Raw genomic sequence first — 230,686 nt, 5'->3', positions numbered from 1 at the left:
AGTCTTTTACAGGGCCAAAAATACGGGCGCAGAACAGACCGTCTTTCTCAGGCTTAAACGTACGATAGTTAATAGTCTCTGGCTTCTTAATCTCGCCAAAAGACCACGAACGAATACGCTCTGGTGAGGCTATAGAAATCTGAATCTGGTCAAAAGTTTCAGGTTTCTGGTTCGGGTTGAAGTACTTCATCACTTCTTGGTTCATGTCCGGCTTCTCTTAGTTGCTGTAGGGCTCTTCTGTAATAAAGGGGCCCTGTTCGCCTTCCAAAATCAAAGCTTACCGTCTGAATTGCAGATGGCAAACTGGCCGAAGATTTCATTTTCTCCGGCCAAACTCATTAATGCTCTAGTCTGTACCAGTAATCAGTTCAACATTAAGACACAGTGACCGCATTTCCTTCACAAGAACATTAAAGGACTCCGGTATACCTGCATCAAATGTATCATCACCGCGAACAATGGCTTCATAAACCTTTGTACGGCCCTGAACATCGTCAGACTTAACTGTCAGCATTTCCTGCAGCGTATAGGCAGCGCCGTATGCCTGCAGTGCCCACACCTCCATCTCACCAAAGCGCTGACCACCAAACTGGGCCTTACCACCAAGCGGCTGCTGGGTAACAAGACTGTATGGTCCAATCGAACGCGCGTGAATTTTATCATCCACAAGGTGGTGAAGTTTCAGCATGTAAATGTAACCAACAGTTACCTTACGATCAAACTTTTCACCAGTACGGCCATCATACAGGTCAACCTGACCAGAGCTGTTAAGCCCTGCTTTTTCAAGCATCACTACAATATCAGCCTCTTTAGCACCATCAAACACAGGAGTACCCATAGGAACACCGTTTGTCAGGTTGCCAGCAAGTTCCAGTATCTGCTCATCGTCAAGCTCTGCAATCTCGCTTTCAAACTGCTCATCACCGTAGATGTCCCGGAATTTACCACGGAAATCATCTGTGGTGCCTGCGCCGTGTTTGTAAGCATCAAGCATCGCATCGATCTGACGACCAAGGCCACGTGAGGCCCAGCCAAGGTGTGTTTCAAGAATCTGACCAACGTTCATCCGCGAAGGTACACCAAGTGGGTTAAGAACCACGTCGACAGCTGTACCATCATCAAGGTGTGGCATGTCTTCAATTGGCATAATACGCGAGATAACCCCTTTGTTACCATGACGACCGGCCATTTTATCACCCGGCTGAAGCTTACGCTTCACGGCAACAAAAACCTTAACCATTTTCAGAACACCAGGAAGCAACTCATCACCACGCTGGAGTTTTTCGATCTTTTCATCGAAACGGCTCTGAAGCTGGGCACGGTTTTGGTCAAACTGCTTACGCAGACCTTCAATGTTGCCCATAGCAGCATCATCGTCGATTGCCAAATCCCACCAGTGAATACGGTGAAGCTCTGAGAGGCCCTCTTCCGTAACAAGCGTACCCTTTTTCATGTCCTTGGTGCCCGCAGTAACAGTTCTGCCAATCAACAAGGGGCTTAGGCGTGCATAGATATTACGTTCGAGAATAGCACGTTCATCTTCACGGTCTTTTGTCAGACGTTCGATCTCTTCACGTTCGATCGTAAGAGCGCGCTCATCTTTGTCAACACCGTGACGGTTAAACACACGAACTTCAACAACAGTACCAGCAACACCGGGCGGTAAGCGCATAGATGTGTCACGTACATCAGATGCTTTTTCACCAAAGATGGCACGAAGAAGCTTTTCTTCCGGTGTCATCGGGCTTTCGCCTTTTGGTGTAATCTTACCTACGAGAATGTCACCAGGATGCACTTCCGCGCCAACATAAACGATACCGGCTTCATCAAGGCTTTTCAGACCTTCTTCACCCACGTTTGGAATATCACGGGTAATTTCCTCCGGCCCAAGCTTCGTATCACGCGCCATCACTTCAAATTCTTCAATGTGAATTGAAGTGAAGACATCTTCTTTCACGATACGCTCAGAGATAAGGATAGAATCCTCGAAGTTGTACCCATTCCAAGGCATAAACGCCACAAGGGCATTCCGGCCAAGGGCAAGTTCACCAAGCTCCGTTGACGGACCATCACAGATGATATCACCCTTATTGATCACGTCTCCCACTTTCACAAGTGGGCGCTGGTTAATACATGTGTTCTGGTTTGAACGCTGGAACTTTGCAAGTGTATAAATATCAACGCCAGACTGGTCTGATTCAACCTCATCTGTTGCGCGAATAACGATACGTGTCGCATCCACCTGCTCCACAACACCAGTACGGCGTGCAGCAATCGCAGCGCCACTATCAGATGCCACAACTTTTTCCATACCCGTACCAACGAATGGTGCTTCAGCACGCACAAGTGGCACAGCCTGACGCTGCATGTTCGATCCCATAAGGGCACGGTTCGCATCATCATTTTCAAGGAATGGAATAAGAGAAGCCGCAACAGATACCAGCTGTTTTGGTGACACATCCATAAGGTCAATCGTGTTCGGCGTAGACATCAGGTATTCACCTGATTGCCTGCAAGACACAAGCTCGCCAGAGAAGCTGCCATCAGCATTAAGCCCAGCAGTTGCCTGTGCAACCTTAAACTTACCTTCTTCCATAGCAGTCAGGTAAAGGATTTCGTCTGTTACTTTGCCATCCACAACTTTACGGTATGGGCTTTCAATAAAGCCATACTTGTTAACCTGTGCATATGTGGCGAGCGAGTTGATAAGACCAATGTTTGGCCCCTCGGGTGTTTCAATCGGACAAATACGACCATAGTGCGTTGGGTGTACGTCGCGAACCTCAAAGCCCGCACGCTCACGCGTCAAGCCGCCGGGCCCAAGCGCTGACATACGGCGTTTATGGGTAATTTCAGACAAGGGGTTCGTCTGATCCATAAACTGTGAAAGCTGGCTTGAACCAAAGAATTCACGAACACTTGCCACAACAGGCTTCGCGTTAATCAGGTCATGTGGCATAACAGTGTCAATATCAACTGATGACATCCGTTCGCGGATAGCACGCTCCATACGAAGCAGGCCGATCCGGTACTGGTTTTCCATCAACTCACCAACAGACCGTACACGGCGGTTACCAAGGTGATCGATATCATCGATTTCACCGCGGCCATCCTTAAGATCAACCAGCGTACGCAGTGTTGACAGAATATCTTCACGGCGCAGTGTACCAATAGTGTCTTCACACTCAAGACCCAAGCGCATATTCATTTTCACACGACCAACGTCCGAAAGATCATAGCGTTCTGGATCAAAGAATAGGCCATAAAACAGCGTTTCGGCTGTTTCTTTGGTTGGTGGCTCGCCCGGGCGCATTACTTTATAAATCTCAGCAAGCGCACCATCCGCACATTCAACCTTATCGGCTTTGAGTGTGTTACGAATATACGGCCCAACAGTAACGTCATCAATTTCAAGCACTTCAATTTGCTTGAAACCAGCATCTGTCAGGGCTTCAATAGCCTCAACCGTCAGCTCGTCACCTGCCTCAACATAAATGGCGCCGGTCTTTTCATTGATCATGTCTTGCGCAACATATTTGCCCACGATCATTTCATCAGGAACCAGAATACCTTTAACGCCTTCGTTTTCCAGTTTCTTAGCAAGGCGCGGCGTCAGTTTTTCACCAGCAGCACAAATCACTTCACCGGAATCAGCATTCACCAGATCAAACGCAGGTTTTTGGCCACGCCAAGCATCAGCTTTGAAAGGAATCCGCCAACCACCTTTGGTGCGGCTATAGCTTTGTATCTTGTAAAAATACGCCAGAATATCTTCGTCGCTCATACCAAGGGCATAAAGCATCGTTGTCGCAGGCAATTTACGGCGACGGTCAATGCGAACGTTAACAACGTCTTTCGCGTCGAATTCAAAATCGAGCCATGATCCACGGTAAGGAATAACCCGCGCGGCAAAAAGAAACTTGCCAGAACTGTGTGTTTTACCACGGTCATGATCGAAGAATACGCCAGGAGAACGGTGCATCTGTGAAACAATCACACGCTCTGTACCGTTCACAACAAATGTACCATTATCGGTCATCATTGGCAGGTCGCCCATATAGACGTCCTGCTCTTTAATATCGAGAACAGACTTGGCTTCAGTTTCAGGATCAACTTCAAACACGATCAAGCGCAGCGTCACACGAAGGGGAGCTGCATAAGTGATATCCCGTTGCTGGCACTCTTCAACATCAAACTTTGGTGCTTCCAGCTCATATTTCACATATTCAAGTGATGCAGTGCTCGCAAAATCCTGAATGGGAAATACAGACTTTAGAACTCTTTCCAAACCCGAGCTTAAGCGCTCCGCCTCGTCTGAACCAGCTCTAAAGAACTTGTCATAAGACCGCCGCTGAACCTCAATGAGATTTGGCATCTGGGTTACTTCAGAAATGTGTCCAAAGTCTTTCCGCACACGTTTACGACCGGTGAATGAAGTCGCCATGCTTCGCCTCGTCCTTTTAATTATGCCTAAATTCTCCTTTGCAAAAGGGGAAATTTCGGCTGTCAAAACAGAGTACAGGGGAGCAATCTACCCTAAACTCCTGAAAATCCAAGTATTTTTGGGATAAAATGTAATTTAACCCAATACAAAGGTATAATATTTATAGTCCTTTACCATCAGGACGCCGAAAGGCCGGAAGCGAAAAACGCATCCGACCTTAAGGATTTAAGCCTCAAGCAATTACTTGAGTTCGACCGTAGCACCAGCTTCTTCAAGTTTCTTCTTGATTTCTTCAGCTTCAGCTTTGTTAACGGCTTCTTTAACAGCCTTAGGTGCGCCTTCAACAAGATCTTTTGCTTCTTTAAGACCAAGACCAGTGATGGCACGAACTTCTTTAATCACGTTAATTTTCTTGTCGCCAGCAGCGGTAAGAATAACGTCGAAGTCAGTTTTCTCTTCAGCAGCGTCAGCAGCAGCAGCACCGCCAGCAGCAGCAACAGCTACAGGTGCAGCAGCAGATACGCCCCACTTTTCTTCGAGAAGTTTTGAAAGCTCAGCAGCTTCCAGAACAGTAAGACCAGAAAGTTCTTCTACAAGCTTATCGAGGTCAGCCATGGTATTCACTCCAATAAATTGGCTCCACTACAGGGAACCGCGTGTCATTTGCATAAAATTCAGGGGGCTAGAACTATCTCCAACCACCTGCGTTACTCTTAAAATTAAGCTGCGTCTTTATTGCTATAAGCACTAAATACACGGGCAAGTTGGCTTGCTGGAGCCTGCGTAATCGCTGCGAGTTTCGTAGCAGGAGCTTGCAGGAGACCCACAAGTTTACCACGAAGTTCATCAAGCGATGGCAGATCAGCAAGAGCTTTAACGCCAGCCGTATCCAGAACCGTTGCCCCCATGCCGCCACCAAGAAGACGAAGTTTTTCGTTTTTCTTAGCAAAATCAGCAAGGGCTTTCGGTGCTGCGACTGCGTCGTCCGCATAACCAATTGCTGTTGGTCCTGTAAACAGGTCAGCAATGCCTTCGTATTCAGTACCTTTAAGCGCAAGACGAGTCAGCCGGTTCTTGGTTACTTTAAGTGTAGCACCCACTTCACGCATGTTTGCACGCAGTGCTGTTATCTCGGCAACAGTTAACCCATCATAGTGAACCACTACGACAGATGCTGCTGCAGAAAAAACATCATGCATGGATGCAACCAGATCCTGCTTTTCGGCTCTTTCCACTTTTCTCGTCTCCGACTTTGAAAACCATCAACATTCAGGTTTTCGTCATTTGAGCCCAGTATTACCCACACCAAGGTGTTAAGTAATACGCTACCGTGTCCAGGGAGCAGAACGGGTTACACCCTATCCTGTAGGAACCGCGAGAATTGCCATTAACAGACAATAATTCCTTACCCTATCTCATGCAGGCCACAGTTCGCGACATCTATTTCTTTTAAACTGCGAAGGTCACTCACTAGAAACACACTTCACAGCACCTGCAATCTCGGACAGTTACTATCATTCAGGCAAAACAACCGCCTGAATGAATGTGCTAACAGGAAAACCCATTAGCACAAATCTTGTTAATTAAGCATCGATTGATGAAACATCAATTTTAAGGCCTGGGCCCATGCTTGATGTCATAGCAATACGCTTTACATACGTGCCTTTCGCGCCTGTCGGCTTTGAGCGAATAACAGCACCGATGAAAGAGTTCACATTCTCAACCAATTTGCTTTCGTCAAAGCTGAGCTTGCCAACACCGCCGTGGATAATACCTGCTTTTTCAACGCGGTACTCAACAGAACCGGCTTTAATAGCAGCAACCGCAGCTTTCACATCCATCGTAACAGTACCAAGCTTAGGGTTTGGCATCAGGCCTTTCGGGCCAAGAACTTTACCAAGACGACCCACAACCGCCATCATATCTGGGGTTGCGATCACACGGTCAAAGTTCATGTTACCCTTTTGGATATCTTCCATCAGGTCTTCTGCGCCAACAACATCAGCACCAGCAGCTGTTGCTTCGTCTGCTTTTGCACCGCGCGCAAATACAGCAACCCGCATTGTTTTACCCGTACCGTGAGGCAGAGCAACAACGCCGCGAACCATTTGATCAGCATGACGTGGATCAACACCAAGGTTCATAGAAACTTCAATTGTCTCATCAAACTTCACAGCAGAACGTGCTTTAAGCTCGTTCACGGCTTCAGCAACGGTATAAAGCTTTTCGCGGTCAAGGCCTTCCCAAGCTTTCTTCAGGCGTTTTGTAGTTTTAACCATTATATTAACCCTCCACCTGCAGGCCCATTGAGCGGGCAGAACCTTCAATGATCAGCATAGCTGATTCAATGTCGTTCGCGCTCAAATCAACCATTTTAGCTTCTGCAATTTCTTTAACCTGATCACGCGTAATGGTCGCCGCTACCGCACGACCCGGTGTTGCGCCACCAGATTTTAGACCAGCCGCTTTCTTAAGGAAATAAGAAGCAGGAGGAGTTTTAGTAACAAATGTAAAAGATTTGTCCGCATACACAGTGATAATCGTCGGGATAGGCATGCCCGGCTCTAATTTCTGTGTCTCAGCATTAAACGCTTTACAGAATTCCATAATATTAACACCGCGCTGGCCGAGTGCCGGACCAATTGGCGGAGAAGGATTAGCCTGACCGGCCTTTACCTGAAGCTTCAGGTAACCTTGAATTTTTTTTGCCATTTCATTCCCTTTCAAAATTCAGCAATGGCTTCAGCCTTTGCTAGGGTTTGCGGTACGGTCATGGCTAGACCTCCCGCAGCCTTTATCCGAGGTGTTACCCTCAAATCTCTATATAACTTTTTCGACCTGCGTGTATTCCAGTTCAACAGGCGTGGCGCGGCCAAAGATAGAAACAGACACCTTCAGACGTGAACGATCTTCATCAACATCTTCCACAACACCATTAAAGCTCGCAAACGGTCCGTCAATAACCCGCACATCTTCACCAACTTCGTAAACGATCGTTGGACGTGGGCGCTCAACACCTTCTTCAACCTGATTAAGGATGCGCGCAGCCTCTGCATCAGATATCGGGCTTGGTCGACCCTGCGGTCCCAAAAAGCCTGTAACCTTAGCATGGCCATTAACAAGGTGATACGTATCATCGGTCAGTATCATTTTAATAAGCACATAGCCGGGGAAAAATTTCTTCTCCGCAGTTACCTTCTTGCCCTTACGAATCTCGATGACCTCTTCCGTAGGAACAATTACCTCATCCACGAGCGCATCAAGACCCTGAAGCACAGACTGCTCTCTTATAGCAGCGGCAACCTTGCCTTCAAAGCCCGAATAGGCATGGATAATATACCAGCGTGATTTGCTCACATTATTCTCCGAGACCCAGTATCCACTGAATACCTGCATTCAACATAAAATCGACGCCAAGGAAAAACACCGCCATAATAACTACCATGATAAATACCATGACAGAGGTGATTCCCGCCTCTTTCGGCGTAGGCCACGTTACCTTGGCACCTTCACGCCGGACCTGACGAATAAATTCACCTGGGGTGGTCTTTGCCATTGCCCGTCCTTTTACACATTACATACACACGAAAAATATCGCATGCATAACAATACCTTAACAACACCCCATCACGGGGCCCAGCATGATCAGCTGGCAGGGGCGGAGAGACTCGAACTCCCGACACCCGGTTTTGGAGACCGGTGCTCTACCAACTGAGCTACGCCCCTAAACCGATCAAGCCTGTCACCACAAGGGGTGCGGTGTAACCTTCACAGCGCGCCCTTGCAAGTACTTTTTTTACCATTTCTGAAATGGCATGGTCACATCTGGCTAACAAACCCATAACCAGACATAAAAAAGGGCCGATAACACCAGCCCTTTTTAAGAATCAGTTACTTATTCGATGATTTTCGCAACGACGCCAGCACCTACGGTACGGCCACCTTCACGGATCGCAAAGCGCAGACCTTCATCCATTGCAATCGGTGCAATCAGCTGAACTGTCAGGTTTACGTTATCACCAGGCATTACCATCTCTGTACCCTCAGGCAGCTCAACCGTGCCTGTTACGTCTGTCGTACGGAAATAGAACTGTGGACGATAGTTCGCGAAAAACGGCGTGTGACGGCCACCCTCATCTTTTGTCAGAATATAGGTTTCTGCTGTGAACTTCGTGTGCGGCGTAATCGAACCAGTGTGTGCCAGAACCTGACCACGCTCGATATCGTCACGTGCAACACCCCGGAGAAGGGCACCAATGTTGTCGCCAGCCTGACCTTGGTCAAGAAGCTTGCGGAACATCTCTACACCTGTAACCGTTGTTTTCTTCGTGGCGTTGATACCGACAATCTCGATCTCTTCACCAACTTTAACAATACCACGCTCAACACGGCCTGTCGCAACTGTACCACGACCAGAAATCGAGAACACATCCTCAACTGGCATCAGGAAAGCACCGTCAACAGCACGCTCTGGCATTGGAATATAGTCATCAACAGCCTGCATCAGCTCAAGAATCTTATTCTTGCCGATCTCGTCATCGCGGCCTTCAAGCGCCGCAAGCGCTGAACCTGCAATCACCGGAATGTCGTCGCCTGGGAAATCATACGCTGACAGAAGCTCGCGAATCTCCATCTCAACAAGCTCAAGAAGCTCTTCGTCGTCAACCTGGTCAACTTTGTTCATGAACACAACAAGCGCTGGAACACCTACTTGGCGTGCAAGCAGAATGTGCTCACGCGTTTGGGGCATCGGGCCATCAGCCGCATTCACAACCAATATGCCGCCATCCATCTGCGCTGCACCCGTAATCATGTTCTTCACATAGTCAGCGTGACCTGGGCAATCAACGTGCGCATAGTGACGGTTCTTCGTCTCATACTCAACGTGCGCCGTAGAAATCGTGATACCGCGCTCACGCTCCTCAGGGGCCTTGTCAATGTTATCAAATGATACGGCCTTGCTGAAACCTTCATCAGCAAGAACCTTTGTAATCGCCGCTGTCAACGTTGTCTTGCCATGGTCAACGTGACCAATCGTGCCTACGTTACAGTGCGGCTTATTACGCTCAAACTTCTCTTTTGCCATGCTCGCTCATCCTTACAAGCAACACGCCCCGGTCAAAACCTGACGGGCGAAACATTTATACCCAGCAACAACCCCGCATGGACTGCCACATTCAATATAGTCGCCCGAGAGAGACCTAATTTGGAGCGGGTGAAGGGAATCGAACCCTCGTCGTAAGCTTGGAAGGCTTCTGCTCTACCATTGAGCTACACCCGCACATAAATAAGTACAGGGCCAAGCGGCTCCTCTCGAACACAACAAGCCCTCCATGCAGCTGCCTGCAGGGAAGGTAGTGGTGGAGGGGACAGGATTCGAACCTGTGTACGCATACACGGCCAGATTTACAGTCTGGTGCCTTTAACCACTCGGCCACCCCTCCGTTTTAGTCTGCAACATACCTATAGTCAGTGCGTTACAGTGAGGCCGCAATATGCCCATATCTTTACCCATGTCAACACCAACTTCTTCTCTGAAAGGATTTTTTTTGCTTAGCGACGCAAACAGCTATAAAGGATGCCTTTCCAGATCGGTTATCGTAAGGATAGTTCCATGAACGCACGAAAAAACAACAATACCAGAACGCACGGCAGAAAAGCTGACGATCGATCTGCTTCAAAGGCCTTTACCGGCAAACCTGCTTCTGAAAAAAAACACTATAGTAAAGGCCCGCGCGATTCTGCCCCACAGATTCGCCTTCGTTCACCAGATGGGTATTTTTTGTTTGGCAGAAATTCGGTTTATGCGGCCCTTCAAAACCCACGCCGCGAATGTGTGCAGCTTATTGGCACCAGTAAGGCCTTAGCTGAGATTAGTTTACCCACAAACAGGCAAAAAATTTACACAACACCTACTGAGCCGTCTGCGCTTGATACATGCGTACCGCCCGGTGCACCACACCAGGGTATCATTCTTGAAGTGCGCCCCCTACCCGGCATCCCCCTTGACACGCTTGCCCCAGTTGATGGGCAAAAGAATATTATTCTTATGCTCGATCAGGTTACAGACCCACAGAATGTTGGCGCCTGTATCCGTTCTGCTGTCGCCTTTGGCGCCCGCGCAGTTATTACACAGGATAGAAATAGCCCCTCGGAGACAGGGGCCCTCGCCCGCGCCACCGCTGGCGCCATTGAAACAGTGCACTGGGCACAGGCAACAAATCTTTCGCAAGCGCTGGATGAACTAAAAGATCTTGGCTACTGGCATGTGGGGTTAGATGGCAACACAAAAACCTCAATTCGCGCACTGAATATGGGTGACAATATTGTAATTGTTATGGGATCAGAAGGCACCGGATTACGGCCCCTTGTGCGCAAAAACTGCGATGCGATTGCCTGTATCCCCATGACAGACGCTGTGGAAAGCCTGAATGTTTCAGCAGCGGCCGCTATCGCCCTTTATGAACTGAGCAAAACGTAAAGCCAGAAAGATTTCAACGCCCTACTGTGGACAAGATACCACACTTCTGCGGGAAAAATATCACACCCCGCCGAAGGCAGTTGCTTGCTTGAAATCAACTTCTCTATAGTCCGCTCAACCTTATAGGAGATTTCAAAAATGCCCGGCCCGAAAGCAGATATAATCCAAGCAGCACTAAATGCTGAATGGCATGCCCGGCCTGAAATGCAAATCGACCCTAGCATGCGGTGTACACATGTTGTAACGGCCAAATGCCCAGATGGAACTTTGGAAGAAGTTGAGGCCGGTTATATTGGCAGTCAGGTAAAAGAGCTAGCTCCTTCCACGCGTCACCACATAACCGACATGGGCACATACCGGGTGAAGTGGGAAAAGCACACTGAGGTTACCTGCTATACCTTTGCCATGCCAGCCAGCCAAGACAGTGCTTTTAGCGATACTCCCTTAAGTTATCTGGACGAAAAGGCACGCAGCACCCTGCTTTCTGAAATGAAAATTGGCATACGCATTGAAGTTTTGCCTGCGGCTCTGCTTGCCGATGACAATGGCTATGCCGCTGCTTGCAATATTTTTAGCACCAAAAAGCTTTATGGTGGCTGGGCTGCGGGCCATTCAGCTGCCATATGGTCACCTTTCCTTCCTGATAAGGATGGTTTTATCAGAGTGCTTATTTGTGCGTTAAATCTGCCAGATAGTCGCCTTTCTCGTCTGGTACACCGTTTATTAGATATTGAAACATACCGAATTCTGGCAATGGCCGCGCTTCCAATTGCTAGAAAAACTATGGAAACACTAGACAAACTGGAACCTGCACTTGATAAAATCATTGCAACCATCGCTTCAAACCCCAGTGAAGAAGAACAGGAGCAACTCCTGATCGAAATTACCACAATTGCAGCAAAGGCCGAACACTTAGCCTCCTCAACTGCTTATCGCTTTGCAGCAGCAAAAGCCTATGAAGATATTATCAGCAGACGCCTTATAGAAATTAAGGAAGAAGCACTGAACGATCACCCTCGTATGACACAGTTTCTAAGCAAATCATTCAGCCCCGCCATGCGCACGTGTGAAGCCGCTGGCCATAGAGCTAATGACCTGACTGCGCGCATTTCACGCGCGGCAAACCTGTTGAATACAATGGTGGATATGGCACAAAAACGCCAAAGCCATAAAATCTTAAAGTCTCTTGAAACACAAGGTTCTCGGCAAATACGCCTGCAACAAGCCGTAGAAGGCCTTTCTATTTTTGCAGTTAGTTATTATGGCATCGGTCTTGTTAACTATGCATTGAAAGGTGCGAAAGCCTTTGGGCTGCCTTTCACACCAGAGATACTGACCGGCCTCTCGGTTCCTATCATGCTATTCCTTTCGTGGTTCCTTATTCGCATGGTAAAAAAGCGGGTTATTACATCATAAAAAAGACCAGATAAAATACCTAGCCTTTTTACACTATACACAATCACCACGAAAATAGCGGCAGGTACAAAATATCTGCCCTGATATATACTAGTTACTTGCTTCCCCGATATACTCACTCACCATTTCATCAAGGATGGAAAGTGGCAACGCACCATTTGTTAGTACAACATCATGGAAAGCACCAATGTTGAACTTGTCCCCAAGTGCTGTTTTTGCTTTTTCGCACAATTCCAAAATTTTAAGCATACCAACCTTGTAGGTAAGTGCTTGTCCCGGCCACACCATGTAACGCTCAATTTCCGAGACCACGTCAGACATAGCCTGGCCCGTATTTTTATACATATAATCAATAGCCTGCTCACGGGTCCAGTGCTTGTAGTGCATGCCCGTATATACAACCAGTCTTACAGCCTGGAATAGCTCGGCTTTAAGCCGTCCTACGTCACTATAGGGGTCTTCCTACAAGAGCCCTCTTTTGCCGCTTCCAGAAATGCCGTTTTTTTTTTCAGCCACGAAAAGGCTCTCCACCGCCTCTAATTTTTCAGCAAACATCCTGTACAGCAGGTCTTCCGTCGCTGGCCCAGCTGTATATTTTTGACCAATCTCAATAACCTTCTCCATTAAAGGCTTGGGCAAAATAATGCCTTTAGCATTCTGTGCTTTAATTCGAACAAGATACTGATCAAACTGTTTGCCCATGGTTTCCATATAACGGGTGTATGTTAGTGTTTCTGATGATTCCATTATCGACTCTTCAAAGTATTTTGTGAAAAAATCGCCGATACTGGCTGCTACCTTATCCATGGTAAACACTGATGATGCCGTTACCAGTACAGCCACTGTACTGGTGCAGACAGTTTTCTATAAAAAGCGGAAGTGGTTTTTCATGCGCCTTATATCCCCTATTATCCTGAGTATTTTATTTTGTATTTATTACCGCTATATAGAAAGAAAGATTGCCAGCTTACATTTAACCCTTAGTTTAGCGCCCTTTATGATGCCTAACTGAACAGACCCACAAGACAATGGTTGAACATACATGAGCGCAGCAGATATTATTAAAGCCCTGAACCTCGCCCCTCACCCTGAAGGCGGCTATTTCAGGCGCACCCATAAAACATCCACCGAACCTAACGGGCGCGGCCAAATGACCGCGATTTATTATTTACTTGAAGGTACTGACTTTGCTCGCTGGCACAGGATTGATTCAGATGAACTATGGCTATGGCATGCCGGTAGCCCCATGACGCTTGAAATTCAAGAAGCTGGCAACGCTATGGCAACAAACATCCTCGGCAATAACATATTGGCTGGTGAACACCCACAAATACTGGTGCCTGCACATGCTTGGCAACGCGTACGGTCAAATCGTGACTGGTCTCTCGTTAGCTGTGCGGTGAGCCCCGGGTTTCTGTTTGATACCTTAGAAATGGCTACAGATGAGCTTAATCTCGCCAACAACTAAAGCAGAAATCAATATCTTAAAGGTAAGAAAGGGACTTTTTTCTTTTTTCTGGCTAATGCCCAGTTATTTTTAATCCAGACTTCTTTATAATTTTGATGTGGCATCACCAATAAGGACCATACACGTTCAACAGCTGGAGTATTACGCTCTATTTCGGGCCAATTTTGATAATAGCCTCCTTTTGCAGCGGTCCAGTTTAAATCATCAAACAATATAAGTCCGCCATCATTCAAAAGTTTATCAACAAGAAAAAAGGCTAGAGCCGTATCATCCCACATGTGGCCAGCGTCAAGATAGCAAAAGTCAAATTTACGCCCCTCTTCTATCAATTTCATCAGCCGCCATAAATAAGAACGTTCCTCGTAAAATATTTCGATTCTCTCAGATAAGCCCGTTTTCGAAGCAAGCTCTTCAATATTAGGCGAATGTTGCTTTGCTGAAACCAGATCAATAGTAGTGACTTTTCTGTCGCCACCAAGTTCTTCTAAAATGGCCGCCATATAATTAGTGGAAACACCATGATAGAAGCCTAGTTCCAAAACGCTTCGACACTTATATTTATGAAATATTTTCTCGACCTTCTTGGCATTCGCTAAACTCATATAGGGTAAATCGCCAATAATTTCTTTTACGTTCTCAATTTTCATACGTCCCCAATCGGTTTTCAAATAAATGCCAGTATCCACATTTATAGGCTTAACATTACTAACCTAACAATAGAAAAGGGCCACCTCCCGGCACAGGAGAATGGCCCAGCACTCCCTTGGGAGGGAATTCTATAAGGCTTGCTTACGCATATAAACAGCGCCGTAAACAAACCCTGCTGCGATAATAAGCCCAAACCAGAACTGAACATTGATCATGCTTTGTGCCAACATTTCGAAGAATGGCCCACCAGTGAGTTTGATAAGAACTTCCCTTGGCCCATTGATCATCTGATGGCCGGCATATTGGTCAATTGTTTCACCGAGCCACGCACCGGCATGAATAGCCAGCCATTTGCCAAACATAGCTGTGTTGGAAAACATACCTTCAACAATAACAATCAAGGCGGGTGGGAGCACTGCCCACATAAAAGGCATCCGTGCAGCGAAGGATGACACAAACAACACCCATGCAGTGAGCGGCAAGCCCCAAAGAGCGAACAGCAAGTTTGCACCAACTGAAGAGAACCATACCTTCAACATCAAACCAAAAGGCCAAACCGCACCAATATCACCGCCTTGCACCGCAAGAACCACTGTGAATAAAGTAGCAATAATAATCTGTGCTAATATAGCGATCATCAGAAAGATAAGCGGCACGACCAAAAGCGGCACAGCAAGCTTTACAAGTACTTCCTGCCAATCAGGAACAGGCATTGATTTCCAGAACAGAATAGACCGGTCACGGCGTTCTTCATACAGGCTACCTAAAAGCCCAAAGAAAATCACAAAGGGCATAACAGCCCACACAGGCATAGTAACAACCCAGTAGCCAACCATCATTGCCTCGCGCCAGTCATCAGGGCGGTGCTTTTGCATTTGCACAATAAGGTCGCTAAAGGTTTGAACACCGTTTTCCTGCATGCCGTCAATAAACTGCATGTTACCAAAACCAAGCAGTGTGAGACTAACAAGCGTAATAGCAATACCGGCCAGAATAAGCGGGGTTAAAACGAAGCTGTTTTTGCTTTCTAGAATTTCGCGTTTAATCAGTGCAGGAACAGATCTCATTGCCCTTCTCCTGTCATGGTTGCCACGAATATATCAGCAAGGCCTAACCGGCGGGTTTCGCCTAATTTTGCCAATATTTCACGGTCTATGTTTTTATATATGCAGGTCGTTTTACCGAAACTAACACCCTTTGTTATCGGTTTCAGGGCCTCTGCTTCAGCTTCTTTGCCTTTTTCCACCATCACTTCCACATACTTTTGTGTCAGATCGTCCATATTTTCATAAAGAACAAGTTCTCCGTTCTTTATGAAAATGACATCGGTAAGGATATGTTCAATCTCTTCAACCTGATGCGTAGTGATAATAATGGTTCGATCATCATCGAAATATTCCTCAAGCAGGCTGCGATAAAACTGTTTGCGGAAAATAACATCAAGTCCCAGCGTTGGCTCATCAAGCACCAGTAACTTGGCATCAATCGACATCACAATTGCCAGATGCAACTGCACGGTCATGCCTTTGGAAAGGTCCTTAACTTTTTTATCAAGCGGAACGGTGGTGCGTCCGAGATAATCAAGCGCTTTAGCATGATTGAACTTGGGGTGCACATTTTTCACAAACTCAAGTACTTCGCGCACTTTCATCCATTTTGGTAGTGTTGCTACATCTGCAATGAAGCAAACATCCTGCATCAGTGCATCGCGCCCGGTTGAAGGGTCTAGTCCCAAAACTTTCAGGCTACCTTCATAACTAGAAAGGCCAAGAATAGCGTTCAGCAAAGTTGTTTTCCCTGCCCCGTTCGAGCCTATCACCCCAACAATCCGGCCAAGCGGCATGGATATATCAACATTTCTTAGGGCATACTGCGTACCGTATTTTTTTGTCAACCCACGCGCTTCGACAACAGTTTCTGCATTTATCTCTGTCATTGTCTTGGCTCCTAGTGCGATAAGCTGTTGTTCAGCAGGGTTTGGGCATCAAGCCCTAACCGGCGAATTGTTTCTAGTACCCGCGGCCATTCCTCATCCAGAAATCTGGCCCGTTCCGCTTCAGTAAGTTTATTACGAGCACCTTCAACAACAAACATGCCAAGGCCGCGGCGTTTTTCTACAAGGCCATCCATTACAAGCTCCTGATAGGCTTTTGATGCAGTGATAGGGTTAATCTGCATATCCACAGCAACACTTCTGACAGAGGGGAGCGCATCCCCTTCACCAAGACTGCCATCCAGTATTGCAGTGACAACCTTATCTTTCAGTTGCCTGTATATAGGCTGGTCATCATTCCAGTCCGGCGTCATGGTATCTCCTTCTCACAGGCTGATTACTAAACGGCAATTGCAGTAGGTGCTTTTACCTCATGCAAAACATTTTTGCTTGCATCAAAAGCTTTGGTGCATGTTGTCCGTGCAGCACGACGGCTACGCCGAATGGCTCTTTTTGTAGTTTGATAAACAGATGCAGTCATTTTCTTATCCTCGCTATTTGTGACTTGGGCCAGGCCCGTCTTTTTAACACTGTCGTTTGTTTTGTTTTTATATGGGGGGCTGGTTTTCCAGCTCCCCCGTTTAAATGGCCTTTTGGGCTCTGTTATTATTGCTGTCGTAACCCGGGTCTGTATTTATATTTTATGTGCCCGACACCAAACCTTTGCTTTAGCGTTCTATTGATCTGGTGTATTAGTTATGTATAACACCAAAGCAATACTAGCAAGTCTTTTATGAAAAAATAATCATAAAAACTCAAAAACGGCAGAAAATAAGGGGAAATTGTCCACTCTCAAATGGCTAAAATGACGAAAGTGCTACAGGTCAACAGCCATTTCAAGTGCGAATCACGGTATTTAAGCAAACATCTATCGCTACAGACGCTAGGTTCAGAGAAGACCCCGGCCAGTAAAGTTGGCCGGGGTTAGTACTATTAAGCCGTGAGCGACTTCGTAAAAGGCATGGTCCGGATACGTTTACCAAGGGCCTTATAGATCGCGTTGGCAACAGCTGGGCCAATAGGTGGCACGCCCGGCTCGCCAATACCAGTAGGTGCATTTGCAGAGGCAAGTATAACCACCTCCACTTCTGGCATAGCGTCGATCCTTAGGGGTGTATATAAATCAAAATTACCCTGATCAACGCTACCATCCGTTAAGCTGATCTCTTCACCCATGATGGCACCAAGACCAAAGCCAAGGCCGCCCTCCACCTGAGAACGAATTTGATCAGGGTTAACCGCAAGCCCGCAATCAACAGCTGCGACAACACGTTCAACCTTAATATCGCCGCTATCGCTGGTTGAAACCTCTGCCACATATGCAACAACCGAACTAAAGCTTTCAGCAACAGCTACGCCCCTGAAATGGCCTTTTTTCAGCGGCTTTTTCCAATCGGCTTTTTCGGCAGCAAGCTTTAGAACAACGGCATGGCGCGATTCCGGTTCCAGCATTGACAAACGAAACTCTACTGGGTCACGCCCTGCCGCTTCGGCAGCTTCATCAATGAAGGTTTCAACAGCAAAAGCCGTATGTGTTGAGCCAACAGAACGCCACCAGAGAACAGGAACTCCAACCTCTGTACTGGTTAAACCAACAGTTTGATTAGGGATGGCATAAGGTAAATTACTCGCCCCTTCAACCGATGTTGGATCAACCCCATTCTGTATCATGCCAGCAAAGGCTGTATTTGCCATAATAGACTGGCCTACAAGATGATTGCTCCACGCAACAAGCTTGCCGTCACTATCTATCCCCGCCTTCATAGAATGTACAAATGCAGGCCGGTAACGACCAGCACGCATATCATCTTCCCGAGTCCATTGTACCTTTACAGGTGCCTTGTACCCTATAGCTTTGGCAATATACACCGCCTCAACCACCACATCACCATCAAAAACGGCCCGGCGGCCAAAGCTGCCCCCTGTTTTCATGACATGCAACTGCACTTTATCAGGTGCAATACCTACAATTTCACCAGCCAGCATCTGATATACATCCGGGAACTGGTGCCCGCCCCATATTTCGAGCGTACCGTCGTCATTTTTACGTGCAACAGCATTAAGCGGTTCCATAGCAGCATGAGCTAAATACGGGAATTCAAAATTTGCCTCAATAACCTTTGCCGCACCGGCAAAACCTGCGTCTACATCGCCGTCTTTACGAGCGATAGCAGCAGGGGCTTTTCCTGCAATATCATGATACAGTGCCATCAGCTCTGAAGTGCTGCGTTTCTCTGCGCCTGCCTCGTCCCATTCTACAGTTACAGCTTCACGGCCTTTAATCGCTGCCCACATATGTTGTGCAACAACGGCAACACCGCGCGGTGTTTCAACAACATCAACAACTCCCTTAACAGAAAGAGCTTTTGCTGCATCAAAAGACTTGAGCTTAGCGCCAAAAAGGGGCGGATGGATCATAACCGCCGTGAGCATTCCCGGCAAGCTAACATCAATCGTATAATGTTCCGTTCCATTTGCTTTGCGAGCACTATCAAAACGCTTTAGATCAGCATTACCAATCAGCTTCCACTCGCTCGCTTTTTTAACGGCAACGTCTGTTGGCACTGTCATTGCTGCGGCTTTTGCTGCAAACCGGCCAAAACCACCAGTTTTGCCTGATGAATGCGCCATAATACCATTTTCAACAGTAATCTCGGACGCAGGCACATTCCATTCAGAGGCTGCAGCAGCAACCAGCATAGCACGAGCAGCAGCACCCGCCTTGCGGTAGCGCTCCCACGAAGTGGTCATTGAAGTAGAACCACCTGTTATCTGTAATGCGCCGCCCATAGCAAGATTGCCATAAGCCTTCACATTACCAGCAACACCTTGCACTTCTATTGCCGCCCAATCAGCATCAAGCTCTTCTGCGACAAGTGTTGCAAGGCCGTTATAAGAGCCTTGCCCCATTTCAAACTGGGAAGAAAGCACCGTAACCTTACCGTCGCCGCTTATCATAACGTAAGGGCTAAAAGTATACTCTGCGCTATCACCTGCGGTAGTATCACTCGCTGAAGCAGCTGGTGCAGCTAACAGGCGGTAACCAACAGCGAGACCTGTGCCCGCAGCAAAGGCGCCAAGCAAAAACTGACGGCGTGATGCCTGTATCTTAGAGGCAGGCATCGCGATGGATTGCATTAATTTCGGGATCATGGCTTAGGCCTCCAAACGTTTGGCAGCTTCGTGGATACCAGCGCGAATGCGGTGGTATGTAGCGCAGCGGCAGAGATTACCTGCCATAGCTGCGTCAATATCGTCATCGGTTGGCTTCTGATTATTTGTCAACAGATCAGTAGCTGACATAATCTGGCCAGACTGACAGTATCCACACTGTGGCACATCCAAGTCAGCCCAAACCGCTTGCAGCGTTTCGGCAACTTTACCTTTAACACCTTCGATAGTTGTTATTTGCGCACCCCCAACATCACCAACAAACGTCTGACAGGAACGCACAGGCATACCGTCGATATGAACAGTGCAAGCACCACACTGTGCTATACCGCAGCCAAACTTGGTACCCGTTAGCCCTACAAGGTCGCGGATAACCCATAGAAGTGGCATATCGTCTTCGGCCTCGACCTTATGTTCGGTACCGTTGATTGTTAAAGTTATCATGATGTTCTCCTTGCATTATGGCATGCGGCCCTGAACGTCAGTTCCAAATCTTTATAAATTGGGATTGCTAACTTGCAGCAATTGCTAAGGCAATTTATCAGATCATATTAAAAGGCGGTATATAAGATCCTGCCAAATTATTGCCTAATCCTATTAACATGAAATTTATATGCCGCTTCCCTGCACTAAGCAAGCTGGCTAGCAGAGCTTTTTTTGCATAAAAAAAACCTCGCGATTGCGAGGCTTTTAAGGAGGATATGTATAAAAGAGGTCTAGTTTTTCTCTTTATCAACCAGCTTGCCTTCTTCCATCCAAGGCATCAGGCTACGAAGACGTGTACCTACTTCTTCAATTGGGTGACGCGCTGCAAGGCTACGGTGCGCATTCAGTTCTGGATTACCAGCTTTGTTATCTGTCACGAAGTCTTTTACAAAACGACCTTGCTGAATATCGTCAAGAACCCGTTTCATTTCAGCTTTGGTATCTGACGTAATAATCCTTGGGCCAGTTTTATAATCGCCGTATTCTGCTGTGTTTGAAATACTGTAACGCATGTTGGCAATGCCGCCTTCAAAGATCAGGTCAACAATCAGCTTCACTTCATGCAAGCACTCAAAGTATGCCATTTCAGGTGCATAACCTGCTTCAACAAGTGTTTCAAAGCCAGCTTTAATGAGTTCTGAAACGCCACCACAAAGTACAACTTGCTCCCCAAAAAGATCAGTTTCACACTCTTCGCGGAAGTTTGTTTCAAGAATACCAGAGCGACCACCACCAATAGCAGAAGCATACGACAGGCTCAGGTCGTGGGCTTTACCCGATGCATCCTGATGGATAGCGATAAGACAGGGAACACCTTTACCCGCAGCATACTGTGAGCGCACAGTGTGACCAGGGCCTTTTGGCGCAACCATAATAACATCAAGATCAGCACGCGGTTTAATAAGACCAAAATGAATATTAAGGCCATGCGCAAACATAAGTGCCGCGCCTTCTTTCATATTCTCTTGAAGCTCTGTCGCGTAAATAGCAGCCTGATGCTCGTCTGGTGCAAGAACCATTACCATATCAGCTTTTTTAGCAGCTTCAGTTGCCGTCATAACAGTAAAGCCTGCAGCAGACGCTTTTTTGCGCGTGCTAGAATCTTCACGCAGAGCAACAATCACATTTTTCACACCACTATCACGCAGGTTAGCAGCATGAGCATGCCCTTGGCTACCGTAACCAATGATGGCAACAGTTTTATCTTTAACCAGATTTACATCGGCATCACTATCAAAATAAACTCGCATTTTTTTGTCCTCAGTTGGGGAAATCCCGGTCTTTCCATCAAAAATTAAAGTTGTTTTTCGCCGCGCGATAGTGCAACCACACCTGTCCGCGCCACTTCAACAAGGCCAAGGCCAGCCATCAATTCAACAAAAGCATCGATCTTTTCTGTTGACCCTGTAAGTTCAAAAACAAAGCTGGTGAGGGATGAATCCACCACACTTGCTCTAAAGGCATCGGCAAGACGTAGTGCTTCCACACGCTTTTCACCTGTGCCCACAACCTTCACTAAAGCCAGATCACGCGATACATGAGGCCCTTCAATTGTAAGGTCCGCCACCTTATGTACCGGCACAAGCCGTGCCAGCTGTGCCTTGATCTGCTCAATAACCATTTTAGTACCGCTTGTAACGATGGTAATGCGCGAGCGCTGATCTCTATTGTCAACCGCTGCCACCGTCAAGCTTTCAATGTTGTAACCACGCCCTGAAAATAGCCCAATAACACGCGCCAAAACACCAGCTTCGTTATCAACAATCACGCTTATTGTATGGCGTTCAATAGGATTTGTATCTTTCATTAAAGTATCCGTTTCAATTGATAAGCGCGTTACACCAGAGCTAAGGCTTCGTCGTCAAATGGTTTGCTCTCATTTACATCGCCAGATAAAATCATTTCATTATGCGCAGCGCCAGAAGGCACCATCGGGAAACAATTCTCAAGCTTTGCCACACGGCAATCCACCACAACGGGGCCATCATGATTGATCATATCCAGGATCGTCTCATCAAGCTTTGCCGGGTCTTCAACCATAAGGCCCTTAATACCATAAGCATTAGCCAGAGCCACAAAATCAGGCAGACTATCAGAATAGCTTTCTGAATAGCGCCCTTCATATGACAAGGCCTGCCACTGACGCACCATACCCATAAATTCATTGTTCAGAATGAATACTTTTACAGGAAGCTTATACTGTGCAATCGTACCAAGTTCCTGAATATTCATCTGGATAGAGGCTTCCCCAGCAACGTCGATACAGAGTGCATCGGGATGCGCTATCTGTGCACCTACAGCCGCCGGCAGACCGTAGCCCATTGTACCAAGGCCACCAGAGGTTAACCAACGGTTTGGTTTATCAAACCCAAGATACTGTGCTGCCCACATCTGATGTTGACCCACCTCAGTTGAAATAATCGCGGTACGGTCACCAATTAGTTCCTGAAGGCGCTCAAGGGCTTTTTGCGGCATGATTACTTCGGTGCTATCGGTATAGCCAAGACAGTTACGTTCGCGCCATTTTTCAATCTGTGCCCACCAGTCACCCATTGAAGGCTGTTTTTTACCAAGCCCCTCTTCTTTCCAAATAGCGATCATGCGCTTCAGAACAGAGCCTGCATCACCAACCACAGGAATATCGACCTGAACATTTTTGTTAATACTGGAAAGATCAATATCAACATGAATTTTTGTAGAATCCGGTGAGAAGGCATCAACTCGGCCTGTAACACGGTCATCAAATCTAGAACCTATTGCAAGCATCACATCGCAGTCATGCATCGCATGGTTTGCTTCCCATGTGCCGTGCATACCCAGCATACCAACAAACTGCTTATCACTTGCCGGATAAGCTCCAAGCCCCATAAGCGTATTGGTCACTGGCGCACCCGTAAGTTTTGCAAACTCAACAAGCAGTTCGGAAGCCTCTGGCCCGGAATTGATAATTCCTCCGCCAGAATAAATGATTGGTTTTTCCCCGGCTGCAAACGCATGAACTGCCCTGCGAATGGCGGTTTCATCGCCGTCCATTTGTGGGCGGTATGTACGGTGTTCTGCAGGACCAAACACCTGATAAGGTGCCTTTTCAACCTGCACATCCTTTGGTACGTCAATTACCACGGGGCCGGGCCTGCCATGTGAAGCCACATAAAAAGCTTCATGAATAATACTCGGCAGTAAAGATGTTTCTTTAACCAGATAGTTATGCTTGGTACAGGGCCGCGTAATGCCAACGGTATCAGCTTCTTGAAAAGCATCATTACCAATCAAATGACGGGCAACCTGCCCCGTAATACATATGATCGGAATACTGTCCATCAAAGCATCTGTCAGACCAGTAACAGCATTGGTTGCGCCCGGGCCTGATGTAACCAAAACAACACCCGGCTTGCCAGTTGAGCGTGCATAGCCTTCCGCTGCATGCGTCGCCGCCTGTTCATGGCGAACCAAAATATGCTTAATCCGGTTCTGTTTAAAAATTTCATCGTAAATAGGCAGGACTGCACCACCCGGATAGCCAAATATCACCTCAACACCTAGTTCACCAAGTGCTCTCAGGATCATTTGAGCGCCGCTTAACTGCTCAGCGGGTTCCGATGGTATTTTTTTGTCCTTGCCAGTCATACTGTCGTCCTGTTTTTATAGTTACTGCTTCTTAAACGCACACCCTTTTACTTCGGCAAGGTTATTGTTTAATGGCATTTAGCACCTACCCAAAAACACCCCCTATAAAAACACGAAGGGGCGCCGCATGTGCGCCCCACACAGGGGTGTCCGCGTCAATCCTTCACAAACCAAGGCCAAACCGGCGCAAAGATTATAGAAACTTTCGACTGGCAGTTTTTTATTGTACGAAAATTACTCAGTCAATAGTTTTTTGTGAATTTTTATTACTATATCAGATAAATTTCTTTCCGAAAATTGCGCATCAATGCAAAACCAGTCAAAAAACTGGTTCCGAAACCATGTAAGTTGCCGCTTCGCAAAACGTCGCGTTTGCATCTTTGCTTCTTCTGTCACCACATCAAGACTATTGATACCGTTAAGATAATCCATTAGTTGCGGCACCCCAAGTGCTCTCATGGCAGGCAAACTTTTAGGTAAATTTCGCTGCATCAATTCGCGCACCTCATCCAGCGCGCCGGCGCGCAACATTATATCAAATCTTTTGTCACAGTTTTCATAAAGTGTCTTTCGATCAGGGCTAAGAACCACCTTGGCAACATGGCCCGCTTCGTTCGCAGCACTTAGAAGACCTGGCACGTTATTTTTATGCCATTCAGAAAGAGATTTCCCTGTAGACCGAAACACCTCAAGGGCCCGGCATATCCGCTGACTATCGCCAGGAAATAGGCGCTCAGCCGTAACCGGGTCATGCTCAGCAAGCAATTGGTGCATATACTCACTCCCTTTTTCAGTGCATTCATGGCGAACCAATTCGCGCACGGTTTCGTCAATTTCAGGGATATGGGCAATACCGTTCACCAATACCTTAAGATACATACCGGTGCCACCAACCACGATCGGTGTAAGGCCCTTTGCCCACGCACGCTCAATCTCGGCCATGGCTCTCTCTGCCCAAAAAGCAGCTGAACATGTCTCTTGTGCGTCTAAAAAACGATATAACCTGTGTGGGACACGTTTTTCATCATCTTCTGATGGGCAGGCCGTTACAATACGTAGACCATCGTAAACCTGCATGCTATCTGCATTGATAATTATACCATTAATATCTTTTGCCAGTTGAAGCGATAATGCTGACTTGCCGCTTGCTGTTGGACCTGCAATAAGAAAGACCTGTTTCACATTTACCTCGTTAATTCAGGACTATGACTATGGACATCGCCCTCACCCTTGTTGCCCCCTCCGATCAAAACGGTTCGCTCAAAGAGGCTGAAACACTAGTGCTTCAAAAACTTGGAAGCCGTGATGCAAAGCCTACTATCTTATCAGAAGGAATAGCTATTGATTACATAGCTGAATTTAGCAGCCTTGAGGAAGCAAAACATCAGCTTATTGAAACCCTTAATGGTATTTCGGGTCTAGATTGGTGTTTACAGCCCGCACTGAACCGCAAAAAAAAGCTGCTTTTAGCAGATATGGATTCTACCATGATCACGGTTGAATGCATTGATGAATTAGCAGACTTTATGGGACTAAAGGAAAAGGTTGCCGCCATTACAGAAGCCGCCATGCGCGGTGAGCTTAATTTTGAAGCAGCCCTTATCGAACGCGTGGCACTGCTTGAAGGCCTAACGGAAGCTCAGCTTGCTGAATGCTATGCAGGCCGCATTAATCTAATGGACGGCGCAAAAGCACTGGTAAGGACAATGCGTAAAAACGGCGCTTATACAGCACTTGTCTCTGGTGGCTTCACCTATTTCACGGGCAAAGTGGCTGAGGCTATTGGTTTTCATATGAACCGCGCCAATATTCTGGAAATGGATAACGGTAAACTTACCGGCACTGTTGCCATGCCCATATGCGGTGCAAATACCAAACTTGAAACATTAAAGGCACTTGCCGCAGAACATAAACTTGGGAAGCATGAAATCATGGCGGTTGGGGATGGTGCGAACGATATTCCAATGATTGAAGCAGCAGGCCTAGGCGTCGCCTACCATGCCAAACCCAAAACACAGGCTGCCGCCACTTGCTCTGTAAAATACGGCGATCTTAGAACTCTACTATATTATCAAGGGTATACCGACGCTGAGATAACAGAATAAACACTTCAATACCCCAACAGAAAAGGGCCGGAAAACCGGCCCTTTAAATCATTTACAGCTTTCAAGAATACTATTCTTCGATCTGATCTTTTTCTTTCAGAAGCTTCATCGGTATGTGCGCACTATTACCGCGCAGATACACAAGCACCAGAATCCGTTCACGTCCTTCAGCGCGCGCTTCCTCAACCAATTTAGCAACCTCAGCCGGACTGGAAACCGCAATCTGATTAACACGCACAATCACGGCACCAGGACGGATACCATCATGAAACGCAGGACTACGCTGGGCCACACGAGTAACAGCAACACCTTCAACTTCAGCATCGATATTATACTTACGGCGAATTGTGTCATTAAGCGGTGCCAATTCCATGCCTTCAATCAAGGTATGGCTATCTTCCATGTTATCATCAGATTTCTTGCCTGTTGATTTACCACTGGCATCTGCTTCAATTTTAAGCTCACCAGTTTTCACTTTAAGAGTGACAGTTTTGCCTTTTCTTAAAACCTGTACATCAACACTGACATCAACATCTGTGCGCTTAACCAAACGACTAAGTGTGGTTGAATCGTCCACAGGCTTACCGTCCCAGCGGAAGATAACATCACCTTCCTGAATGTCAGCTTTAGCCGCTGGGCTATCAGGCTCAACACGGGTAACAATTGCGCCTTTAGTAATATCAGCGCCCATTGCCTCAGCAAGTTCTTTGGTCATTGGCTGAATGCCAACACCGAGCCACCCACGACGAACCTTGCCGTGCTCTTTCAATTCACGTGTAACACGAGCTGCATCATTCGATGGTATAGAGAACCCAATACCAACATTACCGCCTGTAGGCGAAAAGATAGCTGTATTAACACCGATCACTTCACCCTTCATGTTAAAGAGTGGTCCACCAGAGTTACCCCTGTTAATAGGGGCATCTGTTTGAATAAACTCAATATCACCAGCATTAATTGTGCGGTTACGCGCAGAAACGATACCTGCGGATACCGTACCACCTAGGCCAAATGGGTTACCAATGGCCACAACCCAGTCGCCGATACGCTCAACGTCTGAATCGCCCCATTTCACTGCAGGGAAAAGCTGGCCTTTTTCTTTAGGCTCGATTTTTAGAACAGCAACATCTGAGAGGCTATCACGCCCTAAAACTGTTGCGCTATACTCTTCACCGTCTTCAAGAAGCACTGTGATTTCATCAGCTTCTTCAACCACATGATTGTTGGTAATCACAATACCTGTTGGATCAATGATAAAACCTGAACCAAGAGACCGAGCGGTCCTCGGCTCATTATCCTCTTCAAAACGGTCTCTGAACTGATCCCAGAAATCGCCGAATGGCAAACCTTCTGGCAATTCTGGGCGCTTACCTTCAGATCGCTCAATTGTTTGCACTGTTGAGATATTGACAACAGCCGGCTGAAGTTTTTCCACCAGATCAGCAAAGCTCTCAGGCGCGGGTCTTGCTGATACAGGCTTAACTGACAACATGGCAGCAAGCAGAACCATAAGGCCCAGCATCAGGGTCTTTAGGGGATTGGTAGCTCGCTTATCGATTGTTATTGCTAGAAAGGTGCTCACGCACATACTCCTTTTCTACTATTGGGCCCATTTGTTGGCCGTAGATGGCACTTTGTCCATCTGCACAGCCATCGCAACACCAAATTTATTTTACGTCAAGCCTTTAGGCCCAAGCTTGCGACAAATGGTTCCCTGCCTGCGACTAGTGAACAGTTTCGAGGAAGGGAACACCATCATTTGTCTTATTTCTTCTTACCAGAGTTAACAAAAAGCTTCAAAAAGTCACTATCCGGTGAAAGGATGATAGATGTATCCTCTTGCCCCAAAGCTTTTTTATATGCTTGCATAGTACGGTAAAACTCGAAAAAGTCTTCGTCCTTACCAAAAGCATCTGCAAAGATCTTAACAGCTCTACCGTCTGCCTCACCGCGAATAACCTGTGATTTTTTTTCCGCCTCAGCAACCAGAACCGCCACCTGACGGTCTGCATCAGCCTTTATCTTCACAGCATCACGGTTACCTTCAGCACGTTTTTCAGCGGCTTCCTGCTGACGTTCAGTTTCCATACGTTGGAAAATAGACTGGCTGTTCTGTGGCGGCAGGTCAACGCGCTTTAGTCGTACGTCAATAACCTCAAGGCCAAAAGAGGCCGCACGCTGGTTTGTGATTGCGCTTATTTCATGCATAAGCGCTGAACGCTCACCAGACACAATATTCTGCATGGGTACTTTAGCAAGCACGTTCCGTACTGTTGTATCCATTACCTTTTCTAGCAAGTCGTTGGCAATTACGTCATTTGCTGCTGCCTGATACCGTTTCAAAGGGTCAACGATACGGTAGCGCGCAAAACTGTCCACAACAATGCGGCGTTTATCACTTGCAAGTACTTCCTGCGGCCGAAGGTCAAGGCTAAGGATGCGTTTTTCAAGATAAATAACCTGTTCAACGAGAGGTGTTTTAACATGTAAACCAGGTTCAACAACGGTACGTTTTGGCTCGCCAAACTGCACGACAATTGCCTGTTCCCACTCGCTAACAATAAAGAGGCTATTATAGGCTATAAAGCCTGCAACAACCAGAGCAACAAGGGCTCCTATAAGTTTCCCGCTCATTATTTTTGCCCCCCTGCTTTTTTCTTTTTAAGTTCATCAAGAGACAAATACGGCACAACACCAGAACCATTTTCACTGCCCAGAATTATCTTATCCATACCAGTCAAAATTTCTTCCATTGTTTCAAGATACAAACGTTTGCGAGTTACATCTTTTGCCTGAATATATTCATTATAAACAGAAAGGAACCTTGCTGCCTCACCCTCAGCACGAGCGACAGTTTGTGCGCGATAAGCCTCTGCCTGTTGAACCAGCTTTTCAGACTCGCCTTGTGCTTTCGGAATAACTTCGTTGGCATATCTTGCTGCTTCGTTACGTGAGCGTTGCTGGTCAGCCTCCGCACGTTGTACATCCAGAAAGGCATCTTTCACTTCGACAGGTGCTTCAGATTCAATAATCTGTACCCGTAAAGCGGTTATACCGGCATGATATTCGTCCAGTGTTTCCTGAATACGCAGCAATGCTTGCTCTTCGATTTCACCACGAGCCGTTGTAATGATAGGCGTGATACCATTTTGACCAATAAGTTCTCGTACAACGCTTTCAGCAACAGACTTGATAGTGCCATCAGGGTCTTGCAACTGAAATAAGTAATTGCCAAGATCTTTAATACGCCAAACTACGTTAAAACGAACATCAACGATGTTTTCATCCTGAGTTAACATCAGGCTTTCTTCACGCGTACGAGACCCTTTACCACCAATTGATATGGTTTTTTCATCCGTCACGCCGCGTACCGCAACTGTTTCAATTGGATATGGCAAATGCCAGTGTAGGCCGGGGCTAGTCAGCTCTGTTCGTTTACCAAACTGTAGAACAACGCCCTGTTCATTTGGTTCCACCCTATAGATTCCGCTGATCAACCAGATCGCAATAATTACAAGCAGAATCAAACCAATACTACCACCGCCACCGGGCATGGCTTTTTTAATTTGTTCCTGACTTTTCCTAATAAACTCATCTAATTGCGGTGGCTCGCCCCCACCAGATGATCCACCACGTCGGGGGCCATTCCCCCAAGGGTTAGGCCTATCACCCCCCTGATTTTGCCAAGGCATATACTTCTCCCATATGGTTTACCGACATGGTAAACCGCTGTGTCATTCTGTTGCAGAAAGACAGTGTCATGTTTAGCTATATATGGTAGGTACTGCCCTCCTGCAACGTCCGTTGGTAATTTTCCTTGTTTTCAGTGAGGTTTTTATGCCTGAAATCCAAAAAAAGTCTATTTTAGATGTTTTAAAAACCATTATTCCAACATCACAAGCAACCAACATTGTTGATTCAGGTATTGTTAGTGCCGTAATTATTGACAGCAGTCAGGTAGGTATTGTTCTGGACTTTGGCGACACACCGCCAAACGATGCACCAGCTTTGCGCGCCCTTGCAGAAGAAAAAGCAAAAACAGTTCCCGGTGTAACTGCTGTAAATGTGGTTATGTCCGCTATCAAGAAAGCCCCAACAGTCACCCCTGCCACCAAAGCCCCTCCTACTCCCACCCAAATCCCGGGAGTAAAACATGTTATTGCCGTTGCAAGTGGCAAAGGCGGGGTAGGCAAATCAACGACCAGTATTAACCTAGCACTTGCGCTCCAAAAATACGGGCTAAAGGTTGGTTTACTGGACGCTGATATATTTGGCCCATCAGTGCCCATGCTCACAGGCCTTACTGCACGTCCTGAAATTAAAGATAAAGTTATTCAGCCCCTAATAGCTTTCGACATGAAGGTTATGTCGATCGGGTTTTTAATTGATGTTGACCAGCCTGTTGTTTGGCGCGGCCCCCGTGTAATGGGCGCGACACAGCAACTTCTTAAAGACGTAGCATGGGGTCCGCTCGACGTACTTGTCGTGGACATGCCACCTGGTACGGGTGACGTACAACTTTCCATGGTGCAACAGGCCGTACTCTCTGGCGCAATCATTGTTTCAACACCGCAGGACCTTGCCCTGATCGATGCCAGAAAAGGAATTTCCATGTTCCAGAAAGTTGGCACCCCTATTCTTGGCATTATTGAAAACATGAGCACCTACATTTGCCCAAATTGCGGTACTGAAAGCCATATTTTTGGCCACGGCGGCGCACAGGAAGTGGCCCGCACAATTGGTTGCCCATTCCTCGGTGCAGTGCCACTTCACATAAGCCTTCGGGAAACCGGCGACAAAGGCACACCAGTCACCGTGTCAGATAAAGAAAGCCCTATCAGCCAGAGTTATTATAAAATAGCCGAAAAAATTGCAGGGACCCTCGGTCTATAAGCGAGTATAAACGACAAAACTATACCCCGGCTTGTCCGCTTCGGCCTTGTGCTTGTCACGGCTAACTTCCTGCCATTCATCGCGGTTAAAGTCAGGAAAAGTGGCATCGCCATCAACTTCAATATCTACTTCCGTGATATAAAGCTTATCGACAACAGCCATGGCTTCTCTATATATTTGGGCACCACCCGTGATCATAACTTCTGCAGCCATATTGCTAGCTTTAATGGCATCTACAAGTGACCCGACCACAGTTACACCATCATGGTGCCATTCCTGATTTCGAGTAATCACAATATTCTGACGCCCTAGTAAAGGCCGACCGATCGAATCGAATGTTTTTCGGCCCATTATTATAGATTTGCCCAGTGTTGTTTGTTTAAAATATTTGAGATCCGCGGGCAGATGCCAAGGCAAGCTATTACCTGCCCCTATAACCCTATTTTTTGCCATTGCTACAATAATGGATAGGGTCATTTTTATACTCCTGACTAACTTTTTGTAAATCTGCGATAACAATTACCGTGTATCAAAGTAAAAATCCAGCGGCCTTCCAGACTAAACACGGTTTGTTTTTGTTCGTTAGATCATGTCATCATCGTCTAGGTCTTCGTCTGCCTCTACCAAAGGCAAATGAACCCTGAATGTAGTCCCTACACCAACAATACTTCGAACCGATAAATGCCCGTGCATACGGCTCACAAGTTCGCGGCAAATAGCAAGCCCAAGCCCAACACCACCGTGTCTGCGTGACAAGGCCGTATCAACCTGTGTAAAGCGGTCAAATAGACCGCTCTGTTTTTCTTCAGGAATACCAATACCCGTATCTTCCACTTCCAGCACCCAGCCGGCACGACCATCCCTGAAGAATTTTGAATGTATTCGTATTGTAATCGAGCCTTCAATGGTAAACTTGGTGGCATTGGTGCAAAGGTTAATGAGGATTTGGCGCAACCTTAATTCATCCCCAATAATCATTCTGGGCATATCGTCAGGTATTTCAGTACAAATTTTTAGCCCTTTAGCGTTGGCCTGATGTTCTATAAGGCTAATGGCGCGACTAACTAACTCACTCACGGAAACAATGCGTTGCTCGATTACAATTTTCCCAGACTCAAGTTTGGCAAGGTCCAGAATATCGTTAATCAAGCTCAGAAGATGAGAACCGCTTGAATATATGTCTTTTGCATAATCGACATAACGGGGATCGCTAATTTCGCCTAAAGCTTGATCTGAAAGCAACTGCGAAAAGCCCAAAATTGAATTTAGAGGTGTTCGCAGTTCATGGCTCATCGTTGCCAAAAATTCAGATTTTGCTTTATTAGCATATTCCGCAGTACGGCGGGCTTCTTCAACATCACGGTTCAAATTCTGTAAAAGCTTGTAATGTTCTTCCAGTTCATCGTGAGCTTCTTTTAAAGCCCGGGTGCGCCTGTCAACGATATCTGCAACACGATTTGCGCGCTGACCTTGCAAAAATAACAACGTAAAAAACAGTACGGTTAACAACAAGCACACTAATGCCGTTATTGTAGCCATCGTATAATCAACTTTTACAGTACCAGGTGTCGCATGTACTTTCAGGGCCCATTCTGCGGTACCAAAACTGCGTTTATATAAAACTTCGTTGAGCTTGTTTTTGGTGCGTATCTCTGGCTGTGTTGAATATGACTGTGAATATTGTTCGTTCGACCACGATGATTTCACATGTAAAATAAGCCCCTCAGCAATGGTGCCCATATCACCAAGAATTGCCTGATTTTCCAGTAATTGAATCAAAACACCTTTATAGCCTGCAGGGTTAACGACCGGATTCACCAACATAACCATGCCTTTTTGACCATGATCCAATTCAGGGAAAGAAGGCAGCAAAATAGCCCCGGGCGTGCCAGTTTCTATTGTCTCCAATAAAAATTTGTAAAGAGAAGGTTCCGCACCAATATTTAAACCCACAAGCCCCGTTTCAGGTGTTGGGTCTTCCGGCCAAACATAAAACAAAGGAAACATTTGTTCTTGACCATGAGCGCTGCCCAACTGGCTTTCCGGCATGCGAAGCAAATACCTGCCATCATATAACTCATTCATATATTTGGTAAAATTACTGCGCTTATCTACACTTAATGGATAGCTAAACCCTACAAAATTCCTATCTTTATTGAGATAGCTGTTATTTTTAACAAGCTCCTGAAAAATACCGCGATTCTTTTCATCAACGGATACAAAAAATTTATAGGTATCTTCGGCAGCAATAAAACCACTTTCAATATGACGGAACAGCCGATCAACCATAAGATCTGCTTTACGCTCAAAAGTTTGTTGTGATTCGTAGCGTGCCGCTGTTATTGCAACACGCGTGAGAGACCACGTGATAGCGAGCCCTGCAATAACAATGATTGCTAGTACAATTGTTTGGCGTAAGTCTTTGCCCCAGTGCACATTTTCACCCTACATTGTTTGTATCATACAGATACTAATGCCTTTATATGAGGATGGCTTTCATACCCCTCAATGGCAATATCTTCGAACTTAAAATCAAATAAATTTTGCACATTAGGGTTAAGGACAAGTGAAGGAAGCTTGATTGGTGATCGTGATAATTGCAAATCAGCCTGCTCAATATGGTTACTATAAAGATGTGCATCACCAAAAGTATGCACAAAATCTCCCACACCAAGATTACAAGCCTGCGCCACCATATGGGTGAGAAGTGCATAGGATGCAATATTGAAAGGCACACCCAAAAACACATCTGCACTACGCTGGTATAACTGGCACGATAATTTACCTTCAGCCACATAAAACTGAAACAAGCAATGGCATGGCGGCAAGGCCATATTATCAACATCAGCGACATTCCATGCCGAAACAATCAAACGGCGGCTATTGGGAGTATTTTTCAACTGATTCAAAAGGTTTGTTATCTGATCAATTGTGTTACCGTCTGGCGCAGGCCAACTGCGCCACTGGTGCCCGTATACTGGCCCTAAGTTACCGTTTTCATCGGCCCAATCATCCCAAATAGAAACACCATGATCCTTCAGGTATTTAATATTTGTGTCACCCGCAATAAACCACAGAAGCTCATGTATGATAGATTTTAAATGCAGCTTTTTTGTTGTTACGAGGGGAAATCCTTGTTCTAGATTAAAGCGCATCTGATGGCCAAAAACACTATAAGTGCCAGTTCCTGTACGATCACCACGGTAAACACCCTCGCGGCGAATACGAGCCAACAAATCAAGATACTGCTGCATAAAAGAGAACTCCCCACGGAATCGAACTGATTTAAAGCTATAGGCAGTCATCAGCTTTCTGGCAATAGTTAGCAGCGTGAATAAGACCGGAAATTATGTTTTCAGAAATATATTCCTTTAAATTGCCACCTTTTGCACTTATATCAGACCTGCTGGCTTGCCAGCTATGGCGATAAACGGCGCATTAAGTATGTATAACGGACCCGGGGGCGGTACCCGGCGCCTCCACCACCAAAAGCCTGCATGGTAAGACTTTTGCTGATGGGGGCGAAATAGGATCGACGTGTATTGAACGGTGTATTGCTTTTCGCTCAGGATGGTACCGCTGTGATGGGCCACAATTGATAAATGCAAACGACAACAACGTCGAGTATGCTGTTGCTGCGTAAGCAGTCATAGCTACTAACATTTATAAATTCCTGAGGGTTGACGCCTTCAGGTGGGGGATGGGCCACCTAGCAACAGAACGGCCCACTATTTCTTTTAGTATATCAGGCCATTTTTACAACATGATCCGCAATAGCGAGAGAGGCTGTCAGGCCAGGTGATTCCACACCAAATAAATTAACAAGCCCCTTAAGACCGTGTTGGTTAGGGCCTGAAATCATGAAGTCTGCAAATGTGCCAAGCTTTGCAATTTGTGGGCGAATACCCACATAATCTTGTGTCAACACACGGTTTGCGATCGCTGGGTAATAGCGGCTGATTGCATCCCTGAACGCTGTTTCCCTTCTCGCATCTGGTGCATAATCTTCGCTCATTACCGGCTGTACATCTGGCCCAAACCTCACAGCTCCTGATATATCTAGCGTTGCATGTATTCCTAAGCCACCTTTAACCGGTATTGGGTACACAAGGTGACGGAAGGGCGCTGCACCAGAAAGCGCAAAATAAGTGCCCTGCACCTTGTATAGCGGCGGTATGCAGGCTGAGCTCAAGCCTTTAATTATATAGGCAATATGCTGTGCACCAAGCCCGGCACAATTGATAACACACTGTGCCACAAAAGCCTCGGCGCTGCCCGATGTATGGATCATAAAACCACCTGTCGTTTGCTCTATGGCAACCACAGCATTATGACACGCAATCACACCGCCGCTCTGTTCCACCGCACCGGCAAGGGCTGTTATATAAGCAGGCACATCAATAATGCCCGTTGAAGGGGAAAACAGCCCACCAGTAACATCAAGTGCTGGCTCAAGCTCTAACACTTCCGCGCGCGATAGCAGTGCTAAATCAGTCACACCGTTCGCTGCGGCCTTCTCTTGAACCGCCAAAAGCGCCTGCTGTTCCTCATATGAGGTAGCAACAATCAACTTCCCAAGCTGTTGAAAAGGCACCCTGTAGTTACGGCAAAAATCATATAGCTGTTTTTTGCCTTCAACACACAGCTTGGCCTTGAAGCTATCTTGCGGATAATAGATACCCGCATGTATCACACCTGAATTACGCGCGCTAATGCCCTTTCCCGGCAGCATTTCTTTTTCGCAAACAACCACTTCGCGGCCATGCGCAGCCAATTTTGTAGCAACAGCAAGACCAACAGCCCCAGCGCCAACAACCAATATGTCAACTTTTTCCATACGCTTTTTGCCCCAAGCCACAAGGGTTAGGGCCCTATTCTGTTATAAAAAAACATCACCCAAGCAATAATCATGATGTTAGCTCTTCACTGCAAGGGATCATATGGTTATAAGGAAGCATGAAAAGAGTAAAACAAGTATGAGTGAGGCAATGGCCGATAGCCACATAGATTATGATGCCAAGGTGCAAAACGCTCTCAGGCAGGTTGTTCGAAGTGTCCTGAAGGATACAGAAGCTGACGGCCTGATGGGAGACCATCATTTTTATGTCGCGTTTAAAACTCAGGCAGACGGTGTAGATATACCAGCACACCTAGTAAGCAGATTCCCTGATGAAATGACTATTGTCGTTCAACATAAATTCTGGGGGCTTAAGGTTCACGATGATTATTTCGAGATTGGCCTGTCTTTTAATCAGAAACCTGAACATTTAACTATTCCATTTGATGCGATTGTCGGGTTCGTAGACCCCAGTGTTCAATTCGCCCTTCAATTTCATGAGGATATTGATTACAGCGACGACATGGAGCCTGAGGAAATTGACTTCAGTGAACCAACCGCTGATTCTGGTGCCCCGCAAGATAAACAAGGCCCTGATGATACCCTGTCACCTGACGCAAAAACCGATACCGTAAAAAGCAATGGTAGCGATAATATAGTAACACTGGATGCCTTCCGCAGAAAATAAGTGTCAGTTAAAGTTATTTTTCTGGCCCTTCCAGCTACTTGTTTTTATAACATCCGCAAAACGGGCGGGCTTGCCCTGCCTATCTGAAGTATATTTACCTGTCAGAAAGGGCCATCATGTCTGAGTGGGCATATGAAAAACTGTTTCAATTTGGCGAAGATAAAACCACGTACCGCAAGCTAACATCAGATTATGTTTCTGAAATTGAGGTTGATGGTAAGAAAATCCTTAAAATTCAGAATGAAGGCCTTGAGCTTTTGTCGCGTGAAGCGATGGTTGATATCGCGCATTTGCTGCGCCCCGATCATTTGAAACAGCTTGCGGCCATATTAGACGACCCTGAAGCCAGCAATAACGACCGTTTTGTTGCAAAGGAACTTCTAAAAAACGCTAATATTGCAGCAGGAAAAGTACTGCCTAGCTGTCAGGATACAGGCACAGCTATTATTATTGGTAAAAAAGGCCAATATGTGTGGACCGAAGGTGAGGATGAAGCCCCGCTCACAAAAGGCGTTATGAAAACCTACACAGAGACAAACCTCCGCTACAGCCAAATGGCACCCCTTTCCATGTACGAAGAGGTCAACACCAAAGATAATACCCCAGCACAAATTGACCTCTACGCTACTAAAGGTAATGAATATCATTTCCTTTTCATGGCCAAAGGGGGCGGAAGTGCTAATAAAACCTTCTTGTTCCAGCAAACGCCAGCAACGCTCAGGGAAGACCGTATGCTCGCGCTTTTGGAAGAAAAAATTAGAACTCTTGGCACATCAGCGTGTCCACCATACCACTTGGCAATAGTGATTGGCGGCCTTTCTGCCGAACATAACTTGTCTACTGTTAAAAAAGCGTCTGCGCGCTACCTAGATGATCTGCCAACAACAGGGAATAAGAGTGGCCGAGCTTTCCGTGATACTGAGATGGAAAAGACAATCCATAAAATGACCCAAAACATGGGTATTGGCGCACAGTTTGGCGGCAAATACTTTTGTCATGATGTGCGGGTAATCCGCTTGCCCCGCCACGGTGCGAGCTTACCTGTTGGTATTGGTGTGTCCTGCTCTGCAGATCGGCAAGCAAAAGGGAAAATTACGCCGGAAGGTATTTTTCTTGAAGCGCTGGAAACCGATCCCGCCAAATATATGCCAGAGATTGAGGGTGAGGTTCTTTCCGAAGAGGTTCTCAAAGTTAACCTTAACCGGCCCATGAAAGAGATTTTAGCAGAACTGACACAATACCCTATAAAAACACGGCTATCACTAACAGGCACAATTGTTGTCGCCCGCGACCTTGCCCATGCCCGCATTCAAAAAATGATAGAAGATGGCGGTGAAATGCCTGCTTATTTCAAAGATCATATCATTTATTATGCTGGTCCTGCCAAAACACCTGAAGGCTACGCCTCTGGCAGCTTTGGCCCAACCACAGCAGGGCGAATGGATAGCTACGTTGGACCCTTTCAAAAGCTTGGCGGCACTATGATAAGCCTTGCAAAGGGAAACCGTTCTAAAGATGTAACAAAGGCATGTGCTGAAAATAAAGGCTTCTATCTTGGCTCTATAGGTGGCCCTGCCGCAATTTTGGCACAGAACAACATTAAAAAAGTAGAAGTGCTAGACTTTGAAGACCTCGGCATGGAAGCGGTATGGAAAATTGATGTTGTTGATTTTCCAGCTTTTATTGTTGTGGACGATAAAGGAAATGATTTCTTTAAAGATATCTAAACCCCTAAGGAAGGGATGCCCTCCTTCCTTAGGCCAAACATTGCTTGCGCAACACGCTATACTGCGGCACGATTACATATGCTAGGTTTAGGTATAAAAAAACATATTGGGGACTAGAATTGTCAAAAATTTTTTTCTCAATAGCATTGATCGGCTTATTTATTTCAGTAGGCTCCTATCGTGCCTCCGCACAAAATGCGCCAACAATAGAGCCTGTTTCAGTCTGTGTAGAAGATCGGTTTTGGCCTCCAGGCTCTTTCTTTTTAAATGGCAAAGCGTTAGGTACCCATGTGGAAATTGTCCGCAATGCATTTGAACAGGTAGCAATCCCCTTTACTTTTATAAAGATGCCTTGGAAAAGATGCCTTGCAGCCTTGAAAACTGGAGAACTTGATGCCGTTATATCTATATCCTACTTGGAAAGCCGCAATAAAGCTTTCTACTACCCGAAAGGTGCTACTTCAAACACCCCTCATCCACAAAGCATTGAACAGGTAGACTTTGTTTTGGTCACCAAAGAGGGATACCCCGTGGGAGACATAATGAACGGTGCGATACCCCCACAGCCTATAGGCGTGCCGCTTGGTTATATGTCCGCGGAAAGAATGGAAAAAACAGGCGCTCAGGTAGTTCAATTAATGAACCACCAGGACTTGTTTGATCTTTTGCAGCGAGGCCGCGTAAATAGCCTTATACTGGCTAAACCCTTGGTGGATTTTTTTATAACACAGTCCAATTATGAGGCACAATTTAAACAAACACGACTACCAGACCACAGCGGCCCCCTTTATTTGGCATTTTCTAGGAAAAGCAAGCTATCAGAAGAAAAAATGCAAGCCATTTGGACAGCTATTGAGGCCGTGCACGCTGATGCAGACCTACTCGCAAAATTAACTGCTCTATCCTACAGCCAAGCCACAGTGTGTGTGCACAACCTTACCAAATGTCAGCACTAAACTATGTCATCAATTTTGGGTTTTGTCTGACACAAGCTAAATACCTATGTTATAGGTAAGCATCCCTTGTGTTTAAATGCTGTTGGACCTATCCAAACAGTACCGTTTTACTATATGAGTTTATGACTTGGCTGGCATCCCCAATTAGCCAGCCTCAAAAAGATTGGCCCCCCATGACACGCCCTTTTTCATTACCACGATTAACGCCTACCCAGATTAAAACTGAAACGCTCTCTGGTTTGACTGTCGCACTGGCACTTGTGCCTGAGGCTGTGGCCTTTGCGTTTGTTGCACAGGTAAATCCCCTTGTTGGGCTTTATGCCGCTTTCATAGTTGGGCTTATTACTGCTTTAATTGGTGGCAGACCAGGCATGATATCTGGTGCTACAGGCGCACTAGCAGTTGTTATGGTAAGTCTCGTTGTCGCGCACGGTGTTGAATATCTTTTTGCTACCGTTGTTTTGATGGGTATCCTGCAAATTCTAGCCGGAGTTTTCCGCCTTGGTAAATTCATCCGAATGGTACCTCATCCCGTTATGCTGGGATTTGTTAACGGCTTGGCTATTGTGATTTTTCTTGCCCAGCTTGGCCAGTTTAAAGACCCTGATACAGGTACATGGATGACCGCTGAGCCTCTCTTCATCATGCTTGGCCTCAGCTTTCTGACTATGGTAATCATCTGGTTTGCTTCCAAATACATTAAAGCCATACCAGCTCCCCTGCTCGGCATTCTGGTTGTTTCAGCCATAGTGATTGGCTTTGGGATCGATATCCCGCGAGTAGGCGATTTGGCCTCTATCAAGGGTGGCTTACCTGAGTTCCATATACCTACTGTGCCTTTCAGCATCGAAACATTTGAAATTATTCTGCCCTACTCCTTAATTTTAGCGGCGATTGGCCTTATTGAATCCCTGCTAACCCTTAATCTTGTCGCCGAACTAACAGAATCCAAAGGCGGCGCAAGTCAAGAGTGTGTAGCACAGGGTACAGCAAACATTGTTACCGGATTTTTTGGCGGCATGGGTGGCTGCGCCATGATAGGACAAAGCATGATTAACGTGGAATCAGGCGGTCGTACCCGACTCTCCGGCACTTCAGCTGCGCTCTTTTTATTACTGTTTATCCTTTTTGCCAGCAGCCTGATTGAACAAATACCTCTTGCCGCTCTTATCGGCGTTATGTTTATGGTCGTGATTGGCACCTTTGCATGGTCAAGCTTCCGTATTCTCCATAAAATACCAAAAGCAGATGCTTTTGTTCTTGTGCTTGTCTCAGCCGTTACTGTTATTAGTGATCTTGCTGTTGCTGTAGTTGTGGGGGTTATTGTATCCGCCCTTGAGTTTGCTTGGAAAGCCGCCAAGCGTATCGGCGCACGCACAGCCAAGGGCGAAAACGGTGAAAAAATATATGAACTGCATGGGCCCCTATTTTTTGGATCCATTGCAAGTTTTCAGAATTTATTTCACCCAAAAAAAGACCCCGCCATTGTCGTTGTTGATTTTCTCGATAGCCGAGTATGGGACCATTCCGGCCTTCAGGCTATTGAAGCCTTGGCTGAACGTTATGATAATGTTGGTAAAACTCTTAAAATCAAACACCTCAGCGCAGATTGTTATGCCTTGCTTAAAAAAGGTGGCCTCACGATAGAAATGTCACGTGAAGAAGATCCTGAATACGGTGTTGCCATTGATTACGATGGGCGTTTGGAAAAGAGCTAACACCAAACTTACACACTATGGCATCCCTGTTGTTGACATTTTAACCAGCAACAGGGAAGCTTTGTTCAAGATGGTTACATCTCTATGATTCACTGGGGAAGGCTGAGTCTATGAGCTTTATTATACGAGAAGCAATTCGTTCTGATGCAGAAGTTGCTTTTACACTTATTCATGAATTAGCTATTTATGATGAAGTAGATGATTACCTGCTGATCACTCTAGACCAGTTCACTGAAGCAGCCTTTGGTGCTAACCCTCGTTTTAACATCCTAGTTGCAGAAGAAAACGGTAGCCTTGTAGGTGTTGCAACATATTTTCACCGCTTCCACATTTGGTTTGGTGAAAATATTATCCAAATCGATGACCTGTTTGTAAAACCTAGCGCACGCGGCCACGGAATTGGTAATAAGCTACTAGAAGCAATTGGTCTTATGGCCAAAAAGGAAAATGTTCATGTGCGCTGGAACATCGAACGCGAAAACTTTAGTACAATCGCATTTTACAAGCGTAAAGGTGTTGAATATCAAACAAAAGGTGTTTGTTTATGGGCCCCAGAAAATATTAAATTAACGGAGTAACCCTTACATCTTTAATTCAAACAAAGCCGTTCCAACAGATATACCGTTTACGAACACCTCTAATTTATGATGCCCGGCATAATATTGACGTGTTGTAATCGGCTTTATTGCATGTTTTTTATGACCATATAGCTGGCCTTGTTTATCTAATTTTATATTTTTCCATTTGAACACTTTTGGCGCACTCTGCCCGTTTGCTTTTATAAAGTGTATTGCATAATCCACTACCAAATCTTGATGCGCACGGCCCTTTTTTAAAGTGAGACCGAACTCCACGGCCTCACCAAAACTGACAATAGGCGTTATGATATCAATATCTGCAGTAAGTCCTGCGACTGGCTGGTAGCCAAACGCTGCTAATGTTGCCGTATGTCCATTTTTTATAAGAGTACGGCAAGCATGTCGGACCAGCTTTCTACGATTTTCACTAGCGCCTTCAAGCCATTCAGCCGCAATGCTTGCCACCAAGTCTGGATGGTCTTTTGCGATGTCATTTAAACTATTAGCAACCGACCTTCGAACATAGTCTTCCGGGTCATCTTTTAAAGTTTCCAGCAATGGCAAAATAGGCGCTGGATCTGCCACAAAGGCTTGTAACCGTTGTCCCCACGGCAAGCGCGGTCTGCTACCTTCACTGACAAGCCGCCTTACATGCCTATTAGGGTCAAGAACCCACCATTTTAAAATATTTAAGGTAACATCTGTGTGCTTAAGCAAAAATGGCCTGATAGCAAATTCAGCTGTAAAACGCTTGGTCATTTCCTTTAAAACAGGCAAGGCTTTTTCGGGCTGCTCTATTCCTCTCGTTGTTACAAGAGCTGTAAGAGGCCATAAAGCAAACCCGCACAAGCCATCCGGCCCGCATATCATGCCCTCGCCACTTGTATCATCACTGGGATGCAGTGCAGCAAGCGCAATCCGGTTAAATGCTTCAAGGTCAGATGGCAAATAAATATTAAGCGCCTGCTCAACATGAAGCATGCGCTCTTTTAGTTCTTTTTGTCCCAAGCCGTCAGTGGCATACTTCATAAAAGCATCGACTGAAAAAGCAGGATATACCCGCTTTATAACCTGTCCTATTACGTTAACAACAGAGCTATTCATAGCCTCTTTAAAAGGTTCTGCCATATCATACCTGCATAAATGTTCTTTTTTTGTTCTTATCCTATAGCACTAAAACCGTCAAGCTGCTTGACCGATAGATAAAGCTCCAGCATGATCCGCCTATGTTCGATTTAGATGATGCAAAACTTGAAAAACACTCTGTGACCATCGCTGGCCACAGAACGTCTATTTCTCTTGAAAAAGGCTTTTGGCGGCATCTACGCGCTATTGCCGAAAAAGATAATATTACGTTGAACGAACTTGTTCGCCAACTTGATGAAGCTAGAGGCGGGTCACTATCTGGCGCTATTCGAGCCTTTATTCTCCAGAACCTTGAGAAGCAGCTTTCTCTTTAGCTTCCTGCTCTTTTGATTGCTTGTCTTTCAATTTATTTAGCATATCAAAAGCCCGGCCAAAAACGGCAATACCAGGGTTGTTGGCAGCACCTTCACCTGTATTGTTTTCTTCCATTTCTTTAAATAGGCTGCCTCTGAGGCGCTGCTCAATGCCCGCTAGCACATAACGCTCAAAAAGCCTGCTGGACCAATTTGCAGTGGGCGCATCAAAACTACCTTCATATTTAACCGGGATTGACGGTGTGTCGGCAGGGTTGATAAGGGCAAGCACTCCTTTTACAGAAAGGAACCTGTCAACGAAGTTAACCTGCCCGTCCAAATTGAAGTTGCCCCAAGCGCCAGCAGCTTTCGCCGTTTCAAGTAGCATAACACCGCTATCAAGTGCAAAAGCCATATCGATAGTGTTTGCCTGTGTAGTTCCCTGCCGTAGCAAAGTGCCAATACTACCCAAGAAAGAACTACTTGTTTTGGCCGCTGTCATTTGGGAAACAAGTGCCGGAACAGACAAGAAGTTCAAGGTTCCTGTCTGTGCAGAGAGCTTCCCACCGCCTTTAAGGCCGGCCATGCCACTGGTGATATCCCCGCTAATATCCAGATCTATTGAGCCCGCCGCTGTAATAATATTACCAAGCCCTTCAGAAATAAGCGCAGCCGATATATCAAATTTATCAGCTTGAATATGGCCTTTGAAGGGTGCGTTACCCGCAGTATCCATGTTTAAGTTTAAAGCCAAAGGTTGGCCATTTAGTTTTGCATTTTTACCAGCATCAACACGCAAAACACCGTTTCCAAGACTAATAGCCAGATTAGGCACAAGAAGCTTCTGCCCCCCAATTTGTACCCTGTCCAAAGCCACTTCAATATCACCAGAGTAGCTATTCAGTTGCTGTAAGGCCGGGCTGGCATCCTTCTTTGGCTGCTGCGCAGCCCCTCGATCTATGGCCATTATCTTATCGATATCAAGGCCAGACAGCGTGATTTTCCCGCCCAGTTTGTTAGCCGCATTTAGATTTAAAGCACCATCAATGTTAACAGGGCCATTTTGAACCCCATTCAGCTTAATTGCTCTTTCACCTTCAGTAGCATTTGTTGCAATATATGCGTAAATCACCTCACCGCGAATAGGCTGGTCGCGCTCTAAACCAGGGCCAGAAAGCCCGGTTAGGTCAAGGAACTTGCCCGCGTTAGGATGATCAAAAGAAAGAGCTGCTTTATCAAGCTCTGCATTATAGCTCGCCTGCAACTGAACCTTTGCACCTGCTGCATCCCCACCCGCTTTTATATCGAACGGGGATTTTAGAGACTTTTTAATAACAGTAGCGGTCACTTCAATAGGTAGCTTATGAAGATCAATCGTACCGAATGATCGCAGTAAAGGTGCTAAATCAGCGTGCTTCATATTACCTTGCAAATCGGCACTCAGAATACCAGCATCATCCAATCCAATAGAACCGGACATTTTAGCTATGTTATGGCCGCTATGAACATCAAGTCCAATCCTGAGCGTTGATAACGGCCCAGAAAGCGATAAAGTGCCATCAACTGTAGTAAAACCGCTAGCCCTGATCTGCTGTTTATAATCGGGCAGATAATAGCGTACAATGGGTAGAGACCAATTTGTCAGATTTGCGCCGACGGCAAAGATCATGTCATCTTTGAACTGTATAGTAGAATCAGCCAAAGATACTTTACCTTTACCATGCAGCAATTGAGCTTTCGAAAACGTAAGCTGATCACCAATGATATTGCCATTAACGGCAACATCACTAAACACTGTATCAAGCCATTGTAGTCGGTTAATTTCAATGTCAAAAACTGTTCTGGTATTAGCTGGTAAGCTTACTGTTGCCGAAGGCGCACCGTTTGCCTTTTGAGCCTGCGATGTTGGTATATAGGCATCAAGGTTTACTGTATCTGCGGTGAGCTTAATATTGCTTGGAATAGGGTTTGATATACTCCCCTGAATTTCGCCCGTAACAGACATAGTATCAATCAGGCCTTGGATGTTTTTCAAAGCCCATTTTTCACCGCTTAATTCAATGTCAGTTTTAAGTGCAGCCGTCGTTAGCCGTCCCTCAGGAACAGTATCTGCCAAGTCAAGCTCAAGCCATTTGGTAAGGTCTGGAATGTTTTCAACATTCAATTGCAGCTTCCCTTTGCCACCACCAACACCTATTGCCCCATTGAAAGAAACTGTCGTTGCACCGGGCAACAAGGCCTGCAACTGGGACACACCAACACCTTGCTCATCAATAGTAATTACACTGTCAATCCGCTGACCAAGACCACTGCGCAAGCGAATACCTTCAATCGTGACATCAATGGCGCCAAATACATTACCCGCACTCACAGGTTGCAGGGTGTTATTAACCGGTTGATTAACAGCAGAAACGGTATTAGCGCCATCGGGGGCCCCGGCCAAGCTCCACTGATTAAAGTCAATCACACCCAGGGATACAGTACCAGTCACGTGGCTACTTTCGGCTTTCTGGGCAATCGTAATATCTGCACGCCCGTTTGTACCGCCGATGGATAAAGCCCTGCTAACAATACGGCTTATATCATTTGCACTTTCAATCTGCATATCCAGTTTAAAAGGCAAATCAGGCAAACTTGCTGCCTGCTCACCCATAAAGGCATACGCCATTTGTGCTGTCTGGTTAATGCTCTCGCCAGCAACTTGAACACGCCCAGTTACATCACCAGTATTAGACAACCTTCCACTAACATCAAGGGAGGCACCACCGGCCTCAACAGCCACCTTCAGGGCCGTTTCACCTGTGCTTTTTACAGGTTGCATCTGGCCTGATGTTTGTATTTTTTGTCCACGAACAAAAAAATCACCCTCCCAGGAAAGGGGGCCCATGGGTAAATGCCCATCCAGCTCCATAGACAGCCCTTCAATTACATAGGGCTGTTGGCCATAGGGTATAAGGTCAATCTTGCCACCGCGCAGTTCAAACCGGGCAAGATCAATCTCGGCTGTTTCAGCATTTTCATCTGTCTGCGGCCAGCCTTTAACCTGCCAGCCACCAGCTTGTGTTTGTTCCAAGGCAACAGTAACACCGTCTAAGAGCAGGCTTTGAATAGACAAATCACCCCCAAACAGCCCCATAAGCCCTAAACGCACATCAATACGGTCTGCTGTGGCAATAGTATTGGAGTAATTACTGAGAAGCGGAGAGAGACGAACGGACTCAACAGAAACAGCAGGGCGCGGAAATATAGAGGCAGAAACGTTTCCTGCCAATTCCACCTTCATGCCTGTTTGTTTTGAGGCAAGATCGGCAAGAGTATCTCTATATTCATTCCAGTCCAGAAAACTAACGACAAGGGATAGGGTACCAACAATCGCTATAAAAACTCCACCTACCCAATATAAATATTTCATGGTCCCCACTCGCTCTTGATACTTCTCATGTCTGGTCAGACTGCGTAAAGATACATATAAATTCAAGTATCATTACAAATTAGGCATTCTTTAGGCTGGTTTTTTCTTAACTTTTTTATAGAGCATACTAAGATGCGAGAAATTGATAGTAATTTAAGCCTTTTGCTGCACCATTTTTAAAAGATAGAATATGCTGAAAATTCATACTATGCCTGCTTACAGCAGACACCATAAAATTAAGTAAGCATTTCATGGCAACAAACAAACTCTCTTTCGCACAAAAGCTTAAACGTCGCATTCGAACCACCATGTTCAGTGCAGAAGGTTACGAGTTTGGCGCCATAACAGTTCTATCCATTATCGTCGGTGTATTGGCGGGTTACGGCGCAATAGGGTTTTATCTAGGCATATCCATGCTGCTAGGATTTTCTTTTGGTGTTGGCGAAGATGCCCTCGCAAGCGCCGCAACACGGCTACCATCGTGGCAGATCATTCTAACACCTGTTGTCGGCGGGCTGATTGTCGGACAATTATTACGGTTTTTGCCAACACGGCAAACACACAGTGTACCCCACGTAATAGAAAGCGCGGCCCTTACAAATGGTGAAATTAATGCCAAAGACGGCATTGTAAGTGCCGCCATTACACTGATTTCGCTTGGTTCTGGAGCATCGCTTGGCCGCGAAGGCCCTGTTGTTCATATGGGGGCCACTATTGCATCTGTTATAACCCGGTATCTACATCTAAACCCTTCCGTTGCCCGCACCTTACTTGGATGCGGCGTTGCCTCTGCCGTCGCAGCTTCCTTTAATGCCCCAATTGCCGGTGTCTTTTTTGCCCTTGAGGTCATCATTGGCCATTATGCGTTGCATACGTTTGCGCCTATTGTAATTGCAGCAATTGCAGGCACCCTTGTAAGCAGGGCGCATCTTGGTAATTTTCCAGCCTTTGAAACATCTCAATATTTCATTACCAGTTTCTGGGAATTTCCCGCCTTCTTCTTTTTAGGAATAGTGGCGTCGATTGTTTCTATTCTTTTCATGTCTGGGCTTAACTGGAGCGACAAGATACGCATCCACTTTCACAGAATACCGTATAGCCTGCTGCCTGCATTGGCAGGCCTTATCATCGGCATTATTGCACTAATATACCCGGAAATACTGAGCGTCGGTTATGAAGCAACGAGCCTTGCCTTAAACGGGGCCTACAGCTTTGACCTATTTGTAGCGCTGCTGCTGGCAAAAATGGTTGCAACGATTATCTCGTATGGTGGGCGCTTTGGTGGCGGCGTGTTTAGCCCTTCCTTGTTTCTTGGTGCTATGCTGGGCGGCGCTTTTGGTATTCTCGCAAGCAGTGTTTTTCCTGATCTTGCATCAAGCCCCGGCTTATATGCTGTTGTTGGCATGGGTGCCGTTGCCTCCGCTGTGCTAGGTGCTCCCATATCAACCATGCTTATTGTCTTTGAAATTACCGGCGATTATAATGTTACCATTGCGGTTATGATTGCCTCTGCTGTTGCGAGCATGCTTACCAGCCTGTTTTATGAGCGCTCGTTCTTCCTGATGCAACTGGCTAACCGTGGTATTCGCCTTGAAGGTGGTAGAGCAAGTTTTCTTTTGGAATCCTCAAAAGTTGAGGGCCATATGACCCGTGATTTCTTCACCGTGCAGGAAAATGAACCCGCCGTGAAAGCGCGGGAACTGCTCATTGCCCAAGAAGGCGGCCTTCTGATTGTAACGGATGAAACGGGTAATATGATGGGAACAGTTGGTTTTGGACAGCTCCCTGCCAATATTTTTGAAGACCACACGACCAATACACATGCCATACGTGATTATATGCGCGATATTTCCTATACCGTTAAAACAACCGACCCACTTCAAGTGGCTCTAAGCCGAATGGATATGAGCGGTGATGAAATTTTACCTGTTGTAAGCCCCGGCAATCGATCCACTGTTGTTGGCTTGGTGAAAAAGCTGGATGTGCTGAACGAATACAATCGTGCGCTTCTTGAAAGTCAGGGACGGGACAGAAAAGTGGGCAGACGTGGCTAATTCTGCTTTCTGCAAACCCTTGTAAGATGTTATAGACTGCGCCATGAATGATCCTTTCGACCTTGATGACTTTGACATAGAACCGCCACAGCAACCTGTGGCAGGTGCTAATCCACCCTATTTAAACGGCCTTAATGATCCACAACACGAAGCTGTTATGGCGCTTGACGGCCCTGTTCTTGTTCTGGCAGGCGCTGGCACAGGTAAAACCCGAGTTCTAACCACACGCCTTGGCCATATTCTAAACACCGGGCGAGCAGCCCCTTGGAATGTCCTTGCCGTCACATTTACAAATAAAGCCGCACGGGAAATGCAGGACCGTGTCGCACGGGTTATCGGTCGGCCTATTGAAGGCATGTGGATTGGCACATTTCACAGTGTCTGCGTAAAAATGCTACGCCGCCATGCCGAACTGGTTGGTCTGCAATCAAACTTCACTATACTGGACACAGACGACCAAATACGTCTTTTGAAACAACTTGTTCAAGCCGAACATATTGATGATAAACGGTGGCCCCCACGAGCACTCGCTGGATTGATTGACCGCTGGAAAAACAAGGCTCTTACACCAGACCGTGTACCTGAAGGCGAGAGCTTTGCTTATGCAAATGGATTAGGCGGCAAGCTTTACGCTGCATATCAAGCGCGCCTTAAGGTTTTAAACGCTTGTGATTTTGGCGACCTGTTGATGCATGTTATCACTATTCTTCAAAATCGGCCTGACGTGCTGCGAGACTATCATAATCAGTTCCGGTATATTCTGGTAGACGAATATCAGGATACAAACGTGGCGCAGTATCTTTGGTTGCGCCTTCTCGCACAAGCCACTCACAATATTTGCTGTGTAGGTGATGATGACCAATCTATTTACGGTTGGCGCGGTGCTGAGGTGGGTAACATTCTGCGTTTTTCAGACGATTTTCCAGGTGCAAAGATTGTACGGCTTGAGCAAAATTACAGGTCTACCGGGCATATTCTTGGCGCTGCATCCTCGCTTATAACAGCTAATGAAAACCGGCTTGGAAAAACTCTTTGGACAGACCAAGGTGATGGTGAAAAAGTTGCCGCCAAGGGTGTATGGGATGGCCCTGAAGAGGCCCGCACCATATGCGACGAAATTGAAAGTCTTCAACGTAAAGACCACGCCTTAAGCGAAATTGCGATACTCGTACGCACCGGTTTTCAAATGCGGGAATTTGAAGAACGTTTCATCACCCTTGGTATACCTTACAGGGTGATTGGGGGCCCGCGCTTTTATGAGCGCGCTGAAATTCGCGATGTTATGGCATATCTACGTGTTATTGCACAGTCAGATGATGACTTGGCCTTTGAGCGTATTATCAATGTACCCAAGCGCGGCCTTGGTACCAGTACGTTGCAAAAAGTGCATCATATTGCCCGCAGCCACGGCATTTCCATGACCCGCGCAGCACGGCAGATAACAGGGCTTGATGAACTTCGCCCCGCCGCGCGTAAATCGCTCACCCGCCTTATGGATGACTTTGACCGCTGGCGCGGGCTTCTTCATAGCCATAGCCATACCGAAGTAACAGAAATGCTACTGGACGAATCGGGCTATATGGATATGTGGCAAAATGATAAATCCCCAGATGCCCCTGGTAAACTTGAAAACGTCAAGGAACTGGTGACAGCACTGGAAGAGTTTGAAAACCTTGGTGGCTTTCTCGAGCATATTGCGCTTGTTATGGAAAACGACAGCAATGATAGCCGCGAAAAAGTAACATTAATGACCCTTCACGCAGCCAAAGGACTGGAGTTTGATACTGTGTTCCTGCCCGGTTGGGAAGAAGGCCTTTTCCCCAACCAGCGCGCTTTGGATGAAACCGGTGTTAAAGGACTGGAAGAAGAAAGGCGGCTAGCCTATGTCGGCCTGACCCGTGCTAGAAAAAAAGCCTATATCTTTTTTGCGGGAAGCAGGCAGGTCTTTGGGCAGTGGCAATCCAGCCTGCCAAGCAGGTTTATTGAGGAACTGCCCGGCAAACACGTAGAGATGGAATCTGCACAAGGGCTATATGGTAGCCGTAGCAATCGCGGTTGGGGCGGCGATGATGCCTACTCAGACCAAGGCTATTTTACATCTGGCGGCGATAAATATGGCCCAGGATGGCAACGCGCACAAGCATGGCGTCAAGAACAGAAAACACCCCATACAGCAGCTTATAAAAAGCCGGTAACAAGCCTTATGACCAGCGGGCGCAAAGCAGTAAAACCCGCGGCAACTGTAAGCGATTACGCTATTGGCGAACGTGTTTTCCACGAAAAGTTTGGATACGGTCTGATTGAAGACATTGAAGGTAACAAACTGATCATTGAATTTGAAAAGGCTGGAACAAAGCGTGTTGTAGATAGCTTTGTAAGCCGCCCTTAAAGTATAGTACATAGGAAAAATAATGACTGAGCAATCATGGTGTCTTTCAGGGGAACTCCCCCTAGAGCAAGCGCAGGCCCTAGAGGAAACCGTTGAAACTTTAGCTGACCTTAGCGATCAGGCACCACCTACCCTTTCCTATTTTGAGCAAGATAACAGTTCATTGTGGCGTGTGGAAATATTCTTCAGTACCAAACCGGATTATGGTTTCATTAATGCCATGCTTGAAGCATCTCACCTGCTTGACTGGGACCATGATATATTTCCCATTGAAGAAAAAGACTGGGTAAGTGAAAGCCAGAAACTTTTGTCGCCGGTTGAAGCAGGTTGTTTCTTTGTTTATGGAAGCCACGATGCAGATAAAGCAAAACCTGACCGCATTAACCTGCTGATAGATGCCGGGCAAGCATTTGGCACAGGCAAACATGAAACAACATCAGCCTGCCTTGAAGCGCTTACCGAGTATAAAAATTCATTTAAGCCCAAAACAGCCTTGGACCTTGGAACAGGGTCTGGTGTGCTAGCACTAGCAGCCCATAAACTATGGCCGGAAGCTCATGTCATCGCAACAGACATAGACCCAATTGCTATTGATGTAGCACTAGAAAATACGACCATTAATGGTGGAAAACTCAGCAACACTCATGATGAGCCGGGCATAAAGTTATTCGTTGCAGACGGATTAAACGATCCCCGCTTCAAAACTGGTAAGCCTTTTGACCTGATTGTAGCCAATATTCTGGCGGGTCCTCTTATAGATATGGCGGCAGATATAACAGACGCCTTAAAAGAAGAGGCTATTCTTATTCTCTCTGGTCTACTGGTAACCCAAGAAAAAGAAGTCCTCGAAGCTTATACAGCTCGAGGACTAGTATCTCAGGGCAGAATTGAGAGAGGAGACTGGCTCGCGCTTAAGCTTAAAAAATAGCAAGCGCCTTAGCCAAAGTTCTTAAAAAGCAAAACCGATCAGCCTGTAAGCTGGTCGGTTTCTTTATTAATGGACGAGAGCACCGCCACCAAAGTTGCCAGTAAATCCACCACCCAAGCCAGATGGGCGTACAATTTTAATATTGTATTTACGGGCAGGAGCTTCTTTGGCCATCATGCCATGCTCAACCATCAGGGAGAAAAAATCACCTTTGGCGGTGAGGTCAGAAGCAATCTCGCGCACAGTTTCTTCAACTGTTACTGCAAGAAAGTCTTTGTCCGTCGAACCACTGATTGCCCCTGGAACCTGACCATTGTCAGCCAATAGAGCCATAAAGCTAAAAGGTGTTAATTCTTGTATTCTGTTTAATTCGTTTGCCATTTTAATTCTCCAGTATCTCGCCGATTATCGTTATCTGTCAGTCTTTGCTGACGATCTCTAGATAGGCGCACTGAAGAGAGTTAAGAAGTGCTTAAAAATGCAACCAAGCTATGCGTTTTACGCATAGCTAATTATTTATGACAATTTCTCAGTGAATAACTGTACTTATAAGTCTACTAAATTATAGAACCCGATAAAACTCACAAGCACAATAAGTGCAACACTCCACACCAAGATCCCAGCAAGAACAAATGGTTTTGCCATCTTGCGCTCAAACCATAATCGAGGCTGGATACCTTGCCCCAGAAACACTAGTAAGCCGGCCAAATTGACACAGACAATATTCACCGATAGCAATAAAAAAGCGCCAGATGCCTCTTTCATATAGGAAGCACCCAACATGTACCCAAACGTGGCCGCCGGCGGCAGCAATGCGACCGCAACCATGACACCAACAAGAGTCATTGACAGCCCTGTCGTAAGAGAAAGCACGCCAGCAACGCCAGAGGCCGCCGCAAGCGCAACACCACTAATCCCAACCTCTGTGCGACTAATCAGTTCGACACTGGTAGGCACACTGCCATTCAGTGCCCCGACCCCTGCAGATATAATAATTGCCAACGACATGCCGATAGTGCCGCAGATAAAAGATTTTTTCATCAAATCTTTATCCCCCAGCGACGTTGCAAACGCAAAAGCCAGATTAGGCCCCAGAAACGGCGCAATTACCATTGCCCCAACAACGACAGCGACATTATCTTGCAAAAGCCCAATCAGGCACACAATTGTTGAAAGAAAAGTGAGTAATAGGTAAGTAAAATTAAGCTGCGCACCATGCCCTACCTTTTGATACAGCTCTTCCCGTGTGTCACCGCTGATCCGGCTCTCAACGGTTGGCAATGTAGCGTCTACAGGCAAAATATTGATCCGGGCTTTTGAAGATGTCTGCAAAATATCATGCAACTTATCAATAAGCTGCTGCCTGTCCTCTGCCCTTGTTAGCAAAGTATAGAGCGCATGATCATCCTCAAGAAGTGCACCTTTATAAAAAGATATAACTGACGTTTCACTAACCAGCTTCTTGATATTGTTTTCCGCCGCGGTTGGCGCAATAATCTGTAACATTTTAAGTGGCATAGATCCCCCATCAGTCGCAATAAATTTCGCCTACTCTCGGATGAAAGCAAGCCATTCTTCTTCAGTCATAACCTTTAATCCAAGGCTTTCTGCTTTCTTTAGTTTTGATCCAGCGCCCGGACCAGCTACAACAATATCAGTTTTAGCAGACACAGACCCCGCCACTTTTGCCCCAAGCGCTTCAGCGCCAGACTTGGCTTCCGCGCGTGTCAATTCTACCAGACTACCCGTGAATACAATCGTTTTACCAGACACAGGACTATCATCTGCTTGCTTTTCAGCTGGCTCTATATTCAGTTCATCAAGAAGAGCATAGAAAGCAGACCTATTTTGCTGCTCGAAGAAAAAATCTTCAATGTTAACGATAGCGTCCACACCAATACCATCAAGGTCTGTAAGTTCCTGATTATGGCAAAATAACTCAAAAGCTATTTGTTGCGGGAACGAAAAATCTTTTTCATGTAAAAGCACCTCAACAGTTTCAAGGTGCGTTATTTTTACATTCTCAGCTTTCAGTGTGCCCGCACGCATACGGCCTGCACGAGCAGCGATAAGACGAGGATATGCATTAACATCAACCAGCAAATCCCCCGGGGTTAAGGCAATTTCAAAATCTTTAAGGTGCCCAAACGTCAACAAGCAATAATTCAGGGCTGACACTGCTGTTGCATCAATTTTCTTATTCAAACCATCTAAAAGCGCCTGTGCTTTTTCCAGATAAGAAACAAAAGCATCCACAGTCTGAAAATGACGTGCAAAAAGTTTGGCCGTTTCCTGCCCAATACCTGGAATACCAAGGCCAAAAATAAACCTATGGAAAGCGATTGAACGGCGGTCCTCTACAGCTTTTAAAAGATTACTGACAGAAAGCTCACCCCAACCTTCCCACTTCTGTAAAGCATTGCCTTCGCTTTCATTTCTTGTGGCTATTTTAAAAATATCAGCGGGTTCTTTCACCCATCCCCGTTCGTAAAATTGCTCTATCTGCTTTTGTCCAAGGCCTTCAATATCAAAAGCATTACGTGACACGAAATGGCGCAAACGCTCAACACACTGTGCCGGGCAAATAAGCCCGCCAGAACAACGGACAACAACATCACTCCCTTCGGCAGCAGCGTGGGAGCCACAAGCAGGACACCTATCAGGAAACTCAAACGGCTCAGCATCTACAGGGCGCTTTTCCTGTACAACAGACACAACCTGCGGAATAACATCGCCTGCCCGTTGCACGATCACGGTATCACCAATACGTACATCAAGCCTGTTAATTTCGTCGCGGTTGTGAAGTGTTGCATTGGAGACAACAACACCGCCCACCGTTACAGGCTGAAGCTTTGCAACAGGTGTTAGCGCTCCGGTCCTACCCACCTGAATATCGATACCCAGCAAGACTGTGCTTGCCTTTTCGGCAGGAAATTTATGCGCGATTGCCCAGCGCGGTGCACGTGCTACGGTACCAAGACGCTTCTGATAATCTAGCCGATCAACCTTATAAACAACACCGTCGATGTCATAATCAAGAACACCGCGTTGCTCTTCTATTTTCTTATAATGTAAAAGCACACTATCTGCATTTGGGCAGAGAACCATAAGCGGATTCACATCAAAGCCCCAATACTTAAATAGTTCGATCATGCCCATCTGGGTTTCAGATGGCACTTCTGACACTTCCCCCCAAGCATAGGCAAAGAACCTAAGAGGCCTTGCAGCCGTTATACTTTGATCTAATTGCCGAAGAGACCCTGCCGCCGCATTTCTGGGATTGGCAAAAACCTTATCGCCCTTCTCTTGCTGCCGCTCATTAAGAGCCAAAAAATCGGCCTTACCCATGTAAACCTCACCGCGCACCTCGAGAACTTCTGGCCAGCCGGTCCCAGACAAGTGGTGTGGTATATTATCAATAGTACGGGCGTTTGCTGTAACATTTTCACCCACAGCTCCATCGCCTCGTGTTGCAGCCTGCACAAGGATACCGTGTTCATAACGCAGTGCGAGTGACAAGCCATCGATCTTGGGTTCTGCTGTATAGGCAAGAACACCGTCATCAGCAACCCCCAGAAAACGGCGAATACGGGCGTCAAACTCATGAACATCCACAGCAGCAAAAGCGTTATCAAGCGACAACATAGGCCGCGTGTGCGTTACTTTTTCAAACTTGCTTTGCTTAAGACTAACACCCACACGTTTTGACGGACTATCGGCGCGTACAAGTGCCGGAAAGCGCGATTCTATTTCAGCGTTACGTAGTCGCAGCGCATCATATGCTGCATCGCTTAAAAGCGGCGCATCATCAGCATAGTAATGCTGGTCATGGTAAGCAATTTCCATCGCCAACCTAGCAAGCTCCCGCCGTGCCTCCCCTTCGGTTAAACTGTCAACTGCAATGGTGCTTGCATCCGCCACTTTATTAACCCTTTGCCCTTTGCAGGAGCTGATCGGCAGCAGCCCTTGCTGCATCGGTAATTTCACTACCAGCCAGCATACGGGCAATTTCTTCACGGCGCTCATTTTCTGTCAGGCATGTAACAGCCGTACGTATCTCGCCGCCTAGGCCCCCTTTGGTTATTTGAAACTGGCTATTGCCACACGCGGCCACTTGCGGGCTGTGTGTTACAACCAACACCTGAGCAGCAACAGAAAGCCGCTTTAATCGTTCTCCAACGGCGCTGGCCGTTGCACCACCAATGCCTTTATCCACTTCGTCAAATACCATAACCGGTACATTACCCCCTTCTGCCAGAACTACCTTTAGGGCCAAAATGAAACGTGCAAGCTCCCCACCTGATGCAATTTTAACCATGGGCCCAAAAGGCGTGCTAGGGTTGGTTTTCACTTCAAAGGTCACCCGCTCTCCACCGTACTGGCTCCAGTCAGCCTCGCTCAAAGGCTCTACACGAGTTCTAAAAATGGCTTTTTCAAGCTTCAAGGGAGGCAGCTCAGCAGTAACGAGCTTATCAAGCCGCTGGGCAGCATCAATCCTGGCTTTAGTGAGCTTAGCAACAGCTTCGCCCATTGCACTTTTTGCGGTCTTTAACTGTTCACGCGCCGCACGAACTTTTTCATCACCTGCAGATAATGCATCCGCTTGAGATTCCAGCAAAGATAGAATATCAGGCAAAGCGTCGGGCAAACAATTATGTTTTCGGGCAAGCCTTCTTATTTCAAAAAGCCTGTCTTCCGTTGCCTCTAGGTCTTCCGGGTCAAACTCTAACATCTCAATAAAATGGGTAAGCGCCTCAATCGCCTCAGTTAATTCTATAGAGGCACGATCAAGCGAGTGAAGAATAGGCTGTACACGCTCTGCCCCAGCGCCGTCTATGCGCTCCATACGCCTTAAAACGCCCCTGATCACAGAATCAGCACCAGTCCTGCCGGATAGATCTTCTAAAAACGATTGCAGGTCACCAGAAAGTTTTTCCCCCTGCATCATGAGCGACCTGCGCTCATTCAGGGTATCTTCCTCGCCTGCAGTAACATGCAGGGCTGCCAGCTCTTCTTTTGCGTGAAGGATATAATCCTCATCTGCTTGTGCTGATGTTAGTTCCTGCTCTGCTTTCGCTAACGCTAAAACTGCGTTCTGATAAACAGTATAAGCAGACGCCATCACTTGAAGTTCAAGCTTGTAACCACCAAAACTATCCAAAAGGTCACGGTGGGCAGACGCTTCAAGCAAGCCCCGGTCATCATGTTGGCCATGAACCTCAAGTAAAAATGTGCCGATATCGCTGAGAAAGCTTTGTGTTATAGGTTGATCATTAATCCATGCACGGCTTTTACCGTCGACACTTAATTGCCGGCGCAGAATAAGGTGGCCACTATCTGGGTCAACACCTTGCCCCAGCAGGGCGCGACAAACAGGGTGCGCTTCAGCAACCATAAACTCTGCGGTTACCATACCCGCCTCAGCACCGTGACGCACAAGCGCCCTATCCGCACGTGCCCCAGTTGCTAGCCCCAAGCTATCAAGAAGAATAGATTTACCTGCCCCGGTTTCACCAGTCAGAACAGTAAGCCCGCGATCAAAGGAAAGATCCAGACGGTCAATCAGTACAATATCGCGAATACTGAGACCAGTCAGCATCGCCGCCCCCCTCTATCTATCGCACAAAATATAATTCGAGGCCTCTCAGTTTTATTAAAATGGCCACAGTTTACTAAGCCATGAGCCTGATTTAACCTCAGGTGCTAAATCTACGTCAGATAAAAGAGCATAGCTATACCTGTACCATTTTGTACCCGGGTAGTTGTGCCCTAGCACTGCAGCAGCCATTTGGGCTTCATCCGTAATACCTAGCGCTAGATAGCCTTCAACCAATCGATGTAAAGCTTCAGGGGTATGGCTTGTTGTCTGATATTGTTCAATGACACTGCGAAACCTAACAATTGCTGACAAATATTCCTGCCGTTTCAGGTAGAAGCGCCCAACCTCCATATCTTTGCCTGCAAGGTGATCCCTTGTCAGATCAAGTTTTAGTTTAGCGTCTCTTGCATAGTCTGAATCCGGGTAACGCCGGATCACCTCAGTTAAGGCATTTTGTGCCCTGACCGATTCGTCTTGGTCCCGGCCTACATCTGAAATCTGTTCATAGTGACAAAGAGCAATAAGGTAATAGGCATACGGTGCAGATCTATTTCCTGGGTGGAGCTGTAAAAATCGCTCTGCTGCCAGAATAGATTCGTCATAATCATTACCCATATAATAGGAATAAGCTGACATAAGCTGTGCACGACGCGCCCACACAGAATAAGGGTGCTGACGCTCTACTTCATCAAAGGCAGCCGCCGCAAGTTTATAGCGCTTTCGCTCAAGATTATCATTTGCGATATTATAAATAACCTCAACATCGCGTGCTACATACTTGTCTTCGTCTTTTTTGGAACTACACGCCACTACGCCCAGCAGGGTGATAAGCAGAATTGACTTTTTAAAAACATTACCAAACATTGTAATCACATTCTCCTGACACACCTGATGTCACTTTGTCGCCCTGCACTACGATATAACTAATCGCCATACAGCCCTTATGATATTTGCCAACCCACAACAGGCTTTCCTGTAGCATTGACATAAGCGGTTTCTCTACTAGCACAGGAAAAGTCATGCGCCAACGATGAAAACCCCTCATAGCCAAGGAAGACACATCTATGCTGTTCTATCGTGATTATAAGAGACAGAAAAGCGGCGTTTTTTCGACAAGCTATCGTTATTTAAAAACGTAGACTTGCCGTAACAAATAGAGGCTCAACAATATCTATCATTACCGTCTGCAGCAATGTCCTTTTTTTTTACTTGATTTGCATCACATTCCATCCTTAATGTGTCAACAACACTGACATAAGCGGTGCAAACATACATGTTTAGAAAACTACCCCAATCAAATTTATACTTACGTGAAGAAGAACTTCGCCGTGGCATCGAGCTTCTGTATTTTGCTTACAGGGATTTCACACGGGACCCTGATGAAATACTCCAAAAAGCCGGTTTTGGCAGAGCACACCATAGAGTATTATATTTTGTTGGCCGCAACCCGGGAACGACAGTTTCCGGACTTTTAAGTTTACTGCGCATAACCAAACAAAGCTTATCACGTGTCCTTGGGCAACTGGTGGATGATGGTTACATAGACCAAAAAACCGGCGCAACAGACCGCCGACAAAGACTTTTACACCTGACACCCAAAGGAGAAAAGTTTGAAAAAGAACTTTTCTCAACACAGCGTCAGCGTGTTGCAGAGGCTTACAAAACAGCAGGGCCAGAAGCCGTTGCAGGGTTCTGGGAAGTACTCCTTAATATTGTTGATGAAAAAGAACGTGAACAAGTATTGCGTCAAATCGAAAAATAGCGACAATAGAAAGTGTTGAATATTTGAGCAGGATATAAAATGCTGACTCTGGGCCAACACTTTCATGATTTTCTATCGTTTTGGGACGCTCTGCCTCGTACCCTACACCCCTTCCTTCCCGCTAAAGCTGACATAACGCCAGCTAACTGCGGAAAACTTCTACCACACATGGGTATTGGTCGCTACAATGCCCCCGGCAATATATATGTTTTATTTTATGGCACCCTTCTTGAAAAAGCCACGGGCATTGCTCCTACTGGCAAGAATTTCTTTGATACACTGCCCCCTGAATCGCATGAAGCAATAAAGCTATTTCATAGTATTATCTTTGAAAGAATGTGTGCAGCTTATGTGGTTTATCTTATCGCAAGCAGCGATAAGTTATATTATTCTTATAGAACATTGCAACTACCCGCAGTAGACGAGGAAGGGATACCACGCTATCTGATTATTTATGGTACGGCCCTACAGCCAGAACACAATTATAACAAACGGGCCTTTATGGGAATGGACCAAAAAAATGTAAAGGAAATGCACTATATAGATCTTGGTAATGGCGCCCCCACATTTAAAATTGAAAAATACACGCTTCATAAAGAGTAATTCCCTATGACACATGCCCATGAAACACAATCCTCGATCCAAAAATGGGCCGATACCACCTTTGGTCCGGCGTATGATCAAAGTGTTCTGGTTGACCGTGCTGCTATTGAAATAACAGAGCTTAAAGAAGCTGTCGTGAATAACAACCTGATAGACATTGGCAAAGAAGCTGCTGATGTTATCATTCTCTTGATGCGCCTTCTTGAAAACTACGGCCTTGATATGCAGGACGAAGTGACAAAAAAAATGCAAGAAAATCGTAATCGAAAATGGCGAGCAAAAGGCGATGGTACCGGCAGCCATGTAAAATAGATCAGGCTATTCTGCAGCAACACCAGATATTTTTATTTCTTCATCCTGCTTGGGCACATAAACCTTTTCGTTTTTAGCAATCCATATGCTTGCAAGGTTAGGGCTAGCAATGAAAGAATACCGGCCCAATATTATTGAAACTATGCGCATGTATAGAGCAACCAGTTTTGGAGGCCTTATTTTTTCAACCCCGCCATTATAAGGGCTATAAATTGGGTAGCGGTTAAGCCAGTGTCGGTAGCTTCCAAACACCAGAACACGACTTCTTGGTGCAAAAAAGCGATGCAATGGCTTCAAGTGCCAAGGAAAGGGAAAATGGTGAAACTCATGGTGCTGTATGCCCAAAAAGCGACAAAAAGAATGCCTCCACGCCAAAGGAAGCCAATGCGAAAATGGAACATAAGCGTCGTGGCTAACCATTGGGAACAGTTGATTTGGAGCAGTTAAGACTATAACCTGCTTCGTAAGCCTTATAATGTTTTCAACCGCGGGCCGAATATTAGCCTTACCAACGTGTTCTAAAGTTTCAACCGAAACAAAGACGTCAATCGATTTATTAGGCAAGCTTATATCTTGCAGCTTTTCAGAGCTAAAAACGCACCTGCTTTCTACACCCAATATTTCGGCTATTTTTTTCGAAGCTTCCAATTTCTTAATATCAGGCTCAGCCAGGAAAGCCGATTTACCACCAGATAAAAGGTATGCAAAAGCTAACCAGCCAAACCCGGATCCACAATCACCCAGTCCAACAGAGTGAATATCACAGTGCTGGTTTAAAGGTGTAATATAGGTGGCTACCATATACTGTAGAACTAGTTCTGGCGACAGGTCACCGTAGTCAGCATTGTAAGAAATAGTAGTACTAATAGCTTGAATTTGATCTTCAGTTAACCTGATCACCTTCTCCCCCCCAAAGAGAATGTTATAGCGAACCCTTTCATATCGCACTAATTGAATATTACAATCTTTATCTGTGTATTCCTAAACCAAACCTGAACCGTGTTTCTTTTTGGTCGTAGGTTAGTAGATTTTCGCCGTATCCTGTAAACAATTGCCCATGCAGGCTGAAATTCAGGTTTTTTGCAATTCCCTCCCACTTCATTGGCACTGTAAAATCAAACAAATAGCTTCCTTTATCTGACCCCAACTTACCCTTACTATACGCTGAAAGTTGAACGCTTTTTTCGCTACCAATAATGAACTGCAAGCTTGAGTGACCACGGTAATCTGCAATATCAGGGTTATCTGACAGACTTCCCTGATAGCTCCAGAAATCACCGGTCAGGCGCGCAAACCAATCACCCCCAAGAGAATGCCTATAAGAAATATGCGAATATACCATATTAAGGCTTCGACTATCGTCACCTTCTCTACCATTTGATTCGTGTAAGAAACCAACACGCAGATCAACCTCCGAGCCCTTTGGTAAAAAGTTAAAATCGAGGCCTTCTAGGCCATAAAAAAACTCAGGTTGAAAATTTGTATCTTCAAAAGGTTTCGATTCTGAAGACAGATCCCAAAAAGAAACCTGCGTATAACCAAGATGAAAGCCGGACAGCCAAGGATGATTACTAGCCCACGACCCTTTTTCGTTAAAAAGCTGGTACTTAAGGCTGATCTGAAACTTGGCGTCCGTTGGTTTTATACCGCCCAGAAAGTAAATTGGTTTATAGGTGGAAAGTCCTCCCAGAGAGCCGAATGTTTCTTTTTCAAGGGCAGCCTCTTCTACCTTTTTAATTAAGCTTACTTCAGCACCATCAATATTTTCAGGGTGAACCACATGAAGCAGGATAGCATTATTATAAGGTTTAGGTAGTACAAGAGAAACAGTTCCATCAGGCAAAATAGATGGCACTTTCATAAAGTATAAAACTTTTTGAAAGGCCTCAGGATCAACAGCCCCAACCTCCTGCTCTGAAACAACCTCCAAAAGAACCGAATATTCCAGATCATCTTTTAAAAAAGTTGCCTCTAGCTTTTTTGGTACAGCAAATGCTTTTTCTAACGATGCATTATAAAAAACTGCTGTAGCAAGGTTTGTTTCGCCTGCCGTCACTGTATTACCGGCAATAGAGACCACTACTTCTTCAGCATAAGCCATAGGCGCCAGTATATATAGCACGCCTCCAAGCACAGCCAAAAGCAGCCGCTTAGATATTTGCTTTAATGGCCTATTCATACCGTTTTCCTTACGCTTTAAATATTCAGCTCACTATACAAAAAGGGCCACCGAATGGCAGCCCTTAATGAAAGTCTTTAGCAACAAAGACGGCTAGTCTTCGTAAACATTTCTGCCTGACTTGATTGGCTTCCATAGCTTTTTCATAGAAAGGTAGAATATAAGCGTTAATACAGCCAAATACGCAAGCACCTTAAAACCCATCTGGTGGCGCGCATCAAGTCCAGGCTCTGCAACATACGTCAGGAACTGAACAACATCGCGAGCCATCTGTTCTGACGTTGCCGCAGTACCATCTTCATATTCAAGAATACCTTCAGCGAGCGGTGCTGCCATAGATATCTGGCCACCCTTAAAGTATGGATTATAATGTTTGCCCGGTGTAATTTCATGACCCGCAGGTGCATCTTCGTAGCCCGTAAGTAAGCTGTGCACATAGTTTGCACCATCATGCCGTGCCTTAATGATCAGAGAAAGATCAGGTGGCAATGCACCGCCGTTAGAAGCCCTTGCCGCATTCTCATTTGCAAAAGGTGCAGGGAAAACATCTTGCGGCAGTGCTGCACGCTCTGTTGGGTCACCAAAATCATCAGGGTCACCAGCCACTGTATATTCAGCAGCAAACGCCTTGATCATATCTTCTTCGTAGCCAATACCCTCAAGGTTACGAAAATGAAAATACTTCAAGCTGTGACACGCAGAGCAAACTTGCTTGTAAACCTGCCAGCCACGCTGAGCAGCAGCTTTATCAAAGGTACCAAAGGCACCTTCAAAAGACCATTCCAGTTTCATCGGGTGCTTATCAGCACCAGATGCCTGCACCATACCAGCAAAGCCTGCTACAGCAGTAAGGGCGAGTGCAATGTTTTTAACAAATTTCATCGTCTTCATCCCCTACTTCGCAGCTTTTTCTGTAACTGACTGAATAATACTTTCAGGCAGCGGCAATGTTTTTTCCTTTTTGCCAAGGACAGGCAAAACAATCAGGAAATGTATGAAATAGTATGCTGTCGCGATTTTACCATACAGAGGAATATTGCCCTCAGGGTGCTGACCGCCAAGCCATGTAAGAATGACCATATCAATCACAAGGAACCAGAAGAAGTACCTGTATGTTGGGCGGAAGCGAGCAGAGCGCACTTTTGATGTATCCAGCCACGGCAAGAAGAACAGCACAATAATAGCCGAGAACATTGCAATAACACCAAGAAGCTTACCTGTAATGAAGGTAATATCTGTGCCCGGTATACCGATTGCAAAATCGATCGACCGCAGGATCGCGTAGAACGGTAGGAAGTACCATTCAGGGACAATACTGTCTGGTGTTACCAGCGGGTTCGCAGGAATGTAGTTATCCGGGTGCCCCATTGCATTTGGTGCATAAAACACGAAATACGCAAAGATCAGGAAAAATACACCAGCACCAAAAGCATCTTTAATAGTGTAATATGGGTGGAATGGAATCTGATCGGCATTAGACTTCACATCAATACCCAGCGGGTTACCGCTGTCAGAAACCTTCTTCGCCCAAATGTGCAAAATAACAACACCTGTAATCACAAATGGCAGCAGGTAGTGCAAGCTGAAGAAACGCTTCAGCGTTGGGTTATCAACAGAGAACCCGCCCCATAGAAGTGTTACTATGCTTTCACCAACACCAGGGATGGCTGAAAACAGGTTTGTAATCACTGTTGCACCCCAGAAGGACATCTGGCCCCATGGCAGTACATACCCCATAAAAGCTGTTGCCATCATCAGAAGGAAGATAACAAGACCGAGCATCCATAACACTTCGCGGGGTGCCTTGTAGGAACCATAATAAAGCCCACGAAGAATATGGATATAAACAGCAATAAAGAAGAAAGATGCGCCATTTGCGTGGATATAACGGATCAGCCAGCCATAGTTCACATCGCGCATAATGCGCTCAACACTATCAAAGGCAACCGCCGTATCTGGTGTATAGTGCATCGCAAGTACAATGCCGCTAATAAGCTGCACAACGAGCATAAGGCCCGCAAGCGAGCCAAAGTTCCACCAGTAATTCAAATTGCGCGGCGTCGGTGTACCGGGGCCAACAACATTGTTGACAACGGACAGAACCGGCAAACGTTCCTCAAACCAGGCAAGCGCCTTGTTCTTGGGGGTAATTGCTTCCCATTCAGCCATAACGCTTCCCCTTAACCGATCTTGATTGTTGTATCAGACATAAAGGCATACTCAGGAACCGCTAGGTTCTTTGGAGCGGGGCCTTTGCGGATACGACCAGATGTATCATAATGCGAACCGTGACATGGGCAGAACCAACCACCGAAATCACCGCGATCATCGCCGGACTTTGAACCAAGTGGCACACAACCAAGGTGTGTACAGGTTCCAACCACAACCAGCCAATCATCTTTTTCAACACGGTCTGTATCTGCTTGTTTGTCCACTAGAACAGACATATCTACAGTACGTGCGGCTTCAATTTCTGCGGCTGTACGGTGGCGAATAAAAATGGGCTTGCCGCGCCATTTAATAACAATAGCCTCGCCTTCGGCGATATGGCTAATGTCAACTTCCACTGTAGCAAGTGCAAGTGTATCTGCAGCCGGGTTCATCTGATCCACGAATGGCCAGACAGCTATGGCTGCACCAACACCAGCCCCGCCGGCTGCTGCTATATGAAGAAAATCACGGCGTGTGGCTTCTTCACCATCATGTGTTTTATTGAGTGTGCTCATCTATCTTTCCCTGACAGGAACGTGACGCATAAGGCATTCCGTTGTTTGCGTTCCAAACCCTAGTTTACCCTTGCATAATTTCAATTCCCTGCGTCACACAGTCGCAGTTATTAAAACTATCCATACCTAAAGCCAAATCAGATTAATAAAATCCAACCTGACGAGTTTGGCTTTGGTTTAGTAGGCTCTGCTCAAAGAGGCAAGTCTTTATGCCGAAGGATTACAAAAAAAACATTAATTTTTACTTATGCCATGCAGAAACAATTGCTCAAGCTGCCCTCGGGCGATACTGTGCCGCTCATGCAAATAGCGCTTTTTCAACCTGATCAACCCACGAACACCGGCACTTTGCTGCGGCTTGGTGCCTGTATGGGCACACCTGTGCACATTATTGAACCATGTGGTTTCCCATTTTCCAAACGCGCGTTACGGCGATATGCAATGGATTATGCAGACCACGTGACCCTGCATCATCATGCCGATTGGCATGCTTTTCAGCGCTGGCGCATAGAATCAGGCAGCCGTTTATTGCTACTAACAACAAAATCGGCCCAACCGTATCACCAGTTCACATATCAGCCTGATGATATTTTGATGGTTGGGAGTGAATCAACCGGCGCGCCAGATTATGTGCATGACATTGCCGACCACCGCCTTCTTGTACCAATGACAGCTAACGTCAGGTCACTTAATGTTGCAGTATCTATGGCAATGGTGCTAGGCGAAGGATTACGACAAACAGACAATTGGCCAGAAGGGTAGACCGCGTGGATACTGAAACCAAAAAACAGATTACAGCCAAGTGGTTTGAAAAACTACGCGATGACATATGCGCCAGCTTTGAAGCAATTGAAAGCGACAACACGGGCCCTATGGCTGGACGCGAGGCTGGGCGCTTTGAACGCAAACAATGGCAGCGCACTAATCAGGATGATGGTTCTGAAGGTGGCGGCGGCACCATGTCTATCATGCGCGGCGGCAGAGTTTTTGAAAAAGTTGGAGTTAATATCTCAACCGTACACGGTACTTTTACAGAGGAATTTGCCAAAACCATACCTGGCGCAGATACAGACCCTCGCTTTTTTGCAACGGGCATTTCTCTTGTTGCCCATATGAATAGCCCCAAAGTACCGGCTGTCCATATGAACACACGGTACCTTGTAACGACGAAAGACTGGTTTGGCGGCGGCGCTGACCTCAATGCCCCTCTGCCAAACAGTTACGATACAGCGCGCTTCCATAGTGCTTTTAAAGAATGTTGTGATAGGCATGATTCAGCCTACTACCCCAAATTTAAAGCTTGGTGTGATGAGTATTTTTATATTCCACATCGTAATAGAGCGCGCGGTGAAGGTGGTATCTTTTATGATCGCCACAATTCTGGCAACTGGGATGCTGACTTTGCCCTAACCCAAGATGTTGGAAAAACCTTTAATGAAATATACTCTGCATTAGTGCGTGAGCATATGAACGAAAGCTGGACACCATTTGAGCGAGAAAAACAGCTTGAATACCGGGGTTATTATGCAGAGTTCAACCTGGTCTATGACCGAGGCACAACATTTGGTCTTAAAACCGGAGGCAATGTGGAAGCTATTTTAATGTCCCTTCCTCCTGAGGCTAAATGGCCGTAAAGAGTGTCTGACTTACTTATCTATCTCGGTCTGTTTTGGAATGCCTTTCTTGCGGCTACCATTTTACCTGTGTTTTCTGAACTGGCTCTTGCCGGTTTACTCGCTGAAGATATTGGCAGCCCGCTCCTGCTTTTCCTTTTTGCAACAGCAGGTAATGTAGCAGGCTCTATTCTTAACTGGTGGGTAGGAAGTAGAATAACTATTTTTCAACACAAACGCTGGTTTCCTGTTAGGCCCAATCAGCTAGCGAAAGCCGAAAAATATTTTGCACGATACGGCGTATGGTCACTTTTACTGGCCTGGCTACCCATCATCGGCGACCCGATTACACTTGTTGCGGGTGTCTTAAAAACGCCTTTTACAATTTTTCTAGTGCTTGTAGCTATAAGCAAAGCAAGCAGATATGCTTTTATAGTAGCAGGCTTCCATTTCTGGGGCTGACCTGATGGATACACCTTTCTGCCATAATTATGCCGTTTTATATGAACAGTTTTTGAGCTAAACATGGTTCAGACATGAAGTCTTGGAGGATTATATGATTAAATCAGTCACGTCACTATTACTGGCTGTTTCGCTTTTAATGACAACAACGACAGCCTTTGCTGACAGCAATTCTGAAAAGCGTGAAAAAATTCAGGCCATACGACAAGAAGTGCTGACTGACCTTTTCGCTTCTCGCCCTCAAGCCAAGGCAGAAATAGACGAATCTGAAGGCTATGCCGTCTTTTCCAACGTGGGTGTGCAAATTTTGCTTTTAGGTGCCGGAGGGGGCCGCGGAGTTGTACGTGATACTAAAAGCGGCATTGATACCTATATGAAAATGGGCACAATCGCTATTGGCCTTGGTTTAGGTGTGAAAGATTTTCGAGCCGTATTTATTTTCCATGACCGTGATGCCCTTACTAACTTTGTTGAGCATGGTTGGGATTTCACTGGTGAAGCTGATGCAGCGGCTGTCGCCGAAGACAAAGGCGGCGAGATAGGTGAAGCAGCTTCTGTCCGCAAAAAAGTAAGCGTTTATCAGTTCACGGAGAATGGCCTTGCCTTGCAGGCGTCGCTTCACGGCACTAAATACTGGCAAGACAAAAAGCTGAATCGTGAGTAAGTAAGCACGATAAATCGTTAGGCTAATATAAAAGGCGGTTTTTCCGCCTTTTATTTTGTATTTATCATATGAATCAACTGAGCCTTAGTAAGGGTGAAATCACTTTCTACCCACAGACCTTCCAGCCTTCTTATCTCTGCACCAATCTCGGGGCCAGGCAAAACCCCTTGCGCTATAATATCTTTTCCCTGCACAGGCAAAACAGGCACGTGCCATTTTTGCGCAATTTCTTGAAAGCCTTTATTCCAGCCCGAACAAAGGCCAGCCTGCTGCACAGCCTCAGCCCCATATTGATACATAAGCTTACGGATATCATGATCTGTGTTTACTGCTTTGGCAGCCCAGACAGAGCTTGTGCTCTTTAACATGGCCCTCATCTTGTTTGACAAACGCAGTTGCATAGAAAATGCATCAGAGCATCTAATATCACCCAAGCAATAAAAAAGCCGCACTTCCGGCATTGCCTGCTGCCCTAGCTTACACTCATTTTGCTCAAGCGTGCTTACCTTCGTCAGCAACACTTTTAACTGCAACGCCTGAAAAACTCCTGCAGACTCCATAACGTCAGCCAGCGCGCTGATTTTAGGGGCGGAAAATATTTTGATCAGTTCTGATCTGATCCGTTCCACAGAGAGATTTTCAAGCAACGATATTTTTTTTGAACAAGCCGAGAGACCTTCAGCATCAATTTTAGTAACGTCTGTACCAAGAACGGCATTAAAGCGGAAAAACCGCAAAATTCGGAGGGCGTCTTCTTCAATCCGCATTGCGGCATCGCCGATAAAACGCACTCTTCTCGCAACCACATCATCAATGCCGTCCAGCGGGTCAAAAACAGTGCCTGCGGCATCCATATATACTGCATTCATGGTAAAGTCGCGTCGTTTAGCATCTTCCTTCCAGCTATCAGTATAAGCAACAACTGCATGCCTGCCATCGGTTTCGGTATCGCGTCGTAAAGTCGTTATCTCAACTGATTTGCCTTCTACAACGGCAGTCACCGTACCGTGTTCAACCCCTGTTGGCACCGCTTTAATCCCAGCAGCCCCTAACCTTGCTATAACATCACAAGGTATAAGCGTTGTGGCAGCATCAACTTCCTGCACAGGTCGCCCCATGAGTGTATCTCTTACTGCCCCCCCAACAAACCTGATAGACTGCTCCCCCAAGGCTGTAACGATCATTTTGATATGCAGGGCATCAAGCCAATCGGCTTTAATTTTCTGCACCGGTTTCTGTCTTTGAGGCAGCATCAGGCTTTTCTATCTCTTCGGCAGGAACAAACTTACCCGGTATAAGTTCGCCGTTTTCCATTCTAGCTGGCACATAGACCATATCTGTGTTGCCGCTATCATCAGAAAGTTTCAAGCCAATACCAGTGATGATAATTGCCACAATGATCAGCAACAAAAATCGCCGGGCCTTTGTAACATCTGCATCTGATATGCCTTCATCTGTCGTTTTAAGGGCCCTGTACCGTAGCCACATAACCATTAAGGCAAGCGGCAACAATAAAAGCAGAACGCGAAAAATCACTAGTATCATGCCATTTCCTCTTTTGCAGCTTCCAGCACATCACACAGGTTTACTAGCATTGCCGCTGTCGCTCCCCAAATATCATAATCTTCATACTCTATCGCATAATATGAGCGCTCAGTACCCCGCCAAACACCAGTTTTAAGCTTATGATTATCCCTATTCAATATAAAGGAAAGGGGCACTTCAAACGCCTCCACCACTTCTTCAATTTGCAGTGTTAGTGAAAACCCTTCACGTACCAGCCCCACAACAGGGACAATTTCAAACCCAGTGCCTGTTCGATAACCATCCAAAAAACCTTTAAGTGTTACATAAGAGCGGGGTAGCCCAATCTCTTCTTCAGCTTCCCTAAAAGCCGCTGCGATAACGTCTTCGTCCAGTGGGTCTACCTTACCCCCAGGAAAACTGATCTGCCCAGCATGTTGCGTTAAATGATCCGCCCTGCGGGTTAATAATACCGTTGGGCCACTGCGCCGATCAACGATTGGTACAAGCACCGCTGCTTGCCTGAGCGTAAGGCCGTGTAATTCAATTTCTTTTAAATCACCATTCAGGTCGTAATCGCTGCGCATTCCTTTTGCTGCAGGGTTATGTTCTGACAAGGCTTTTTTAAGCCATGTGCGCATTAATCTTCACTCCATTTTCCAAGGCTAAAGCTTGTATCTGCGCTTTCTATGACCAATTCGGTTTCAGTGCCCTTTTTGACATGCTTTGCCTTTTCCACCAACTGATAAAAAACCGGGCGAGCAATTAAGGCCTCAAGCCTGCCACGCACTAACACATAAGGCCTAGGTTCTGCGGTTTCAGGGTCGACCTCAACGCGGATTGGGTGCTCAGGCCCCGCAACAACCTGATCACCTACATTGGTTCTAAAACTCAAAACCTGTTTATCACCATCAGTGAGCAGGTCACATTCAACAGCAACGAATGGTGCATCATCAACCTTAATGCCTATTTTCTCTACAGGTGTAACAAGGTAGGTTTTCCCATCTTCATCTTTACGTAACACCGTTGAAAAAAGCCGGACCATACGTTCCCGTGTAATGGGTGTACCCATATAAAACCATGTGCCGTCTGCCGCAATGCGCATATCAATATCGCCGCAGTAATCAGGGTTCCATTTGTCAACAGGCGGGAACTTCTGCCCTGCTACCTGTTTCATAAACTCTGTTAGATCAAAATTTGCGCTTTGTGCCATATACTGCTCCTTACAGATAGTATATGGCGTTCAAAGAGGATCTGAAAACCCCTTATATATGTTATAAGCCTAGGCGGCTGATATATAAGCGCGTTCATGCGGCATGGCTGCGCGGTATTCCTCTGACCATCCTGCTATTATTTTACCAACGGATGGCAAAGCGGACATGCTCTCGGGCTGGCGCACAAGCAAACGTCTCGCATCTTTCCCGCCTGGTAGCGTGATATAATTTGGTAAGACCGGTACAAACCCAAAACGTTGATAATATGCTAAATCACCCACCAACAAAATACGGTGGTGCCCCGCCGCATTAAGAGCCGCTATAGTACGCGATAGTAGTTGTGCCCCAATACCCTGATCTTTACGATCAGCAACTATTGCAAGCGGCCCCAGCAACACTGCATTAATATGCGTACCGCGCAATAAATCGCAGACCTGAATTTTATTATATCTTACTGAGCCAACGATTCTATCGCCATCGCGGGCAACATACGAGAACTCAGCAATAGGAGGGTTATTTATCCGAAGTTTATACGAAGCTTTTTCGAACCGGTTAGGGCCAAAAGCCGCATCCAGCAGGCTTTCCACTACTGCTGAATCTTCCGGCCTTTCCTGATCAAATACGATCATCGGCTATATCCTATGTAATAGGCATCAATGACGCCAAGTCAAACACAACATTTCCCAATAAGCTATAGGCACTTATCGTCGTCGCATGCAGGTGCGTCGTTCTGTGTGGTTGCTGCTTAACATAGGCTCCGTTTCATATTTATGTTCAATACGCTTCAAGCTAATGACAATTAATCATAAATACCAGAAAAAAATTGCCCGATTTAGTATAAATTTGGCCCGTATTATAAACATGGAGCAGCAAGATACAATCTCACCGCCCCATGTGTAAAATAGGTTACTAGCAGTTTGTCTTACCAGTCAATCTGGAAACGCAGCCCAAATGTATCTGCCGAGTTTTCACCGTCAGCGCCGTTTGCAGCAACATCAAAAGCGTCGTCTATAGTGCTATGACTATAGTTGGCCATCACACGGGCATGGCGGTTTAAATACCAATTTAAGCCAATCACTATTGTATCCATCTCACCGCCAAACACGCCGTTATCAGTTAGGTCGATAATATCGTATTTTGCCGCGACTTCCCATGCGCCAACACCGCCTTTATGGATAGGCGAGTTTACTGCCGCACGGTCCCATACACCTGAAGAAAGCTTCAATGGCCTGCTTTCACCAGTGATGAACCAGCCTGCTTCCACATACCCACCTGAGAAGGTGGCATTACGCGCTGCCGAACCACCATCTTTCGCAGAAAGAGAAGCCCATTCAGCAGAAGCATGAAAAGCCCCCATTTGTGCTGCGGCTTCTAAGCCATACATGAAATCTTCATCTGTGATAAAGCCCGTTGCCAAAAGTCGGTCAGAAAGATGGTGATATGTTCGTTGGCGGTACCGGTACTGTGCCCCCTCAGAAGCCTCTTGATACCGCACAGAACCGCCCAGCATCCACGCACCATTATCAAACTTCCCGCCGTATGTTACCCTGCCCGCAAGGGTAGTGCCCTGCTCGTCAGCTGTATCTGAGACACTGCCCCGGAAAACCGCAGCCTTAAATGTCCAGTTATCGCCGCCATTACTGAGACTCACGCCTAATTGGCGCGCCAAATTAAAGGCATCGGTGAAAGCACCTCTTTCTATGAATGTTACAAACCGCGACGATGTTTGCTCTTCCAGAGAGTTCGGTGTCTTAAAGTTACCAACGGTCACTTTACCAAAACTTGTTGGATATGTTATAAAAGCATCATTCACAGTTGTTGTATTTCCTGCAAAATCCGCCTCAAACCTGTATCCAATTTTACCCCAGGCTTTTCCTTCAATACCAATTCTTGCGGCCCTCAGTTCTGTTCCCGCAACATTCATGGCATCATCGTTATCGTGTGCCCAGCCTGCATCCGCATAAAGCCTTCCACGCAGTTTAAACTCAAACAAACCATCATCTGTTGCCAGTGTCAGCGCAGGGCCAGCCTTTTTAATCTCTGCAACTTTGCCTTGTGGGGCTGCCGCTTGCTTTTTTTCCAGCTCTTCAATGCGTTTTGATAGCATTTCAAGTTGTGCTTTAAGCTCTTCAATTGACTGAGCATACAGTGGTGTTGCAACCCCGGTTGACAGTGCTGATGCCAACAACAGAGTTGATAGAAAGTTTCTATTCATCATTGCGTTTCTCTTTTCTCTTTTGGCAGAATGCCTCATCCCCGGTACACGCTTGATACACGCCGTACTTCTTAATACGCCAAAAAGGTTATCGTTTCCTTACTATCAAGCTGTAATGGCAAACGATAACCCAAGCTAAGTATTTGATAACATGGGTACTTACTGAGAAAAGCCTAGCATACAAAAGCAAAACTGCGCCGCTTTGCAAAAAGGTTACATTACTGTGACAAATAAATGACACACAATTTAAAGCGTCCGCTCCTGCCCAAGGAAAGTTTCAACCTCTATGCGCAAGCTAGACGAAAGCCCATCAAGTTTATTTGCCTCTTCCATTACACTATTAGAGGCTGAGCCAGTTTTCTTAGCTCCCTCGGTTACAACCAGAATATCTGATGCTACACGCCGTGTGCCCTCTGCTGCAAACTGAACCCCACGGCTAATGTCATTTGTCGTTACTTCCTGCTCTTCAACGGCCGCAGCAATACTCGACATAACTTGATTTAACCGATCATTAGCGCCACTAATTGAATCCATCGCATTCACTGTAGATCCTGTCACGTTTTGGATAGCAACAATTTGAGATGTAATCCCTTCGATAGCTTTGGCCGTTTGGTTAGCGAGCGCTTTTACTTCGCTTGCAACAACAGCAAACCCTTTACCTGCCTCACCTGCACGCGCAGCCTCAATTGTGGCATTCAACGCCAGTAAATTGGTTTGTTCAGATATATCATTGATCAGTTTCACCACGCCCTCTATCTGGCTAGAAGCGTCTGAGAGTTTTTCAATAGCCGCCTGACCATCTTTCGCAGCAGACATAGCCTCGCGCGAGTTTGACGATGCACGCTGCATTTGCTGACTCACTTCCGCAATAGAAGCCGCAAACTCTTCAATAGCAGATGCCATCGACGTAACATTGTCCTGCATTTGATGGGATTCGTTACTAACGCTTTCCACCTGCCTGCTTGTCGTATCTGCAACAGAGACCATACCAGTAGCAGTTTCACGCATCTTTGAAGAGGATTGGCTAAGATTGGAGATCGCTATGCTAATAGACTTCTCAAACTCGGCAATCAGTTTGCCAATCATCTGATTGCGCTCTTCCCTAATACGGAGTTGCTCTTTTTCACGTTCACGCTCTTCACGCTCGCGCTCAGCCTGTAATTCAATTTCTCTTTTTTCAAGTGCAGCTTGGCGTTCTGCATGCGTCCGCGCTTCAGCTTCAAGGCGAACTCGCTCAGCAGCACTGTCGCGTAGTTCTGCCGTGACATGGGCCATACGGCCAAATTCATCCTTGTTTTCGGCACCAGGAATAGCGACCTTAAAATCGCCCGCTGCAATTTTTTGTAGGGCATTCTCAAGGCTTTTAACTGGCGCGATGGTAATACGTATGATCAGCGCAGATAATAAACTAACCAGCAATATAATGACAAAACCAACCCCCATAGTGGCAATAAAACCGACTTGTTCGGTATCCTCAGCTGCTTGTTCTGCAGCGATAGTTCCATCCTGTGACGCTTTAGAAATTATTTCAAAAGGCTCAGTCGTTTCAGCATAGATATCACTAAGTTTTTTTGTGTTGTCATCCAGCTGCAACCGTAATTTTGCATAAGCATTAAATGTGGAAATATAGGTGTTAAGATTAGTTAGAATTTCCTCTTTCGCAGATGCCGCAATATCTTCCTTCATCAAGCTATCCTGAAACTCCTTACTGCGGTCATTCATCCTGCCAATATATTTTTCATCGACACGCATAATGAAATCTTTTTCATGCCTGCGCATCATTAGCATCAGTATTTCAAGCTTATCAGACTTATACTCAGAAAGTATGTTTTCAATTTCGTGTACAGCATCCCGCAATTGCCCCTGCAGGCCAGCATTTTCATCAAGCCCCAATTGAACGTAATCTTCCTTAACCACATCAAACTGTTTTGCGTGCCGGGGCAAAATATCATTTAACGCTTTAACAGCACTATGAAATTCGCTTGAAACCTCACTATCCAAAAGTTTTTTTACAACACTTTGAGCGTGGGCAACTTCCTCATAATAGCCGTCAGCATATTTGATTTCTTGTCGAATAAAAAAATCTTTTTCTTTACGGCGCATCTGTAAAGAATAATTCTCAAGATCTTTCTGCATCATACTGATACTATTGAAATAATCTGCCCTATCTCTACTATTTTGAACTGTTGTAGAAATGACAAGGCCGAGTATAACAATCGCTATCAGGCCCAGCAATGCGCCCCCTGCAAGCATATATACTCTGAATGAAAATGGCTTATTTTGCATCCAACGCGACATGGCATTTCCTCTGTTCTTTCAACCCCAGAGAAAGATTAAACAACTTTAGTTAATAAAATATAAGTGCTAACCAGCGCTATAAAACTGAAATTGATTGATTTCATAGATCAGAAAAGTAATGTCAAAAACATAACTTTGGGTAAACAAACCTTTACCCACACCAAAAAACACCACACTCAGGAGTAAGCTATGGATATCATTCGTATTATATTTGCCATCATATTGCCGCCTGTCGGAGTATTCTTACAAGTTGGGCTTGGGCTACACTTCTGGCTTAATATTCTATTGACAATATGTGGGTACCTGCCGGGGATTATTCACGCAATTTATATAATTGCAAAAAAATAACACTCTACAGCGTTATGAAAATGCCGCCCTCTGGGCAGAGGGCGGCAACGGAGGAAATACAGATGGGCATCTGTATTTCTATCATCTATGGATTAATGTAATTCAGCACGAATTTGCTGGCGGAAAATATCAATAGGTAACAAATCACCTTTATTTTCAACGTGCCAGAATGTCCAGCCGTTACATGCCGGTGCACCCTGCACCCCTGCCCCAACCTGATGGATAGAACCTTTCACAGACTGAGCAATCAGAGTGCCGTCTGTACGCACCTTGGCAGCGTAGCGCTTTTTACTATCGTATAGAACTGTACCTGGCTCTACCAAACCCCGCTCAACAACAGATCCAAAGGCAACCCGTGGGGCGCTACGTTTACTTTCCGTGAAGGCTAGTGTTTCGGCATCTGTAATAGGCTTAATTTCAGCAATACGTTTCTCAGCAACTTTAATATAGTCTGTTTCACGCTCAATACCGATAAAATTACGGCCTAGACGCTTGGCAACAGCACCCGTTGTGCCTGTACCAAAAAAGGGATCAAGAACCACATCACCCGGGTTGGTTGAAGCCATCAGAACACGATATAGAAGCGATTCTGGCTTCTGCGTTGCATGAGCCTTTTTATCACCATTCTTAATCCGCTCTTTCCCAGAACAAATTGGTAAGGTCCAGTCTGAGCGCATTTGGGAATCGTCATTCATGGCCTTCATAGCATTATAGTTGAACGTATACCCGCCCTTGTCTGCCGACTTAGCTGCCCAAATAAGGGTTTCATGAGCATTCGTAAAACGTGTACCTCGGAAGTTTGGCATAGGGTTAGACTTGCGCCAAATCACATCGTTCAGCATCCAATATTCAAGGTTCTGCAAAGCCGTACCAACTCTGAAAATATTATGATAACTGCCAATCACCCAAATCGTGCCGGTGTCTTTCAAAATACGACGTGCAGCCTCAAGCCAGCCATATGTAAATTCATCATATGCCCTAAAGCTCGCAAACTTATCCCAAGCATCATCGACGCCGTTTACCTTACTATTATCAGGTCGCGATAAAGTGTCCTTTAATTGCATATTGTAAGGTGGGTCAGCAAAAATCACATCTACCGACTTTTCCGGCAGGGCATTCATTGCCTCAATACAGTCGCCCTGCAAAATTTTATTCAGCGGCAACGCTTTGGATACAACCTCTTTAGAGGCAGATTTTTTGGTCTGCGCCATATAATTTCTCCGTCCCATTCTGCTGAAAAGTGCTCATTTTGAGCTGATATTATGATAAGTTTTCAGCGAATTACAGAGGTGATCATGATTCGAAATCGAATCGAGGTCAAGTGATTCTTTTATATGAATCAATAGTTTGTTAGCTATTCTTCACTTAAAATATTGCGAATCGGTGAAAAAGAACGTCGATGATGAGGACTAACACCCACAATCTTTAGTGCAGCCAAATGATATGCAACACCATATCCTGCGTTTTTGCCCCACCCATACTCTGGATAGTCTTTTGCTAACTTTTTCATCAACTCGTCACGAAAAACTTTTGCGATAATACTGGCCGCTGCGATTGAAAGTGACCTGCTATCCCCTTTAACAAGTGTACGAGTGGGTATTCTAAGGTTTGGGTCGCGGTTACCATCTACAAGTGCACAGGACGGCCTTACAGAAAGCCCCCCCATTGCACGACGCATAGCCAGCATAGACGCCTGCAAAATATTAATATCATCAATTTCAGCGACACTTGCTTCGGCCACAGAAACCGCAATTGCAGTTTCTTTTATAAGTGCATAAAGATATGCACGTCTTTTTTCGCTTAATTTTTTACTGTCATTTAGACCTTGGGGAATTTTCTCTGGGTCCAATATAACCGCAGCCGCAACCACGGGGCCTGCAAGAGGGCCTCGCCCTACTTCATCAATACCACAAACTAATCCGCCATTTTCAGAGAGAATAGACATTTCTGCAGACCAGTCTGGGCCAGTGGTTATTGCAATACCTGCGGATGTGAATAAATCATTCATAAATAGCCCCTCAAACAAGCAATAAAACTTTATCTTCTTTTTGCCAAGCAAGTAAGAAAAAGCGCTTTCTTAAAAAAGAAAGCGCCAGTTTTCAGGGCAAGTGTGGATAATAATCTGTTGCGAAACAACAGGATACTCAGAACAAAACTTGTGGCCGGACCTTATCGCTTTTGGGGGCTAGGAGGTGTCGATAAAGAGTCCGGCCCTCTGTTAACCATTGCAAGCACCCGTAGGGGGGGGAGGAACAAATGCCTGCGGTATAGGCCAACAGAAACTTATGCTGCAAACATGCTTGCAACCCGGCGCTGGGCACGACGGTGCCGACGCCATGATCGCGCACCAGATGCTACCGAGGGATTAAGAACAGCTTTGCCAGATGGAGCTAACAATAAATTCGTAAACATATTTCTATCCTTTTTATCTATAAAATAATTCGCCGTATGCGCAATTATCTGATCTGTCGTATTGGCACTGCCTTGTTATCCGGTAGTGTCCTTTATTGTACGAAATATATGTAGGTATTCCTCCGCGGGGTTCAACTCCCCTCGTCGCAAATTTTGCACTATTCAGCGCTAATCAGACCAAGTGCGACAGAATGTCATAGCTGATATAGCCTGTTGTTTGATGTGCAGATATTTGGGGTGCCCGGATATTTGAAATGTATAAACTTATTCGGATGTATCTTCCAGCAGAGCTGCCGAAGTTTGGTCATCCACAGCTTCAACAGACTTGAGAGCACGCAGCATCATGCGCTTGCGCTTCTGTATCTCTTCAGTTTGGTTAACTGCAGCATTCAATTGTTTGCCAATTTTCTCCACATCCGAACCAAACTTGGTAAACTCAAGCTTCACAGCCCCCAACACTTTCCACACTTCACTTGCCTGTTCCTGCATCACTGCCTGCTGATAGCCCATGCGGAATGTGCTGAGAAGAACCTGAAAGTTTGTTGGCCCCGTTACGGTGACAGAATAGTCACGCTGCAGGCTTTCCATTAGCCCTGCTGTCCGTAGTACTTCCGCATACAAACCCTCTGTTGGCAAAAACAAGATAGCTTCCGTAGTAGTATGAGGCGGGTTGATATATTTTTGTGAAATATCTTTGGCAAAGCCCTTTATCTGTTTCACCAAATCTTTGGTTGCAGCGTCGATACCGAGCTTATCACCAATTTCCACAGCCCCTAAAAGGCGCTCATAATCCTCTGTCGGGAATTTAGAATCCACAGGCAAAAATCTTGGCTCTGCCCCCGGCATGCGGATACCATATTCCACACGCTGCGTACCCGTCTGCTTACCGCAATCATAATTATAGATAAACTGGTCTGGGGTAAGGAAGTCTTCAATAAGTAAACCAAGCTGCACTTCGCCAAATGTGCCACGTGATTTTACATTCGTCAGCACACGTTTCAAGTCACCAACACCAATTGCAAGGTTCTGCATTTCACCAAGACCGCGCTGCACGGCTTCAAGCCGTTCTGAAACAGACTTAAAGCTCTCGCTTAAGCGTTTTTCCAGCGTAGTTTGAAGCTTTTCATCCACTGTTTTACGCATCTCATCCAGCTTCTGGCTGTTTTCTGTGCGTAGCTCTTTCATTTTTTCATCTAGCTTGTCGCGAAACTGCTGCTGCTGTGCGGACTGATCAGCCCCCAATTTCCGCACCGTTTCGCCGAGGCCGAGTATCGCCTTTCCGTTCTCCTCGCGGTTTATGCGCAGCTCTTCACGCATAGCAGTTTCCCGGCGCTCAGCCTGAAAGGCCATTTCGGTGATACGGGTTTCAATGCGAATTAAATTATCAGCATTATCGCCATCTTTTAAGGATGCCCTTAAAACAGAAACTTGCCGCATAACAGCCACGATCAACAGCACCATAACAAGAATGCCTGCTCCAAATACTATGTCTGCCAGCGCCACTTTATGTATCTCCCATGAATATGCACCATCAGTACCCCAGCGCAGCAGCATTGTGCAAGGCTTGACCACACTCAACGCATATGATTGATTACTGGAAATACCGGTGTGCCTTAATCAACCTCCGTCAGACACGTGTCTAATCGGCGGGCACAACGTCTGGAGACACGGATGATCCCCCGTTTCAATGCACGTAACTTCACCAAAATAACACCCGAAATGCTTACATGCTATAAAGACCAAGGTGTCCTTGTTCTTGAGCACTTGGTCAGCGCTGATACCTGCGATATCCTGCGCCAACAAATGGCAAAACTAGTGCAAGACTTTGATGTCACAGAACACAGAACTGTTTTTTCCTCAACATCAGAAGCACATGCACAAGAAAGCTACTTTCTCGAATCAGGTCACAAAATACACTTTTTCTTTGAAGAAGGTGTTTTTGACAAAGTTGGCCAATTACAAAAGCCAATAGATCTTGCCTTAAACAAAGCAGGACACGCAATGCACGACCTGGACCCTGTATTCAATGATTTTTGCAGGCAGCCAGCATTTGAAACCATTACAAAAGGCCTAGGACTTGTTGACCCTTTATTGTTGCAATCTATGTATATTTTCAAGCAACCTCAAATAGGCGGTGAAGTCGTGTGCCATCAGGATGCCACCTACTTGCGCACAGAACCACAGTCGTGCATTGGCCTTTGGGTTGCCCTTGAAGATGCCACAATAGAAAATGGCTGCCTCTGGGGTATTCCAGGAGGCCATAAGCAAGGTGGACTAAAAGCCGCTTTTCGGCGCGATCCAGAAACCAACCAAACATGGACAGAAATACTGGACGATACCCCCTACGACGAAGGCAAAAAAATCCCGCTTGAAGTCACAAAAGGCAGTGTAATTGTATTTGGCGGTCTGTTCCCCCATATGTCCTATGCAAATAAATCTGCACACTCACGACATGCTTTTACACTGCACATCATTGACAAAACCACCCATTATCCTGCAGATAACTGGCTCACTCGACCAAAAGATATGCCACTCAGGGGTTTTTGATATGCAAAATATTGTTATTGTTGGCGGTGGTCATGCGGCTGCTCAGGCTGTTACATCACTGAAACAAAAAAAGTTTGAAGGCACTGTCACCCTAATCAGCGAAGAGCCTGTTGTGCCCTACCAGCGCCCACCACTATCAAAAGCCTACCTATCAGGCGATTTGGCTGCAGAGCGTCTACCTATCCTGCGCGAAGCTGCGTATGAGGGTGCAGGAGTAACCCTGAAGCTTGGCACACGTGCAGAAAAAATTAACCGCACAGATAAAACTGTAAGCCTTTCAAGCGGTGAGACCGTCCCTTATGATAAACTTATTCTCGCAACAGGGGGCCAGCCGCGCAAGCTTTCATGTCCGGGTGCCGACCTTGCGGGCATCCACTATGTTCGAACACAGGCTGACACAGATGCCCTGCGCCCTGAATTTGAAAGTGCTGAAAAGTTACTAGTTGTAGGCGGCGGCTACATTGGACTGGAGATAGCCGCAGTTGCACGAAAGCTTGGCAAAAAAGTAACAGTTCTTGAAGCAATGGACCGAATTTTGGCCCGCGTCGTTGCCCCTGAAGTCTCGCGGTTTTATGCCGATGTACATTCAGAGGAAGGGGTCACCATTCTTACAGACCAGATGGTTACATCAATTGAAGGCACAGGCCGTGTAGAAGCTGTGATGACGGCTGACGGCAACCGGTTTGAAGCTGATGTTATTGTCGCAGGTATTGGCCTGATTGCTAGCACTGAGCTGGCAACTGCTGCAGATATTAAAGTTGCTCAAATGGGGATTGAGGTAAATGGTTTTTGCCAAACAAGTGATCCTGACATTTATGCTATCGGCGATGTAACATGGCATCATAATGTGCTTTATGAGCGTGATATGCGCCTCGAATCAGTTCAAAATGCTGTAGATCAGGCAAAAGTTGCTGTTGGCCACATGTTTGGCGAAGAGGCTGTCTATGACGCCTTGCCTTGGTTCTGGTCAGACCAGTATAGCATGAAGCTACAAATTGCAGGCCTCTCTGCCGGATTTGATACCCTAATCACACGTGGCTCTCCCTCTGAGCGTTCCGTTGCTTTCTTCTATTTAAAAGAAGGCAAACTGATTGCTGCAGACTGTGTTGGTCGGATGGGTGAGTTTATGCAGGCTAAAAAGCTAATTGCTGCCAAAGTTGATGTTGACGCAGAAAAGCTGGCTGACGACAGCAAGCCTATCAAAGACATTGCTGCCGAACTGCTGTCCTGATTTACTTCAGGACAGCATCAATAGCCGCAAGAAGTTTTTCAGAATCAGGCGTTACCTGACTTGGGAAATAAGCAACAGGCGTGCCTTCTGGCGAAATAAGATACTTATGAAAATTCCACTTTGGGCGGGAAGCATCGCCCAACTCCCCTGCGAGCCAGTCATAAATAGCTGCATTACCTTCTTTACCACTCACAACCATTTTTTTCGTCATCGGAAAATCAACATCAAAGTTGATAGTGCAAAACTCTTTAATATCGTCTTCACTATCTGGCTCTTGCCCTCCGAAATCGTTTGACGGCACACCTAAAACAATAAGGCCTTTATCCCGGTAGTTTTCCCACAAGGCTTGCAGTCCTTCATACTGGGGCGTAAAACCACACTGCGATGCTGTATTAACCAGCAAAATTGCCTTCCCATGATACTGCTCTAACGGCATCTCGGTATAATCAATAGATGTAAGGTTAAAATCATACACGCTGTCTTCCGCCAAAACAGGGGACGAAATAACCATGCAGAGCATCGCAACATATAGTTTTTTAATCATTTTATCTCTCCATGAACAGGAAACTCAACATTGGCAGATATCAGATAATAAGCAAGATGCCTGACGTATTTGTGATGGAACTATATGCTCGAAGAAAAGCTTGCCAGTTAAGCAAAAATTCCTTTTCTTGAACATCTACCATCTAAGGCTATCTATTATAAAACGCCAAATTATATAAGGGATCATCACATAATGGATACCAGCCTTTTGTTCAAACCGTTTGAAACGGCTAATTTATCACTTAACAACCGCATTGTTATGGCCCCCATGACAAGGCAGTTTTCCCCCGGCAATGTTCCTAACGACCTGAATATCGAATATTATAGGAAGCGTGCAGCAGGCGGTGTTGGCCTTATCATCACAGAAGGCACCTGCGTGGGCCACAAGGCTGCAAATGGGTATCCTAATATTCCCTTCATTGCGGGTGATGACGCCCTTGCTGGCTGGAAAAAGGTTGTAGACGCCGTGCATGCAGAGGGCGGTAAAATCATGCCGCAGTTGTGGCATGTCGGATCCATTAGAAAAACCGGCGTTGAACCAGACCCAGAAGTTCCAGGCTTTGGCCCTTCAGGGCTAGTTATGCCAGGCAAGAAACGCTGCCATGTTATGACAGAAGAAGATATAGCCGATGTTATTGCGTCCTTTGCTAAAGCAGCCAAAGATGCAAAATCCATAGGCTTTGACGGCGTTGAGATACACGGTGCCCATGGTTATCTTCTAGACCAGTTCCTATGGGCTGGCCTCAATGAACGTACAGATGCATGGGGTGGCTCTCTCATTAAAAGAACACGTTTTGTTACTGAGATTGTAAAAGCCATACGGGCAGAAGTAGGACCTGATTTTCCAGTTATGCTGCGGTGGTCACAGTGGAAACAGCAAGACTATTCCGTGCGCCTTGTAACAACCCCTGCCGAAATGGAAGAGTTTCTTGCACCCTTCACGGAAGCTGGCGTAGATATTTTCCATTGCTCTTCACGCCGGTTCTGGGAACCTGAATTTGAAGGCAGCTCCCTTAACCTTGCAGGCTGGGCTAAAAAAATAACAGGCAAACCAACCATCACAGTTGGCAGTGTAGGGCTTGACGCAGTCTTTACAGAAGAAGGCAAAAAAGACTTCAACGATGCTAAACCTGCAAGTATTGATAACCTGATTGAACGCCTGTCACATGATGAGTTTGATTTGGTTGCTGTTGGCCGCGCGCTTATTGCAAACCCTGAATGGCCGCAAAAAATCCAGAGCCAAAACACAGATGATCTTTTGTCTTATACAAAAGATATGCTGATGAAACTGGCCTAACAATAGCGCATTGAATGACAGGCCTTGTCTGTCATTCAGTGCATCTGCGCTATTTGATCAAATAAATTATACTGAGTGTTTTTAACATTTGCAGGCTTAAACTGCGTAACATCAACAGATACACGCCCTTCATTTAGCCGCAAGCGCCGACATAAACCGCTAAACCGCTGTTGTAGCAAGTCTGCTTCCAACCCCTGCCCTTTCATGCGGTGTTTGAAACGAGGGTCATTAAGCCTACCGCCTTTAAGAACCATAAGCCTGTTCAACACACGCTTTTTTCTGTCAGGGAAATGTGTTTCAAGCCATTCACTAAAGAGGCCAGCTACTTCACGGGGCAATCGTAATAAAATGTAAGCCGCTTCGGTTGCGCCAGCATGCGCCGCTGCTGCTAAAACCGCCTCCATTTCATGATCGTTAATCGCCGGTATAACGGGTGCAAACATAACTGTCGTGGGCACACCTGCATCTGTTAAAAGCTTTACAGCATCTAACCGACGCTGCGGCATAGCAGCCCGGGGCTCTAAAAGCCGTGCCAAACGGCGGTCCAGTGTTGTGATTGATAAACCAGCTTTCACTAACCCCCGCTCTGCCATCGGAGCCAAAATATCAAGGTCTCGCACAATAAGGCGTGACTTCGTTAAAATAGTTACCGGGTGATCATGTGCCGCTAACACCTTAAGCATTTCGCGGGTAATTTGACGCTCTTTCTCAATAGGCTGATAAGGGTCGGTATTGGTACCCATGGCAATGGGACGGGCTACATACCCCGGCTTGGAAATTTCAGCCGCTAAAAGTGCCGGAGCATTTGGCTTGGCAAAAAGCTGTGTTTCAAAATCAAGGCCTGCTGAAAGCCCCATATAAGTATGGCTAGGCCTTGCAAAACAGTAAACACAGCCATGTTCACAGCCCCGATAGGCATTGACAGAGCGATCAAAAGGAATATCCGGCGATGTGTTTTTTGTTAGAATGTGTCGTGCATTTTCTTCCGTTACCAATGTTTTAGGAGCATGAATATCCTCACCGAGATAACCGTCTTCGATAACTTCCCGCTGATATGCTTCAAACCGCCCAGACGCATTAGAAATGGCTCCCCGGCCTTTATAAGGCCGGGGGAAAGTATGGGAACGGATAATGTTATCTTTCGCTGTCATTCTAGAAGAATAGCATAAGAACAAAAAGAGAACAAATAAATTATTCAGCTATGTTAAGGCCAGGAATTGTCAGAACACCATCATTAAAATCTTCCGACCAGATCAAGAACTCTTCTGGCGCCATAGGCTTCCCTATCAGGTAGCCTTGCGCTGTATCAGCGCCCAAGTCCTGCACCATTTTCAAATGAGCAGTATCTTCAATACCTTCGCAGTTACACGAAAGATCAAGCTTGTGTGCAAGATCAATAGCACTTTCAAGAATAATACGTGCCATTTTATCTTCTAATGCCCGACCAACAAATTCACGGTCTACAATAAGCTCATCAAAGGGAATGGTTTTTAACCGTACAAGGGACGCAAAACCCGCTCCAAAATCATCGAGGGATAAACCAACACCTGCGGCCTTCAGCTTCGAAAGCACCTCTAGCGGTACACGTTCATCAACATGGAAGTCGGACTCACTTAATTCAAGGCGTACCATACCGGGCTTCACATCAAACTGGTCAGTCAGCCCTAATACAATATCGGCAAAATCTTCTTTTCTCAGGTTTTCACTACTAACATTAATGGCAATTTTAACGTCTTGCCCCTGCCTGTGCCACCGGCCTTGCTGCTCTAAAGCCAGTTCCATCATGCGGTAGGTTAAAACATCCATAAAGCCTTTTTCTTCGGCAATGCGTAGTACCGCACCAGCACCTAAAAGACCGCCACCCGGCGCACGCCACCGTGCGAACACCTCGGCGCCAGCAACCTTCCTGGTTTTCAGATTTAATTTTGGCTGGAACACGGGTGCAAGGCCATCGGTCAGCAGGCCGCGGATAAATTCTGATTCAATCAGAACCGTTTCTGCACCCTTTTTGTCTGTGTCGCGCATACTGGCAACATCATTCAGGGTGCTAAGCAATAGGCCTTTGTCGATAGGCTTGGTTAAAACCCCAAGCAGATTAACACTGTAGGCAAGCGCCAGCTCGCGAGCGCTATAAAGTGCCCGTTCGTCCTGATGACTAACAATGATAAGCCCCGGATCCCAATCAAGCTCGGATATAGACTGGATCAGCCCGAAACCATCCATTTCAGGCATATTGAGATCTGTCACGATAACATCGTATCGTTCTGTTTTCAGTATTTCGAGGGCCTGTGCTCGACTACTCGCAGTAGCGACCAAATAATCGGCAGTTTGCAAATATTGCGTCAGCATATCCCGCATTGTAGCGGAATCGTCTACAACAAGTATTCGTTTGCTCACAGTAACTCCTTCCCATAACTGCCCTTAAGCTAGCACTATGGAAGCAAAGATCAAACGCTTCTCTTTGCTTCCGGGAAGGTATTAGTGCCTATGCTTCCTGATTGTTGCTATAGCGCAATACAGGTTGCCGTGCGGCTTGTGTTTCATCAAGCCGTTTTCGGGGTGCATAATAAGGGGCACCCTCAAAGCGCTCTGTTTCACCAGCTTTAGCCGTAGAAGCAAGACCACGCATAGAACGAATAAACTGATCCAGATTAAACTTTGATTCGGTTTCTGTTGGCTCAATGAGCATGGCACCATGCACAACCAGTGGGAAATACATGGTCATGGGGTGATAGCCCTCGTCAATCATCGCCTTGGCAAAGTCAAGCGTGGTAACACCAGTATCCTTCAAGAACCTATCATCAAACAGGGCTTCGTGCATGCACGGCCCTTCATAAGAAAGGCTCATCACATCCATGAGAGATGCCTTAATGTAGTTAGCATTCAGCACAGCATCTTCAGAGGCTTGCTTTAGTCCGTCACCGCCGTGACTTAGCATATAGGTAAGAGCCCTAACATACATACCCATTTGGCCGTGAAACGCTGTAAGGCGGCCCAAAGATGTATCAGCACTGTCTGCTTTCCATTCTTTAAGGTTCAAGCTACCGTCATTTTCTTTCACCACATACGGCATCGGCGCAAAATCTTTTAGCGCATCAGAGAATACAACAGGGCCAGAACCGGGCCCACCACCGCCGTGCGGTGTTGAGAATGTTTTATGCAGGTTAAAGTGCATGGCATCGACACCCAGATCACCGGGGCAAGCCTTACCCATAATCGCATTAAAGTTAGCACCATCACAGTAAAAATAGGCACCTGCCGCATGGATAGCGTCAGCAATCTCTTTCACTTCAGTTTCAAACAAACCGCATGTATTGGGGTTTGTAATCATAACTGCAGCAACAGTTTCATTAAGTGCGGCTTTCAGGGCATCAATATCAACCCGGCCATTAGACTTTGCAGGAATAGATTTAACATCATACCCGCAAAAAGCAGCTGTTGCCGGGTTTGTGCCGTGCGCACTTTCCGGGCACAAAATAGTTTTCCGGCCATCACCACGTGCTTCGTGGGCAGCCCGAATTGCCATAACACCACAAAGCTCGCCGTGCGCACCAGCTTTTGGGGATAGAGCAACCGCAGGCATATTGGTAATCGTCATAAGCCAATGCGACAACTCACCCATCAAGGCCAGTGCCCCTTGTACTGTAGAAATTGGCTGCAGAGGGTGAATGTCACCAAAGCCCGGCAAACGCGCCATTTTTTCATTCAGGCGTGGATTGTGTTTCATGGTACATGAACCAAGAGGAAACACGCCCATATCAATACCGTAGTTAAGGCGGCTAAGGCGTGTATAGTGCCTTACAGCATCAGGCTCTGGCAAACCTGGGCAACCAATCGATGTTTTACGGGCCAACCCACCGATGGCCATTTCAAAATCATCAACTTCTGGCACGTCCACACCCGTTGTATCTGCGCGGTCCAATTCAAAAATAAGAGGTTCTGCTAGCCTAAGGCCCTGATGGCCAGAAAAGCTCTCAAACGGTTGAAAAGACGTACCAACATTTTGGGCAGTTGTTGGGCGCCCTTGATTGTTCATACTCATTTTACTGTCTCCTCAAGCGCTGCAACAAGCGCCGCAATATCATCTGGCGTTACAGTTTCTGTGACAGCTAGCATCAAATAGTTTTCAAGCCCGGCTGTTGGGTCAAGCCTTGAAAAAGGCACCCCTGCAAGAATGCCCTTTTCGGCAAGCGCTTCAACCAGCCCCGCCGCGTTCACAGGCAACTTAACCGTAAACTCATTAAAAAAAGTCTGGTTCACCACTTCAACACCAGCAACGCCGTTTAACGCATCTCGTAGGTCGCACGCGGTTTTATGATTGAGTTTAGCAAGAGCTCTAAGGCCCTTTTCCCCCATCAAGGTCATATGAATTGTGAATGCAAGTGAACAAAGCCCAGAGTTCGTGCAGATGTTTGATGTCGCTTTTTCACGGCGAATATGCTGTTCGCGTGTTGAAAGAGTTAGCACAAATCCGCGTTTACCTTCAGCGTCAACCGTTTGACCACAAAGCCTGCCTGGCATCTGCCGCACATACTTCTGGTTGGTCGCAAAAATACCAAGGTATGGGCCACCAAAATTAAGGCCGTTACCAATAGACTGTGCTTCACCAACAACAATGTCTGCTCCCATAGCGCCGGGGCTTTCGATCAGACCAAGTGAAAACACTTCATTAACAACTACAATGAGCAGTGCTTTATTGGCATGCGCAGCTTCAGCAAGCGGTGTGAGGTCCAGAACGTGGCCACAAACACCGGGGTTTTGGAACACAACACAACTTGTTGTCTCATCAATGGCATCGATCGCAGCCTTTAGCTCAGCCTCAGGGCTTTCAGGGAGTGTTTTTTGAACAACGATTTCATCATCTGTATACTGTGTCGTTGTTTCAACGACTGCGCGGTAATGCGGATGCACACTGCCTGCAAGCACTGCTTTTTTGCGGCGTGTTACACGGCGGGCCATCATAACAGCTTCTGCTGTCGCCGTAGAGCCATCATACATGCTGGCATTTGCCACATCCATACCAGTAAGTTCAGCCACCTGTGTTTGGAATTCAAAGATATACTGAAGTGTGCCCTGTGCAATTTCAGGCTGATACGGTGTATAGGCTGTCAGAAATTCGCCGCGCTGAATAATATGATCTACCGTTGCAGGAACATGATGCCGGTAAGCCCCGGCCCCAACAAAGAAAGGCACACTGCCTGCAGCCACGTTTTTAGCTGCAAGACGCGCCATATGTCTTTCGACCTCTAGTTCCGTTTTATGGCGTGGCAGATCAATATCCGGATTCAGGCAATCTGCAGGCACATCTTTAAAAAGCTCATCAATATGACGAACGCCAATTTTAGCCAGCATTTCCTGCCGGTCAGTGGTGGTCAGAGGCAAATACCGCATGCCCTACTCCCTAACAAAATCTTTAAAGCGGATATTATTCAAGCCCGGCAACATATTCGCCGTAACCAGCCTCATCCATCATGTCGTCCAGTTCGCTTGAATCAGCTATTTTCATTTTAAAAAACCAGCCATCATCCATCGGCGAACTGTTCACTATTGCAGGATCTGCTTCCAGGTCTGTATTAACCTCAAGAATATCGCCAGAAATTGGGGCATACACTTCACTTGCTGCTTTCACAGATTCAACAACCGCCGCATCATCGCCTTTGCTAAAACTCACCCCAATCTCAGGGAGCTCTACAAACACAATATCTCCAAGAGCACTTTGTGCATGGTCTGTGATACCGATAGTAGCAGTATCTCCTTCAACGAGGATCCACTCATGATCTTCCGTATATTTAAGCATGGACTTTTCCTTTAATATTAAATCGCATCAGGCAATTGATTTGCGTTTATAACGCTGTTGTACAAAAGGGGTTTTAGAAACTTTTGCGGGCAAAGCTTTGCCCCGCACCATCAGGCTAATTGTCGTACCTACTGTTGCATACTGTGCAGGGACATACCCCATAGCAACTGGGCTGCCAATCGTAGGTCCAAAGCCGCCAGAGGTAACAATACCTATAATAGTACCATCGGCATCGGCAATTTCCGTACCTTCACGCGCTGGCGCACGGCCTTCAGGCTGAATGCCCACAAGCTTTTTAGAGGTACCATTTGCCAATTCATTTAGGATACGCTCACTACCTACAAAGTCACCGTCTTCCCTGCGCTTTTTACCAAGGGCAAAGGTAACATTCGCTTCAACAGGGCTAATATCGGCGTTAAAATCGTGGCCGGACAGGCACAGCCCAGCTTCCAGCCGCAGGCTGTCGCGAGCGCCTAAGCCAATCCATTCTACAGCTTCATTCTGAAGTAACCGCTCGGCAAAAGCACGTGCTTCCTCAGATGGAACAGAAATTTCATATCCATCTTCACCCGTGTAGCCAGAACGGGAAACCCAACAAACCACACCTTCGAGGGTCACCATCGTTGCTTCCATAAAAGACAAATCAGCAACTTCTGGCGCCAGCGCAGCAAGAACACTTTCCGCGGCGGGACCTTGAAGTGCAAGTAGTGCCCTGTCATCAAGAGGCTCAACAACGATCTGCGCCCCAAGCTTTTCTTCAATAATGGCATAATCTTTTGCCTTACATGCCGCGTTCACAACAACATAAAGCGTACCTTCTGGCTCAAACGTGCGTGTGACCATCAGGTCATCTTCAATACCGCCTTTATCATTCAACAATAGCGTGTAACGCATCTTTCCAGGTAATAAGCTTGAGAGTGCACCTGGCATAAGCTTTTCGAGAGCCTTGGCGGGATCTGCTCCCTGTGTAGAGCGAATGTAACACTGGCCCATATGCGACACATCAAATAACCCTGCTTTTTCACGGGTATGGATATGTTCTTTCATAATACCAAGGGGATATTGCACAGGCATGGCATACCCTGCAAACGGCACCATCTTGCCACCAGCTGCAACATGCAGGTCATATAAAGGAGTTTTTAACAGGTTTTCATCAGACATCAGACACTCTCCGCATAGGCACACAGCCAGTTAAACCGGCAAAAGTGCCCCCTCTGTCACGGAACCTGAGAGATTTGACCCACCGCATACATGCTTTGAGCTTACCCCGTCGGTGAGAAACGCTTATGTCTCTACTTTCCAGAGTGTCACAAACCCATGCGGTCCTTTTGCCTGAGAGTTTCCGGGGCGGTTGCTCCTTCGGCGCCAGTAAAGTTACTGGTCTCTCCCGCAAGTGGGCACAGCTGATGTATCATTATCAACTGCGTGACTTGATAGTAGGCGGGATAATAGGTGCAAAACCCAAAGAGTCAATCGGGCAAATGCTCCAGCCTCATTTTTACAGAAACTCTAAAAGGTTAGCGCTGCATATTGTAGACAGCGCTGTCTGCATCCACTTGAAACCCAACCAAAAGTTCATAGTTATAGCGCCGTGCTTGTTCTATTGAAGGTATCAGCTGTGTAAGCATTTCATGGCTACGGGCAATGCCACTGCCATCAAACTTTAAAGTCACATCATAAATGCGTTTGGAAACAAGCTGGCTGTTGTCTTTAACTACTGCCACAAAATACGGCACTGTTATGGATGAGTTTGCGAGGGCTGGCCCTGCCTGAGCACCGATATAAAAATCTAATTGTGCTTTAACATCTGCTTCTTCCACACAGCTACTGGTTACATCCATAATGGAAGCTGTATATTCAACATCTGCTGTTGTGCGGCTTACCCCCTTAAACTTAGTAAGGGTACCAACATCCCCCACCACAGCAACACCAAAACACCGGGATACAGTTACTTCAAGCGGGTTTTTATTGCATGCCGCGACCAAAAGCATAACCGCTGACAAAAAAGCAAAACGCATTAACATAGAAACCCTTTCAACTGTTTATAGCACCGGACAGACGTTACAGAAGTGCCGGTAGTGGCGGCATCATAAAAAGAACGTTTGAAAAGCGCAAGCCACCATAAGCGCTGTTTGTAAAGCCAGACAAGTGCAATATGCAATGACCATGACAAAAGTAAGGCTTAAAGCATACGGCGGCTTGACCCAAACTCAAAGGAAGGCTAGCAAAGGGCTATACGAACACACGGGAGAAACTAGGTGCCAAAGGCAAGTAAAGAACTACTGCAAATCCTGCTTGCAAACCCCCGGGGCTTTTGTGCAGGTGTAGACCGTGCAATAAAAATTGTTGAGCTTGCCCTTAAAAAGTTTGGCGCACCCGTTTATGTTCGTCATGAAATTGTTCATAATCGCTATGTGGTTGAAGGGCTTGAAGCACAAGGCGCTATATTTATCGACGAACTGGATGAAGTACCAACAGATTCGCCCGTTGTGTTTTCAGCACACGGCGTACCCAAATCAGTGCCAGAAGAAGCAGAACGCCGAAAAATGATCTATGTTGACGCCACCTGTCCGCTTGTATCCAAAGTGCACAGGCAGGTCGAGCGCCACAAAGACAATGGCCGCCACATTTTGATGATAGGCCATGCTGGCCACCCCGAAGTTATTGGCACTATGGGCCAAGTAGAAGAGGGCTCTATGAGCCTGATTGAAACCGTTGAAGATGTTAATAGGCTGGACCCTGCAAAATATGCTGAGCTTTCCTATGTAACACAAACTACACTTTCTGTTGATGATACAGCAGATATCGTAGCTCGCCTTGAGGAACGTTTTCCTGAGCTAAAAAGCCCGAAAAAAGAAGATATCTGCTATGCCACAACAAATAGACAAACCGCTGTAAAATCTATCGCTACCAGATCAGACCGCGTTATTGTGATAGGTGCACCTAACTCGTCAAACAGTCGCCGGCTTGTTGAGGTCAGTGAAAAAGAAGGCTGCTCAGCTAAACTTGTTCAGCGAGCCAGCGATCTTGACTGGACATGGCTAAAAGGCGCAAAAATTGTTGGCATATCTGCAGGAGCAAGTGCCCCAGAAATATTAGTTGAAGAAGTTATCGAGGCTATTCGCGAGCATTATATCGCAACAGTTGAGCTGGTTACAACCGCGGAAGAAAATGTCATTTTTAAAGTCCCCCCAATCTTGAAGGATGTTGCCTGATGGCTGTTTATACTCAGGTGGATGACCATACTCTTTCCGCCTTTCTTGACATGTACGATGTAGGAACGGCAACCAGCTTTAAAGGCATCGCGGAAGGTGTTGAAAATTCTAACTATTTATTAGAAACAACCGGCGGCCAATTTATTCTGACACTTTACGAAAAGCGCGCAAATCCTGCTGACCTTCCCTATTTTCTCGACATGATGGAACATTTGGCCGCGGACGGGATGCCTGCCCCCTTGCCCATCAGGGACAAAACCGGCGCTTCACTGCAAACCCTCTCTGGGCGGCCCGCATGCCTTATCAGTTTTTTGCGCGGCGTTAGTGTAAACCACATGACTGATGCACACTGTGCCGCGCTTGGTGAAACATTGGCTGAGATGCACAATAGCTTACAGTCTTATACTCAAACCCGGCCTAATGACCTATCCCTTAAGGGCTGGCAAAAGCTTGCGAGCGATACACAGAACGGCGCAGACAGTGTTGAAGCCGGTTTAAAAACTATAATTTTTAATGAACTTGAATATCTCGCTTCCAATTGGCCATCAAACCTACCTTCCGGCAACATTCATGCAGATCTGTTCCCTGACAATGTTTTGTTCACAGGCACTAAAATTACCGGGCTAATTGACTTTTATTTTGGCTGTACAGATATGCTAGCCTACGATATTGCCGTTTGCATCAATGCATGGTGCTTCGATGCAGATCATACATTTCAAGCAACACGTGCTAAGCGACTTACCGAAATGTATGACAGCGTTAGGCGGTTAAGTGCTGCTGAAATAGATGCTCTGCCAATTCTGTGCCGCGGTGCCGCACTGCGTTTTCTGCTCACACGCCTCTACGACTGGCTAAACCCTGTAAAGGGTGCTGTTGTACGCCCTAAAGACCCCCTTGATTACCTAAAACGCTTACAGTTTCATCAAAGCGTAAAAGATACGGCCAGTTATGTCGTCTAAATCAAAAATCGTTGAAATATATACAGATGGTGCATGTTCTGGTAATCCAGGCCCTGGAGGCTGGGGTGCGCTCCTGCTCTATGGGACGGACGAGAGAGAACTAACGGGTGGCGAGTTTGAAACCACTAACAACCGGATGGAACTGACCGCTGCTATTGAAGCATTAAATGCCTTGAAACGTCACTGCATAGTACATCTGCATACTGATAGTACTTATGTACGAGACGGCATTACCAAATGGATTGAAGGCTGGAAGAAAAACGGCTGGCGCACAGCCGCCAAAAAGCCAGTCAAAAATGCAGATCTCTGGCAGTTGCTCGAAGATGCTGCAAACAGGCATTCCATTGAATGGAAATGGGTAAAAGGTCATGCTGGCGACCCCGGCAATGAACGTGCCGATGCCTTGGCAAACCAAGGCATGGCACTCTATAAAAACACCTAACCGGCATTTATTTGCTGAATGTATCGCCGAAAAAATCGCCCTTGTTCCATGTAGGACGTTCTGCTTCATTAGCTATCGCATTCGAAATCAACCAATTTACGTAAGCAAACTTGGCCGCTGCCTGATAATCGATCGGCAGGCTAACTTCATCAGCAGGTGAATGATAGGTTTTATGCAAAAAGTCCATAAATACCTCACCGCCGTTTTTATTATCAAATCCCTTATTAAAGCCCGTTACCAAGAACACAGACGGTATGCCCTGCTGTACAAACCTGTAATGGTCACTCCGTGTAAAAACACCTTCTTGCGGCATTGGGTCTGGGCTTAAGACAAGCCCAATAGACTGCACCGCTTTTTCAGTGATAGGGCCAAGGCTTGAACGATCTGCGCCAAAGGCAACTACATCTGAAAAATCATATAGAAGCACAGGCATATCAAGGTTTACATCTGCAACAATATTGGCCTTTGGCACGGTGGGGAAATGTGCAAAATATTCTGCTCCCAGAAGACCTTTTTCTTCTCCAGTTACCGCAGCAAATAATATGGACCGCTTTGGCTTCATACCTGAATGAATGTAAGCTCGCGCAACTTCCATCATAACAGACACACCGGCTGCATTATCTAGTGCACCATTATTGATCTTATCTTCACCTTTTGCGTTAGCACTTATCCCAATATGATCAAGATGCGCAGATAGCACGACATATTCATTCTTTAGTATTGGGTCGCTACCTTCAATAACCCCAATCACATTCGGGCTATAAACAGGCTCACTTAGAATGCTTTCGCGCACCATTGATACACGAGCCTTTAAGGGGAATGAAGTCACGTTCCCATCTTCAGCCGATACCAAGACATCATCGAAAGAATGCGCAGCACCCTCAAACAGTTTTTTTGCCGTATCATGGCTTATAAAAGCTGTGGCACTTATACCAGATGCTTCATCATCTGAAACAGGCCTTATCCAATCGAACTGCTCTCTGTCCAAATATGCCTTCATACGTGAATAAGGAACACGCTTTTCATTGGTTAGAGAGTTCACCGTGATAATACCCACTGCACCGTGCGCCTTTAACACTTCTGCTTTTGTTGATGATGAACCGTAATGTGCCCTAATTTCTGTCTGGAGAGACGCGGGTGCGCCAGAAAGCACAAGCGCCACTTTGCCTGTAAGGTCAACCCCGTTAAAGTCGTCGTAGCCAAAATCAGGCGCGTGAACACCGTAACCCACAAAAACAACACTCCCAACGGCAGCGCCAGACGGGTTCCCCACACTACCGCCCATAAGGTAATCGTCCCCTAAAGTGAAGTTGATTTCTGCACCATCAATCATCGCTGATAGTTTTGCTTTTTCGTGGTTCAGTTTTGCTTTTTGAAAAGGTACTTCCTGAAAGTAACTGTTGCCATCACCAGCAGGTATCATACCTAGCCTAGCATACTCAGCCGCCACATAATTGGCTGCAATTCTATAGCCATCAGAGCCTGTATCACGGCCAAGCAACATATCATCGGCTAGAAACGTAATATCTGCCCGAATACGATTAGCACTGAATGTATTCAGCGTTGGCATGAACACTTTATCAGAATCAGGGCTGCTCGCTTGATTAGCGCTACACGCTGTGAGTAACGTTACCGTTGCAGCTAAAACGCAGCTTCTCAGGCCGCTCAAATAGCTTTTATTTTGCTTTTTCATATCTATCCCTACAGTCTTAAAAATCCAGTCGTGGGTACCTTAGCCTTACCCAAGCTGAACCGAAGTTATAAAAGCTGACTTTTTTTTCAAGAATAATCCGTTAAAGCGATGTCATCCTGCGGCAGACTGCTTCAGGGCTTCCATAATTGCCCACAACCTGTCTTGCCCCCATAGGGTTTCGGTCCCTACGCGAAATGCTGGCACACCCCAACTACCATACATCAGCATTTGCTGTCGATTTCGTTCAGCTTTTTCTTGCCACATGTTAAGGGGCATTACTGTAGAAGCTCGTGATGATGGCAATCCTATTTTTTCAAGAATGGTCGCCATCCCCTTTTCGCTATTACCGTCTATGCCTTCTGCCCATACAGCTTTTGTAAAAGCTTTGAAAAAATCAAAGTCTGCATTTTCTGTCGCAAGCGCAAACCCAATAGCCATTGCTTTATTCGTCGCCCCCCCAAGCGGATCAACAATACGGCCAAAAGGTATATTCTCAAGTCGCGCTTCACGCGCTGCATCGTCTAAAATATACCGGGCCTTAGCAGGTGGGACAGCTAAACCACGCATAACCATTGGCAAAACCGGCCGCAGCTTTATACGCACCCCTGTTTTAGCCGCAAACTCAGAGGCTTGGTGCAATGCAATATAGCTATATGGGCTACGAACCGAAAAAAACAATTCAACCGTTTTTCCAGAAACAGAACGCTCTGGCTCCTCAAGATTATAGCGCCATAAGCGCCCTAATTCATAGTGAACCTCACCGTCACCAATACCAAGCCGGTTCAAACGGCGTTCCAAGTGGTCCATTCTGTCTAGGCCTAAGTATATTTCACCGCCGTAAATCAGTGTACCACTAGCATAATGCCCCAACGACCGCAGCAACTGCTCGTTAGCAGCAAGTACGCTATCATGAATATCTGCCGCGACACAAAGACGTTTAACGGACGCGATATCCTCACGCCAGAGAGCGGCTCCTACTTCTTCGGCGATAGCAAAAAAGTCAGGTGAACCTTGAATGCTGGCTAGATAGCGATTCGCCATACCCACGCCAAACCTGTCTGGCACTTTTGCCCGCGACGGAAAACCAAGACCATAAAGACGCGCCAAACGGGTAGCATCCAGAATGCTATAAGCTTCATACCGGGCGGGATCAGGGTACATATTTGCTGGCAACCGCTCAACAACAAGAGGCTTCACAATGACATCAAATCTTGAAATAAGGTCGGGTAAAACCTGTACCATGAGCTGACAGTAAGGGTCATCCACTCTGTGAAAATACAGAATTTCATGCCCCTTACGAGACATGCGCCGTCCTATTTCCGTTTGTAAACGGTTTAGATTTAAGCGCTTCTCACTTGTAAGCCAAGCAGCAGCATTCGATTGTACAAAACTTTCAAAACTCATGAAGGTTGGCATTTCCTGTCAAACGGTCCTTGGGCAAACCCACGGTAAAGCCCTTAAGGTTACACCTTATTTATCCGCGACAGGTTCTACCACCAAAACTGTGCCTTCAACAGAAATAACCTTCACCCGTGCCCCTTTAGCAACATCGGGGCCTTCCGCCAACCAACGGCTATCTGCAACCTGCACATGGCCACTACCGTTTTTTATAGGCTCTACAACCTCATATATTTTACCAATATGACGCTTACCTTCTGTATTTAATTCCTTATCGGGAACAGTCTGTCCTGCCCCATAAAAATACTTGTGCCCCACATATATGGATACCACCGATAAAGCAGCAAAAACGAGGCCATGTCCTTCAAACGCCAAGCCAGGCATTAGCCAGGCAACCACGCCTGTGCAAGAAGCCGCAAGACCCAGCCATAAAAGATAGACACCAGGAATAACCATTTCGCCAGTTAGCAGTAATATCCCTGCCGCCCACCAAAGCCAGTGTGCATTTTCAATCGCCCAAGAAATAAAGTTTTCCATTTCCCTTACTCCGTTGAGGGTACACCGCTTGACCTTTTGGATGTCGTTTTAGCCGTGCCTGTATTGCCTTTTACATCTTTAAACAGTTCGGCAATACCGCCTATGGAACCAATAACGCTTGAGGCCTCCATTGGCATAAAGACTAACTTCTCGTTTGGCGATGTTGCAAACCCCTGTAGGGCCTCGACATATTTTTGCGCAATAAAATAATTAATAGCCTGCGGGTTACCGTCAGCTATAGCTTTGGAAACCATTTCAGTTGCTTTTGCCTCAGCTTCAGCTTCACGTTCCCGGGCCTCGGCATCCCTGAAAGCTGCTTCCTTGCGACCTTCTGCCGATAAAACAGCAGCTTTTTTCTCACCTTCGGCACGCATAATTTCTGCTTCCCGAAGGCCTTCCGCCTCCAGAATGGCGGCACGTTTGTTACGTTCAGCCTTCATTTGCCGGGCCATTGCATCAACAATATCCCGTGGCGGCTCTATATCCTTAATTTCAATCCGGGTAATTTTAACGCCCCAAGGCTGGGTTGCGCCGTCAACAACATTCATCAAACGTGCATTAATCTCATCCCGCTTTGATAAAAGTTCATCAAGATCCATCGACCCCATAACAGTCCGTAAATTTGTCATAGTGAGATTAAGAATAGCAAGGGTCAGGTTACTCACTTCATAGCTAGCCTGAGATGCGTCAAGAACCTGAAAAAATACAACGCCGTCAGCCGCAACCATAGCATTATCTTTTGTTATAACTTCCTGTGTTGGAATATCCAGCACCTGCTCCATTATATTAACCCGGTGCCCAACTCTATCGACAAATGGTAATATAAAATGAAAGCCTGGAGTAAGTGTATGGGTATAGCGACCAAAGCGCTCCACCGTATATTTATGGCCTTGCCTTACTGTCACAACAGCTGAAAAAACAAATATAATGGCAAGAAAAGTAATTAAACCAACAATTATGGAACCCATTTCCAACATTCTATGATCTCCCCCAAAACAGATTTCATTTGTACTTCACTATTATACATAAGGATGCAGAACACCAATAAAAAGGGGGGAATAGCATTACTATCCCCCCTTTTTGCAATGCCATATGTAACAATGACTACAACTGCGTCAATGCATGCTCAGCAGTAGACACCTGAAAAGCGCCCGGTTCTTCAACATTGAGAGCTGTTACTTTTCCATCCTCGGCTATCATGGAGAAGCGTTTTGAGCGGATACCCATCCCAAAACCAGAAGCATCCATCTCAAGACCTAGTGCTTTTGTGAAAGCACAGCTGCCGTCTGCCAACATAGTAACAGTACCTTCGGCGCCTGCGCTTTTACCCCACGCATTCATCACAAACACATCATTGACTGCAAAACAGGCAATTTCATCCACGCCTTTGGCTTTAATGTCCGCCGCTTTCTCAATAAAACCCGGCAAGTGTTTTGCAGAACATGTTGGTGTAAAGGCACCAGGCACAGAAAACACAACAACCTTTCTGCCTGCAAAAAACTCATCTGTTTTTATAGGGGCCGGGCCATCTGCTGTCATTGTTGTAAGTGTTGCTGAAGGCAACTTGTCACCAACTTTAATTGTCATCATTATCCCCTGTCAAAAATTTTCTACTATTCAGGCCTGCAGGATACGCACCTTCAAAACAGGCGCAAGCCTTATTTGGAAAGCGGTCCAATTGTCTTATCAATTGTGACGCCATGACCATCAGTAGCCGTTAAGCGTAAAACTTGCCCACGCAAATCAGGCGCACCACTTGCTGACATGCCCCCCAGCACAAGCCTAGCCTTCGTACCGTTTTCAAGGAGCCGTACAGCAGGCTTGCCAAAATGAAAGCTTTCCCCTGCCTCGACTAGAATATCCGCTGATGTCAGCTGTTTTTGCCCTGTAAGATCAACCACAAGTTTCTGTCTGCCAACGGGGCCCATAACCTTGACACTATCGATAATCAGGCCAGTTTGGTCTGAGTTTTCCTGCACAGGCACTTTCTGAAGCCAGTTTTTAAGAATAATATCATGATCACCTGCATCTTGGTTCTCGAGTTGATATGTACTTTTAAAAGGTATGCACACTTCCTTACAAACCATAAAGTCAGCTTGTATCACAGTACCCGAAGAGACCATCTTTGAAATTCTGAAGGGCAACAAAACACGGTCACTATACCCATAAGTTTCAAGTCCAAAAAGATCGAAACGCTCAGGATAAGGATAAAGAATTTCTTGCTCATTACCATCAACAAAAACTCTGACCGGCAGGCCTGCTTCGCCCGGGGACCGCCAATAGGTTTTCCATCCAGAAGCCAGTCTAGCCTCCCACCCCATTAAAACTTGGCCTTTATCAGAAAGACTGTCCGTTGCCGTTATAATCCGGGTTTGGACAATACCTTCATGATCTTGCCACTGAGACTCTGCGCCAAATGCAGCATTACTCACGCACACAAGCAACACAATTATTTTGCTAAAAGCTTTCACCAAACTCTCCATATCATAGAAGATATATGTACCAGCCTCTCCAGTGAGAAGCCAATCGCCTTTTTTCACAATTCTGTTAAGTAGCTTTAATCATGCCTTTCACGCCTGGCCATTGCGCAAATAATACGAACAGGCTACACTTATGTAAGAAAGCGAGGGTATAACTACGTGACATCTTCCACCTACCTTGACGGTAACTTATTGCTCGCCATGCCCGGTATGAACGACCCCCGGTTTGACCGTAGCGTGATATATGTATGCTCACATGATAGCTCTGGTGCTATGGGTTTAGTAATCAATAAAGTACATGATTCGCTTAACTTTGATGCCCTTCTGCGCCATCTTGAGATTGAAGCGAACGCACCTGATCACGAAGTCCTCATCCACACTGGCGGGCCAGTAGAACCCGGCAGGGGGTTTGTTTTGCATTCTGCTGACTTTGTACAAGATAGCACTCTTGTTATCAGTGAAACATTAGCTCTAACCGCAACAGTAGATATTTTGAAAGCTATTGCTGATGGGCGCGGCCCTCTGCACTGTCTTGTTGCTCTCGGATATGCCGGTTGGGGTGCAGGCCAACTAGAACATGAAATTCAAGCAAACGTCTGGCTCACAGCAGAGGCTGAAGAAGAAATTATTTTCTATACCGAGCTTGAACAAAAATGGCCCCGTACAATGGCTATGCTTGGTATCGACATTTCCATGTTGTCTTCTGATGCAGGGCACGCCTGATCAGTTCACAATATACTCTGTTTTACCTGCAAAATACTCAACCGAATGAGAAGGAACGTCCGTATAATCTCGGTGGGTACCGAGTGAGTTTATTTCTAAAATTTTCTTTAAATTAACAATCCGTAATTGCACGTTGATTGCATCAAGCCCGTCCGATACCCGTTTAGTCAAGTTTGAATAGGTAACAATTCTGGGAGATGGAACAATATAAACCTGTTCAATACTTTCATTAAGAGCTCCCCACTTATCTACAAAAGCATCATTATCATATTCAAACGGGCACATAACACCCACCAATATAATCCCGCCCATAGCACGGGCATCACTAAAAGGCAGGGTTAATGTTTCAAGGTTATAGAGCGAGCTATTATCGAGAGAAAATTTACCAGTTCTTAAAACGCCGCAGCCCTGTACAAGGCTAACCGCGAAAAGCTCTTCAATTACTTTTGCGTGTACACGCTCAGAAAAAACATCGCTGTATATTTTTCCGGCCATACCACAACCAACAGCCGCCTCAATGGCTGATCCAGCCAATCGGTATCTAATGGCACCATCAGGCGACATTTCCAGAATATACATCCACGGCAAAATCTGGGTTAATTGGCGTAAATCAAGCATACTGCGTGCTGGCACCTTGCTGCCACCACCCAAGGACTGCCAATACGTCAGAAATTGACATATTTCAGAACTTAACAAACTTACCCCCTAATGAAATGATGCTTGGTCTACTGTCTTAACAGTTTGCATTTCACACTTGTGCAAGCGAAGGTATAGGATAATTTATTAACAAAGTATTAAAATTTAAGTAAAGTTACCTAATTCTCCATCCCCAACGATGGCAATTGAAGAATTAGAGCAAGAAAAAATATCATCAGATACTTTGGAGACCTGATCTACCGTTACCCCTTCTACATTAGAGATCATCTCAGATGTAGAAATTATTCGATCAAAAATAAGCAATTGGCGCCCCAATTGCTCCATTCTCGAAGTTGTCGCTTCCAGCCCCATCATCAAGCTTGCCTTTAACTGCGCTTTTGCCGATAAAAACTCACCCTCTTCTGGGCCTTTACACAAACTTTCCATTTCCTGTTTTATGACCGGCATTAAGCCTGCTGCCATTTCAGGGCCAGTGCCTGCATAAATACCTAGAATGCCGGTTTCTTTGTGGCTACTTGTAAAACTGTAAACAGAGTAGGCAAGCCCCCTATGTTCCCTTACTTCCTGGAATAAACGAGAAGACATACCCCCGCCTAAAATCGTAGAATAGACCTGTAATGCATAATATTCAGGTGCATGAAACGACACAGCAGGCCAAGCTGCGGTAAGATGTAATTGCTCAAGCTTTCTATACTCGGCTTTATGCCCACCTATATAAGCAGCAATACTCGTTTCAATAGGAGGGCCTACAGGTAAATCACAAAAACGTTCTTCAACCATTTGCACAAGTTGTTCATGGTCAAGGTTGCCAACAGCTGAGATGACAATATTAGACGTAACATAATTTTGTTTCAGGTAAGTAAGCAGATCAGACTGAGTAAATGTACGAATAATTTCTGGCTCACCAAGAATAGTACGCCCAAGAGGCTGCTCGCCATAAGCTGCTCGCTGCAAATGATCAAAAACAATATCATCTGGTGTATCGATAGCTTGCCCAATTTCTTGTAAAATTACATCCTTTTCACGCTCCACCTCAGCAGGATCACATACACTGTTTAGCAGAATATCTGATAGGATATCGAGAGCAAGCGGCAGGTCATCCTTAAGAATCCGGGCATAATATGTTGTATTTTCCCTTGAGGTATAAGCGTTCAAATGACCGCCTACGGCCTCAATTTCCATAACAATATCTTTTGCAGAGCGTTTTGCTGTCCCTTTAAACAACATATGCTCCAGAAAGTGTGTAATACCGTTTAGCTGCGCGGGTTCGTGACGAGAACCGACATCTATCCAAACACCAACAGAGACTGTCTCAAGACTTGGGCGGCACTCGCTCACCACCCTTAACCCACTTGCCAAAGACGTAACCTTTGGAATCAACGGCTGCCTCCAGACAGCACACGTGCTTGCAAGGCTTTTATATCATTTGGTAAAGTTTCAAATCGCTCTTCGCGCTCAAACAAGTCCGCCATATGATCGGGTAACGTAGGTGTAATACCGCAGGCCTCTTCTACAGCCGTCCCAAATTTTACCGGGTGCGCCGTTGATAGTGCAACAACAGGCACAGCTCCTTTAGGCAGATATCTGTTTGCTACATCAAGGCCAACAGCGGTATGAGGGTCTGCTATATACCCAGACTTTTGCTGATAGCGGCGCATAGCGGCCTTTGTCATCGCATCATCAACGCGCCCTGCCACAAACCCCGCACGCAAAAGCTCAAGATGCTCTGGCGCCAGAGTGAAGGACTTTTCATTCTGGAACGTTTCCATATAGGTACGTACCTGTTCGCCGTTACGACCAGAGAGGTCAAACAGTAGCCTCTCAAAATTACTGGAGACCTGAATATCCATGCTTGGTGACAAAGTTGCTGATGTAACACCTGATGAGTAGCTGCCGGTTTCAAGTGTTCTTGCCAATATGTCATTGCTGTTAGTTGCAATGGCCAAAGTGTGAACAGGAAGCCCCATGCCCTTTGCAATATATCCCGCAAAAATATCACCAAAATTACCGGTTGGAACAGAATAGGATACCGCCCTGTCTGGTGCCCCTAATGACACAGCTGACGTAAAATAATATACAACCTGCGCCATGACACGCGCCCAGTTAATAGAATTAACAGCTGTTAAACCCACTTCATCGCGGAAACTAAGGTCATTGAAACACGCTTTTACCAGTGCCTGACAATCGTCAAAAGTGCCTTCTACCGCAATATTCACGACGTTAGGCTCAAGGACCGTTGTCATTTGCTTGCGCTGCACATCCGACACCCGCCCTTTAGGGTGCAGCATAAAAATAGAAACATTCTTTCTCCCCCTACACCCCTCAATAGCGGCAGAACCAGTATCCCCTGATGTCGCACCAAGAATTGTTAATTTCTGGTCGCGCTTAGCTGTGAAATGGTCAAAAAAGCGCCCCAACAATTGTAGGGCAAAATCTTTAAACGCAAGTGTCGGGCCATGAAAGAGCTCCAAAAGCCACTCATTGGTGTCAAGCTGCACAAGCGGCGCAACAGCAGCATGTCTAAAGGCATTACCGTATGTTGTCTCCAGCATACGCTTCAGGTCTGCATCAGAAACCGATCCAACAACAAATGGCTGAATAACTTCAAATGCGATTTCGGCATAAGACTTGCCCCGCATCGCGCGAATTTTATCTGCACTAAACTTCGGCAATATTTCAGGTACATACAGGCCTCCATCACGGGCAAGCCCTGTTAGCGTGACACCTTCAAAATCCAGACTTTCAGCCTGACCGCGTGTAGAGATATATTTCACAGCTTTTACTCGATTTCATGTTAAATAGGCGGCACATTCATAAGTGTACATCTAGGAATATGCAAGGCCTCAGGGCTTTTCTTTGGCTCTTTTTAGCCCAAAGACAACATAAACACCTATCAGTGCTAAAGCTAAGCCATACCAAGTTAAAGCATATTGGAAATGGTTATTGGGAATATCAACCCTAACTTGACCGCCAAGTGGATATCCCCCATCTGAGTCTACATGATCTCTAAAAAAACGAATTTCATAATAGTCGCCCTCAGCAAAACCAAAATATGCAGCTATTTCGTTTACCTCAGAAGTATACCAAATATTTTCGGCTGGATTGTTTGCCGGTGTCATACTACCGCTTGCCCCATTTTCAAGAACCACTCCTGCATAAAGAAGTCTATCCATGGGTAAACTTGGCGTGGCTTTCATGCTAAGCGGTATCCAGCCAAAATTAACAATAACGATTTTGCCAGTATCCCTGCGAACAGGGGCATAGAGGTTGTACCCACTCTCACCGCGCTGATTCGTACCAAAAACCCTGATTGGCTCTGCTATCCGCTCACCCGTAAACAACATATGTCTATAAGCGAGCTTTTTAGGTTCCCTAATATTAACAGGCAACTGTTCAGGTGATGTGGTCATGTTCGTCTGTATCTTAGCAAGCAACGCTGTTTTTGGGCCAACTTTTCCAGCTTGCCATGTTCCCAAAAGCGCCAAAAGAACCAAGGCAATAACAGTACAAATAGTCAGAGGTATGCCGGGGCGAAACATCTAGCTATCATCCTCGCTATTGATTGAGCCTTCATGCGCATCATGAAAAAACTGCAAAGCAACAAGCGTTGCCTTAAAAACTCGTAGCATCCAAATTGTTCCAACCATAATAACCCAAAATAGTGTCAAGACAATCGCCCAGTCAGGTAAGTTCAGCGCATAAAGGAAAAAACCGAGTATCGCACATATAGCGCCCAGTATGAGGATAGCAAAAACCTGTGCGCCATCACCTGCATCCGCGCTACTAAGGTCAAAGTCACAGACATCGCATCTGTCTTTTAAGTCTAGCAGGTTTTTATAAAGCGGCCCTTTGCCACAGTTTGGGCATACGCAAGAAAAACCCGCTTTATACGGTGAAACCGGCCTGAGGTTATTCAGGCCGGTTTCAGCATCATTATGATTGTCTGTCCTAGTCACAGGATCAGGCGCCGCCAAGTATGTAGACGCAGATAAATAGGAAAAGCCATACAACGTCAACAAAGTGCCAATACCATGCCGCCGCTTCAAAACCGAAATGATGATCTGGCTTGAAATGGCCTTTGTAAACACGGCCCAAACATACAGCCAAAAAGATAGTCCCTACAAGAACATGGAAACCATGGAAGCCTGTCGCCATATAGAATGTAGCGCTGTAAACATTGCCTGCAAAACCAAATGCCGCATGGCTATACTCATATGCTTGAACGCAGCTAAAGAAAGCCCCCAAAATAACAGTAAGCCACAGGCCTTTTTTCACAGCTTCTCTATTACCTTCAACAAGAGCATGGTGTGCCCATGTAACCGTTGTGCCAGACAGTAGAAGAATGAGTGTATTCATAAAAGGCAGATGCCAAGGGTCAAAAGTTTCAATACCTTTGGGCGGCCACACAGCAACATTCTGGTAAACATCCCAGAATGTACCACCCGTAGATGGCTCGATCGGATATAGATACGCATTAAAAAATGCCCAGAACCATGCAACAAAGAACATAACCTCAGAAGCAATGAACAGGATCATGCCATACCGAAGACCGATTTGCACAACGGGTGTATGATCACCAGTTTCACCCTCTGTAATCACGTCTTTCCACCATGCAAACATAGTGTAAAGCAAGGCTGCAAACCCCAACCCGAACATATAATGGCCAAAACCACTCATGCCGAACAAGGTTGCTTCTGGCTTCATGCTAAAAACCGCACCAATCATCATGATAAGCACAGCAAGTGACCCAAATGCTGGCCACGGACTGGGGTTTACCAAGTGATAATCGTGTTTCACATCGCCCGCCATATTTCTCTCTCCTGACAACTTACCGGCACTCGCCGATTATCGTTCCCTACAAAATCATTCACCGGCCAGCAAGCACATCCGCTGTTTCTTCTGCATCAAGCAGGAAAAACGTATAAGAAAGTGTCACTTCGGTTACTTCATCCAAGTTTATGTCTTGATCCATCTCTGGATCTAAATAATAGACGACAGGCATTTCAACCCGTTCGCCCGGCTTGAGAATTTGCTCAGTAAAGCAAAAACATTCAATTTTAGAAAAATAGCTACCCGCTTTATGGGGAGAAACATTATAAGTCGCACGACCAACCAGCGTCTGGTTTGTTGGGTTATATGCTTCAAAATAGGCCAATGACTGCTCGCCAACCTTCATCTTTTGCTTAACCTGCATGGGCTTAAAATCCCATGGCATATCCTGATTAGTGTTTGCAACAAATCTAACAGTTATAGGCCTATCAATAACCCCCGAAGACGCAAGCTCAACCTTTTGAGTGGTGCCTCCGTACCCTGTTACCTTACAAAAAAGGTTATACAGTGGCACCGCAGCATAGGACATGCCAACCATACCAAAAACACAGAAGGCGGCGGCTGCAGCAACGTACCGATTTTTTTTCGATTGTATCACGGTGTAAGCCCCTTGATACGGAAGTAGCTTATAACCATAAGAGCAATGACAAATGCAAGAAGCGACAACCCAACGACACGATTGCGCTTTTTCATTTTTGTATGCATTTCAGACTTGTCGGTCATGGTAACAGCTTCTCCATAAGACGCTCGCCCGCAAGCGTGCCAAACAAGGCAAAAAGATAAACAATGGAAAATAGAAACAGCTTTCTATCGGCCTTTGCTTTTCCGCGCCACACAAAAAATGCAAGAATCAGAAACCATGCACCAAGGGCTGCAGATACAACACCGTATATAGCACCTGCAAAACCAACAAAATAGGGCGCAATGCCGCAGGGTACAACCAACAGGCTATACAAAAGTATTTGTTTCCGAGTTTCAGCCTCACCCGCAACAACAGGCAACATTGGCACACCCACTTTTGCATAATCCTTTTTAAGGAACAGCGACAAAGACCAAAAGTGCGGCGGCGTCCAAAGGAAAATAATCCCAAATAGAATAATCGATTCTATTGTTACACTATCTGTCGCTGCAGCCCATCCAATCATGGGGGGGAAAGCGCCTGCTGCACCGCCTATAACAATATTTTGCGGCGTCCTGCGCTTCAGCCACATGGTATAAATAACGGCATAGAAAAATATTGTGACCGCAAGCAACACAGCAGAGGTTGTGTTCACAATTAGCCCAAGCAGCACAACAGATGCTACAGACAAAACCATGCCAAAACCAAGCGCATCCCCCGGTGCGACATGCCCCGCAGGTATTGGGCGCTTTGCTGTTCTATCCATAACCGCGTCAATATCGGCATCATACCACATATTCAAGGCACCAGAGGCCCCTGCCCCCACAGCAATCAGCAGCACTGCCGCAAAGGCAATAGCAGGGTTCATTGTGCCAGGTGCCGCCAGCAAACCAACAAATGCTGTAAAGATAACAAGTGACATAACGCGCGGTTTTAAGAGCGCTATAAAATCACGTGCTTCAGCCTCCCGCCCCATATCTGGAGCGGAAGACTGCATTTCTTGACCATACGATGTAAGGCTATCAGCCAACAAACAGTCCTATCTTACTTGATCTTTGGTAGTTCATTGAACTGGTGAAACGGCGGTGGTGAAGACAGTGTCCACTCCAGTGTCGTAGCGCCTTCGCCCCACTGGTTATCAGCAACAGTTTTCTGTTTGCGGAACAATGTAATTGCCATCACGATGATGAACAAAAGCACGCCAACAGCTGTCACTTTATAACCAAGTGTAGACACCCAGTTCCAGTGCGCAAAGGCATCTGGATAGTCAACATACCGGCGTGGCATACCTTGCAACCCAAGGAAATGCTGTGGGAAGAAGATCATGTTCACACCAATAAATGTTATCCAGAACTGAAGCTGTGCAAGTCGCTCAGGATACTGCTTACCAGACATCTTACCAATCCAGTAATAGAGCCCTGCAAAGATACCAAACACCGCACCAAGCGACAGGACATAATGGAAGTGAGCAACCACATAATATGTATCATGTAGTGGCACATCAGCACCCGCATTTGAAAGCACCACGCCGGTTACGCCGCCCATTGTAAACAACAGAATGAAGGCAATCGCATAAAGCATAGGCACTTCATAGGTAATAGAACCACCCCACATCGTTGCAATCCATGAGAAGATCTTAACGCCTGTCGGCACGGCAATAACCATAGTAGCCGCAACAAAGTATGCTTTTGTATCAACATCAAGGCCTACTGTGTACATATGGTGTGCCCACACAATAAAGCCGATAAAGCCAATCGCAGCCATCGCATACGCCATACCAAGGTAACCAAAGATTGGCTTCCGTGAGAATGTAGAAACGATGTGACTGACAATGCCAAAGGCTGGCAGAATCATGATGTACACTTCAGGGTGACCAAAGAACCAGAACAGGTGCTGGTACAGGATCGGGTCACCGCCACCAGCTGGGTCAAAGAATGTTGTGCCGAAGTTACGGTCAGTCAGCAGCATAGTGATCGCGCCAGCAAGTACAGGCAGTGAAAGCACAAGAAGGAACGCTGTGATCAAAATAGACCATGCAAAAAGGGGCATCTTGTGAATTGTCATGCCCGGTGCACGCATATTAAATATGGTTGTGATATAGTTGATCGCCCCCATTATTGAGGAAGCACCAGCAACATGGAGAGAGAAAATAGCAAGATCCATAGACGGCCCAGGATGGCCAATCGTGGAAAGAGGTGCATAGGCTGTCCAGCCACCACCAAAACCGTTCGCGCCCGGCGCGCCTTCCACTACTGTGGAGAGGAGCAGCAGAATGAACGCAGGAGGCATAAGCCAGAATGATACGTTGTTCATGCGCGGGAACGCCATATCAGGTGCACCTATCATCAGCGGCACAAAATAGTTACCAAAACCACCAATCAGCGCTGGCATAACCATGAAAAACACCATGATAAGGCCGTGGCCAGTTGTTAACACGTTAAACATATGCCGTGCGTGGTCTTCCGTAATGCCCAAAAACTTTGGCAAAAACTGAATACCCGGTTCAGCCAGTTCCATGCGCATTAGGCCAGACATGCTGAACCCTATCATGCCCGCGATGAAGGCAAACCACAGGTACATTACACCAATATCTTTATGATTGGTGGAAAATACCCAGCGTTTCCAACCTGTTGGATTTGCGTGAGCCATTGCTCTTCCCTTTCCTAACTCTTAACGACCAAGTGCCGTTGTCGCAGCGTCAGCATATTCTGCTTTCGCGCGCGCAACCCACTTGTCGAAATCTTCCTGACTAACAGCTTCAACAGCAATCGGCATAAAGGCATGGTCTTTACCACAAAGTTCAGAGCACTGACCGTAGTATGTGCCGACTTCATCAATTTCAAACCATGTTTCATTTAAACGCCCAGGAACTGCATCAAGCTTAACACCTACTGAAGGTAGCGCCCATGAGTGAATAACATCAGAAGCCGTCAGCAAAACTTTAACCTTTGTCTTAACCGGCACAACAAGCCTGACATCTGTATCCAGAAGTCGTGCATTAAGTTTTGCTGGGTAGCCAAGGAACTTTGAAAGGCTATCTTCTGCCTCTTTCCGCATATCAGCATTCTTGAAGGTCTCATCAGGAATTACCATTGCCGTAAACTCAATGCCATCATGATCAGGGTATGTATATGTCCAGTTCCACTGGTTCCCCGTTACACGAACAGCAAACTTTGTTTCGGGAACGACATCTTGATAATAAAGCAAAGGTAGTGATGTAATACCAATGAACACAAGAATAAGGATAGGCAAAGCTGTCCAAATAATTTCGATGAATGTGTTATGGCTTGTTTTTGACGGAACCGGGTTTGCTTTTGCCCTGAAACGGAACATCACATAAAACATCAAAGCAAACACAAAGATTGTGATTACTGTTATGATCGCCAAGAGATCAAAGTTAAAGTTAACGATTTTTTCAGCCTGCTCACTTGCTGCTTCCTGCAACCAGTAACCATCTTCCTTGGGCATACCGAGGCGTCCCTCAGCAAATGCGCTAACCGTAAAACCAAGAATCGTCGCCATCGTGGCTATAACTCCGGCGGTAAGCCTTTTAACGCTCATAGTTTTGCTTTCCTTTTGTTTCGCCCTTACCCTGACACATGAACCGTTATTACTATAACATAATAACCAAATTTCACCTGCTCGGCCAGCCTGACACAGACTTAATGGCAAATGCGCGGCCTACCTGACCGCTTTAAAATGCGCGCCCGTTATACCAGACGTTTTGTCAGGCTCAAGTCTGAGTAAGCACTTATCGTCATTTTTTCTTGAAAACACCACATTTTTACAAACTCTTGCTTGTCATTTCCTTATTACACCTCCATTTTAACAGCATAATCTGTTAAAGTCTGCGCCACTTTGTCGCATGCTATCGCTACTAAAGCCCCAAAAAACAGAGAAAATACATAAGGAGTGCCTCATGGCAGATGCGACCGCATCATTGAATTTCTTTTTTGCAAACTCGGATTTGGAAGAAAAACAGACAGAAACGCTAGTTAACCAAGCCCTTAATGGCATGGATGATGGTGAATTGTATCTCGAGTCTACCCAATCTGAGTCTTTCAGTTTTGATGATGGCCGCCTAAAAGGCGCTAGTTTTGATTCGAGCCAAGGTTTTGGCCTTCGCGCCGTAACTGGCGAATCAACTGGCTACGCACATTCGAACGAATTATCCCATGAAGCCATCAAGCGCGCGGGGGAAACTGTAAAGGCCGTAAAAACTGGCACAAGTGGCACAATGAGTTTGCCGCCTGTGCGCACAAATAAACAGCTATATACGGACGAAAACCCACTAGGCGGCATTCCCTTTAACCGTAAAGTTGAGCTCCTTCAGGAAATTGATTCGTACGCTAGAGCCCAAGACCCAAGGATTAGACAAGTAAGCGCCTCCATCCTTGGTAGCTGGAAAGCTGTAGAGATAATCAGGGCTGACGGCTACCGAGTACGAGACATTCGCCCACTGGTTCGCCTGAATGTTGCCGTCGTTATGGGTGAAGGTGACAGGCAGGAAAGCGGGCACGACGGCGCTGGTGGTAGGCAATCGTACGATTTTCTTTTCGATGAAGCACACTGGCAGGCACAGGTACAGGAAGCTGTACGCCAAGCCTCCGTTAACCTACAAAGCGTTGATGCCCCAGCAGGCGAAATGACCGTTGTTCTAGGCCCCGGCTGGCCAGGTGTTTTGCTGCATGAAGCGATTGGACACGGCCTGGAGGGTGACTTTAACCGTAAAAAAACATCTGCGTTTGCGGGCCTTATGGGCGAACGCGTTGCCGCGCCGGGCATCACCATTGTGGATGATGGCACACTTGATAGCAAGCGTGGCTCCCTGTCTGTTGACGATGAAGGCACCCCAACAGAACGGACTGTACTGATTGAAGACGGTATCTTGAAGGGCTATATGCAAGACAGGCTCAACGCCCGGCTTATGGGCATGACAGCAACAGGGAATGGCCGCCGTGAAAACTATGCCCATGCCCCCCTCCCGCGCATGACCAACACGTTCATGCTAGCTGGTGACAAAGACCCCGCTGAAATACTAGCAAGTGTTGATGACGGGCTTTACGCCGTAAACTTTGGAGGCGGTCAGGTTGATATAACCTCTGGCAAATTTGTATTTAGCTGCACTGAAGCGTACCGGGTGCGCGGCGGAAAAATTGCAGAGCCAGTTAAGGGAGCAACTCTGATAGGCAGCGGACCTGATGTTCTGAAAAGGGTTTCCATGATTGGTAATGACCTGAGGCTGGATAACGGTGTTGGCACATGCGGCAAAGCAGGGCAAAGTGTTCCTGCGGGTGTCGGTCAGCCAACCCTTAGGATTGACGGTCTAACAGTTGGCGGTACTGCCTAAAATCAGCTTATACACGAATACAAAACGAGACGACACTTTCGGGGAGAAGCATTATGAACACCAATACTAAAACACAACAAAAACTAAGCCTGCTTGTATCTACGCTCATTCTATCAACCGCACTCGTTGCCTGTGATGCACAATCCAACACACAGACAACAGTGCCTGAAACCAGTAGTGTTGCGGAAGCGAGTATTACAGAATCGCAGCGGCTAAACGCATGGTTTGAAGTTCAGTTTGAAAAAGAACTGAGCTTTAGCCCCATTCAACAAACCATTCTTGGTCGTAAAACAGATAACGATAAGCTTGATGACTTTTCTAAAAAAGCCACAAAAGACCACTTAAACTGGAAACGTGCCAGTATAGCAGAGATGAAAGAAAAGTTTGATTATGACAAGCTGGATGCCAGTGCCCAGATGTCATGGGACATATGGGAATATCAGCTCAACGATAGCGAAGCTGAAGACAAGTTCCTGACGAATGCATATATCTTCGACCAGATGACTTCCGTCCATTCGTTCTTTCCTCAGTTATTAATTGCTTTCCATTCAGTAGACAGCAAAGCAGATCTAGATGCCTATATTGCACGGATCAAAGCAACTAAAATGGCTCTCGAACAACTGATAGAACGATCTAAGGAAAATGCAGCAACTGGCGTACATCCTCCAAAGTTTGCTTTCGAATTTGTTATCAGTGAAGCTAAGAAAATCATTACGGGTGCTCCTTTTGACGACGGCGAAGACAGTTCTATCTGGTCAGATGCCAAAGCCAAAATTGCTGCTCAAAAAGATGCAGGCAACATAACTGAGGGCGAGGCAAAACAACTAACTGATGACGCACGAACAGCCCTTCTTGAATACTGGAAGCCCGGTTATGAAGACCTGATTACATGGCAGGAAGAAGATATTGTTAATGCAACAGCAGAGGCCCAAGGAGCTAGCAGCCTGCCAAATGGTGTTGACTACTATAACGAACGCTTGGCCCATAACACCACAACAGACCTGACCGCTGATGAAATCCATAACATCGGCCTTGCAGAAGTGAAGCGCCTGCGGGCCGAAATGGAAAAAGTTAAAGACGAAACTGGGTTTAAGGGCGACTTACCTGCCTTCTTTAAAGAGCTGCGCGACAACAAGGAAGACCGCCGCTACTATTATCCAAATACCGATGAGGGTCGGCAAGCTTACATCGATGATGCAACAGCAGCGCTGGAAAATATAAAAACAAAATTACCTGACTATTTTGGTCTTTTACCAAAAGCAGACCTTATCGTTAAAAGGGTAGAACCTTTCAGAGAACAGGATGGGGCACCCCAGCACTATTTCCAAAGCACACCAGATGGCTCGCGCCCTGGCATTTATTACGCGCATTTGTCAGATATGACAGCAATGCCAAAGCGCGAACTGGAAGTGATCGCCTATCACGAAGGCCTGCCTGGTCATCATATGCAAATTGCAATTCAGCAAGAGCTTAAAAGGTTGCCAACATTCCGAACACAAACGCAGTTCACTGCGTATGTGGAAGGCTGGGCACTATATTCAGAAAAACTGGCAAAAGAAATGCCCGGAACATATCAAGACTTATACTCTGAATTTGGCAGGTTAGGCTCTGAAATATGGCGCGCTATCAGACTTGTTGTGGATACAGGCATTCATTCAAAAGGCTGGACAGAAGATCAAGCCGTTGACTATTTCAAAGAAAATTCTGCCATCACAGAGCAGCAGGCGCGCGCTGAGGTCAGGCGTTATTTTGTTCTGACCGGGCAAGCTACCAGCTACAAAATTGGGATGCTCAAAATTCTGGAACTGAGAAAAAAGGCCGAAGAAGAGCTTGCGGATGATTTTGACATCAAAGCATTCCACGACACGGTACTTGGTGGAGGCGCGCTGCCCTTGACCATTCTGGAGAAACGTGTTGACCAGTGGATTGCCGCCCAAAAGGCCACCAAAGATACTGAATCCTAAGGATGTGAGGTAATATAGCGTGCACCAAAGAACGTTATTCAACATTATTGTTACGTGTTGCCTAATGTGGTGTGCGCCTATGGCCTTTGGTGAGCCAGATGGAGGAAAACACCCTACGCTAACAATCACTGTATATGATTACCCGCCTGATATCATTCACGCCAAAACAACACCTGAAGGCCCCCTGATAGAAGCCACCACATCGATCTTTAAAGCTGCGGGTATTCATTATAGCTGGTTCCCGACAACACTTGGCGCAGAGTCTGCCATGCTTAATGATGGCAACCGCCCATTTTGCACTACAGGAAGAATATATACGGCAGAACGCGCCAAAAAATGGGCCTATCTGCCTCGTATCATGTTCCGTGTGACTAGTGACGCCCTTTTGGTACATGAAGATAACCTGCAAAAATTTGACGCTTTTTCAAGTTTCCTCGAGATTGTGCGCTCTGACACCTTAAAGGGTGCTTTTGTACAGCATGGGTCGTACGGCAATGAAATTGATGCGCTTTTAAAACAGCAAGTGCCATGGCTAAACCAGACAGCACAGACAGCTACCCAAACCATGCTGATGGTAGCGGCAGGCAGGGCCGACTATACCATAGTTGTAACAAGCCGCTGGCAATCAGAGAAAAAAAGTAATCCTTCTCTAAAGTCCCTTGTTAATATTATGTCACTTATTACCGAAGAAACACCAACACCCGTTTATATGACCTGTAGCAAGTCTGTCCCTGTGCCTATACTTGAAAAGCTAGCACTTGCGATGAAAAAATTGGGATTCCAGTTGCCTGAAATCCCAATCAATTCAACTATTGCTCGACCAGTTATGGAAAAAGAGTAGCTTCTGTCTGGGCTTTCACTTCATCAAAAGTAACGCCTTCAGCCAGTTCAACCACTTTCAGTCCTGCTTCTGTAACATCAAACACACCAAGGCCAGTAATAATACGGTCAACCACACCCGCACCGGTAAGTGGTAAAGAGCAGGCTTTAAGCAACTTTGGTTCGCCCGCCTTGTTGGTGTGATCCATCAAGACAACAACTCTTTTAACACCGGCGACAAGGTCCATCGCTCCGCCCATGCCTTTTACCATCTTGCCCGGTATCATCCAGTTCGCCAGATCACCGTTCTCTGCCACTTCCATAGCACCAAGAATAGAAAGGTCAATATGTCCGCCCCTGATCATAGCAAAGCTATCCGCGCTTGAAAAATAAGAACTGGTTGGCAATTCGGTAATCGTCTGCTTACCTGCATTAATCAGATCAGCATCTACTTCATCATCGTACGGAAACGGGCCCATACCCAGCATCCCGTTTTCACTTTGAAGCGTTACATGCATGCCTTCTGGTATATAGTTTGCCACAAGGGTTGGAATACCGATCCCAAGGTTTACATAAAAGCCATCTTCAAGCTCACGAGCAGCACGGGCTGCCATCTGGTTTCTGTCCCAAGCCATTATGCTGTCTCCCTTTCACGAATAGTGCGTTGCTCGATCCGCTTTTCGTGCTGACCAACAAACAACCGCTGCACAAAGATACCCGGCGTATGAATGTGATCTGGGTCCAGTTCACCAGCTTCAACAACCTCTTCGACCTCAACCACCGTCACTTTGCCAGCCGTTGCCATCATGGGGTTAAAGTTACGCGCGGTTTTTCGGTAAACAAGGTTGCCTTCAGTATCCGCTTTCCATGCTTTCACAATAGAAAGATCTGCGACAAGGCCGGTTTCCATGATGAATGTATCACCGCCAAAGTCTTTATGCTCTTTGCCTTCTGCGATAAGTGTACCCACGCCCGTTTTGGTATAAAAACCGGGTATGCCAGCGCCGCCCGCCCGAATGCGTTCTGCGAGTGTCCCTTGCGGGTTAAACTCAAGCTCCAGCTCACCAGACAGATACTGACGCTCAAATTCTTTATTTTCGCCAACATAAGAGCTGATCATCTTCTTAATCTGCTTGGCACCTAGCAGAACACCAAGGCCAAACCCATCAACACCGCAGTTATTGGAAATTACTGTAATGTCTTTCACACCGTCTGCATGCATTGCTGCAATAAGGTTCTCTGGTATACCGCATAGCCCAAAGCCACCCGCCATAACCGTCATACCGTCAAACAATAGCCCTTCAAGGGCGCTCGATGCATCCCCATATATCTTATTCATATCTTACTCCTGAGCCTTATAGGCCTAGAAAAGGATTAGTTTAATGGTTGACCGTTATACACAAATTCAACACATGTTGAAGCCTTAATGTGTTGATGCTATATATAGACACGATAAATAATTATAAGAATTACATAGACCGCGACAGGAGATAAAAATGATACGCATACTCTGCCGGCTAATTGGCAGTTTATTATGCTTTTTTGGCATAATAGGCCTTTTAACCCCTATTCCCTTTGGATTAATTGTTTTTGTAATTGGGTTGATGTTTTTAATACCATCAACGCCCGTATCAGCACAGTGGGTAAAGGGTGCGCGCCGTAAAATTGGCTTTTTAGATAAAGCTATGCACCATATTACAGAAAAACTACCAACACCTTACAGGCGTATACTGCGCACCACAGACCCAAAGGGGTATGAATGGTAAGGCAGTTGAATATAAAAAGCCCGGCAAAACCGGGCTTTTAAATTTATCAGGGTATATACTAAAGCCTATTTAGACTTTTTTTCAGCTTCAATTGCTTTTGTAATTAAGGCTGCCGCAGTGTCTGCATCTTTCCAGCCTTGAATTTTCACCCATTTACCTTCTTCAAGGTCTTTGTAGTGGGCAAAAAAGTGTGAGATCTGTTCCAGAAATATTTTTGGAAGCTCATCATAGTTCGCTACATCCTTATAAAAAGGGTGAAGCTTGTTGACTGGGACCATAAGCAACTTCTCATCCATACCAGCCTCGTCTTCCATGATCAGAACACCGATAGGACGGCAACGAACAACAGCACCTGGCATAATGGGTGTACGGTTTGCAATCAAAGCGTCTACGGGGTCACCGTCATCTGCGAGTGTGTGTGGGATAAAACCATAGTTACAGGGATACCGCATACTTGTGTGCATAATACGGTCAACATACAGGGCGCCAGATTCTTTATCGAGTTCATATTTAATTGGCTCTGTGCCGACAGGAACCTCGATAATAACATTCACATCCCAGGGGGCATTTTCACCGATTGCTATTTTTGTAATATCCATGGGGAACTGATCCTTGGATTGGGGGTTGGGGACGAATGCCCGACCAAAACATCAGCACAAGTTATGTAAGCTGTCCCATAATAGCAGCAGCAAACACAATCCAGCCGAAAGCAATGTTCGAGCGGAAAACTTCCAGACAGGCTTCAGGCTCATTTATATCGACCCTTAAGACCTGCGCGCCGAGGTGGGTGGCCGCAAGCGCGGTGCCGATGTAATAGATTATCGAGAGATTTGCAAGACTTCCTGCTATAATCAGGCAAATTGTAAAAAGACCGTAAAAAACCAAAAGGGCTGGTTTGGTGTTAGTACCTAGCGCCAAAGCTGTTGATTTTACACCGATTAGAGCGTCATCTTCCTTATCTTGATGGGCATATATCGTATCATAACCCAGCGTCCAGAACAGTCCACCTACATACAGGGCCACAGCATAAAGGGGAATAGTATGGGTTATCGCCGCAGCTCCCATAAGCGCGCCCCAATTAAAAGTAAGGCCAAGCCAAGCTTGCGGCCAGTATGTGAAGCGTTTCATAAAGGGATAGCCTGCCACCAGCAGTAAGGAAGCCGCCCCTACCGCAATGGCAAACCAATTAAACTGCAAAAGGATAATCAGCCCAATCAGGCACTGTACTGCGGCAAAAACAGCTGCACGGCGCACAGTCACTTCGCCTGCAGGTATGGGTCGAGAGCGTGTTCGCTCAACCTGACCGTCAAAGTCGCGGTCTATAATGTCGTTATAGGTACACCCTGCGCCGCGCATAACAAATGCGCCAACCATGAAAAGTACAAGATACCAAGCATGAAGTAGCTCAAAGGGTCCTGTAATGGATAAAGCAAGTGACCACCAGCAAGGCCATAGCAGCAACCATGCCCCAACAGGCCGGTCGAGGCGCGCTAATTTAAGATAAGGACGAAAATGAGCCGGAGCATGTCTATATACCCAACTACCCTGAACAGCATCTGCTGTTTTTACGGCTTCAACCATATATAAGCACCCACCTTTTCATGAATACACTATGTGGCTGGCTTAGCAGCTGCCGTCAAGCCTTTGAACACAAGATGTAGAGAGATTTAGTGGTTAGCAGGCAGTGAATACTGGAACACTTCTTCAATCGGCACCTTAAAAACAAGCGCAATTTGGAATGCGACTTCCAGAGACGGTGAATAACGACCCTGTTCAATCGCTATAATTGTCTGCCGCGAAACACCTACCCGCTTGGCAAGCTCTGCTTGTGTCATCTCACCCGCATGAAACCGCAAACCTCGTATTTCATTAGATATATTTGTCTCTTTTGCCATTACATGCCCCGCCTGTACATAAACAGGACCAAAACGTGGCGAACAATATCAGACAATACCAATGCACCCAAAAGAATGTGGGCCACCCAAAAATCAGACATCTCGTAAACAAGCGCAAAAATTGCTGCAATAATGCCTGTATACAAAATATAACTTGCATTGCTACTGCCTGTATTAATTACAAGCTTGTCGCGTTCATCTAATTTCCCGGCTTCATCCATTTCGTCTTTAGGTGTACAAATTGTAATGATAACCTGCATAATAATTGAGAGAATTATAAACAGAACGACAACACCCACCAGATAAGGCACATACACAGATAAAGTCATACTGCCATTTGTGGGCAGACCGGTTAGAACATAAACAAAATAAGCACCAAATACTAAAACTGATAAAGAGAGCGCTGCTATCGCACTTTTTTCATAAAAACACATGTCAAAAAATCCTTACATTAGGTAAAGTATTACATACATATTTTGTGTAAAAAATAACAGACTAAATGTCAATAATTTTTTACATTACGCATCTCAATGATTGACGACCCATTTTGAACGCTTCATATAGACTCATCAAAAATACTGAAAGATAATGCTAATGCGTACAAAAACGCTCATTCGCCTGTTTATTGAAGATGCCACCAACCTTGCTTTATCAGTAACTGTGGCATTGTCTCAGGCCCAATCACATTATCTTGCAAATGTAATGCGTCTTAAAGCGGGAGACACTGTCGCCCTTTTTAATGGTAAAGACGGGGAATGGTCTGCTGAAATTACTGAAGCACACAAACGGGCTGTGACTTTAAAAATTATGCATCAAACAAAAGAACAAATACCAGAACCTGATCTTTGGCTTGTTTTTGCACCCATCAAGAAAGCGCGCCTTGATTTTATCGCCCAGAAAGCCACTGAATTGGGTGCAAGTCACCTACAGCCTGTTTATACACAAAGAACCATTGTTGACCGCGTTAAAGAAGAACGCCTGCAAGCAAACGCCGTTGAAGCCGCTGAGCAGTGTGAAAGGCTAACCGTTCCCACAGTTGCAGATCCTGTAAAGCTCGATAAACTTTTAGATACATGGCCAGATGAACGCAAAATAATGTTCTGCGACGAAGACCTATCTGGCGTGGCAGCACATGATGCCTTGAGAAGCGCAGAAACAAAAGGTTCTGTTTCACCTTGGGCCATTTTTATTGGGCCAGAGGGCGGCTTTACAGACGAAGAACGTGCGCGAATAAAAGCACACCCGAATACAGTTGTTGTTGCCCTTGGCCCCCGAATATTACGTGCAGACACTGCGGCTATGTCTGCACTCGCACTGTGGCAATCAGCTCTGGGGGATTGGTAAACCTCATCACGGCAGTGCAAAAGCGAACCTGAGCGCCGCAGTGACCGCACGGCTTGGCACTGTTAAATGTGTTTCACCCTCGAGCATCTCAAACCGACTACGAAGGCCATATGCAGAGAGAGGCTCCAGTCTCTTGGCAAGAGATTCAGAATCCCAAACATTCGCAACATGCGCTTCAAGGTCACCCGCAACCACCATAATACGGCTCATAGGAGGTGTGATCTTCATCTGCATCAGACTTTTTGTAAAGGCACGTTCTTCAGTAAGAAGCTCCTGATCATTCCACCAAGTAGAAGGGCTAGCGGCAATAATCGCATTAAAGGCAGACGGATGTGTATAGAGAACGTGTAAGGCAAATAGACCACCAAGCGAATGCCCAAAAAGTGCCTGACGGTGGGGGTTAACTGAATAACGCGTGGCCACTTCAGGTCGTAATGTATTTAGTAGAAAATCAAGAAATTTCTCATGCCCACCAGCTTTGTAATCTTTCAAGGCCTCCTGTGAAGGCGGCATCACTGGGGGGTACGGCGATGTAAAGTCATATAAGCGCCGCGCAAGATCATAGGTTTTGTCTGTCGGGTAGCCAACAGCAACAATGATAGACTGTGCCACCTCAGGTGCACTAGCCTCCTGAACACGGCGTGCTTCAGCGAAACTTGCAAAAATAGCGTTACCGTCCAGCACATATAGTACCGGATAGCCACCAGTAGGTGCAGGCCCTTCTGGCATCGAAACAAAAACTCTGTACGGCGCCTCTTCTGCTGACGTGATATCCCAAACCTCGGTTGAAGGCAGGCTATACGCTGGCAATACAGAAGTGGCTGCCTCATCAGCCCCAGCAGGTATGCCAAAAATTAACAAAGACACCAGAGCACACGCCCTAGCGAACCCTTTAACCTGCTTGCACAACAGAAGTGCCATTTTTATCTCCACTTTTTCTACAAATGCCATAAGCTTTTTTATGAAATAGGCTCTGTTCCGACAAGCGTTTAAGGAATGCATATGGCCTTCTACCCAGAAAAGAGTATTTTTACCCGGCAAACGTGCCATACCAAGTGCAACATATAGGCCACAGCTGGTGGGCCATACAGAAAACCAGCAAAAGCTTTCGCTATAATGCTGTCACAAATTATTGAATAGTTAAGCATTTATATGCTGCACTGTATAATTACATTGCTTGAAACTGCGCAGGACAATACTTAAGTTCGGCTCTAACATCATTCAGGAACACTTAAGCCTATGTCCAGTGCTTCAATAAACTCAGAAAAATCCATGCCGATCGAAAGCAAGGCAGATCTCATTGCCTATATGGAAAAAGGTTCAAAGCCTGATCGTGCCAGTTGGCGCATTGGTTCAGAACATGAAAAATTCATTTTCTACCGCCCTGACTATAGCCCCCTTGCTTATGAGCCAGAGGACAACAAACCTGGCATCAAAACTGTTTTGCAAGCTTTTGTCGACAGAGGATGGGAACCTATACAGGAAAAAGGCAAGCTAATTGCCGCCAAACAGGCGGGAGCCTCTATTACGCTTGAGCCGGGCGGGCAGTTCGAGCTTTCTGGGGCTCCGCTGAAAACCATTCATAACACTTGCGACGAAACATCAACACACTTGCGTCTGACTCGCGAAATTGGTGAAGAACTCAATATCGGTTTTCTCGGGCTTGGATTTCACCCGACCCTCAAACGTGAGGACGTTCCGATAATGCCCAAAGGGCGCTACGGTATCATGCGGTCCTATATGCCTAAAAAAGGCAGCATGGGTCTTGATATGATGCTGCGCACCTGCACTGTTCAGGTAAACCTTGACTTTGCCAGCGAAGCCGACATGGTTGAAAAGTTCCGCGTTAGCCTTGCATTGCAGCCAATAGCAACCGCGCTTTTTGCCAACTCACCAGTGAGTGAGAGGGCACAAAATGGCTTTAAAAGCCTTAGAAGCCATGTCTGGACTGACACAGACCCTGACCGCTGCGGCATGCTGCCCTTTGTCTTTGAAAACGGTATGGGTTTTGAGCGCTGGGTAGACTATATGCTGGATGTACCCATGTATTTTGCATACCGAAACGGTGTTTACATTGATGCGTCTGGCCAATCCTTCCGCGATTTCATGGCAGGAAAATTACCCGCCCTTCCCGGCGAGCTGCCTACACTGCAAGATTGGGAAGACCACTTAACAACTGTATTTCCCGAGGTACGCCTCAAGACTTTCCTAGAAATGCGCGGCGCGGACGGCGGATCGTGGTCACGGCTTTGTGCTTTGCCTGCATTTTGGGTTGGCTTGCTTTATGACCAAACCGCTCAGGACGCTGCCCTAGACCTGATAAAAGACTGGTCAATTGAAGACATGGATAGCCTTCGTGCGGATACCCCGCGACAAGGTCTTAATGCCCAGCTAAAAGGCAGACCTCTCATAGATTGGGCAAAAGAAGTTCTCACAATTTCCAATACAGGGTTAAAAAACCGGCAGGCCCTGTCCACCAGCGGCGAAACGGAGCAAGGCTTCCTAAGCCCCTTGTGGGATACTGTAAAAACAGGGGAAACGCCTGCTGATCGTATTATCAGAAAACTAAACACTGAATGGAATGGTGATTACACAAAAATATTTGATCAGCTCAGCTATTAAAGCACTGATTACTATAACCTTTCATTTATTCATCAAGTAATAGCCGGAGCTTTATATTAAACATAACAAGGCTCCGTGTTTATTTAAAAATACACATTTTTTATAGTTAACAAAAATTTACTTATTTACTTGTTGCTCAATTCCATGAATATTGGCCGCGGCGCGGGTTCACTGGTGTATAAGGCGGGAATATGGAGTATCAGGTCAAGACCTCAACCAAGGGGCTGCTCATTGAACTGCATGGAAATCTTGTTTTTGAGCATTACAGAGATTTTAAAAATATTCTTTCACTGATGAAAGAAGAAAAATCTGGCGTTGAGTTATCTCTAGCCAAATTACAAAATATGGACTCCGCAGGAGCCGGGCTTTTAAAGCTCGCAAAAGATCAGGCGCAAGAGCAAAATATTTCTTTTTCCATTGTAGACGTACCGGATGCTTTACGGGTGTTTGTGTCCCTTATCTAAAGCCACTTTAGCCATTCGATAACCCAGTAAATACACAATACAAAAGCTCCTGCAAGTAAGCCTAGCCCAAAGGCAAAAGGCAAAACCGCAAATCGTGATTTCCTGTTCCTGAAATGGCTGCCACAGTGCTGGCAAAAAAACCAGCCAGCCTCTTTATCAGCAGCAATTTTAATACCGGGTATAAACGTTGGTACAGCACCAACATAAGGCCTGACAAAATGCGAGCCACATTGGCCACAATCAATATGTTCTCCGTCGTCGTCTATATTCTTATTAAATATGCCTATTGGCAGAACAGTAATATTTTTTAGCGCTTCTTCTGACGCTTTCCAGTTATGGGCCTGCACCATCACATCTGTTGCACGGCCATTGCCCATACCACCCTGCTCTGAATGCAGAAATGTTTTTATACCAGCAGCTTCTAAAACAGCTTTTATCGTTTCTGCATTAGAACGGTCTACGCGCGTCCTGATTGTAACCAGTCGGTTATCAACCTGAAGGAAGTTTGCCATAAAGTTCCTCAACCAAAGTTAGATAATGCCCGACAATATAACAGTCGCACAGTAAGGCAACTAGCTCAAAATGAACAGAAAAACACCCTGCCTCATTTTGTTCATAAAAGTTTGGCAATTCCAAAGTATGAAATGCCGCATATGAGTATTGGAGTTCACATGCACCGCAAACGTATTCTTCGCTGGGCTGCACTGCCTGCGGGCCTGACCATTTTTATAGTCGGCGCGGTTACCTTTCCTTTGCCTTTACCAACAGGGCTTATCCTTATGGCTACAGGACTTGCCATTGCAGCCTTTAACCCACTGGTATTGCGTTGGATTAAACGCACCAGAAAAAAATTCCCCCGCGTGAATAAAAAAATTCGCGGTATCACACCCCATATGCCACATTTTTTGAAACGACTTCTACAGCGAACTGATACCGCAAGCAAAAATTTCAACAATCCAGCGGAATAAACCCTCTATGAACTTAATCATTCAGGCCAGTATCAAGCCCGTCAATTGATTTTGTGTTTTTGATATTCCTGTATTCTTGCAGTTCTGCATCGCTTTTGCCTGCTGACCACTTCATCAGTGATTGGCGCTCAGCAACCAGCTCCATCTGCGGCACGGTATAACCACAACTGGTTTGTGTGCTCGACACGTCCATCAAAATAATCTGGCGGCAGCCATGCATCACAGGAAATTGGGCTGCATACTGGTTGAATTCAGAATGGCTTGGTCGTAGTACACGTCCCTGCCCAAATAACCGTATAATGAGGGCCTGCCTGCCAAAGCTATTAAACATAAAAGTCAGGCGGCCATCATTCTTGATGTGGGCTGCTGTTTCATTGCCGCTACCGGTAAGGTCCAGATACCCGCAGAGAGTAGGCCCTAAAATGCGAAACGTATCCATTCCCTTTGGAGATACATTCACACGACCTTCCGCACACGCACTTGCAACAAAAAACAGTGGCTGTTCTTTTATAAATTCAGCCATTTTATCGGTGATACACTCAAAAAATTCAGCCATTTCTATACCTCTTGCCTGCAGCTATCCGCCATATTACATATTAAGCATAGAACAAGCTGGCCGAAAAAACATCTGGCATCCTTTGCATAGCAGCCTCTTGATTAGTGCATCAGGCAAAACTCGTACAGTGCCTTGCAGGCAATAACCTTTAAGGTTTCACCCGAAAACAAGCCAAATTTCTGCACCCGCAACCAATTGCCGCGGTTCTTTAATATATTTTCTGTTATCTTCCGGCTTTTTTTAAGGCTTGCGGCTCATAGGCCTGCTCTTAATCATTAAGGCCAGTATCAAAGCCATCAATAGAGCAAACATTTTCAATTTGCATATCGGATACAATCTTTTCGTCCGATGTCTTATCCAGAAACTTTTGATACGCATTTCGTTCGCGTATTAATTCCATTTCAGGCACCCCCCAACCACAGCTTGTTTGAGTGCTCTCAACATCCATTAAAATAATCTGGCGCTGACCACGGCGCTCAGGGAACAGAGGTGCTAATGTATCAAACTCGGGGTGCCCAGTACGCACTACCCTGCCTTGGCCGTACAGCCGAACAATAAGGGCTTGCCTGCCATAGCTATTAAACATAAATGTCAAACGACCATCATTCTTGATATGAGCCGCAGTTTCATTACCGCTGCCCACCATATCCATATAGCCGCAAAGCTTCGGGTTTAAAATACGAAACCCGCCCATGCCTTTTGGTGACAGGTTCACACGACCCGAGGAACAGGCGCTCGCCGTAAAAAACATCGGCTGCTTTTCAATAAACTTTTGCAGCATCGGTGTTATATCGTCGTAAAACTGTGCCATATGGTCGGCTCCTGTATTCATGTCTATAAACGGCCTATTAGCCAGCATTGACCTATAAACCTTAAATAAGGTCTGCTGCAAAGATGCTTAAAATGTCTATAGCGGTGCGAAAATAGCACCCCCCGATCAGAAGCACCTTATCTCACAATAAAACATCCATAAAATCTGACTGCTGCAAACTGGTCAGTTTATACATCTAGCAAGCCAAGTTCGCGCTGCATTGCTTTGGTAAGCTTACGTGCAACAATACCATACGCTTCTTCAATGTAGCTTTTCATATCACCGTCACTAATCGTGCCCGGTTTCTGTACTTGAACCCATTTTGCGCGTGCCAGATATGGTGCTGGAATAATACCCGCTAATTCACAAAGTATCTGGTACGAGAGATCAGTGCATTTGAAGCTGAATTTATCGTGCTGGCCCTCCGTCCATGTGGAACAAATGGCAAATATCTTGCCGCCCACCTTCCAAACAGAGGCACTCCCCCACTGAATAACATGGGTAGTGGCAGGAAGGCCGGCACAAAAGACATCAAATTCATCCCGTGTCATAGCTTTCCTTAAAACATCTTTTTGTGGCTTTTAGCTTTTTTGGTGCGGGTGCCTGGTTTGCCGCCTGCTGACCGCCCCTTTGGCTTGCCGTGCGTGGTGCCAAGGCCCAGTTCACCGGCCTCAAGGTTTTTAATATCATCCCTAATTCTTGCCGCTTCCTCAAACTCAAGGTTTTCAGCAGCTGTGTGCATTTGTTTAGTCAGGCTTTCGATATGTTTCTTGAGGTTCGACCCAACCAAATGCTTGGCATCTGTTCCCAGATCAACTGTTACATAATCGCCAGAGGCAACATGTTCGATGATATCACCAACATTCTTTTTAACGGTGGTTGGGGTAATGCCGTGCGCTGTATTATAGGCCACCTGCTTTTCGCGCCTGCGATTTGTCTCGCTGATCGCTGCTTCCATAGAGCCCGTTATTTTATCTGCATACAGAATAACGCGGCCATCCACGTTACGGGCAGCGCGGCCAATGGTTTGCACAAGCGAGCGTTCAGAACGCAGAAAACCTTCTTTATCAGCATCCAAAATCGCCACCAAGCCGCACTCAGGGATATCAAGCCCTTCCCGCAGCAGGTTAATGCCCACCAACACATCAAAGGCCCCAAGCCGAAGATCACGGATAATTTCAATACGCTCTAATGTATCAATATCTGAGTGCATATAACGCACTTTAATACCATTTTCATGCAAGTATTCAGTCAGGTCTTCTGCCATACGCTTGGTGAGGGTGGTGGCCAGCACCCGCATGCCCCGCTCTGCCATAAGGCGGGCTTCGTGCATCAGGTCGTCAACCTGTGTTTCCACTGGGCGGATATCAATTTCCGGGTCAACAAGACCTGTGGGCCGAATAACCTGCTCTGTGAACACGCCGCCAGTTTGCTCCATTTCCCAGTCGCCGGGGGTCGCCGACACATAGACAGTCTGGGGGCGCATAGCGTTCCACTCAGAAAATCTGAGAGGACGATTGTCAACGCAGCTTGGCAGCCGAAAACCATATTCCGCAAGTGTGCCTTTTCGCTTTGCATCGCCCCTGCTCATGCCATTAATCTGGCCCACACTAACATGGCTTTCATCCACAAATAAAAGGGCGTTTTCAGGGATATATTCAAACAAGGTTGGTGGTGGATCCCCTGGGTTACGGCCTGTTAAATAGCGTGAATAGTTTTCAATACCGGCACAGCTCCCCGTTGCCTCCATCATTTCCAGGTCAAAGGTGGTACGCTGCTCAATACGCTGAAGTTCAAGCAACCGATTATCTTTCTGGTACTGTGCAAGACGCTGCTTTAGCTCGTGCTTTATGCCTTTAACAGCCTGATCCAGCGTAGGGCGCGGCGTTACATAGTGACTGTTTGCATATATTTTGATCGCTTCCATACTCTTCAGCTTTTCCCCGGTTAGAGGGTCAAACTCAACAATATCTTCCACCTCGTCGCCAAACATCATCAGCCGCCATGCCCTGTCCTCTAAGTGGCTTGGGAAAATATCAATCACATCACCGCGCACACGGAATGTGCCCCGCTGAAAAGCCTGATCATTTCGTGTGTACTGCATGGCGACTAAACGGCGCAGCAAGTCGCGGTTATCAATCTCATCCCCAGTCTTAACTGTGAAGGTCATGGCAGTGTATGTTTCAACAGAACCAATGCCGTAAATGCACGATACAGAAGCCACGATTATCACATCGTCGCGTTCTAAAATTGCCCGCGTGGCAGAGTGGCGCATCCGGTCTATTTGCTCATTAATAGACGCTTCTTTCTCTACAAAGGTATCTGTGCGCGGCACATAAGCTTCTGGCTGGTAGTAATCATAATAGGAAACAAAATACTCCACCGCGTTTTCGGGGAAAAAGCTTTTAAATTCACCATAAAGCTGTGCAGCAAGTGTTTTATTGGGGGCCAGAATAAGCGCTGGGCGCTGTGTGGCCTCAATCACTTTGGCTACAGTATAGGTTTTACCAGACCCCGTGACCCCTAACAGAACCTGATCTTGCTCTTTTCCTTCAATCCCCTCAACCAGCTCTTTGATAGCTGTTGGCTGATCGCCAGACGGTGTAAACTCGGAAACCAGCTTAAAGGCCTTACCTCCTTCCGATTTTTCCGGCCGGGCCGGTCGGTGTGGCTTAAACATTAAAGGCGCAATTTCTAAATCAGACATACGTCAGCGTGGCTCTTGTTCAGGTGATATACTACAATAGTATAAAAGGGTATGGCATTTCTATATCAATGTTCTCTTTTTGTTTCAATGCACATTGGCATTATTTAAGAAATACCCGCATCCTTTGATTTAGGGCAACATGCCTGCCCAAAATATTACACCTTTTGTGCATATTTTTTAATCATTGTTTATTTTTTGATCATTTAATTTTTTAAATTTTCTACGGCAATATAAATTATCCTTTAATATCAGCATATTAAGCTTGCAATAAAAATTGGCACACCCTTTGCTTATTAGAAGGCACTACCAAAAAAAATGATAAAAAAATCATATACAAAATTGGAGGAAACAATAATGCCTATAACTAAAAGAATGACGCCACGTGCTGTGTTACTTGCTTGTTCTGCCTCTATCGCCTTGATGGCTGCACCACAAGTTGCTGCTCAAGACGAACCTGCAGTTTCTCTTTCAGCAAACGCGGCTCTGGTTTCTGACTACCGCTTCCGCGGCATATCTCTATCTGACAAAGATATTGCCCTGCAAGGCGGTTTCGACGTTGCGACTAGCAGCGGTTTTTATGTAGGCACTTGGGGCTCATCTATTGAGCAATATGCTGGCTCAGAACTGGAACTCGATATATACGCTGGCTATGCTACAACACTCGGCGAGCTCGACATTGATGTCGGCATTCTCGCATATACATACCCCGGCTCAAGCGACACAACGTACTGGGAGCCTTATGCGTCAATCGGCGGAACAGTTGGCACTATAGGCTGGACACTCGGCGCAGCATATGCACTGGACCAAAGCAGCATTGGCGACCAAGACAACATTTATGTGTATCTGGACACGTCAATTCCGCTTGAAGATACACCAGTTTCTTTTGCAACACGTATTGCATACGAAGACGGCGCTTTTGGCGATGATAAATTCGATTGGTCAATCGGCGTTAACTACGACTTTGAATCATACTCAATCGGCGTAGCCTATATTGATACAAACGTAGACACAAACGAAGGTAAAGCTGGCGTGGTATTCTCGCTGTCATCATCCTTCTAACGAAATGAGCGCCTCTGGCGCGTAAGGCACGGAGGCGCCATACGAGATTACATCAGAGAATAGCTAACCTTCCCGGTTTATTCTTTGATACTAAATATTACCCTCCCCGGTAATACGTACTGAATACTTTTATACCCTCCCCGGTTTGTATTCAGTACCCTTCCCCTGGCTTACCGGCACGGTGACACCCATCACCTGGCCGGTAAGCCATTCCCCTTTTAAGAGCCTGACAAAAAAATGATGCACTGCATAAACTTGGCATTGCCCTACCAAACGCATGCGCCTATGGTAACGCCGAATTTTCACCCCTTATGCAGGACGCCTAGAAATGTCTTTTCTTTCAAAATCACTAAGCCGCGTTAAACCATCGCCAACCATTGCCGTAACAACCAAAGCTGCTGAGCTTAAAGCTGCCGGTAAAGATGTTATTGGCCTCGGCGCTGGTGAGCCTGACTTTGATACGCCAGATCACATCAAAGAAGCCGCTATTAAAGCAATCAAAGACGGGCAAACAAAATATACTGCTGTTGATGGCACCCCTGCCTGCAAGGCCGCCATTGTTGAAAAATTCCGCCGCGAAAATGGCCTAACCTATGCCGCCAACCAAATAACAGTTAACTCAGGCGGAAAACACACCATTTATAATGCGATGGTTGCAACTTTGAACCCTGGCGATGAAGTCATTATCCCCACGCCTTACTGGGTAAGTTATCCTGACATTGTTTTGCTTGCAGGCGGTACACCCGTCTTTGCGCATACGTCAATTGATACCAATTTCAAAATGACCCCAGAAGCCCTAGAAGCTGCAATCACGCCAAAAACAAAATGGCTGATTTTCAATTCACCCTCGAACCCCTCAGGGGCTGCTTACACTGAATCCGAGATTAAAGCTTTAGGCGAAGTTTTGAAGCGTCATGAGAATGTCTGGGTATTTGCGGACGATATATACGAACATATTGTCTATGACGGTTTTAAATTTACCACAATGGCACAGGTTGTGCCTGAGCTTGCACCCCGCACCCTTACAATGAACGGTGTTGCCAAGGCCTATGCCATGACAGGCTGGCGCATTGGGTATGCAGGCGGCGATGCAGCCCTCATAAAAGCAATTGCAAAAGTGCAATCACAGAGCACATCAAACCCTTGCTCGATCAGTCAGGCGGCGACTGTTGCTGCATTAAACGGGCCGCAAGACTATATCCCCAAAAACGCAGCGCTCTTTCAAACGCGGCGCGACTTGGTTGTAAAAATGCTGAACGAGTCAGAAGGCATTGTTTGCCCTAAACCAGAAGGGGCCTTTTATGTGTACCCATCGATCGCAGGCTGCCTAGGCAAAAAAACACCCGCAGGTAAAGTGATCGCAACAGATGAAGACTTTGTGACCTACATTCTTGAAGAATACGGCGTAGCAGCCGTTCAAGGCGAAGCTTTTGGCCTTAGCCCGCATTTCCGCGTTTCATACGCAACATCAACCGAAGCATTAACAAAAGCCTGCACCCGCATTCAGGAAGCTTGCAGCAAGCTTAAATAAGCAGTTGTAATTTAATGCAAATTTAAAGAGGTAGCTTTAGCTGCCTCTTTTTTTGTGTATCAGGCGATTTTATTTTGTTGACATCAATTGAAATTGATTATATTTCGTTAATTAGCGAAATACAGAAATATAGATAGAAAAACAAAAATATGTCTGATGTTTTCCACGCCATGTCTTCACCAGTCAGGCGTAAAATACTATCGATGCTAAAATCCCGAGACATGACAGCGGGGGAAATAGCAGAATGCCTCGACGTTGGGAAATCAACCCTGTCGGGGCATTTTAACGTTTTGAAAGCAGCAGACCTTGTATCTACATCGCGTAGTGCTACAACAATAACATACAGCCTGAATGTAAGCGTAGCAGAAGAATTGATCGCGATGGTCGCTACTATACTGTCTATCAGTAAAGAGGAAGAGGATCAGTCTCATGACTGATGTGGAAAAAAAAGTTAGTTTTAAATGGGCACTGGTTTTAACTGCCCTCACAATACTCGCAGGTATATACGGCATACTAACAGTCGACCTTAATACAGCCGTACCTACCAGCTGGGATTTTGACGGCACTATCACCAATTATGATTCACCTCTGCTTGCTTTAACAGTGCTGCCTATTATTCAGGTAATTATTCTTCTTATTGCCTGTAAAATTAATGTTTTTGATCCACGAGCAGAAAACTTAAAAGCCTCACCGAAGGCTGTTTCTGCAATCTTAACCGCCATATTTGCCCTCTTTTTTAGCCTTCAGATTTTCATGCTTTTGTCAGCCAAAGGCATGCCAGCATCCATTAACGCGATTCAAATCCTGATAGGCTTTCTTTTTATCGTGATAGGGAACTATTTTGGCAAATTAAAATCCTCTTTTATCCTCGGCATTCGCACACCGTGGACACTATCCAGTGACACTGTTTGGCGTAAAACCCACCGTCTTGGCGGAAAAACTTTTGTCGCAGGAGGCTTCGCTTTGTTACTAACCGCACTGGTCTTTGGCAACGGTGTCATCTACAAGTGGTTATTTTTCAGCATCATCGCCGTAACTGTTGCAGTACCCGTGTTATATTCATGGTATATTTGGCAACAAGAAAACAAAGATATACAACAAAAATAATCGATTTTATCGATTAAAATAACAAAAAACTGTCATTGGATTAATTTATAAAAACTCTTATATTGGCTATAGAGACAAACAAGAGGATAAACCAATGAGCACAAATAACCCCATCGCTGACGCCTTGAAACCTTTACTTGCAGAAACTGCTCAACTGTATGTTTTAACGCAGAATGTACACTGGAATGTTACAGGCCCGATGTTTCACAGTGTGCACACACTGACAGAGTTGCAATATACAGATCTGGCTGTTGCCGTAGATGACATTGCCGAACGTATCCGTGCCCTTGGCTCAAAAGCACCTGGTAGCTATAAAGCTTATGCGGCCCTTGGCACTATTGAAGACGGCGATGAAGATGCAAGCGCAGAAAACATGCTCAAGGCTCTCGTAAAAGGCCACGAGATAGTTGCAGAGCGTATGCGCCCCATTATCAATAAAGCGGCAGATGCAGGCGATGATGTAACCGCAGACCTGCTCACAGGGAGGCTTGCAATCCACGAAAAAGCACAGTGGATGTTAAAAGCAATGATCGCATAATACCCAATCATACATAAAGGCCAGGCAAGTAATATCTGGCCTTTATATTTTGTCGGTTATTTTATAGTAGAATATTGCAGCAGCAACCATTTGCTGCCCTATGCAGCGCCCAAATGGCAGACGCCATTTTGGCACAGAAACAAACATATCAAACCTTTTTGTACTGCCTGTAATTGCTTCAGCAAGAACAACACCAAGCAGGTTACCAGTATTAACGCCGTGCCCTGTGTACCCAAAAGAATAATAAATCCGGTCCGATATTTGCCCAACAATTGGCACTTCAGTTACAGGGACCGCGAGTTTACCCCCCCACTCATGGGTGATTGGCACCCCATCCAGTTGAGGCCAAACTTTAAGCATTCTCGGCAATAAAGCCGCTTGTATTGATTTAGGCCGATTTCCAGAATAATTCACCCGCCCACCAAAAAGCACCCGACCATCTTCTGTAGTACGAAAATAATCACATACTTTTTTTGTGTCGCATATAGCATGCCCATGCGGATTAATTTCATTGAGAATAGCTTCCGGAAGGCGCTCTGTAGCAATAATATAACTACCCGCAGGATACGCATAGCCAGATAGCCTTGACTTCAGAAGCTGATGGTGCGCATTAGCGGCCAGCACTACATGTTTTGCCGACACTTTACCTGTATCCGTTAAGACCTCACAGTTCTTAGCCCCCTGCACAATGCGCATAACCTTGCTATTTTCATAAATACTGACCCCCGCGCCCAAACATGCGTCGCGCATTCCCAGACACAGCTTTAAAGGGTGTAAATGTGCATCAGCCTTACTTAATAGCCCCACCTCATAGATATCCGTTGCAATAAGATCACGAAGCTCTTGCTTTTCGTAAAGCTGCCATTCCTTATTTGGCTCACTTTTAAGCAATTTTTCATATAAAGCGACCAGACCTTTTGCTTGATATTTTGTTGGGGCAACTTCCAGCCACCCATTGTGAAGTTCGCAGTTAATTCTGTATTTAGAAATGCGTTCGCGCACAATATCGTGCCCTGCCCACGTTAAATCTGCCACTTCTTGCTTATAAGATTCGCCGAGATGTCTGGCCATTCTCTCTTGGCCCACAAACCCTCGTATTAACTGTCCACCATTGCGACCAGACGCCCCCCAGCCGATGCGGACCGCTTCAAGCAAAACAACCTTCCGGCCTTTTTCTGCTAAAGCCAAAGCAGCCGACAAACCAGTATATCCGCCGCCTATAACGCATACATCTGCATCTGCCTCATGGCTTTGTAGCGCCTCAAGCGGCGCTCCCGCGTGACATGATGCCGCATACCAGCTTTCTGGGTATTCTATCCCCATAACAGGCCATATCCTTTTGTTAAATACAGATAGCGTTTAGATTACTGAACCTTCTTACCGCTTGCTACAGTGAATTTTACATGGTATTACCAAAACAATATTAAGAAGCATTTGCAAACAAGAGCCTTCAATGAACCACCTGAGTAATGTAGTCATACCTTTAGGCGCCCTGTTAATTGGTAGCCGAGGTAAAGTAACCGAACTTTCTGGAGACCAACATGATTTGGAAACCAGCGATCGTATTGACCGTTTACGGGAAATTGGCTTCTCTGAAGGACTAGATGTAGAATTATTGCACCAAAGCCCTTTTGGTAAAGACCCTATTGCGGTGCGTATTGGTGCCATGACTGTTGCTTTAAGGCGCAGTGAAGCAAACCTTATCAAGGTTCAGGTTATATGAGTTCACCCCATTTGGTCGCCGTAGTCGGGAACCCGAACTGCGGTAAATCTGCATTATTTAATGCCCTCACCGGCTTGCGTCAAAAAGTTGCCAACTATCCTGGCGCAACAGTTGAACGCCGGACGGGTAAGGTTCTGCACCACGCTGAAATTGAACTTATTGATTTACCGGGGACCTACAGCTTAACGCCGCGCAGTCCAGATGAAGCCGTAACCCAACAAGTACTTGCTGGCACACATTCTATTGAGCGTAAACCTGATGCCATTTTATGTGTTGTTGATGCAACTAATCTGGCACAACACCTTCGTTTTGTTCTGGAATTACGCGGTCTGGGTTTACCAATTGTCATTGCCCTCAACATGATTGATATGGCAACCCGCGAACGCATTGCTATTGATAGCAAGCTGCTTTCGGAAAAATTGGGCATACCCGTCATTGAAACCGTGGCAGTTCGCAAAAAAGGTTTACCCGAGCTAACAGAACAGCTTCTACATGTTATTAATGTTGGAGCACCATCATGTGCCGACTACGGTGACAGCCTGAAACAAAGACAAAAAGCGGCCCGAAAGATAGCAGCTGACGTGACACTCAGTGAAGGTATAGGCCACAAAACCACCCGTATTCTTGACAAAATACTGCTGCACCCAGTGATTGGGCTTATCATTCTTTTTACCTTACTGTTTACGATGTTTCAGGCAGTTTTTGCTTGGGCAGAAACCCCAATGGACATGATTGAAGCCGGCATTGGCGGCTTGCAGGAATATTTTGCAAACACCCTTCCTGATGGTTTCCTGTTAAGTGTTTTGAACGATGGTATACTTTCAGGCGTTGGTGCTGTGGTTGTGTTTTTGCCGCAAATTTTAATTTTATTTTTCTTTATTCTAATATTGGAATCAACGGGCTATATGGCTCGTGCCGCCTTCCTGATGGATAAATTAATGTCTGCCGTTGGTCTAAATGGCCGGGCCTTTATCCCCCTGCTTTCAAGCTTTGCCTGTGCTATTCCCGGCATTATGGCCGCGCGGTCCATTTCAAACGAAAAAGACCGGTTAACCACAATACTTATTGCGCCTCTCATGACCTGCTCTGCAAGGCTACCTGTTTATACAGTTATTATTGCAGCCTTCATACCCGACAAAACGGTTGGAATAGGTATTGGGTTGCAAGGCCTTGTGCTTTTTAGTCTGTATCTTGCCGGAATAGTTGCCGCCCTAATTGCTGCAGCCCTTCTTAAGCGATTTGTTGTTAAAGGTACGGCCGACACCTTTATGCTCGAGCTGCCAAAGTACCAAACGCCCAATCTGCGGTTTGTCCTTATTGGTCTCTTTGAACGCGCAAGACTGTTTCTGAAAAGAGCAGGCAGCATCATTCTTGTATCCACCATTGTTTTATGGATTTTAGCGATATACCCGGTTGCACCAGAGGGCGCAGACAAACCAGCTGTAGCCTACAGTTTTGTAGGTATCATTGGCGGCTGGCTACAAAATATTTTTGCACCAATTGGCTTTAACTGGGAAATCTCCGCCGCTCTTGTCCCCGGCATGGCAGCACGTGAGGTCGCAATTGCAGCACTCGGTACGGTTTATTCTCTATCAGGCAGCGATGAAATGCTGGAGGTTGGCCTTGTCACTGTGCTGAATAATGCATGGTCCCTTCCTACTGCCCTTTCATTTTTGGTGTGGTTTGTCTTTGCGCCGCAGTGCCTTTCAACCATAGCCGTTGCAAGGCGGGAAACAGGTGGCTGGAAGTGGCCCCTATTTATGGTCGCTTACCTTTTTGGCATCGCTTATATTGCATGTTTTATCACCTACCAAACAGCGAGCGCTCTGCTTTAAAAAGCGACTACAGTATTTGCCCCTGTCAGACTAATGCGCTAGATATGTTTTAAACATATTTATAGCAGGGGGATATTCTGTGAAAAAACTAATCGTAAGCCTATCAATTCTAGCTGCAGCATGTAGTGAAACACCTGACGCGCCGCAGCATGACTATCAGGCTGACGCTGATAAAATTGCGCATTCCATTATTATTGCCGATACCCATATTGATGTGCCTTACCGCATGAAAGACAAATGGGAAGACACAAGTAGAAGCACTGAAACAGGCAACTTTGATTACCCCCGTGCTGTTGCTGGCGGCCTTGATGCTCCCTTCATGTCAATTTATACACCTGCTGAATATGACGGCACGCCAAAGGCAAAACAAAACGCTGATGCGATGATTGACATTGTTGAGCGTATGGTAGCAGAAGCACCTGATAAATTTATCATTGTCCGCACTGTTGCCGAAACCAAGGCTGCGGTTGCAGAGGGCAAAATTGCACTGCCGCTTGGTATGGAAAATGGCTCCCCTATCTCTGGTGACCTTGCCAATCTGGATTACTTTTTTGAACGCGGCATTCGCTACATCACGCTCGCACATGCAAAATCCAATGAAATATCAGATAGCTCATATGACCCGCACCACCAGTGGAATGGTCTTTCTGACTTTGGTAAAACTGTTGTGCAACATATGAATGAGCTTGGCATTATGGTTGATGTGAGCCATATTTCTGATGATGCCTTCTATGACGTAATAGAAGTATCAGCTACGCCCGTACTGGCGACACACTCTTCAGCTCGCAAATTCACACCCGGTTTCGAAAGAAACATGAGCGATGAAATGATCAAAAAGCTTGCTGAGCATGACGGCATTATCATGATCAATTATGGTTCCTCTTTCCTGACTGAAGAAGCAAACAAATATGGCTCTATCCAGTCAGACGCTTATAAAGCATACCTTGCTGAAAGCGGCGCTGAAGAAAATGAAGAAACATTAGAAGCCTTCGAAGAAGAATATAAGCTAAGCCACCCCTACCCTTATGCTGATATTGAAGATGTACTGGATCATATTGATCATGTCGTAAGTCTTACCAGTGTTGACCATGTGGGCATTGGTTCTGATTATGACGGTGTTGGTGATAGCCTGCCTACAGGCCTGAAAGATGTATCATCATACACTAACCTGATCGCAGGCCTTTTAAAGCGTGGTTACAGTAAAGCTGATATCGAAAAGATCATGTCAGGGAATCTGTTTCGGGTTTGGCAAGCCGTAGAAGCATATGCCGAAGGCCATTAATAGCTTAGGGTAAACGGAGGGATTATGCCAGAGACAGGATTTAATGCCTTTTTCAAGGACGTTATGGGGCCAATGCTGGCTCCAGCACCCTTAAATATGAAAATCATACCTGCACCGGCTGCGGCCAGTGCAGAAACAAAGCTACTATTAGAGAACGTAAAGGGCCCAAGAGACAGTGTTGATATTCGTGATGAAGCCGTTAGGGCGGCCTTTCGTCAAGGGATCATGGCAGTTTGGAAAGCGGCGGCCTCATACCTTGGTATAGAACACACATTTCGAACAGAAGAAATTGGTGGTGTATCCTGCCGTATTTTTACGCCAAACAAACTCAGGAATAAAACCCAAAAACTCTTGTATCTGCACGGCGGCAGTTATTGGCTTGGCTCTGCCGAGGCTAATGCTAGCATTGCCATTAGCATGGCTGATAAGAGCGGCCTTGAAGTAATCTCAATTGATTATCGTTTAGCACCAGAACACCCGTTTCCCGCCGCACAAAACGATGCGGTAGCAGTTATCAGGGCCTTACAAGAAAGTGGTACAGCCCACACACACCTTGCCCTTTTCGGTGATTCTGCAGGCGGCGGCCTTGCTTTATCCACCATGCTGGCACTCCGCGACCAAAATATTCCTATGCCTGCTGCACTCGGGCTTATTTCACCTTGGACAGACATGACTTTCAGCGGCGATAGCCATCAGACATGCAATCACTATACTGACCCGTGGCTTAGTGTGGAGGGTTTGATAGAGCCTGCCGCCCTTTATGCCGGCGAGCATCCGTTGACACACCCCTATATCAGCCCACTGTTTGCTGACCTCACGGGCTTACCGCCTACCCTTATTCATGTTGGCACACGGGAAATTTTAATGTCAGATTCTACCCGGCTTGCCAGAGCAGCAAAAAAAGCCGGCGTTCCTGTTGAGCTCGCTGTATTTGAAGCCATGTGGCATGTTTGGCATTTTTACCCGCGAGTACCAGAAGCGGATGAAGCTATTGATGAAATGTCACAGTTTCTTTGTAATCAGTTGGCAAGCCTATAACCGCCTAAAAGAGGCCAAAATTTTTGAAACCGATAAACCGTCAGCACAGCTGGTTTGAACTATGCTTCATTACTATCATGGTGATGCTGGCAGCACATAATGCATTTGTCCTTGATGGCTCCATGATTGTTGCCATTGGGCACTGCGTATTGCTGATTAGCTGTTATCTGCTTATTCGTGTGCTTGCACGGCGTATTCATGAAGGTATGGGGCGGTTTATATTTGCCCTTGCTACCTTGCTTTTAACCGTTGAACTGCTGCTGCAATATTATACAGGCCTGCACACAAACTGGTTTGTTATCAGCTTGCTGCTGCAGGAAAATGCAGGCAACAATATTGGCATTTCGCTACAATCCTTTGGGGTGCTTGCCGGGGCATTTTTACTCGCCGCATGGTACGGTAACAAATTTCTGCACAAAAAGAACTACACCCTCAATGGCAGGGTGCTTCTCGCCATACTTTTAGCTGCGGGCTTTATCTCGCAGGCGGGCTACGCTGTGTTTTATTTCACAGGCACATCTGAAATTATGTCAGTGAAGCGAAGCTTGCCGTTTTTTGCGGCACCGCACCCGCATGTGGCGATCAAGCTTTTAACACCTATTCTAGGCAAGCGCGCAGAAAACCCTTTTTCTGACCAAACACACCAGCAAACCTCACTCCCAAAAGATACAGCACCCACGCAGATAATAAACGGCAATAAAAACCTATTACTAATTGTTATGGACAGCCTGCGCGCAGCTGATATTGCCGCCGACCCAAACCTTGCTCCCAATATAATGGCATGGGCACAAAGAGGCAGCCTCAACCTGCAACATTACAGTGTAGCGAATTGCACGCATTTTAGCTTTTATAGCCTGCTAACAGGCCAACTGCCCACAGGTTTTAGTGAAGCCCGGCACAAGGGCTATGCCCACACATTCCTGCATACAATGCAGGCTTCAGGGTGGAATATCTCCACCAGTGAAGCAAGCGAGCTAAACTGGTATGACTTGGCAACCACCCTATTACCAGCAAGCACATCCCGCACGCTTGCACCCGCAGACAAATGGGCAGAAGCAGACAGCTTTGTTCTTGAAAATACGATTGAAAAGGTGCGCGCTTATACAAGCCAGAAACAGCCCTTTGCCCATTTGGCATATTTCTACGGCAGCCATTACCCTTACTGGGCTTACGCAAAAGCCGAAGATATGCTGAATTTCAGCTTGCCCGTATCAACTGCAGAAAACTATCAACTTTACCTTAAAACCATCCAGACATTTGATGCACAGTTCGGTACCTTGATGACCTATCTGGAGCAGAATAACCTGCTAGAAAACACGTTGGTTATTCTTACCGCAGATCACGGTGAAGCCTTTAATGAGGATGGTATCGTGGGCCACGGCAATGCGCTCACAGATACGCAGGTCATGGTACCCTTTCTTGTTGTTGGGGCGGGATCACAAAACCCCAAAAGGGTACGCAGCCATGTTGATGTACCAGCCTTTGTGCTGAACACGATTGAAGGCAAAAACACCGCCACAAAAACAAAAGAACAGCCAATTATTCTTGCCAATTGCAGCTACGATTACCCACACGGCTTTGCGGTTTTAGAGAATACACAAAGAGTAGATTTTGATTATGATGAAGGCTACTTAACACCCTTAAAAAAGCCAGCATCAAAAGAAGAAGCAAATGAGCAGGCAAAAGCAGCAGCCGAGTTGCTTGGCATTATCAGACAAGATGCTGGGTACAAAAACTAGGATTCAGTGTCAGGCTCAAGGTTCAAGCTGGCCACCACAAGCTTAATCACTGTTTCTTTCGCCTTGTCAAACTGCTCATTAGACAGCGGTGAACCATCATTCATGGCAATAATTTGGGCTTCAAAATCTGCATAGTGCTGGGTTGTAGCCCAAATCATAAAAAACAGGTAGCGGGACTCAATCGGCGCCAGCTTACCTTCACTGATCCAGCGTTTCAGCACTGCCTCGCGGCTCTCTAGCCAAGGCTTTACCGTATCGCGCAAATAATCCTGAATGAAAGGGGCACCACTTGCCATTTCAATCGCCCACAGGCGCGAACCATGTGGGCGCATACGTGCTAGATCCATCTTGGAACTGACATACATTTTAACAGCGGTTTTAGGGTCTTCTGTTTCGTCAAAAAGGTCCGCGGCACGAAGCCAGATAGAGCACACATCTTCAACAACACGGCGGTAAAGGTCAATTTTAGCACCGAAATAATAATAGACATTTGGTTTAGGCACGCCAGCGCGCTCGGCAATTAGGCCAACACTTGCGCCTTTAAAGCCTTTTTCCGCAAAAACACTCTCTGCCGCAGCTAGGATTTTTGCTTCGTTTTCACGCCGAATACCTGCCTTATGAGCAGTTTCGACCTTCTGAACTTTTGTCATTCCTCACCTCACGCGTGAACCTAATAATGCGTAATTATGTATCTGTCCATCCCTGAAACGCCTACGCCCGAGGTAAACCCTCGGGCGTAGTAGTGTTTAAAGTATTAAATACACTTCAGTTTAGAATTTGTATTTAATACCAACCTGAATGCGCCACAGTGAATCGTCTACATCAATTTGGTTATTAACATTATAACCAAGCTCACTAAGTGCTGCGCTAGAGTTACCAGGATTAAAGTTAGAGTAAACATACTGTGAGCCATCAGCATTTAAAGCCGCGTCAAGGATAGGAACACCTTCACCAACGTCACCAAAGTCTGCGTACCTCTGAATATTTTTACCATTACCCAGCAAATTCAAGATATTTTCAAAGTCAACAAACAGCTCAAGCTTGTGGCCCTCGAAGAATGTTGGCAGCTCTTGCTGGAAACGTATATCGAGATCTGTTGACCAGTTTTGCTCAAAACCGTTTCTGGGTGCAATTTCACCTGCATAGTTGCTCAGGCCAGAAGCATCAAGAAACTCGAAGAAATCATCGAGTGTACCTGCAGCTTCCAGTGCAGAAAAGTCTACCAGTGGGTCATTTGCTCCTGTTGGCACATAAAACAGGTTCCGCTCTTCATTATCTGAATCACCGAACAGTGTAGTAGGTGTATTGTTATCATACACATAGCTAAATGGACGGCCAGAACGTGCTCTAAAGAAGAAGCTCACACTTGTGGTGTAATCCTCAACAAAATCATGATCCAAAGTACCTGCAATCACAATATTATGCTTGTTCGCATATTGAGCTGGTCCAACTGTAGGGTAGTTGATTTGTGCAAGCGCAACTTCTTCAAACCCTGATGTAGCAGTAGAGCTATTACCGGGATTAGCATTGGTTGCATCGGTGTAAGCATACCCCATTCTGAAATCAAAGAATGTCCTGTCAGAAATTTCAAAGTTCTTAGAGAACTGGAGTGAAAGCGATTTGGTTGAACCACTTTTGTCAGTGTTGGTCAGAAGAATATCCTGATCATCACCGCCCGCATTACATAGAACAGGATCGGCATTTGAAAAGCCTGTCCGTGGTCCAACAAATACTGCATTACAACCAGCAAGTAAGGGATCAACCGCAAATAACTGGTCACGTCCATCAGGCAATGTTGTGCCATTTGGTGAAAGTGTCAGATCAACAAAATCAAAGGCATTTTTAGTTTTGCTGTAGATTAAGTCTAACTTGATATCCCAATTATCAAAGAAGTCAGAACCAGTATCCTGCGTGTAATGTGCAATACCCAAGCTCCAGCGCTGCTGTGTAGCAAGCTTGAGGTCAGGATCAACGGCATCAATCCGGCCAGTACCAGCTAAAGCATCAGCCTGTTGCTGTGCCGCAATACAATCTGGAATACCAGTGAACGAGCCACCATTTAGGACCTGCAGATCAGATACATCGCACCCTGCCCCGGACGAGCTACCAAAGCCTACAGCGCTTCCAAAGTTAGAGAAAGCATTTGAGAACCATACGGTAGGGTCACCGCCTGAGAAGATACCAAAGCCTGCTGATATTTTTGTATCACCAAACGTATCTTCCGGCAGAACATACGTTAAACCAACACGCGGCATCAAAACATCAAGTCCACTAAAACCAACAGCATTTGAGAAACCATAACGGTCTACGAAGGCTTGGCTTTCTGTTGGTACATCGCTTGAAGAATACCAATCATAGCGCACCCCAGCAGTAAATGTTAGGGCATCATTAACTTGCCACTCATCTTGTGCATAAAGAGAGTGAATACTACGCTTAAAGCGTGCAGCGGCATCATTAATATCACCACTGAATGAGCCGTAGCCACTAATTGAACTGGCCAGACCAGCTTCAAGAGCAGCAATGTCATCAAAAGTTATCGTACCAGTACCATTTGAAACGAACAGGTTATAAACCTCAAGTTTATCAAGTTCATACCCAAATGAAATTGTATGATCCCCGGCAACATAATCACCAGCAACCTTTACCTGATCAAGTGTATAGTTTAACCCGTTTGCACTACGAAATTCACCCGGTCCACTCGTGAAGAACACGTTACCAGCACCATCTTCAACTTCGATCCTCGGGATATTATTGTCTTGTGCTTCACCGCCACCTAAAGGATCCTGAAGGTCAGTAACCTCATTACGTGACAGGCGAATTTCTGTGGAGAAGTTGTCGGTCCAATCAGAGAACAAACGAACGGAATATGTATTAGATTCAGAACCCTCAACTTCAAAGTTATCACCGAATGTAAAGCCGCCAAAGCCAAAATCATCCGGCTCTACATTTTCTTCTTCCAAACGAGCATATGTTGCTGCCAACCGATGGTTATCATTCAGATTCCAGTCAATTCTAGCAAAGTAACGTGTGCTTGTTTCTGGAAGTGTCGTCATTAGACCAAGTGTATCACGGCCATAGTTCGCAGAAAGAATGTCACTAATCTGATTGGCTTCATCAAGAGTTATTTCTTCGTCATTCGCAAAACCAGCACCTGCTGGGCCAGTATTCTGGTTGTCGGCACCTTTGGTTTCTTCATAAGAAACATAGAAGAATAATTTGTCTTTAATAATTGGGCCACCAAGCTCAGCACCCCAGTTCTTGTCTGTAAAAGGTTCAGTGCGAACAACATCACCGTCAAGCTTTGTGCCTGTTAAGCCGCCATCATTGTAAACATAGAATGCAGAACCGTGGAATTCATTAGTACCAGACTTTGTAACGACATTCACATTACAACCTGTAAACTGGCCGTACTCTACACTGATGGGTGCAAATTCAACAGAAGCAGCTTGCATTGAATCAAAAGGTATAGGGAATGTATTACGTGCAAGGTTGCCAGAAGCGTTAAGGCCAAAGCCATCAGCGCTGCGCACACCATCAATAGTAAATGAGTTGGAACGGTTGTTACCACCGATACAGTTAATGCCATAACCATCGCCACCACTAGAGCGGCCAATGCTTACCCGTGGGTCAAGCCGAACAACATCGCGCACCTGACGGCTGATAGAAGGCATACCTTCAATCTTTTCAATTCCAAAAGAAGAGCTTGGGCCTACAGCAACAGTTGTCTGGGTGAGCTTTTGAGCGACAACAGAAATTTCTTCAACATCCGCATCTGCCTCAGCGAGTACGATATTGAAACTGCTAGCCCCTGCCAGACCTGTATAAACATCTGTAATAGTAGAGTTTTGGTATTTTTCAGAAACAACACGAATTGTAAATGGGCCACCAACACCAAGGCTTCTAATGCTAAAAGCGCCAGAATCATTTGTATTAACAGTTTTAGTAGCGCCCGTGCGTGTATCTGTAACAGACACTGTTTCACCAGCAAGTGGTGTGCCTGCCTCATTTGTAACAGTACCTCGAATAGACGATGTAATTTCCTGTGCAATGACAGGTACACTTGCCGACATAGCGGCGAGCGCAACACTAGTACATAGTGCAGCTCTAAATTGGCGTTTCATTCCCTAGCTCCCAAAAGCAATAAGCACACTGGACCCCTTGCCCGGTTGTGCACAATCAAATCAATAAGTTCCTCGCGCATACCTGTTAGGGGGTAAATATTGACCAAAAAGTCAATATTCATGTAAGAATCCCCCTTACACGTGCAAAACTGTTTTTAGGCTTCTTTTTTTTCAGTTTTTTGACGAAACCGTCAGGATTTGATTTTTTGACGAAAAAGTCAGGAAATCAAGAATATTTCAGGGCTATAACAGTGCAATCGGGAAGCGAATGACACATATATGTCATATATATGTCACAAAACCCCTAAACTAGAGCTCACTGGTGTTTCTTTTGGCATAACCGGGAAAACGGTGAGGCTGATTCGCTCTGCGTTTTACTTGAAAATTGCATTCAAATAGCCTGCAAGCCGAATCCCCCCCTTTGAGAGCTGGCTTTTAAGCAGGGGTGTATTTTGATAGACATAGTCCCACGATAAAATGCCTTTCCCGTTTGCATATATATCACCCCGCATAGCAGCCAGTTCATGCACCCATGTGAGCGGGGTACTGTTTTGCCACACGGCGATTTCTTCTGGGGTTATCTTCTTATCAAGAAATGCCGTCCACTCTGAATAAGACAGCTTTTTATGATCTATAAGATGTTCATCCCACACCATATGCAGGTTGGTCATTTCCTCAAACCATACCACCTGAATTTTATTACCACCCCAGTCTTCTGCGCGCCCGGCATGAAGTGGCTGGTGCAGGTCCCCCACGATATGTAATACAAATGCGAGCGCTTTATAGCGTTCCTCTTGTGCTGCAGTGGTGTCTTTAAGGACTGCCGTATATTTTTCAAGAGCCGTATAGGCATCCCCCGCCGGGTTCTTTTCACTTTCTTCATATGTAACGCCGTCGGGAAAATTTATAAAATGGTAAGTGTACGATTCTGTGCGCCAAAATGGATCAGGGCTTGACTTCATTTCATCTGGCCAGAAAGCAGCCTCTGCCATAAAAGTATCGCCCAGAATGGCGTCTACAGCAGTTCTCGCTTGGGGTGTTAGGTGCTTTTCCGCAATCGCTGCAATAACCCTGTGACCCGTAGGCCCATAAGCCTGCAAGCTTCCCGAACTCAAAAACATGGTTCCTAACAACAAAACGGTGCGGAAAAAAAACATCTTCTATAACCCTTACTTTATGACACTTGCACCGTATTCAAGCGGCGCTATTCCCAAATGGCTGGCAACAGTTTGCCCGATATCTGCGAAACTTTTACGAACACCGCCGCTACCAACAGGAAATGCAGGGCCGTATCCAATAAAGGGCACATGCTCGCGAGTGTGGTCTGTTCCCGGCCATGTTGGATCACAGCCATGATCCGCCGTTAAAATCATAATATCATCCGGCTTCATTGCCGCCATAAACTCAGGCAAGCGTTTATCAAAATACTCAAGCGCTGCGGCATACCCCGCAACATTGCGCCGGTGGCCAAATGACTGGTCAAAGTCTACAAAGTTCACAAAGGTGAGCGAGCCATCAGGGGCTTCTTTTTGCATCTCAAGGGTAATATCAAAAAGGCCATCAAGACCGTTTGCTTTCACTTTTCTGGTCAAGCCTTTATGGGCAAAAATATCAGCGATTTTCCCGACAGAAATAACCTCTCTGCCTGCACCGGCAAGTTTTTCAAGTAGCGTTGGTGCATGGGGCGGCGTTGCATAATCGCGGCGGTTGCCTGTACGGTCAAAATGACCATTTTCTCCCACAAAAGGCCGCGCAATAACACGTCCTATATTATACTCGTCCACAAGCTCGCGTGCGACCTCGCACACAGCAAGCAACCGCTCAAGGCCAAAGTATTTTTCATGTGCGGCTATTTGCATCACACTGTCCGCTGACGTGTAAACTATGGGCTTGCCTGTCGCGATATGCTCCATGCCCAACTCGTCAAGAATAACAGTGCCCGACGCTGCTTTATTACCAAGCACCCCCGGCAAGCCACAGCGATCACAGAGGCTACTCAGTAACTGTTCTGGAAAACTTGGGTATTCTGGGGGGAAATAGCCCCATTCAAACAAGACAGGCAACCCTGCCATCTCCCAGTGCCCGGATGGTGTATCCTTACCATATGACTGTTCTGCACACGCTGCATAAAACCCTGTAATACCGGTATCTGTTTCAAGCCCAACAGGCACGGCTCCTGTTGCCAGTTCTGCAGCTTTCCCAAGGCCAAGTTTTGCCATAACAGGTAAATGCAATGGGCTAGCATTCGGGCGTTCAACTGCTGTGCCACCAGCGGCACACCAAGCCGCAATATGGCCCAGTGTGTCGGCACCTGTGTCACCAAATGTGCCAGCGTCAGGTGCGGCACCAATACCAAAACTGTCAAGGACAAGAATAAAAGCGCGTGCCATGACCTACTCCCTTATAATCTGTGCCACAACAGGCATTTTCTGCGGGGCTTGGTCAGACAGCTGCACTGCCTTTTGTATAGTATGGGTCGCCTGCTCCGCCGCCATTTCTGTATCGGCATACACATAGGCCAGAGGTTCACCGCTCTCTACCCAGTCACCAATCTGACAAAAACCTTTAAAACCCACCGCATGGTTAATAGATTGAGCAGGATCTGTTCGGCCACCGCCAAGTGCAACCACAGCCATACCAACCGCTCTAGCATCCATTGCAGTTACATAACCAGAACGCTTGGCCGGTATAACCTTTAGTGTATCAGTAACGGGTAAATATACCGTGTATTTTTCCATGAAATCACTAGGACCACCTTGCGCTGCCACCATTTTTGCAAAAACCTCTGCCGCCCGCCCGCTATCAAGTGCGGCCTTCGCTGAGCTTTTAGCCGTGTCTAGATCGCCCGCCCTGCCTGACACCACAAGCATATGGGCTGCAAGCTCCAGTGTTACCTCGACAAGGCGCGTATCTGCTTCTTTGGTGTTTATCAGAAACTCCGCAGATTCAATAACTTCAACTGCATTACCAACTGTACGCCCCAGAACAGCATTCATGTCTGTCATAACCGCAGTTGTCGGCGTACCTGCCCTATTGGCAACCCGCACAATATTTTCAGCGAGTTCTTTTGCTTTCTCAAAATTCGCCATAAATGCCCCAGAACCAAACTTTACGTCCATCACCAGAGACCCAAGGCCTGCCGCTAACTTTTTTGAGAGGATAGACGCTGTAATCAAGGGTATTGATTCAACCGTTGCCGTCACATCGCGCACGCTATAAAAACGCTTGTCCGCTGGTGCAAGGCTGCCTGTTTGGCCAATAATAGAACACCCCACCCTTTTGACTGTTTTGGCAAAGTCTTCAATAGATGGGTATGGGTTATAACCGGGAATAGCCTCAAATTTATCAAGTGTGCCACCGGTATGCCCAAGGCCGCGCCCTGAAATCATCGGCACAAAACCACCGCACGCTGCAACTATTGGGGCAAGCATCAAACTAACCTTATCACCAACGCCGCCAGTGGAGTGCTTGTCTGTGATTGGTGCACCTTCATCAAAGCCATAATTCTGCCAGTTAATAACAGAACCAGAATCGCGCATGGAAAGTGTAAGCGCTGCACCCTCTGCTGGGGTCATACCATTAAAAAACACCGCCATGGCAAAAGCAGAAATCTGAGCATCTGATACAGCAGCATCTGTTATGCCCGCGACAAAATTTTGAATATCAACCGCAGAGAGTTCAGCCCCGTCACGCTTTAAACGAATAACCTCTTGCGGCAAAAACCCTTTATTAGCCATCACTGCTCTCACTCAGGTTTTCAGGCCCGAAAGAATAGGGCAACAAGGTATCAAGTGTTGTGCTCATTAACACTTCGCCTTTGCTATCACACACCGTAATAGTGGTGCCCTTGGTGCTTGTAAATTCACGAATTTTTTGACGACATCCGCCACAAGGCGTGCAAGTGTGCGACCCCGGCCCCACAATAATAATATGCTCGACCGTGCGGCCGCCGCCTGCAACCATAGCAGAAATGGCCGCAGCTTCAGCACACATACCAAGGGGGTAAGCCGCATTCTCAACATTACAGCCCGCATATATGGCGCCATCAGCCGTGCAAAGCGCGGCTCCTACCGGGTGGCTCGAATAAGGCGTATAGGCATTGAGCTGCGCTTTGCATGCAGCCTTAATCAGTGCCTCAGTCTTGTTCATCATCTTATTCGCCTTTCCCATAAGGTATGCCACTCGCTTTTGGAGCCTGAATTTTACCAACAAAGCCTGCCAAAATTATGACAGTAAGCACATAGGGTAACATCATTGTAAATTGTACAGGAATTTCACCAACAATTGGCAGATCTACACCTTGCAATCTTCCTTGTAGCGCCTCTACAAAAGCAAACAAAAGGCAAGCAAGCAAAGTGGGGACGGGTTTCCATTTACCAAATATCATGGCCGCCAAAGCCAGATAGCCTTTCCCAGCTGACATATCACGTATAAAAGCGGCCCCAAGCCCCGTTGAAAGCGCCGCACCGGCAAGACCGCAAAGCACACCGCCAATCATAACGGCATAGTACCGAAGTCTCTGTACAGAAATACCAGCGGTATCAACTGCCTCGGGGTTTTCACCAACGGCACGCAGTCGCAAGCCAAACCGGGTTTTATAGAGCATCCATGCCGTAAACGGCACTGCAAACGCTGCTATATAGGTTATCACAGTATGGCCTGAAATAATGTCGCTATACACATGCCCCAAAACAGGCACGCTATTTAAGCTTTCCGCAAAGGGGAGTGTAATCGCAGTAAACCTTTCAGTATCATTTAAAAGCGGGGTTTGCCCGCCCTGCGAAAACCAGAAATTTGCAAGCGTTGGTGCAAGGCCTGCTACAGCAATATTAAGTGCCATACCTGATACTATTTGGTTACCGCGCTGGGTTATTGAGACAAAGCCGTGTAACAGAGCAATCAACACAGATGCGGTAATACCAGCGATCAGCCCCGCCCAAGGTGACCCTGTAATTGCTGCGGTGGCGGCAGCAGCAAATGCAGCAGCCAGCATTTTGCCCTCAAGCCCAATATCTACAATACCAGCACGTTCAGCAACAAGGCCCGCAAGCGCAGCAAGCACAAGCGGCGCCCCTACCCTGAAAGTTGAATCTACCAGCAGAACACTATCAATCAGCCAGTCCATCAGTCTGCCCTCTTGATACTAAGCATATGAAAAAACCGTTCAACCGGGGTGCGGAACATATGTTCCATTGCTCCGGCAAACAAAATAACCAGTCCTTGTACCAACACAATAAGGTCACGACTAATAGCGGGCATTTCGAACGCAAGCTCGGCACCGCCTTGATAAAGGGCGCCAAACAAAACCGCCGCTAATACAATACCAACAGGGTGATTACGCCCCATAAAGGCAACGGCAATCCCCACAAAGCCGTAACCAAGAGTAAAGTTACCAAGCAACCTTAGCTGCTCGCCAAGCAGCTCGTTAAGGCCCATCATACCAGCAAGCGCACCCGACAGCATCATTGCATAAATTGTCATGCGGGGAACATTAATGCCTGCAAAAGCTGCTGTATTCTGGTTGGCCCCGCTTACCCGCAGTTCATAACCGAAGCGGGTACGATAAAGTAGAAACCACACTCCAAAAGCACAGATAAGCGCAATCAGCAAAGAAACATTCATCGGGCTTTCTTCAAAACCAATGCCCACCGTATTTAGAATTTCATGCAGATGCGTTAGCCTTACACCGTCAGGAAAGTCTGCACTTTCAGGCATTTGCCCGCCAGGGCGCTGAAGAGGTCCCACCAGCAAATACGCAAGAACAGCAGAAGCGATAAAATTAAACATAATGGTAGTGATAACAATATGGCTACCTCGCTTTGCCTGCAGGTACGCAGGCACATAAGCCCACACTGCGCCAAACACAGCAGCCCCAGCAACAGCGAGCAATACCGCTAGCAACGGCGCAGTTGTACCAAAAGCAAATACCGCGAGCGTTAAGCCAACACCGCCGATCATTGCCTGCCCTTCACCGCCAATATTAAACTGGCCGGCATGAAACGCAACTGCAACGGCAAGGCCGGTAAATATAAAGTTTGTAGCATAATAAAAGGTGTAACCAATGGCTTCATCATAGCCAAAGGCACCCTCAAACATAATAGAAAGCGCCTCAAGAGGGTCTTCACCAAGCAGCAAAATAACAAGGCCTGAAACCGCAAACGCTGCTAACAAATTAAGAAATGGCAGCAAAACTGCATCTGCCCAAAAAGGGAGTTTTTGCGAGCCCTGCAAAGCCATCAGGCAGAGCCTTTCCTAATACTGGATAGGCGCTCACCAGCCATCATCAGCCCCAGCGTTTGCTCGTCAGCATCCTCCACATTAACAATGCCGGTTATTTCGCCTTCAGACATAACCGCGATGCGATCTGAAATGGCAAGCAGCTCATCAAGATCAGCAGAGACAACAAGCACAGCTTTGCCTGCATTTCGAAGGGCCGTAAGCTGGTCATGAATTTTAGTAACGGCGCCAATATCCACCCCTCTGGTGGGCTGCCCGATCACAAGCAAAACGGGTTCATGCATAAGCTCCCGCGCGATAACAATTTTTTGCTGGTTGCCCCCTGAAAACCGCCCTGCTTGCAAGGCTGTATTTCTGGGGCGCACATCTTGGTTTTCGAAACAGGTTATCGCACTTTCAGCAATCGCTTTTTTACGTAGCACACCAAAGCGCGAAATACTTATGTCCCGTTGGTAGCCAAGAATAATATTTTCTTCCGCAGACATGGCTTCCACCATGCCTGTTTTCTGTCTGTCCTCTGCTACATGGGCCATCCCCATACGGCGTAGCATAATAGGGCTTAGCGCTGCATTATTCTGCGCTATAACATTTCCTGAAAAAGTTATGACACCGCTCGAAATGGTATTTAAACCTGTTATTGCTTCAAGCAGCTCTGTTTGGCCGTTCCCAGCAACACCCGCCACTCCTAGAACTTCGCCGTCTGAAACCTCAAATGATATGTTTTTCAGCGCGCAACTGCCGCTACCGCTTATCATGCTAACATCATCAAGCTTTAGGCGCGGAATATAATGGCTGGTTCCCGCACGCATCACTTGCCGTGTTACCTTTGCGCCCACCATACATTCAGCCAGTACCTCGGCCGATGTTTCAGCGGTCACATGTTCTGACACAACCTGCCCTGCCCGCATAACTGTGACAGCATCTGTTACAGCCATAATTTCATGCAGCTTATGGGTTACAAAAAGTACGGTTTTTCCATCAGCCTTCAATTGCCTGATCAGGCTAAAAAGCTGGTCACATTCCTGCGGTGTTAAAACCGCCGTTGGTTCATCAAGAATTAGAATTTCAGCACCACGGTATAGTGCCTTTAAAATCTCCACCCGTTGCCGCGTTCCAACAGGCAAGTCAGCCACTACACTATCAAGCGGAAGATTAAACCCAAATTGTTGTTCAAGCTTCAATAACTCAGTGCGAGCCTTTTGTTTTGCCAAGCCTAGCTTGCTGCTGCCCTCAGCCCCTAAAATAATATTTTCCAGAACAGTGAATGTTTCAACCAGCATAAAGTGCTGGTGTACCATGCCAATACCTCGTTTCATGGCAGCAGAGGGAGATTTAAACTCTGTGTCATCCCCATTCACAAGAATACTGCCACTATCAGGCCTGTAAAACCCAAACAACATTTTCAGAAGTGTCGATTTACCAGCACCGTTTTCCCCTACAATGCCGTGTACATCACCTTTTTTAATTTTCAGGCTTATGCGATCATTTGCCTTAACGGCCCCAAAGCTTTTGGAAAGGTCGCATGTTTCAATAGCAAAGGTATGTTCACTTGCTGTTGTCATCATATATTAGTGGCTTGTATTACTGCCTTCAACATCGCCGACAATAATTTCCCCTTTGATAATTTTAGCCCGGGCCTCTTCCAGCCGTTTTCGTATAGCATCGGTGATCAGTGCCTCGTTATTACTATCAACAGCATAGTCTACACCGCCTGCCGCTAGGTCCATCACGGTATGGCCTGCAGCCCATGTGCCATTTTTACCTGCCAGCATCGCTTTATACACAGCAAGGTCTACACGTTTTAACATGCTGGTTAATACTGTACCTGGCGCCACATGGTTCTGGTTGCTATCCACACCAATCGCATAATTGCCGCTTTCTTTTGCCGCCTGAATAACACCAAGGCCTGATGGCCCTGCTGCAGCAAAAACGACATCAACGCCCCGGGCATACTGCGATCTGGCAAGCTCTGATGCTTTAATGGGGTCATTCCATGCCGAGGGGGTTGTGCCTACATAGTTTTCTATAATCTTCACATCGTCCCGCGCTACATAGCGAATACCTTGCCTGTAGCCATGCTCAAACCGGCGAATAAGGGGAATATCCATACCGCCAATAAACCCCACTGCCCCGGTTTCTGTTTTCATAGCTGCAATCATACCGACAAGAAATGAACCTTCATTTTCCTTGAATGTGATAGACTGCACATTGGGGGCATTAATCACCGCATCAATCACAGTAAATTTTACATCAGGGTATTTTGCAGCCACATTACGCACTGCAACCGAATAGCCAACGCCCACGGCAACAATCAAGCTTGCCTTCTTGCGTGCAAACCGCTTAAGCGCTTGCTCATACTGGGTTTCACTTGCTGGCTCAAAATCGTGATAGGCCGTGCCTGTTTCTACAGTAAACCTGTCAGCGCCTCTGTAAGCTGCTTCATTAAACGATTTATCAAATTTGCCGCCAATATCGTATAGAAGTACAGGGGCAAAACCTTCGGCAAAAGAAGGGGCTATTCCTGAAGTCGCTAGCAGAATTCCAAGCCCTAGGCGTTTACATAATTTCTTCATATTTAAACACTCCAGGAAAATAGAATTTAGCTTATGGTATCACCAAATCTTGACATTAAGGAACCAGAGCAAAGGATCATCGTCAACCTCTTTTGACACTTTAGTCAAGATTAAGTCGACATTTGCAAAAACACACCCTATGAAAAGATGAAGCACAGGTTCCACAGAGGCTCGATAACATGACTAAATCCGTTACTGTTGTAGATCACCCACTGGTTCAACATAAACTAACTTTGTTACGCAGAAAAGAAGCCAGCACATCCGAGTTTAGAACATTGCTGCGCGAGATTGGCCTTTTTCTGGGGTATGAGGCCCTGCGTGACCTGCCCCTTGGGCGAATCCAGATCGAAACCCCAGTATGCACGATGGAAGCGCCAGTACTTGCTGGCAAAAAGCTAACCTTCATTTCAGTGCTGCGCGCGGGAGATGGCTTGCTTGGCCCCATGCTCGAGCTGGTGCCCTCTGCCCGTGTTGGCCAAATTGGCCTCGCGCGCGATGAAGAAACCCTTATGCCCACCAAATATTTCTTCAAGGTGCCGCAAGACACGGCGTCCCGCGTTAATGTGATACTGGATCCCATGCTCGCAACAGGCCACAGCGCTATTCGCGCCGTTCAGGAAATAAAAGACGCCGGGGCAAAGGATGTACGCTTTGTTTGCCTACTGGCTGCACCCGAAGGGCTAAAAGCCTTAACAGAGGCGCACCCAGATGTACCCATTATCACAGCAGCCATTGACGAAAAGCTGAATGAAAAGGCATATATAGTACCGGGTCTTGGCGATGCTGGTGACAGGCTGTTTGGCACTAAAGGGGTTTAACTATATGACTGTTGTAAAAAAGTATGTAACTGCGCAGGAACTGCTAGACGATTCGTTCCAGCTTGGCCTTAAAATCCTGCAAAGTGATTTCCGCCCCAAGTTTATTGTCGGCGTTTGGCGCGGCGGCACCCCAACCGGTATCGCAGTACAGGAAATTATGGATTATTACGGTGTCCATACTGACCATATCTCCATTCGCACGTCCAGCTACATTGGAATGCAGCAGCAAAAAGAAGTGAAAGTTCACGGACTAGAATATATTATTAAAAACATCAACGCAGAAGACAGCCTGCTTATTGTTGATGATGTGTTTGATAGTGGCCGCTCCATTGCCGCGATTGTGGAACATTTGCACCTACGCTGCCGCCGCAACACGCCAGAGACCATTAAAATAGCTACTGTTTTCTATAAGCCCTTGCGGAATGTAACAAACCTAACGCCAGACTTTTTCTGCCATGAAACAGACGACTGGCTCGTGTTCCCGCATGAGCTTGCTGACATGAGCAAAGACGAAATTCGCGAATTCAAAGGGCTTGACCTGCCTGAAATCGATATTTGATACCACCCTAAGGGATAACCATCATGACATTTGAAGCTGTTCAGGCCTGCGCTACCCACATTAAAACCCAGTTCAAAGGTGCTATTCCCAAGGTTGCCATGGTGCTTGGCAGCGGCCTGAATGACCTTGCTGACACAGTCGAGAATGCGACAGTATTTTCTTATGCTGACCTGCCCGGCTTTCCAAAGCCTACTGTGCAAGGCCATGCTGGCCGTATGCTGATAGGCACCCTTGAAGGCAAACCTGTTATTTGCATGCAGGGCCGCGCACACGCCTATGAAGGCCACCCGGAAGAAAAACTTGGGTATGCTGTGCGGGTTCTTTGGGCGCTCGGTGTTAAAACACTGGTGCTAACAAACGCCGCTGGCAGTCTTGATGAAGCCGCTGGCCCCGGCAGCTTGATGGCAATCACTGACCATATTAATTTTGCGGGCGTTAACCCGCTTGTGGGTGTCAATGATGACCGCTTCGGCGTGCGGTTCCCTGATATGTCAGAGGCATGGAACAAAGCGCTAACGGATGTATTTTTCCAGTGCGCAAACAAGCTGGGCCTTAAGCTCCATAGAGGCGTGTATCTGATGGCAAAGGGGCCAAATTTTGAGACACCCGCCGAAATTCGCGCTTTCAGAACCATGGGCGCAAACGCCGTGGGCATGTCAACCGTGCCAGAATGCTTAGTGGCCCGCCATGTGGGCATGAAAGTGTGCGGCATCAGCAGCATCACCAATTATGCTGCGGGGATGGTTGCGGGCGAACTAACCCACCACGAGACAATGGAATACGGTGCCAAAGCAGCAGTAGACCTCGATAAGTTACTGCGCGCCTTCATTCAGGAAGTGGGATGAGTTTAGAAATTTTTTGAATTCAGTATATGCCGCTTAAAAACTACTGCCCGGCTCCTTGAGAAAAGCAATTTCCTCAACAGTACTGACGCGGCCAAGAATAGCATTCCTGTGCGGGTAGCGACCAAAACGAGCAATGATGTCTCGGTGCCTATGCTCAAAATCAAGGTTACTTACCAGCTCCGGCGCTGAATAAAGCTTTACGGCTACATCATGTGTGCTTAGGCTTTCACTATGCATATAAGGCATATAGAGAAACTGTTTTTCTGCGGGCGTTAGGCTAGTGTCTGCTTTCACATGCACAGCTTCCTGTGCCAGTACAAGAGCAATCGAATCTGTCGCAAATGACTTTGGGGTATCTCGAAACATGTTTCTTGGGAACTGATCCAGAATAATAATTTCTGCAAGCCGCCCCCTTGGGCTTTCGCGCCACTGCCACAGTTCGCCCTTAGCAGCTTTTTCATACACAGATAAAAACCTGCGGCGCACATGATCATCAAATGTTTTTGATTTCTTCCACCATGCCTCTACGCCCGCTTCCTGAAACCAAAAATAGAGTACATCCTCATACCGCATGCCTTACTCCTAATAACTCTTGCCGCCTTCATTGGCGTCACCGTATGGCACCCAGATATTTTTCACTTCTGATGCCCGGTCCATCAGGCTGCGGGCCGCCATTTGTTTGTCTGATGCCCAGTCATACGCCATACCATAATTCAGCCATGTGCGTTTCATATTGTCTGCCGCCAGCGCTTCCACATTCGCGCAGCCATCGCGGCTACCGAAATACCACAAGCCTTCTATACCGTAATGTTTCGCGAGCGGCGTTGCCATCTCGTCCCGTTTACCGGTGACAATGTTAATAACCCCTGCTGGCACGTCTGAAGTCTCTAAAATTTGGTAAAAATCTGTCGCCAAAAGCGGGTAGCGCTCACTGGGCACCACAACCGCCGTGTTGCCCGCTGCAACAGCAAATGCCGTCAGCGTAATGAACGCCAGCAATGGCGCATCGTCAGGGCACACAATGCCAAGTGTGCCAACAGGCTCATTCATGGCGATTGCAACACCGCGCAGCGGCGGCTGGTGCACGCTACCGTCATGCTTGTCTGCCATTGCAGCCGCCGAAAACAGCCGTTTGATAGAGAGGTCAACCTCAACCTCAGCCGCTTTTTTACTCGCGCCTGTCAGCGCCGTAAGGCGCGCGGCAAATTCACCTGCCCGCACGCTCAGGTTTTCAGCAATATAATAAAGGATTTGCGCCTTCAGATGCGCGGTGCTCGCGGCCCAACCGGGCTGTGCTTTTGTGGCAGCTTCTACCGCATTACGGATGTCTTTATAGTTGCCTGCACCCACCAAGCCCGCATGCGCGCCCTTGTGGGTTAACACTACCACACTGTCGCCGCCGTCAGGCCGTGCCTGCTTACCGCCGATATAATTCTTTGCTGTTTGGTCCACCCCCGGCATGCCGGTGCCTGCCTTTAATGGCAGCGCCGCTGGCACCACTATAGGCTTCCATTCTTTTAGCTTGCGTTCATATTTTGGCTTCAGATAAGCAAGCATGCCCTCGCGCCCGCCTTCGCGGCCAAAGCCGCTTTCACGGTATCCACCAAAGCCAACGGCGGCATCAAACATGTTGGTGCCATTTACCCACACCACGCCAGCCTTCAGGGCCGGGGCAACCTCTAATGCGCGGGAAATATTTTCTGACCAGACAGTTGCCGCCAAGCCGTAACGTGTGTTGTTCGCAAGCCCCACGGCCTCAGCCTGCGTACGGAACGTGATAGCGGTCAACACGGGGCCAAATACTTCTTCTATATACAGCGTGTTCTCTGTCCCGACGCTTGTCACCAGTGTAGGCGGATAAAATACGCCGCCCGCTGGCATATCGCACGGGGCGTGGTGCACATCCGCGCCTTCTGCCTTGCCTTTTGCGATCAGTTCCTCAATACGGGTTTTCTGAACACCGTCCACCACCGCGCCCATATCAATGCATTTGTCTAGGCTGTGACCCACGCGCAGTTTTGCCATGCGCGCCTTTAGTTTGGTATAAAATGCCTCTGCAATGCCTTCCTGAACCAGCAAACGCGAACCCGCGCAGCACACCTGCCCTTGGTTGAACCAGATAGCGTCCACAAGCCCTTCAATAGCGCCGTCAATGTCCGCATCCTCAAACACGATGAAGGGGGATTTACCGCCAAGCTCGAGCGTTAGTTTTTTGCCACTACCAGCAATCGCACGGCGGATGGTTTTGCCGACATCAGTAGAACCCGTGAAGGCGACTTTATCAACGTCAGCATCTACCAGCATTGCGCCCACATCACCCTCGCCCGTGATGATGTTCACCACGCCTTTGGGCAGGCCTGCCTCCAGGCACAAGTCAGCAAACATCAGGGCAGTCAAGGATGTAAACTCAGCAGGCTTCAGAACCACAGTGTTACCGGCCGCCAAGGCCGGTGCAATTTTCCATGCCAGCATCAACAGCGGGAAATTCCACGGGATAATTTGCCCTGCAACGCCGATGGCCTCATGCTCAGGGAATTCTTCGTCCATGAGCTGCGCCCAACCGGCATGATGGTATAAATGGCGTGCCACAAGCGGAATATCGATATCCCGGCTTTCCCTAATCGGTTTGCCGTTATCAAGCGATTCAACAACAGACAAAATACGCGAATGCTTTTGCACCAGCCGCGCAAGCGCATAAAGGTACCGCGCGCGTCCGTGCCCGCCGATCGCTGCCCACTTACCTTGTGCTGTGCGGGCGGCCTGCACGGCGGCATCTACATCAGCCTGTCTGGCGCTTGTAATATCTGCCAGCTTTTCGCCCGTTGCGGGGGCATAGGTCGCAAAGCTTTTCGCGCCCTTTGGCTTTATCCAGCTGCCGTCAATAAACAAGCCAAACTTGCCTTTGTTAGCCTTCAGCCACTCGTCCGCTGCCGTACGGCTCTCAAGGGCGGGGCTATAATCCATGCTTTCAAATTTTTCTTTCACGGTCATGTTCGTTCCCTACCCTATTGCATGTCTGTAACTGGCAGAATAGCCGCCGGTTGCATGATATTCGAGCTGACGTTCAAGGTCGCCGAGCAAACTGGAGGCACCAAAACGGAACAGTGCTGGTTCCAGCCACGCGCGGCCGAGTTCTTCCTTCACCAACGTTAGGTACATGACAGCATCCTTCGCGGTTTTAATGCCGCCAGCGGGCTTGTAGCCAACCATTTGGCCGGTGCGCTCGTAAAAATCACGAATTTGCCTAAGCATCACCAAGGACACTGGCAGTGTTGCATTCACACCTTCCATACCCGTTGATGTTTTAATGAAATCAGCGCCCGCCATCATGGCCGTCATCGAGGCCTTCGCGACCTGTGTGAAACTACCATGCTCACCCGTTGCCAGAATAGATTTCATGAGCGCCGGGCCGCACGCGGCCTTAAAGGCTTTCACTTCATTGTATAGCGCTTCCCAGTTGCCAGACAGCACATGGGCGCGTGTAACAACAATATCAATTTCATTTGCGCCAGCCGCGACAGAACGCTTGATTTCCTCTAGACGGGTTTCCATGGGTGCAAGGCCAGCTGGAAAACCGGTAGAGACAGCCGCAACCGGCACGCCTGTGCCCTTGAGGGCTGTAACAGCCGTAGGCACCATTTCGTGATACACACAAACAGCACCAGTGGTCAGGCATATATCCCCCGCACCTAGTGCTTCCATAATACCGCGACGAACAGGGTTCGCGGCCTTATGGCAAAGGCGCTTCACACGGTCTGGCGTGTCATCACCGGCAAGTGTTGTTAGGTCAATACAGCTTATAGCCTTCAGCATAAAGGCTATCTGTGCCTCTTTCTTGACGGCACGCCTGCCACCAAGGCTACCAACCCGGCGCTCAACTGCACTTTTATTAACACGAATACCATCAAGCCAGCTAGCTTCAAACCCAGTACCCCTGTTTATCGCATTATCGCTGTTCATCGTAGGCATCACCATTCCGTCAAACCAAATCAAGCTGTAGAAAGTCAGAACCTGACCTTTTGGTCAAGAAATTATTTATGAGTTGCACCGTCTTTAACAGCAGAAAATAATAATAACATGACACCCGCAACACCATAACCAATTGCAAGAGTATGGGGCAGGCTCTCGTACCCATCCATCAGTGGTATATTCCACGGTACATACATAGCTGAAGACGCAAGCACAGAATGGATAATACCAAATTCAGTGAAAATAGCGGCGGCAAAGGCTGCGCACGCTGCATGTACAAGTTTACGGTCAATGATCCATACAACGAGTGTTGCCCAAATAAGGCTCGTGAGAATATAGCCGCGCGCCATAGCGCCCAATAGCACATAGCTTGTAACCCAGTCATGGCTTAACGCTGCTGCAGTTTTGGCATCCAGCATACCATATAATGTAGAGACCTTATTATGAGCATAGTTCATAATCGCGGGTACGATTGCAAACAAGAGCGCAGGCGCATGGCGTACATCACCCCCGGTAAAGGCAAGCCGTAAAATGTCGCTTGCAACAACAACCAAAATGGGTTTTAGAACAGCAGATGGAATAAGCTGTGATGCCAGCGCAATAACACCCAAAAACCCGCCAACCGTTACGACACCCGCTACACCAAGGGCATAATTTGTGCGTGCCCCCATGCGTTTATAGGTGGCATGACCAAAGTACGGGGTGGTTTGCACAACGCCGCCAAAAAAAGCCGTAATGGCTGTGGTGATAGCATCGAGACGCACCACTTTATCCGCATGGAACTCGTCCCCCATCACGCGGGCACCAGTGACGACATTAACAGAGCTTGCCGCGATCAAAAGCGCGAAGGGAAAGATAATACCCAAGTAATTGGTTACATCACCAAACATGGCAAACAGGCCAGCAAGCGTTGGCTGCGGCAAGGCTGGTTCCAAAGCAGGCATAACAGGTACAACATAGCCACCGCCTACATCCGCAAGCGCTAGCGCATAATAAAGGGCAGCCCCCGCGACAATAGCCACAATCGCACCCGGCATATTGAAAGGTAATTTGTGGCCCGCTATCAACGCAAACGCCATAATCATCAGGGATAAAATACCTACTTCAGGTAATTCAAAAACACCGTATATAGCCTCGGCCCCGAGCCATACAGTTGCAATACCTGCCATCGCGCCAATCAGCGCCATTTGCGGCAAACCGTGCTGCATAACTCGGCCAAAAAAGGAAAGGCAGAACTTGATAGCGGCCATCCACAGCGTACTTGCCATGCCTATAATCCATGCGTTATGGGCAGCGTCAGCAGGACTCATCGTGTTAAGGCCAAGGGTATAAACTGGGCCAATCACAAAAAATACAATGCCAAACACCGTTGGCAAATCGATACCAAGCGGAATAGAAGTGAGCTTTTCATTACCAGTTTCTCGTATAGCCCGTTTGGTTAGCCATATCATGGCCAAGTTGCCAACCAGTATGCCCACAATCGCGCCCGGAATAATTTTCCCGAAAATAATTTCCGTAGGGAAATTGAACCCGCCAATCAAAATACCCGCGAGAACAAACATATTAACCACAACATCCAAAAAGAAGGCAAAACCCGCATTCATGTCTGAAATATACTGAGGTGAAGTTGCGATTTCTTCAATCGCCGGGTTATTATCCGCCATCAGGTCCGCCCTTTATTCTGATTATTTAAATGATGTTGTTTTGCGTTCTTTAATGCGCAGTGTCGCTTCATAGCGCTGGAAGTTTTCCTCTAGCCGCCACTGTAGTTGCGCCTTTTTACTGCTATCGAGAAATAGTTTGCATGCCTCAGAAGCGTTGCCTTTCTGGCTAATATCTGCCACACACTCTTGGCTTTCCCACAAGCTGCCGCCGGGTAAAAAGCTATAGGTCAGTGAGTTGCGCGAAGCATGTTTCATTTCAAAGTACGGTACTTTATAGTCGGTATAAAACCGCATGTATTCGTGCGTTAAGTCAATCCTTGATACACCTTCATCGTCTGTGCTCAGGGCATAGGGCACATCAAGGTCGCGGTATAGAACAATAGGATGATCTGCTCCTTTAACACCCAAAATTGTATCGTTACTCGTGAGGTTAATTTCCACCATAATCTTATCCGCAGCCATTTTACGTACAAGCTCTTCGCTCTTATCTTCATAGGCAATGTCTACGCCGTGGCCAATACGTTTTGCGTGCCCTATTTCAATCGCCTCCCGAATATGGAACCTAAGCTCTTTGGGTCGAACGAGGCCGAGGGCAAGCTCACCCGCATGAAGCGAAATATTATGTTCACCGTGATTACGGTATAAATAATCAATCATGCGCATATGAAGGCTATAGTCACGAAGTGCTATATACCCATCCTCTGGCGCAACCAGATTAAGCCCAACAACTCCCGGAACGCTATCCATCACGGCCCAGCCAAGAATAATTTGTGCATAGACCATTTTAGGATCAAACTCACGTATCACCTGATGTAAAAACCGGATTTCAACATCACAGCCTATTGCACCACTGTTCATATCGCAGCCCAAAAGTTTATTTTTACGCACATTAGCTTCTGTTAGTTGTGCTTGAACCGATTTCACAAGCCGGGAAACCTGCATCCCGAACCTGCTATCCATAAGGGTTTTGTAATCAGCCTCGACATCGCCTGTTAGCTTTACATCCCTAACAAGTGGAATAAGTTCTGGTAAAACAAGGGTTTCCATCAGCTCAAGGTAGAGGACGTTTTGGTGGCCTGCACGCTCCGCCACTTCAGCCAGTTCGTCACCCAGTCGTGACGGGCGCGCATTTATTTTTTCAAATGTTGAGAAAAAATCGTTATGTCCAGACCAGTTAAGTGTGGGAACATAACTGCGCGTGCTCATAGAATTTATTAACTCCCGGCGCATGGTTTCATCAGCGCGGGCCTCACGTGCCGTTATCCATCCACTTTCTTCACATGTATCTTTTTGCATAAACATAAGAGCCAGATTTTTCATATCTGCACACAGGCCGTCTTCTGCCGCCCATTCAAGCCACGATTCGGCATAAACAGCTCCTCGCAAATGGCTGTGCAAATCTCCGCCTTTTGGAAAGGACTGCATGGCTTGCCTCAGCCTTCCGTTTTCTGCGGACCACTGCAACGCTTCGCCCGTCATACGCGCCGCAATAGCTGAATCCTGCGCATTTACAGTGCTTACACCCAACACGGACAGACACATTAAAAAGCCCACAACAGACAAACGCATTTTTTCCTCCCCAAATACTTGCCGAGATAAAAGCAAGTGCCTACTCTGGACCAAAATAAAAGTGTCCTCATAAAATATCTTACAGGGTTTCAGCCATGGCAAAACTATATTTTTATTATTCCGCAATGAATGCTGGCAAAACCACAACGCTTCTACAGTCAAGCTTCAACTACCGGGAGCGCGGCATGAACACCATGCTATTCACCGCGTCCATCGACAACAGGTTTGGCACAGCCATGATCGCATCCCGCATTGGTCTGGAAGCTGAAGCGCATTTATTTGACACGGATGTTGACCTTTTTGTCAAGATATCTAGCGAACTGAAATCGCGACCTTTACACTGCATTTTGGTTGATGAGGCACAGTTTCTAACCAAAGACCATGTCGAACAATTAGGGGCTGTCGCTGACTTTTTGGGTATCCCCGTTCTATGTTACGGCCTTAGAACAGACTTTAAAGCCAACCTTTTTGAAGGCAGCATGTGGCTGCTTGCTCTTGCAGACGAATTGCATGAATTAAAAACAATCTGCACTTGCGGCAGCAAAGCAACCATGAATTTGCGCATTGATGAAAAAGGCAAGGCTGTTCAGGAAGGGGCATCAATTGAGATTGGTGGCAATGACCGTTATATAGCCCTGTGCCGCAAACACTTTAACGAACGCTTGAGAGCAACCGGTGTCTAAAGCACCCAAAAGTGCTTTAGACACATAATTAGATTTTATTCGGCAGCATTGTAGCCTAGAACCGACTTCACCTCGAGGAAGTCATGAAATGCATGTTCGCCCCATTCCCGGCCATTACCAGATTGCTTATAGCCACCAAACGGCGACGAGATATCGCCAGCCGCTCCGTTAATATAAACCATCCCGGTACGCAGACGTGCAGCAACACGGCGGGCACGCTCTGGGTCTGCCGATTGCACGGCCCCAGAAAGCCCATAAGGGCTATCATTAGCAATGCGAATGGCTTCCTCTTCGGTTTCATAGCCAATAATGGAGAGTGCTGGCCCAAAGATTTCTTCGCGCGCAATTGTCATATCAGGCGTTACATTACCAAAAACCGTTGGCTTTACAAAATACCCTTCTTTAATACCCTCTGGCTTGCCGGGGCCACCAGCCACAAGGGTCGCACCCTCATCGACACCCACTTGCAGCAGGCGTTGCACAGTCTGGTACTGGCGCTCATTCGCAATGGGGCCCATAGTAGTTGCCTCATCAAGCGGGTTACCGGTCACAACTTTTGCTACAGCCTTTTTAGCAATGGCAATAGCATCGTCCATTCTGTTTGCAGGCACCAACATACGGCTAAGAAGGGTACATGTCTGACCCGTGTTGCGCATAGCAGCCAGCGTTTCACGAGTAACGGCTTTTTCAAAATCAGCATCGTCCAGCAATATATTGGCCGATTTACCGCCCAGTTCCTGCGTAACACGCTTGATAGTGGGAGCGGCATTAGCCTGAACGGCTGCACCCATTCGGGTAGAACCTGTAACAGACATCATATCAACATCAGGGTGTTTTGCGAGTGCTTCCCCAACAGGAATACCCTCCCCGTACACAACATTGTACACACCAGCAGGCACGCCAGCCGCATGCATAATCTCTGTGAACACCTGACAGCTATAGGGCGCAACTTCACTGGGTTTCAAAACCATAGTGCAGCCTGTTGCTATGGCAGGTGCTACCTTACAGGTGATTTGGTTTATGGGCCAGTTCCACGGTGTGATCATCCCTACCACACCAATCGGCTCTTTCAAGACACGCGTAAGGCCGCGGTCTTGGTAAAAAGAAAAGTTTTTCAGAACTTCAAGCGCTGTTGACATATGGCCAACACCGACAGGTGCATGTGCACCGCGCGCCAACTGAACCGGCGCGCCCATTTCTTCTGTGATTGCATCAGCAATATCGCCAATACGTTTTTTATATTCTTCAATAATGGCAGCTAAAATATCTAGACGTTCTTCTTTAGTTGTGAACGCGAATGTTTCAAAGGCCTTGCGCGCCGCTGCAACAGCCATGTCTACTTCTGCGACTGTTCCAAGCACCATTTCGCCAGATTTTTTTTCGTTTGCAGGGTTAATGACATCCTTAAAAGCGGCGCCAGGCACGCCGACCCAAGTGCCATTGATATAATGTTTATGAAGCTTACGCATACTGCTCTCCTGCAATCCAATTGATATGGCACCAAGATGGGGATAGAAGCTTAATATTACAAGTTGCGTTTATGGCACCAAATGGGCCCTTTAAGGCACCTAGCGATGCTTACATATATTTAAAGCTTCAAATTAAAATTTTGATAAAGAAGTTATTGCATTTTTAATACAGCCCATTAACTTACCCGTGGTCAGGGAGGGGAATATGGCACCATTAAAAAAAAGCTCAGCTACCGAGCCTAAAGCGAAACGGCGTTCGCCAGTAGCGCGGCGTTCGGCTGGGAAACCAAGAAGAGCTGATCTTACTAAAATAGCCTTAATTGAGGCAGCAGAAAGGCTAATTGCCAAAAAAGGCTTAGCCAACGTCACTACGCGCGCAATTCTGGATGAAGCAGGGCAAAAAAACCAATCTGCTCTCCAGTATCATTTTGGGTCAAAAGACGGGCTGATTGGTGCAACCATTAATGAACGCACCAGACAGATTGATAAAGTTAGGCTTACAATGCTCGAAAGCATGCCTGATGAACCCTCGCTAAGACAGATATATCAAGCTCTCGTATATCCGCTGCGTGATCTTATTAAAAACGATGCCGCCGGTAAAAACTATTTAAGCTTTCTTGCCCAAGCAGCAACCCGCCCAAGCTGGGAACTGAGAAAGATAATCCGCGACTTTGATATCACTGGCATGGAGCGCTGCTATGAACACTATGACAAGTTGCTGTGCCATTTGAGCGAAGAGGAACGGCTGCTCAAACAGAATGCAGCCTTCGATATAACAATTCTTACTCTGAAACGCTGGTGTATGACGCCTAAGAAAAAGGCCATGTCCCTAGAGCAAATTACAGAATTTCTTGTCGATACATCGCTCGCTATTATAGCGGCGTAAATTATTCTCTCAGTGGCCGCATAGCTCACTAATATTTGACATTCCATAAAATGACATAGCTCCTGTTATATGCATTATAGCGAAGTATGCCAATGAAAGGACCGGCAAATGTCACTTACAGTATACGGCCTAATCGCTTCCCCCTTTTACCGAAAAGTATGTACGTTACTGGCGGCCAAGGGGGTTCCATTTCAAACAGAAGTCTTAAGTCCCTTCGGTGCAAGTGAAGACTTTACCCTGATAAGTCCGGCACGGCGTATACCTGTTTTGAAAGACAGTGATATTGCCGATGACTTTTACCTCGCAGATTCTAGCGCGATAGTTCAATATATTGAGCGTAAATATCCTGAATTACCTATGTTTCCTACTGATGCCGCAGACTACGGTAAAGCAGTTTGGTTTGAAGAGTATGCTGACAGTGAAATGGCATCAAAAATTGGTTTGGGCGTATTCAGGCCAATTGTGTTTCCGCAGCGCGCGGGAAAAGAACCAGATGTTGACACAGCTTTAGCAACGATTAGAGAGAAATTACCCGCTATACATGACTATATTGAAAAATCCCTTACTGGTAAAAAATGGCTAACAGGTGATATGTTCAGCGTGGCGGATATTGCAGTTGCCGTACAGTACGCCAACCTTTCCTTTGCCGGGTATGTGCCCTCTGCCACACGTTGGCCTAACCTTGCAGCCTTTATGAAGCGTGTTGGCAAACAGGAAAGTTTCACCAAATTCCATATTGAAGCCGCGCTTGTGCTTTCAGAACTGAAAAAAGTGTCTCTTGATAAAGAGGAGGATCTCTAATGATTAAACTTTATACCGCCCCCACCCCCAATGGTTGGAAAGCAAGTGTTGCACTGGAAGAACTTGGTTTACCTTACGAAGCCATAGCAATAAACCTGTCTGAGCAGGAGCAAAAAAAGCCCGAGTTCTTAAAGATGAACCCGAATGGCCGTATCCCGGTAATTGTTGATACAGAGGCCGATAATCTAACCATCTTTGAATCAGGTGCCATCCTGATTTATCTGGCCGAGAAAACAGGTAAGCTTATGCCTTCTGACACAAAAGGCCGCATGGAAGTGATTGAGTGGCTCATGTTCCAAATGGGCGGCGTAGGGCCTATGATGGGGCAGGCAAATGTTTTTTCCCGCTATATGGAGGAAAAAATCCCAACCGCCATATCGCGCTACCAAAACGAAGGCAGACGCTTGTTTGAAGTTTTAAATGGCCACCTTGCAAACCACGAATATCTGGCTGATGACTATTCGATAGCAGATATTGCTAACTGGTGCTGGGTTAAAACCCATAAATGGTCAGGCATCAGCATTGAAGGCCTTGACCACTTACAGCGATGGGTTAATGCAATCTACCAGCGCCCAGCCGCTGTTAAAGGAACAAAAATACCTTATGAAAGGCGCCTTGACGATACTGATGAAAAAAAACAAGCCGCCTTTATTAAAGGCGCACAGACAATGATTACCCGGTAATAGTTGTTATGTTTCTTCTTTATCAGAAATAAAGGCATTACTTGGTTTGCCAAAGAAATAACCTTGACCGTAATCAACACCAATTGCGGTCAAAAGTTCAGCATGCTGTTTGGTTTCAACCCATTCACCTACAGTAACAATACCTAAATCCTTACAAAGAGTTACCATAGACCTCAGAAAAGCTCTGTCTTCACGGCTTTCCAGGGCATTACGAACATAATCGCCGTCAATTTTAAGCGCATCCACTTTCAGCTTTTTCAAATACTGAAAGCCTGCTGCACCCGCACCAAAATCATCAAGATACACCCTGAAACCTTCTGCCCGAATTTCGTTAAGCGCATCTGAGAGCATATCCAGATCATGAATTTTAGACGATTCAGTTATTTCGATCGCAAGGTATTTTTTCAGATCTTTATTACCCTTTAGCGTAGATACAAGATCAAGAATAAACTCAGAATCCGATAAAGACCGACCAGAAACATTCACAGCAATACCTGGTGCCACCCCTTTGCGCATCAATTCTCGCAGTTTTTGAATTGTACGGTTCAACACAGCCTTATCAAAATCACTGATCAAACCAACATCTTCGGCAAAACGGATCATTTCCCACTGACTTTTAATAACATCCGGCAGTTCAAACCGCGCCAATGCTTCAAAATGATGGGTCGTTTTTTTCTTCAGATCAACAATTGGCTGATACACCAGTGAAAAGGCACCGTCTGCAAGCACTTTTCTAAAAGCCTTAACACGCTCAGTAGTTTCACCAATAAGCGTTGTGCAGTTTTCCTGAATCTGGCTAACGTCAAAGCCTTCTTTATCATCAGCAAACTGTTGCAAGCTGAAAACCATTGCACGAATGCTATCTCGTTCACTCAGGTTTGCATCAGCTGCATCAATAGTAGCAGCCTTAATAGCAATGCCTGTCGCGTTCTTGATCTCGTTTGCATAATCAATAAATTTGCCGTCTTTGGAGGTTTTCTCGTGCACAAATGCAAACTTGTCATCACCAAGCATGGCTGCATGGTTGCCACCGATAGAATATGACTTTAAATATTCTTCAAGATCACGTTGCTGGCTTAGATTCAGCGCTTCTCCACTGCCCGTTTCCAATACGGTAACCTGCATATTTTCTTCTGCTTCCGGGTTTGCCTCAAACAAACCTTCCAGACGCTCATAAAAATCCTGCTTTTTTTCCTGTTTATTGGCGGGCGTAGTAATATCGCTATCACTTTTCAGGCCTACCCGGTACGGCTTTGACATGACAATGTAATAATGATCCACCGTGGTGGGCAGTTTGGCCATAAAAATGGCGAATTGCTCTTTAACACTGCCAGGCAGGCCAACAGAAACAGTAAAAGGCCCCAAACGATTTGCACCAGTCAGGGTTTTAGCGGCGCTTTCAACAACACCGCGCCCACGTTCTGTTAACAAATCAAGAAAGTTAGTGCCCGCCGGTTTTAAAAACCCATCCCCAAATGTACTTTTCACGGCCCCGTCAGCATTTTGAATAACAAAATCAGGCCCCAGTTCCATCAGAACATCACCTACACAGTAAGCGTAACCCAGAAATCTATCAGGTACTTTTTTCATAAGCTGATTAAAACTAAAGCCCTACTATAAAATCATTTGAACCGACGATAGAACCACCCTCATTCACACATCTTTGCCTACGTATCGTTAGGAAAAAGTAAATTTTATCAAAGATTTCATTCCCCTGAAGGAGCGTAGGTAAAAAGATATACTTTGGAAAGCGAAAAACATTCATAAATATAAAACATATACAAAAGATTAACCATATAATTGCTGATTAATTGTTGATCTTTAGCTTCAAAAATGCTGTGGTTTTCAATAAAAAACTAGGCAAACCATTAGGAATGCTGACCATGAGCGAAGTGAGGAATATATGAGCGACAAAAGTAATTTGCTCAATCAGTTGAAGATTGACCGCAATCAGGCCCCAGGAAAAAAGGGGCTCTCCTTACCTTTGCTGATTACCTTTATAATAATCTCTGCTTTTGCCGGTGGCATAGCGGCGCTGTATTTTTTTGCGCCATCAGACGCAGAGATCGCAGACCGCGCTGAAGCAATCGTCCGCGAAAAGACGGCCCTTCAAACAATACTTGAAGCCAAGTCAGAGCACACTCAAAACACGCCTGCCAATACTGAAATTTTGAATGCTTCCGGCTATGTAACAGCGCGCCGGATGGCAACAGTTTCTGCCGAAGTTATGGGCCTGATTACGGATGTTTTTGTTGAAGAAGGCATGACTGTAACTGAAGGCCAAATACTTGCCCAGCTAGACAGCGCTATTGCAACATCAAACCTTAATTATGCAGAAGCGCAGGTAAAGGCCTCGGTTTCGCGCATTGGCAGCATAAAAGCCAACCTCGCCGAAGCAGAGCGTGTTCTGAAACGTGTATCCGCCCTAAAAACGGCTGACTTTTCAAGCGAAGCCTCAGTCACAAAGGCAAACGCTGACGTTGACATGCTAAAAGCTAATTTGAAAAGTGCAGAAGCCGACGTTGCTGTTGCACGCATCGAGGTGCAAAGGCAGCAAGAGCGACTTGATGATCATACAATCAAAGCCCCCTTTGCAGGCGTTGTAACTGTTAAAAATGCTCAGCCCGGTGAAATTGTCGCCCCAACATCAGCAGGTGGTGGCTTTACCCGTACAGGTATTTGCACCATTGTTGATATGGACTCGCTCGAAATAGAGGTTGATGTAAACGAAGCCTTCATTGGCCGTGTATTTGCAGGGCAGCGCGTGCAAGCAAGTTTGGATGCTTACCCAGAATGGAAAATACCTGCTAGCGTTATTGCCGTCATTCCAACAGCAGACCGGGCCAAAGCGACGGTAAAAGTGCGTATAGCAATTGAAGCAAAAGACACCCGCATTCTGCCTGACATGGGCATAAAAGTGGCATTTTACAAAGAATAACCTGAAAACCATCATTATCAGCAAGGCAAAACCATGACAGACGACATCCTCTATAACCTTAAGAATGTTGAAAAAAGTTTTGTAAAGGGTAAGGAAAAAATCACCGTATTTGATAATCTCGATATGGCGATAAAAGAAGGTGATTTTCTAGCTATCATGGGGCCTTCCGGCTCTGGCAAAACCACCCTCCTTAACATGCTTGGCGGTGTTGATCAGCCAACAGGCGGGGAAGTTTGGTTTGATGGCAGTCGTGTTGACACATTGAATGAAGGGCAGCTTGCTCGGTGGCGTGCCGGTAACATTGGCTTTATCTTCCAGTTCTATAATCTCATGCCTATGCTAAATGCTGCACGAAATGTAGAACTGCCGCTTTTATTAACCAATCTTGGTAAAAGCCAACGCCAGAAAAGTGTAGCGGCAGCCCTTGAGCTTGTTGGTCTATCTGACCGTGCAAATCACATGATTGATGAAATGTCTGGCGGACAGCAACAGCGAGTAGCGATCGCCCGCGCGATTGTCTCTGACCCTAAACTCCTGCTATGCGATGAGCCAACAGGTGACCTTGACCGCGCTACAGCCGATGAAATTCTCAGCATGTTACAGCTTTTAAACCGTGAATTTGGTAAAACGATTGTAATGGTAACGCATGACCCCGAAGCGGCTAAATACGCGAAACGTACCGTTCATCTTGATAAAGGCCAGTTTGTTGAGAAGGAAATGCTGGTATGAACGATTTTTACCTGATCTTTAAAAATTTGGTGAGAAAGCCGTTGCGGCTGTTCCTTACAACCTTTGCCATTTTCATTGCCTTTATGATCCATGCTGTTCTTGGGTCATTTATGGGGGCATTTGATGCTGGTGTTGAATTGGCGGCAGATGACCGACTGATAACAGTAAACAAAATTAATTTTACGCAGCCTCTACCCGTCTCCTATTATAATAAGATCCGTGCAGTGAAAGGCGTGGCTGAAGCTGCTCACCTAAACTGGTTCGGTGGCTATTACCAAGACCCACAAAATCAGGTTATGACATTTGCTGTCAGCGAAGATACCCTTCTGGATGTATATTCTGATCTTGTTATACCAGACGATCAGGCCAAAAATTGGAAAATGAACCGCAGAGGCTTGCTGGTTGGGGAAATGCAGGCAAAAGCACAAGGCTGGAAGGTCGGCGACACTATTCCTCTAAACTCAAACATTTTCTCAAAAGACGATGGCAGCAGTACATGGGATTTTGTCATTGAAGGTATTTATAAAGGCACCTCACCGCAAGTTGATACCAATTCGGTTTATATGCACTATGACTATTACAATGAAACAAAGTCATTCGACGCTGATTACCTTGGATTTATAGGTATTAAGACTATTGATCCGGCGGTAAACGAATATGTTATCAAGACAATCGATGATATGTTTGTAAACTCTCCTTACGAAACAGAAACAGTCCCTGAAAAAGTTTTTAATGCAGGCTTTGTCGAGCAGATCGGAGATATTAGCCTGATTTTATCGTCAGTTATATTTGCGGCCTTTTTTATCATTCTAGTTATCGTCGGCAACTCCATGGTGCTGGCTATTAGAGAGCGCACACGCGAAATTGGTGTTATGAAAACACTGGGGTTTGAATCACCACGTATTTTTAAAATGGTGCTAGCAGAATCCTTGATGCTGTCATTCCTTGGTGGGCTTTTAGGGCTTGGTGTTGCCTACATGCTGCTACATTTTGTTGTTAATCAGCTCCCTATGCCCCTGCCAGACCTGATTATCACGCCCCTACTTGCCGCAAAGGCACTGGGCATCATGGCATTTCTGGGTTTTGTTACCGGGATTATTCCAGCCTTTAATGCCCTGAGGCTCAATATTATTACCGCCATGAAAAGCTAGGGAGCGCACCATGACCAGACAAATTTCACAGATTTGGATCGTTGTTATGATGAATATTCTGAGCTTGCCTCGCAGGCTTTGGATGTCTCTGGCAGCTATCATTGCCATTGCTGTTGTTGTCGCCGTTTTATTATCTTTCCTGTCAATGACCAATGGTTTCAAAGACACACTTGAAGGAACAGGGTCTGAATCAGTTGCAATTATTACCCGTAGCGGATCAAAGTCAGAACTCAACAGCGTCCTTTCTGGCGAAACAGTGAATATTGTTTCAACAGCACCCGGCATAGCCAAAAACGCCGATGGCACACCTGAGTTTTCTCCTGAGTTATATGTGATTGTAGACGGTACCAAACGCTCTTCCGGCACTGATGCCAACCTGCCTATGCGTGGTATTTCACGAAAAGGTTTTGAACTGCGTGATCATGTGGAAATTATAGAAGGCCGAGTTTTTGAACCTGGTAAAAATGAAATTATTGTGGGGGAAAGTGTTCAGCGTGAATTTACAGGTTTTGAACTAAACAAAAAGATACGCTTTGGTAAAACAGAATGGGAAGTTGTTGGTATATTTTCAACTGGTGGTTCTGCCTTTGAAAGCGAACTTTGGGCAGACACTCTTGTCCTGCAAAGCCAGTTTCAACGCCAAAACAGTTTTCAGACAATTCGCCTAAGGCTTGCAGAGCTGGGAAACATTAGCGGCATTGAAGAAATGATCAAAAACGACCCGCGCCTTATTCTTGATGTGCAAACCGAGGCAGACTACTTCCGCGAACAAGGTGATGCCCTAAACTATATTGTCTATTTTGGCTGGGGCCTTAGCATTATCATGGCACTTGGTGCCCTAGCCGGTGCCTTGAACACTATGTATACATCGGTTGCCGCCCGAACACAGGAAATCGCAACCCTAAGGGCGCTCGGTTTTAGCAATATTTCCGCATTTTTTGGGACCCTCGCAGAATCGCTTATATTATCTATTATTGGTGGCTTCATTGGGGCTACAGTCTCTTTCCTGTTTATGGACGGCCTGTCCACATCCACAATGGGGGCAAGCTTCACACAGGTTGTATTCACCTTTGAGCTATCACCTGAGCTATTTGTAAACGGTGCTATTCTTGCTGTGCTCATTGGTCTCATTGGCGGCTTTTTCCCAGCGTGGCGCGCAGCAAGGCTACCTGTTGTTCTTGCCTTTAAAGGCGGGGCATGAGCCTACCCCTTGTCACTGGCGTTATTCTGGCGGGTGGCGCCTCTAGCAGAATGGGTGTTGATAAAGCCGAAGTGCAAATCCGGGGTGTGCGCATGCTCGACCATATGCGTGATATTCTAAAACACGCAGGTATAAACCACATCAATGTTCTGGGGCGACCATCAGAACCCGGTGGTATACCCGACACAGAACCCCATACTGGCCCTGCTATCGGGCTTTGGCACTATTTACGCATACAGCCAGAAAACAGCAGGCATCTGATTGTGCCTGTCGACATGCCTAACCTTGACACAGCCATTATCAACCAGCTTATAGAACAAAGGCAGTGGGCTTATTACAACCAAAATCCACTACCGCTTTTAGCGATTGCTTCAAGTGAAACCACAACTGACCGACCATTGACTATACGCGCTCTACTACAGGCACATAATGCGATTAGCTTACCATTACCAGAAAGTGCAAAAACAGTGTTTGCGAATATAAACACTGTTTCTGACCTAGCTAAATGGCAATAAGTCCCACTTAAAAAACGCTTTTGATGCCAACCCTAAAATTGGCAGGCTCTGCAATGGACTGCAGTCCATTTGAGCGCAAACCTGTTAGCACTTTTTTATCAAAGATATTCTGCCCCGCCACATACACACGCATGTCGGTGCTCAAAGCATATGAGATAAAAACATCTGCGGTTACATAACCCGGCAATACACGGCTATTCTGATCGTCATCATATTGCTTAGATGCAATATCCGCTGATACACGTACAAGCCATGCGTCTGCTGGTGTCCAGCGGATTGCCAAATACCCAGAGTGCTGTGCAGTTTGCGCAAGGCGATTACCAACAAGGCCCTGATCATCAGCATTTTTGCTAATACGGGCATTATTCCAAAAATAAGCAGTATCAAGGGTCACGGCTTCAGTTACAGGAATGGATATATCAACTTCAATACCATCCACAATAACCCGGTCAACATTTCGGCGCTGAGATAGGGAACCTCCTGCTGGCACAAAAATGCCCAGCGGTGCATAAAAGCCCCCAGTTGAAGCCAGAGTTATATTACCGACGCCGTCGTTCAGCCAGTTACGAAAATAGGTAACTTTAGCCTGCAACCCGTCTTTACTCTGGTATTGCATGCCCAATTCAGCGCCGTACAGTTTCTCAATATCAAGGGAGGCATTAGCTTCTGTGATATCACTGCCCACCCTAAAGGGCCGGTATAATTCGTTCAAGCTGGGCGCGCGAACGCCACTATAAACAGATCCAAAACTGCTGATACTATCTGTCATGTGCCAATTAAAGGCAGCCCTACCACCAGGCAAAACATCACTGTCCCCTACATATGTTTCATCAAGGATTAGATCATTAATGGTCAGGTCTGCTTCACGGCGATACCCACCACTGTTTTTCCAGTAATCAAGACGAAGCCCAACAGAAACATCAAGCTTAGGTGTTACAGTAATCGCTGCTTCTGTAAAGATGCCACCGAGCGTTTGAACGCCGCCCGCGCTGCGGTCGCGAATAAACTCGCCACCTGAATAAAAATACTGTTCATTCGTCGCCCCTTTTGTACGGCGAATATCACCCCCCATTTCAAAAAGAAAACTTTCTGTCAGCTGTTTTCTCAGCGCCAGGTTTGCTCCTTTGGCGGTTGCGGGCACATCATACTGGTCAAGAGCAGGTGTTTCAGTTTGCCTATCATCTGAGACTCCTGAAAACCGGCTGTAAAATGACTGGTCCCGTACATATATATTTGCCTCAGCAGCCCATTCCCCAGCTTCTGCTATACGCTCGAGCCCTACAGCACCTTCCCATACACGTGTGCCATTACCTGTGTAAGCTGTGCCATTGAGGTTATCTTCGTCTGAAAACCCGCCTGTAAAGCTAACTCTATAACGGTCACCAAGTGCAGTCGTGGCCTTTAAGCGCATCCAGCCGCCTTCACCACTCGCACGTGTGTCAGCTGCGCCGCGCTGGGCTTTATCAACAATATAGGCCCCGTCAGAATTATAATAATTTGCAGACAGGCTAATACCATTGCCGTTTTGCCCAACAAAGGTACTGCCCGTCACATCAACCGTATTAAAAGACCCATATGAACCCTCAAACCTTGTTTCTGGTTCTTCGGGGGTCCGCGTATTCATAAGAATAACGCCCGCCAGTGCCCCATTACCCCAAGGGCCTGTACCACCACCTTTAACAATATCAATGGTTTCAATATCTATCAGTGGTAACCGCGCCCAGTTTACCCAGCCTCCAAAGGGGTCACCTTGCGGTACACCATCAAGCAGAACAAGGGTTCTACCCGCCCCATTTGGGCCAATGGATCGCAGTGTTACGCCCTGCGATGTAGGGTGCGATATCTGACTCCCTGACCGCCGAAACAGACTAAAAGCCGGTAGCGTTGCTAGTTTTTCATCCAAGCGAAGCTCTGGACTCTCGTTCAGGTCTTCATCTGTGAGGGTTTGAATGCCGTATGCGGCAGACACACCGCCAAGTGATACGGGCGTAGCTGTTACATGAATTTCATCAGCAGGCAGCGTCGTCGCAAACACCGCGCCCCCAAAGGGTAAGGTCAGTAAAAAAGGGGTAAGTTTTTTATATAACAATTTTTTTCTCACAGGATATAATTTTCAAACTGAAAGGCATTTTTGAAATTAACATGTCTAAAATACACAGATACGCACTGTGTGCGCTGTCACTAGCATAAACAAAGAAATTAAAAAACCCTGCCGCACGCATGCAGCAGGGTTAGAGATACTTACTCAGAAATAGTTACCAAGTTTTGGTAAATGTCAGAGCAACTGTACGACCAATGATGGTGTGGTTCGCAGCATCATATGCTGTTGGTAAGGCATCATCTGCCCCTGTACCACCATCAAGGAAGGGCGCTTCACTGTTAAATAGGTTGGTAACCTGGAAATTAAGGCGTGTGCCATCGGCCATACCGCCAAAGTCAGACAGATCCCATGACATATCAAGATCAACAGTTACCCAGCTATCAATTTTAAGAGGTGTAGATGTTATGACAGGCGCACCAGTTGCGTCAGGAACATAACAAAGATCACATTCATAGCTGTCTGTATAGTTAACAGTTACACGGCCATCAAACGGGCCTTTTGCAAGAGACACACCCTGTTTACTACGAAGCTTAACAGGTGAGCCATTTGCAGGGTCATATTTGCCAAGCCGGTCTTCAAAAGCGAGGCCAGGTGCAGCTTGAAGTGCATACTTGGTTAAGTATGTACCATAGGCAAACAAACCAACATCGATATCATCTACCATAAAGTCGTAAGTGATAGCAAAATCAAAGCCCTGCTCTTTAAGAGAAGCAATATTAATCTGGGTTGCATTCACAATCATAGCAACATCAGCTGCGGTATTTGCAACTGGTGGACCAAAAGTTCCAAGAAACTTCGGGTTGTCAATAATTGCCTGAGCAGTAGCAACACTTGGATTTACATTCAATGCAGAAGCAAATGGTCCGCCTCCGCCTGTTGCAAAGTACTCAGCCAGAATATCATTAAGCTGGCTAGACTGTATCCGCTGAATACGGTCGTCAACTTTGATATTAAAGTAGCTTGCACTGAACTTCAGACCCGGAACAGCTACTGGCTCAAAATCAAACCCAACAGTCCATGTTTCAGCGCTTTCAGGCTGAAGAACACCCGGCCCAGCACCACCAGAGTTAATGATCACAGAGAAAGAACATTGCTCACCCGCAGTACCCGGCGTTCCAACAACACCGTTAAATGTCAAGAGATCGCTGTCACAGGGGCCAAAGCGCGATGCTGGCAGCAGGAAGGCTGCGTTACCACCTGGAAGTGGCTGAGGTGAATCGTTCTCAAACCGCATTGGCGGAGCATGGAAAGATGTACCCCATGAACCAGTCAACTTCAAACCTTCAACAGGGCGGAAATCCACACCTACTTTAGGATCGAAAGTATTATAGTCACCTGTTCCAGAAAACTCCTCATAGCGACCAGCAATGGATACATCAAGCATCTCCGTTACAGGAATAAATGCTTCTGCAAATGCTGAATAAGCCTTCCGCTGTGTCTCATCATAAGGGCCTTCACTACCAGCAACAGAAAGCGTATCAAAAACTAGATACCCGCCCATTGTTTCAACACGGTAATCAACACCAACAGCAAGCTTTACATCACCAGCAGGCAAGGAGAATAATGAACCATCAGCTTTAAGAGATACCTGACTTACTTTTGAATCAAACTCCAGATCCTCAGTGCCGTAATATTCTTCAAGCTGCGCGTCTGTTAAAGCATCTGTTGAGAAAGGATTATAAGGTGTAATGTCGTAGCCATCACAAACAGTCGACGTACTTCCAAGAGCACAAGCCATCCAGTCAGCTGAACCACTGGCATTTTTCATCTGCTCAGTATGACGGAACTGGTCTTCTTTTGCATATGAATAAATTGCTTCAGCTTGCCAATCAGAGAAAAGATCAACTTTCAAACCAATTTGACCACTAAGGTGCTTTGAAGATGAATCACGTGTTTCAGGACGATCTGTAATAACCTTACCAAAAGCAATATTACCGTTCGCGGCTGCCAAGCTTGGATCTATATCGTTGATATAGAAAGGGCTAGATGATGTTAACTGGTGTGTAACAAGAGTTGAATATCCAAGTTCGTATTTAGATTCACGCTCGGAATACCGCAGGTCACCAAACAGAGTAACGCCTTCTGCCAAATCTTGATCAAAAGAAGCAAAAATGCTTTTGCGTTCAACATCCGGCAAAAGATCACGTCGGTCATACACATTATATGTATTACCAATACCACCTGTTGCAGGTATTAAGTCAGCATTTGTAAGACTTGCATTTGTACCCTGAGGAACCGTTGCACCAACAGGTGATGCAATACTACCCACACCGCCTTGGAAAATATTAGCAGCTTCGCCAATATGAAGTGTATAATCTGGCCAGTTAACACCACCAACCGCACTAAAGTCACTTCCACTTGCATAACGATCACGGTCAGTAGCCGCCACATTACCGCGCGTGTAATATTCTGCGCCAATAACAGCATGCCCGGTATCCCAGTTCAAGCCGTGAATGTGGCTGAGCATCAACTCGGTGCCGCCACCTTCTGTTGCCGTGCCAATACGCGCCGTAGAAACAGGTGCATCAAGTTGGCGTTTAAGGATAAAGTTTACAACACCACCAACTGCATCAGAACCATAAATTGCTGAAGCACCGTCCTGTAGAACTTCTACACGCTCAATCGCTGCAGACGGTATGCTACTGACATCAACAAAATCGCCAAACTGACCAGACGCGGCCAGCCTACGCCCATTTACAAGTACAAGTGTAGACAAAGCGCCAAGCCCGCGAAGGTTAACCCCCTGACCACCAGAGAGGTTAGCCCCCTCTGCACCAGTGTCCTGCCCGCTCATGCCTTCATCAGACATACCAACACCGCCGGCAAGGTTTGATGGCAATTCACGAAGATAATCCGCCACAGTAGCGCGGCCACTTTTCTCTAGCTCTTCTTTGCCAATTGTCAGAACCGCGCCGCCAACAACAGAAGCGCCGCGAATATTAGAACCGGTAACAACAATTTCTTCAAACTGAAACGATTCATCTGAATCGCTTTCTTGTGCATAAACAGCAGATACTGTGGACATCATTGCCCCCAGTGCAACGCCACTCAGTGCTTTATTAATAAGCTTTTTCTGACTGAACCCTAGAATAGATTGTGTTCTATTCATCCATTCCTCCCATACTTTCATTTGGTTACAGAGCCAGTTAAGGTTTTAAAATGCTTTAAAAACAACAAACATTTGATTGCTTAGTATTTTTACAAGCCTTCCAAATACAAAACACTTAACTAACCCGCGACTAATTTCAGAACCTGTCAGTTTTAAATTTCGATATTTCTATAGAATGTTGTTTCATGTTCTACTAATTACCTTGAAACAATCTTCAAAGAAAAATTAGTATCGCTTTAAACCACATACCATTTTAGTTACTGACTGTTACGCCGTATGCCCCACAGCTAACAAGTTCCCAATGTGGATACATCTCCACAATCAAACTCTATAATAAGCATTTAGCTTAGGTCAATATAGATTTTCGAAATTTTTATAGAATAATGCTAAATAATATCAATTGTTGCCCTAAAAACATATTATTTTCGATTTTATTAGATTGTCTTCATGAATATATGTGGCCGATTTGGAGCATACCTCATATCAAAAGGCACTGACTATATAATCACAAGGGCTGGAAATAGGCACAGCAACAAAAGCACTAAAACAGTGACAGCAACAAACGGCAAAATTGCCTTTGCAATTGCACCCGCCTTTTCACCCGAAACCGAGGCTGCAACAAATAACCCCGCGCCTATAGGTGGTGTCACAAGCCCTAATGCAAGGTTCAAGCATACAATAACACCAAAATGAAACGGGCTTAAACCAAACACATTCACGGCGACAGGCAGTAACAGCGGTACTACAATAATCAATGCAGCAATGGCGTCAATAAACATACCTACCATCAGCAACAAGAGGTTTAATAGCAGCAGAAACTGTAATTCTGACGATGCTACAGATGTAATCCAGTTTACAATTTGCCCCGGGATCTGCTCAAAAGTAATAACAAATCCAAATATTTGCGCAGCCCCAATAAGCACAAGTATCATACCAGACGTCATTGCTGATCGCACGAATACAGGTCCTATATCCTTTACAGTCAGCTCTTTGTATATAAAACAGCCCACAAAAATAGCTGTAAGACCAGCAAGGGCAGCAGCTTCAGTCGGCGTTGCAATCCCCCCAAGAATACTAGCAACAATCACAACCGGCACCAAAACTGCTGGCACACCGTCACGCAGACAAGTTAGCCAGTGAACCCTTACCGCTTGCTCTGTATCAGGGTATTCATAAAAAAATCCAAGAATAAATATAACAGCAATAAAGCCAGCAACCAGCATAAGCCCAGGTACAATCCCGGCAATAAACATATCTCCAATAGAGATTTGTGCCAGAACACCGTAAACAACGAATAGCATTGAAGGCGGTAAAATGGGGGCCAAAAGGCCGCCACTCGTGGTAAGCGCTACAGAATATAATCTTGTATACCCCTGCTTTTCCATTTCAGGTGTCATAACCTTGTTCATGACAGAAATTTGTGCGACCGCACTTCCCAGAATGGAAGCCATCAAGGCATTTGCAAGCAGGTTCACATAGGCAAGACCACCACGCAGATTCCCAACGAATAAACCAGCAAGTGCAACCAGTCGCCGCGCCATACCGCCAACCCCCATCAGTTCACCAACAACAATAAAGAGAGGTAAAGCAAGCAGTCCGTATTGCTCCATACCTCCAAAAAACTGCTGATGAAACGACAGAAAAAGAACATGATCGCCGCTAATGAGCACTAAAAAAACAGCCGAGAGAACCAACACAAAAGCAATTGGCACACCGAGTAATAACAGTGTCAGGAAAAAACCAATGGGCAACATTATTCACCCTCCTTTTGAAAAGCACTGACTTTGCTTTTTTCTGGCAGATTCACTATCCTAACTGAAAGCAAATGCGCCAAGCTGTGGAGGCAAATCGTGAAACTAAAAATCGGCATAATAAGCCAGAACAAAAATTTAGGCAGCCCAATCGCAGATGTTGGCTCGCTATAGATAAAGTTTAAGGTATTTTCTGAGAATTCAGTAACATCTCCACCCGCAATAATGAGATCATACGGCGCAAACCACACCCACGCCAAAACCAGAAGAATGCCACCAAACACCAGCATCACAAGATCAACAAAATAACTTAGAAACTTTTGTGCCTGCGCTGAGAGCCTGTCCGCGACAAGAGTTACAACGATATGATCCCGCCCCTGAATGCCAGCCGACGCAGCTAAAAAAGCCATCCATATCATGGCATAAATTGCCAATTCATCAATCCAGAAAACTGGTAACCGCAACAGTCGACAAATAATATTTGCTGTAATCAGCAGAAAAACAACAACGCCAATCAAACCCGCCAACCGCTTTTCCACAACGGCAACGCAAGCACTAATAAGCTGAAGCCTTGGCACATTACCGGCCACCTTTTGTCCCTCACCGAACACTGTCAGCTTCCTCTTTCAGTTTTTGTACATAGGGCGATCGTTTTGACCAGCGATCATACCAATTATCAGGAGCATCACCAAAAAAGTCTTTATCAACCTTTACGATATTAACGCCTTCCTCGATCAGCTTTTCTTTAAAGCCCTGATCTGCTGTCACATAACTGGTTAGCAATACAGCTAAATGCTTTTGAAAGACGTTATTCAAATATTTCTTATCATCCTCACTCATGCGAGCCCATGACTTCGCCGAAGCAAGCGCCACCATCGGAAACATCATATGATCTGTATATAAAACGCTTTTTGCATGCTGATAAAACTTCAGCCGCAACGTGTTTTCAAAATCTATATGCATGGCATCCACCTGCCCATTTGCAAAAGCATCATAGAGAACTGATAGCGGGATCGCGGTTGGCGCTGTCCCTGCAAGATACCAAAAGTCTGTCAAAGGTGCATCCGGCACCACCCTAACTTTCAAGCCCTTTAGGTCGCCATAGCCACTTACCTGTCCTCGCGCCACAATCTGGCGCATACCCGCCATACCGTATCCCAATCCCACAAGGCCGATTTTACGTGTTGACGCTAAAATTTCCACGGCCACAGTGCCGCTTAATATGCGTGCAGCATGGGCCGCATCCTTTGCAAGATAGGGAGTGTAGAAAGCTGCAAACTGTGGTAGCCGGTTAGCAAGCTCTGATGTTGTAAAGAAGCCAATATCCATAGCACCAGTTTGTAATAACTGAAGCATTTGTGCCTCATTACCAAGCTGGCCAGAAGGAAACACAGAAAGCTTTTTGGAAAAACCATCCTTTTCGAGTTCAGCGGCTATAGCTGTCGCTGTTTTTGTCCATTGATGTGGTGGTGGTGTAATAAGACCAAGTCTCATAACATCGCCATTGCCGCTCGCAGCAGAAAAAGAAGTCATCGCCGCGCTAAAACAAAAAATACAGCCAACAAACCATTTTGGCACGGTTAGTATTCCCTTCCCATTAATCCCCAAAGATCAACTTATAAGCCCACCTCACATTCGTCAATTAATTTCGAAATAAAATATTTAAACAAAAAAAATACATTTAAAATTGCATTTTTTTGCAGGTTTTTTTATCGAAGTTTCGTATTTACCTTGAATAATTTCGAAATTGTATAATAGTAAGGCTCGCAAAAACGACCCTAATGTACAGCTAAAATTTGCGGTACATCCCTAAAAATAACACAAAATAAAAATCGGAGCTTCCGAAGAATAATCAGGAGTAGAACATGAAAAAACTTACGTATTCAATACCCTTTATAGCAATGGTGATCGCTTCCAGCGGCGTAGCCAAGGCACATTCAAATTATGAGCAACAATTCTGTGCAACAGCCGATGAAAAAGCTCTTGTCACTGATTTTGTCACCAACAAGCGCCCAGGAAAGCCCTTACCAGTTGCCGCACGTACTCTCGACATACTTGAGGGTAAAGTCGCAACAAGCCTTCCTAGTGATTTAACTGTAGGCACACTTGGCAGCCCAGAAGTTTTCAAAAAAGTGTGGGCAAGCGTTGAAGCATGGGGTGCCGAAACATCTGTTGGGCTGGTTTTTACTGAAAACAAAGTTCACACCTTTGTTGTCCCAAGCTTGGTACCCATGACACAGCCTGGCGATGGGCCACTCGCAGATTTATATGCGGACAATGGCAATGGCATTCATTCTCATGTTGACCCAACGGATGTAAAAGCAATTTATGCCGCCAAACTGCCTGCTGGTGACGGCTTTACGCGTACTCTTTCATTCTATGACAGCAAAGGTGGTCTTATTTGGGCGCTCATTGCAGGTGAAGCAAATGGCAAAGGCGAGAAAGCAGCCATTGACGGCTTCGAAGAAACATGGAAACTGATTGCTAGCATGCCACAAGCCTGCATGACACACTAAACCTATTCCAGCAGTTTCCAGGCCAGCTTAGGCCTGGAAACTAAAAAACATCAGGGCTTTGTCCCTGTTCAAAGCATCTATACAAACAAGCAACAAGGTAGTTCATATGGCAATCACCAGCTATTGGAAGCGCTTTTCTCTCTATTTAGTTACACTATGCGCATGCCTAGCCCTGACCGATGTAAGCACAAATGCAGCCCCGCTTACCCTTGAAAACACCTCGCAGTTTGATATTACCGGCACAGAAAATGGCCGTATTTACCGCATATCTGTATATTCTCCTAAAGAGCAAGCTCCTGAGGAAGGCTTTCCTGTTATCTATGTAACGGATTCATCTCAGATGTTCCCTTTAATTATCGGCCCCGCTGCACGCTATGCCGCAGGCGTAAAAGAAACACCTGCTGTCATCGTTGGTATAGGATACCCTGAGACGATGGAGGCCAACAAAGAACGCGCTGTAGACCTAACCATCCCTCTTCCTGATGAAAACAAACAGCCCGAAGGTACTGGTGGTGCATCAAGTTTTCTAAACTTCATCACCCATGACCTAAAGCCAGTCATTGAAAAAGACCATAAAATTAATAAACAAGATCAGTCGCTTTATGGCCATTCATATGGAGGGCTGTTTGCACTTTACACCCTCTTTACCGCCACATCGGAATTTCAAAACTATCTCATTTCCAGCCCGTCTATATGGTTTGGTAACAAGCATATTCTTACCCTCAAGGATCAAATACGCGTGCAGCAAAATCAACGCCTTCGAGTTTTATTAACTGTTGGCTCGCATGAGGATACCCCTGATCGCAAAATTTTGGCCACACGGGACAACCCCGAAGAATTAAAAGCACGAATGGCAGAATTCGCCATGGTTCAAAACACTATCAACCTAGCGGCAGAACTTGATTCACAGCTTGATACTTTTGAATTCCATAAACTGGATGGCCTTAGCCATATGCTAGCCGGGCGGGTCGCCGTAATTAGAGCAATTCCATTTGTTTTTGACCATTTCGACTAATAATAGCAACCCGGGTATCCATAAGAAGCTACTTTATACCGTTCATTTCTTTAAGAACCCACACCTTCAGACATGTCGTAAAAAGCACGTTTCACAGCATCGGCGGTGTTGGTTAAATGCCGCTCAATCAGCCTGCTTGCTTTCAAGGTCTGTTTTTCCATCGCGGCTTCATAAATAGCATGGTGCTCTTCATGCACATCTCGGTCAGGCGTGTTCTGGTGAATTGATATTCTTCTATAGCGCTCTGACTGTTGATAAAGGTTAGCCAGCATCCGCATGAGCCAGGGTGATCCACATTCAGAAATTAAAACCTGATGAAAGATACGGTTCATATCTTCCCATTCCTTCAGGACAGTTTCATCGCCGCTCGCGAGGCGCTCTTCTGCTGCAGTAAGCCTTTCAAAAGCTTCCGTTAATTTTGCCTTCCACGCGTCCCCACCACGTTGCAAAGAAAGTTGCAAAGCCTCTGTTTCAATCAAGTTACGCACACGGACTAGATCATCAAGCTCTTCGACAGATAGCCCAGAAACCCAAAAACCTCTTTGCCCTTCTGTTTTCACAAGGTTATCACCAATAAGTCTGGCGAGCGCTTCGCGAAGCGGGCTCATTCCAATATCATAGCGCTTGCAAAGCATCTCAAGGCGTAGCTTTTCACCGGGAGGCAAAGCACCAGCAATAATATCTGCCCGAATAGTTTTGTAAGCATAATCAGCGAGTGTTTTAACCATTACTTTTTCAGATTCTGATGTCTGCATATATTCTATTTCACTCATAGAACTAAGATAAAACAGTAAAAGCCGCATATCGACTTAGCCATACTGCCCCCTTACTTCTTGAGCTCCTTTATTTCACAAATTAATTTCGAAATTATAGAATGAATACCATGGCATTAGCTATTAAAATAGTTATAACTCATCATTATGATGATTATTTTCGAAAATAATAATTACTAGCGATAAATATATACAGGTAAGCAACTTCAAAATATTCAAAAGATAACCCACCATTCTCATACTTGATCCAGCCCCTTATTCAAGATAGGGTCAAACCGAAAATCTAGGACTAATGAATGAAACTAAAGAAAAAGCCCTCGCAGGCGCGCGCGCAAGAAACCCTTGATAAAATCATCAGTGCCGCAAACGCCGTCATGCTTCGGGATGGAATCCAGAAACTAACCATCCGAAAAGTAGCTATTGAAGCAGGTTTAGGGGTTGGCTCTATTTATGATTATTTCCCAAATAAGCAAGCCTTGCTTGAAGGCATTTGTGAGCAAAGGCTATCAGCCAGAATAGAGCTTTTCGATAAAACTATGTTGCAACAAGGGAACCAATCATCCCTGAGTGATAACATGACCGCTTACGACCAGGCAACACGCCAACAGGGGCTAACATCAAAGATTGGCCCAGAACTGCGGAATGCGAGTGAAAGCAACCCGGGCCTTAAAGCCATTGTTTCCAAGTATGAGCGCCTCTTCATAAGTAGAATGGCTGACTTAGTTGCGCGCCAAGCTCCTAATATGCCCGAGGAAAAGCGCTTTTTGCTGGCAACCTTCATATTAAACATAGATTTCACACTTTTACGTCTTTTGCACACAGCAACCGATGATGAAGGCCAGTATTACAAAACACTTCAACGCAAAGTACATGCATTCCTCATAAATATAGCCAGCCAAGAGGACGCTTGATACACCAAATAGCCAGACCTAGCTTAGCTGAACTGATCATACAGTTCGTATAACGGCCAGATTACTGATACAAAATGGCCACATCACCCTACAGCGCAATCACAAACCACAAGAAGAATGCACATCTGCGGTTAAAAGCTGCATTGAAAAATATTTTTACCAAAAATCAAATTTTTGATATAAATATTCTAAATATAAATTTAAAACTGATATTTATAAGAAATAAATTCTATTAAATCATTAAGCTCCCCTAACGTGTCAGGTTAAAAAAAAACAGCAATTTCAGCCAAAACATGCAATTTTCCGGATGCATTTTCACGTTTATTCCTCTATGTACTCAGTGTGCAATGCGACAGTAATTGATAACCACTCTCAATTAGACGTTTATCAATTACTAAAAAGCCGGTGTTACCCTCCCCATAATTTGGTTGGCAGCAGCGCAAATATGTTTGACGGAGTTAGAGCATGAATATGAATGTAGATGTAAGTGCGAAGCAGGCTTCCCCCACAGGCCCAACGCTTGAAACCGTTTTATCGGTCGAGCACTGGACAGACAGGCTGTTTTCATTTCGAATTACACGCCCAAGCGGATTCCGTTTCCGTTCTGGTGAGTTTGTAATGATCGGGCTTGAGGCAGACAGTGGCAAACCGCTTATGCGCGCTTATTCTATAGCCAGCCCAAACTGGGATGAAGAGCTTGAATTCTTTTCTATCAAGGTTCCAGACGGCCCGCTAACCTCGCGCCTTCAAAAAATTCAGCCCGGAGACAAGATTTTACTTAACAGAAAATCAGTTGGCACACTCGTACACGACGCGCTGACACCCGGGAAAAGTCTTTTCCTTTTCTCTACAGGCACTGGCTTTGCTCCGTTCGCCAGTGTTATCCGGGATCCGGAAACCTATGACAAATTCGAACGCATCATCGTAACACACACGTGCCGCGATACGGCAGAGTTAGATTATAGCCGCAAGATTGTAAATGAAGTGCTGGAGCATGAATTTTTAGGTGAGATAGCAAAGAACCGGCTTTCTTACTATGAAAGCACAACCCGTGAGGACTATTACCGCCAAGGCCGCATTACAACACTGATTGAAAATGGTGATTTTGCAAAAACAATTGGTCTCGATGTTTTCAACCCGGAAACAGATCGCGGCATGATTTGTGGCTCAAACCAAATGATTAGCGATGTGCGGGATATTCTATTGCAAAACGGCCTTACGGAAGGCTCAAATGCCCGCCCTGCCGAGTTTGTGGTTGAAAAAGCTTTCGTAGGCTAAGCAAACCAGCAAAGACTTCATAAAAAGGCCAGCAAACTTGCTGGCCTTTTACGTTTCCAAATTGGCTTAGTTAGCGCTTACCCACCTGCTGCCAGTGACCCGGGTTTAGAACAAGCTCACCCTTTTGTGCAAAAGAAAGTGTCAGCGGGTATCTTCCTGGTACCATAAAGCTGTTTTCTGAAACCGGCACCAACGGAACAGCTTCCTCAACCCCTATTGCATAAGCAGGCCGCGTGCCTGATGCCTGCGCATACAGCGCGCCATCTTTTTCCGTTACATTAACACTTACAAACTGGCTGAATGTGTAGTTGCCCACATAGGACTTCAGCTTGGATGCCTTAATTTTCAGGTTCTCAGCAGGCGTATCAGCCTTCGGTTGCTCTGGCACAGAAGCCAAGACCGCATCCCACATAACCTCAGAAGCAATTGTACCTACATCAATCGCTGGCAATTCAGGGGTTTCAAGTTCAGCGGTTGACACAGCATACAGTACATCGCCGTCATAAATACTGGCAAATGGCTGTAATGCCCGCCCCATGGATGTATGCACCTGCATAGCAAGGCGCTCTAATTCAGCAACTTCCATTTTCTGGTTTACAACAACAAGACTAACCGTTGTGTTTTCACGCTTTTTACCTTCAGAGGCACCAACACCAGACCAGTCAGACCGTTTACTATCAGGGAAAGCCTGCAATACTTCGCTCGTCTTTAAATTCGTTGGCCAGCTTTCACCCTTGTAACACGCGACCAAACTACCATCGCGGTCTGTTACCATACCGAGGGCATTTACAACCGTGAACGCCATAATTTTCAAATCACCAATTTGCCGAAAAGCAGCACCCTGGCCAGACTTGGCATTACAGCCAACATAGCCACCGGTTACTGCAAAGCGCCCAGCGCCTTCTGCCCCAAGAGGGAACTTGCCGTGTTCTGCCGCACGAAACGCAGCCTGCGCAAGCTTTTTGTCAGGGTATATTTCGTTCAGACGTCTGCCGCCAAAATCAAAAATAATCGAACCAACAGACATGGCAATATTAGGCGGGTTTGTAAAAGCGCCGCCATCGCGGATATCATCGTCCTTAAGCGCCGAGGCTACTGCTGTTACGGCCTCTAATCCGTACCATGATCCACCTGAAAGCACCACCGTATCAAGCTCAGGCATATCATAACCGAGCTGCATATAGGGCGCATTCACAGTGCCCGGTCCGCCGCCCCTCACATCAATCGCAGAATATACTTTTTTGTCAAAGTGAAAGACCGTAACCCCGGTTGGTCCTTCACTATATTCTGCCGTGCCTATTTTTAAAATAGGCCAATCATACGACAGGAACTTTTCACCTTTATTAACTACAGGTTTTAAAGCTGCCTGATCAGACGCAGCACCAGACAAGGTCAATGTTGCAGCAATTGCAAAGCTACTGAGGCTTAAAGCCAGTTTTTTATTCAACATAGTTACAGGTTCCCCCCGATTTGATGGGTATAAAATCCCTTGAAGCTTAACCGATAATACAAAGCCCTGCAAAGATGACTAAAAAGTCTCGACCGGTGCGCCTTGCGCACCTAGACGAGTCACAAAAAAAGCCCGGAGAAACCGGGCTTTTGATCAATTACGGAGCCTAAATTAAGCAACCGCGCCCAGCTCTCTCATGCAGGCTTCCAGAATATCCATACCTTCATTCAGGTTGGCATCTGGTATGGTAAGCGGTGTAAGCATGCGAATAACATTCCCGCGTGTGCCACAGGAAAGCAAAATAAGGCCTCTTTCTTGGGCTTTTTGTACCAATGCCTTGGTAAGGTCCGCATTTGGCTTTTTGATATCACCGTCATGCACCAGCTCGAGTGCAATCATCGCTCCCAGATTACGAATATCCCCAAACACACCACCAGGGTTCGCAGCCTGAAGCGTACGCAGCCGCTTGGTCACAACCTCGCCAATATGAAGGGCGCGCTCACAAAGTTTCTCTTCCTCAATCACCTCAAGAACAGCAAGCGCTGCAGCACAGCCAACAGGGTTACCGCCGTATGTACCGCCAAGACCGCCAACAGCAGGTGCATCCATGATCTCTTTTTTACCAGTAACAGCCGAGAGAGGGAAACCACCGGCAATGCCTTTTGCCATTGTTATAAGGTCTGGTTCTACACCAGAGTATTCTGTCGCAAACATTTTCCCTGTGCGGGCATAGCCAGTTTGAATTTCATCTGCAATCAAGAGAATGCCGTGCTCATCACAGAATGTACGTAGTGCCTGAAGCAAGGCAGGAGGTGCAATATTAAAACCGCCCTCACCCTGCACTGGCTCAATAATGATAGCCGCAACACGGCTTGGCTCAATATCATCCTTAAAGAGGGTATTCAAATCATCAATGCTGTCTGCGGCTGTCGTGCCTGTATAGGCTGTCGGGAAATGCGCGTGGAAAATTTCCCCAGGGAAAGGCCCAAAACCAGCTTTATACGGCACAACTTTACCCGTTAAAGCCATACCCATCATCGTACGGCCATGGAAGCCGCCAGAGAATGCTACAACGCCAGAGCGGCCAGTATAAGCCCGCGCGATTTTAATAGCATTTTCAACAGCTTCCGCACCGGTGGACACCAGCATGGTTTTTTTAGGCGTATCGCCCGGCACAAGCTCGTTCAAGCGCTCAGCCAACTCAACATAGCTACCATAAGGTGCTACATGAAAGCATGTATGGGTAAATTTCTTTAACTGACCTTCAACAGCAGCAATGATTTTGGGGTGACAGTGGCCGGTATTGACCACCGCAATGCCCGCAGCAAAGTCGATATAGCGACGGCCTTCAACATCCCATATTTCCGCATTTTCGGCGCGGTCGGCATATACTTGCGTAATATTAGCTACGCCGTTTGCAACAGCACCTTGACGTCTTGCATGCAGTGCTGCATTCGTATTTTTCTGCAACATTTTAATTCCTCTGTATAACTCTATTGTCGACGCGCTTTATTCTATCGCCGATATGGGTTTGCCCAACCGGCACATAATAGTACCATTTCCCCTAACGGGAAGTTGACAATAATGCAGCGCGCGGCGCGTGATAAGCACCACCGGCTTATAGCAGAAGCATGATAGCTTTTATACTGATAAACCGCTAAAATCTAAAAAATGTGATCATATTTAGAAAACGGCGTACAAGGTTCATATTATAATGATTACTGTACAAATAAAATCTATAGCACAATATTTTTAGCAAAAAAATACCAGTCAGGAGATTAATGTGATCAAATATATTCTCATCGCCCTAACCACACTAACCATAGGCTCCATAAGCGCCAACGCTGATGAACCATACCGTATATTGATAACCAATGATGATGGCATCACTGACGCAGGCTTAATTGCACTGGTTGATGCCCTCTCTGACAATGCTGAAATTATAGTAGCCGCACCTGCCGTAAAGTGGGGCGGCAAAGGGCACGGCACCAACCTATGGGAAGGCCCTATGAAAATTGAACCCCAGCAGATATCAGGCGCCAGCCACAGTTACGCAGTGTACGGCATGCCCGCTGATGCCGCCCGGTTTGGCATTTTAATGGCAAACAAACTTGGGAAAAAAATTGATTTAGTTATTTCCGGCATCAACAGCGGCGACAATGTAGGTTCTGCCAGCCAGCTATCCGGCACGATTGGCGCTGCCATGGAGGCCCTTTATTATAAAATCCCCTCTATTGCCGTTTCTCTGGACGGCGATACCGCCCACAAAGGGTCATACGGCGATGCTGCGCATTTTATTGATACACTAGTCCCTGAAATTCGCAAAAATGGAATCCCTGAAGGTACAATGCTTAATATAAATATTCCTGCAACGATAAAAGGGGTGAAAGCAACACCGCAGGGCGACTATGTGGTCGAGGTTTCAAGCTTTGAAATAACAGAAGACGGCATGTTTACGCCTCAAATTACATATCCTGATTCTAAAATTCCCGGCAGCGATTCTTATGAGTTCACCCAAGGCTATATTACCATAGCCCCCTTAAAGCTCGACAATACAGATGCAGAGATGCTGAAAACTCTCGGCAGTTGGAACCTAAAAACAGGGAAATAAGCCTCGCAACTTACACTGAGCACTATAATGGCCGCTTTTACTACCCACTCCGTGAAAGCGGCCCCCCATCACAAACTTCATCACCGCAAGAAGATATAAAAACCGGAATAACTTTCCATACCCAACGTCATCTTATTGATTAAACGTCTTTTTTAGTTGAAAGCACAATGGCCGTGGTGGTTTTATCCACACCTTCAATGGCGCAAATTTCATCAAGCGTTCTGTCAACCTCATCTATGGTTGGCGCGCTAATGATAGCAATCATATCATAGGGGCCAGAAACCACATGAAGCGCCTTAATTGCCGGGTTCTTTTTCATAGCAATAATGGCCAACTGTGCATGACGCTGATCAATAGTAATTAACACATGAGCCATAATCTGTTTTAGAGCATATTCGTCGTGGTAACGTACCGTAAACCCTGAAATAATTTTCCGGTCCACAAGCCGCGCTATACGATCCTGCACAGTAGACCGCGAAAGCTTAAGCTTACGAGCAAGGGAGGCTGTTGGCTCCCGCCCATTATTACTCAATAGCCCTAATAATTTTTCATCCACTTTATCCATATAATCACTTTAACGGTTTTTCCGCTTTTATGTCAAATAGAGTTATACATACATACAAGTAAAACTCACATAAGCCCGTAGATAGCTGATTGAGCGGATAATTTACAAAATAATAGTATTAGAATAGCCCATTCATAAAGCTTATACTCCTTTACGATAAGGATATAATAATCACTTCAACGGTAATTACGGTTTTTTGTATATTAAAAATATCATTTCCGTCGAAATGAGCACTTCACTATGGAAGATCTAACCGTATGGTGTTGATATGAAACGAACCCTTTTTTCGGGCATCCCCACCTGAACGGAGCACATTTAAATGACGCAGGTTACTTTTATCTCCCCCAGTGAAATTCGCGCTAAATTTTCTGCGGCAATGTCAGCCATGTACCGCACAGAAGTGCCAACATACGGCACACTGCTTGATATGGTTTCGAGTATAAACCATGAAATGCTTTCAAACGATGCCGCCTTGCACAGAAGTATGGAGGTGACAGGCCAGCTTGACCGCATTTCCGAAGAACGCCACGGCGCAATCAGGCTTGGCAAACCAGAGGAACTATTCATGATGCGCCGCCTGTTCGCTGTTATGGGCATGGAGCCAGTGGGCTATTACGACCTTAGCCCTGCAGGCATACCGGTTCACTCTACTGCCTTTAGGCCTGTTGCCGATGCTGATTTACAGAAAAACCCCTTCCGTGTTTTCACCTCGCTCCTTAGGCTTGACCTTATTCCGGATCAAAACCTACGTGAAAGCGCCCTTGCGACCGTTGAGCAACGCGATATTTTCACAGCTGGGGTTAAAGCCTTGATAGAAAAAGCTGAGCGCCAAAAAGGCCTGAGCGAAACAGATGCATATAGCTTCATAGCCGAAGCTCTCGAGACATTTCGCTGGCACGAAAAAGCAAATGTGAGCGAAGCTCTGTATCATCAGTTGCATGATGCCCACCGCCTTATTGCAGATGTTGTATCCTTTAAAGGCCCCCATATTAACCACCTGACCCCTTGCACCCTCGACATTGATATGGTGCAAAAGGAAATGCCACGGCAAGGCATAACACCCAAAGCAGTAGTGGAAGGGCCACCAACGCGTAAATGCGCCATATTACTACGCCAAACATCGTTCAAGGCCCTGAATGAAAAAGTTGCTTTCCTTGAAGGTGAAAACCAGTGGAAAGAAGGCTATCATACAGCGCGCTTTGGTGAAATTGAACAACGCGGGTGTGCCCTCACGCAAAAAGGCCGAGCACTCTATGACAAACTGCTTGCCAAAACCCGCACACTGATAACACCCAAAGCCGATGGCTCTAACGCAGAAGAGTATCGCAGCATTCTGGCAAAAACTTTCCAAGAGTTTCCAGATACATATGCAGAAATGCGCAAGCAAGGTCTTGCTTTTTTCCGGTATTCTGTAACACGCAAAGGCAAGGATATTGCCAATACTGGCGGTGAGGATGGCTCCCTTGATGACCTTATAAAAGCAGGCCTTGTCAGGTTTGACCCTCTAACCTATGAAGATTTTTTGCCTGTTAGTGCGGCGGGCATCTTTCAGTCAAACCTTGGTGATAATGCGGCAAATGATTTCGCGGAAAGCCCAAACCAGAAATTATTCGAGGAAGCGCTCGGCGCCCCTGTTATCAGCGAATTTGGGCTGTATGAAACCGCTGAAGAACAATCAAAACAAAAATGCAAGGAAACCCTGAAGCCAGCCCGGGCAGCCTAACGCTGACGAACAGGAAGAAACAGATGAGCATGCAGATACATAGTGATGCGCTTTTAAGCCTTCTCGGCAACAAAGGCCTCATAACAGCGGAAGCCGATATGGTGCCGTATGTCACAGGAGCACGCTATGACATGGGCAAGGCTGCATTTGTAGCCCGCCCAGCAAACACAGAAGAAACGTCAAAACTTCTTGCTTACTGTGCCCAACATCATATCCATCTTGTGCCACAGTCTGGAAACACAGGTCTGGTTTCGGCATCTACACCAAACGACACCGGCACGCAGGGCATTTTAAGCCTAGACCGGATCAACACCATTATCGATCTTGATATTGATAATAAATCTGTTCATGTCAGCGCTGGCATTCGGCTTTCCACACTTAATGAGGCCCTTGAAAAAGAAAGCCTTTTTTTCCCGATTGACCTTGGCGCTGATCCTCGCATTGGCGGGATGATAGCCACCAACACGGGCGGCACACGCTGCCTGCGTTACGGCGATGTACGTGCTAACACGCTTGGTCTTACCGTTGTACTTGCCGATGAAAACGGAACAGTACTAAACCTCACGAACACGCTGCGTAAAAACAACACGGGCGTAGATTGGAAACAGATGTTCATTGGCACCAGTGGTGCTTTTGGTGTGGTAACAGAATGTGTATTGAATATTGTCCAAAAACCCATGCAAAGCGCGACAGCTTACCTGATACCGTCCAGCCTAGAGGCAGTTGCCCCCCTGATGCGCCTGATGGAAGCAAAGCTTGGCATATGCCTGAGCGCTTTTGAAGGTATGTCAAAAAATGCAGTGTCAGCGGCCTATAGCCATGTAACATCACTCACGAACCCGTTTCCGGGCGGCACTGTGCCAGACTATATCATTCTTGCTGAAGTGAGCCGTGACTGGCCAGAACGAGAAGGCGAACAACCCTTACCAGAAATGCTTGAGGCTGTGCTTGCTGAAATATGGGAGGATAAAAATGAACCTCTCGCTGATGCTCTTATTGGCAGGCCCGAAGAAATGTGGGCCCTTCGGCACGCTATATCAGAAGGCGTGAAAAGCATGGGCAAGCTCATTGCTTTTGACGTTTCTTTTCGGCGGGCAAATGCAATGCGTTTCACCCGCTTCATGGAAACCGCTCTACCCACAATATTTTCTGGCGTTACTATGTGTAATTTTGGCCATGTGGGCGACGGCGGACTACATTTTAACCTAGTTCTGGCAAAAGACGATCCGCGTGCAAACGATGTTGCGTTTGAGAGAGAATTACGAACATGGGTGTTTGATATTGTTGTGAATAAGTTTGCCGGCAGCTACAGCGCCGAACACGCTATTGGCCCAAAAAACCAATATTTTTATGACCTTTACACCTCTGAAAACCTGAAAGCTATGGCGCGAAGCTTTAAAAGCATTACGTCACCTGCATCACTTGGTACCGTAAACTTCGGGTAACAATCATTCCAGAAAAACCATAAAAAACACCCCGGCAGCATAACGCTATCGGGGTGTTTTCTGTTCATCATACAGTGGGTTTTACGATTCTGATGTATCGAATGTAATGCCCTGCGCAAGCGGAAGCGCTTTAGAATAGTTCATCGTACTTGTCATACGGCGCATATAGCCTTTCCAAGCATCTGAGCCACTCTCGCGCCCACCACCTGTTTCTTTTTCACCGCCAAAGGCACCGCCAATTTCAGCACCAGATGTGCCAATATTAATATTCGCAATACCGCAGTCACTACCGGCTTCAGAGGTGAAAATTTCAGCTTCCAGAACATCGCGGGTAAAGATAGAAGAAGACAACCCCTGTGGTACATCGTTTTGACGGGCAATCGCTTCTTCAAGATCTGTGTAACGGAACACATAAAGGATAGGGGCAAAAGTTTCTTCCTGCACGTTATCCGCAGCGCCCTTCATCTCCACGATTGCAGGGTTCACATAGTAGCCTTCAGTGTATTTATCAGCAAGCGCACGCCCACCACCAGTAATCTCACCGCCTTCGGCTTTCGCTTTTGCAAGGGCTTTTTCCATAGCATCAAACGCCAGCTTATCAACCAGTGGGCCAACCAGTGTTTTTGCATCCAGTGGGCTGCCAATAGAAAGGCCAGCATACGCTTTTTTCAGGCGCGGCACGAGCGCATCATACACATCATCGTGCACAAATATGCGGCGTGTAGATGTACAGCGCTGGCCGCATGTGCCAACAGCACCAAAAAGGATGCCTTGGAAGGCAAGATTAAGGTCAGCCGACGGTGCCACGATGATAGCGTTATTACCACCAAGCTCCAGAATTGTCCGGCCAAAGCGAGCAGCAACTTTTGGCCCAACTATACGGCCCATTGCAGTACTACCTGTTGCACTGATAACCGGTACACGTTTGTCGTTTACCAGCACTTCGCCAATATCGCGTTCACCGATGAGAAGCTGCGACAGTCCTTTAGGCGCATCGGCACCAAACTGCTTACAAGCTTCTTCAAACAGCTTCTGGCAGGCAATTGCAGTAACCGGCGTTTTTTCTGATGGTTTCCAGATAATGCTGTCGCCGCACACAAGCGCAAGCGCCGCATTCCATGCCCAAACTGCAACTGGGAAGTTAAAGGCGCTAATAATGCCAACGGGGCCAATAGGCTGCCAGTATTCCCGCATTTTATGACCGGGGCGCTCTGACGCGATCGTCAGACCGTAAAGCTGACGGGAAAGGCCAACAGCAAAATCACAAATATCGATCATTTCCTGCACTTCGCCGAGACCTTCTTGGTAAATCTTACCGCACTCATAGCTTACAAGTGCACCAAGGCTTTCCTTGTGTTTACGGAGCAGCTCACCAAGCAAGCGCACCAATTCGCCCCGACGTGGGCCTGGCACAGTGCGCCATATTTTAAAGGCCTCTACAGCCGCCGCAATTTTAGTGTCTGCATCTGCTGCACTATCAGTTTTCAGGCTTGCAAACTTACTGCCATCAACAGGTGTAAAAACTTCAAGCGAGCCTGAGTTCAGGCTTTTTTCGTCTAACCCAAGCTTAGAAAAAATATCTTTAATATCCATTATCTGTCCTTAAACTTATACTTTAATAATTCAGCCGCCTGCTTTAGAGGCTTACATTTTCTGCCTTGATCGAAAGGCCGTTACCTATAAGGCCGTTTAACCATTTACGGCATTTAGCCACGTCTGTGATTGCCGCATGCACACCAGCAGCCATATCGCCGCCAGCGACAGCTAACACAGCCTCTGCAACTGTCAGAGACACGGTTGCCGCCATTGCCGTTTTCCAACCACTGCCTTTTTCATCAAGTGTAAGGGAACCTTCCCAAACACTACCGTCAGACTTCTGGGCCGTTAAGGCCACATACAAAACAACACGGTCTTCTTCTTTTTCGCCGTAAGCATAGTCTTTCCACAGCTTCGCGGAAAGCTCTTTCAACGCTGAAGTGTCAGCTGTATCTACTTCGTTGAAAATATCTTTCCATGCTGTTTTCCAGCCTTCAAGCCTAATGGTGCCACGCACAAATTTTTGCAGGTTTGTTTCACCGTCTAGACCATATTCTTTAACATAGGGAACACTATTGCGGTTGGCATACACTTCGAAAGTTTCACCATGGATCGCCAGTTCTGAAACATCTTCCCATGCTTTTGTGACAGTTTTTTCAGCACCATTTTCAATAAAGCGGGCTTGGTTTTTAAGGGCTGTAAGAACACCGTATGGTGTCCATGCAAATTTGTAAGTGAAGTCATTTTTAACAGCCGGTATGCCGCCACAGTAAGAGACAAAATCAATAGCATTACCACATCCAAGAACACTCGCTTTTTGGGCAGCATCTACAAGTAAATGCGTAAACAGGTGGTCGATACCCGGGTCCAGCCCTACCTCGTTCACAAGCGCAATGCCGGCCTCTTTTGCTCTGTTATCAAGAGCCTGCATCTCAGGGGATACATAACTTGACGTTACCAGATGCGCCCCCGTTTCAAGGGCTATTTCAGCCATTTGAATATGCAAGGCAGCAGGAAGCATGGATACAACAATATCGCCTTTAGCGATTGCCGCTTTAAAACCAGCAACCGAAGCATCATCACCAAGGTCCAGAAGCTTCACCTGCATATCAGCGTCTTGGCCAGCCTGCTTTTTAAGCATTTCAGCTCGGTCTGATGTCATGTCCCATACAGTCAAGTTACCGTAAGACTTGGCAATTGAAACAATACCGGGGCCTGACGCCAAACCCGCACCGACCCAGTGAATGGATGTTTTATGTGTCATACTATACTCTTCCCTGTATGGGTTGCTTATCGCAGTAAGCTGCCAATATCGTTTCAGGCCGCGTTACTTTTTTCAATGGCTTTCAGCGCATGTTGGTAAGAACTGCGTGTTGCGTCCCAAACTGGGTTAGCATCCAGCGTTTTCAGATATGGCAACAAGAGGCCTGCAAACTCCATGCTTGCTTCACGTGGCAATAAAGAAGGCAGGTTATCTATCGCAATCAGATTAAGCTCTGCGCCGTTTCTAGCAACAGTCACAAAAGGCTCTTTCCAACTTGTTGGCGCATTATAAAGGGGGAGCGGGTTAAAATCACTGAATGGGTCACAGGAAACATCTGTAATAACTTTCAGCTTACACCCTTCTGCTCCAATATCATCCGACCTTACAAAAGCAGGAATCTTACTCGCCACAAAGGCACAGTTCACCAGAATATCGTGCGACAGCAGTGCTTTACGGTCAAGGTTTGCGGTTTCTTCGCGGTCCCATTCTGTTACAATCGCGCCGTGGCGTTTCAAAATTTCAACAGCCCCTTTGCCGCCCCTACCGTGAGCACCCAGGACCAGTGCCTTTGGCCTGCTACCTTTTATCTTGAGGCTTTCGATTTTCTCATCAAGACTTACGCTATTTTCAAATGAATGCAGGCCTTCGGCTAAAACGGATGGTCGGTCAGCAACTCTGTCGTACCACTGCATAAGGGCAAGTGCTGCCCCCATGTAACCTGCCCAGTAACCAAAAGCCACTACACGGCGGCCTTCCGCATTGACCATATATTCAAGGTCAAGCAACTCTCCGCCCCCACGCACAAAACGGCCCAGCAGCTTTTGCCAGCCTGCTTGCTGCTTGTAGGCATGCGCAAAATAGATATGGCTGTTTTTCAGTTCCGCAGGTGTTTCTGGTAATTCTTTTAAGCCCAGAACAGTTGTGCCCTTTGGCGCATCAACCCAAGCGCCGGATTCCGCCATCTGGCAGCCCATCGCCTCATATTCATGGTCAGGGAAAATGCGTTTCTCAGATCGCTCTACAACAACTTCCATGCCTGCCGCGATCAATTCCTTTGCACTTGACGGCAAAAGTGGTGATCTGCGCTCTGTTTCACGAAACTCATCCCGTAACCACAGTTTAGACTTGGACATTTCAACGCTCCTGATTGGTAATTGAGTGAACCATCTCCTCATATCGACGATTTTAACTGCACACACTGTTGATATAAACCTGCATATAGTTTGCTATTATCGTTAAAATAACGTTTTTATGCATTTTTTTTGGTCATTTTGCAGGAGGCACACCAATGAAGCTCGAAGCGCTGTGTGTTTGGACATAAAAAAACAGGCATAGCGCTATCAGCACTATGCCTTTTAAATCATTCTCAAACCCTGATATGTCTCAGGTTATTTAAACCCTATGGCTTTAAAGCAGTTCCAGCTTATCACCCGGTTTTATAACACCGGCTTTGATAACATCGGCATATATACCCATATCAGAATGGCCGTATGTTTTCTTTAACGTAAGCGGTATATTCATATCCCGTGCGGCAGTTTCAAGATTTACATTCACAGCAGCACAGCGTGTTGTAACTTCCTTGCCCTTGAACTCAGCTTCACCGATTTTAAAGCTCTTCCCTACCAGATCAAACTCTGACCATGCAGGCATGTCATCTATATAGATATTACCGCGGAAACGCATCGGATCCACCACCAATCCGGTTTTATCTTCAAAATCACGAACACTTGCCAGATTGATCAGAGAAACATTCTGATCAGGAATATCTGCAAACATATGTCCCTCTGCGGTCACGAGCCGGGCACCACCGCGGGTTTTACCGTTCATGAAATCATCAAAGAATGTACCAAGGCGATCCGCATCATCTTTAACATCCAGCCTGCCGCTATAGACAACAGCACTGTCTTTTAAAATCGTGAGTATATTCTCTGACGCATTATAAGCTGTCGAAAGCTCGGCAAGCTTGGCATCAACCATAAGCATTAAAAAATGGCGCTTACCCAAATACTCAGGATTTGCAGGATCAAAATGTGTATCTCCCAGAGCGATGGCAAATTGCCGGTCATGAGGAACACCCTTCCCAGCTGTAAGCATTACCTCAGGCAACAAATCGCCGCTCAGGCCCTTAACCGGGTACCGGTATATTGATGAAACTTTTGACATATTTTTGTCCACTCAACTTTTACCAAACTATACTTACTGCCCAGACGACGAACTGTTCCAATCTATGCCGTACTGCTCACCTAGCTCCCAGTAAAATTTAGTACGAGGCTTTTCACGGCGCAGTATCTCGTTCATACTATATGGCTCATACACACGGCCATTCACAACAGTATACTGAACGGTATTGGTGTTTTTAATGTCGTCCAGCGGATTTTTGTTAAGCACCACAAGGTCGGCAAGTTTACCCACCTCAAGACTGCCTATCTGCTTATCAAGGCCAATGGTCGTTGCCCCGTTTAATGTAGCAGCTTTCAGCACATGATGGTTCTTCATGCCCCCCTCTGCCATCAGCCACATTTCCCAGTGCATAGCAAGGCCCTGTACCTGAGCATGCGAGCCAACATTAATCTGTGCCCCAGCCTCATCTGCTCGGTTAATTGACCGCGCAACGGACCTGACACCGACATCCCATAGCTCGTCTGCAACATGTAATGTTGTCATGCCGCGTGCATACATGGGTGCCGCATAAGGAATACCAATCGCGCTATAACTGCTGGTAACCTGTGGCACATAACTATTTATGCGTGCATCTTCCCATGCCCGGGTTTTCTCGTAGTAATAGTTTTCCCCCATAAATTCGCCGAACAGCGCAACAAGAGTTGGGGTGTTTGGTGTATCCCCTGCCGCCATAAGCTGGATTATATCGTCATACAGATTGGCAACTGGGAAATTGTGTTCAAGGGCTGTATGGCCATCAATTATTGCGCTGATATTATTATAAAAATGGCTTTCACCTTCAATATCAACCATGATGCCTTTTTCGTGCGCCGCTTTAATCAGCATTTGGCGCTGGCTGCGCATGGGCTGGCGGTAGCTTTTAATGATAGTACCGCCAAGCGCCAGTTTCCTGTCCATTACATGGCGGGCACCCTCAAGGCTGAAAACAGGTTCATAAACCGGGTCCCCCTTGCCTGCGCGGCCATATACAACACCGCCAACACTGATGGTACGCGGCCCAACCATAAGGCCCACATCCCGCATTTCTCCCATTTCATAACTTGGTAGTTCAGTCGCGTAAGGATCATAATTTGTTGTAGTGCCGAATGCGAGTGATGCATAATGACTTGGCTGTTTTTCAGGCATCAAACCAATAGAGCTATAGTAACAGCCTTCTAGGTGGCCGTGCATATTCACAAAGCCCGGCATAATGGTTTTGCCGTGTGCATCCACAACCTTTGCTGAGGCTGGTACCGTAACAGTATCCGCCGTACCAATGGCCGTAATTTTATTACCATCTATTAGCACCGTACCGTTTTCGATAACCTCGGTGCCTTTCATGGTGATAAGCCGTGCATTGGTAAAGGCCATTAGCCCGGTCGGTTTATCTGTTGGCATTTCAGCAACAAGTGTGGTGGCAGTATGGCCCAATCCCTCGTCCGCCACCTTTGCCGTGTAAAGCGACTGTCCCAAAGCCCAATAAAGGCTTTTGCTATCCGCTGACCACCTGATGTCATAGCCACTCAGCGTTGAAAGCTGACGCGCCCACGCGCCACCACCCGCAGAAGAAACCGTTATGGGGGTGCCCGTTTCATGGTAAGGCATCACATAATATTGCCGGTCTTCTTTAAAGGTGATCCAGTTAAAGTCTGGGCTAAACCTGATATCAAGAATATCAGCGCCATGAGCAACAGCATGAGTACGAAGGTCATAGCCCTCTCTAGTTATGCTATTCACATGGCTAATTTGGCCGTGCTCACCCCAGTGGCTTTCCGTAAAATACACTCGCTTGCCGTCTGGTGAAAACTGAGGAGTTTCACCTGTGTCATGAAACTTCCTGACAGAACCAGATTTGATATCAAGTATAAAAAGGCCTGTTTCAATACCGTACCCCCCCATGCACTTACTGCCCTCTTCAATCCTGAAAAGAAGGAAATTTCCATCAGGGGAAAAGGCCGGTTCCCGCAAGATACCACGCGTTGCGTACAGTAGTTTAGCCTTACCAGTCCTACGTGAGAAAAGCTGAAGCTTAGCACCTGTTTCATCTTGCCATTCAATATAAGCGACTTGTGTGCCATCATTCGATACCACCGGCTCAAACTCCATGGCACTACCTGTGGTGAGCCGTGTTGCTTTCCTCGTATCAAAATCCTGCTGCCATAGCCTGCCAAAAGCATGAAAAATAATGCTGTTATCATCAGGCACTGTTGCAATCTGGCGTGTTGCATGTGCGGTTATCACATCAGGGCTTAGGTTATCAGCAACCCGTGAGGCTTTTGTAAGCTTGTGTTCAGCCGATGCTTTAAAAGGAATTTCTTCCACTTCCGCCGTCATCATATCAATTTTGAAGATTTTGCCCTTACCCCAGATAGCTATATGCCTGTTATCTGGGAACCAGCTATACTGCGGGTAGAATGTGCCTTGGGCTATAAACTCGGCCTGCAAGTCGCGGTCAAGATTATCATAAATTGGGCTTTGCTCTAATGTTTCGGTATCGAAACGAAATAATATAGTTTTATCTTTAACCCTGCGCACAAAAGCAATATAGCGACCATCTGGTGACACTTCTGGTGTTAATGCACTACCAAAGCCGCCAATAAGCTTAATGGTTTCGCCGGTTTCCATATCACGGCGCATAACGGCAAAATTAGTGTGGTTGGCATCTACATATACGTGGGAAACGTGCGGCTCTGCTATACGTTCTGTATAGTATAAAAAGCGGCCATTAGGCGAAAACTGCGCTTCCTCAACATTCCTACCATGGCTTGGGGAAGGCACTAGTTCCACACCCTTACCACCATTAACATTATAAAGACGCAGCGAGGAAGTGTTAATGTTTTCAAATTTGGCTGATAGCTGTGTCGCGACAACATAGTCGCCACTTGCATCCCACGCAGGGCCTGCAAGCACATCAACGGTTTCAGATGTAATCGCATGGGCACCTGTTCCATCAGGCTCAGCCACCCACACATTATCGCTACCGCTTTTATCACTGAGATACAGTATTTTACTGCCATCTGGGCTAAAGCGCGCCATCCGCTCAATTGCAGGACCACCCAAAATTAACGTAGCATCGCCGCCTGTTGCCGGCATGCTATATATATCGCCCAACATATCAAACAGGATTGTCTTGCCGTCAGGGCTGACATCCACACTCATCCACGTGCCTTCAGTGGTGGTGATTGTTTTTGTTACATACGGCAGTCCGGTATTTTCAACATCCCATACCGGGTCGGCGTGGGATGTTGCCGCAAACGCCGCAAGCCCCACAAACCAGCTAACAGTAAACCTGAAACGCATGTTTATTGCCCTGCCCATGCTTCGTTCCAGTCGATGCCGTGGTAATCAGGCAGTTCCCAGTAAAACTTAGTACGTGGGTGGTTATAGTTTCCAATCTCATCCATAGCGTAACTGTCATACAGACGGCCATTAATCATGGTATAGCTTACAGAATTGGTGTTCTTGATGTCTTCAAGCGGGTTTTTATCCATCACAATAACGTCTGCAAGTTTGCCGACTTCAAGCGATCCAATTTCATCCTGAAGGCCCAGTGTTTTGGCACCGTTCATGGTGGCAGCCCTTAGAATATGAAAATTGCTCATGCCGCCCTGTGCCATGGACCACATTTCCCAGTGCATTGCGAGGCCGTATACTTGGCCGTGCGACCCTGCATTAATGGTAACGCCAGCATCATCCAGCCGTTTTGTTGACCGGCTTGCTGCACGAAAGCCAATATCCCAAATTTCCTCTGCTGCATGTAGGCTTGTCATATTGCGCGCATAAACAGGAGCGCCGTAAGGGGTATTGACCGGGCTATATCCGCTGGTGGTTTCCTGCACATAAGTTTGCACCTTAGGGTCTTCCCATGCACGGGTGGTTTGATAGAGATAGTTTTCCCCCATAATTTCACCGAATGTCACATTCAGCGTTGGGGTATTAACAGAATCGCTGTGAGCAAAAAGCTGCACAATATCATCATAATATGTCGCAACAGGAATAACATGCTCCAGCCCCATATGGCCGTCCATAATCATGCTTAAATTATAGTAGAAATGGCTTTCGCCCTCGGCATCTACCATTATTCCATTTTCTCTACCTGCTTTCACCAATTGCTGGCGTGCACGGCGCATAGGTTGCTTGTAGCTTTTAATAATCCGTCCATTCAGGGCCCGTTTACGCTTCATGGTATTAACCGCATCTTCGTATGTTTCAAGCGGGACATAGGCTGTATCAGGCTTGCCAGCACGGCCATAAATTACCCGCCCAGTCGTAATAGAGCGTGGCCCCACAAGAATACCGGCCTTCTGCATTTCTGTGGTTGCATATGATGGCAGTTCAGATGTGTAGGGGTCGTAGTTTGTAGTAATACCGTATGCCGCTGCAGCATAGTGGCTGGAGTGCTTTTGTGGCATTAGGCCGCCGTAGTAACAGCAGTCAATATGGCCATGCATATCGACAAGGCCCGGCATAACTGTTTTCCCAGCAGTATCAACGACAAAGGCACCGTCCGGTATCTCAACATCACCGACCTTGCCAACCGCAATAATTTTATTACCGTCCACAACCACGGTGCCTGTTTCAATAACTTCTTCACCCTTCATGGTGATAACCCGGCCACCCGTGAAAGCAACAAGGCCTTTGGGTTTATCCACCGGCACGGTAAGACCAAGTGCTGTAACAGGTTCAGGCAAACCTGCCTGATTCTTAAACATATCTTTTACAGCAACACTGTAGAAAGCATCGCCCAAGTTCCAGTAAAGGGTGGTCGAATCTGCCGACCAGCTTATGTTATAACCGCTGATATCTGTTAGCTGAGCAACAGGTACAGCTGCTCCTTTTGCTCTTACATCAGCAACAGAGCCTGTTTCATGGTAAGGCATCACATAATATTGCTGATCTTCCTTGAAAGCAATCCAGTTACCATCTGGACTTAGGGTAAGTTCATATCTGTCTCCGCCCACACCTTTTGCATGGTCGCGTTTATCATAACCACCGATTGTAACGCTTGATAAAACCGTATCACCAGATGTTGTTGCATAGTAGATACGCGAACCGTCCGCAGAAAAATGCGGGCTAATGCCTGCATCCCCAATACGTTCCGGGTCGCCGCCCTTAATAGTAACAACATAAAGACCAGCCCGCGCCCTGTAGCCCCCAAGGCCCTTATTACCTTCATCAATGGAAAAAGCGAGTGTTGCACCATTCGGCGAAAATGCTGGTGTCCGCATTACCCCCTTGCTTGAAGCAACAGTTTTAATATTTTTACCGTTCGCCGACATAACATTAAGACTGCTTCCTTTTTCATCGTCCCAACCAATGTAAGCAATTGTTTTACCGTCTGCCGACCATGTTGGTTCAAATTCAAAATTACTTGCTTTTGTCAGGCGTTTTGGTGTTCCGTCTGGCAGTGACTTTTTCCACAAATACCCAAGCGCATGAAAAACAGCTTCTTTGCCGTTTGGTGAAACAGCAATGGTTTGTGCTGTACGCACCGAAATTGTATCAGGCTCTAGCGGGTCAAAAAACTTGGGTGACCGAATAATATGCTGTTTACTAACCGCCTTGAATGGAATTTCAGCAAATTCACCAGTTTCAATATCGACGTTAAACAGCTTCCCCTTACCCCAAATGGCAATATGCTTACCATCAGGAAACCAGCCAAACTGGGGGAAATAAACGCCTTGCAAGTAAAAATCTGCCTGCTGGTCACGGTCAAGGTTGTCATAAACTGGCGTTTGCTGGCCGGTTTTTGTATTATACACAAACAGAATTGTTTTGTCTTTCACACGGCGCACAAAAGCGACGTGATTGCCATCTGGTGAAGACTGCGGTGAAAGAGCACCGCCAAAACCAGCGATTAATTCATTCGTTTCACCAGTTTCAAGATTACGGCGCATAACCGCATAATTGATATGGTTTGCATCCACATAAATGCCGTGATCCACAAGGCGCTGTGTATAATAAAGATATTTACCGTCCGCGGAGAAATCAGGTTCTTGCACATCCCGTTCATTTGGCGGTGTTTCCACCACCACACGGCCAGCCCCACCAGAGATATGATACATTCTAAGCTTGGACTGCTTCTGGGTTGAATAATCCACATCAACAGTGGATGCGATAATATAATTACCATCAGCGCTCCACGCCGGGTTTGCCACCATATTTGTCGTTTCAGTTGTCACCATATGGGCATCGGTACCGTCCACACCTATAACCCAGGCATTGTCAGCGCCGCTCCGGTCACTGATATAAAGAATTTTACTGCCATCAGGGCTGAAACTTGGCGTACGGTCAATAGCTGCGCCCTGCGTCAGGGCTTTTGCATCACCGCCCGTTGCAGGCATCAGGTACAGATCACCCAGCAAATCAAAAACAATTGTTTTACCGTCTGGGCTTACATCAAGGCTCATCCATGTGCCTTCAGTCAGGGTGAATTCCACATCCTTATATGGCTGGCCTGTATTTTCCACATCCCAAGTATCACTGGCGACGACAATAGGCGACACGCTACAAACAAGTGCGGCCCCCATAAAAAATGACTTGCGAATTGCACGGTGCAAACATTTGAAGTTCATATTTTCTCTCCCTGAAAGCATGACTATATCCCCGAATTTGCTAACAAGCCTAATACAGATCTATAATTAAAACAGATGCCTATTGTGCAGCACAGGGTGCGCTAAACGCACCATGGTAAATATTTTTGGTGCAGAATTCACAACAGTACTGACATGCTTGGCACCAGCTTTATACTGCTGAAGCCTATACTATCACCTGTGTGGAGAGGGAGACGTAATATGAAAAATCTATTTACCCGCCTATGGGCATCACTAGTTGCTGTATTTGCACTTTTACTGCTGATGGTATCTATCACAGGCAGCATGCAAGCATTTTACTATGAGATTGACTACTGGTTAAACCCAACCTTCTATGACACAGATTCAACAGGTTTCGCCCAAGCACCTGCAGACCTGATTTTGGCACTGGAAACGCAAGTACCCGAAGCAGAGGTCTGGTATTTGCAAGTACCAAAGAGTACCGGTAAAACTGTTATGCTCGCAGCTTCGCCCCGCTACAACGACAGAACAGGTACCTATGCCACCCTCACCCAGAACTACTTTTATATGGACCCAGTAACCGGCGACATCACTGGTGCACGAACGTGGGGCGCTTGCTGCTTTGAAAATGACAACCTGATGAATTTTACGTACGAATTACACCATTCGCTTGCCGATTCTGGGGAAACCGGCTTTTGGGTAATGGGCATAACTGCCTGCATATGGGTTCTCACATGCCTTGCCCTTATATATAGCGGTATTTCAAAGCACACTTTAGTAGGCTTCAGCCCTCGTAGTGCACTTGTTATGGGCATACTAATGCTACCGCTTGCCATCAGCAGTGTTGCCATGAATTTTTCTGAAGAAGTCTTCAAGCCCGCAGTTTCTGCACTATCACCTGTGAAGCCTACTATTTATGAAGAATATGCCGCGAAAGACCAAACTGACTTTGGCCACCGCAACCTTTCCTATACGGGTGCCTACACTATAGCGGCTGAGCTCGGCCAAAAGCGCGGTTGGCAAAAACCAATTGGCGAACTGTTTTACAGCCGCTCATATAATTTCTACGGCATGGCGTTTGGGTATCGCGACCCATCAGGCATGGGCAACAACTGGCTCTATATCAGCGGTGATGATGGCTCTGTCGTTGGTGAAAAAACGCCTGCGAGCGGCACAGCAGGCGACCTGATAAACTATACACAGCTACCCTTGCATAGCGGCCGCATCCTTGGCATATGGTCACAAATCGCCATATGCCTCGCCGGATTACTCACAGCTTTTTTTGCCGTTAGACTGATAACGTGGGCCGCAAAAAAGCTAACCCGGCCCTAGCCTTTAAAAATGTACGGTAACCTGAAACAACTCGCACAAATCACCGATCCGACTGGTGTCGTCTACTTTCATGGTTACCGACCATTTTTGTTCTGCTGCGCGCATAACTATATCGTAAAGAGCGCTGTTACTTGACGGGAACACAAGGCCCCCAGCCGCCCCTGAACGACAGCTTTCAGGAAGCCAATCTGTTTTATCAACCCCCACCCAGATAACATTATTGAAAGCCGGGTAAGTGTGGTCATTGCTTACCACGGCAACACCCGTTATATGCACATCTGCTGCCCAGTATTGCTCTGCGGCAAGAGGAGTTCCTGCCAACACCCCAACAAGGATGGCCAGTTGTGCACCCCAAAAACGCTTCATCATCTTCTCAGCCACCATAGCCGCCCTCCCAAAAACATCATAGCAAGGATCCAACACCCCACCATGAAAACAATAAAACGCCCGATCAAACCAAGTGCCTCCCCAATATGGAGCGGATAAAAAGCGTTTACCAAGCGGTTATTCACGGGCGCTATCATAGGGTTGTCTAGCGCAAGAATACTGCCATCCACCGCACTGATATATAAGGTGGTTTTACCATAGATAGTGCGCAGTTCCTCTGGCTGTGCCATACGAATACGGTAATAAGGCTTTTCTGCGGAAGCGACAGTAAAAACCGAAATCCCTGCTGTAGGGAACTGAGCCTGCGCCAAACTGATTGCCGCGCTTAAAGACACATAATTTTCAGGTAATTTACTTATAGCAGGCACAGTAGGTACCACGCTTTCAGTGCCCAGCATTTCTGCAATATTATCTTCCCACGCGAGCAAGGTGCCAGCCAGTACAACAAGCGCCGCTGGCACACCAAACAGTAGCCCAAAACTACGGTGCAGGCCGTACATGCCCGCCTTGCCAGATTTATTCTTTGGCATTCTAATCGCACCGCGCCAGCGCCTACCTTGCGGCCAAGCTAGAGCAATCCCCATGATGATATTAGACAATAGTATAATGCCACTAATACCAATAATAATATGACCTGTATCCCCGGACCACAGTTTTGCATGCAGTTCCAGCACAAGTTCAAAGAAGCCAGCATCCAGAACTTCAGGGTTAGAGGGTAGCTCGCGCAGAATAGTACCATCACCGGCCATACGGATAACGCTGTAATTATCATCCGCATCTGCAACATAAACATCATAGCTATTAAAGGCTTCATTCGCCGCATAGACAAAGGGGATATGGCTGCCTTCACGTTCAGCTAAAACCTTAGTAATGGTCTGATCAATGGCACCAAAATCAGAGTCCCCTGCTGGCTCTGAAAGTATAGCACTTTCAATCTCGCGGTGAAAAACAAGGGCCACACCAGTAACCGCCTGCACCAGCCAAAACACAGCGACAAACAGGCTAATAACCCGGTGAATTTTAAGAAGAGAACGTTTCATGGCTATCGCCTTTGAAAACAGCACTTCAACAGCGCTCCAGACATAAATTCACCGCTGCACACCCCTTGACACACAAGGGGCACACAGCGGTGAATTTGGCACAGTTATTCTAGAAGTCTAGACCAACCTTAACACCAATAGTGCGTGGACGTGTGCGGTTCGCATTATTCCACTGGTGGTATGGGTCGATATACTTGTTTACGTTTGCCAAGTTCTGCGCGAATATTTCAAAATTCACGTTACCTGCAGTTAGACCAACGCGCGCATCCAGCAAGCCTACAGCGTCAGAGAATTGTGGTAAATTCTCATCTGGGAAGCTTGACCGGTCAACATAGGGCATTTCATCACGGTAGCTATAGTCTACACGAACAAAACCAGGCATTTCGTCTGACCAGTTGAAGTCGTAGTTAGCACCAACGGTAAAGCTGAAATCAGGCACATAATCAATTGGGTCACCCGCAATATTTGTACTGTCTTCTGCATTCACTTCAACAACTTCTGCGTCAATGATTGTACCGTTAGCATTAATTGTCAGAGCATCTGTAGCTTTCCATGAGAAGGAAGCCTCGATACCCTTCACTTCACCTTTACCAACGTTGCTTGTGAGCTGTTGCAGACCAAGGTCCACACCTGCGAACACCAAACCACGACGCAGCATGTCATTGTATTCAGTATAGTATGCTGCAATGTCCATATAAAGAGCACCGTCAAGAAGACTGCCCTTAAAGCCAGCTTCATAACTCCAGAGAGATTCAGGCTGGAAGTCAGGTGCACCAACATAGTTAAAGCCACCACTACGGAAACCTTTTGCTACACTTGCATAAAAGTTTACATCGTCATTAAGCGCATAAGAAAGATAGAACCGAGGGTTCACTGTATCAAAGGTAGCTGTTTGGCCATCTTCTTCAGCGTGGTCTTCAAAATACCGTATACCAGCACCGACTTCGAGCTTATCCGTAATTTTGTAAGAAGAGTTTGCAAACACTGCAAATGATTCATTCTTGTTTTCAGAGTAGTAATACTGATCTTCTACGAGAAAACCAAAATACTCATAAGCAAAGTAAGCAGTAAGCGAGCGTTCCATGTCACGGTAGAAACCACCAACTGTCCACTGCAGTGGGCCGTCGCCGTTTGATGTCAAGCGTACTTCCTGTGTAAACTGCTTGCCTGGGTTATAGCGGTCATCACTACCAAAATAGCCACCCTCATATATAGTTTCCGGTCCACCAATATACGTGAAGGGATACTGGTGATCCATTTCAGCATACGATGTAGAACTTAGAAGTTCAGCAAAGCCAAAATCATATGTTACTTCAAGGTTATAAAGCTCGTAATCCCATACTTTAGGGATCATTGGCTCTGTTGGATTAATTGGCACATAGATTGTGTGATCAGGTTGCTCATATCCCATACCAAGCTGATATTCTGCATGGTAAGAAACAAAAGTTGCCAGCACTGACAGCTCGTCTGTTGGCTTCCAAAGTGCTTTCAAGCGAATGTTCGTCAGATCATCACCGTTACCGTCTTCAATACCCGCTTCAGGATGATCCTGCCAGCCGCCGCCATTTTCAAACGTTGTAGCAAGACGCAAGGCAAACTTGCCTTCAACCACTGGCACGTTCACAACACCCGTGAACTTGGTACCAAGATCACCAGATGATACAGATGTCAGCTCAGCTTCGATACGGCCTTCAAAATCGTTAAGGTTCGGATCATTGGTAATATAGCGCACAGTACCAGCCACAGAACCCTGGCCATAAAGTGTGCCTTGTGGGCCTTTTAGAACCTCAATACGCGCGAGGTCCATAGTGCGTGTTGGCAGCACATCATAGCCTGTCAGGTTCATCGGTGTTTCATCTTGATAAACACTTACAAGGGAACCACCGCCGTATGCGTTAGCAATACCGCGCAAGAATATTTGGTAACTACCAGGACCATCTTCACGCATCGTAAGGCCAGGAACAGCAAAGGACAGATCCTGAATACTATCAATCCCGCGCTGCTCAAGTTCTGTTCCTGACATTGCGGTAATTGCCATTGGCACTTCAATCAGACGCTGCTCGCGTTTTTGTGCTGTCACGATGATTTCTTCAAACTGAAGTTCACCATCAGCGGCCTGCGCCGCAGGCATCGCAACTGATGGCATCAGTGCAAAAGCTGAAACAGCAAACATTTTTGTATAGGCATTTTTCATTAGCATCTACTCCCTGTGTATAGGCTTTTTTTCCTATTCTTATAGTACAGTATGGCATCCACTAGCAGGAAGGTGCCAAAAAAGACTGAGGTGGTGCACGAGTATCACCACACTATATGAAAAAGCTAAAAACGTAAAAACACGAATGCGTATTTTTCCATAACCCTATGAATAAAAATAAAAAAAACAGGACACAAAGCCCTGTTTTAAAATTGTATATTGATAATTTTGCAAGCAATTAAGGTTGGATTTTGAAAACACTTTTCCCTAATGTGACCTTTGCGCCCTCTGGTGCAACCGAAACAAGCTGGTCGTTAGCATAAAAACCACCAGATTTGATATCAACCTTGCTACTGTCCAAAGCCCGTACCGCGAAAGGCTTATTGTTCATAATCAACGCATTTTCCATCGTCACCTGCGCCTTGCCTAAAGCATAAACACCGTCATCGATGCTATCCTTGATGACAATATTGGAAACATGGGAAACACTGTTATCATAAGCACCAAAGCCTGTATGGTTACCGCTGAATACTGCCTGATCGAGCGTAAGCGTGCCGTTTTCAGCGAGCCACAAGCCCATATGACTTGTAGAAATACTAATATTCTGGGCATCAACCTTACTATCACCCCGAATAACCAGTGCCATTTTGAAAAGTGTATCAACAGATACATTTTTCAAGCTTACGTCACTATCGATGACAAAAATACCGTGACCATCATATATCGGGTCTTCTGGCTCAGATACTGTAAAACCGCTCAGCGAAATGTTTTCAAGGTCCAGCATGCCGTCATGTACAACAACAGCGCTGGTTGTCATTTCAGGGTTACCGATAATGCTAACCAACCCTTCACCTTTGATCGTTACAGCCTTATTTTCAACGAGCACCGCAGCACGCACCATCACATCCCGCATATGATCAGGGTATGGTTCCTGAAAGGGTGCATCCTTATATGCCTCGGTCTTGTATACGCCAGCCATGACCTTAATAACTGCACCATCAGATGCCGCATCAACTGCCTGTTGAATAGCTGTATTACCTATAAAGTCACAGCCTTCAGTACCGCTACCTTCAGGGCAAACAGTTATATCAGCGGCGAACGCGGTACAGGCAACGCTCGAAAGCAGTGTTGTTGATGCGATAAGCGCTCCTAATTTCATTTTATGCAAAGCCACAAGCTTATACCCTTTATAAAAGACCAAAATGTTGTGCAGTCAAATCAAGCCCAATTTTGGCTTTCTCTGTAAACTCGTCAATCTCATCTCGTGTAATCGTCAGTGGTGGGCTGGCCACCATTGCTTGGTCAACCATACGCATAATCAGATTATGCTGAATGCAATGTTCACGGCAGATAAGGCCTGCGCCCTCTTCTGAGGTAAATATTGTTTTATTTTCTTTGTCTTTAACAAGCTGCAACCCGGCAACAAGGCCAGCACCGCGCAGTTCACCAACAATCGGGTGTGTATCCGCCAATTGTTGTAATGATTTTCTGAAATACGGCCCAGTATCATCGCGCACCATTTCAACAATGCCGTCACGTTCCATCAGGTTAATATTGGCAAGCGCAACCGCACAAGCAACAGGGTGCCCAGAATATGTATAACCATGTGCAATATGGCCACCTTCGGCCAATACACTGTATACTTCCTTGCTAAAGCCAACAGCTGCAATCGGTATATACCCGGATGACAGACCTTTTGCCATCGGCATCATATCAGGCTTAATGTTATAGGTATCAGACCCAAACCAGTTACCTGTGCGGCCAAAGCCACAAATCACTTCATCCGCAACCAGCAAAATATTATATTTTTTACAAATACGCTGAATTTCTGGCCAGTAAGTGGAGGGCGGATCAATAACACCGCCCGCGCCCTGAATGGGTTCGCCGATAAAAGCCGCCACATTATCAGCGCCCAGCTCCAAAATTTTATCTTCAAGGGCTTTAGCAGCTTTCAGGCCAAACTCTTCTGGTGTAAGGCCTGCACCAAGCGTGTACCAATGGGGTTGCATAATATGCTCAAATTCAGGCAACAAACTGCCACCCATATCGTGCATGCCTTTCATGCCGCCAAGGCTAGTAGCCGCTAGCGTACTGCCGTGATAACCAAGATGGCGGCCAATGAAGATACGTTTGGTTGGCTTACCTTGAATAGACCAATAATGGCGGGCCATACGAATAACCGTATCATTCGCTTCCGAGCCAGAGTTGGCATAGAAAAAATGGTCTATACCCTGCGGCGTAATCGTTGCTAGTTTTTCAGCAAGCTCAATCTGTGTCGGGGTCGAACTTTGGAAAAAACTGTTATAGTAAGCTAGGTTTTTCATTTGCTCATTGGCGGCATCTATAAGTTCTTGCCTGCCGTACCCCACGTTCACACACCAAAGGCCGGCCATACCGTCGAGAATCTTGTTCCCCTCAGCATCCCAGATGTAAACACCTTCACCGCGTGTAATAACCCGGACATGGTTTTTGTCGAAATACTTTGGGTCCATAAATGGATGAATGTGATGCGCCTTATCTGCGTCGTACCAGCTATTTTTATTTTGTAACTCGCTCATGAGCTTCCCCATTCTCTAGTCAGAACTATAAACATTACAATCAGAGATAAGGAAAAAGCAGGAGGCGCGGAAGGTGCTAACGGCGGCATGCCCGGTGCGAGATAAGCACCAGATGTATATAGAATAGTGATATTATTTCACTTTAATATTAAGATAACTATTTGTTTTTAAAACAATAAAAACAATATCTTCATTCGAGAAAATTTACATCAAAGAGGCCAAGAAAGGATAGCACAAGCCCTTTAACTGGATGTTTGCATCTAAAAAAGTGCCTCATGCAAAATAATCGGTGCGTTATCAGCACCGCACCAATCCCTTTACGCACCTTCCACAATTATATCTGCTGGCATAGGCTTATATTTTCAAAGTATAAACTAAAACCGAGCATAACCTAATGACCAAAACCAGCGACAAGGACACCAATCTGGAAGCTTTAAATCACACCCAGCGCGCATACGCGGGAAAGCTGTTTCCAACAGAACAAATTGAAACCTTTCGCAATATTGATCGCATGTTCCCAACCCGCATAATTGAACGCGGCGGAACTGTGAAGCCACTACAAAAGCATCAAAAGCCAATACTTGATCTGCCTATTTCTTCTAATGGCCAAACATACGACTTGTTTGACTATGTAGCGCGTAACCGTGTTACTGGGCTTTTGATGCTAAAAGACAGTAAAATTGCACTTGAGCAATATGAATACGGTAATACCGCCAGCACCCGCTGGATGTCTATGTCGATGGCAAAATCTATCAGCACGACGTTGGTAGGTGCCGCTATACAGGATGGTTTCATTCACAGCGTCAACGACCCCCTAACCGCTTATATACCAAAACTGATCAGTACCAGCTATGATGGTGTTAGTATCAAAGAACTGCTACAAATGACATCTGGTGTCGAATGGAATGAAGACCAAACAAACCCGAACTCTGAACGCCGCAAAGTTCTTGATCTGCAAATAGCACAGGAACCCGGCGCTATTGTTAACTTCATGGCAGCCTTGCCGCGAGTTGCAAAACCCGGCACTCGCTTTAATTACAGTACCGGTGAAACCCATATGGTAGGCGCGCTCTTAAAAGCCGCTACGGGCAAGAACCTTGCGGATTATCTTTCACGGCGCATCTGGTCAAAGCTTGGCATGGAAAGCGATGCAACGTGGTGGCTTGAAGCCCCTGGCGGCCTTGAAATTGCGGGAAGTGGCATTAGTGCAACCCTTAGAGATTATGCACGCTTTGCCATGTTCATCATGGATGGTGGCCTTATTGACGGCGAGCGTATATTGCCAGAAGGCTGGGTTGAAGAAGCCACAACACCCCGCATGATTGATGGTGCCCTTGTGAATTATGGCTATATGTGGTGGCCTTTGCCAGCCCAAGAAGGTTTAAACCATAGCCCCGGCTTTTCGGCGCGCGGTATTTTTGGGCAATATATATACATAAACCCGGAAGAAAAAATCGTACTTGTGGTATGGAGTGCAAGAGCAAAGCCTGTGCACTCTGAAGTTATCCCCGATAACGATTTTTTCCTAGCTGCTGTTAAAGCACTGAATGCCTTATACACATAATACAGGCATATAATTGCCACTATATTGTCAGGGAGACAAGAATGAACGCTACCACAAAGAACCCGGATACGGCTTTTCTTGGTCACCCTAAAGGGCTTGGCTATATTGTTTTCACAGAAGCATGGGAGCGTTTTTCATTCTACGGCATGCAAGCCCTTATGGTGCTCTACATGTCAACATACCTGTTTCAACATGGTACAATTGAGGGCATATACGGCTTTAGTCAATATAAGGCCTTTATTGAAAGCATCTTTGGCGAACTGAGCATTCGCGCACTCTCGACACAAACATTTGGCCTCTACATAGGCTTTATCTATTTTATGCCGGTCATTGGCGGCCTGATAGGCGACCAGTGGCTAGGACAACGCAAAGCCGTTCTTGCGGGGGCTGTTGCCATGGCGATAGGCCATTTCCTTATGGCATTTGAAGCTGCATTTCTTTTTGCCATGCTGTCGCTCATCATCGGCTCTGGCCTCTTAAAAGGCAACCTTGCGGCACAGGTTGGCACACTCTACACAAAGAATGACCAACGACGAGATACCGCATTTTCAATCTACAATGTTGCCGTTAATGTCGGGGCAACAATAGCACCTCTTATTTGCGGCACGCTCGGCGAGCTTTATGGTTGGCACTACGGCTTTGGCGCCGCAGGTATTGGCATGATGATCGGGATTGCCGTTTACGTGTCAGGCGCAAAATACTTGCCTGATGTTGTCACCGAGAAAAACCCAGACGGCAGTGATGGTTTGCAGGCAGGCGATACAGCAAAAATTGGCATGCTGGTTCTGCTATTTATCATTACCGCCCTGTTTTGGATCGCGCAAACACAGGTATGGAACACCTACCCCCTTTGGATTAAAGACCATGTTGATCTGGAAATATTTGGCACTTCAATGCCTATAACATGGTTCCAGTCGCTCGATTCCTTTGCTGTTCTGGTCTTTGCGCCCATTATTATGTACCTGTGGTACAAACAAAGGCAACGCAGCGCAGAGCCTGAAGACGTCACAAAAATCATTATAGGCTTTCTGGTCTTTGGTGCCGCATGTGTATGGCTTGCCGTCGGTCAAACCCTTTCTGCAGACGGAAAAGTGGCTATTTTCTGGCCTGCAATCTTCCATTTTATCTGCGCAGCAGGTTTCCTATACGCATGGCCAGCCGTTATGGCAATGGTGTCAAAAACAGCGCCTGCACCGGTAAACGCCATGATGGTCGGCGCCTGTTACCTGTCGATTTTTGCGGGGAGCACAACAAGCGGCTGGCTTGGCCGGTTTTATGAAACCTTACCCGCAACAACCTTCTGGATAATGCACGGCGCCATTGTTGCCAGTGCTGGTGGCTTTATTTTCCTGATACGCAAACCGCTTGCCAAAATTCTGGAACTGGAAACAAAAAACTCCAAACTTTAGGCGGCACACTTTATGGCACACGTGCCGGCACAAACCCGTATTTATGCCGGCACGTGTGCCACAACATATGATCACATTTAGAAGGGTGTTTAGAGGTCTTTTGCAACAGTTGCCAAAAGCCATTCACGGTAGCGCTTGACAGAAGGCACGTCCCACCGGTCAATGCGAGCAATGAAGATATAGTTACCAAGCTTATAACCCCCAAAACTTTCAAGCCCGGCCGCCACATCTACCAGCCTGCCTGTCTTAAGGTCAGCCGAAGCAACCAAATGGTTTGTAAGCGCAATACCCCGGCCATGTCGGGCTGCATCAAGCGTTAAGTGCCCCTGCCACAAACGCGGCCCCGCCAAACGCTCTTCTTCATCAATATCATGGGCTAAAAGCCATTCTCGCCAATTGGTAAAATCTTCTTCATGCAGCAAGTGATGATCTAAAAGGTCATATGGTTTTGTAATTTTAGGATGGCTTGCCAAATAGTCAGGGCTGGCAACGCCGATAAGCGGCGTGCTGGCAAATTCAATCGACCGCAGACCAGCCTGCAACTCAAATTTGTCGCCGTATTCCGGGATGATACGGATATCCACATCCGCTTCATGCGACAACAAATCCGGGCTTGTATCTGTAGGTCGCAGGTCTATATCAAGGCCCGGATTAGTGCTTTCAAATGACCCTAAATGGCCTGTAAGCCAATGAAATGCAAACCCCGGAACACACCATATATAAAGCCTATGGTTATCGCTTCTCTTCATAAGGCCGATAGTGGCATTCGCGATAGCTTCTATCGCTTTTGAAATTTCCTGATGATATTTTTGGCCTTCTTCGGTAAGGGCAATACCTGTTGATGTCCGCTCAATCAAGACAGTACCCGTCCATGCTTCAATAGCACGCAGATGACGACTCACCACTGCATGGTCACGGTCCAGACCTTGCGCCGCTTTGCGCACACCGCCTAAACGCGCAACAGCATCAAAGGCCCTTAGCGCTTCAAAAGGAGGTAAAGCTTTCCTCGATGGCAAGCTAAGCGCCAACATTTCTGCTCGCGATTTCTCCTTAACCATATATCTGATCCTTATCATTACCCTTCAGGGCAATTCTGAAATTGATATAAAGAGTTACCATACTATTTTGTATTGTGATCCTGCCCTTAAAGTAAAGCTAAATACATATTTCAGCCTTGGCTTATCTTGCCCTAGTCTACAGTTCCATCTAACCTCTTGCAAACAGGCAACACTTTATAGACGCCATATTTTTTACTTAAAAGTGATCACATTTATGATAGGGTGCTTTGCATTCAATTCTAATCACTATTCATGCGGCTACTAAAGGGGTGAACCATGGCCAGACTTTCCAAATACCTAACCACCAGTATTGCAGCGATATGCCTGGCATCCTGCAGCCCTGAAACACCTACTGAAACTGCTGATATAATTTTAAGCAACGGTGTTATCTACACGGCTGATAAAACCCATTCCACAGCAGAGGCCATTGCCATAAAGGGTAACCATATTATGGCCGTTGGAACAACAGCTGACATTGAAAAGCTGGCAGGCCCCAACACTACAACGGAAAACCTGCACGGCAAAATGGTAATGCCCGGCCTGCATGATATGCATATCCATGCCCTTGGTATCGTTTCACCAGACATGTGTGATCTGGATGCCCAGCCCTATTCTCTTGACGACCTTGTTCCTTTCATTCAGGACTGCATCGTGAAATACAATATCCCCGAAGGCGAAGCGGTTGGTGTATTGCAGTGGAACCCTTTTGAAGGCAACAAGCCTACTGAAAAATACCCAACGCTCAGAGCAGCACTTGACGCTGCATCAAGCAAACACAAGGTTTTTCTGTACGGCAATGATGGTCACCACGGTGCAGCCAATAGCATGGCACTTTCCGCCATTACGCCGCCGCTTAATGCCCAAACCCTTGCTAATGAATATAAAGAGTATGCTGACCTAGTACCAGTTGATGCGGCAGGCGAACCAAGTGGTGGCTTGAACGAGGGTGCAAAATCCCTTGTTGGAGCTGGCTTTGGCCTTGAAGACAGCATAGGCGAATATTCAGAGCATATGCCCAAGGTTGCGCACATGCTTGCAAGCCGCGGCCTAACTTCTATCCAGGAAGCAAAAGCTGATAAAGGCGTACTTGCAGCCTACAAATGGCTTGATGATAATACCAACATGACCTTCCGGGTACGCACAGCCCTGTTTTACTCACTGCAAAATGGCCATACCGCTGAAGATCTCGCCAATGTGCCTAAAATGATTGACTATATTAAAGACCTTCGGGCCAGCACAGAAGGCAGCCACTATATTAGAGCAAACGCAACCAAGCTATTTGCTGACGGTGTGATGGAAGGAAACCCACACGCCCACCCACCAAGCATGCCTGTAGCTGCCATGCTAGAGCCATATAACCAGCCAATTTTTAGCGAAAATGAAGAAACCGGTGCTCTTGATATTATCGGGTATGTGAATACAGACAGCGACACCTGCCGAAAAGTGCAAGACACCCCGGCTGCATACAGCGATAGCAAAATTCAGAAAACATTTGAAGAAGCAAACGGATATTTGCCCAAACAGTGCCTTGTATGGTCTGGCACTCTTGAGCATTCTGAAGAGCTTATTAAAACCTACATCAAAAGCGCAACTGATGCAGGCTTCCATGTCCATGTTCATGCCATTGCAGAAAAGGCTATTCATGTAGCCACCGAAGCCTTTGAAGAAGCCAAGGCATCTGCTGACAAACAGGGCCTTACACAGAGCCTTGCCCATGTACAAATAGCAGCAGATGAAGACCTGAAACGCCTTGGAAAACTGGGCGTATATGCGGCTTACACATACCACTGGATTAAGCCAACACCCCAGTATGAAATGACAGTTATTCCGTTCACTGACAAAGTAGACGGTATTGATGACCTCTATAACCCCATTCATAGCTACATGCAGCGCGCCTATGCCGTGAAAACAGCCATGAACTACGGTGTTATCCCTGTGTTTGGCAGCGATGCACCAGTTGAAAGCCGTGACCCAAGGCCTTTTAAAAGCATGCAGCAGGCACTAACCCGCGAAGGTGATGATGGTGTGGTGTTAAACCCGGCTGAAAAACTAAACATTCATGAGGCTATCGCATCCTACACAATCAATAGCGCTGGTTTGATGGCCCGTGCAGACGAGCTCGGCAGCTTAGAGGCTGGCAAACTTGCAGACCTTATTGTGATAGACCGCAATATCGTAGACCTTGCAGAATCTGGCAAGGAAACCGAGATTGGCGGCACCAAGGTGCTAAAAACAATTATGGATGGCCGTGTTGTTTTTGAGGCAGAGTAATCTCTGCCTCTCAGGCTTCAACGGTAAACTGCCCCATCATGCCCATGTCTTCGTGCTCTAGCAAATGACAGTGGAACATATAGGGGAATGCATCTGATGCAGTATGGTCAAAGCGCACGATAAAAGACGCTTTTGCGTCTGTAATAACCGTATCCTTCCAGCACTTCATATGGGCTGGGGGTGTTTTTCCATTGATGGATAACACCTGAAATGAACAGCCATGGGCATGGAAATTATGCACATCGCCGTCCAGATCCCATATCTCCACAGCGCCTTTTTGAACGCGGTGATCAATGCGGGCCATATCCATCATCCTGCCGTTGATCACCATTTTGCGGTTGATTGTCGCCATTGTAAAATGCCGGGTAATATGAGCTTCCTTTGGGTCAAGCCACGCAATATCATTCAACCGCGGCGGAACTCTAACATCTAAGTCAGGCGCAATACGGGGGTTTACCTCGAATGTGCATATGGTCTGCTCACCCTGAATAGGATTAAAAGCCGGAGAAGTGCCTTCACCGCGTTCGGCTTGTACGGAGCGTAGTGTCGCTGGTAGGCCATCAGAAAAATCAACTAACAGCTCATACCGTTCGCCAGGGGCAACAAAAAGGGTTGTCACCTCCACAGGTTCTTCAAGGAAACCACCATCCCCGGCAATCACATGAAAAACGCGCGTATCAGTAAAAGTGAAATTGAAAAAACGGCCATTTGAACCATTGAGCAGCCGCAAGCGAACAAGTCCTTTGGGCACCTCAACACGCGGCTGGATAATGCCATTCACCGTCATGTGTTCTGCATAAAAACGGCCAAGTCCAACTTTATTATACAGCAACGTGCCGTCTTGGTTAAAATCCTTATCTTGTACAATGAAAGGCAAGTCATCAATGCCGTACCTGCGCGGCAGAGGCAAGCTATCACTGTTGTCATCATCAATCACAATCATACCGGCAAGGCCATTATAGACATGTGGCCCAGTGCGTTTATGGGTATGGCTATGATACCAAAGCGTTGCAGCCTCCTGCACAATTGGCAGAATCGGTGACCAGCTTGTACCGGGCCTGATCGCGCGCTGTGGACCACCGTCCAGTTCGCCCGTCACATGCAAACCATGGCCGTGAATACTAACAGCTTCAGCAAGAGTATTTTCATAATGCAGGGCAAGCTCGGCACCTCGCCGCGTGCGTACCACTGGCCCCATATAATCCTGCGACAAGCCCCAAGTTGGTGTTTTTATTTTGCCGTCAAACGACCATAACCCTGTTTGCATTTTTAGCGACACAGGGCCGTCACTTCCGTTTACCAAGGCAGGGATGGGCATGAAGGGCCGGTCAGGACTTTGGGCAAATGCAAGCTTGCTAACATACGGCATAGCCATAGTCCCTACTATTCCCTGAAGGATGTGCCGCCTATGAACTACCATACTTTCCCCGCTTGGCTTTAGTACTGAAACAGCAATAAACCGAGCATACGCAAAAGCGAATATATTTCAAATAATTTCGAAATTATAAAGATTTTATTGTATCATCATGGTCATGAAATAGTTTATTTAAGTTGATTTTCGAAATCTTCCAGCAAAGCTTCGGCATGGACCTGTGTCCGCATGATATGATCATTGATAATAGATCGCGCCTTGTCTATATCGCGTTCAAGCGCTGCTTCAAGTAGGTTTTTATGGTCAACAGCCGCTTGAGAGACAATTATTTTATTGCGAAGAGCAAACCGCCTATAGCGGTAGTGCCTTGCAAAAAGGTTTCTATAAAACCCCAGCAAGGTTGGTGACTGACACGCCGACACCAAACAATCGTGAAAATGCCTGTTAGCACTTTCCTGCGCTTTTAAGCTGTCGTCATCACCAAGATCAGCCTTTGCTTCGGCCTTCCCTAAACGGTGATAGGCTGCAACCAAATTCATTTCCCATGTATCATCGCCGTGTTTGATAGAGTCAGCAACACATTCAACTTCAATCAACAGGCGCGACCTAATAATATCGGCTAGATCAGAGGGGGAAAAAGGTGCAACAGTAAACCCGCGCCTATCATGCACAAGCACAAGACCATCGGCCAACAGGCGGTTAAGCGCCTCACGTACTGTCGCCGCACTTACACCAAAACGCGCTTTGATATGTTCTGCCTTCAGTTTTTCGTCTGGCCTAAACTGGCCCGCAAGAATAGCTTCACTTAAATCATCGTATATCTTGCTGGTTAGTGTCATGAACATTCCATCATTTTTGCGATATTATACTTAGGCTTTAAAGCAAAAAACACACGATCGCAAACGCATCATCTTATCGGTAATTGATGATTTTATCGACTATTTGATCAAAAAGCCATGCAAGAATACTTGTTATTATCTGGGCCCGCATGCCTTTTTATAAACCCGTTTACTTCTGACCTAAAAAGTTTTCAAAACACTCACATATCTGTCAAGAAACCTTAAAATTTGAAGCCCATCACATTGCCAGCAAGTCAAACGGATTTGCGGGCGTTTTTACGCGCCCGATACAACCATGATCAAGGGCTCAAAAATGAAATTCACAACATCATACAAAGCGCTACTGGCAACATGCAGCCTATTTGCTGTATCTGCTGCGGCCATCTCGGAGGAAGCTGCGATTGAAGCAGGAGCTTATGCTTCAGATGCAGGTGTAGAAGAAATTATTGTTTCTGCCAAGAAAACCACCTTCTCAAACAACGCGACTGACGCGATTATGCTCCAGCAAGAACCAGATGCATCAAGCGTTCTTTCTGTTATTGATAACCTGCCTGGCATTTTTGTAGCTGAAGGCGGCCCCTTTGGTTCTGACGACTGGTCAACAACACTTTCCATTCGCGGTTTTGCTGTTAGCCTTTCAGAGCAACAAATTGGTATGACCATTGACGGCCTGCCAAACGGCAACTCAAACTACGGTGGCGGCGCTAAAGCAAACCGTTATATCGATTCAGAAAACCTCCTGCGCGCCGAAGTTTCACAAGGCACGGCTGATATTGCTTCTCCGTCCCATGAAGCCCTTGGTGGTACTATCAATTTTGTAACCAGCAACCCAGAACAAGAACAACAATTCCGCGCTGGCCTCAGCATTGGTGAAAATAACGCACAGCGCTATTTCTTCCGCTACGACACAGGCGAAATTGCTGAAGGCACAACAGCCTACCTTAGCTATTCCACAACAACAAACGACGCATGGATTGGTAATGCTGGCGGCACTGACCGCGATCACTTCGCAGCTAAGATCGTATCCGAGCAGGACAACTGGACCTTTACGGGCCGCCTGTCATGGGATGACACATGGGAAAACAACTATCAGCGTATTTCCATAGCTCAGTTTGAAGAAAACCCAGACTGGGACCGCCTGACAGATACAATCACTGGCATTCCATACGTTGATCAGGTTTACCGCCCAGGTTGGGGGACTTTGCGCGAGAACTGGTTTGCTTATACAAAAGCAGAATACAAAAGTGACAATCTGGAATTCACGATTGCGCCATACTTCCATAAAAACTCTGGCCGTGGTGACTGGATACCGCCTTATCTTGTAGCAACTGCTGGCGGCGACGTTGACGCGAACGGCACTATGTTTGGTGGTTCTGCTGCTGGGTCTTACACCTATACAGACAGCAACGGCACCCCCCTTGCGCCGATCGCAGGCTGTACGGCTACCCTAACATTCCCATACGGCGGCGGCGCCCCAGCCAATAACCCAGCCTGCTATGCAGACGGTGCGGTTCCTGTTGGGTCTTACCGGCACACACACTATAAAAAGCAGCGCTTTGGTGTAACGGCAGATGCGGCCTATACAATCGGCGAAAGTAACACAATCCGTGCAGGCTTGTGGTGGGAAGACAGTGACCGCGACGAATCTCGCGACTGGCATAAAGTGATTGATTCACTCTCCGGCATCAATTTCGACAACATCCCTTACTGGGTTCAGTATGACCGGAATTTCACAACTAAAACCCTGATGCTGTATGCAGAAGACACGTTTACACTTGGTGATCTTAGCCTTCGTGGTGGCATCAAGAAATTCATGGTTGATCTGGACCGCAGTGACAATTTGGGTAATGAAGCAGACCAAAGCTTAGAGTCTGATTCAGACATCCTCTTCACGGCTGGTGCTCTCTATCAAGCAACAGAAAACCTTGAGATATTTGCTGGTTTCTCGCAGAACTATGCGGCCATCAAAGATACGATCATTGAAGGTACTGCTTCTGTTGTAAACCCTGATATTCCTGATCTTGAGGGCGAAACCGCAGACAACTTTGACTTTGGTCTTCGTTACAGCAATAACTGGTTACATGCGACAATTACGGGGTATTATATCAAGTTTAATAACCGTATTACTTTCGTGTCAGCGGGTGACCCGGTTGGCGGCGTTGACTACCTTGAAGAAGGTGAAGGCGCATACCTGAACGTTGGCGGTATTGAATCAAAAGGTATTGAAGCCAGTATTTCTGCTGATTTTGCAAACTACTGGAATCTCTATTCATCCCTAACGATCAACAAATCTGAATATTCTGATACAACGGCTGAGGTTGTAGAAGGTAACAAGGTTGCTCTCGCACCTGAATTCCAGCTTGTTGGCACGCTTAGCTACTTCCGCGACGGTGTGCGTGCGGGTGTATCTGCAAAACATGTCGGCGAACGGTACGGCGATTTTGCAAACACACAGGAACTACCAGCTTTCACCACTGTTGATGCGTGGGTTGGCTACACACTGGATGAAGGCTCAATTCCAGGTATTAGTAGCATTGATATTAGCCTCAATGTTTCTAACCTTACTGACAAACGCTACCTCGGCGGCGGCACACCGGGTTCTTATTTCCTCGGTTCCGAGCGTCAGGCAACTGCAAACCTGACCCTTACATTCTAAAACACACAAACGGGTGGCTTCAGCCGCCCGTTTCCCCTTTCAGTACTGGATAGAAACATGATCAACCGCCGCACAACCCTCAAAATGATCGGGGCTACAGGTGCCATAGCCGCAGCAGGGTTACCTGCCTTTTCAACCCCCGCTGTCACCGCGCAAGTATCAGACAAACGCTTATCCCGTATTTTATTTGGGTCATGCGCCCACCAAGACAAAGATCAACCGATATGGGAACCTATCACCGCTCTAAACCCCGAACTTTTTATCTTTCTCGGCGACAGTATATACGGTGACACCCGTGATATGGCTGTACTCGCCGCTAAATATCAAAAGTTTGCGGCCAAACCCGGCTTTCAAAAGCTGTTAGCCACAACACCTGTTATAGCAACATGGGACGACCATGATTTCGGCGAAAATGATGCTGGCATGGAATACCCCATGAAAAAAGAATCCAAAGAACTGTTCTTTGACTTTTGGAATGAGCCAGAAGATAGCCCGCGCAGAAGGCCTGATGACGGAATTTACACATCTTACATGTACGGCCCACCAAATGAGCGTGTACAGGTCATAATGCTTGACCTGCGCTGGAACAGAACTGGCCTCATTCATGTTTCAAAGGAAGAGGCACGCCGCCGTGACCAAATGGCCTTTGGCCCTTACCTGCCGCAAGATGATGCCCACAGCACGATGCTGGGCGAAAAACAGTGGAAGTGGCTGGAAGGCGAACTGCAAAAACCTGCAAAGCTACGTATCATTGGCTCCAGCTTGCAATTTATTTCCACTTTTCCGGGCTGGGAAGCATGGAGCCTGTTCCCGCGGGAGCGCACCCGTATGATTGAGCTGATTACAAAGACCCGTGCAGAAGGCGTTCTGTTTATCAGCGGCGATACACACTGGGCTGAAATTTCGCGCCAAAGCTACCATGTGCCCTACCCTTTGTATGACTTTACCTCAAGCGGGCTTACAGAAACATGGCACAATATGAGCCCAAATGCCTACCGCCTGCCCGACTGTATGTATACCAAGGCGAACTTTGGCATTCTGGAGATAGACTGGCATGTACCGGACCCTCATATAGTGATGCAGGCGCGGAACGTAGACGGTCAGCCTGTTTTTGAGAAATCTCTGCTTCTAAGCCAGCTTTCCTTCAGGTAAGGCTATAGTTTATAGGCAAAAAAGGCGGGGTTTCACCCGCCTTTATCATGCAAAAAACCGCTGCCTAACTTTATTTATTCATCATGCTTTCAATCGGCTTGCCTGCTTTCATGACAGGATTGTCGCTTTCATAGCTATAGCCCAGAAACTTCGCAGCTGTGGCCGCCACTTCATTTAAGGCAACAGGCGGGCCACCTGTCACTTCACCCATCGCTGGTGTATCAGGGCCAATAACCGCCATCCATATCTGGTCGTCGCCCGCAAAGTCACTCACTGCTTTGGTGCCATCTTCTTTCACATAAGGGAACCGGCCGTGATGTTTCCATGTTTCAAAACTATCAGACCCGCGGCCATGATCTGTTGTAACCAAAAGCGTTGTATGATCCTTATAACGTGGGTCTTTTTGTAACCATGCCCACAGGTCTGCCAACATTGCATCACTTCTATGTAGCGCATTCACATACTGATCATAGTGGCCATCGTGGGCAAAATCATCTGTTTCACCGAGGGAAATATAAATGAAGCGCATTTTTTTACTAACAAGCGCCGCCCTTGCATAGCCCATTGTAAATGCGTCAAAACGCACTGTATCCCATGGGCTTGGCACTGCCGCCAGCATCTCGTTCAGGAAGGCAACTTTTTTATTACCCGGTAACTTGTAAGGTTCAAACCCTGCATTTACCGGCACATGGCTGCGTTCTGAATTAATAATGTAGGGGAACACATCCCACGATGCAAAAGCCTCAATCTTACCTGTGTTTTCAGGCTTCTCGTTCAGCCATTCCAGCACCGTTTTATTCGGGTTTAAAACCTTATCATTACTGTTAATCCGGTCGTCAGTTATGCCCGTTAAAATCTCGCTGTAGCCGGGATAGGAAAAATGGTATGGGTTTGTGAGCGTCCCAACACTTCCCTTGTTTCGGTTACCGTAGAGCTGGCCTTCTTTTGCCACTACATCCCATAAAAACGGCATCAGTGCAGTGCGGCGCGCATTTGGTGTTTCTGCACCATATTGTTCTTTAAAGTCAGCATGATGTTTTTTGTAGGCAATATAAGCATCCTGATCAAAAAATGCTTGATCAACCCCCGTAAACACTTCCTGCCACCGCACACCGTCAATGGTTACCAATATAACGGTTTCAGTTTGCGTTTCAGAGGCTGCAAGAGTGTGCATAAAGCCCGTAAAACCCAAAAATAGAACAAACACTATACGCATCAAATATACCTCAAAATAAAAGCCAACAACAAACCCGTTTGCTGCTGGCCTTTATTTGACATTTTTGCGTTACACTTTTGGGACGCTTATTCTTTTAAAAGCTATTTAATCTAGGGTGCGCCGATACCGAAATATTGCAAGACAGGTAACAACTGACAAAATAATGCATAGAGACCCAAGTTCAGGCAACACCTCGCGCAGTTCAGCCCCTTTCAACATAACCGACCGCACAACCCTGATAAAATGGGTTGTGGGCAAGCCTTCCCCGATTGTTCTTGCCCATTTGGGCATACCATCAAAGGGAAACATAAATCCTGAAAGCAGAATAGACGGCAGAAAAAAGAAGAATGTCATCTGCATGGCCTGCATTTGTGTGCGCGCCACTGTGGAACAGAAAAAACCAATCGCCAAGTTAACCAGAATAAAGCAGGCTACTGCAGCGCCAAACGCTATAAAGCTACCAACAAATGGGACACCAAAGAATGACCGGGCCAACACCAGCATTAAGGCTGTCTGCATTAAACCCACAACAACAAAAGGGGTGATTTTACCAACCATCACCTCGGCAGGCCTAGCCGGTGTAGACAACAGTGCCTCTAAGGTGCCGCGCTCGGTTTCACGCGTAAGAGCAATAGATGTCATAAGGGTCATGGTCATGGTTAAAATAATACCCAGCAAGCCCGGCACGATATTTACCGACGTTCGCCCAGCAGGGTTATAGCGTTTGTGTATAACCGGCGTTACAGGCTGTGATGTCATACTTTCAAGCCCAGACCCTTCAAGAACAGGTTTCAAAGCAGTATCTAAAATCTGAGAAAAAGCCCCTGCTGCCGCAGATGTGGCAACCGGGTCCGTTGCATCAGCATCCAGCAAAATTTGCGGCTGGCTGCCCCGCAGTAAATCCCGTTCAAAATTCTCAGGGACAGAAACAACAAAAAGCGCTTCGCCTTTTTTAAACGCGGTCTCCACCTCTGGCTTTCCGGCAACAATCCCCTTAACAGTAAAATACCTTGATGCTTCCAGCCCGTGAATAATAGACCGTACCGCAGGTCCATTATCATGCAATTCCACCAATGTCGGCAAATGGCGCGGGTCGGTATTAATGGCAAAGCCAAACATAATAAGCTGCATCAACGGAATGCCCAGCATCATTGAAAGCGTAATCCGGTCGCGCCGCATCTGGATAATTTCTTTGCTAAAAATGGCAAAGGCGCGCGAGAAGCTGAACGATCCTATCATTGAAAATTATCCTCTGACCCTGTCATAAGATAGATAAAGGTCTCTTCAAGCCCGGTTTTTGAAAGGCTCCAGTCATAAGCACTGTCGTCGCGGTACGGCGCAATCGCTGCCTCCAGCTTGCCTGCATCAATACCACTTACATGCAAGGCAGAGCCAAAGCGGGCAATCTGGTTAATGCCGTTCTCACCTTGAAGGGCGCTGTATAGCGGGCTTAGCTTTTTACCTTCTACACGCCACGTGGTGAGGCCAACACGCGACGCCAGTTCACCTGACGGGGCATCGATCAGTTTTTTACCATAAGCAATAAAAGCGATATTATCGCACTGGACAGCTTCATCCATATAGTGCGTGGAAACAAGTACAGTCACACCGCTATTGGCAAGCTTGCGGATACGGTCCCAAAAGTCACGTCGGGCTTTAGGGTCTACCCCGGCTGTTGGCTCGTCAAGCAGCAACAATGCCGGTGAATGAAGCGAACATGCAGCCAGTGCAAGCCGCTGCTTCCAGCCACCAGAGAGCTGGTCCGCCAACTGGTTCGCACGCGGCGCTAACTGGTACTCTTCAAGCGCATCATCAACAACCTGCCTGTAATTTTTAAGGGACCGCAGCCTAGCCATAAAAATCAGGTTTTCTTTGATCGTCAGGTCACCGTAAAGCGAGAACTTCTGGGTCATGTAGCCCACCTGTTCCCTGATCTTGTCGCTTTCTGTCAGCACATCAAAACCCAAGCAGGTTCCTTCAGCCGAATCGGCACTTAGAAGGCCACAAATCATGCGAATTGTTGTCGTTTTCCCAGAGCCATTTGGCCCCAAAAAGCCATATATCGCGCCCTTTGGCACCTTGATCTCAAAATCATCAACAACGGTTTTATCGCCAAACCGTTTTGTTAAGTGCTGAACATCTATAACGGTGTTTTCCATCATGAAATTCCGCTATGAGCGTCGGCGAAAGGTCATGGGTGTACCTGTCGGCGGGGCCCCTTTTGATAGCCGTGCCTCTATTCGGTATACAAGTTTTGCTCGTTCTTTATCTGAAAAAATTGTCGGCGCTGTAAACTCAGCCCTATTGGCAATATAGCTGACTGTCGCGGTAAGCCCTGCCGGGCAACTATCACAAGAAGCATCTAAAACAAGCCCTTGCCTGAAAGAGGCCAAGTGTGGTTCTTCTGTAAACAACACCGCCACCATATCGCCGTCTGGCAGGAAACGGACCACAGGCTGCGAAGGCCCCGCCATTTCGCCAGCACGGCGTACCAGACGCTCGATCACACCGCCAGCAGGGGCCTTAATAGCCCGCCGCTCAAGCGCAATCTCTGCCGCTGTAATTGATGCATTTGTTGCTTCCGCCTCGCCTGTTGCGGCTTTAATCGCATACTCGCGGGCAGGTAGCTCCACAACAGCCAAACGCTCGCGCATTTCAGCAACGCGGGCATTTGCAGCTAACATGGTTGCTTCAGCACTATCAAGCCTTGCTCGGGGCAACACATTCTGCTCGACCAATGGTTTAACCCTGTCAAAGTCATCTTTTGCTGCTTTTGCTGAGGCCTTTGCCTGTGTTAGCAAATCTTTTGCAGCCTGAATTTCAGGCGCGCGCCCCCCAAGCGATGCGTCCTGCACGCGGGCTTCACTTGCGCGGGCTTTAGCTTTCATTTCTGCAAGGCTTGCAAGTTCAATGGTATTATCAAGCATGGCTAGAATCTGGCCCTTTTCCACGACCTGCCCTTCCTGAACATTGATTTCAGTTATACGACCAGCAGCTTCTGGGGCGATAAGGCGAAAGCGCCCTTCAGCATAGCCATAAAAAACGCCGTCTTCCGTTTTATCGCACCCCAAAAGCATAAAGGGCACAACAAGCAATACGTACCAAGACCTCATGAAATATCCTTCTTAATTCTGAAACCACACAAAATGTTTTCAGCAATGCTATCTGCCAAGGTTTCTAGATCCTGTATTTTTTGGCCAAATGTATGGGTCAGCAGTATATGCGTTAAAACTGGTCCAAAGATCACGCGTTTAGCAACATCGGGCTGCACCGCACGGAAAACACCTTTTTGCTCGCCCACCTGCAAAAGCGACACGATAGCCGCCTGACCAACCGAAATTACCTTTTTATGGTACATTGCCGCCATGTCAGGAAATCGTGCCGCTTCCGCCAACACCAAACGCGGTGCCGCAGATATGGCAGGGTCGGCAGCCATCATAATACCCGTCTTTATCACCGTTCTCAGGGCCTCTTCAGGGTCTTTTTCTGCCATCACGCCAACTCGCTCAGCCATCACGCCAACGAAATTTTTTGAAAAACGCGTTATCAGCTCTTCGAACAGCTGTTCTTTTGATTTGAAATACAGATAAACCGAACCTTTGGTGAGGCCAGCTTTTTCTGCAATCTCATCCATACGAGATGCAGCAAAACCCTTTGCTGTAAAAACAGCAAGGGCTGCATCTAATATTTCCTCGGGTCGCGCACTCGGGCGTCTTTGGTTTTTTTTCGTCATGCCGCATAACTAACTAACCAGTCAGTTAGTTACAAGCAAAAAACGCTCACAGCGCTAAAAAAGCAGCTACTGTGGCAAAATAACCTGATTTTGATTTACTAAAGTCGCATATCCGACAAAAACTTTTCAGCCTGTGACTGCAAGATACCCACCTGCTGCTCTAGACTCGATGCTGCGTTATCCAGCTCTTCCGCCCGCACCATTGTTTCGCTAGCGGTTGCGCCAACCTTGGCAATATTATTTGAAACCTCACTCGT

207 protein-coding genes, 3 tRNA genes, 1 other RNA gene, 1 pseudogene and 1 riboswitch (2 of these 213 only partly in view) are annotated in these 230,686 nt (G+C 46.5%); of the genes and pseudogenes, 73 read left to right on the top strand and 139 right to left on the bottom strand.

Going from position 1 to position 230,686, the window contains the following annotated elements:
• The 12 genes from rpoC to ICL80_RS08510 all read right to left on the bottom strand — a co-directional run.
• Positions 1–205 carry the 5' end (the start) of a DNA-directed RNA polymerase subunit beta' gene (rpoC, locus tag ICL80_RS08565; RefSeq protein ID WP_194215676.1) on the bottom strand. The gene continues 4,010 nt to the left of window position 1, outside the view, so only the first 205 of its 4,215 coding nucleotides appear in the window; it begins with the start codon at positions 203–205; its stop codon lies off the left edge, out of view.
• A 141-nt stretch (positions 206–346) separates the two neighbouring features.
• Entirely contained in the window at positions 347–4,444 is a 4,098-nt protein-coding gene (gene rpoB, locus ICL80_RS08560; RefSeq protein WP_194215675.1) for a DNA-directed RNA polymerase subunit beta, read from the bottom strand.
• Positions 4,445–4,684: 240 nt separating this feature from the next.
• Complete coding sequence (gene rplL / locus ICL80_RS08555; protein ID WP_194215674.1) at positions 4,685–5,059, bottom strand: 50S ribosomal protein L7/L12; 375 nt, start codon at positions 5,057–5,059, stop codon at positions 4,685–4,687.
• A gap of 104 nt (positions 5,060–5,163) precedes the next feature.
• A complete protein-coding gene (gene rplJ, locus ICL80_RS08550) occupies positions 5,164–5,679 on the bottom strand; it encodes a 50S ribosomal protein L10 (protein WP_194215673.1) in 516 nt (171 codons plus the stop codon).
• Positions 5,680–6,027: 348 nt separating this feature from the next.
• Positions 6,028–6,723, bottom strand: a complete 696-nt coding sequence (rplA, locus tag ICL80_RS08545) for a 50S ribosomal protein L1 (protein ID WP_194215672.1) — start codon at positions 6,721–6,723, stop codon at positions 6,028–6,030.
• Positions 6,724–6,727: 4 nt separating this feature from the next.
• Positions 6,728–7,156, bottom strand: coding sequence for a 50S ribosomal protein L11 (rplK, locus tag ICL80_RS08540; protein WP_194215671.1), 429 nt, complete (start codon positions 7,154–7,156; stop codon positions 6,728–6,730).
• A 108-nt stretch (positions 7,157–7,264) separates the two neighbouring features.
• Positions 7,265–7,801 (bottom strand): transcription termination/antitermination protein NusG, encoded by a 537-nt coding sequence (gene nusG, locus ICL80_RS08535; protein ID WP_228073868.1) that lies wholly within the window; start codon positions 7,799–7,801, stop codon positions 7,265–7,267.
• A gap of 1 nt (position 7,802) precedes the next feature.
• Positions 7,803–8,000, bottom strand: a complete 198-nt coding sequence (gene secE, locus ICL80_RS08530; RefSeq protein ID WP_194215669.1) for a preprotein translocase subunit SecE — start codon at positions 7,998–8,000, stop codon at positions 7,803–7,805.
• Between the two features lie 94 nt (positions 8,001–8,094).
• Positions 8,095–8,170: transfer RNA gene (locus tag ICL80_RS08525), tRNA-Trp, on the bottom strand.
• Positions 8,171–8,339: 169 nt separating this feature from the next.
• A complete protein-coding gene (gene tuf, locus ICL80_RS08520; RefSeq protein ID WP_194215668.1) occupies positions 8,340–9,530 on the bottom strand; it encodes an elongation factor Tu in 1,191 nt (396 codons plus the stop codon).
• Between the two features lie 121 nt (positions 9,531–9,651).
• Positions 9,652–9,725, bottom strand: a tRNA-Gly gene (locus ICL80_RS08515).
• Between the two features lie 77 nt (positions 9,726–9,802).
• Positions 9,803–9,888 (bottom strand) — tRNA-Tyr (locus ICL80_RS08510).
• A gap of 170 nt (positions 9,889–10,058) precedes the next feature.
• Between ICL80_RS08510 and rlmB the strand changes: the two genes are divergently transcribed.
• Together rlmB and ICL80_RS08500 are read left to right on the top strand one after the other, a co-directional pair.
• Positions 10,059–10,925, top strand: a complete 867-nt coding sequence (gene rlmB, locus ICL80_RS08505) for a 23S rRNA (guanosine(2251)-2'-O)-methyltransferase RlmB (RefSeq protein ID WP_194215667.1) — start codon at positions 10,059–10,061, stop codon at positions 10,923–10,925.
• A 138-nt stretch (positions 10,926–11,063) separates the two neighbouring features.
• Complete coding sequence (locus ICL80_RS08500) at positions 11,064–12,341, top strand: DUF3422 domain-containing protein (RefSeq protein ID WP_194215666.1); 1,278 nt, start codon at positions 11,064–11,066, stop codon at positions 12,339–12,341.
• Positions 12,342–12,431: 90 nt separating this feature from the next.
• On the opposite strand, the pseudogene ICL80_RS08495 reads toward ICL80_RS08500, so the two are convergent.
• A pseudogene (locus ICL80_RS08495) lies at positions 12,432–12,803 on the bottom strand (DUF885 family protein); the annotation flags it as partial.
• Positions 12,804–13,157 (bottom strand): hypothetical protein, encoded by a 354-nt coding sequence (locus ICL80_RS08490; protein ID WP_228073867.1) that lies wholly within the window; start codon positions 13,155–13,157, stop codon positions 12,804–12,806. It lies immediately after the preceding pseudogene.
• A gap of 226 nt (positions 13,158–13,383) precedes the next feature.
• On the opposite strand from ICL80_RS08490, the gene ICL80_RS08485 reads away from it, so the two are divergent.
• Complete coding sequence (locus ICL80_RS08485) at positions 13,384–13,809, top strand: cupin domain-containing protein (RefSeq protein ID WP_194215664.1); 426 nt, start codon at positions 13,384–13,386, stop codon at positions 13,807–13,809.
• Positions 13,810–13,817: 8 nt separating this feature from the next.
• Here the strand turns inward: ICL80_RS08485 and ICL80_RS08480 are convergent, their stop codons facing one another.
• From ICL80_RS08480 to miaA, 11 genes are all read right to left on the bottom strand, one after another.
• Entirely contained in the window at positions 13,818–14,456 is a 639-nt protein-coding gene (locus tag ICL80_RS08480; RefSeq protein WP_194215663.1) for a class I SAM-dependent methyltransferase, read from the bottom strand.
• A 129-nt stretch (positions 14,457–14,585) separates the two neighbouring features.
• On the bottom strand, positions 14,586–15,524 hold the full coding sequence (locus ICL80_RS08475; RefSeq protein WP_194215662.1) for a hypothetical protein: 939 nt from the start codon (positions 15,522–15,524) through the stop codon (positions 14,586–14,588).
• Positions 15,521–16,393 carry an ABC transporter ATP-binding protein gene (locus ICL80_RS08470; RefSeq protein ID WP_194215661.1) on the bottom strand — a complete coding sequence of 291 codons (873 nt, stop codon included), beginning with the start codon at positions 16,391–16,393 and terminating at the stop codon, positions 15,521–15,523. The genes ICL80_RS08475 and ICL80_RS08470 overlap by 4 nt, the downstream gene beginning before the upstream one ends.
• 11 nt (positions 16,394–16,404) lie before the next feature.
• Positions 16,405–16,764, bottom strand: a complete 360-nt coding sequence (locus ICL80_RS08465; protein ID WP_194215660.1) for a GntR family transcriptional regulator — start codon at positions 16,762–16,764, stop codon at positions 16,405–16,407.
• A 26-nt stretch (positions 16,765–16,790) separates the two neighbouring features.
• Positions 16,791–16,931, bottom strand: a complete 141-nt coding sequence (locus tag ICL80_RS08460; protein WP_194215659.1) for a hypothetical protein — start codon at positions 16,929–16,931, stop codon at positions 16,791–16,793.
• Positions 16,932–17,383: 452 nt separating this feature from the next.
• Positions 17,384–19,603, bottom strand: coding sequence for a xanthine dehydrogenase family protein molybdopterin-binding subunit (locus ICL80_RS08455; protein ID WP_194215658.1), 2,220 nt, complete (start codon positions 19,601–19,603; stop codon positions 17,384–17,386).
• Between the two features lie 3 nt (positions 19,604–19,606).
• Positions 19,607–20,065 carry a (2Fe-2S)-binding protein gene (locus ICL80_RS08450; RefSeq protein WP_194215657.1) on the bottom strand — a complete coding sequence of 153 codons (459 nt, stop codon included), beginning with the start codon at positions 20,063–20,065 and terminating at the stop codon, positions 19,607–19,609.
• A 272-nt stretch (positions 20,066–20,337) separates the two neighbouring features.
• Entirely contained in the window at positions 20,338–21,357 is a 1,020-nt protein-coding gene (gene ilvC / locus ICL80_RS08445; protein ID WP_194215656.1) for a ketol-acid reductoisomerase, read from the bottom strand.
• A 44-nt stretch (positions 21,358–21,401) separates the two neighbouring features.
• Positions 21,402–21,914, bottom strand: coding sequence for an acetolactate synthase small subunit (gene ilvN / locus ICL80_RS08440; RefSeq protein ID WP_194215655.1), 513 nt, complete (start codon positions 21,912–21,914; stop codon positions 21,402–21,404).
• Positions 21,915–21,943: 29 nt separating this feature from the next.
• Positions 21,944–23,734, bottom strand: a complete 1,791-nt coding sequence (locus ICL80_RS08435) for an acetolactate synthase 3 large subunit (protein WP_194215654.1) — start codon at positions 23,732–23,734, stop codon at positions 21,944–21,946.
• Positions 23,735–23,968: 234 nt separating this feature from the next.
• Complete coding sequence (gene miaA, locus ICL80_RS08430; RefSeq protein ID WP_228073866.1) at positions 23,969–24,916, bottom strand: tRNA (adenosine(37)-N6)-dimethylallyltransferase MiaA; 948 nt, start codon at positions 24,914–24,916, stop codon at positions 23,969–23,971.
• 29 nt (positions 24,917–24,945) lie between these two features.
• On the opposite strand from miaA, the gene serB reads away from it, so the two are divergent.
• Positions 24,946–25,839, top strand: a complete 894-nt coding sequence (gene serB / locus ICL80_RS08425; RefSeq protein WP_194215653.1) for a phosphoserine phosphatase SerB — start codon at positions 24,946–24,948, stop codon at positions 25,837–25,839.
• Between the two features lie 70 nt (positions 25,840–25,909).
• Here the strand turns inward: serB and ICL80_RS08420 are convergent, their stop codons facing one another.
• From ICL80_RS08420 to hflK, 3 genes are all read right to left on the bottom strand, one after another.
• On the bottom strand, positions 25,910–27,421 hold the full coding sequence (locus tag ICL80_RS08420) for a Do family serine endopeptidase (protein ID WP_228073865.1): 1,512 nt from the start codon (positions 27,419–27,421) through the stop codon (positions 25,910–25,912).
• Positions 27,422–27,603: 182 nt separating this feature from the next.
• The gene (hflC, locus tag ICL80_RS08415; RefSeq protein ID WP_194215652.1) at positions 27,604–28,473 is read right to left on the bottom strand and encodes a protease modulator HflC; all 870 of its coding nucleotides are present in this window, start codon (positions 28,471–28,473) and stop codon (positions 27,604–27,606) included.
• The gene (gene hflK, locus ICL80_RS08410; protein WP_194215651.1) at positions 28,473–29,531 is read right to left on the bottom strand and encodes an FtsH protease activity modulator HflK; all 1,059 of its coding nucleotides are present in this window, start codon (positions 29,529–29,531) and stop codon (positions 28,473–28,475) included. Before hflK ends, hflC begins: the two co-directional genes overlap by 1 nt.
• Positions 29,532–29,676: 145 nt before the next feature.
• On the opposite strand from hflK, the gene ICL80_RS08405 reads away from it, so the two are divergent.
• On the top strand, positions 29,677–30,732 hold the full coding sequence (locus tag ICL80_RS08405; protein ID WP_194215650.1) for an Mrp/NBP35 family ATP-binding protein: 1,056 nt from the start codon (positions 29,677–29,679) through the stop codon (positions 30,730–30,732).
• Here the strand turns inward: ICL80_RS08405 and folA are convergent.
• The 3 genes from folA to ICL80_RS08390 form a co-directional block, all read right to left on the bottom strand.
• Entirely contained in the window at positions 30,727–31,209 is a 483-nt protein-coding gene (folA, locus tag ICL80_RS08400; protein ID WP_194215649.1) for a type 3 dihydrofolate reductase, read from the bottom strand. The genes ICL80_RS08405 and folA overlap by 6 nt on opposite strands.
• Positions 31,210–31,314: 105 nt before the next feature.
• The gene (locus tag ICL80_RS08395) at positions 31,315–33,168 is read right to left on the bottom strand and encodes a sensor histidine kinase (protein WP_194215648.1); all 1,854 of its coding nucleotides are present in this window, start codon (positions 33,166–33,168) and stop codon (positions 31,315–31,317) included.
• Positions 33,169–33,191: 23 nt separating this feature from the next.
• The gene (locus ICL80_RS08390; protein WP_194215647.1) at positions 33,192–33,986 is read right to left on the bottom strand and encodes a thymidylate synthase; all 795 of its coding nucleotides are present in this window, start codon (positions 33,984–33,986) and stop codon (positions 33,192–33,194) included.
• A gap of 112 nt (positions 33,987–34,098) precedes the next feature.
• On the opposite strand from ICL80_RS08390, the gene ssrA reads away from it, so the two are divergent.
• Positions 34,099–34,462: a transfer-messenger RNA gene (gene ssrA, locus ICL80_RS08385) on the top strand.
• A 15-nt stretch (positions 34,463–34,477) separates the two neighbouring features.
• Here the strand turns inward: ssrA and ICL80_RS08380 are convergent.
• Positions 34,478–35,569 (bottom strand): NAD(P)/FAD-dependent oxidoreductase, encoded by a 1,092-nt coding sequence (locus tag ICL80_RS08380; RefSeq protein WP_194215646.1) that lies wholly within the window; start codon positions 35,567–35,569, stop codon positions 34,478–34,480.
• Between the two features lie 139 nt (positions 35,570–35,708).
• Between ICL80_RS08380 and ICL80_RS08375 the strand changes: the two genes are divergently transcribed.
• The 5 genes from ICL80_RS08375 to ICL80_RS08355 all read left to right on the top strand — a co-directional run bounded on the left by ICL80_RS08375 (position 35,709) and on the right by ICL80_RS08355 (position 41,236).
• A complete protein-coding gene (locus ICL80_RS08375) occupies positions 35,709–36,257 on the top strand; it encodes an SspB family protein (RefSeq protein WP_194215645.1) in 549 nt (182 codons plus the stop codon).
• Between the two features lie 116 nt (positions 36,258–36,373).
• Positions 36,374–37,984, top strand: coding sequence for a fumarate hydratase (locus ICL80_RS08370; RefSeq protein WP_194215644.1), 1,611 nt, complete (start codon positions 36,374–36,376; stop codon positions 37,982–37,984).
• Positions 37,985–38,103: 119 nt separating this feature from the next.
• Positions 38,104–38,940, top strand: a complete 837-nt coding sequence (locus ICL80_RS08365) for a substrate-binding periplasmic protein (RefSeq protein WP_194215643.1) — start codon at positions 38,104–38,106, stop codon at positions 38,938–38,940.
• 173 nt (positions 38,941–39,113) lie between these two features.
• Positions 39,114–40,658 carry a SulP family inorganic anion transporter gene (locus ICL80_RS08360; protein WP_228073864.1) on the top strand — a complete coding sequence of 515 codons (1,545 nt, stop codon included), beginning with the start codon at positions 39,114–39,116 and terminating at the stop codon, positions 40,656–40,658.
• Positions 40,659–40,768: 110 nt separating this feature from the next.
• Complete coding sequence (locus ICL80_RS08355) at positions 40,769–41,236, top strand: GNAT family N-acetyltransferase (protein ID WP_194215641.1); 468 nt, start codon at positions 40,769–40,771, stop codon at positions 41,234–41,236.
• 3 nt (positions 41,237–41,239) lie between these two features.
• On the opposite strand, the gene ICL80_RS08350 is transcribed toward ICL80_RS08355, so the two are convergent.
• On the bottom strand, positions 41,240–42,364 hold the full coding sequence (locus ICL80_RS08350; RefSeq protein ID WP_194215640.1) for a DNA alkylation repair protein: 1,125 nt from the start codon (positions 42,362–42,364) through the stop codon (positions 41,240–41,242).
• Between the two features lie 98 nt (positions 42,365–42,462).
• Here ICL80_RS08350 and ICL80_RS08345 point away from each other — a divergent pair, with 98 nt between their 5' ends.
• Complete coding sequence (locus ICL80_RS08345; protein ID WP_194215639.1) at positions 42,463–42,696, top strand: ribbon-helix-helix domain-containing protein; 234 nt, start codon at positions 42,463–42,465, stop codon at positions 42,694–42,696.
• Here the strand turns inward: ICL80_RS08345 and ICL80_RS08340 are convergent.
• Positions 42,659–46,087: an AsmA family protein gene (locus tag ICL80_RS08340; protein WP_194215638.1), complete on the bottom strand. Its 3,429-nt coding sequence runs from the start codon at positions 46,085–46,087 to the stop codon at positions 42,659–42,661. The two genes, ICL80_RS08345 and ICL80_RS08340, sit on opposite strands and share 38 nt — an antisense overlap.
• A 251-nt stretch (positions 46,088–46,338) precedes the next feature.
• Here ICL80_RS08340 and ICL80_RS08335 point away from each other — a divergent pair, with 251 nt between their 5' ends.
• Genes ICL80_RS08335 through ICL80_RS08325 form a run of 3 tightly spaced genes read left to right on the top strand, consistent with a single transcriptional unit; the run spans position 46,339 to position 51,458 of the window.
• Positions 46,339–48,141 carry a chloride channel protein gene (locus ICL80_RS08335; protein ID WP_194215637.1) on the top strand — a complete coding sequence of 601 codons (1,803 nt, stop codon included), beginning with the start codon at positions 46,339–46,341 and terminating at the stop codon, positions 48,139–48,141.
• A 43-nt stretch (positions 48,142–48,184) separates the two neighbouring features.
• Entirely contained in the window at positions 48,185–50,530 is a 2,346-nt protein-coding gene (locus tag ICL80_RS08330; protein WP_194215636.1) for an ATP-dependent helicase, read from the top strand.
• A gap of 22 nt (positions 50,531–50,552) precedes the next feature.
• On the top strand, positions 50,553–51,458 hold the full coding sequence (locus tag ICL80_RS08325; protein ID WP_194215635.1) for a 50S ribosomal protein L11 methyltransferase: 906 nt from the start codon (positions 50,553–50,555) through the stop codon (positions 51,456–51,458).
• Between the two features lie 66 nt (positions 51,459–51,524).
• Here ICL80_RS08325 and ICL80_RS08320 read toward each other — a convergent pair whose 3' ends face one another.
• The 5 genes from ICL80_RS08320 to ICL80_RS08300 all read right to left on the bottom strand — a co-directional run bounded on the left by ICL80_RS08320 (position 51,525) and on the right by ICL80_RS08300 (position 57,921).
• Positions 51,525–51,839 carry a hypothetical protein gene (locus ICL80_RS08320; RefSeq protein ID WP_194215634.1) on the bottom strand — a complete coding sequence of 105 codons (315 nt, stop codon included), beginning with the start codon at positions 51,837–51,839 and terminating at the stop codon, positions 51,525–51,527.
• Between the two features lie 165 nt (positions 51,840–52,004).
• Complete coding sequence (locus ICL80_RS08315; RefSeq protein ID WP_194215633.1) at positions 52,005–52,976, bottom strand: TIGR00341 family protein; 972 nt, start codon at positions 52,974–52,976, stop codon at positions 52,005–52,007.
• A 30-nt stretch (positions 52,977–53,006) separates the two neighbouring features.
• Positions 53,007–55,379, bottom strand: a complete 2,373-nt coding sequence (gene ligA / locus ICL80_RS08310; RefSeq protein ID WP_228073863.1) for an NAD-dependent DNA ligase LigA — start codon at positions 55,377–55,379, stop codon at positions 53,007–53,009.
• A gap of 4 nt (positions 55,380–55,383) precedes the next feature.
• On the bottom strand, positions 55,384–57,057 hold the full coding sequence (gene recN, locus ICL80_RS08305; RefSeq protein WP_194215631.1) for a DNA repair protein RecN: 1,674 nt from the start codon (positions 57,055–57,057) through the stop codon (positions 55,384–55,386).
• Between the two features lie 54 nt (positions 57,058–57,111).
• Positions 57,112–57,921, bottom strand: coding sequence for an outer membrane protein assembly factor BamD (locus tag ICL80_RS08300; protein ID WP_194215630.1), 810 nt, complete (start codon positions 57,919–57,921; stop codon positions 57,112–57,114).
• Positions 57,922–58,330: 409 nt separating this feature from the next.
• Here ICL80_RS08300 and ICL80_RS08295 point away from each other — a divergent pair, with 409 nt between their 5' ends.
• The 3 genes from ICL80_RS08295 to ICL80_RS08285 are packed head-to-tail and all read left to right on the top strand — an operon-like array spanning position 58,331 to position 59,734.
• On the top strand, positions 58,331–58,819 hold the full coding sequence (locus ICL80_RS08295; protein ID WP_194215629.1) for a MarR family winged helix-turn-helix transcriptional regulator: 489 nt from the start codon (positions 58,331–58,333) through the stop codon (positions 58,817–58,819).
• Positions 58,820–58,858: 39 nt separating this feature from the next.
• A complete protein-coding gene (locus ICL80_RS08290) occupies positions 58,859–59,422 on the top strand; it encodes a PAS domain-containing protein (protein ID WP_194215628.1) in 564 nt (187 codons plus the stop codon).
• A 6-nt stretch (positions 59,423–59,428) separates the two neighbouring features.
• Positions 59,429–59,734 carry a pyrophosphohydrolase domain-containing protein gene (locus ICL80_RS08285; RefSeq protein WP_194215627.1) on the top strand — a complete coding sequence of 102 codons (306 nt, stop codon included), beginning with the start codon at positions 59,429–59,431 and terminating at the stop codon, positions 59,732–59,734.
• A 6-nt stretch (positions 59,735–59,740) separates the two neighbouring features.
• Here the strand turns inward: ICL80_RS08285 and ICL80_RS08280 are convergent, their stop codons facing one another.
• The 5 genes from ICL80_RS08280 to petA form a co-directional block, all read right to left on the bottom strand.
• Positions 59,741–60,634 carry a class I SAM-dependent methyltransferase gene (locus ICL80_RS08280; RefSeq protein ID WP_194215626.1) on the bottom strand — a complete coding sequence of 298 codons (894 nt, stop codon included), beginning with the start codon at positions 60,632–60,634 and terminating at the stop codon, positions 59,741–59,743.
• 67 nt (positions 60,635–60,701) lie between these two features.
• Positions 60,702–61,913 carry a phospholipase A gene (locus tag ICL80_RS08275; protein ID WP_194215625.1) on the bottom strand — a complete coding sequence of 404 codons (1,212 nt, stop codon included), beginning with the start codon at positions 61,911–61,913 and terminating at the stop codon, positions 60,702–60,704.
• 93 nt (positions 61,914–62,006) lie between these two features.
• On the bottom strand, positions 62,007–62,804 hold the full coding sequence (locus tag ICL80_RS08270; protein WP_194215624.1) for a cytochrome c1: 798 nt from the start codon (positions 62,802–62,804) through the stop codon (positions 62,007–62,009).
• A 3-nt stretch (positions 62,805–62,807) separates the two neighbouring features.
• A complete protein-coding gene (locus ICL80_RS08265) occupies positions 62,808–64,082 on the bottom strand; it encodes a cytochrome b (RefSeq protein WP_194215623.1) in 1,275 nt (424 codons plus the stop codon).
• A gap of 11 nt (positions 64,083–64,093) precedes the next feature.
• Entirely contained in the window at positions 64,094–64,639 is a 546-nt protein-coding gene (petA, locus tag ICL80_RS08260) for a ubiquinol-cytochrome c reductase iron-sulfur subunit (RefSeq protein ID WP_194215622.1), read from the bottom strand.
• A 264-nt stretch (positions 64,640–64,903) separates the two neighbouring features.
• On the opposite strand from petA, the gene ICL80_RS08255 reads away from it, so the two are divergent.
• The 4 genes from ICL80_RS08255 (at position 64,904) to ICL80_RS08240 (ending at position 67,378) form a co-directional block, all read left to right on the top strand.
• Entirely contained in the window at positions 64,904–65,401 is a 498-nt protein-coding gene (locus ICL80_RS08255; protein ID WP_228073861.1) for a tRNA (cytidine(34)-2'-O)-methyltransferase, read from the top strand.
• Between the two features lie 5 nt (positions 65,402–65,406).
• Complete coding sequence (hemF, locus tag ICL80_RS08250) at positions 65,407–66,273, top strand: oxygen-dependent coproporphyrinogen oxidase (protein WP_194215621.1); 867 nt, start codon at positions 65,407–65,409, stop codon at positions 66,271–66,273.
• A gap of 3 nt (positions 66,274–66,276) precedes the next feature.
• A complete protein-coding gene (locus ICL80_RS08245; protein ID WP_194215620.1) occupies positions 66,277–66,714 on the top strand; it encodes a YqaA family protein in 438 nt (145 codons plus the stop codon).
• A gap of 94 nt (positions 66,715–66,808) precedes the next feature.
• A complete protein-coding gene (locus ICL80_RS08240; RefSeq protein WP_194215619.1) occupies positions 66,809–67,378 on the top strand; it encodes a lipid-binding SYLF domain-containing protein in 570 nt (189 codons plus the stop codon).
• 50 nt (positions 67,379–67,428) lie between these two features.
• On the opposite strand, the gene ICL80_RS08235 is transcribed toward ICL80_RS08240, so the two are convergent.
• From ICL80_RS08235 to ICL80_RS08205, 7 genes are all read right to left on the bottom strand, one after another.
• Positions 67,429–68,607 carry a CCA tRNA nucleotidyltransferase gene (locus ICL80_RS08235; protein ID WP_194215618.1) on the bottom strand — a complete coding sequence of 393 codons (1,179 nt, stop codon included), beginning with the start codon at positions 68,605–68,607 and terminating at the stop codon, positions 67,429–67,431.
• Positions 68,594–68,923 carry a hypothetical protein gene (locus ICL80_RS08230; protein ID WP_194215617.1) on the bottom strand — a complete coding sequence of 110 codons (330 nt, stop codon included), beginning with the start codon at positions 68,921–68,923 and terminating at the stop codon, positions 68,594–68,596. Before ICL80_RS08230 ends, ICL80_RS08235 begins: the two co-directional genes overlap by 14 nt.
• Entirely contained in the window at positions 68,920–69,543 is a 624-nt protein-coding gene (locus ICL80_RS08225; RefSeq protein ID WP_228073860.1) for a CoA pyrophosphatase, read from the bottom strand. Before ICL80_RS08225 ends, ICL80_RS08230 begins: the two co-directional genes overlap by 4 nt.
• Positions 69,543–70,079, bottom strand: a complete 537-nt coding sequence (locus ICL80_RS08220; protein ID WP_380083515.1) for a DUF1285 domain-containing protein — start codon at positions 70,077–70,079, stop codon at positions 69,543–69,545. The genes ICL80_RS08225 and ICL80_RS08220 overlap by 1 nt, the downstream gene beginning before the upstream one ends.
• Positions 70,080–70,184: 105 nt before the next feature.
• The gene (locus tag ICL80_RS08215) at positions 70,185–70,745 is read right to left on the bottom strand and encodes a GNAT family N-acetyltransferase (protein WP_194215615.1); all 561 of its coding nucleotides are present in this window, start codon (positions 70,743–70,745) and stop codon (positions 70,185–70,187) included.
• A 293-nt stretch (positions 70,746–71,038) separates the two neighbouring features.
• Positions 71,039–72,334 (bottom strand): OprO/OprP family phosphate-selective porin, encoded by a 1,296-nt coding sequence (locus ICL80_RS08210; protein ID WP_194215614.1) that lies wholly within the window; start codon positions 72,332–72,334, stop codon positions 71,039–71,041.
• 243 nt (positions 72,335–72,577) lie between these two features.
• Positions 72,578–74,629 carry a methyl-accepting chemotaxis protein gene (locus tag ICL80_RS08205; RefSeq protein WP_194215613.1) on the bottom strand — a complete coding sequence of 684 codons (2,052 nt, stop codon included), beginning with the start codon at positions 74,627–74,629 and terminating at the stop codon, positions 72,578–72,580.
• Positions 74,630–74,818: 189 nt separating this feature from the next.
• Between ICL80_RS08205 and ICL80_RS08200 the strand changes: the two genes are divergently transcribed.
• Complete coding sequence (locus tag ICL80_RS08200; RefSeq protein ID WP_194215612.1) at positions 74,819–74,977, top strand: YqaE/Pmp3 family membrane protein; 159 nt, start codon at positions 74,819–74,821, stop codon at positions 74,975–74,977.
• Between the two features lie 92 nt (positions 74,978–75,069).
• Here ICL80_RS08200 and ICL80_RS08195 read toward each other — a convergent pair whose 3' ends face one another.
• From ICL80_RS08195 to ICL80_RS08185, 4 genes are all read right to left on the bottom strand, one after another.
• Positions 75,070–76,188 carry a site-specific DNA-methyltransferase gene (locus ICL80_RS08195; RefSeq protein ID WP_194215611.1) on the bottom strand — a complete coding sequence of 373 codons (1,119 nt, stop codon included), beginning with the start codon at positions 76,186–76,188 and terminating at the stop codon, positions 75,070–75,072.
• Between the two features lie 143 nt (positions 76,189–76,331).
• Positions 76,332–76,985, bottom strand: coding sequence for a ribonuclease HII (locus ICL80_RS08190; protein WP_194215610.1), 654 nt, complete (start codon positions 76,983–76,985; stop codon positions 76,332–76,334).
• Between the two features lie 275 nt (positions 76,986–77,260).
• Positions 77,261–77,389, bottom strand: a complete 129-nt coding sequence (locus ICL80_RS18195) for a hypothetical protein (RefSeq protein WP_265588840.1) — start codon at positions 77,387–77,389, stop codon at positions 77,261–77,263.
• Positions 77,390–77,653: 264 nt separating this feature from the next.
• Entirely contained in the window at positions 77,654–78,892 is a 1,239-nt protein-coding gene (locus tag ICL80_RS08185) for a DNA recombination protein RmuC (protein WP_194215609.1), read from the bottom strand.
• A gap of 168 nt (positions 78,893–79,060) precedes the next feature.
• On the opposite strand from ICL80_RS08185, the gene ICL80_RS08180 reads away from it, so the two are divergent.
• Both ICL80_RS08180 and ICL80_RS08175 read left to right on the top strand, forming a co-directional pair.
• On the top strand, positions 79,061–79,936 hold the full coding sequence (locus ICL80_RS08180) for a phytanoyl-CoA dioxygenase family protein (protein ID WP_194215608.1): 876 nt from the start codon (positions 79,061–79,063) through the stop codon (positions 79,934–79,936).
• A gap of 1 nt (position 79,937) precedes the next feature.
• A complete protein-coding gene (locus tag ICL80_RS08175) occupies positions 79,938–81,167 on the top strand; it encodes an NAD(P)/FAD-dependent oxidoreductase (protein ID WP_194215607.1) in 1,230 nt (409 codons plus the stop codon).
• Position 81,168: 1 nt separating this feature from the next.
• On the opposite strand, the gene ICL80_RS08170 is transcribed toward ICL80_RS08175, so the two are convergent.
• A complete protein-coding gene (locus ICL80_RS08170; protein ID WP_194215606.1) occupies positions 81,169–81,711 on the bottom strand; it encodes a glutathione peroxidase in 543 nt (180 codons plus the stop codon).
• Positions 81,712–81,903: 192 nt separating this feature from the next.
• Here ICL80_RS08170 and ICL80_RS08165 point away from each other — a divergent pair, with 192 nt between their 5' ends.
• Entirely contained in the window at positions 81,904–83,007 is a 1,104-nt protein-coding gene (locus tag ICL80_RS08165; protein ID WP_194215605.1) for an NADH:flavin oxidoreductase, read from the top strand.
• 35 nt (positions 83,008–83,042) lie between these two features.
• On the opposite strand, the gene ICL80_RS08160 is transcribed toward ICL80_RS08165, so the two are convergent.
• The 7 genes from ICL80_RS08160 to ICL80_RS08130 form a co-directional block, all read right to left on the bottom strand.
• Positions 83,043–84,158 (bottom strand): PA0069 family radical SAM protein, encoded by a 1,116-nt coding sequence (locus ICL80_RS08160; RefSeq protein WP_194215604.1) that lies wholly within the window; start codon positions 84,156–84,158, stop codon positions 83,043–83,045.
• A 40-nt stretch (positions 84,159–84,198) separates the two neighbouring features.
• The gene (locus ICL80_RS08155) at positions 84,199–85,404 is read right to left on the bottom strand and encodes an EAL domain-containing response regulator (protein WP_194215603.1); all 1,206 of its coding nucleotides are present in this window, start codon (positions 85,402–85,404) and stop codon (positions 84,199–84,201) included.
• 88 nt (positions 85,405–85,492) lie between these two features.
• Complete coding sequence (gene gcvPB / locus ICL80_RS08150) at positions 85,493–87,049, bottom strand: aminomethyl-transferring glycine dehydrogenase subunit GcvPB (RefSeq protein WP_194215602.1); 1,557 nt, start codon at positions 87,047–87,049, stop codon at positions 85,493–85,495.
• A complete protein-coding gene (gcvPA, locus tag ICL80_RS08145; RefSeq protein WP_194215601.1) occupies positions 87,046–88,398 on the bottom strand; it encodes an aminomethyl-transferring glycine dehydrogenase subunit GcvPA in 1,353 nt (450 codons plus the stop codon). The genes gcvPB and gcvPA overlap by 4 nt, the downstream gene beginning before the upstream one ends.
• A gap of 34 nt (positions 88,399–88,432) precedes the next feature.
• The gene (gcvH, locus tag ICL80_RS08140; protein ID WP_194215600.1) at positions 88,433–88,804 is read right to left on the bottom strand and encodes a glycine cleavage system protein GcvH; all 372 of its coding nucleotides are present in this window, start codon (positions 88,802–88,804) and stop codon (positions 88,433–88,435) included.
• A 27-nt stretch (positions 88,805–88,831) separates the two neighbouring features.
• Positions 88,832–89,965 (bottom strand): glycine cleavage system aminomethyltransferase GcvT, encoded by a 1,134-nt coding sequence (gene gcvT / locus ICL80_RS08135; RefSeq protein ID WP_194215599.1) that lies wholly within the window; start codon positions 89,963–89,965, stop codon positions 88,832–88,834.
• Positions 89,966–90,114: 149 nt separating this feature from the next.
• A riboswitch (glycine riboswitch) is annotated at positions 90,115–90,204 on the bottom strand.
• Between the two features lie 117 nt (positions 90,205–90,321).
• A complete protein-coding gene (locus tag ICL80_RS08130; RefSeq protein ID WP_194215598.1) occupies positions 90,322–90,822 on the bottom strand; it encodes a hypothetical protein in 501 nt (166 codons plus the stop codon).
• A gap of 240 nt (positions 90,823–91,062) precedes the next feature.
• Here ICL80_RS08130 and ispH point away from each other — a divergent pair, with 240 nt between their 5' ends.
• The 3 genes from ispH to rnhA are packed head-to-tail and all read left to right on the top strand — an operon-like array spanning position 91,063 to position 93,420.
• The gene (gene ispH, locus ICL80_RS08125; RefSeq protein ID WP_194215597.1) at positions 91,063–92,019 is read left to right on the top strand and encodes a 4-hydroxy-3-methylbut-2-enyl diphosphate reductase; all 957 of its coding nucleotides are present in this window, start codon (positions 91,063–91,065) and stop codon (positions 92,017–92,019) included.
• Positions 92,019–92,978: a homoserine kinase gene (locus ICL80_RS08120; protein WP_194215596.1), complete on the top strand. Its 960-nt coding sequence runs from the start codon at positions 92,019–92,021 to the stop codon at positions 92,976–92,978. The genes ispH and ICL80_RS08120 overlap by 1 nt, the downstream gene beginning before the upstream one ends.
• Positions 92,968–93,420 carry a ribonuclease HI gene (rnhA, locus tag ICL80_RS08115; RefSeq protein WP_194215595.1) on the top strand — a complete coding sequence of 151 codons (453 nt, stop codon included), beginning with the start codon at positions 92,968–92,970 and terminating at the stop codon, positions 93,418–93,420. The genes ICL80_RS08120 and rnhA overlap by 11 nt, the downstream gene beginning before the upstream one ends.
• 7 nt (positions 93,421–93,427) lie before the next feature.
• Here the strand turns inward: rnhA and ICL80_RS08110 are convergent, their stop codons facing one another.
• From ICL80_RS08110 to ICL80_RS08085, 6 genes are all read right to left on the bottom strand, one after another.
• A complete protein-coding gene (locus tag ICL80_RS08110) occupies positions 93,428–95,113 on the bottom strand; it encodes a M28 family metallopeptidase (RefSeq protein WP_194215594.1) in 1,686 nt (561 codons plus the stop codon).
• Between the two features lie 111 nt (positions 95,114–95,224).
• The gene (locus ICL80_RS08105; protein ID WP_194215593.1) at positions 95,225–96,517 is read right to left on the bottom strand and encodes a DsbA family protein; all 1,293 of its coding nucleotides are present in this window, start codon (positions 96,515–96,517) and stop codon (positions 95,225–95,227) included.
• 66 nt (positions 96,518–96,583) lie between these two features.
• Positions 96,584–97,048 carry an NfeD family protein gene (locus ICL80_RS08100; protein ID WP_194215592.1) on the bottom strand — a complete coding sequence of 155 codons (465 nt, stop codon included), beginning with the start codon at positions 97,046–97,048 and terminating at the stop codon, positions 96,584–96,586.
• Positions 97,049–97,053: 5 nt separating this feature from the next.
• Complete coding sequence (locus tag ICL80_RS08095) at positions 97,054–98,025, bottom strand: SPFH domain-containing protein (protein ID WP_194215591.1); 972 nt, start codon at positions 98,023–98,025, stop codon at positions 97,054–97,056.
• Between the two features lie 127 nt (positions 98,026–98,152).
• Complete coding sequence (locus tag ICL80_RS08090; protein WP_194215803.1) at positions 98,153–98,635, bottom strand: peroxiredoxin; 483 nt, start codon at positions 98,633–98,635, stop codon at positions 98,153–98,155.
• 71 nt (positions 98,636–98,706) lie between these two features.
• Positions 98,707–99,519 carry a protein-disulfide reductase DsbD domain-containing protein gene (locus tag ICL80_RS08085; protein WP_194215590.1) on the bottom strand — a complete coding sequence of 271 codons (813 nt, stop codon included), beginning with the start codon at positions 99,517–99,519 and terminating at the stop codon, positions 98,707–98,709.
• 168 nt (positions 99,520–99,687) lie between these two features.
• On the opposite strand from ICL80_RS08085, the gene ICL80_RS08080 reads away from it, so the two are divergent.
• On the top strand, positions 99,688–100,251 hold the full coding sequence (locus tag ICL80_RS08080) for a YqgE/AlgH family protein (RefSeq protein WP_194215589.1): 564 nt from the start codon (positions 99,688–99,690) through the stop codon (positions 100,249–100,251).
• Here ICL80_RS08080 and ICL80_RS08075 read toward each other — a convergent pair whose 3' ends face one another.
• The 11 genes from ICL80_RS08075 to coxB form a co-directional block, all read right to left on the bottom strand.
• The gene (locus ICL80_RS08075) at positions 100,252–100,947 is read right to left on the bottom strand and encodes a PAS domain-containing protein (RefSeq protein ID WP_194215588.1); all 696 of its coding nucleotides are present in this window, start codon (positions 100,945–100,947) and stop codon (positions 100,252–100,254) included. It abuts the gene before it with no gap.
• A 105-nt stretch (positions 100,948–101,052) separates the two neighbouring features.
• The gene (locus ICL80_RS08070; RefSeq protein ID WP_228073858.1) at positions 101,053–102,246 is read right to left on the bottom strand and encodes a M16 family metallopeptidase; all 1,194 of its coding nucleotides are present in this window, start codon (positions 102,244–102,246) and stop codon (positions 101,053–101,055) included.
• Positions 102,247–102,284: 38 nt separating this feature from the next.
• A complete protein-coding gene (thrC, locus tag ICL80_RS08065) occupies positions 102,285–103,682 on the bottom strand; it encodes a threonine synthase (protein WP_194215586.1) in 1,398 nt (465 codons plus the stop codon).
• Between the two features lie 69 nt (positions 103,683–103,751).
• Entirely contained in the window at positions 103,752–104,447 is a 696-nt protein-coding gene (locus ICL80_RS08060) for an SURF1 family protein (protein WP_194215585.1), read from the bottom strand.
• Positions 104,448–104,864, bottom strand: a complete 417-nt coding sequence (locus tag ICL80_RS08055) for a DUF983 domain-containing protein (RefSeq protein ID WP_194215584.1) — start codon at positions 104,862–104,864, stop codon at positions 104,448–104,450. It abuts the gene before it with no gap.
• 4 nt (positions 104,865–104,868) lie between these two features.
• Complete coding sequence (locus tag ICL80_RS08050) at positions 104,869–105,717, bottom strand: cytochrome c oxidase subunit 3 (protein WP_194215583.1); 849 nt, start codon at positions 105,715–105,717, stop codon at positions 104,869–104,871.
• A gap of 58 nt (positions 105,718–105,775) precedes the next feature.
• On the bottom strand, positions 105,776–106,336 hold the full coding sequence (locus tag ICL80_RS08045) for a cytochrome c oxidase assembly protein (protein ID WP_194215582.1): 561 nt from the start codon (positions 106,334–106,336) through the stop codon (positions 105,776–105,778).
• On the bottom strand, positions 106,333–106,461 hold the full coding sequence (locus ICL80_RS18190; RefSeq protein WP_265588838.1) for a hypothetical protein: 129 nt from the start codon (positions 106,459–106,461) through the stop codon (positions 106,333–106,335). Before ICL80_RS18190 ends, ICL80_RS08045 begins: the two co-directional genes overlap by 4 nt.
• Positions 106,458–107,354: a heme o synthase gene (locus ICL80_RS08040; RefSeq protein ID WP_194215802.1), complete on the bottom strand. Its 897-nt coding sequence runs from the start codon at positions 107,352–107,354 to the stop codon at positions 106,458–106,460. The genes ICL80_RS18190 and ICL80_RS08040 overlap by 4 nt, the downstream gene beginning before the upstream one ends.
• Positions 107,355–107,401: 47 nt before the next feature.
• Positions 107,402–109,006 (bottom strand): cytochrome c oxidase subunit I, encoded by a 1,605-nt coding sequence (gene ctaD / locus ICL80_RS08035; protein ID WP_194215581.1) that lies wholly within the window; start codon positions 109,004–109,006, stop codon positions 107,402–107,404.
• A 21-nt stretch (positions 109,007–109,027) separates the two neighbouring features.
• Positions 109,028–109,918: a cytochrome c oxidase subunit II gene (gene coxB / locus ICL80_RS08030; protein WP_194215580.1), complete on the bottom strand. Its 891-nt coding sequence runs from the start codon at positions 109,916–109,918 to the stop codon at positions 109,028–109,030.
• A gap of 358 nt (positions 109,919–110,276) precedes the next feature.
• On the opposite strand from coxB, the gene tldD reads away from it, so the two are divergent.
• The 3 genes from tldD (at position 110,277) to ICL80_RS08015 (ending at position 114,512) form a co-directional block, all read left to right on the top strand.
• Positions 110,277–111,707: a metalloprotease TldD gene (tldD, locus tag ICL80_RS08025; RefSeq protein ID WP_194215579.1), complete on the top strand. Its 1,431-nt coding sequence runs from the start codon at positions 110,277–110,279 to the stop codon at positions 111,705–111,707.
• Positions 111,708–111,760: 53 nt separating this feature from the next.
• Positions 111,761–113,671, top strand: a complete 1,911-nt coding sequence (locus ICL80_RS08020; protein ID WP_194215578.1) for a DUF885 domain-containing protein — start codon at positions 111,761–111,763, stop codon at positions 113,669–113,671.
• A gap of 79 nt (positions 113,672–113,750) precedes the next feature.
• Entirely contained in the window at positions 113,751–114,512 is a 762-nt protein-coding gene (locus ICL80_RS08015; RefSeq protein WP_194215577.1) for a transporter substrate-binding domain-containing protein, read from the top strand.
• Here the strand turns inward: ICL80_RS08015 and ICL80_RS08010 are convergent.
• Both ICL80_RS08010 and ICL80_RS08005 read right to left on the bottom strand, forming a co-directional pair.
• Entirely contained in the window at positions 114,496–115,125 is a 630-nt protein-coding gene (locus tag ICL80_RS08010) for a CoA transferase subunit B (RefSeq protein WP_194215576.1), read from the bottom strand. The genes ICL80_RS08015 and ICL80_RS08010 overlap by 17 nt on opposite strands.
• On the bottom strand, positions 115,125–115,829 hold the full coding sequence (locus ICL80_RS08005; RefSeq protein ID WP_194215575.1) for a CoA transferase subunit A: 705 nt from the start codon (positions 115,827–115,829) through the stop codon (positions 115,125–115,127). Before ICL80_RS08005 ends, ICL80_RS08010 begins: the two co-directional genes overlap by 1 nt.
• 157 nt (positions 115,830–115,986) lie before the next feature.
• On the opposite strand from ICL80_RS08005, the gene ICL80_RS08000 reads away from it, so the two are divergent.
• The gene (locus ICL80_RS08000) at positions 115,987–116,256 is read left to right on the top strand and encodes a hypothetical protein (RefSeq protein ID WP_194215574.1); all 270 of its coding nucleotides are present in this window, start codon (positions 115,987–115,989) and stop codon (positions 116,254–116,256) included.
• A gap of 65 nt (positions 116,257–116,321) precedes the next feature.
• Here ICL80_RS08000 and ppa read toward each other — a convergent pair whose 3' ends face one another.
• The 4 genes from ppa to ICL80_RS07980 form a co-directional block, all read right to left on the bottom strand.
• Positions 116,322–116,855, bottom strand: coding sequence for an inorganic diphosphatase (ppa, locus tag ICL80_RS07995; RefSeq protein WP_194215573.1), 534 nt, complete (start codon positions 116,853–116,855; stop codon positions 116,322–116,324).
• A gap of 61 nt (positions 116,856–116,916) precedes the next feature.
• The gene (gene ubiA / locus ICL80_RS07990) at positions 116,917–117,837 is read right to left on the bottom strand and encodes a 4-hydroxybenzoate octaprenyltransferase (protein WP_194215572.1); all 921 of its coding nucleotides are present in this window, start codon (positions 117,835–117,837) and stop codon (positions 116,917–116,919) included.
• A gap of 86 nt (positions 117,838–117,923) precedes the next feature.
• Positions 117,924–118,151, bottom strand: coding sequence for a helix-turn-helix transcriptional regulator (locus ICL80_RS07985; RefSeq protein ID WP_194215571.1), 228 nt, complete (start codon positions 118,149–118,151; stop codon positions 117,924–117,926).
• A complete protein-coding gene (locus ICL80_RS07980) occupies positions 118,151–118,585 on the bottom strand; it encodes a hypothetical protein (RefSeq protein WP_194215570.1) in 435 nt (144 codons plus the stop codon). Before ICL80_RS07980 ends, ICL80_RS07985 begins: the two co-directional genes overlap by 1 nt.
• Before the next feature lie 160 nt (positions 118,586–118,745).
• Here ICL80_RS07980 and ICL80_RS07975 point away from each other — a divergent pair, with 160 nt between their 5' ends.
• A complete protein-coding gene (locus ICL80_RS07975; protein ID WP_194215569.1) occupies positions 118,746–119,495 on the top strand; it encodes a 16S rRNA (uracil(1498)-N(3))-methyltransferase in 750 nt (249 codons plus the stop codon).
• Positions 119,496–119,501: 6 nt separating this feature from the next.
• Here ICL80_RS07975 and ICL80_RS07970 read toward each other — a convergent pair whose 3' ends face one another.
• A complete protein-coding gene (locus ICL80_RS07970; protein WP_194215568.1) occupies positions 119,502–120,416 on the bottom strand; it encodes an alpha/beta hydrolase in 915 nt (304 codons plus the stop codon).
• A gap of 318 nt (positions 120,417–120,734) precedes the next feature.
• Between ICL80_RS07970 and ICL80_RS07965 the strand changes: the two genes are divergently transcribed.
• Both ICL80_RS07965 and ICL80_RS07960 read left to right on the top strand, forming a co-directional pair.
• Positions 120,735–122,117, top strand: coding sequence for a glutamate--cysteine ligase (locus ICL80_RS07965; RefSeq protein WP_194215567.1), 1,383 nt, complete (start codon positions 120,735–120,737; stop codon positions 122,115–122,117).
• Between the two features lie 191 nt (positions 122,118–122,308).
• Complete coding sequence (locus ICL80_RS07960; RefSeq protein ID WP_194215566.1) at positions 122,309–122,581, top strand: STAS domain-containing protein; 273 nt, start codon at positions 122,309–122,311, stop codon at positions 122,579–122,581.
• Here the strand turns inward: ICL80_RS07960 and ICL80_RS07955 are convergent.
• On the bottom strand, positions 122,578–123,093 hold the full coding sequence (locus ICL80_RS07955; RefSeq protein ID WP_194215565.1) for a hypothetical protein: 516 nt from the start codon (positions 123,091–123,093) through the stop codon (positions 122,578–122,580). The two genes, ICL80_RS07960 and ICL80_RS07955, sit on opposite strands and share 4 nt — an antisense overlap.
• A gap of 141 nt (positions 123,094–123,234) precedes the next feature.
• Here ICL80_RS07955 and ICL80_RS07950 point away from each other — a divergent pair, with 141 nt between their 5' ends.
• The gene (locus ICL80_RS07950; RefSeq protein ID WP_194215564.1) at positions 123,235–123,549 is read left to right on the top strand and encodes a hypothetical protein; all 315 of its coding nucleotides are present in this window, start codon (positions 123,235–123,237) and stop codon (positions 123,547–123,549) included.
• Between the two features lie 13 nt (positions 123,550–123,562).
• On the opposite strand, the gene ICL80_RS07945 is transcribed toward ICL80_RS07950, so the two are convergent.
• The 4 genes from ICL80_RS07945 to uvrB form a co-directional block, all read right to left on the bottom strand.
• Entirely contained in the window at positions 123,563–124,105 is a 543-nt protein-coding gene (locus ICL80_RS07945; RefSeq protein WP_194215563.1) for a pyridoxamine 5'-phosphate oxidase family protein, read from the bottom strand.
• Between the two features lie 268 nt (positions 124,106–124,373).
• Positions 124,374–124,916 carry a pyridoxamine 5'-phosphate oxidase family protein gene (locus ICL80_RS07940; protein WP_194215562.1) on the bottom strand — a complete coding sequence of 181 codons (543 nt, stop codon included), beginning with the start codon at positions 124,914–124,916 and terminating at the stop codon, positions 124,374–124,376.
• Between the two features lie 188 nt (positions 124,917–125,104).
• On the bottom strand, positions 125,105–125,467 hold the full coding sequence (locus ICL80_RS07935) for an MmcQ/YjbR family DNA-binding protein (RefSeq protein WP_194215561.1): 363 nt from the start codon (positions 125,465–125,467) through the stop codon (positions 125,105–125,107).
• A gap of 8 nt (positions 125,468–125,475) precedes the next feature.
• Positions 125,476–127,623 carry an excinuclease ABC subunit UvrB gene (gene uvrB / locus ICL80_RS07930; protein WP_316242970.1) on the bottom strand — a complete coding sequence of 716 codons (2,148 nt, stop codon included), beginning with the start codon at positions 127,621–127,623 and terminating at the stop codon, positions 125,476–125,478.
• Between the two features lie 354 nt (positions 127,624–127,977).
• Here uvrB and ICL80_RS07925 point away from each other — a divergent pair, with 354 nt between their 5' ends.
• The 5 genes from ICL80_RS07925 (at position 127,978) to ICL80_RS07905 (ending at position 131,858) form a co-directional block, all read left to right on the top strand.
• A complete protein-coding gene (locus tag ICL80_RS07925; protein ID WP_194215560.1) occupies positions 127,978–128,682 on the top strand; it encodes a TorF family putative porin in 705 nt (234 codons plus the stop codon).
• A 328-nt stretch (positions 128,683–129,010) separates the two neighbouring features.
• Positions 129,011–130,213, top strand: a complete 1,203-nt coding sequence (locus ICL80_RS07920) for a pyridoxal phosphate-dependent aminotransferase (protein WP_194215559.1) — start codon at positions 129,011–129,013, stop codon at positions 130,211–130,213.
• Between the two features lie 149 nt (positions 130,214–130,362).
• Positions 130,363–130,650, top strand: a complete 288-nt coding sequence (locus ICL80_RS07915; RefSeq protein ID WP_194215558.1) for a metalloregulator ArsR/SmtB family transcription factor — start codon at positions 130,363–130,365, stop codon at positions 130,648–130,650.
• On the top strand, positions 130,643–131,320 hold the full coding sequence (locus tag ICL80_RS07910; protein WP_194215556.1) for an SdpI family protein: 678 nt from the start codon (positions 130,643–130,645) through the stop codon (positions 131,318–131,320). Before ICL80_RS07915 ends, ICL80_RS07910 begins: the two co-directional genes overlap by 8 nt.
• Before the next feature lie 94 nt (positions 131,321–131,414).
• Complete coding sequence (locus ICL80_RS07905; protein ID WP_194215555.1) at positions 131,415–131,858, top strand: Dps family protein; 444 nt, start codon at positions 131,415–131,417, stop codon at positions 131,856–131,858.
• Between the two features lie 42 nt (positions 131,859–131,900).
• Here the strand turns inward: ICL80_RS07905 and ICL80_RS07900 are convergent, their stop codons facing one another.
• The gene (locus ICL80_RS07900) at positions 131,901–133,181 is read right to left on the bottom strand and encodes an NAD(P)/FAD-dependent oxidoreductase (RefSeq protein WP_194215553.1); all 1,281 of its coding nucleotides are present in this window, start codon (positions 133,179–133,181) and stop codon (positions 131,901–131,903) included.
• Between the two features lie 130 nt (positions 133,182–133,311).
• Between ICL80_RS07900 and ICL80_RS07895 the strand changes: the two genes are divergently transcribed.
• The 5 genes from ICL80_RS07895 (at position 133,312) to ICL80_RS07875 (ending at position 139,475) form a co-directional block, all read left to right on the top strand.
• A complete protein-coding gene (locus ICL80_RS07895; RefSeq protein ID WP_194215551.1) occupies positions 133,312–133,581 on the top strand; it encodes a FeoA family protein in 270 nt (89 codons plus the stop codon).
• Complete coding sequence (gene feoB, locus ICL80_RS07890) at positions 133,578–135,416, top strand: ferrous iron transport protein B (protein ID WP_194215550.1); 1,839 nt, start codon at positions 133,578–133,580, stop codon at positions 135,414–135,416. Before ICL80_RS07895 ends, feoB begins: the two co-directional genes overlap by 4 nt.
• A gap of 79 nt (positions 135,417–135,495) precedes the next feature.
• A complete protein-coding gene (locus tag ICL80_RS07885) occupies positions 135,496–136,698 on the top strand; it encodes a dipeptidase (protein ID WP_228073856.1) in 1,203 nt (400 codons plus the stop codon).
• A gap of 24 nt (positions 136,699–136,722) precedes the next feature.
• Complete coding sequence (locus ICL80_RS07880) at positions 136,723–137,736, top strand: alpha/beta hydrolase (RefSeq protein WP_194215548.1); 1,014 nt, start codon at positions 136,723–136,725, stop codon at positions 137,734–137,736.
• Between the two features lie 23 nt (positions 137,737–137,759).
• On the top strand, positions 137,760–139,475 hold the full coding sequence (locus tag ICL80_RS07875) for a sulfatase-like hydrolase/transferase (protein ID WP_194215547.1): 1,716 nt from the start codon (positions 137,760–137,762) through the stop codon (positions 139,473–139,475).
• Here ICL80_RS07875 and ICL80_RS07870 read toward each other — a convergent pair.
• From ICL80_RS07870 to ICL80_RS07825, 10 genes are all read right to left on the bottom strand, one after another.
• The gene (locus ICL80_RS07870; RefSeq protein ID WP_194215545.1) at positions 139,472–140,125 is read right to left on the bottom strand and encodes a TetR family transcriptional regulator C-terminal domain-containing protein; all 654 of its coding nucleotides are present in this window, start codon (positions 140,123–140,125) and stop codon (positions 139,472–139,474) included. The genes ICL80_RS07875 and ICL80_RS07870 overlap by 4 nt on opposite strands.
• A gap of 120 nt (positions 140,126–140,245) precedes the next feature.
• Entirely contained in the window at positions 140,246–143,596 is a 3,351-nt protein-coding gene (locus tag ICL80_RS07865; protein ID WP_194215543.1) for a TonB-dependent receptor, read from the bottom strand.
• Positions 143,597–143,970: 374 nt separating this feature from the next.
• Positions 143,971–144,711: a S1/P1 nuclease gene (locus tag ICL80_RS07860; RefSeq protein ID WP_194215542.1), complete on the bottom strand. Its 741-nt coding sequence runs from the start codon at positions 144,709–144,711 to the stop codon at positions 143,971–143,973.
• A 54-nt stretch (positions 144,712–144,765) separates the two neighbouring features.
• The gene (locus tag ICL80_RS07855) at positions 144,766–145,986 is read right to left on the bottom strand and encodes a phosphopentomutase (protein ID WP_194215541.1); all 1,221 of its coding nucleotides are present in this window, start codon (positions 145,984–145,986) and stop codon (positions 144,766–144,768) included.
• Positions 145,987–145,989: 3 nt separating this feature from the next.
• Positions 145,990–147,333, bottom strand: a complete 1,344-nt coding sequence (gene deoA, locus ICL80_RS07850) for a thymidine phosphorylase (RefSeq protein WP_194215539.1) — start codon at positions 147,331–147,333, stop codon at positions 145,990–145,992.
• Entirely contained in the window at positions 147,326–147,745 is a 420-nt protein-coding gene (locus ICL80_RS07845) for a cytidine deaminase (protein WP_194215799.1), read from the bottom strand. The genes deoA and ICL80_RS07845 overlap by 8 nt, the downstream gene beginning before the upstream one ends.
• A 4-nt stretch (positions 147,746–147,749) precedes the next feature.
• Complete coding sequence (locus tag ICL80_RS07840) at positions 147,750–148,721, bottom strand: ABC transporter permease (protein WP_194215538.1); 972 nt, start codon at positions 148,719–148,721, stop codon at positions 147,750–147,752.
• Positions 148,721–149,833 carry an ABC transporter permease gene (locus tag ICL80_RS07835; protein WP_194215537.1) on the bottom strand — a complete coding sequence of 371 codons (1,113 nt, stop codon included), beginning with the start codon at positions 149,831–149,833 and terminating at the stop codon, positions 148,721–148,723. The genes ICL80_RS07840 and ICL80_RS07835 overlap by 1 nt, the downstream gene beginning before the upstream one ends.
• On the bottom strand, positions 149,833–151,398 hold the full coding sequence (locus ICL80_RS07830; RefSeq protein WP_228073854.1) for an ABC transporter ATP-binding protein: 1,566 nt from the start codon (positions 151,396–151,398) through the stop codon (positions 149,833–149,835). The genes ICL80_RS07835 and ICL80_RS07830 overlap by 1 nt, the downstream gene beginning before the upstream one ends.
• 3 nt (positions 151,399–151,401) lie before the next feature.
• Positions 151,402–152,406, bottom strand: a complete 1,005-nt coding sequence (locus ICL80_RS07825) for a BMP family lipoprotein (protein WP_194215535.1) — start codon at positions 152,404–152,406, stop codon at positions 151,402–151,404.
• A 179-nt stretch (positions 152,407–152,585) separates the two neighbouring features.
• On the opposite strand from ICL80_RS07825, the gene upp reads away from it, so the two are divergent.
• Genes upp through ICL80_RS07810 form a run of 3 tightly spaced genes read left to right on the top strand, consistent with a single transcriptional unit; the run spans position 152,586 to position 154,628 of the window.
• The gene (upp, locus tag ICL80_RS07820; protein ID WP_194215533.1) at positions 152,586–153,224 is read left to right on the top strand and encodes a uracil phosphoribosyltransferase; all 639 of its coding nucleotides are present in this window, start codon (positions 152,586–152,588) and stop codon (positions 153,222–153,224) included.
• A gap of 4 nt (positions 153,225–153,228) precedes the next feature.
• Positions 153,229–153,783 carry a phosphoribosyltransferase gene (locus tag ICL80_RS07815; protein ID WP_194215532.1) on the top strand — a complete coding sequence of 185 codons (555 nt, stop codon included), beginning with the start codon at positions 153,229–153,231 and terminating at the stop codon, positions 153,781–153,783.
• 23 nt (positions 153,784–153,806) lie between these two features.
• Entirely contained in the window at positions 153,807–154,628 is an 822-nt protein-coding gene (locus ICL80_RS07810; RefSeq protein ID WP_194215531.1) for a purine-nucleoside phosphorylase, read from the top strand.
• Between the two features lie 33 nt (positions 154,629–154,661).
• On the opposite strand, the gene ICL80_RS07805 is transcribed toward ICL80_RS07810, so the two are convergent.
• From ICL80_RS07805 to ICL80_RS07785, 5 genes are all read right to left on the bottom strand, one after another.
• The gene (locus ICL80_RS07805; protein WP_194215530.1) at positions 154,662–155,201 is read right to left on the bottom strand and encodes a DUF924 family protein; all 540 of its coding nucleotides are present in this window, start codon (positions 155,199–155,201) and stop codon (positions 154,662–154,664) included.
• A gap of 9 nt (positions 155,202–155,210) precedes the next feature.
• Complete coding sequence (locus ICL80_RS07800; RefSeq protein ID WP_194215529.1) at positions 155,211–157,619, bottom strand: aldehyde dehydrogenase family protein; 2,409 nt, start codon at positions 157,617–157,619, stop codon at positions 155,211–155,213.
• A 9-nt stretch (positions 157,620–157,628) separates the two neighbouring features.
• Positions 157,629–158,597: a deoxyribose-phosphate aldolase gene (deoC, locus tag ICL80_RS07795; protein WP_194215528.1), complete on the bottom strand. Its 969-nt coding sequence runs from the start codon at positions 158,595–158,597 to the stop codon at positions 157,629–157,631.
• A 62-nt stretch (positions 158,598–158,659) separates the two neighbouring features.
• Positions 158,660–160,261, bottom strand: coding sequence for a hypothetical protein (locus tag ICL80_RS07790; RefSeq protein WP_194215527.1), 1,602 nt, complete (start codon positions 160,259–160,261; stop codon positions 158,660–158,662).
• Between the two features lie 21 nt (positions 160,262–160,282).
• Positions 160,283–161,830: an adenosine deaminase family protein gene (locus tag ICL80_RS07785; protein WP_194215526.1), complete on the bottom strand. Its 1,548-nt coding sequence runs from the start codon at positions 161,828–161,830 to the stop codon at positions 160,283–160,285.
• A 95-nt stretch (positions 161,831–161,925) separates the two neighbouring features.
• Between ICL80_RS07785 and ICL80_RS07780 the strand changes: the two genes are divergently transcribed.
• Complete coding sequence (locus ICL80_RS07780; protein WP_194215525.1) at positions 161,926–162,513, top strand: thymidine kinase; 588 nt, start codon at positions 161,926–161,928, stop codon at positions 162,511–162,513.
• A 35-nt stretch (positions 162,514–162,548) separates the two neighbouring features.
• Here the strand turns inward: ICL80_RS07780 and ICL80_RS07775 are convergent, their stop codons facing one another.
• Positions 162,549–163,982 carry an aldehyde dehydrogenase family protein gene (locus ICL80_RS07775; RefSeq protein WP_194215524.1) on the bottom strand — a complete coding sequence of 478 codons (1,434 nt, stop codon included), beginning with the start codon at positions 163,980–163,982 and terminating at the stop codon, positions 162,549–162,551.
• Between the two features lie 205 nt (positions 163,983–164,187).
• Between ICL80_RS07775 and ICL80_RS07770 the strand changes: the two genes are divergently transcribed.
• The 3 genes from ICL80_RS07770 (at position 164,188) to ICL80_RS07760 (ending at position 166,352) form a co-directional block, all read left to right on the top strand.
• Positions 164,188–164,868 (top strand): TetR/AcrR family transcriptional regulator, encoded by a 681-nt coding sequence (locus tag ICL80_RS07770; protein WP_194215523.1) that lies wholly within the window; start codon positions 164,188–164,190, stop codon positions 164,866–164,868.
• Positions 164,869–164,976: 108 nt separating this feature from the next.
• A complete protein-coding gene (locus tag ICL80_RS07765; RefSeq protein ID WP_194215522.1) occupies positions 164,977–165,669 on the top strand; it encodes a glutathione S-transferase family protein in 693 nt (230 codons plus the stop codon).
• The gene (locus ICL80_RS07760) at positions 165,669–166,352 is read left to right on the top strand and encodes a glutathione S-transferase family protein (protein WP_194215521.1); all 684 of its coding nucleotides are present in this window, start codon (positions 165,669–165,671) and stop codon (positions 166,350–166,352) included. The genes ICL80_RS07765 and ICL80_RS07760 overlap by 1 nt, the downstream gene beginning before the upstream one ends.
• 6 nt (positions 166,353–166,358) lie before the next feature.
• Here ICL80_RS07760 and ICL80_RS07755 read toward each other — a convergent pair whose 3' ends face one another.
• Complete coding sequence (locus tag ICL80_RS07755; protein ID WP_194215520.1) at positions 166,359–167,942, bottom strand: EAL domain-containing protein; 1,584 nt, start codon at positions 167,940–167,942, stop codon at positions 166,359–166,361.
• A 313-nt stretch (positions 167,943–168,255) separates the two neighbouring features.
• On the opposite strand from ICL80_RS07755, the gene ICL80_RS07750 reads away from it, so the two are divergent.
• From ICL80_RS07750 to mobA, 5 genes are read left to right on the top strand one after another with little or no spacing between them, the layout of a single operon-like run.
• Complete coding sequence (locus ICL80_RS07750) at positions 168,256–169,290, top strand: efflux RND transporter periplasmic adaptor subunit (protein ID WP_194215519.1); 1,035 nt, start codon at positions 168,256–168,258, stop codon at positions 169,288–169,290.
• 33 nt (positions 169,291–169,323) lie between these two features.
• The gene (locus tag ICL80_RS07745) at positions 169,324–170,019 is read left to right on the top strand and encodes an ABC transporter ATP-binding protein (protein WP_194215518.1); all 696 of its coding nucleotides are present in this window, start codon (positions 169,324–169,326) and stop codon (positions 170,017–170,019) included.
• The gene (locus ICL80_RS07740; protein WP_194215517.1) at positions 170,016–171,170 is read left to right on the top strand and encodes an ABC transporter permease; all 1,155 of its coding nucleotides are present in this window, start codon (positions 170,016–170,018) and stop codon (positions 171,168–171,170) included. The genes ICL80_RS07745 and ICL80_RS07740 overlap by 4 nt, the downstream gene beginning before the upstream one ends.
• A 10-nt stretch (positions 171,171–171,180) precedes the next feature.
• On the top strand, positions 171,181–172,371 hold the full coding sequence (locus ICL80_RS07735) for an ABC transporter permease (RefSeq protein ID WP_194215516.1): 1,191 nt from the start codon (positions 171,181–171,183) through the stop codon (positions 172,369–172,371).
• Positions 172,368–172,886, top strand: a complete 519-nt coding sequence (gene mobA, locus ICL80_RS07730) for a molybdenum cofactor guanylyltransferase (protein ID WP_194215515.1) — start codon at positions 172,368–172,370, stop codon at positions 172,884–172,886. Before ICL80_RS07735 ends, mobA begins: the two co-directional genes overlap by 4 nt.
• A gap of 7 nt (positions 172,887–172,893) precedes the next feature.
• On the opposite strand, the gene ICL80_RS07725 is transcribed toward mobA, so the two are convergent.
• The 5 genes from ICL80_RS07725 to ICL80_RS07705 form a co-directional block, all read right to left on the bottom strand.
• Positions 172,894–174,921 (bottom strand): TonB-dependent receptor, encoded by a 2,028-nt coding sequence (locus tag ICL80_RS07725; RefSeq protein WP_194215514.1) that lies wholly within the window; start codon positions 174,919–174,921, stop codon positions 172,894–172,896.
• Positions 174,922–175,141: 220 nt separating this feature from the next.
• Positions 175,142–178,096: a TonB-dependent receptor plug domain-containing protein gene (locus ICL80_RS07720; protein ID WP_194215513.1), complete on the bottom strand. Its 2,955-nt coding sequence runs from the start codon at positions 178,094–178,096 to the stop codon at positions 175,142–175,144.
• A 497-nt stretch (positions 178,097–178,593) separates the two neighbouring features.
• Positions 178,594–179,850, bottom strand: coding sequence for a TRAP transporter large permease (locus ICL80_RS07715; RefSeq protein ID WP_194215512.1), 1,257 nt, complete (start codon positions 179,848–179,850; stop codon positions 178,594–178,596).
• Positions 179,850–180,458, bottom strand: coding sequence for a TRAP transporter small permease (locus ICL80_RS07710; RefSeq protein WP_194215511.1), 609 nt, complete (start codon positions 180,456–180,458; stop codon positions 179,850–179,852). Before ICL80_RS07710 ends, ICL80_RS07715 begins: the two co-directional genes overlap by 1 nt.
• Positions 180,448–181,425, bottom strand: a complete 978-nt coding sequence (locus ICL80_RS07705; RefSeq protein WP_194215510.1) for a TRAP transporter substrate-binding protein — start codon at positions 181,423–181,425, stop codon at positions 180,448–180,450. The genes ICL80_RS07710 and ICL80_RS07705 overlap by 11 nt, the downstream gene beginning before the upstream one ends.
• A 287-nt stretch (positions 181,426–181,712) precedes the next feature.
• On the opposite strand from ICL80_RS07705, the gene ICL80_RS07700 reads away from it, so the two are divergent.
• Both ICL80_RS07700 and ICL80_RS07695 read left to right on the top strand, forming a co-directional pair.
• Positions 181,713–182,363, top strand: coding sequence for a ChuX/HutX family heme-like substrate-binding protein (locus tag ICL80_RS07700; RefSeq protein ID WP_194215509.1), 651 nt, complete (start codon positions 181,713–181,715; stop codon positions 182,361–182,363).
• A gap of 106 nt (positions 182,364–182,469) precedes the next feature.
• A complete protein-coding gene (locus tag ICL80_RS07695) occupies positions 182,470–183,378 on the top strand; it encodes an alpha/beta hydrolase (protein ID WP_194215508.1) in 909 nt (302 codons plus the stop codon).
• Positions 183,379–183,428: 50 nt separating this feature from the next.
• On the opposite strand, the gene ICL80_RS07690 is transcribed toward ICL80_RS07695, so the two are convergent.
• Positions 183,429–184,133 (bottom strand): GntR family transcriptional regulator, encoded by a 705-nt coding sequence (locus tag ICL80_RS07690; protein WP_194215507.1) that lies wholly within the window; start codon positions 184,131–184,133, stop codon positions 183,429–183,431.
• Between the two features lie 314 nt (positions 184,134–184,447).
• Here ICL80_RS07690 and ICL80_RS07685 point away from each other — a divergent pair, with 314 nt between their 5' ends.
• Entirely contained in the window at positions 184,448–185,062 is a 615-nt protein-coding gene (locus ICL80_RS07685; RefSeq protein ID WP_194215506.1) for a TetR/AcrR family transcriptional regulator, read from the top strand.
• 465 nt (positions 185,063–185,527) lie between these two features.
• Entirely contained in the window at positions 185,528–186,340 is an 813-nt protein-coding gene (locus ICL80_RS07680) for a ferredoxin--NADP reductase (protein ID WP_194215505.1), read from the top strand.
• 70 nt (positions 186,341–186,410) lie between these two features.
• On the opposite strand, the gene ICL80_RS07675 is transcribed toward ICL80_RS07680, so the two are convergent.
• Together ICL80_RS07675 and gabT are read right to left on the bottom strand one after the other, a co-directional pair.
• Positions 186,411–187,790 carry a P1 family peptidase gene (locus ICL80_RS07675; protein WP_194215504.1) on the bottom strand — a complete coding sequence of 460 codons (1,380 nt, stop codon included), beginning with the start codon at positions 187,788–187,790 and terminating at the stop codon, positions 186,411–186,413.
• Between the two features lie 171 nt (positions 187,791–187,961).
• The gene (gene gabT / locus ICL80_RS07670; RefSeq protein WP_194215503.1) at positions 187,962–189,263 is read right to left on the bottom strand and encodes a 4-aminobutyrate--2-oxoglutarate transaminase; all 1,302 of its coding nucleotides are present in this window, start codon (positions 189,261–189,263) and stop codon (positions 187,962–187,964) included.
• 310 nt (positions 189,264–189,573) lie between these two features.
• Here gabT and surE point away from each other — a divergent pair, with 310 nt between their 5' ends.
• Positions 189,574–190,401 carry a 5'/3'-nucleotidase SurE gene (surE, locus tag ICL80_RS07665; RefSeq protein WP_194215502.1) on the top strand — a complete coding sequence of 276 codons (828 nt, stop codon included), beginning with the start codon at positions 189,574–189,576 and terminating at the stop codon, positions 190,399–190,401.
• A 139-nt stretch (positions 190,402–190,540) separates the two neighbouring features.
• Here surE and ICL80_RS07660 read toward each other — a convergent pair whose 3' ends face one another.
• Positions 190,541–190,966: an Lrp/AsnC family transcriptional regulator gene (locus tag ICL80_RS07660; RefSeq protein WP_194215501.1), complete on the bottom strand. Its 426-nt coding sequence runs from the start codon at positions 190,964–190,966 to the stop codon at positions 190,541–190,543.
• 319 nt (positions 190,967–191,285) lie between these two features.
• Here ICL80_RS07660 and hglS point away from each other — a divergent pair, with 319 nt between their 5' ends.
• Together hglS and ICL80_RS07650 are read left to right on the top strand one after the other, a co-directional pair.
• The gene (hglS, locus tag ICL80_RS07655; protein ID WP_194215500.1) at positions 191,286–192,689 is read left to right on the top strand and encodes a 2-oxoadipate dioxygenase/decarboxylase HglS; all 1,404 of its coding nucleotides are present in this window, start codon (positions 191,286–191,288) and stop codon (positions 192,687–192,689) included.
• A 23-nt stretch (positions 192,690–192,712) separates the two neighbouring features.
• Positions 192,713–194,134 (top strand): FAD-binding oxidoreductase, encoded by a 1,422-nt coding sequence (locus tag ICL80_RS07650; RefSeq protein WP_194215499.1) that lies wholly within the window; start codon positions 192,713–192,715, stop codon positions 194,132–194,134.
• Positions 194,135–194,215: 81 nt separating this feature from the next.
• On the opposite strand, the gene amaB is transcribed toward ICL80_RS07650, so the two are convergent.
• The 6 genes from amaB to ICL80_RS07620 form a co-directional block, all read right to left on the bottom strand.
• Entirely contained in the window at positions 194,216–195,727 is a 1,512-nt protein-coding gene (gene amaB / locus ICL80_RS07645) for an L-piperidine-6-carboxylate dehydrogenase (protein ID WP_194215498.1), read from the bottom strand.
• 43 nt (positions 195,728–195,770) lie between these two features.
• The gene (locus ICL80_RS07640) at positions 195,771–196,934 is read right to left on the bottom strand and encodes a saccharopine dehydrogenase family protein (RefSeq protein WP_194215497.1); all 1,164 of its coding nucleotides are present in this window, start codon (positions 196,932–196,934) and stop codon (positions 195,771–195,773) included.
• Between the two features lie 53 nt (positions 196,935–196,987).
• A complete protein-coding gene (locus tag ICL80_RS07635) occupies positions 196,988–198,067 on the bottom strand; it encodes a saccharopine dehydrogenase (RefSeq protein ID WP_194215496.1) in 1,080 nt (359 codons plus the stop codon).
• A 274-nt stretch (positions 198,068–198,341) separates the two neighbouring features.
• Positions 198,342–199,097: an MOSC domain-containing protein gene (locus ICL80_RS07630; protein WP_194215495.1), complete on the bottom strand. Its 756-nt coding sequence runs from the start codon at positions 199,095–199,097 to the stop codon at positions 198,342–198,344.
• Positions 199,098–199,130: 33 nt separating this feature from the next.
• The gene (locus tag ICL80_RS07625; RefSeq protein ID WP_194215494.1) at positions 199,131–202,394 is read right to left on the bottom strand and encodes an amidohydrolase family protein; all 3,264 of its coding nucleotides are present in this window, start codon (positions 202,392–202,394) and stop codon (positions 199,131–199,133) included.
• A 2-nt stretch (positions 202,395–202,396) separates the two neighbouring features.
• Positions 202,397–205,669: an amidohydrolase family protein gene (locus tag ICL80_RS07620; RefSeq protein WP_194215493.1), complete on the bottom strand. Its 3,273-nt coding sequence runs from the start codon at positions 205,667–205,669 to the stop codon at positions 202,397–202,399.
• A 219-nt stretch (positions 205,670–205,888) separates the two neighbouring features.
• Between ICL80_RS07620 and ICL80_RS07615 the strand changes: the two genes are divergently transcribed.
• A complete protein-coding gene (locus tag ICL80_RS07615; RefSeq protein WP_194215492.1) occupies positions 205,889–206,980 on the top strand; it encodes a PepSY-associated TM helix domain-containing protein in 1,092 nt (363 codons plus the stop codon).
• A 3-nt stretch (positions 206,981–206,983) separates the two neighbouring features.
• Here the strand turns inward: ICL80_RS07615 and ICL80_RS07610 are convergent, their stop codons facing one another.
• The 5 genes from ICL80_RS07610 to ICL80_RS07590 form a co-directional block, all read right to left on the bottom strand.
• Positions 206,984–207,364, bottom strand: a complete 381-nt coding sequence (locus ICL80_RS07610; protein ID WP_194215491.1) for a hypothetical protein — start codon at positions 207,362–207,364, stop codon at positions 206,984–206,986.
• Entirely contained in the window at positions 207,346–208,407 is a 1,062-nt protein-coding gene (locus ICL80_RS07605; RefSeq protein ID WP_194215490.1) for a PepSY-associated TM helix domain-containing protein, read from the bottom strand. The genes ICL80_RS07610 and ICL80_RS07605 overlap by 19 nt, the downstream gene beginning before the upstream one ends.
• A 109-nt stretch (positions 208,408–208,516) precedes the next feature.
• Positions 208,517–210,601, bottom strand: coding sequence for a TonB-dependent receptor (locus ICL80_RS07600; RefSeq protein WP_194215489.1), 2,085 nt, complete (start codon positions 210,599–210,601; stop codon positions 208,517–208,519).
• A gap of 238 nt (positions 210,602–210,839) precedes the next feature.
• Complete coding sequence (locus tag ICL80_RS07595) at positions 210,840–211,775, bottom strand: right-handed parallel beta-helix repeat-containing protein (RefSeq protein WP_194215488.1); 936 nt, start codon at positions 211,773–211,775, stop codon at positions 210,840–210,842.
• 13 nt (positions 211,776–211,788) lie between these two features.
• Positions 211,789–213,159 carry an aspartate aminotransferase family protein gene (locus ICL80_RS07590; RefSeq protein WP_194215487.1) on the bottom strand — a complete coding sequence of 457 codons (1,371 nt, stop codon included), beginning with the start codon at positions 213,157–213,159 and terminating at the stop codon, positions 211,789–211,791.
• Between the two features lie 394 nt (positions 213,160–213,553).
• Between ICL80_RS07590 and ICL80_RS07585 the strand changes: the two genes are divergently transcribed.
• Both ICL80_RS07585 and ICL80_RS07580 read left to right on the top strand, forming a co-directional pair.
• Positions 213,554–214,723, top strand: coding sequence for a serine hydrolase domain-containing protein (locus ICL80_RS07585; protein WP_194215486.1), 1,170 nt, complete (start codon positions 213,554–213,556; stop codon positions 214,721–214,723).
• A 41-nt stretch (positions 214,724–214,764) separates the two neighbouring features.
• Complete coding sequence (locus ICL80_RS07580; RefSeq protein WP_194215485.1) at positions 214,765–216,132, top strand: peptide MFS transporter; 1,368 nt, start codon at positions 214,765–214,767, stop codon at positions 216,130–216,132.
• 89 nt (positions 216,133–216,221) lie between these two features.
• On the opposite strand, the gene ICL80_RS07575 is transcribed toward ICL80_RS07580, so the two are convergent.
• Positions 216,222–217,190: a LysR substrate-binding domain-containing protein gene (locus tag ICL80_RS07575; protein WP_228073853.1), complete on the bottom strand. Its 969-nt coding sequence runs from the start codon at positions 217,188–217,190 to the stop codon at positions 216,222–216,224.
• 276 nt (positions 217,191–217,466) lie between these two features.
• Here ICL80_RS07575 and ICL80_RS07570 point away from each other — a divergent pair, with 276 nt between their 5' ends.
• Positions 217,467–219,461, top strand: a complete 1,995-nt coding sequence (locus tag ICL80_RS07570) for an amidohydrolase (RefSeq protein ID WP_194215484.1) — start codon at positions 217,467–217,469, stop codon at positions 219,459–219,461.
• A gap of 10 nt (positions 219,462–219,471) precedes the next feature.
• Here the strand turns inward: ICL80_RS07570 and ICL80_RS07565 are convergent, their stop codons facing one another.
• Positions 219,472–220,836 (bottom strand): multicopper oxidase family protein, encoded by a 1,365-nt coding sequence (locus tag ICL80_RS07565; protein WP_194215483.1) that lies wholly within the window; start codon positions 220,834–220,836, stop codon positions 219,472–219,474.
• A 167-nt stretch (positions 220,837–221,003) separates the two neighbouring features.
• A complete protein-coding gene (locus tag ICL80_RS07560) occupies positions 221,004–221,672 on the bottom strand; it encodes a GntR family transcriptional regulator (RefSeq protein ID WP_194215482.1) in 669 nt (222 codons plus the stop codon).
• A 313-nt stretch (positions 221,673–221,985) separates the two neighbouring features.
• Between ICL80_RS07560 and ICL80_RS07555 the strand changes: the two genes are divergently transcribed.
• Both ICL80_RS07555 and ICL80_RS07550 read left to right on the top strand, forming a co-directional pair.
• Entirely contained in the window at positions 221,986–224,328 is a 2,343-nt protein-coding gene (locus tag ICL80_RS07555) for a TonB-dependent receptor (protein ID WP_194215481.1), read from the top strand.
• A gap of 57 nt (positions 224,329–224,385) precedes the next feature.
• The gene (locus ICL80_RS07550; protein WP_194215480.1) at positions 224,386–225,480 is read left to right on the top strand and encodes an alkaline phosphatase D family protein; all 1,095 of its coding nucleotides are present in this window, start codon (positions 224,386–224,388) and stop codon (positions 225,478–225,480) included.
• A 70-nt stretch (positions 225,481–225,550) separates the two neighbouring features.
• Here the strand turns inward: ICL80_RS07550 and ICL80_RS07545 are convergent, their stop codons facing one another.
• The 6 genes from ICL80_RS07545 to ICL80_RS07520 all read right to left on the bottom strand — a co-directional run.
• Positions 225,551–226,696 (bottom strand): alkaline phosphatase family protein, encoded by a 1,146-nt coding sequence (locus tag ICL80_RS07545; protein ID WP_228073852.1) that lies wholly within the window; start codon positions 226,694–226,696, stop codon positions 225,551–225,553.
• Positions 226,697–226,801: 105 nt separating this feature from the next.
• On the bottom strand, positions 226,802–227,935 hold the full coding sequence (locus ICL80_RS07540) for an ABC transporter permease (protein ID WP_194215479.1): 1,134 nt from the start codon (positions 227,933–227,935) through the stop codon (positions 226,802–226,804).
• Positions 227,932–228,858: an ABC transporter ATP-binding protein gene (locus tag ICL80_RS07535; protein ID WP_194215478.1), complete on the bottom strand. Its 927-nt coding sequence runs from the start codon at positions 228,856–228,858 to the stop codon at positions 227,932–227,934. Before ICL80_RS07535 ends, ICL80_RS07540 begins: the two co-directional genes overlap by 4 nt.
• 9 nt (positions 228,859–228,867) lie before the next feature.
• The gene (locus ICL80_RS07530) at positions 228,868–229,809 is read right to left on the bottom strand and encodes an HlyD family secretion protein (RefSeq protein WP_194215477.1); all 942 of its coding nucleotides are present in this window, start codon (positions 229,807–229,809) and stop codon (positions 228,868–228,870) included.
• Positions 229,806–230,429 (bottom strand): TetR/AcrR family transcriptional regulator, encoded by a 624-nt coding sequence (locus tag ICL80_RS07525; RefSeq protein ID WP_194215476.1) that lies wholly within the window; start codon positions 230,427–230,429, stop codon positions 229,806–229,808. Before ICL80_RS07525 ends, ICL80_RS07530 begins: the two co-directional genes overlap by 4 nt.
• Before the next feature lie 98 nt (positions 230,430–230,527).
• Positions 230,528–230,686, bottom strand: partial view of a methyl-accepting chemotaxis protein gene (locus tag ICL80_RS07520; protein ID WP_194215475.1) — the 3' portion only. 1,077 nt of this gene lie beyond the right edge of the window; only the last 159 of its 1,236 coding nucleotides appear in the window; its start codon lies beyond the right edge, outside the window; the stop codon is at positions 230,528–230,530.

The sequence above is a fragment of the Kordiimonas pumila genome (assembly GCF_015240255.1).
GTDB classification, from domain to species: domain Bacteria; phylum Pseudomonadota; class Alphaproteobacteria; order Sphingomonadales; family Kordiimonadaceae; genus Kordiimonas; species Kordiimonas pumila.
This window is presented reverse-complemented; position numbering and strand designations above follow the sequence as displayed.

Coding starts and splice junctions, on each gene's coding strand:
- rpoB (WP_194215675.1), bottom strand. CDS start 4,444: ATGGCGACTTCATTCACCGGTCGTAAACGTGTGCGGAAAGACTTTGGA.
- rplL (WP_194215674.1), bottom strand. CDS start 5,059: ATGGCTGACCTCGATAAGCTTGTAGAAGAACTTTCTGGTCTTACTGTT.
- rplA (WP_194215672.1), bottom strand. CDS start 6,723: ATGGTTAAAACTACAAAACGCCTGAAGAAAGCTTGGGAAGGCCTTGAC.
- rplK (WP_194215671.1), bottom strand. CDS start 7,156: ATGGCAAAAAAAATTCAAGGTTACCTGAAGCTTCAGGTAAAGGCCGGT.
- secE (WP_194215669.1), bottom strand. CDS start 8,000: ATGGCAAAGACCACCCCAGGTGAATTTATTCGTCAGGTCCGGCGTGAA.
- tuf (WP_194215668.1), bottom strand. CDS start 9,530: ATGGCAAAAGAGAAGTTTGAGCGTAATAAGCCGCACTGTAACGTAGGC.
- rlmB (WP_194215667.1), top strand. CDS start 10,059: ATGAACGCACGAAAAAACAACAATACCAGAACGCACGGCAGAAAAGCT.
- ICL80_RS08500 (WP_194215666.1), top strand. CDS start 11,064: ATGCCCGGCCCGAAAGCAGATATAATCCAAGCAGCACTAAATGCTGAA.
- ICL80_RS08485 (WP_194215664.1), top strand. CDS start 13,384: ATGAGCGCAGCAGATATTATTAAAGCCCTGAACCTCGCCCCTCACCCT.
- ICL80_RS08480 (WP_194215663.1), bottom strand. CDS start 14,456: ATGAAAATTGAGAACGTAAAAGAAATTATTGGCGATTTACCCTATATG.
- ICL80_RS08475 (WP_194215662.1), bottom strand. CDS start 15,524: ATGAGATCTGTTCCTGCACTGATTAAACGCGAAATTCTAGAAAGCAAA.
- ICL80_RS08470 (WP_194215661.1), bottom strand. CDS start 16,393: ATGACAGAGATAAATGCAGAAACTGTTGTCGAAGCGCGTGGGTTGACA.
- ICL80_RS08465 (WP_194215660.1), bottom strand. CDS start 16,764: ATGACGCCGGACTGGAATGATGACCAGCCTATATACAGGCAACTGAAA.
- ICL80_RS08460 (WP_194215659.1), bottom strand. CDS start 16,931: ATGACTGCATCTGTTTATCAAACTACAAAAAGAGCCATTCGGCGTAGC.
- ICL80_RS08455 (WP_194215658.1), bottom strand. CDS start 19,603: ATGATCCCGAAATTAATGCAATCCATCGCGATGCCTGCCTCTAAGATA.
- ICL80_RS08450 (WP_194215657.1), bottom strand. CDS start 20,065: ATGATAACTTTAACAATCAACGGTACCGAACATAAGGTCGAGGCCGAA.
- ilvC (WP_194215656.1), bottom strand. CDS start 21,357: ATGCGAGTTTATTTTGATAGTGATGCCGATGTAAATCTGGTTAAAGAT.
- ilvN (WP_194215655.1), bottom strand. CDS start 21,914: ATGAAAGATACAAATCCTATTGAACGCCATACAATAAGCGTGATTGTT.
- ICL80_RS08435 (WP_194215654.1), bottom strand. CDS start 23,734: ATGACTGGCAAGGACAAAAAAATACCATCGGAACCCGCTGAGCAGTTA.
- serB (WP_194215653.1), top strand. CDS start 24,946: ATGGACATCGCCCTCACCCTTGTTGCCCCCTCCGATCAAAACGGTTCG.
- hflC (WP_194215652.1), bottom strand. CDS start 28,473: ATGAGCGGGAAACTTATAGGAGCCCTTGTTGCTCTGGTTGTTGCAGGC.
- hflK (WP_194215651.1), bottom strand. CDS start 29,531: ATGCCTTGGCAAAATCAGGGGGGTGATAGGCCTAACCCTTGGGGGAAT.
- ICL80_RS08405 (WP_194215650.1), top strand. CDS start 29,677: ATGCCTGAAATCCAAAAAAAGTCTATTTTAGATGTTTTAAAAACCATT.
- folA (WP_194215649.1), bottom strand. CDS start 31,209: ATGACCCTATCCATTATTGTAGCAATGGCAAAAAATAGGGTTATAGGG.
- ICL80_RS08390 (WP_194215647.1), bottom strand. CDS start 33,986: ATGCAGCAGTATCTTGATTTGTTGGCTCGTATTCGCCGCGAGGGTGTT.
- ICL80_RS08380 (WP_194215646.1), bottom strand. CDS start 35,569: ATGGAAAAAGTTGACATATTGGTTGTTGGCGCTGGGGCTGTTGGTCTT.
- ICL80_RS08375 (WP_194215645.1), top strand. CDS start 35,709: ATGAGTGAGGCAATGGCCGATAGCCACATAGATTATGATGCCAAGGTG.
- ICL80_RS08370 (WP_194215644.1), top strand. CDS start 36,374: ATGTCTGAGTGGGCATATGAAAAACTGTTTCAATTTGGCGAAGATAAA.
- ICL80_RS08360 (WP_228073864.1), top strand. CDS start 39,114: ATGACACGCCCTTTTTCATTACCACGATTAACGCCTACCCAGATTAAA.
- ICL80_RS08355 (WP_194215641.1), top strand. CDS start 40,769: ATGAGCTTTATTATACGAGAAGCAATTCGTTCTGATGCAGAAGTTGCT.
- ICL80_RS08350 (WP_194215640.1), bottom strand. CDS start 42,364: ATGGCAGAACCTTTTAAAGAGGCTATGAATAGCTCTGTTGTTAACGTA.
- ICL80_RS08345 (WP_194215639.1), top strand. CDS start 42,463: ATGTTCGATTTAGATGATGCAAAACTTGAAAAACACTCTGTGACCATC.
- ICL80_RS08340 (WP_194215638.1), bottom strand. CDS start 46,087: ATGAAATATTTATATTGGGTAGGTGGAGTTTTTATAGCGATTGTTGGT.
- ICL80_RS08335 (WP_194215637.1), top strand. CDS start 46,339: ATGGCAACAAACAAACTCTCTTTCGCACAAAAGCTTAAACGTCGCATT.
- ICL80_RS08330 (WP_194215636.1), top strand. CDS start 48,185: ATGAATGATCCTTTCGACCTTGATGACTTTGACATAGAACCGCCACAG.
- ICL80_RS08325 (WP_194215635.1), top strand. CDS start 50,553: ATGACTGAGCAATCATGGTGTCTTTCAGGGGAACTCCCCCTAGAGCAA.
- ICL80_RS08320 (WP_194215634.1), bottom strand. CDS start 51,839: ATGGCAAACGAATTAAACAGAATACAAGAATTAACACCTTTTAGCTTT.
- ICL80_RS08315 (WP_194215633.1), bottom strand. CDS start 52,976: ATGCCACTTAAAATGTTACAGATTATTGCGCCAACCGCGGCGGAAAAC.
- recN (WP_194215631.1), bottom strand. CDS start 57,057: ATGCTGACTGGTCTCAGTATTCGCGATATTGTACTGATTGACCGTCTG.
- ICL80_RS08300 (WP_194215630.1), bottom strand. CDS start 57,921: ATGTTTGGTAATGTTTTTAAAAAGTCAATTCTGCTTATCACCCTGCTG.
- ICL80_RS08295 (WP_194215629.1), top strand. CDS start 58,331: ATGTTTAGAAAACTACCCCAATCAAATTTATACTTACGTGAAGAAGAA.
- ICL80_RS08290 (WP_194215628.1), top strand. CDS start 58,859: ATGCTGACTCTGGGCCAACACTTTCATGATTTTCTATCGTTTTGGGAC.
- ICL80_RS08285 (WP_194215627.1), top strand. CDS start 59,429: ATGACACATGCCCATGAAACACAATCCTCGATCCAAAAATGGGCCGAT.
- ICL80_RS08275 (WP_194215625.1), bottom strand. CDS start 61,913: ATGAATAGGCCATTAAAGCAAATATCTAAGCGGCTGCTTTTGGCTGTG.
- ICL80_RS08270 (WP_194215624.1), bottom strand. CDS start 62,804: ATGAAGACGATGAAATTTGTTAAAAACATTGCACTCGCCCTTACTGCT.
- ICL80_RS08265 (WP_194215623.1), bottom strand. CDS start 64,082: ATGGCTGAATGGGAAGCAATTACCCCCAAGAACAAGGCGCTTGCCTGG.
- petA (WP_194215622.1), bottom strand. CDS start 64,639: ATGAGCACACTCAATAAAACACATGATGGTGAAGAAGCCACACGCCGT.
- ICL80_RS08240 (WP_194215619.1), top strand. CDS start 66,809: ATGATTAAATCAGTCACGTCACTATTACTGGCTGTTTCGCTTTTAATG.
- ICL80_RS08230 (WP_194215617.1), bottom strand. CDS start 68,923: ATGATACTAGTGATTTTTCGCGTTCTGCTTTTATTGTTGCCGCTTGCC.
- ICL80_RS08225 (WP_228073860.1), bottom strand. CDS start 69,543: ATGCGCACATGGCTTAAAAAAGCCTTGTCAGAACATAACCCTGCAGCA.
- ICL80_RS08220 (WP_380083515.1), bottom strand. CDS start 70,079: ATGAAACAGGTAGCAGGGCAGAAGTTCCCGCCTGTTGACAAATGGAAC.
- ICL80_RS08215 (WP_194215615.1), bottom strand. CDS start 70,745: ATGATCGTATTTGATCAGGAAAGGCCGGAAGATTCAGCAGTAGTGGAA.
- ICL80_RS08210 (WP_194215614.1), bottom strand. CDS start 72,334: ATGATGAATAGAAACTTTCTATCAACTCTGTTGTTGGCATCAGCACTG.
- ICL80_RS08205 (WP_194215613.1), bottom strand. CDS start 74,629: ATGTCGCGTTGGATGCAAAATAAGCCATTTTCATTCAGAGTATATATG.
- ICL80_RS08200 (WP_194215612.1), top strand. CDS start 74,819: ATGGATATCATTCGTATTATATTTGCCATCATATTGCCGCCTGTCGGA.
- ICL80_RS08195 (WP_194215611.1), bottom strand. CDS start 76,188: ATGGCGCAGACCAAAAAATCTGCCTCTAAAGAGGTTGTATCCAAAGCG.
- ICL80_RS08190 (WP_194215610.1), bottom strand. CDS start 76,985: ATGAATGATTTATTCACATCCGCAGGTATTGCAATAACCACTGGCCCA.
- ICL80_RS18195 (WP_265588840.1), bottom strand. CDS start 77,389: ATGTTTACGAATTTATTGTTAGCTCCATCTGGCAAAGCTGTTCTTAAT.
- ICL80_RS08180 (WP_194215608.1), top strand. CDS start 79,061: ATGATCCCCCGTTTCAATGCACGTAACTTCACCAAAATAACACCCGAA.
- ICL80_RS08175 (WP_194215607.1), top strand. CDS start 79,938: ATGCAAAATATTGTTATTGTTGGCGGTGGTCATGCGGCTGCTCAGGCT.
- ICL80_RS08170 (WP_194215606.1), bottom strand. CDS start 81,711: ATGATTAAAAAACTATATGTTGCGATGCTCTGCATGGTTATTTCGTCC.
- ICL80_RS08165 (WP_194215605.1), top strand. CDS start 81,904: ATGGATACCAGCCTTTTGTTCAAACCGTTTGAAACGGCTAATTTATCA.
- ICL80_RS08160 (WP_194215604.1), bottom strand. CDS start 84,158: ATGACAGCGAAAGATAACATTATCCGTTCCCATACTTTCCCCCGGCCT.
- gcvPB (WP_194215602.1), bottom strand. CDS start 87,049: ATGAGTATGAACAATCAAGGGCGCCCAACAACTGCCCAAAATGTTGGT.
- gcvPA (WP_194215601.1), bottom strand. CDS start 88,398: ATGCGGTATTTGCCTCTGACCACCACTGACCGGCAGGAAATGCTGGCT.
- gcvH (WP_194215600.1), bottom strand. CDS start 88,804: ATGCTTAAATATACGGAAGATCATGAGTGGATCCTCGTTGAAGGAGAT.
- gcvT (WP_194215599.1), bottom strand. CDS start 89,965: ATGTCTGATGAAAACCTGTTAAAAACTCCTTTATATGACCTGCATGTT.
- ICL80_RS08130 (WP_194215598.1), bottom strand. CDS start 90,822: ATGCGTTTTGCTTTTTTGTCAGCGGTTATGCTTTTGGTCGCGGCATGC.
- ICL80_RS08120 (WP_194215596.1), top strand. CDS start 92,019: ATGGCTGTTTATACTCAGGTGGATGACCATACTCTTTCCGCCTTTCTT.
- rnhA (WP_194215595.1), top strand. CDS start 92,968: ATGTCGTCTAAATCAAAAATCGTTGAAATATATACAGATGGTGCATGT.
- ICL80_RS08110 (WP_194215594.1), bottom strand. CDS start 95,113: ATGAAAAAGCAAAATAAAAGCTATTTGAGCGGCCTGAGAAGCTGCGTT.
- ICL80_RS08105 (WP_194215593.1), bottom strand. CDS start 96,517: ATGAGTTTTGAAAGTTTTGTACAATCGAATGCTGCTGCTTGGCTTACA.
- ICL80_RS08100 (WP_194215592.1), bottom strand. CDS start 97,048: ATGGAAAACTTTATTTCTTGGGCGATTGAAAATGCACACTGGCTTTGG.
- ICL80_RS08095 (WP_194215591.1), bottom strand. CDS start 98,025: ATGTTGGAAATGGGTTCCATAATTGTTGGTTTAATTACTTTTCTTGCC.
- ICL80_RS08090 (WP_194215803.1), bottom strand. CDS start 98,635: ATGACAATTAAAGTTGGTGACAAGTTGCCTTCAGCAACACTTACAACA.
- ICL80_RS08060 (WP_194215585.1), bottom strand. CDS start 104,447: ATGTTTCGCCCCGGCATACCTCTGACTATTTGTACTGTTATTGCCTTG.
- ICL80_RS08050 (WP_194215583.1), bottom strand. CDS start 105,717: ATGGCGGGCGATGTGAAACACGATTATCACTTGGTAAACCCCAGTCCG.
- ICL80_RS18190 (WP_265588838.1), bottom strand. CDS start 106,461: ATGACCGACAAGTCTGAAATGCATACAAAAATGAAAAAGCGCAATCGT.
- ICL80_RS08040 (WP_194215802.1), bottom strand. CDS start 107,354: ATGCAGTCTTCCGCTCCAGATATGGGGCGGGAGGCTGAAGCACGTGAT.
- ctaD (WP_194215581.1), bottom strand. CDS start 109,006: ATGGCTCACGCAAATCCAACAGGTTGGAAACGCTGGGTATTTTCCACC.
- coxB (WP_194215580.1), bottom strand. CDS start 109,918: ATGAGCGTTAAAAGGCTTACCGCCGGAGTTATAGCCACGATGGCGACG.
- tldD (WP_194215579.1), top strand. CDS start 110,277: ATGGCAGATGCGACCGCATCATTGAATTTCTTTTTTGCAAACTCGGAT.
- ICL80_RS08020 (WP_194215578.1), top strand. CDS start 111,761: ATGAACACCAATACTAAAACACAACAAAAACTAAGCCTGCTTGTATCT.
- ICL80_RS08015 (WP_194215577.1), top strand. CDS start 113,751: ATGGCCTTTGGTGAGCCAGATGGAGGAAAACACCCTACGCTAACAATC.
- ICL80_RS08010 (WP_194215576.1), bottom strand. CDS start 115,125: ATGGCTTGGGACAGAAACCAGATGGCAGCCCGTGCTGCTCGTGAGCTT.
- ICL80_RS08005 (WP_194215575.1), bottom strand. CDS start 115,829: ATGAATAAGATATATGGGGATGCATCGAGCGCCCTTGAAGGGCTATTG.
- ICL80_RS08000 (WP_194215574.1), top strand. CDS start 115,987: ATGATACGCATACTCTGCCGGCTAATTGGCAGTTTATTATGCTTTTTT.
- ppa (WP_194215573.1), bottom strand. CDS start 116,855: ATGGATATTACAAAAATAGCAATCGGTGAAAATGCCCCCTGGGATGTG.
- ubiA (WP_194215572.1), bottom strand. CDS start 117,837: ATGGTTGAAGCCGTAAAAACAGCAGATGCTGTTCAGGGTAGTTGGGTA.
- ICL80_RS07985 (WP_194215571.1), bottom strand. CDS start 118,151: ATGGCAAAAGAGACAAATATATCTAATGAAATACGAGGTTTGCGGTTT.
- ICL80_RS07980 (WP_194215570.1), bottom strand. CDS start 118,585: ATGTGTTTTTATGAAAAAAGTGCGATAGCAGCGCTCTCTTTATCAGTT.
- ICL80_RS07975 (WP_194215569.1), top strand. CDS start 118,746: ATGCGTACAAAAACGCTCATTCGCCTGTTTATTGAAGATGCCACCAAC.
- ICL80_RS07970 (WP_194215568.1), bottom strand. CDS start 120,416: ATGGCACTTCTGTTGTGCAAGCAGGTTAAAGGGTTCGCTAGGGCGTGT.
- ICL80_RS07965 (WP_194215567.1), top strand. CDS start 120,735: ATGTCCAGTGCTTCAATAAACTCAGAAAAATCCATGCCGATCGAAAGC.
- ICL80_RS07960 (WP_194215566.1), top strand. CDS start 122,309: ATGGAGTATCAGGTCAAGACCTCAACCAAGGGGCTGCTCATTGAACTG.
- ICL80_RS07955 (WP_194215565.1), bottom strand. CDS start 123,093: ATGGCAAACTTCCTTCAGGTTGATAACCGACTGGTTACAATCAGGACG.
- ICL80_RS07950 (WP_194215564.1), top strand. CDS start 123,235: ATGAGTATTGGAGTTCACATGCACCGCAAACGTATTCTTCGCTGGGCT.
- ICL80_RS07945 (WP_194215563.1), bottom strand. CDS start 124,105: ATGGCTGAATTTTTTGAGTGTATCACCGATAAAATGGCTGAATTTATA.
- ICL80_RS07940 (WP_194215562.1), bottom strand. CDS start 124,916: ATGGCACAGTTTTACGACGATATAACACCGATGCTGCAAAAGTTTATT.
- ICL80_RS07935 (WP_194215561.1), bottom strand. CDS start 125,467: ATGACACGGGATGAATTTGATGTCTTTTGTGCCGGCCTTCCTGCCACT.
- uvrB (WP_316242970.1), bottom strand. CDS start 127,623: ATGTCTGATTTAGAAATTGCGCCTTTAATGTTTAAGCCACACCGACCG.
- ICL80_RS07925 (WP_194215560.1), top strand. CDS start 127,978: ATGCCTATAACTAAAAGAATGACGCCACGTGCTGTGTTACTTGCTTGT.
- ICL80_RS07920 (WP_194215559.1), top strand. CDS start 129,011: ATGTCTTTTCTTTCAAAATCACTAAGCCGCGTTAAACCATCGCCAACC.
- ICL80_RS07915 (WP_194215558.1), top strand. CDS start 130,363: ATGTCTGATGTTTTCCACGCCATGTCTTCACCAGTCAGGCGTAAAATA.
- ICL80_RS07910 (WP_194215556.1), top strand. CDS start 130,643: ATGACTGATGTGGAAAAAAAAGTTAGTTTTAAATGGGCACTGGTTTTA.
- ICL80_RS07905 (WP_194215555.1), top strand. CDS start 131,415: ATGAGCACAAATAACCCCATCGCTGACGCCTTGAAACCTTTACTTGCA.
- ICL80_RS07900 (WP_194215553.1), bottom strand. CDS start 133,181: ATGGGGATAGAATACCCAGAAAGCTGGTATGCGGCATCATGTCACGCG.
- ICL80_RS07895 (WP_194215551.1), top strand. CDS start 133,312: ATGAACCACCTGAGTAATGTAGTCATACCTTTAGGCGCCCTGTTAATT.
- feoB (WP_194215550.1), top strand. CDS start 133,578: ATGAGTTCACCCCATTTGGTCGCCGTAGTCGGGAACCCGAACTGCGGT.
- ICL80_RS07880 (WP_194215548.1), top strand. CDS start 136,723: ATGCCAGAGACAGGATTTAATGCCTTTTTCAAGGACGTTATGGGGCCA.
- ICL80_RS07870 (WP_194215545.1), bottom strand. CDS start 140,125: ATGACAAAAGTTCAGAAGGTCGAAACTGCTCATAAGGCAGGTATTCGG.
- ICL80_RS07865 (WP_194215543.1), bottom strand. CDS start 143,596: ATGAAACGCCAATTTAGAGCTGCACTATGTACTAGTGTTGCGCTCGCC.
- ICL80_RS07855 (WP_194215541.1), bottom strand. CDS start 145,986: ATGGCACGCGCTTTTATTCTTGTCCTTGACAGTTTTGGTATTGGTGCC.
- deoA (WP_194215539.1), bottom strand. CDS start 147,333: ATGGCTAATAAAGGGTTTTTGCCGCAAGAGGTTATTCGTTTAAAGCGT.
- ICL80_RS07845 (WP_194215799.1), bottom strand. CDS start 147,745: ATGAACAAGACTGAGGCACTGATTAAGGCTGCATGCAAAGCGCAGCTC.
- ICL80_RS07840 (WP_194215538.1), bottom strand. CDS start 148,721: ATGGACTGGCTGATTGATAGTGTTCTGCTGGTAGATTCAACTTTCAGG.
- ICL80_RS07835 (WP_194215537.1), bottom strand. CDS start 149,833: ATGGCTTTGCAGGGCTCGCAAAAACTCCCTTTTTGGGCAGATGCAGTT.
- ICL80_RS07830 (WP_228073854.1), bottom strand. CDS start 151,398: ATGATGACAACAGCAAGTGAACATACCTTTGCTATTGAAACATGCGAC.
- ICL80_RS07825 (WP_194215535.1), bottom strand. CDS start 152,406: ATGAAGAAATTATGTAAACGCCTAGGGCTTGGAATTCTGCTAGCGACT.
- upp (WP_194215533.1), top strand. CDS start 152,586: ATGACTAAATCCGTTACTGTTGTAGATCACCCACTGGTTCAACATAAA.
- ICL80_RS07815 (WP_194215532.1), top strand. CDS start 153,229: ATGACTGTTGTAAAAAAGTATGTAACTGCGCAGGAACTGCTAGACGAT.
- ICL80_RS07810 (WP_194215531.1), top strand. CDS start 153,807: ATGACATTTGAAGCTGTTCAGGCCTGCGCTACCCACATTAAAACCCAG.
- ICL80_RS07805 (WP_194215530.1), bottom strand. CDS start 155,201: ATGCGGTATGAGGATGTACTCTATTTTTGGTTTCAGGAAGCGGGCGTA.
- ICL80_RS07800 (WP_194215529.1), bottom strand. CDS start 157,619: ATGACCGTGAAAGAAAAATTTGAAAGCATGGATTATAGCCCCGCCCTT.
- deoC (WP_194215528.1), bottom strand. CDS start 158,597: ATGCCTACGATGAACAGCGATAATGCGATAAACAGGGGTACTGGGTTT.
- ICL80_RS07790 (WP_194215527.1), bottom strand. CDS start 160,261: ATGGCGGATAATAACCCGGCGATTGAAGAAATCGCAACTTCACCTCAG.
- ICL80_RS07785 (WP_194215526.1), bottom strand. CDS start 161,830: ATGCGTTTGTCTGTTGTGGGCTTTTTAATGTGTCTGTCCGTGTTGGGT.
- ICL80_RS07780 (WP_194215525.1), top strand. CDS start 161,926: ATGGCAAAACTATATTTTTATTATTCCGCAATGAATGCTGGCAAAACC.
- ICL80_RS07775 (WP_194215524.1), bottom strand. CDS start 163,982: ATGCGTAAGCTTCATAAACATTATATCAATGGCACTTGGGTCGGCGTG.
- ICL80_RS07770 (WP_194215523.1), top strand. CDS start 164,188: ATGGCACCATTAAAAAAAAGCTCAGCTACCGAGCCTAAAGCGAAACGG.
- ICL80_RS07765 (WP_194215522.1), top strand. CDS start 164,977: ATGTCACTTACAGTATACGGCCTAATCGCTTCCCCCTTTTACCGAAAA.
- ICL80_RS07760 (WP_194215521.1), top strand. CDS start 165,669: ATGATTAAACTTTATACCGCCCCCACCCCCAATGGTTGGAAAGCAAGT.
- ICL80_RS07755 (WP_194215520.1), bottom strand. CDS start 167,942: ATGAAAAAAGTACCTGATAGATTTCTGGGTTACGCTTACTGTGTAGGT.
- ICL80_RS07750 (WP_194215519.1), top strand. CDS start 168,256: ATGAGCGACAAAAGTAATTTGCTCAATCAGTTGAAGATTGACCGCAAT.
- ICL80_RS07745 (WP_194215518.1), top strand. CDS start 169,324: ATGACAGACGACATCCTCTATAACCTTAAGAATGTTGAAAAAAGTTTT.
- ICL80_RS07740 (WP_194215517.1), top strand. CDS start 170,016: ATGAACGATTTTTACCTGATCTTTAAAAATTTGGTGAGAAAGCCGTTG.
- ICL80_RS07735 (WP_194215516.1), top strand. CDS start 171,181: ATGACCAGACAAATTTCACAGATTTGGATCGTTGTTATGATGAATATT.
- mobA (WP_194215515.1), top strand. CDS start 172,368: ATGAGCCTACCCCTTGTCACTGGCGTTATTCTGGCGGGTGGCGCCTCT.
- ICL80_RS07720 (WP_194215513.1), bottom strand. CDS start 178,096: ATGAATAGAACACAATCTATTCTAGGGTTCAGTCAGAAAAAGCTTATT.
- ICL80_RS07715 (WP_194215512.1), bottom strand. CDS start 179,850: ATGTTGCCCATTGGTTTTTTCCTGACACTGTTATTACTCGGTGTGCCA.
- ICL80_RS07700 (WP_194215509.1), top strand. CDS start 181,713: ATGAAAAAACTTACGTATTCAATACCCTTTATAGCAATGGTGATCGCT.
- ICL80_RS07695 (WP_194215508.1), top strand. CDS start 182,470: ATGGCAATCACCAGCTATTGGAAGCGCTTTTCTCTCTATTTAGTTACA.
- ICL80_RS07690 (WP_194215507.1), bottom strand. CDS start 184,133: ATGCAGACATCAGAATCTGAAAAAGTAATGGTTAAAACACTCGCTGAT.
- ICL80_RS07685 (WP_194215506.1), top strand. CDS start 184,448: ATGAAACTAAAGAAAAAGCCCTCGCAGGCGCGCGCGCAAGAAACCCTT.
- ICL80_RS07680 (WP_194215505.1), top strand. CDS start 185,528: ATGAATATGAATGTAGATGTAAGTGCGAAGCAGGCTTCCCCCACAGGC.
- ICL80_RS07675 (WP_194215504.1), bottom strand. CDS start 187,790: ATGTTGAATAAAAAACTGGCTTTAAGCCTCAGTAGCTTTGCAATTGCT.
- gabT (WP_194215503.1), bottom strand. CDS start 189,263: ATGTTGCAGAAAAATACGAATGCAGCACTGCATGCAAGACGTCAAGGT.
- ICL80_RS07660 (WP_194215501.1), bottom strand. CDS start 190,966: ATGGATAAAGTGGATGAAAAATTATTAGGGCTATTGAGTAATAATGGG.
- hglS (WP_194215500.1), top strand. CDS start 191,286: ATGACGCAGGTTACTTTTATCTCCCCCAGTGAAATTCGCGCTAAATTT.
- ICL80_RS07650 (WP_194215499.1), top strand. CDS start 192,713: ATGAGCATGCAGATACATAGTGATGCGCTTTTAAGCCTTCTCGGCAAC.
- amaB (WP_194215498.1), bottom strand. CDS start 195,727: ATGGATATTAAAGATATTTTTTCTAAGCTTGGGTTAGACGAAAAAAGC.
- ICL80_RS07640 (WP_194215497.1), bottom strand. CDS start 196,934: ATGACACATAAAACATCCATTCACTGGGTCGGTGCGGGTTTGGCGTCA.
- ICL80_RS07635 (WP_194215496.1), bottom strand. CDS start 198,067: ATGTCCAAGTCTAAACTGTGGTTACGGGATGAGTTTCGTGAAACAGAG.
- ICL80_RS07630 (WP_194215495.1), bottom strand. CDS start 199,097: ATGTCAAAAGTTTCATCAATATACCGGTACCCGGTTAAGGGCCTGAGC.
- ICL80_RS07625 (WP_194215494.1), bottom strand. CDS start 202,394: ATGCGTTTCAGGTTTACTGTTAGCTGGTTTGTGGGGCTTGCGGCGTTT.
- ICL80_RS07620 (WP_194215493.1), bottom strand. CDS start 205,669: ATGAACTTCAAATGTTTGCACCGTGCAATTCGCAAGTCATTTTTTATG.
- ICL80_RS07615 (WP_194215492.1), top strand. CDS start 205,889: ATGAAAAATCTATTTACCCGCCTATGGGCATCACTAGTTGCTGTATTT.
- ICL80_RS07610 (WP_194215491.1), bottom strand. CDS start 207,364: ATGGTGGCTGAGAAGATGATGAAGCGTTTTTGGGGTGCACAACTGGCC.
- ICL80_RS07605 (WP_194215490.1), bottom strand. CDS start 208,407: ATGAAACGTTCTCTTCTTAAAATTCACCGGGTTATTAGCCTGTTTGTC.
- ICL80_RS07600 (WP_194215489.1), bottom strand. CDS start 210,601: ATGAAAAATGCCTATACAAAAATGTTTGCTGTTTCAGCTTTTGCACTG.
- ICL80_RS07590 (WP_194215487.1), bottom strand. CDS start 213,159: ATGAGCGAGTTACAAAATAAAAATAGCTGGTACGACGCAGATAAGGCG.
- ICL80_RS07585 (WP_194215486.1), top strand. CDS start 213,554: ATGACCAAAACCAGCGACAAGGACACCAATCTGGAAGCTTTAAATCAC.
- ICL80_RS07580 (WP_194215485.1), top strand. CDS start 214,765: ATGAACGCTACCACAAAGAACCCGGATACGGCTTTTCTTGGTCACCCT.
- ICL80_RS07575 (WP_228073853.1), bottom strand. CDS start 217,190: ATGGTTAAGGAGAAATCGCGAGCAGAAATGTTGGCGCTTAGCTTGCCA.
- ICL80_RS07570 (WP_194215484.1), top strand. CDS start 217,467: ATGGCCAGACTTTCCAAATACCTAACCACCAGTATTGCAGCGATATGC.
- ICL80_RS07565 (WP_194215483.1), bottom strand. CDS start 220,836: ATGGCTATGCCGTATGTTAGCAAGCTTGCATTTGCCCAAAGTCCTGAC.
- ICL80_RS07560 (WP_194215482.1), bottom strand. CDS start 221,672: ATGACACTAACCAGCAAGATATACGATGATTTAAGTGAAGCTATTCTT.
- ICL80_RS07555 (WP_194215481.1), top strand. CDS start 221,986: ATGAAATTCACAACATCATACAAAGCGCTACTGGCAACATGCAGCCTA.
- ICL80_RS07550 (WP_194215480.1), top strand. CDS start 224,386: ATGATCAACCGCCGCACAACCCTCAAAATGATCGGGGCTACAGGTGCC.
- ICL80_RS07545 (WP_228073852.1), bottom strand. CDS start 226,696: ATGCGTATAGTGTTTGTTCTATTTTTGGGTTTTACGGGCTTTATGCAC.
- ICL80_RS07540 (WP_194215479.1), bottom strand. CDS start 227,935: ATGATAGGATCGTTCAGCTTCTCGCGCGCCTTTGCCATTTTTAGCAAA.
- ICL80_RS07535 (WP_194215478.1), bottom strand. CDS start 228,858: ATGATGGAAAACACCGTTATAGATGTTCAGCACTTAACAAAACGGTTT.
- ICL80_RS07530 (WP_194215477.1), bottom strand. CDS start 229,809: ATGAGGTCTTGGTACGTATTGCTTGTTGTGCCCTTTATGCTTTTGGGG.
- ICL80_RS07525 (WP_194215476.1), bottom strand. CDS start 230,429: ATGACGAAAAAAAACCAAAGACGCCCGAGTGCGCGACCCGAGGAAATA.